General features: G+C 70.4%; 215 protein-coding genes (1 of these 215 running past the window's edge). 84 read left to right on the forward strand and 131 right to left on the reverse strand.

The genetic code is table 11. From position 1 onward, the window contains the following. Positions 1-252: 252 nt before the first annotated feature. Positions 253-831, forward strand: coding sequence for a TetR/AcrR family transcriptional regulator (locus ACIBO2_RS50320; RefSeq protein ID WP_358540917.1), 579 nt, complete (start codon positions 253-255; stop codon positions 829-831). Positions 832-850: 19 nt separating this feature from the next. On the opposite strand, the gene ACIBO2_RS50325 is transcribed toward ACIBO2_RS50320, so the two are convergent. Next, positions 851-1,375, reverse strand: coding sequence for a CGNR zinc finger domain-containing protein (locus ACIBO2_RS50325; RefSeq protein ID WP_358540911.1), 525 nt, complete (start codon positions 1,373-1,375; stop codon positions 851-853). A 96-nt stretch (positions 1,376-1,471) separates the two neighbouring features. Between ACIBO2_RS50325 and ACIBO2_RS50330 the strand changes: the two genes are divergently transcribed. Together ACIBO2_RS50330 and ACIBO2_RS50335 are read left to right on the forward strand one after the other, a co-directional pair. Continuing rightward, positions 1,472-2,344 carry a hypothetical protein gene (locus ACIBO2_RS50330; protein ID WP_397304666.1) on the forward strand — a complete coding sequence of 291 codons (873 nt, stop codon included), beginning with the start codon at positions 1,472-1,474 and terminating at the stop codon, positions 2,342-2,344. A 137-nt stretch (positions 2,345-2,481) separates the two neighbouring features. Next, a complete protein-coding gene (locus ACIBO2_RS50335; RefSeq protein WP_358540905.1) occupies positions 2,482-2,940 on the forward strand; it encodes a MarR family transcriptional regulator in 459 nt (152 codons plus the stop codon). 11 nt (positions 2,941-2,951) lie between these two features. On the opposite strand, the gene ACIBO2_RS50340 is transcribed toward ACIBO2_RS50335, so the two are convergent. From ACIBO2_RS50340 to ACIBO2_RS50350, 3 genes are read right to left on the reverse strand one after another with little or no spacing between them, the layout of a single operon-like run. Then, positions 2,952-3,164 carry a hypothetical protein gene (locus ACIBO2_RS50340; protein ID WP_358540901.1) on the reverse strand — a complete coding sequence of 71 codons (213 nt, stop codon included), beginning with the start codon at positions 3,162-3,164 and terminating at the stop codon, positions 2,952-2,954. A gap of 39 nt (positions 3,165-3,203) precedes the next feature. Further along, entirely contained in the window at positions 3,204-3,818 is a 615-nt protein-coding gene (locus tag ACIBO2_RS50345) for a LysE family translocator (protein ID WP_358540898.1), read from the reverse strand. Positions 3,819-3,847: 29 nt separating this feature from the next. Next, the gene (locus ACIBO2_RS50350; RefSeq protein WP_358540895.1) at positions 3,848-4,819 is read right to left on the reverse strand and encodes a YafY family protein; all 972 of its coding nucleotides are present in this window, start codon (positions 4,817-4,819) and stop codon (positions 3,848-3,850) included. 55 nt (positions 4,820-4,874) lie between these two features. Here ACIBO2_RS50350 and ACIBO2_RS50355 point away from each other — a divergent pair, with 55 nt between their 5' ends. Both ACIBO2_RS50355 and ACIBO2_RS50360 read left to right on the forward strand, forming a co-directional pair. Then, positions 4,875-5,624, forward strand: a complete 750-nt coding sequence (locus ACIBO2_RS50355; protein WP_397304667.1) for a DeoR/GlpR family DNA-binding transcription regulator — start codon at positions 4,875-4,877, stop codon at positions 5,622-5,624. 85 nt (positions 5,625-5,709) lie between these two features. Further along, complete coding sequence (locus ACIBO2_RS50360) at positions 5,710-6,858, forward strand: MFS transporter (RefSeq protein WP_358540890.1); 1,149 nt, start codon at positions 5,710-5,712, stop codon at positions 6,856-6,858. Positions 6,859-7,120: 262 nt separating this feature from the next. Here ACIBO2_RS50360 and ACIBO2_RS50365 read toward each other — a convergent pair whose 3' ends face one another. The 3 genes from ACIBO2_RS50365 to ACIBO2_RS50375 all read right to left on the reverse strand — a co-directional run bounded on the left by ACIBO2_RS50365 (position 7,121) and on the right by ACIBO2_RS50375 (position 9,510). Continuing rightward, positions 7,121-7,882, reverse strand: a complete 762-nt coding sequence (locus ACIBO2_RS50365) for a TSUP family transporter (protein WP_358540888.1) — start codon at positions 7,880-7,882, stop codon at positions 7,121-7,123. A gap of 445 nt (positions 7,883-8,327) precedes the next feature. Beyond that, positions 8,328-8,945, reverse strand: coding sequence for an ATP-dependent Clp protease proteolytic subunit (locus ACIBO2_RS50370; protein WP_358540885.1), 618 nt, complete (start codon positions 8,943-8,945; stop codon positions 8,328-8,330). 1 nt (position 8,946) lies between these two features. Further along, the gene (locus tag ACIBO2_RS50375) at positions 8,947-9,510 is read right to left on the reverse strand and encodes an ATP-dependent Clp protease proteolytic subunit (protein ID WP_358540882.1); all 564 of its coding nucleotides are present in this window, start codon (positions 9,508-9,510) and stop codon (positions 8,947-8,949) included. 137 nt (positions 9,511-9,647) lie between these two features. Between ACIBO2_RS50375 and ACIBO2_RS50380 the strand changes: the two genes are divergently transcribed. Both ACIBO2_RS50380 and ACIBO2_RS50385 read left to right on the forward strand, forming a co-directional pair. Further along, positions 9,648-10,964, forward strand: a complete 1,317-nt coding sequence (locus tag ACIBO2_RS50380; RefSeq protein ID WP_358540879.1) for a histidine kinase — start codon at positions 9,648-9,650, stop codon at positions 10,962-10,964. A gap of 70 nt (positions 10,965-11,034) precedes the next feature. After that, positions 11,035-11,685, forward strand: coding sequence for a response regulator (locus ACIBO2_RS50385; RefSeq protein WP_393479905.1), 651 nt, complete (start codon positions 11,035-11,037; stop codon positions 11,683-11,685). Positions 11,686-11,704: 19 nt separating this feature from the next. Here the strand turns inward: ACIBO2_RS50385 and ACIBO2_RS50390 are convergent, their stop codons facing one another. The 3 genes from ACIBO2_RS50390 to ACIBO2_RS50400 form a co-directional block, all read right to left on the reverse strand. Further along, complete coding sequence (locus tag ACIBO2_RS50390; RefSeq protein ID WP_397304722.1) at positions 11,705-12,169, reverse strand: DUF2268 domain-containing putative Zn-dependent protease; 465 nt, start codon at positions 12,167-12,169, stop codon at positions 11,705-11,707. 60 nt (positions 12,170-12,229) lie between these two features. Then, positions 12,230-13,459 (reverse strand): RNA-guided endonuclease InsQ/TnpB family protein, encoded by a 1,230-nt coding sequence (locus ACIBO2_RS50395; protein WP_397304668.1) that lies wholly within the window; start codon positions 13,457-13,459, stop codon positions 12,230-12,232. 264 nt (positions 13,460-13,723) lie between these two features. Then, on the reverse strand, positions 13,724-14,491 hold the full coding sequence (locus ACIBO2_RS50400; protein ID WP_358540874.1) for a hypothetical protein: 768 nt from the start codon (positions 14,489-14,491) through the stop codon (positions 13,724-13,726). Positions 14,492-14,545: 54 nt separating this feature from the next. Between ACIBO2_RS50400 and ACIBO2_RS50405 the strand changes: the two genes are divergently transcribed. The 7 genes from ACIBO2_RS50405 to ACIBO2_RS50435 all read left to right on the forward strand — a co-directional run bounded on the left by ACIBO2_RS50405 (position 14,546) and on the right by ACIBO2_RS50435 (position 20,975). After that, positions 14,546-15,547, forward strand: a complete 1,002-nt coding sequence (locus ACIBO2_RS50405) for a MoxR family ATPase (RefSeq protein ID WP_358540871.1) — start codon at positions 14,546-14,548, stop codon at positions 15,545-15,547. A 43-nt stretch (positions 15,548-15,590) separates the two neighbouring features. Further along, positions 15,591-16,526, forward strand: coding sequence for a DUF58 domain-containing protein (locus ACIBO2_RS50410; RefSeq protein ID WP_357951815.1), 936 nt, complete (start codon positions 15,591-15,593; stop codon positions 16,524-16,526). Between the two features lie 69 nt (positions 16,527-16,595). Further along, positions 16,596-17,543 (forward strand): VWA domain-containing protein, encoded by a 948-nt coding sequence (locus tag ACIBO2_RS50415; RefSeq protein ID WP_358540869.1) that lies wholly within the window; start codon positions 16,596-16,598, stop codon positions 17,541-17,543. Between the two features lie 11 nt (positions 17,544-17,554). Next, positions 17,555-18,145 (forward strand): class I SAM-dependent methyltransferase, encoded by a 591-nt coding sequence (locus tag ACIBO2_RS50420; protein WP_397304669.1) that lies wholly within the window; start codon positions 17,555-17,557, stop codon positions 18,143-18,145. Then, positions 18,142-18,681, forward strand: a complete 540-nt coding sequence (locus tag ACIBO2_RS50425) for a TrmH family RNA methyltransferase (RefSeq protein WP_358186117.1) — start codon at positions 18,142-18,144, stop codon at positions 18,679-18,681. The genes ACIBO2_RS50420 and ACIBO2_RS50425 overlap by 4 nt, the downstream gene beginning before the upstream one ends. A 39-nt stretch (positions 18,682-18,720) precedes the next feature. Then, on the forward strand, positions 18,721-19,518 hold the full coding sequence (locus ACIBO2_RS50430; RefSeq protein ID WP_358541414.1) for a glycerophosphodiester phosphodiesterase family protein: 798 nt from the start codon (positions 18,721-18,723) through the stop codon (positions 19,516-19,518). Positions 19,519-19,532: 14 nt separating this feature from the next. Further along, on the forward strand, positions 19,533-20,975 hold the full coding sequence (locus ACIBO2_RS50435; protein ID WP_397304670.1) for an MFS transporter: 1,443 nt from the start codon (positions 19,533-19,535) through the stop codon (positions 20,973-20,975). 30 nt (positions 20,976-21,005) lie between these two features. Here ACIBO2_RS50435 and ACIBO2_RS50440 read toward each other — a convergent pair whose 3' ends face one another. After that, positions 21,006-21,554, reverse strand: coding sequence for a winged helix-turn-helix transcriptional regulator (locus ACIBO2_RS50440; protein WP_397304671.1), 549 nt, complete (start codon positions 21,552-21,554; stop codon positions 21,006-21,008). A gap of 33 nt (positions 21,555-21,587) precedes the next feature. Here ACIBO2_RS50440 and ACIBO2_RS50445 point away from each other — a divergent pair, with 33 nt between their 5' ends. Next, positions 21,588-22,100, forward strand: a complete 513-nt coding sequence (locus ACIBO2_RS50445) for a nuclear transport factor 2 family protein (RefSeq protein WP_358540858.1) — start codon at positions 21,588-21,590, stop codon at positions 22,098-22,100. A gap of 67 nt (positions 22,101-22,167) precedes the next feature. Further along, on the forward strand, positions 22,168-22,812 hold the full coding sequence (locus ACIBO2_RS50450) for a hypothetical protein (protein WP_397304672.1): 645 nt from the start codon (positions 22,168-22,170) through the stop codon (positions 22,810-22,812). Positions 22,813-22,867: 55 nt separating this feature from the next. On the opposite strand, the gene ACIBO2_RS50455 is transcribed toward ACIBO2_RS50450, so the two are convergent. Beyond that, the gene (locus ACIBO2_RS50455; protein ID WP_358540852.1) at positions 22,868-24,094 is read right to left on the reverse strand and encodes an ROK family transcriptional regulator; all 1,227 of its coding nucleotides are present in this window, start codon (positions 24,092-24,094) and stop codon (positions 22,868-22,870) included. An 83-nt stretch (positions 24,095-24,177) separates the two neighbouring features. On the opposite strand from ACIBO2_RS50455, the gene xylB reads away from it, so the two are divergent. The 3 genes from xylB (at position 24,178) to ACIBO2_RS50470 (ending at position 27,444) form a co-directional block, all read left to right on the forward strand. After that, the gene (xylB, locus tag ACIBO2_RS50460) at positions 24,178-25,584 is read left to right on the forward strand and encodes a xylulokinase (RefSeq protein ID WP_358540850.1); all 1,407 of its coding nucleotides are present in this window, start codon (positions 24,178-24,180) and stop codon (positions 25,582-25,584) included. Beyond that, positions 25,581-26,738 (forward strand): xylose isomerase, encoded by a 1,158-nt coding sequence (gene xylA, locus ACIBO2_RS50465; protein WP_358540847.1) that lies wholly within the window; start codon positions 25,581-25,583, stop codon positions 26,736-26,738. The genes xylB and xylA overlap by 4 nt, the downstream gene beginning before the upstream one ends. 361 nt (positions 26,739-27,099) lie before the next feature. Next, positions 27,100-27,444 carry an RNA polymerase-binding protein RbpA gene (locus ACIBO2_RS50470; RefSeq protein ID WP_103962598.1) on the forward strand — a complete coding sequence of 115 codons (345 nt, stop codon included), beginning with the start codon at positions 27,100-27,102 and terminating at the stop codon, positions 27,442-27,444. A 146-nt stretch (positions 27,445-27,590) separates the two neighbouring features. Here ACIBO2_RS50470 and ACIBO2_RS50475 read toward each other — a convergent pair whose 3' ends face one another. The 4 genes from ACIBO2_RS50475 to ACIBO2_RS50490 all read right to left on the reverse strand — a co-directional run bounded on the left by ACIBO2_RS50475 (position 27,591) and on the right by ACIBO2_RS50490 (position 33,484). Next, complete coding sequence (locus ACIBO2_RS50475) at positions 27,591-28,088, reverse strand: FxsA family protein (RefSeq protein WP_397304673.1); 498 nt, start codon at positions 28,086-28,088, stop codon at positions 27,591-27,593. Between the two features lie 160 nt (positions 28,089-28,248). Further along, positions 28,249-28,992: a polyprenol monophosphomannose synthase gene (locus ACIBO2_RS50480; protein ID WP_358540843.1), complete on the reverse strand. Its 744-nt coding sequence runs from the start codon at positions 28,990-28,992 to the stop codon at positions 28,249-28,251. A gap of 6 nt (positions 28,993-28,998) precedes the next feature. Continuing rightward, positions 28,999-30,663 carry an apolipoprotein N-acyltransferase gene (gene lnt, locus ACIBO2_RS50485; protein WP_397304674.1) on the reverse strand — a complete coding sequence of 555 codons (1,665 nt, stop codon included), beginning with the start codon at positions 30,661-30,663 and terminating at the stop codon, positions 28,999-29,001. Between the two features lie 589 nt (positions 30,664-31,252). Continuing rightward, entirely contained in the window at positions 31,253-33,484 is a 2,232-nt protein-coding gene (locus ACIBO2_RS50490; protein WP_397304675.1) for a HelD family protein, read from the reverse strand. Positions 33,485-33,778: 294 nt separating this feature from the next. Between ACIBO2_RS50490 and ACIBO2_RS50495 the strand changes: the two genes are divergently transcribed. The 6 genes from ACIBO2_RS50495 to ACIBO2_RS50520 all read left to right on the forward strand — a co-directional run bounded on the left by ACIBO2_RS50495 (position 33,779) and on the right by ACIBO2_RS50520 (position 40,577). Next, entirely contained in the window at positions 33,779-34,984 is a 1,206-nt protein-coding gene (locus ACIBO2_RS50495) for an ROK family transcriptional regulator (RefSeq protein ID WP_358540834.1), read from the forward strand. A gap of 90 nt (positions 34,985-35,074) precedes the next feature. Beyond that, complete coding sequence (locus tag ACIBO2_RS50500) at positions 35,075-36,412, forward strand: ABC transporter substrate-binding protein (protein WP_397304676.1); 1,338 nt, start codon at positions 35,075-35,077, stop codon at positions 36,410-36,412. 1 nt (position 36,413) lies between these two features. After that, entirely contained in the window at positions 36,414-37,340 is a 927-nt protein-coding gene (locus tag ACIBO2_RS50505) for a sugar ABC transporter permease (RefSeq protein ID WP_358540829.1), read from the forward strand. Further along, entirely contained in the window at positions 37,337-38,227 is an 891-nt protein-coding gene (locus tag ACIBO2_RS50510; RefSeq protein WP_358540826.1) for a carbohydrate ABC transporter permease, read from the forward strand. Before ACIBO2_RS50505 ends, ACIBO2_RS50510 begins: the two co-directional genes overlap by 4 nt. Then, complete coding sequence (locus ACIBO2_RS50515; RefSeq protein ID WP_358540824.1) at positions 38,224-39,495, forward strand: 6-phospho-beta-glucosidase; 1,272 nt, start codon at positions 38,224-38,226, stop codon at positions 39,493-39,495. The genes ACIBO2_RS50510 and ACIBO2_RS50515 overlap by 4 nt, the downstream gene beginning before the upstream one ends. Further along, positions 39,495-40,577: a BadF/BadG/BcrA/BcrD ATPase family protein gene (locus ACIBO2_RS50520; protein WP_358540822.1), complete on the forward strand. Its 1,083-nt coding sequence runs from the start codon at positions 39,495-39,497 to the stop codon at positions 40,575-40,577. The genes ACIBO2_RS50515 and ACIBO2_RS50520 overlap by 1 nt, the downstream gene beginning before the upstream one ends. A gap of 99 nt (positions 40,578-40,676) precedes the next feature. On the opposite strand, the gene ACIBO2_RS50525 is transcribed toward ACIBO2_RS50520, so the two are convergent. From ACIBO2_RS50525 to ACIBO2_RS50555, 7 genes are all read right to left on the reverse strand, one after another. Continuing rightward, positions 40,677-42,242: a glycerol-3-phosphate dehydrogenase/oxidase gene (locus tag ACIBO2_RS50525; protein WP_357649596.1), complete on the reverse strand. Its 1,566-nt coding sequence runs from the start codon at positions 42,240-42,242 to the stop codon at positions 40,677-40,679. Next, positions 42,239-43,714, reverse strand: coding sequence for a glycerol kinase GlpK (gene glpK, locus ACIBO2_RS50530; RefSeq protein ID WP_397304677.1), 1,476 nt, complete (start codon positions 43,712-43,714; stop codon positions 42,239-42,241). The genes ACIBO2_RS50525 and glpK overlap by 4 nt, the downstream gene beginning before the upstream one ends. Before the next feature lie 80 nt (positions 43,715-43,794). Beyond that, positions 43,795-44,679 carry an IclR family transcriptional regulator gene (locus ACIBO2_RS50535; protein ID WP_397304678.1) on the reverse strand — a complete coding sequence of 295 codons (885 nt, stop codon included), beginning with the start codon at positions 44,677-44,679 and terminating at the stop codon, positions 43,795-43,797. Between the two features lie 140 nt (positions 44,680-44,819). Next, positions 44,820-45,302, reverse strand: a complete 483-nt coding sequence (locus ACIBO2_RS50540; protein ID WP_358540815.1) for an Lrp/AsnC family transcriptional regulator — start codon at positions 45,300-45,302, stop codon at positions 44,820-44,822. A 23-nt stretch (positions 45,303-45,325) separates the two neighbouring features. Beyond that, positions 45,326-45,919 (reverse strand): ATP/GTP-binding protein, encoded by a 594-nt coding sequence (locus ACIBO2_RS50545; protein ID WP_358540813.1) that lies wholly within the window; start codon positions 45,917-45,919, stop codon positions 45,326-45,328. 284 nt (positions 45,920-46,203) lie between these two features. Further along, positions 46,204-47,040: a terpene synthase family protein gene (locus tag ACIBO2_RS50550; RefSeq protein ID WP_358540810.1), complete on the reverse strand. Its 837-nt coding sequence runs from the start codon at positions 47,038-47,040 to the stop codon at positions 46,204-46,206. 283 nt (positions 47,041-47,323) lie between these two features. Continuing rightward, a complete protein-coding gene (locus ACIBO2_RS50555; protein WP_397304679.1) occupies positions 47,324-50,548 on the reverse strand; it encodes a CHAT domain-containing protein in 3,225 nt (1,074 codons plus the stop codon). Positions 50,549-50,663: 115 nt separating this feature from the next. Here ACIBO2_RS50555 and ACIBO2_RS50560 point away from each other — a divergent pair, with 115 nt between their 5' ends. From ACIBO2_RS50560 to ACIBO2_RS50570, 3 genes are all read left to right on the forward strand, one after another. After that, the gene (locus tag ACIBO2_RS50560) at positions 50,664-52,022 is read left to right on the forward strand and encodes a S8/S53 family peptidase (RefSeq protein ID WP_358540806.1); all 1,359 of its coding nucleotides are present in this window, start codon (positions 50,664-50,666) and stop codon (positions 52,020-52,022) included. A gap of 75 nt (positions 52,023-52,097) precedes the next feature. After that, on the forward strand, positions 52,098-52,679 hold the full coding sequence (locus tag ACIBO2_RS50565; RefSeq protein ID WP_358540804.1) for a sigma-70 family RNA polymerase sigma factor: 582 nt from the start codon (positions 52,098-52,100) through the stop codon (positions 52,677-52,679). Between the two features lie 5 nt (positions 52,680-52,684). Further along, a complete protein-coding gene (locus ACIBO2_RS50570; RefSeq protein ID WP_358540801.1) occupies positions 52,685-53,188 on the forward strand; it encodes a hypothetical protein in 504 nt (167 codons plus the stop codon). Between the two features lie 217 nt (positions 53,189-53,405). Here ACIBO2_RS50570 and ACIBO2_RS50575 read toward each other — a convergent pair whose 3' ends face one another. Then, complete coding sequence (locus ACIBO2_RS50575; RefSeq protein ID WP_397304680.1) at positions 53,406-56,420, reverse strand: AAA family ATPase; 3,015 nt, start codon at positions 56,418-56,420, stop codon at positions 53,406-53,408. A gap of 279 nt (positions 56,421-56,699) precedes the next feature. Between ACIBO2_RS50575 and ACIBO2_RS50580 the strand changes: the two genes are divergently transcribed. From ACIBO2_RS50580 to ACIBO2_RS50590, 3 genes are all read left to right on the forward strand, one after another. Continuing rightward, positions 56,700-57,668, forward strand: coding sequence for a helix-turn-helix domain-containing protein (locus tag ACIBO2_RS50580; protein WP_397304681.1), 969 nt, complete (start codon positions 56,700-56,702; stop codon positions 57,666-57,668). 112 nt (positions 57,669-57,780) lie between these two features. Continuing rightward, positions 57,781-58,173 carry a VOC family protein gene (locus ACIBO2_RS50585; protein WP_358540795.1) on the forward strand — a complete coding sequence of 131 codons (393 nt, stop codon included), beginning with the start codon at positions 57,781-57,783 and terminating at the stop codon, positions 58,171-58,173. 11 nt (positions 58,174-58,184) lie between these two features. Continuing rightward, positions 58,185-58,988, forward strand: a complete 804-nt coding sequence (locus tag ACIBO2_RS50590; protein ID WP_397304682.1) for an alpha/beta fold hydrolase — start codon at positions 58,185-58,187, stop codon at positions 58,986-58,988. Positions 58,989-59,035: 47 nt separating this feature from the next. On the opposite strand, the gene ACIBO2_RS50595 is transcribed toward ACIBO2_RS50590, so the two are convergent. Next, complete coding sequence (locus tag ACIBO2_RS50595) at positions 59,036-60,145, reverse strand: Xaa-Pro peptidase family protein (RefSeq protein ID WP_358540791.1); 1,110 nt, start codon at positions 60,143-60,145, stop codon at positions 59,036-59,038. Positions 60,146-60,289: 144 nt separating this feature from the next. Between ACIBO2_RS50595 and ACIBO2_RS50600 the strand changes: the two genes are divergently transcribed. From ACIBO2_RS50600 to ACIBO2_RS50610, 3 genes are all read left to right on the forward strand, one after another. Continuing rightward, positions 60,290-61,537: a SpoIIE family protein phosphatase gene (locus ACIBO2_RS50600; RefSeq protein WP_358540789.1), complete on the forward strand. Its 1,248-nt coding sequence runs from the start codon at positions 60,290-60,292 to the stop codon at positions 61,535-61,537. Positions 61,538-61,605: 68 nt separating this feature from the next. Continuing rightward, a complete protein-coding gene (locus ACIBO2_RS50605; RefSeq protein ID WP_358541411.1) occupies positions 61,606-62,502 on the forward strand; it encodes a 5'-3' exonuclease in 897 nt (298 codons plus the stop codon). A gap of 79 nt (positions 62,503-62,581) precedes the next feature. Beyond that, the gene (locus ACIBO2_RS50610; protein WP_397304683.1) at positions 62,582-64,000 is read left to right on the forward strand and encodes an RNB domain-containing ribonuclease; all 1,419 of its coding nucleotides are present in this window, start codon (positions 62,582-62,584) and stop codon (positions 63,998-64,000) included. A gap of 47 nt (positions 64,001-64,047) precedes the next feature. Here ACIBO2_RS50610 and ACIBO2_RS50615 read toward each other — a convergent pair whose 3' ends face one another. The 3 genes from ACIBO2_RS50615 to ACIBO2_RS50625 form a co-directional block, all read right to left on the reverse strand. Continuing rightward, positions 64,048-64,215 (reverse strand): hypothetical protein, encoded by a 168-nt coding sequence (locus ACIBO2_RS50615; protein ID WP_358540784.1) that lies wholly within the window; start codon positions 64,213-64,215, stop codon positions 64,048-64,050. Positions 64,216-64,510: 295 nt separating this feature from the next. After that, positions 64,511-67,234 carry a DEAD/DEAH box helicase gene (locus ACIBO2_RS50620; protein ID WP_358540782.1) on the reverse strand — a complete coding sequence of 908 codons (2,724 nt, stop codon included), beginning with the start codon at positions 67,232-67,234 and terminating at the stop codon, positions 64,511-64,513. Between the two features lie 41 nt (positions 67,235-67,275). Then, positions 67,276-67,905 (reverse strand): TetR/AcrR family transcriptional regulator, encoded by a 630-nt coding sequence (locus tag ACIBO2_RS50625; protein ID WP_358540780.1) that lies wholly within the window; start codon positions 67,903-67,905, stop codon positions 67,276-67,278. A gap of 54 nt (positions 67,906-67,959) precedes the next feature. On the opposite strand from ACIBO2_RS50625, the gene ACIBO2_RS50630 reads away from it, so the two are divergent. Then, positions 67,960-69,438: an MDR family MFS transporter gene (locus tag ACIBO2_RS50630; protein WP_358540778.1), complete on the forward strand. Its 1,479-nt coding sequence runs from the start codon at positions 67,960-67,962 to the stop codon at positions 69,436-69,438. Between the two features lie 37 nt (positions 69,439-69,475). Here the strand turns inward: ACIBO2_RS50630 and ACIBO2_RS50635 are convergent, their stop codons facing one another. From ACIBO2_RS50635 to ACIBO2_RS50660, 6 genes are read right to left on the reverse strand one after another with little or no spacing between them, the layout of a single operon-like run. After that, the gene (locus tag ACIBO2_RS50635; RefSeq protein ID WP_358540776.1) at positions 69,476-70,363 is read right to left on the reverse strand and encodes a YegS/Rv2252/BmrU family lipid kinase; all 888 of its coding nucleotides are present in this window, start codon (positions 70,361-70,363) and stop codon (positions 69,476-69,478) included. 16 nt (positions 70,364-70,379) lie between these two features. Continuing rightward, positions 70,380-71,234: a twin-arginine translocase subunit TatC gene (gene tatC, locus ACIBO2_RS50640; protein ID WP_358540774.1), complete on the reverse strand. Its 855-nt coding sequence runs from the start codon at positions 71,232-71,234 to the stop codon at positions 70,380-70,382. Between the two features lie 33 nt (positions 71,235-71,267). Beyond that, positions 71,268-71,588: a Sec-independent protein translocase subunit TatA gene (tatA, locus tag ACIBO2_RS50645; protein ID WP_358540772.1), complete on the reverse strand. Its 321-nt coding sequence runs from the start codon at positions 71,586-71,588 to the stop codon at positions 71,268-71,270. Between the two features lie 28 nt (positions 71,589-71,616). After that, positions 71,617-71,817 (reverse strand): hypothetical protein, encoded by a 201-nt coding sequence (locus ACIBO2_RS50650; RefSeq protein ID WP_358540770.1) that lies wholly within the window; start codon positions 71,815-71,817, stop codon positions 71,617-71,619. Continuing rightward, on the reverse strand, positions 71,814-72,779 hold the full coding sequence (locus ACIBO2_RS50655) for a WYL domain-containing protein (protein WP_358540768.1): 966 nt from the start codon (positions 72,777-72,779) through the stop codon (positions 71,814-71,816). Before ACIBO2_RS50655 ends, ACIBO2_RS50650 begins: the two co-directional genes overlap by 4 nt. Further along, complete coding sequence (locus tag ACIBO2_RS50660) at positions 72,776-73,726, reverse strand: WYL domain-containing protein (protein ID WP_358540766.1); 951 nt, start codon at positions 73,724-73,726, stop codon at positions 72,776-72,778. The genes ACIBO2_RS50655 and ACIBO2_RS50660 overlap by 4 nt, the downstream gene beginning before the upstream one ends. A 96-nt stretch (positions 73,727-73,822) precedes the next feature. Here ACIBO2_RS50660 and ACIBO2_RS50665 point away from each other — a divergent pair, with 96 nt between their 5' ends. Continuing rightward, on the forward strand, positions 73,823-74,863 hold the full coding sequence (locus ACIBO2_RS50665; protein WP_397304724.1) for a DUF3866 family protein: 1,041 nt from the start codon (positions 73,823-73,825) through the stop codon (positions 74,861-74,863). Here ACIBO2_RS50665 and ACIBO2_RS50670 read toward each other — a convergent pair. Together ACIBO2_RS50670 and ACIBO2_RS50675 are read right to left on the reverse strand one after the other, a co-directional pair. Beyond that, positions 74,809-75,288: a DUF3291 domain-containing protein gene (locus ACIBO2_RS50670; RefSeq protein WP_397304684.1), complete on the reverse strand. Its 480-nt coding sequence runs from the start codon at positions 75,286-75,288 to the stop codon at positions 74,809-74,811. The genes ACIBO2_RS50665 and ACIBO2_RS50670 overlap by 55 nt on opposite strands. Before the next feature lie 33 nt (positions 75,289-75,321). Beyond that, entirely contained in the window at positions 75,322-75,963 is a 642-nt protein-coding gene (locus ACIBO2_RS50675; protein ID WP_358540759.1) for a helix-turn-helix domain-containing protein, read from the reverse strand. Between the two features lie 107 nt (positions 75,964-76,070). On the opposite strand from ACIBO2_RS50675, the gene ACIBO2_RS50680 reads away from it, so the two are divergent. Beyond that, on the forward strand, positions 76,071-76,853 hold the full coding sequence (locus ACIBO2_RS50680) for a GNAT family N-acetyltransferase (protein ID WP_358540757.1): 783 nt from the start codon (positions 76,071-76,073) through the stop codon (positions 76,851-76,853). Positions 76,854-76,958: 105 nt separating this feature from the next. On the opposite strand, the gene ACIBO2_RS50685 is transcribed toward ACIBO2_RS50680, so the two are convergent. The 6 genes from ACIBO2_RS50685 to prcB all read right to left on the reverse strand — a co-directional run bounded on the left by ACIBO2_RS50685 (position 76,959) and on the right by prcB (position 82,915). Next, complete coding sequence (locus ACIBO2_RS50685) at positions 76,959-77,855, reverse strand: FKBP-type peptidyl-prolyl cis-trans isomerase (RefSeq protein ID WP_397304685.1); 897 nt, start codon at positions 77,853-77,855, stop codon at positions 76,959-76,961. Positions 77,856-77,935: 80 nt separating this feature from the next. Further along, positions 77,936-78,874: an FKBP-type peptidyl-prolyl cis-trans isomerase gene (locus ACIBO2_RS50690; RefSeq protein WP_358540752.1), complete on the reverse strand. Its 939-nt coding sequence runs from the start codon at positions 78,872-78,874 to the stop codon at positions 77,936-77,938. A 74-nt stretch (positions 78,875-78,948) separates the two neighbouring features. Then, positions 78,949-80,307: a Pup--protein ligase gene (gene pafA / locus ACIBO2_RS50695; RefSeq protein ID WP_357649547.1), complete on the reverse strand. Its 1,359-nt coding sequence runs from the start codon at positions 80,305-80,307 to the stop codon at positions 78,949-78,951. Between the two features lie 141 nt (positions 80,308-80,448). Then, positions 80,449-80,964, reverse strand: a complete 516-nt coding sequence (locus ACIBO2_RS50700; protein WP_363994166.1) for a hypothetical protein — start codon at positions 80,962-80,964, stop codon at positions 80,449-80,451. Positions 80,965-81,230: 266 nt separating this feature from the next. Then, a complete protein-coding gene (gene prcA / locus ACIBO2_RS50705) occupies positions 81,231-82,046 on the reverse strand; it encodes a proteasome subunit alpha (protein ID WP_358541408.1) in 816 nt (271 codons plus the stop codon). A 20-nt stretch (positions 82,047-82,066) separates the two neighbouring features. After that, positions 82,067-82,915 carry a proteasome subunit beta gene (gene prcB / locus ACIBO2_RS50710; RefSeq protein ID WP_397304686.1) on the reverse strand — a complete coding sequence of 283 codons (849 nt, stop codon included), beginning with the start codon at positions 82,913-82,915 and terminating at the stop codon, positions 82,067-82,069. 172 nt (positions 82,916-83,087) lie between these two features. Here prcB and ACIBO2_RS50715 point away from each other — a divergent pair, with 172 nt between their 5' ends. The 5 genes from ACIBO2_RS50715 to ACIBO2_RS50735 all read left to right on the forward strand — a co-directional run bounded on the left by ACIBO2_RS50715 (position 83,088) and on the right by ACIBO2_RS50735 (position 88,345). Then, complete coding sequence (locus ACIBO2_RS50715; RefSeq protein ID WP_358540748.1) at positions 83,088-84,452, forward strand: extracellular solute-binding protein; 1,365 nt, start codon at positions 83,088-83,090, stop codon at positions 84,450-84,452. A gap of 122 nt (positions 84,453-84,574) precedes the next feature. Then, the gene (locus tag ACIBO2_RS50720) at positions 84,575-85,471 is read left to right on the forward strand and encodes a sugar ABC transporter permease (protein ID WP_358540746.1); all 897 of its coding nucleotides are present in this window, start codon (positions 84,575-84,577) and stop codon (positions 85,469-85,471) included. Further along, complete coding sequence (locus tag ACIBO2_RS50725; protein ID WP_358540744.1) at positions 85,468-86,286, forward strand: carbohydrate ABC transporter permease; 819 nt, start codon at positions 85,468-85,470, stop codon at positions 86,284-86,286. Before ACIBO2_RS50720 ends, ACIBO2_RS50725 begins: the two co-directional genes overlap by 4 nt. Continuing rightward, complete coding sequence (locus ACIBO2_RS50730) at positions 86,283-87,158, forward strand: ABC transporter ATP-binding protein (RefSeq protein ID WP_397304687.1); 876 nt, start codon at positions 86,283-86,285, stop codon at positions 87,156-87,158. Before ACIBO2_RS50725 ends, ACIBO2_RS50730 begins: the two co-directional genes overlap by 4 nt. 128 nt (positions 87,159-87,286) lie before the next feature. Then, a complete protein-coding gene (locus tag ACIBO2_RS50735; RefSeq protein WP_397304688.1) occupies positions 87,287-88,345 on the forward strand; it encodes a DNA polymerase IV in 1,059 nt (352 codons plus the stop codon). Here ACIBO2_RS50735 and ACIBO2_RS50740 read toward each other — a convergent pair. Both ACIBO2_RS50740 and ACIBO2_RS50745 read right to left on the reverse strand, forming a co-directional pair. Beyond that, positions 88,321-89,139, reverse strand: coding sequence for an endonuclease domain-containing protein (locus tag ACIBO2_RS50740; RefSeq protein WP_358540738.1), 819 nt, complete (start codon positions 89,137-89,139; stop codon positions 88,321-88,323). The two genes, ACIBO2_RS50735 and ACIBO2_RS50740, sit on opposite strands and share 25 nt — an antisense overlap. A 207-nt stretch (positions 89,140-89,346) precedes the next feature. Beyond that, a complete protein-coding gene (locus tag ACIBO2_RS50745) occupies positions 89,347-89,556 on the reverse strand; it encodes a ubiquitin-like protein Pup (protein ID WP_225291274.1) in 210 nt (69 codons plus the stop codon). Between the two features lie 150 nt (positions 89,557-89,706). On the opposite strand from ACIBO2_RS50745, the gene ACIBO2_RS50750 reads away from it, so the two are divergent. Continuing rightward, on the forward strand, positions 89,707-90,111 hold the full coding sequence (locus ACIBO2_RS50750; protein ID WP_397304689.1) for a hypothetical protein: 405 nt from the start codon (positions 89,707-89,709) through the stop codon (positions 90,109-90,111). Positions 90,112-90,302: 191 nt separating this feature from the next. Here ACIBO2_RS50750 and dop read toward each other — a convergent pair whose 3' ends face one another. The 4 genes from dop to ACIBO2_RS50770 form a co-directional block, all read right to left on the reverse strand. Next, a complete protein-coding gene (gene dop / locus ACIBO2_RS50755) occupies positions 90,303-91,817 on the reverse strand; it encodes a depupylase/deamidase Dop (protein ID WP_358540734.1) in 1,515 nt (504 codons plus the stop codon). An 86-nt stretch (positions 91,818-91,903) separates the two neighbouring features. Then, entirely contained in the window at positions 91,904-93,028 is a 1,125-nt protein-coding gene (locus ACIBO2_RS50760) for an acyltransferase (RefSeq protein WP_358540732.1), read from the reverse strand. A 137-nt stretch (positions 93,029-93,165) separates the two neighbouring features. Then, positions 93,166-94,929, reverse strand: a complete 1,764-nt coding sequence (gene arc, locus ACIBO2_RS50765; protein ID WP_225291277.1) for a proteasome ATPase — start codon at positions 94,927-94,929, stop codon at positions 93,166-93,168. Between the two features lie 204 nt (positions 94,930-95,133). Further along, positions 95,134-95,985 carry a tRNA (adenine-N1)-methyltransferase gene (locus ACIBO2_RS50770; RefSeq protein WP_225291278.1) on the reverse strand — a complete coding sequence of 284 codons (852 nt, stop codon included), beginning with the start codon at positions 95,983-95,985 and terminating at the stop codon, positions 95,134-95,136. Positions 95,986-96,076: 91 nt separating this feature from the next. Here ACIBO2_RS50770 and ACIBO2_RS50775 point away from each other — a divergent pair, with 91 nt between their 5' ends. Together ACIBO2_RS50775 and ACIBO2_RS50780 are read left to right on the forward strand one after the other, a co-directional pair. Beyond that, on the forward strand, positions 96,077-97,132 hold the full coding sequence (locus ACIBO2_RS50775; RefSeq protein ID WP_358540729.1) for a GNAT family N-acetyltransferase: 1,056 nt from the start codon (positions 96,077-96,079) through the stop codon (positions 97,130-97,132). Positions 97,133-97,262: 130 nt separating this feature from the next. Then, positions 97,263-97,760 (forward strand): hypothetical protein, encoded by a 498-nt coding sequence (locus ACIBO2_RS50780; RefSeq protein ID WP_358540726.1) that lies wholly within the window; start codon positions 97,263-97,265, stop codon positions 97,758-97,760. Positions 97,761-97,982: 222 nt separating this feature from the next. Here ACIBO2_RS50780 and ACIBO2_RS50785 read toward each other — a convergent pair whose 3' ends face one another. Then, positions 97,983-98,135, reverse strand: coding sequence for a hypothetical protein (locus tag ACIBO2_RS50785; protein WP_397304690.1), 153 nt, complete (start codon positions 98,133-98,135; stop codon positions 97,983-97,985). A gap of 147 nt (positions 98,136-98,282) precedes the next feature. Then, the gene (locus ACIBO2_RS50790) at positions 98,283-98,990 is read right to left on the reverse strand and encodes a FadR/GntR family transcriptional regulator (protein ID WP_397304691.1); all 708 of its coding nucleotides are present in this window, start codon (positions 98,988-98,990) and stop codon (positions 98,283-98,285) included. Between the two features lie 111 nt (positions 98,991-99,101). Between ACIBO2_RS50790 and ACIBO2_RS50795 the strand changes: the two genes are divergently transcribed. Continuing rightward, the gene (locus tag ACIBO2_RS50795; RefSeq protein WP_358540717.1) at positions 99,102-99,611 is read left to right on the forward strand and encodes a gluconokinase; all 510 of its coding nucleotides are present in this window, start codon (positions 99,102-99,104) and stop codon (positions 99,609-99,611) included. A gap of 680 nt (positions 99,612-100,291) precedes the next feature. Here ACIBO2_RS50795 and ACIBO2_RS50800 read toward each other — a convergent pair. Beyond that, positions 100,292-101,800: an FHA domain-containing protein gene (locus tag ACIBO2_RS50800; protein ID WP_358540714.1), complete on the reverse strand. Its 1,509-nt coding sequence runs from the start codon at positions 101,798-101,800 to the stop codon at positions 100,292-100,294. Between the two features lie 330 nt (positions 101,801-102,130). After that, on the reverse strand, positions 102,131-103,267 hold the full coding sequence (locus ACIBO2_RS50805; RefSeq protein WP_358540711.1) for a site-2 protease family protein: 1,137 nt from the start codon (positions 103,265-103,267) through the stop codon (positions 102,131-102,133). 114 nt (positions 103,268-103,381) lie between these two features. Between ACIBO2_RS50805 and ACIBO2_RS50810 the strand changes: the two genes are divergently transcribed. The 3 genes from ACIBO2_RS50810 (at position 103,382) to ACIBO2_RS50820 (ending at position 106,293) form a co-directional block, all read left to right on the forward strand. Beyond that, on the forward strand, positions 103,382-104,242 hold the full coding sequence (locus ACIBO2_RS50810; protein WP_358540708.1) for a RecB family exonuclease: 861 nt from the start codon (positions 103,382-103,384) through the stop codon (positions 104,240-104,242). A 192-nt stretch (positions 104,243-104,434) separates the two neighbouring features. Further along, the gene (locus ACIBO2_RS50815) at positions 104,435-105,613 is read left to right on the forward strand and encodes a sensor histidine kinase (protein ID WP_358540705.1); all 1,179 of its coding nucleotides are present in this window, start codon (positions 104,435-104,437) and stop codon (positions 105,611-105,613) included. Continuing rightward, positions 105,610-106,293 (forward strand): response regulator transcription factor, encoded by a 684-nt coding sequence (locus ACIBO2_RS50820; protein WP_225291287.1) that lies wholly within the window; start codon positions 105,610-105,612, stop codon positions 106,291-106,293. Before ACIBO2_RS50815 ends, ACIBO2_RS50820 begins: the two co-directional genes overlap by 4 nt. A gap of 85 nt (positions 106,294-106,378) precedes the next feature. Here ACIBO2_RS50820 and ACIBO2_RS50825 read toward each other — a convergent pair whose 3' ends face one another. The 8 genes from ACIBO2_RS50825 to metH all read right to left on the reverse strand — a co-directional run bounded on the left by ACIBO2_RS50825 (position 106,379) and on the right by metH (position 117,879). Next, entirely contained in the window at positions 106,379-107,404 is a 1,026-nt protein-coding gene (locus tag ACIBO2_RS50825; RefSeq protein ID WP_358540702.1) for a dipeptide ABC transporter ATP-binding protein, read from the reverse strand. Beyond that, positions 107,401-108,435, reverse strand: coding sequence for an ABC transporter ATP-binding protein (locus tag ACIBO2_RS50830; RefSeq protein ID WP_358540699.1), 1,035 nt, complete (start codon positions 108,433-108,435; stop codon positions 107,401-107,403). The genes ACIBO2_RS50825 and ACIBO2_RS50830 overlap by 4 nt, the downstream gene beginning before the upstream one ends. Beyond that, complete coding sequence (locus tag ACIBO2_RS50835) at positions 108,432-109,445, reverse strand: ABC transporter permease (protein WP_358540695.1); 1,014 nt, start codon at positions 109,443-109,445, stop codon at positions 108,432-108,434. Before ACIBO2_RS50835 ends, ACIBO2_RS50830 begins: the two co-directional genes overlap by 4 nt. A gap of 93 nt (positions 109,446-109,538) precedes the next feature. Further along, positions 109,539-111,302, reverse strand: coding sequence for an ABC transporter substrate-binding protein (locus ACIBO2_RS50840; protein ID WP_397304692.1), 1,764 nt, complete (start codon positions 111,300-111,302; stop codon positions 109,539-109,541). A 57-nt stretch (positions 111,303-111,359) separates the two neighbouring features. After that, a complete protein-coding gene (locus tag ACIBO2_RS50845) occupies positions 111,360-112,358 on the reverse strand; it encodes an ABC transporter permease (protein WP_358540690.1) in 999 nt (332 codons plus the stop codon). 251 nt (positions 112,359-112,609) lie between these two features. Continuing rightward, a complete protein-coding gene (locus ACIBO2_RS50850; protein ID WP_358540687.1) occupies positions 112,610-113,131 on the reverse strand; it encodes a cellulose synthase in 522 nt (173 codons plus the stop codon). Between the two features lie 447 nt (positions 113,132-113,578). Then, the gene (locus ACIBO2_RS50855) at positions 113,579-114,220 is read right to left on the reverse strand and encodes an HAD family phosphatase (RefSeq protein ID WP_358540684.1); all 642 of its coding nucleotides are present in this window, start codon (positions 114,218-114,220) and stop codon (positions 113,579-113,581) included. 194 nt (positions 114,221-114,414) lie between these two features. Further along, on the reverse strand, positions 114,415-117,879 hold the full coding sequence (gene metH, locus ACIBO2_RS50860) for a methionine synthase (RefSeq protein ID WP_358540681.1): 3,465 nt from the start codon (positions 117,877-117,879) through the stop codon (positions 114,415-114,417). 92 nt (positions 117,880-117,971) lie between these two features. Between metH and ACIBO2_RS50865 the strand changes: the two genes are divergently transcribed. The 3 genes from ACIBO2_RS50865 to ACIBO2_RS50875 all read left to right on the forward strand — a co-directional run bounded on the left by ACIBO2_RS50865 (position 117,972) and on the right by ACIBO2_RS50875 (position 120,219). Next, on the forward strand, positions 117,972-118,433 hold the full coding sequence (locus ACIBO2_RS50865) for a universal stress protein (protein WP_358540678.1): 462 nt from the start codon (positions 117,972-117,974) through the stop codon (positions 118,431-118,433). A 200-nt stretch (positions 118,434-118,633) separates the two neighbouring features. Beyond that, positions 118,634-119,488, forward strand: a complete 855-nt coding sequence (locus ACIBO2_RS50870) for a PAC2 family protein (RefSeq protein WP_358540675.1) — start codon at positions 118,634-118,636, stop codon at positions 119,486-119,488. Positions 119,489-119,727: 239 nt separating this feature from the next. Next, positions 119,728-120,219: a hypothetical protein gene (locus ACIBO2_RS50875; protein ID WP_358540673.1), complete on the forward strand. Its 492-nt coding sequence runs from the start codon at positions 119,728-119,730 to the stop codon at positions 120,217-120,219. A 394-nt stretch (positions 120,220-120,613) separates the two neighbouring features. Here ACIBO2_RS50875 and ACIBO2_RS50880 read toward each other — a convergent pair whose 3' ends face one another. Together ACIBO2_RS50880 and ACIBO2_RS50885 are read right to left on the reverse strand one after the other, a co-directional pair. Beyond that, positions 120,614-121,444, reverse strand: coding sequence for a sirohydrochlorin chelatase (locus tag ACIBO2_RS50880; RefSeq protein WP_397304693.1), 831 nt, complete (start codon positions 121,442-121,444; stop codon positions 120,614-120,616). 116 nt (positions 121,445-121,560) lie between these two features. Beyond that, a complete protein-coding gene (locus tag ACIBO2_RS50885; protein ID WP_397304694.1) occupies positions 121,561-122,733 on the reverse strand; it encodes a uroporphyrinogen-III synthase in 1,173 nt (390 codons plus the stop codon). Positions 122,734-122,986: 253 nt separating this feature from the next. On the opposite strand from ACIBO2_RS50885, the gene ACIBO2_RS50890 reads away from it, so the two are divergent. Beyond that, positions 122,987-123,469, forward strand: coding sequence for a peptide deformylase (locus ACIBO2_RS50890; protein WP_358540664.1), 483 nt, complete (start codon positions 122,987-122,989; stop codon positions 123,467-123,469). Here the strand turns inward: ACIBO2_RS50890 and ACIBO2_RS50895 are convergent. Together ACIBO2_RS50895 and ACIBO2_RS50900 are read right to left on the reverse strand one after the other, a co-directional pair. Continuing rightward, complete coding sequence (locus ACIBO2_RS50895) at positions 123,408-123,689, reverse strand: WhiB family transcriptional regulator (RefSeq protein WP_363994248.1); 282 nt, start codon at positions 123,687-123,689, stop codon at positions 123,408-123,410. The genes ACIBO2_RS50890 and ACIBO2_RS50895 overlap by 62 nt on opposite strands. Before the next feature lie 243 nt (positions 123,690-123,932). After that, complete coding sequence (locus tag ACIBO2_RS50900; protein ID WP_358540661.1) at positions 123,933-124,538, reverse strand: HAD-IIIA family hydrolase; 606 nt, start codon at positions 124,536-124,538, stop codon at positions 123,933-123,935. A 538-nt stretch (positions 124,539-125,076) separates the two neighbouring features. Here ACIBO2_RS50900 and ACIBO2_RS50905 point away from each other — a divergent pair. After that, complete coding sequence (locus ACIBO2_RS50905; protein WP_358540658.1) at positions 125,077-125,415, forward strand: glycosyltransferase family 9 protein; 339 nt, start codon at positions 125,077-125,079, stop codon at positions 125,413-125,415. A 12-nt stretch (positions 125,416-125,427) separates the two neighbouring features. Further along, positions 125,428-126,627: a glycosyltransferase gene (locus tag ACIBO2_RS50910; RefSeq protein ID WP_358540655.1), complete on the forward strand. Its 1,200-nt coding sequence runs from the start codon at positions 125,428-125,430 to the stop codon at positions 126,625-126,627. Between the two features lie 105 nt (positions 126,628-126,732). Here ACIBO2_RS50910 and mshC read toward each other — a convergent pair whose 3' ends face one another. From mshC to ACIBO2_RS50935, 5 genes are all read right to left on the reverse strand, one after another. Continuing rightward, positions 126,733-127,956, reverse strand: coding sequence for a cysteine--1-D-myo-inosityl 2-amino-2-deoxy-alpha-D-glucopyranoside ligase (gene mshC, locus ACIBO2_RS50915; protein ID WP_358540652.1), 1,224 nt, complete (start codon positions 127,954-127,956; stop codon positions 126,733-126,735). Then, the gene (locus tag ACIBO2_RS50920; protein ID WP_358540650.1) at positions 127,953-128,618 is read right to left on the reverse strand and encodes an NRDE family protein; all 666 of its coding nucleotides are present in this window, start codon (positions 128,616-128,618) and stop codon (positions 127,953-127,955) included. Before ACIBO2_RS50920 ends, mshC begins: the two co-directional genes overlap by 4 nt. Positions 128,619-128,681: 63 nt before the next feature. Then, positions 128,682-129,449, reverse strand: a complete 768-nt coding sequence (locus tag ACIBO2_RS50925; RefSeq protein ID WP_358540648.1) for an SCO1664 family protein — start codon at positions 129,447-129,449, stop codon at positions 128,682-128,684. Then, positions 129,446-129,994 carry a DUF3090 domain-containing protein gene (locus ACIBO2_RS50930; RefSeq protein WP_219528509.1) on the reverse strand — a complete coding sequence of 183 codons (549 nt, stop codon included), beginning with the start codon at positions 129,992-129,994 and terminating at the stop codon, positions 129,446-129,448. Before ACIBO2_RS50930 ends, ACIBO2_RS50925 begins: the two co-directional genes overlap by 4 nt. 9 nt (positions 129,995-130,003) lie before the next feature. Continuing rightward, positions 130,004-130,690, reverse strand: a complete 687-nt coding sequence (locus ACIBO2_RS50935) for an MSMEG_4193 family putative phosphomutase (protein WP_358204684.1) — start codon at positions 130,688-130,690, stop codon at positions 130,004-130,006. Between the two features lie 64 nt (positions 130,691-130,754). Between ACIBO2_RS50935 and ACIBO2_RS50940 the strand changes: the two genes are divergently transcribed. Further along, a complete protein-coding gene (locus ACIBO2_RS50940) occupies positions 130,755-131,702 on the forward strand; it encodes an aldo/keto reductase (protein WP_358540646.1) in 948 nt (315 codons plus the stop codon). A gap of 127 nt (positions 131,703-131,829) precedes the next feature. Then, positions 131,830-132,678 (forward strand): hypothetical protein, encoded by an 849-nt coding sequence (locus tag ACIBO2_RS50945; protein ID WP_358540643.1) that lies wholly within the window; start codon positions 131,830-131,832, stop codon positions 132,676-132,678. A gap of 93 nt (positions 132,679-132,771) precedes the next feature. On the opposite strand, the gene ACIBO2_RS50950 is transcribed toward ACIBO2_RS50945, so the two are convergent. Further along, positions 132,772-133,113 carry a PaaI family thioesterase gene (locus ACIBO2_RS50950; RefSeq protein ID WP_397304725.1) on the reverse strand — a complete coding sequence of 114 codons (342 nt, stop codon included), beginning with the start codon at positions 133,111-133,113 and terminating at the stop codon, positions 132,772-132,774. On the opposite strand from ACIBO2_RS50950, the gene ACIBO2_RS50955 reads away from it, so the two are divergent. Together ACIBO2_RS50955 and ACIBO2_RS50960 are read left to right on the forward strand one after the other, a co-directional pair. Further along, the gene (locus ACIBO2_RS50955; RefSeq protein ID WP_397304726.1) at positions 133,045-133,572 is read left to right on the forward strand and encodes an Lrp/AsnC family transcriptional regulator; all 528 of its coding nucleotides are present in this window, start codon (positions 133,045-133,047) and stop codon (positions 133,570-133,572) included. The genes ACIBO2_RS50950 and ACIBO2_RS50955 overlap by 69 nt on opposite strands. Before the next feature lie 95 nt (positions 133,573-133,667). Then, a complete protein-coding gene (locus ACIBO2_RS50960; RefSeq protein WP_358540641.1) occupies positions 133,668-134,843 on the forward strand; it encodes a pyridoxal phosphate-dependent aminotransferase in 1,176 nt (391 codons plus the stop codon). Between the two features lie 30 nt (positions 134,844-134,873). Here ACIBO2_RS50960 and ACIBO2_RS50965 read toward each other — a convergent pair whose 3' ends face one another. The 3 genes from ACIBO2_RS50965 to fabG form a co-directional block, all read right to left on the reverse strand. Beyond that, positions 134,874-137,828, reverse strand: coding sequence for a hypothetical protein (locus tag ACIBO2_RS50965; protein WP_397304695.1), 2,955 nt, complete (start codon positions 137,826-137,828; stop codon positions 134,874-134,876). A 169-nt stretch (positions 137,829-137,997) separates the two neighbouring features. Further along, positions 137,998-138,762 carry an enoyl-ACP reductase FabI gene (gene fabI / locus ACIBO2_RS50970; RefSeq protein WP_358540636.1) on the reverse strand — a complete coding sequence of 255 codons (765 nt, stop codon included), beginning with the start codon at positions 138,760-138,762 and terminating at the stop codon, positions 137,998-138,000. A 1-nt stretch (position 138,763) separates the two neighbouring features. Beyond that, positions 138,764-139,459, reverse strand: coding sequence for a 3-oxoacyl-ACP reductase FabG (gene fabG, locus ACIBO2_RS50975; RefSeq protein WP_358540633.1), 696 nt, complete (start codon positions 139,457-139,459; stop codon positions 138,764-138,766). 77 nt (positions 139,460-139,536) lie between these two features. Here fabG and ACIBO2_RS50980 point away from each other — a divergent pair, with 77 nt between their 5' ends. After that, positions 139,537-141,030, forward strand: a complete 1,494-nt coding sequence (locus tag ACIBO2_RS50980; RefSeq protein ID WP_358540630.1) for a TldD/PmbA family protein — start codon at positions 139,537-139,539, stop codon at positions 141,028-141,030. A 59-nt stretch (positions 141,031-141,089) separates the two neighbouring features. Beyond that, complete coding sequence (locus tag ACIBO2_RS50985; RefSeq protein ID WP_358541393.1) at positions 141,090-142,445, forward strand: metallopeptidase TldD-related protein; 1,356 nt, start codon at positions 141,090-141,092, stop codon at positions 142,443-142,445. An 86-nt stretch (positions 142,446-142,531) separates the two neighbouring features. Here ACIBO2_RS50985 and ACIBO2_RS50990 read toward each other — a convergent pair whose 3' ends face one another. After that, positions 142,532-142,744 carry a dodecin gene (locus ACIBO2_RS50990; RefSeq protein WP_225291326.1) on the reverse strand — a complete coding sequence of 71 codons (213 nt, stop codon included), beginning with the start codon at positions 142,742-142,744 and terminating at the stop codon, positions 142,532-142,534. Positions 142,745-142,841: 97 nt separating this feature from the next. Here ACIBO2_RS50990 and ACIBO2_RS50995 point away from each other — a divergent pair, with 97 nt between their 5' ends. Continuing rightward, on the forward strand, positions 142,842-143,156 hold the full coding sequence (locus tag ACIBO2_RS50995; protein WP_358540627.1) for a DUF3099 domain-containing protein: 315 nt from the start codon (positions 142,842-142,844) through the stop codon (positions 143,154-143,156). A 314-nt stretch (positions 143,157-143,470) separates the two neighbouring features. Here ACIBO2_RS50995 and ACIBO2_RS51000 read toward each other — a convergent pair whose 3' ends face one another. The 3 genes from ACIBO2_RS51000 to ACIBO2_RS51010 form a co-directional block, all read right to left on the reverse strand. After that, positions 143,471-144,277 carry an NTP transferase domain-containing protein gene (locus ACIBO2_RS51000; protein WP_358540625.1) on the reverse strand — a complete coding sequence of 269 codons (807 nt, stop codon included), beginning with the start codon at positions 144,275-144,277 and terminating at the stop codon, positions 143,471-143,473. A gap of 92 nt (positions 144,278-144,369) precedes the next feature. Next, entirely contained in the window at positions 144,370-145,359 is a 990-nt protein-coding gene (gene moaA, locus ACIBO2_RS51005) for a GTP 3',8-cyclase MoaA (RefSeq protein WP_358540622.1), read from the reverse strand. A gap of 108 nt (positions 145,360-145,467) precedes the next feature. Continuing rightward, complete coding sequence (locus tag ACIBO2_RS51010) at positions 145,468-146,235, reverse strand: phosphotransferase (protein WP_397304696.1); 768 nt, start codon at positions 146,233-146,235, stop codon at positions 145,468-145,470. Positions 146,236-146,373: 138 nt separating this feature from the next. On the opposite strand from ACIBO2_RS51010, the gene ACIBO2_RS51015 reads away from it, so the two are divergent. Beyond that, on the forward strand, positions 146,374-146,625 hold the full coding sequence (locus ACIBO2_RS51015; RefSeq protein WP_358540617.1) for an Atu4866 domain-containing protein: 252 nt from the start codon (positions 146,374-146,376) through the stop codon (positions 146,623-146,625). A 55-nt stretch (positions 146,626-146,680) separates the two neighbouring features. Here ACIBO2_RS51015 and ACIBO2_RS51020 read toward each other — a convergent pair whose 3' ends face one another. The 3 genes from ACIBO2_RS51020 to ACIBO2_RS51030 form a co-directional block, all read right to left on the reverse strand. Continuing rightward, complete coding sequence (locus tag ACIBO2_RS51020; protein WP_358540614.1) at positions 146,681-147,160, reverse strand: hypothetical protein; 480 nt, start codon at positions 147,158-147,160, stop codon at positions 146,681-146,683. Between the two features lie 147 nt (positions 147,161-147,307). Next, positions 147,308-148,327 (reverse strand): hypothetical protein, encoded by a 1,020-nt coding sequence (locus ACIBO2_RS51025; RefSeq protein ID WP_358540612.1) that lies wholly within the window; start codon positions 148,325-148,327, stop codon positions 147,308-147,310. A 66-nt stretch (positions 148,328-148,393) separates the two neighbouring features. Then, positions 148,394-150,229 (reverse strand): AMP-dependent synthetase/ligase, encoded by a 1,836-nt coding sequence (locus ACIBO2_RS51030; protein WP_358540609.1) that lies wholly within the window; start codon positions 150,227-150,229, stop codon positions 148,394-148,396. Between the two features lie 129 nt (positions 150,230-150,358). On the opposite strand from ACIBO2_RS51030, the gene ACIBO2_RS51035 reads away from it, so the two are divergent. Together ACIBO2_RS51035 and ACIBO2_RS51040 are read left to right on the forward strand one after the other, a co-directional pair. Then, positions 150,359-151,837 carry an oligopeptide:H+ symporter gene (locus ACIBO2_RS51035; protein ID WP_358540607.1) on the forward strand — a complete coding sequence of 493 codons (1,479 nt, stop codon included), beginning with the start codon at positions 150,359-150,361 and terminating at the stop codon, positions 151,835-151,837. Between the two features lie 11 nt (positions 151,838-151,848). Then, entirely contained in the window at positions 151,849-152,463 is a 615-nt protein-coding gene (locus tag ACIBO2_RS51040; RefSeq protein WP_358540604.1) for a trimeric intracellular cation channel family protein, read from the forward strand. 10 nt (positions 152,464-152,473) lie between these two features. Here ACIBO2_RS51040 and ACIBO2_RS51045 read toward each other — a convergent pair whose 3' ends face one another. Continuing rightward, positions 152,474-153,907 carry a PLP-dependent aminotransferase family protein gene (locus ACIBO2_RS51045; protein WP_358540601.1) on the reverse strand — a complete coding sequence of 478 codons (1,434 nt, stop codon included), beginning with the start codon at positions 153,905-153,907 and terminating at the stop codon, positions 152,474-152,476. A 64-nt stretch (positions 153,908-153,971) separates the two neighbouring features. On the opposite strand from ACIBO2_RS51045, the gene ACIBO2_RS51050 reads away from it, so the two are divergent. Together ACIBO2_RS51050 and ACIBO2_RS51055 are read left to right on the forward strand one after the other, a co-directional pair. After that, positions 153,972-154,574 carry a hypothetical protein gene (locus tag ACIBO2_RS51050; RefSeq protein WP_358540598.1) on the forward strand — a complete coding sequence of 201 codons (603 nt, stop codon included), beginning with the start codon at positions 153,972-153,974 and terminating at the stop codon, positions 154,572-154,574. Between the two features lie 114 nt (positions 154,575-154,688). Continuing rightward, entirely contained in the window at positions 154,689-156,452 is a 1,764-nt protein-coding gene (locus ACIBO2_RS51055; protein WP_358540596.1) for a glycoside hydrolase family 15 protein, read from the forward strand. Here the strand turns inward: ACIBO2_RS51055 and ACIBO2_RS51060 are convergent. Beyond that, positions 156,449-157,318 (reverse strand): hypothetical protein, encoded by an 870-nt coding sequence (locus tag ACIBO2_RS51060; protein WP_357958521.1) that lies wholly within the window; start codon positions 157,316-157,318, stop codon positions 156,449-156,451. The genes ACIBO2_RS51055 and ACIBO2_RS51060 overlap by 4 nt on opposite strands. A gap of 43 nt (positions 157,319-157,361) precedes the next feature. Further along, on the reverse strand, positions 157,362-158,255 hold the full coding sequence (locus ACIBO2_RS51065) for an LD-carboxypeptidase (RefSeq protein ID WP_397304697.1): 894 nt from the start codon (positions 158,253-158,255) through the stop codon (positions 157,362-157,364). A gap of 76 nt (positions 158,256-158,331) precedes the next feature. Here ACIBO2_RS51065 and ACIBO2_RS51070 point away from each other — a divergent pair, with 76 nt between their 5' ends. Further along, on the forward strand, positions 158,332-159,216 hold the full coding sequence (locus ACIBO2_RS51070) for a sulfotransferase (protein WP_358540591.1): 885 nt from the start codon (positions 158,332-158,334) through the stop codon (positions 159,214-159,216). Here ACIBO2_RS51070 and ACIBO2_RS51075 read toward each other — a convergent pair. The 13 genes from ACIBO2_RS51075 to ACIBO2_RS51135 form a co-directional block, all read right to left on the reverse strand. Further along, positions 159,188-161,074: an ABC transporter ATP-binding protein gene (locus ACIBO2_RS51075; protein WP_397304698.1), complete on the reverse strand. Its 1,887-nt coding sequence runs from the start codon at positions 161,072-161,074 to the stop codon at positions 159,188-159,190. The two genes, ACIBO2_RS51070 and ACIBO2_RS51075, sit on opposite strands and share 29 nt — an antisense overlap. A gap of 169 nt (positions 161,075-161,243) precedes the next feature. After that, positions 161,244-162,071 carry an enoyl-CoA hydratase/isomerase family protein gene (locus ACIBO2_RS51080; protein ID WP_358540585.1) on the reverse strand — a complete coding sequence of 276 codons (828 nt, stop codon included), beginning with the start codon at positions 162,069-162,071 and terminating at the stop codon, positions 161,244-161,246. Positions 162,072-162,192: 121 nt separating this feature from the next. Then, positions 162,193-162,408, reverse strand: a complete 216-nt coding sequence (locus ACIBO2_RS51085; protein WP_020547488.1) for a helix-turn-helix domain-containing protein — start codon at positions 162,406-162,408, stop codon at positions 162,193-162,195. 113 nt (positions 162,409-162,521) lie between these two features. Beyond that, on the reverse strand, positions 162,522-164,120 hold the full coding sequence (locus ACIBO2_RS51090; protein WP_358540582.1) for an ABC-F family ATP-binding cassette domain-containing protein: 1,599 nt from the start codon (positions 164,118-164,120) through the stop codon (positions 162,522-162,524). 117 nt (positions 164,121-164,237) lie between these two features. Next, entirely contained in the window at positions 164,238-166,901 is a 2,664-nt protein-coding gene (locus ACIBO2_RS51095; protein WP_397304699.1) for a Tat pathway signal sequence domain protein, read from the reverse strand. Next, positions 166,898-167,533 (reverse strand): rhamnogalacturonan acetylesterase, encoded by a 636-nt coding sequence (locus ACIBO2_RS51100; protein WP_358540576.1) that lies wholly within the window; start codon positions 167,531-167,533, stop codon positions 166,898-166,900. Before ACIBO2_RS51100 ends, ACIBO2_RS51095 begins: the two co-directional genes overlap by 4 nt. After that, entirely contained in the window at positions 167,530-168,414 is an 885-nt protein-coding gene (locus ACIBO2_RS51105) for a carbohydrate ABC transporter permease (RefSeq protein ID WP_225291347.1), read from the reverse strand. The genes ACIBO2_RS51100 and ACIBO2_RS51105 overlap by 4 nt, the downstream gene beginning before the upstream one ends. 11 nt (positions 168,415-168,425) lie before the next feature. Then, the gene (locus ACIBO2_RS51110; RefSeq protein ID WP_358540574.1) at positions 168,426-169,397 is read right to left on the reverse strand and encodes an ABC transporter permease subunit; all 972 of its coding nucleotides are present in this window, start codon (positions 169,395-169,397) and stop codon (positions 168,426-168,428) included. A gap of 55 nt (positions 169,398-169,452) precedes the next feature. Then, positions 169,453-171,000 carry an extracellular solute-binding protein gene (locus ACIBO2_RS51115; protein WP_358540571.1) on the reverse strand — a complete coding sequence of 516 codons (1,548 nt, stop codon included), beginning with the start codon at positions 170,998-171,000 and terminating at the stop codon, positions 169,453-169,455. Further along, on the reverse strand, positions 170,997-171,626 hold the full coding sequence (locus ACIBO2_RS51120) for a YesL family protein (RefSeq protein ID WP_397304700.1): 630 nt from the start codon (positions 171,624-171,626) through the stop codon (positions 170,997-170,999). Before ACIBO2_RS51120 ends, ACIBO2_RS51115 begins: the two co-directional genes overlap by 4 nt. A gap of 123 nt (positions 171,627-171,749) precedes the next feature. Then, complete coding sequence (locus ACIBO2_RS51125) at positions 171,750-172,406, reverse strand: DUF1961 family protein (protein WP_358540566.1); 657 nt, start codon at positions 172,404-172,406, stop codon at positions 171,750-171,752. Positions 172,407-172,457: 51 nt separating this feature from the next. Continuing rightward, on the reverse strand, positions 172,458-173,525 hold the full coding sequence (locus tag ACIBO2_RS51130) for a LacI family DNA-binding transcriptional regulator (protein ID WP_357958489.1): 1,068 nt from the start codon (positions 173,523-173,525) through the stop codon (positions 172,458-172,460). Between the two features lie 162 nt (positions 173,526-173,687). Next, on the reverse strand, positions 173,688-174,359 hold the full coding sequence (locus ACIBO2_RS51135) for an acVLRF1 family peptidyl-tRNA hydrolase (RefSeq protein WP_358540563.1): 672 nt from the start codon (positions 174,357-174,359) through the stop codon (positions 173,688-173,690). A 246-nt stretch (positions 174,360-174,605) separates the two neighbouring features. Here ACIBO2_RS51135 and ACIBO2_RS51140 point away from each other — a divergent pair, with 246 nt between their 5' ends. Further along, positions 174,606-175,628 (forward strand): EAL domain-containing protein, encoded by a 1,023-nt coding sequence (locus ACIBO2_RS51140; protein ID WP_358540561.1) that lies wholly within the window; start codon positions 174,606-174,608, stop codon positions 175,626-175,628. Positions 175,629-175,643: 15 nt separating this feature from the next. On the opposite strand, the gene ACIBO2_RS51145 is transcribed toward ACIBO2_RS51140, so the two are convergent. The 7 genes from ACIBO2_RS51145 to ACIBO2_RS51175 form a co-directional block, all read right to left on the reverse strand. Then, positions 175,644-176,249 (reverse strand): response regulator transcription factor, encoded by a 606-nt coding sequence (locus tag ACIBO2_RS51145; protein ID WP_358540559.1) that lies wholly within the window; start codon positions 176,247-176,249, stop codon positions 175,644-175,646. Then, entirely contained in the window at positions 176,246-177,379 is a 1,134-nt protein-coding gene (locus ACIBO2_RS51150) for a sensor histidine kinase (RefSeq protein WP_358540556.1), read from the reverse strand. Before ACIBO2_RS51150 ends, ACIBO2_RS51145 begins: the two co-directional genes overlap by 4 nt. Beyond that, positions 177,376-178,110 carry an ABC transporter permease gene (locus ACIBO2_RS51155; protein ID WP_358540553.1) on the reverse strand — a complete coding sequence of 245 codons (735 nt, stop codon included), beginning with the start codon at positions 178,108-178,110 and terminating at the stop codon, positions 177,376-177,378. The genes ACIBO2_RS51150 and ACIBO2_RS51155 overlap by 4 nt, the downstream gene beginning before the upstream one ends. Then, positions 178,110-178,994: an ABC transporter ATP-binding protein gene (locus tag ACIBO2_RS51160; RefSeq protein ID WP_397304701.1), complete on the reverse strand. Its 885-nt coding sequence runs from the start codon at positions 178,992-178,994 to the stop codon at positions 178,110-178,112. Before ACIBO2_RS51160 ends, ACIBO2_RS51155 begins: the two co-directional genes overlap by 1 nt. Positions 178,995-179,063: 69 nt before the next feature. After that, a complete protein-coding gene (locus ACIBO2_RS51165; RefSeq protein ID WP_358540550.1) occupies positions 179,064-179,711 on the reverse strand; it encodes a carbonic anhydrase in 648 nt (215 codons plus the stop codon). A 43-nt stretch (positions 179,712-179,754) separates the two neighbouring features. Next, positions 179,755-180,600: an ATP phosphoribosyltransferase gene (hisG, locus tag ACIBO2_RS51170; RefSeq protein WP_358540548.1), complete on the reverse strand. Its 846-nt coding sequence runs from the start codon at positions 180,598-180,600 to the stop codon at positions 179,755-179,757. A gap of 62 nt (positions 180,601-180,662) precedes the next feature. Beyond that, positions 180,663-180,926: a phosphoribosyl-ATP diphosphatase gene (locus ACIBO2_RS51175; protein WP_357958461.1), complete on the reverse strand. Its 264-nt coding sequence runs from the start codon at positions 180,924-180,926 to the stop codon at positions 180,663-180,665. 323 nt (positions 180,927-181,249) lie between these two features. Here ACIBO2_RS51175 and ACIBO2_RS51180 point away from each other — a divergent pair, with 323 nt between their 5' ends. From ACIBO2_RS51180 to ACIBO2_RS51195, 4 genes are all read left to right on the forward strand, one after another. Next, positions 181,250-182,281, forward strand: a complete 1,032-nt coding sequence (locus tag ACIBO2_RS51180) for a cytochrome P450 (protein ID WP_358540545.1) — start codon at positions 181,250-181,252, stop codon at positions 182,279-182,281. Between the two features lie 85 nt (positions 182,282-182,366). Continuing rightward, positions 182,367-183,557: an MFS transporter gene (locus ACIBO2_RS51185; protein WP_358540543.1), complete on the forward strand. Its 1,191-nt coding sequence runs from the start codon at positions 182,367-182,369 to the stop codon at positions 183,555-183,557. A gap of 352 nt (positions 183,558-183,909) precedes the next feature. Beyond that, positions 183,910-184,698 (forward strand): MerR family transcriptional regulator, encoded by a 789-nt coding sequence (locus tag ACIBO2_RS51190; RefSeq protein WP_397304702.1) that lies wholly within the window; start codon positions 183,910-183,912, stop codon positions 184,696-184,698. Next, on the forward strand, positions 184,698-185,543 hold the full coding sequence (locus ACIBO2_RS51195; RefSeq protein WP_358541390.1) for a hypothetical protein: 846 nt from the start codon (positions 184,698-184,700) through the stop codon (positions 185,541-185,543). The genes ACIBO2_RS51190 and ACIBO2_RS51195 overlap by 1 nt, the downstream gene beginning before the upstream one ends. 145 nt (positions 185,544-185,688) lie before the next feature. Here the strand turns inward: ACIBO2_RS51195 and ACIBO2_RS51200 are convergent, their stop codons facing one another. The 11 genes from ACIBO2_RS51200 to ACIBO2_RS51250 all read right to left on the reverse strand — a co-directional run bounded on the left by ACIBO2_RS51200 (position 185,689) and on the right by ACIBO2_RS51250 (position 196,504). Next, positions 185,689-187,638, reverse strand: a complete 1,950-nt coding sequence (locus ACIBO2_RS51200; protein WP_358540538.1) for a DEAD/DEAH box helicase — start codon at positions 187,636-187,638, stop codon at positions 185,689-185,691. Positions 187,639-187,953: 315 nt separating this feature from the next. Beyond that, a complete protein-coding gene (locus tag ACIBO2_RS51205) occupies positions 187,954-188,313 on the reverse strand; it encodes a metal-sulfur cluster assembly factor (RefSeq protein ID WP_357656615.1) in 360 nt (119 codons plus the stop codon). Continuing rightward, positions 188,310-188,750, reverse strand: a complete 441-nt coding sequence (gene sufU / locus ACIBO2_RS51210) for a Fe-S cluster assembly sulfur transfer protein SufU (protein ID WP_225291366.1) — start codon at positions 188,748-188,750, stop codon at positions 188,310-188,312. Before sufU ends, ACIBO2_RS51205 begins: the two co-directional genes overlap by 4 nt. A 2-nt stretch (positions 188,751-188,752) precedes the next feature. Beyond that, a complete protein-coding gene (locus ACIBO2_RS51215) occupies positions 188,753-190,015 on the reverse strand; it encodes a cysteine desulfurase (RefSeq protein ID WP_358540536.1) in 1,263 nt (420 codons plus the stop codon). Then, on the reverse strand, positions 190,012-190,758 hold the full coding sequence (gene sufC / locus ACIBO2_RS51220; protein WP_358540534.1) for a Fe-S cluster assembly ATPase SufC: 747 nt from the start codon (positions 190,756-190,758) through the stop codon (positions 190,012-190,014). The genes ACIBO2_RS51215 and sufC overlap by 4 nt, the downstream gene beginning before the upstream one ends. 4 nt (positions 190,759-190,762) lie before the next feature. Continuing rightward, positions 190,763-191,080, reverse strand: coding sequence for a non-heme iron oxygenase ferredoxin subunit (locus ACIBO2_RS51225; protein ID WP_358540532.1), 318 nt, complete (start codon positions 191,078-191,080; stop codon positions 190,763-190,765). After that, positions 191,077-192,201, reverse strand: coding sequence for a Fe-S cluster assembly protein SufD (sufD, locus tag ACIBO2_RS51230; protein ID WP_357958451.1), 1,125 nt, complete (start codon positions 192,199-192,201; stop codon positions 191,077-191,079). The genes ACIBO2_RS51225 and sufD overlap by 4 nt, the downstream gene beginning before the upstream one ends. Next, positions 192,201-193,613, reverse strand: coding sequence for a Fe-S cluster assembly protein SufB (gene sufB, locus ACIBO2_RS51235; protein ID WP_357958449.1), 1,413 nt, complete (start codon positions 193,611-193,613; stop codon positions 192,201-192,203). The genes sufD and sufB overlap by 1 nt, the downstream gene beginning before the upstream one ends. Continuing rightward, positions 193,610-194,323: a metalloregulator ArsR/SmtB family transcription factor gene (locus tag ACIBO2_RS51240; protein ID WP_225291448.1), complete on the reverse strand. Its 714-nt coding sequence runs from the start codon at positions 194,321-194,323 to the stop codon at positions 193,610-193,612. Before ACIBO2_RS51240 ends, sufB begins: the two co-directional genes overlap by 4 nt. 91 nt (positions 194,324-194,414) lie before the next feature. Further along, on the reverse strand, positions 194,415-195,635 hold the full coding sequence (locus tag ACIBO2_RS51245; protein ID WP_397304703.1) for a multidrug effflux MFS transporter: 1,221 nt from the start codon (positions 195,633-195,635) through the stop codon (positions 194,415-194,417). 92 nt (positions 195,636-195,727) lie between these two features. Beyond that, positions 195,728-196,504 carry a VOC family protein gene (locus ACIBO2_RS51250; protein WP_397304704.1) on the reverse strand — a complete coding sequence of 259 codons (777 nt, stop codon included), beginning with the start codon at positions 196,502-196,504 and terminating at the stop codon, positions 195,728-195,730. A gap of 181 nt (positions 196,505-196,685) precedes the next feature. On the opposite strand from ACIBO2_RS51250, the gene ACIBO2_RS51255 reads away from it, so the two are divergent. After that, positions 196,686-197,594 (forward strand): ABC transporter ATP-binding protein, encoded by a 909-nt coding sequence (locus ACIBO2_RS51255; protein WP_358540525.1) that lies wholly within the window; start codon positions 196,686-196,688, stop codon positions 197,592-197,594. After that, entirely contained in the window at positions 197,591-198,358 is a 768-nt protein-coding gene (locus tag ACIBO2_RS51260) for an ABC transporter permease (protein ID WP_397304705.1), read from the forward strand. Before ACIBO2_RS51255 ends, ACIBO2_RS51260 begins: the two co-directional genes overlap by 4 nt. A gap of 66 nt (positions 198,359-198,424) precedes the next feature. Here the strand turns inward: ACIBO2_RS51260 and ACIBO2_RS51265 are convergent, their stop codons facing one another. Continuing rightward, a complete protein-coding gene (locus tag ACIBO2_RS51265) occupies positions 198,425-199,594 on the reverse strand; it encodes an MFS transporter (protein ID WP_358540523.1) in 1,170 nt (389 codons plus the stop codon). Between the two features lie 135 nt (positions 199,595-199,729). Here ACIBO2_RS51265 and ACIBO2_RS51270 point away from each other — a divergent pair, with 135 nt between their 5' ends. Continuing rightward, a complete protein-coding gene (locus tag ACIBO2_RS51270; protein WP_358540520.1) occupies positions 199,730-200,647 on the forward strand; it encodes an EamA family transporter in 918 nt (305 codons plus the stop codon). Between the two features lie 76 nt (positions 200,648-200,723). Here the strand turns inward: ACIBO2_RS51270 and ACIBO2_RS51275 are convergent, their stop codons facing one another. The 8 genes from ACIBO2_RS51275 to ACIBO2_RS51310 are packed head-to-tail and all read right to left on the reverse strand — an operon-like array spanning position 200,724 to position 208,223. Next, positions 200,724-201,395 carry a GntR family transcriptional regulator gene (locus ACIBO2_RS51275; protein WP_225291377.1) on the reverse strand — a complete coding sequence of 224 codons (672 nt, stop codon included), beginning with the start codon at positions 201,393-201,395 and terminating at the stop codon, positions 200,724-200,726. A 58-nt stretch (positions 201,396-201,453) separates the two neighbouring features. Further along, positions 201,454-202,392 carry an ornithine cyclodeaminase family protein gene (locus ACIBO2_RS51280; protein WP_358540518.1) on the reverse strand — a complete coding sequence of 313 codons (939 nt, stop codon included), beginning with the start codon at positions 202,390-202,392 and terminating at the stop codon, positions 201,454-201,456. Further along, on the reverse strand, positions 202,389-203,354 hold the full coding sequence (locus ACIBO2_RS51285; RefSeq protein ID WP_358540515.1) for a proline racemase family protein: 966 nt from the start codon (positions 203,352-203,354) through the stop codon (positions 202,389-202,391). Before ACIBO2_RS51285 ends, ACIBO2_RS51280 begins: the two co-directional genes overlap by 4 nt. Then, positions 203,351-204,367, reverse strand: a complete 1,017-nt coding sequence (locus ACIBO2_RS51290; protein ID WP_358540512.1) for a proline racemase family protein — start codon at positions 204,365-204,367, stop codon at positions 203,351-203,353. Before ACIBO2_RS51290 ends, ACIBO2_RS51285 begins: the two co-directional genes overlap by 4 nt. Beyond that, on the reverse strand, positions 204,364-205,257 hold the full coding sequence (locus ACIBO2_RS51295; RefSeq protein ID WP_358540509.1) for a dihydrodipicolinate synthase family protein: 894 nt from the start codon (positions 205,255-205,257) through the stop codon (positions 204,364-204,366). The genes ACIBO2_RS51290 and ACIBO2_RS51295 overlap by 4 nt, the downstream gene beginning before the upstream one ends. Before the next feature lie 16 nt (positions 205,258-205,273). After that, positions 205,274-206,746: an NAD(P)/FAD-dependent oxidoreductase gene (locus ACIBO2_RS51300; protein ID WP_397304706.1), complete on the reverse strand. Its 1,473-nt coding sequence runs from the start codon at positions 206,744-206,746 to the stop codon at positions 205,274-205,276. After that, a complete protein-coding gene (locus tag ACIBO2_RS51305) occupies positions 206,743-206,985 on the reverse strand; it encodes a (2Fe-2S)-binding protein (protein WP_225291383.1) in 243 nt (80 codons plus the stop codon). Before ACIBO2_RS51305 ends, ACIBO2_RS51300 begins: the two co-directional genes overlap by 4 nt. Continuing rightward, positions 206,982-208,223, reverse strand: coding sequence for an FAD-binding oxidoreductase (locus ACIBO2_RS51310; protein ID WP_358540504.1), 1,242 nt, complete (start codon positions 208,221-208,223; stop codon positions 206,982-206,984). Before ACIBO2_RS51310 ends, ACIBO2_RS51305 begins: the two co-directional genes overlap by 4 nt. 97 nt (positions 208,224-208,320) lie before the next feature. Here ACIBO2_RS51310 and ACIBO2_RS51315 point away from each other — a divergent pair, with 97 nt between their 5' ends. Together ACIBO2_RS51315 and ACIBO2_RS51320 are read left to right on the forward strand one after the other, a co-directional pair. After that, positions 208,321-209,322 (forward strand): COX15/CtaA family protein, encoded by a 1,002-nt coding sequence (locus tag ACIBO2_RS51315; protein WP_358540501.1) that lies wholly within the window; start codon positions 208,321-208,323, stop codon positions 209,320-209,322. Positions 209,323-209,551: 229 nt separating this feature from the next. After that, positions 209,552-210,193, forward strand: coding sequence for an ElyC/SanA/YdcF family protein (locus tag ACIBO2_RS51320; protein ID WP_358540498.1), 642 nt, complete (start codon positions 209,552-209,554; stop codon positions 210,191-210,193). Here the strand turns inward: ACIBO2_RS51320 and ACIBO2_RS51325 are convergent. Genes ACIBO2_RS51325 through ACIBO2_RS51340 form a run of 4 tightly spaced genes read right to left on the reverse strand, consistent with a single transcriptional unit; the run spans position 210,178 to position 213,688 of the window. Next, entirely contained in the window at positions 210,178-211,359 is a 1,182-nt protein-coding gene (locus ACIBO2_RS51325; protein ID WP_397304707.1) for a PrsW family intramembrane metalloprotease, read from the reverse strand. The genes ACIBO2_RS51320 and ACIBO2_RS51325 overlap by 16 nt on opposite strands. 17 nt (positions 211,360-211,376) lie before the next feature. Further along, positions 211,377-212,312: a cation diffusion facilitator family transporter gene (locus ACIBO2_RS51330; protein ID WP_397304708.1), complete on the reverse strand. Its 936-nt coding sequence runs from the start codon at positions 212,310-212,312 to the stop codon at positions 211,377-211,379. Then, positions 212,312-212,695, reverse strand: coding sequence for a metalloregulator ArsR/SmtB family transcription factor (locus ACIBO2_RS51335; protein WP_357958414.1), 384 nt, complete (start codon positions 212,693-212,695; stop codon positions 212,312-212,314). Before ACIBO2_RS51335 ends, ACIBO2_RS51330 begins: the two co-directional genes overlap by 1 nt. 48 nt (positions 212,696-212,743) lie before the next feature. Further along, positions 212,744-213,688, reverse strand: a complete 945-nt coding sequence (locus ACIBO2_RS51340; RefSeq protein WP_358540489.1) for a heme o synthase — start codon at positions 213,686-213,688, stop codon at positions 212,744-212,746. Positions 213,689-214,022: 334 nt separating this feature from the next. Here ACIBO2_RS51340 and tkt point away from each other — a divergent pair, with 334 nt between their 5' ends. The 6 genes from tkt to pgl all read left to right on the forward strand — a co-directional run bounded on the left by tkt (position 214,023) and on the right by pgl (position 222,162). Then, entirely contained in the window at positions 214,023-216,053 is a 2,031-nt protein-coding gene (tkt, locus tag ACIBO2_RS51345; RefSeq protein ID WP_358540487.1) for a transketolase, read from the forward strand. 5 nt (positions 216,054-216,058) lie between these two features. Then, a complete protein-coding gene (gene tal / locus ACIBO2_RS51350; protein WP_358540484.1) occupies positions 216,059-217,150 on the forward strand; it encodes a transaldolase in 1,092 nt (363 codons plus the stop codon). Beyond that, the gene (locus ACIBO2_RS51355; RefSeq protein ID WP_358540481.1) at positions 217,150-218,763 is read left to right on the forward strand and encodes a glucose-6-phosphate isomerase; all 1,614 of its coding nucleotides are present in this window, start codon (positions 217,150-217,152) and stop codon (positions 218,761-218,763) included. The genes tal and ACIBO2_RS51355 overlap by 1 nt, the downstream gene beginning before the upstream one ends. A gap of 1 nt (position 218,764) precedes the next feature. Next, the gene (gene zwf, locus ACIBO2_RS51360) at positions 218,765-220,387 is read left to right on the forward strand and encodes a glucose-6-phosphate dehydrogenase (RefSeq protein ID WP_358540478.1); all 1,623 of its coding nucleotides are present in this window, start codon (positions 218,765-218,767) and stop codon (positions 220,385-220,387) included. Next, positions 220,387-221,301 carry a glucose-6-phosphate dehydrogenase assembly protein OpcA gene (locus ACIBO2_RS51365; protein WP_358540475.1) on the forward strand — a complete coding sequence of 305 codons (915 nt, stop codon included), beginning with the start codon at positions 220,387-220,389 and terminating at the stop codon, positions 221,299-221,301. The genes zwf and ACIBO2_RS51365 overlap by 1 nt, the downstream gene beginning before the upstream one ends. A gap of 87 nt (positions 221,302-221,388) precedes the next feature. After that, positions 221,389-222,162 (forward strand): 6-phosphogluconolactonase, encoded by a 774-nt coding sequence (gene pgl, locus ACIBO2_RS51370; RefSeq protein WP_358540472.1) that lies wholly within the window; start codon positions 221,389-221,391, stop codon positions 222,160-222,162. A 59-nt stretch (positions 222,163-222,221) separates the two neighbouring features. On the opposite strand, the gene add is transcribed toward pgl, so the two are convergent. The 4 genes from add to ACIBO2_RS51390 form a co-directional block, all read right to left on the reverse strand. Further along, on the reverse strand, positions 222,222-223,241 hold the full coding sequence (gene add, locus ACIBO2_RS51375) for an adenosine deaminase (protein WP_358540469.1): 1,020 nt from the start codon (positions 223,239-223,241) through the stop codon (positions 222,222-222,224). A gap of 73 nt (positions 223,242-223,314) precedes the next feature. Next, entirely contained in the window at positions 223,315-223,887 is a 573-nt protein-coding gene (locus ACIBO2_RS51380) for a TetR/AcrR family transcriptional regulator (RefSeq protein WP_358540466.1), read from the reverse strand. Between the two features lie 11 nt (positions 223,888-223,898). Then, complete coding sequence (locus tag ACIBO2_RS51385; RefSeq protein ID WP_358540462.1) at positions 223,899-224,768, reverse strand: oxidoreductase; 870 nt, start codon at positions 224,766-224,768, stop codon at positions 223,899-223,901. 40 nt (positions 224,769-224,808) lie between these two features. Continuing rightward, on the reverse strand, positions 224,809-225,293 hold the 3' portion of the coding sequence (locus tag ACIBO2_RS51390; protein WP_397304709.1) for a hypothetical protein. The gene runs 397 nt beyond the window's last position; 485 of the gene's 882 nt are visible here — the last part of the coding sequence; its start codon lies off the right edge, out of view; its stop codon occupies positions 224,809-224,811.

Here is a 225,293-nt window from a genome sequence, read left to right on the forward strand (position 1 = left end):
CACATTACCGAACGTAACGGAGTCTTTCCATACTGTTTTCGAGAGGAGGGGTGGCGCTTCCTCCCGGCCCTGAAGGACCAGGTCTCCGCGCCACCGTTCAGATGAAGACGACCAGGCCAAAGGCAGACTGGTGTGCGTCTTCGGCCAGAGCACGATCGGTCTCGTCAAGGTGACGAAGGTCAGCGAGGGTGACAGCAACTACATCACTATGGACCTGACAGTCTGGCAGCGCTGACGCCTACTCTTGAAGTCATGTCCGTGACGCCCTTGCGGGGCGGGCCGGCGCGCGAGGCCGAGTTACTCGGCGTCGTGCTCGATGTGCTGCGCGAAACCGGCTACGACCGGCTGACCATCGACGCCGTGGCCGCACGCGCGAAGGCGGGCAAGCACACCGTCTACCGGCGCTGGCCGTCCAAAGCGGAATTGGTGGTCGCGGCATTCGTCAACGCCGTCTCCACCACGCCGGTGGCGCCCGACACGGGTGAGCTGCGGGCCGATCTGCTCGGGCTGATGGAGTCGCTGGTGGGCGAGCTGGCCCGGCTGGGCGACATCGTCGCCGGGCTGATCGGGGAGATCCTGCATAACGCCGACCTGGCCCGCGCGGTGCAGCAGAACTACGTCGCGACGCGCCGCCGGTTGACGCTGGAGGTGTTCGAGCGGGCCTGGGCCAGGGGCGAGCTGTCCCGCAGCGCCGACACCGACCTGCTGTGGCAGGTGGGCCCGGCGGTCCTGTTCTTCCGGGCATTGGTGAGCGGCGAGCCGGTCGACAGCGAGCTGGCCCGGCGACTCGTGGACCACGTCGTGCTACCCCTCGCACTCAACCGCCGATAGCGTCTCTGATCAGCCCTCGCTAGGCCCGCCGCCGGGCCCGATACGCGCTGGCCTTGGCGCGGTTCTGGCACGACAGCCCGCAGAACCGCCGCGAGGCGTTACGCGTCACGTCGAAGAAGACCAGTGAGCACCCCTCCGCCTCGCACGACCGGAGCCGCACCCCCTGCCCCACCCCGATCACCATGGCTAGCGCGGTGCCGATGTCGGCGGCCCAGGCGTCGACCAGTGAGGCCCCCGGCTGGTGGAAGGCCAGTATGGGCGGCTCTCCGCCCAGGTGGGCGATGGCCGCGTGCCGTACCAGCAGCGCGTTGAGCGACGCGACGGAATCGGGACCGCCGCCGAAGACGGGCCGCAGCTCGGCGGCCACCGCCGCCAGGTGGTCGGCGTCGGCGGCGGTCGGCGCCCCGGCGGGCGGCCGTTCGAGGCGGGCCATGGCATCGAGTACGGCGGCACGGCGCGCGGCTCCGCCGGCCGGCGGCTCAAGATCGCGCCCATGCGCCTCACCCACGGCCAGGACGTTCACCAGGAGGACGGCGAGCTCCACCCACCGGCCAACATAACTGTCTATTTGCGATTGACCAGTGATGCGCCAGGAGTCTATCGTCACTGTCATAGCGTACCTAGGCAGTGAGGAATCGGCATGTCCATCGATGGCAGACTCGCTCGGCGCATGTGGCACCAGTTGGAGCCGATCCACGCGGCGCTGTACTTCTCCCCCCAGGCCTTCGAGGAGGCGGCGGCGATCGGCTACGACGTGGAGTCGCGCTGGCCGAGCTACTTCGCCTTCCGCACCGCGCCGTTGGGCCGCGCGGGCACGAACCTGGCCTTCGCCACCTATTACAGCTTCAGCCCGCGGACGATCGCCGAACACGTTCCGGCCGTCTGGGACACCGCGGGTCCCGCAGAGGTGCTGCGCGCCCGCCATCGGGCCGTGGACCGTACCTATCGGACCCTGCTCGGCGACGGGATCGGGGCGCTCGGCGAGGCCGCCGAGCTGGCCCGGCGGGTGGCTGAGAGCGTGACGGTGGGCGGACGGCCGTTCGCCGCCGCCAACCTGGACCTGCCCTGGCCCGATGAGCCGCACCTGGCGCTCTGGCACGCCGCCACCGTGCTGCGCGAGCACCGCGGCGACGGCCACCTGGTGGCGCTGCAGGCGGCGGAGCTGGACCCGTGCGAGTCGCTGGTCACCTTGGCCGCGATCGGCGGCGCCCCGGTGGTCAACTTCGCCGGGCGCGGCTGGAGCGAGAGCGAGTGGGCCTCAGCCCAGGACCGGCTGGCCGGGCGCGGCCTGGTGGACACCGAGGGCCAGGCCACCGACCAGGGGCGGGCGCTGCGCGACCAGGTCGAGCGGATGACCGACGACCTGGCCGCCGACCCGTGGCGGCAGCTGGGCGAGCAGCGCGCCGATCGGCTGGCTCAGCTCATCCAGCCGGTTCTGGGAGCCGTCTTCGAGGCGGGCATCCTCCCGATGACCAGCACGCTCGGCATCGCCACCGTGAAGGCCCCCCACTGAGCGCCGCGCCCTCCCGCGCGGGCCGCGGTGACGATCGCGCGGCCCTGACGCCCGACAGCGCTGTCCCCGACCTCGTCAGATCGCTCGCGCGCCTCGCCGGAAGCTTCGCCCGTTTGTGAAGCCCGTAGAATCCGCCTGTGAGTCGTGACGAGGAGGCCGTGCGCCACACGGTCGAGCGGATGGCGCGGATCTTCTCCGACTGGGGCTTGCCGCCCATGGCCGCGCGGGTGCTGTTCACGATGATGGCGGCCGAGGAGCGGACGCTGACGGCCGCCGAGCTCGGCGAGCGGCTCGGCGTCAGCCCGGCCGCCATCTCCGGCGCGGTGCGTCTGCTCACGCAGATGCACCTGGTCGTGCGCGAGCCGGTGCCGGGATCCCGCCGCGACGTCTACCGCCTGCCCGACGACGCCTGGTACGAGCTCACGCTGACCAAGATGCCGATCTTCCGGCAGATCACCGGCGAGGTGTCGGCCGCGGTCGAGGCGGTCGGCGGCGACGACACCGCGGCCGGCGCGAACCTGGCCAGAATGCGCGACTACTTCGAGTTCGTGGAGCGGGAGTTGCCCCAGCTCCTCGACAAATGGCGCGCACGCTGAAGAGCCGAACGCTAGCCCCTGCCGTACTTCTTGTGCACGGCCTGCTTGCTCACCCCGATCGCGTTGGCGATCTGCGCCCATGGCAGCCCGGCCACCCTGGCCCGGCGCACCTGAACCGCCTCCATGCGCTCGAGTTCGTGCCGCAACGCGGTGGTGGCCTGCAGTGCCAGCAGTGGGTCCTCGTCCTGCGCCTGTCGCATCAGCGTCGCCAGGTCGTTCGTCATTCCCTTAACGTAATCCCCTTAACGTCCTCCTGCGGCCCGTCATCGCGAATCCAGGACGAGCCTCAGGCCGAGGCCGATGAGGACGACGCCGGAGATCTGCTCCAGCCGCCGCCTGACCGCCGGGCGGCCCAGAAACGCCTTGGCCTTAGCGACGGTCCAGATGAGCAGGCCGTACCAGAGCAGGTCCACGAGCACCCAGACAACGGCGAGCGTGACCAGGGTGAGCGGGACGTTCTGCCCGCGCGGCACGAACTGCGGCAGGAACGACATCGCGAACACCGCCGCCTTCGGATTGGCCAGACAGGTCCCGAATCCGGCCAGGAACGACCTGCGCCGCCCGCTGACCGCGTCCACCTCGACCGGCGGCGCGTCCTTGCGGCGGGCCTGCCAGAGCGACTGCGCGCCCATCACGACCAGCAGGACCGCGCCCGCGACGCGCATCACGTCGTAGGCCACCTGCGAGGCCAGCACCAGCGCCGACAGGCCGAACGCGGCGGCCAGCCCCCAGATCAGGATGCCGGCCTCGTTGCCGAGAGTGGCGGCCAGGCCGGAGCCGCGCCCGGCCCGCAGGGTCTGTCTGAGAATGATCGCGGTGCTGACCCCGGGAACCATCGCCACCAAGATGCACGCGCCAACGAATGCGATGAGATACATGTGGGGCATCGTGGCAGAATCGCCAGGATTCAGCCGTAGATTTTTCCGAGCTCCGCGATCGCCTCGGCCATCAGCGCGCGCAGTTCGGGGGGTCCCAGCACCTCGACGCTCGCCCCGAGCCGCAGCAGCAGCCAGCGTGCGTGCGTGAGCGACTCGATCGGTACGGTGAGCGTGCGCCAGCCCTCCGCGTCGGGCTCGCCGCCCTCGGCCAAGGCGGCGGTGACGACGTCGTTGCCCATCGTGTACGCGAGCAGGCTGTCGGTGCCGGGAGCGACCTTGATGACGGCCTCGGCGGTGTACATGCGCTCACGGAACTCGCGCGAATAGTCCTGCCAGAAATCACCTAGGTCGAAGCCCTCGTGCCGGTCGAACCCGCCGGGCAGGGTCTCCAGCGTCAGGATGCGCGCCACCCGATAGGTGCGCGGCGTCTGCCCGTCGGGGGCGGCGATCAGGTACCAGGAGCCGCCCTTGAGCACGAGCCCATAGGGGTTCACCTCCCGCTCGACGTCCTGTTGGCCCCAGCGCCGGTAGGTCATCCGCAGCCGCCGCTGCTCCCAGACCGCCGCGGCCACCTCGCTGAGGTGCGGCACGTCGTCGGCGTCGCGGTACCAGCCGGGTACGTCCATCAGGAAGCGCTCGCGCATCCGGGAGGCGTGCGAGCGCGGCTCGGGCGGCAGCGCGGCCAGCAGTTTCAGCTCCGCGCTCGCCACCACCTCCGACAGCCCCAGCTCGGCCGCGGGCCCGGGAAGACCGGCCAGGAACAGCGACGACGCCTCCTCTGCCGTCAGCCCGGTCAGCCGGGTGCGGTAGCCGTCGAGCAGTTGGTAGCCGCCCGCCGGGCCGCGATCGGCGTAGACCGGAACCCCGGCGGCCGACAGCGCCTCGACGTCGCGATAGACGGTCCTGACCGACACCTCCAGCTCCGCGGCCAGGTCGGTGGCGGTCATCCGGCCACGCGCCTGCAAGAGCAGCAGGAGGGAGAGCAGACGGCTGGCGCGCATGACCCCATTGTATTGCGCACATTATTCGTGTTTGTATGAACACATGGAACGTGTGATGTCCATCATGAACGCCCTCCGCACCCACGACAGCGTCTCGGTCGCCGAACTGGCCGCCGAGCACGGCGTGTCGGAGATGACGATCCGCCGCGATCTGGACGAGCTGGCCCAGCAGGGCGTACTCCGCCGAGTCAGAGGCGGCGCTCTGTCGCTGCTGCTGCGCGGCGAGGAGCCGCCGTTCGGCGTGCGGGAGCGCGAGGCGGTCGAGACCAAGCAGCGGATCGGCGCCGAGGTGGCCGGGCTGATCGCCGACGGCGAGGCGGTGCTGCTCGATGGCGGCACGACCGCGCTGGAAGTGGCGCGCGCGCTGCTGGACCGCCGGCTCACCGTGCTGCCGCTGGCGCTCCAGTCGGTGTCACTGCTGGCCGCGGCGCCGCGCGTACGTCTGGTGCTGCCCGGCGGAGAGGTACGGCAGGGCGAGCTGAACTTCATGGGCCCCCTGACCGAGACCTCCATCAAGGCCCTGCGCTTCGACACGGCGGTGATCGGCTGCTGCGGCCTGTCCGCCGAGCACGGGCTGACCGCCCACGACCTGCCCGAGGTGGCCGTCAAGCAGGCCGCCATCGCCGCCGCCAGACGGGTGATCGTGGCGTGCGACTCGGGCAAGTTCGCCAGGACGGCGTTCGGCGCGGTCTGCCCTATCTCGCGGCTCGACGTGGTGGTGACCGACGACGGCATTCCGCGCGAGCAGCACGACGCCCTGACGGCCGCCGGGGTCGCCGTCCGTCTCGTCCAGGAGTCCCAGTGAAGCGTTCCCGGGTCGCCGTTCGTCTCGCTCAGGAGTCGCCGTTGAACCGCGCCCGAGTCACCGTCCGTCTCGCTCAGGAGTCGCCGTGAGCCGCGCGCGGGTCGCCGTTTATTTGCTGTTCTTTCTCGCCGGGGCCGCCGTGGGCACCTGGACGGCCCGGATTCCGGCCATCAAGGAGAACCTCGGGCTGAGCGACGGGCGGCTGAGCCTGGCGCTGCTGGCCATCGCCGCCGGAGCGGTGGTGGGCATGCAGGCGGTCGGCCGCCTCGTCGACCGCTACGGCAGCAGCCGCGTCATGATCCCGGCGGCGCTGCTCCAGGGAGTCGTGCTCGTCCTGCCCGCCTACGCCGCGAACCTGGGCACGCTGGCCGCGGCGCTGTTCGGGTTCGGCGTGGTGCACGGGGTGCTGGACGTCTCGATGAACGCCAACGCGGTGGAGGTGGAACGCGCCTGGGGACGGCCGATCATGTCGTCCTTCCACGCGGTGTTCAGCATCGGCGGGTTCGCCGGCGCCGCGGCCGGCGGGCTGTTCGCGCACCTGGCGCTCTCCCCCACCGTCACGTTCCTGTCCGTCGGGGCGGTGATCGCGCTGCTGGCCGCGTGGGCGGCGGCCTGGGCGCTACGCTCCCGCCCCGCTCCGGTGATCTCGGCCGACGGGGTACGCCCGGGGCTGCCCAAGGGCATCCTCTTCCTCGGCGTACTGGCGTTCTGCTGCCTGGTGGGCGAGGGCGCGGCGGCCGACTGGAGCTCGGTCTACCTGCGGGAGGACCTGGCCGCGTCCGCGGGGTTCGCGGCGGCGGGATATGCGGCGTTCTCCATCATGATGACGGCCGGGCGCCTGGCCGGGGACCGGCTGGCCGCCCGCTTCGGGCCGGTGGCGCTGGTGCGCGGGTGCGGGCTGCTGGCCGCCGCCGGGCTAGGACTGGCCCTGACGATCGGGCATCCGGTGGCGGCGGTGGCCGGGTTCGGGTGCTTCGGGGCGGGATTGTCGTGCATCGTGCCGCAGGTGTTCTCCGCCGCCGGGCATCGTGACCCGGCGTTCGCGGGGCGAGCGCTGGCGAGGGTGGCGAGCATCGGCTATCTGGGGTTCCTGTCCGGGCCGGTGCTCATCGGGGGCATCGCCGAACTCTCCGGGCTGCCGCGGGCGCTGGCCGTGCCGGCGCTACTGGCCGCGTTCGTGGCGCTGGCCGCGACCGCGCTACGCACTCGTACGACCGAGCCGGTCGGGTCCTAGCCGGACACGCTCTAACAGGTCCTAACCGGCCGGGTCGAGTCGGAACCGGGGTCCGGGCCCGGTCGGATCGGGACCGCTCGGGACTCCCGGGGGGTCCGGAGGTCCCGGAGGCCCGGAGGTCTCGGAGGTCTCGCGGCCCCGAGGTTCCTGAGCATCGGAGGTCTCGCGGCCCCGAGGTCCCGGGGTCCCGGAGGTCGTGAGGTCCCGGGGTCCCGGAGGTCGTGAGGTCCCGGAGGTCGTGAGGTCCGGGACCGGTCGGGGGCTAGCCGAACTGCTGCCAGCCCAGCCTGATCACCATGGCCACCACCACGCACAGGAGCACGACGCGGACGAAGCCCGTGCCGCGCTTGAGCGCCATGCGGGCGCCCAACTGCGCGCCCGCCACGTTGCAGACGGCCATCCCCAGGCCCAGCCCCCACAGCAGGTGCCCCTGCCAGCCGAACACGAACAGCGCGCCCAGGTTGGTCCCGGTATTGATGATCTTCGCCGAGGCGGAGGCCGACACGAAGTCGAGGCCGAGGATCGTGGTGAACGCGATGATCAGGAACGTCCCCGTACCCGGCCCCATGATGCCGTCGTAGAAGGCGATGCCCACGCCCGCGATCACCACGGCCGCCACGACACGGCCGTTCGTCCGCAAATGGGGCTGCGGCACCGAGCCCATCGCCGGACGCAGCGTCACGAAGGCGGCCACGCCGATCAGCACCACCATCACGGCGGGGCGCAGCACCTCCGCCGAGATCGCGGCCGCGGCCATGGCGCCCAGCCCGGCGCTGACCACGGCCAGCCCCACGCCGGGCAGCGCGACCGCCCGATCCAGCTTCGTGGTGCGCGCGTAGGTCACGGCGGCCGAGGCGGTGCCGAAGACGGAGGAGAGCTTGTTGGTGGCCATCGCTTGTACGGGCGGTATACCCGTCACCATCACCGCGGGCAGCTGCACCAGCCCGCCACCGCCCACGACGGCGTCGACCCAGCCCGCGCACAGGGCAGCCGCCAACACCAACACCACATGCTCCAGCGGCACGCCACTCCCCCGATTTCCCCTGAGAACCGCCAGAAGCGTATATGTCCTGCTTTCGCAGTCAGTCAGGTGGGATGCCCCTTTGGTCCCGAAGGGCTCGGGGCGGCCGCTACACACCAGGCTCAAAGCAGGCCGCCCCGCATATCCTCGCCCTCACCCGGCGCCCTCACTCTCGCCCGGCGCCCTCACCCGGCGCCCTCACCCTCGCCGGGCGCCCGGCGAGCGGCTTGTCGGTGGCCGCGTCCGCGCTTCAGCGTCCGCGTCCGCGCTTCAGCGGGCGCGGCTGACAGCTGGCGCGGCTGACAGCGGCCACCTCCGCCCTTCAGCCAGAGACCGTCGGTGGCCGCGTCCGCACTTCACGCATCCGCACTTCAGCAGGCAACCGCCAGCGGCCGGCGGCCACTTTCGTGCTTCAGCGAGCGTGGCTGCCAGCGTCCGGTTGCACCCTTCAGCGGGTGGTGGTCAGCGTCCGTTTCCGGGAGGCGTAGATGTCGTCGATCAATTGATAGGAGCGTGCCTGCTCGGCCGTGAAGATCCGGTCGCGCTCGATGTCCTTCCTGATCTCCAGCTCCGTCCTGCCCGTGTGCCGGGCCAGCATGGCCTCCTGCTGGTCGCGCATGCGCAGGATCTCCCTGGCGTGGATCTCCATGTCGCTCGACTGACCCCGGCCGCCCTCGGTGGCGGGCTGGTGCAGCAGGATGCGGGCGTGCGGCAGGGCGGCGCGCTTGCCGGGCGTGCCCGCCGCCAGCAGGACCGCGGCGGCCGAGGAGGCCTCGCCGATGCAGACGGTGTGGATCTCCGGCCGGACGAACTGCATCGTGTCGTAGATCGCCGTCATGGCGGTGAAAGAGCCGCCCGGCGAGTTGATGTACATGTTGATGTCCTGGTCGGGGTCGAGCGATTCCAGCGTCAGCAATTGCGCCATCACGTCGTTGGCGCTGGTGTCGTCGATCGGCGTGCCCACGAAGATGACCCGATCCTCGAACAGCTTGTTGTACGGGTTCATCTCCTTCATGCCGTAAGAGGTGCGCTCGGTGAACGAGGGCAGCACGTAACGTCCGCTCATGTCAGTTCATCCCCTCGGCCAGGTGGTCGACGAATCCGTATTCGAGCGCCTCCTGCGCGGTGAACCAGCGGTCGCGGTCGGAGTCGGCCTGGATCTGCTCCAGCGGCCGGCCGGTGTGCTGGGCGATGATCTCGGCCAGCCTGCGCTTGGTGTAGAGCAGGCTCTCCGCCTGGATCTGGATGTCGGCGGCCGAGCCGCCGATGCCGCCGAGCGGCTGGTGCATGACGATCCGCGCGTTGGGCAGCGCGTAGCGCTTGCCGGGGGCGCCGGCGCACAGCAGCAGCTGCCCCATGGAGGCGGCGAAGCCCATCGCGACCGTCGCGACGTCGCACGGGACGAACTGCATCATGTCGTAAAGAGCCATACCCGCGGTCACCGATCCGCCGGGCGAATTGATGTAAAGCGTTATGTCCCGATTCGGGTCCTCAGCCGCCAGCAAAAGAAGCTCGCCGCACAGCCGATTGCATATCTCGTCGTCGACCTCCTGGCCGAGAACAAGTATGCGCTCCTTCAGCAGGCGCTGGCTCACCTGGTCAGGCCAGGCCGCGCGCTGGGTCTCCGTCATGGAATCGCCTTTCTCTCGAACTATTCAACGACGCTAGACCCGGACCGCCGGAATTCCAGCTCCTTTTCGCTGGGGGCGCATTTCTCTAAAGGCGCATTCCACCGAGAGCGAATAACCATCGACATACAATCGCGAGTGTGAGATGGAACCTGCCCCGGCGATGGGCGTGCCTGATCCTCGGCGGCGCGCTGCTGATGCCGTACATGATGGCCGGGGTCCTGACGTCGGGCCTGCTCCAGGGCCAGTCGGCCAATATTTACCTGCCCGCCCAGCTCGGGGTGTTCGTGGCGGTGCTGCCGGTGGTGGCGCTGACCGGGCTGTTCCTGCCGGTACGGGCGCTGGAGGTGAGCGCCGCTCAAGGGCTGCTCGGCGTCGGCGTGGAGACGCCGCCCAGGCAGGCGCGCCGCTCGTGGGAGGAACGGTGGCGCACGACCGCCTGGTACACCCTTCATCTGGGAGTCGGCGGCGTGGCGAGCGGGTTCACGCTGGCCGGGATTCCGTTCACGGTCTTCACCTTCGCGGTGCCGTTCGCCGGCGGGCCCGCGCGCCTGCTGGGGTTCGACGTCGAGCCGGGCTGGGCAGCACTGGGCTGGCCCCTGCTCGGGCTGGCCGTGCTGGGCGCGGTGGTGCTGGTGGCGGCCGGTGGGGGCGCCCTGCTGGCCCGGCTGGCCCCCGCGCTGCTCGGCCCCACCCCGGGCGAACGACTGGCCGCGGCCGAGCGTCAGGCCCGTACGCTGGCCGAGCGCAACCGCCTGGCGCGCGAACTGCACGACTCCGTCGGCCACGCCCTGAGCGTCGTCACCCTCCAGGCCGCCGCGGCCGGGCGGGTGCTCGACCGCGACCCGGAGACGGCCAGGACGGCCCTGGCGGCCATCGAGCAGTCGGCCCGCGCCGCCCTGGACGACCTCGACCACGTCCTCGGCGTCCTGCGCGAGGGCTCCCCGCCCCCGGAGGCCGGGCCGCCGCAGGCGACGCTGGCCGATCTCGGCGACCTCGCCACCGCCACCGGCGCCGACGTGCGCCCCGAGGTGGGCGACCTGACCGGCGTGCCCGCCGTGGTCTCCAGGGAGGCCTACCGGATCGTCCAGGAGGCGCTGACCAACGCCATCAAACACGGTCAGGGGCCGGTACGCCTGGCCGTCGCCGTACAGGACGACGACCTGAGACTGGAGATCACCAACAGGACCGCCGCGAACGGCGCCCGGTCGGGTGGCCGGCCAGACGCACAGACCAAACAGACCCACCAGTCAAGCGCGCAGCCCAAGCGGCCAGGCGTCGAACCGGACGGCCGGACAGCCACCGGGCCCGACGCAGAACCCGGCGGCCGGTCGGGTGGTCGCGGTGTGACCGGTATGGGGGAGCGTGTCCGCCTGCTGCGCGGCGACCTGGAGGCGGGACCAGTGGAGGGCGGCTGGCGCGTGTCCGTCCGGCTGCCGCTACGGTCGGCTTCATGACATCCACGGTCGGTTCCGCGACACCCCCATGGTCGGCACCGCTACGGTCGACGCCCAGGCGGTCGAGTTCATGACGCTCAAGGTCGTGATCGCCGACGACGAGGACCTCATCCGGGCCGGTCTGCGCGTCATCATCGACGCCGAGCCGGGGCTGAGTGTGGTCGGCGAGGCCGGTGACGGTGCCGCGGTGGTGCCCGTGGTGCGCCGCGAGCGGCCCGACGTGGTCCTGATGGACGTACGCATGCCCGCCGTCGACGGCATCCAGGCCACCCGGCGCCTGGTGGCCATGGACGAGGCGCCCAAGGTGCTGGTGGTCACCACGTTCGAGAACGACGACTACGTCTACGAGGCGTTGCGGGCGGGCGCCAGCGGGTTCCTGCTCAAGCGGACCAGGCCCGACGAGCTGGTCCACGCGATCAAGCTGGTGGCGGCCGGGGAGTCGCTGCTGTTCCCGGCGGCGATCCGGACGCTGGCCGGCCGTCAGTCCCCCGCCGCCCGGCCCGCCTCGGTGCCTGGCATCGGGCGGCTGACGGGCCGCGAGGGTGACGTGCTGCGGCTGATGACCAGGGGGCTGTCCAACGGCGAGATCGCCGCCGAGCTGGTCGTCAGCCAGGAGACCGTCAAGACGCATGTCGGCAACGTGCTCACGAAGCTGGGCGCGCGAGACCGCACCCAGGCCGTGATCGCCGCTTACGAGTCGGGCTTCGTCTCACCCCGCTGAGACCAAAGCCTCAGCTCGATCAAGCCTCGCCCCGCCGTACGAGCTGCGACAGCGGCAGTGCCGTGCTCTCCGCGACCGTCATCCCGGTGACGGCCAGGTGCGCGTCCACCAGCCGCAACCCAACCGCATATCCGGCCATGTCGGGAATGCCGCGAGGCTCCTGCCCGAATCGCGCCACGGTGGTGTCCCCCAGCACGTACGCGGACGTGAGGTGCATCCCCTCCAGATCGAAGTCGGCCATGATCTTCTCGTAGGCCCGCTCCAGCTCCTCGCCGCTGACCATTGACGACCACGGCCCCATGGCCTCGGCCCCCGACAGCTCCCGTACGAACGCCTCCGCCAGCCCTTCGGAGATCACGTGCTCCCCCACCGTCGGATGCCACGGCACGTTGGTGTAGCGCGCCTGGTGGTGGAGCTCGTGGACGGCGCAGTGCGCGATCCTGCCGATGATCTCCTCCGACGGCCAGCCGAGCAGGTACAGCAGGCTAGGAGAGCTGCGGCTACTCCTGCAACTCGGCCATGGGCGCGTGCGTGTCTTGAACGATCAACTACCACCGGGTGAAGCTGGTGGTTTGCTCTCTCGGTCCCGTCTGGCGGAAGGGAGGCCGGTAGCGTGTGGCTGGTTGATGGCAGCCCAGCCCGCTATGCCGCGTGTGGCGATGTTGCGGGCCGCGATGTGGTCGGCGTGCCCAGCGAGGCCACACCTTTGGCAGACGAACCGGCCCCGCGCCGGCCGGTTCGCCCTGGACACGTACCCGCATTCGGGACACGTCTGCGAGGTGTAGGCGGGGTCGACCAGTAGGAAGGCGATCCCGGCGCGGGCGGTCTTGTAGCGGGTGAAGGTGATCTGCTGGGCGAACGCCCAGTTGTGCAGGGTGCGCCGCTGGAACCGATGAGCCCTTACCCGCCCGCGAATGCCCTGCAGATCCTCCAAGGCGACACCACGGCCGGTGCGTTCGGCTTCACGCACCACAAACGTGCTGATCTGGTGGTTGAGGTCCGTCATCATTAGGTGCTCACGACCGGACAGGCGGCGCAGCACCCGCCGCGCCGCAGAAGTTCCCTTCTTCTGCAGCCGTCGGCGTTGCCGGTGCCGCCGCTCCCGCAGGGTGCGGACGTGGCCGTTGCCGCCGACCGGCCCGGGCAGGGCGGGGCCGGGCAGCACCGCACCATCGGAGGTGACCGCCAGGTTCGCCACCCCTTGATCCACCCCCACAAATCCGTGAACCGGCTCACGCACCACCGGTGCAGGCAGGGTGAGCGCGACCTGCAACAGCCACACGCCGCGCCGGCAGATCAGATCGGCCTCACCGAGCGGCAGTGCCTCGATGGCTTTGAGGTCTTCCGGCCGGCCGGTGTAGGCGACGGTGACGCGGCCGGTGGGAGTCCACAGCGACACCGTCCGGGCATCCCGGTTGAAGCTCATCAGCCGGGCGTCGTAGGGGACGGCGCCGTGCGGGCGGAAGATGTGGGCGCGTTTCTTGCTGGCGCGCCGGTTGGCGTAGGCGCCGGCGACGCGGGCGATCGCCCGCACGGCCGCTTGCGCGCCCAGCCCGGCCACCTGCCCGCGCACCTCGTAGTAGGCCAGCCGATGCAACTCCAGCACGGTGAAGACGCGGTGCTGCCAGGCCAGCCGGGAGATGACGGTGGCCGCCTGATTGCACAACAGCACCGCCGCGGCCAGGGCGTCGGCCTGGGCCGGGGCGGGCGTGAGCCGGAGCTGCACGATCGAGGGCAGACCGTGGCGTTTGGTGGCGGAGCGGCGGATCGCCATCGCGCACCTCCTGTCACAGCTTCCTCACCCACCGCACACATTACCGAACGTGACCGAGTCTTTCCATACTGTTTTCGAAAGGAGAGGTGGCGCTTCCTCCCGGCCCCTGACGGACCGGGTCTCCGCGCCACCATTTAGATGAACTCCATGTCCACGGACGCTAGAACCTCACGCATCGTGAGACTCAAACCGAAAACCCGCGACCCGCGAGCCCGCGCGCCGCAAAGCAGTTCCCGGAAGGCACCATGACGGCGGGCCGGGAGATCAGAGCGGCGAGCCGTCTCCCGTGTCCTCGCCGGGCGACGGCCCCGGCGTGCCCTGGCCGCTCTTGCTCGGCCCCGGCGTCTGGCTGGGCGTCGGCTGCTGCGGCTCCGGCGTGGCCGGCGTCGGGGGCGCCGTCGGTTGGAAGTTCGTCGGCGGCAGGGGCCTGGGCAGCGGCTCGGTGTCCTCCCTGCCCATGATCAGCAGCAACGCGATCACCGTACCGAGCAGCAACAGCACGGCCAGCGCCAGCGCGGCCATTAGCACCCGCCGGCGCGTCTCGGTTAGCGGGCGGCGGCCGCGCGGTTGGCCGGGCAGGGCGGGGGCGCGGTCGGTCAGCCAGTACGGCACGAAGTCCGGGCCGTGCGCCTGGCCGATGAGGGTGCCGCCGACCATCACCGGCTCCAGGAACCACTCGGCCCCCGGCCGGCCCGGCGTGTACGGCACCGCTACCCAGGGCGCCGTACCGGTCTCCATCGCCAGCACCTCCGGCGCGCCCTCCAGCACCGCGGCGCGCGTCTTGGTGGCCCGGCCGAGCCAGCCGCGCATGCCGGCGGGCGCGGCCTCGCGCATCACGGTCACGAACCGTTCGCGCGCGGCGGCGTCGAAGGCGGCGCCCCGAGTCAGCACGGCCAGGGAGACGGCGCGCCCGTCCGCCCCCTGCCCGAGGTAGACGAAACCGGCCGGCGCCGAGTGCAGGCGGGCCTGCACCACGAACGGCCCGAGCCGGGGCGGATCTCCGTACTGCAGCGGACTGGCCACGTTTGCCATGAAAGCACAGACCGGCGCCGTGCACGTTTGCGGGACGTTTGGTGGAATGGCGTCATGAGCGTCGCCGAAGATTTGCCAGACGAAACCGATGCGGCCGTGCTGCGTCAGACCCTTGACGAGGTCCGGCGGGTGATCGTCGGCCAGGACCACATGGTCGAGAGGCTGGTCGTCGCGTTGCTGGCCCGCGGTCACTGCCTGCTGGAAGGCGTGCCAGGCGTCGCCAAGACCCTCGCCGCCGCCACCTTGGCCACGGTGGTGGGCGGCACGTTCGCCCGGATCCAGTTCACTCCGGACCTGGTGCCGAGCGACATCGTCGGCACCCGCGTGTTCCATCCCTCCAACGAGAAGTTCGACGTCGAACTGGGTCCGGTGTTCGTCAACTTCCTGCTCGCCGACGAGATCAACCGGGCGCCCGCCAAGGTTCAGTCGGCGCTGCTGGAGGTGATGGCCGAGCGCCAGGTCACGCTGGCCGGGGTCACGCACCAGCTGCCCAAGCCGTTCATCGTGCTGGCCACACAGAACCCGATCGAGTCCGAAGGCGTCTACCCGCTGCCCGAGGTGCAGCGCGACCGGTTCCTGTTCCGCGTACGGGTGCCGCACCCGAGCGCGCACGAGGAGCTGGAGATCCTGCACCGCATGAGCGTCACCCCGCCGACGCCCGAGCGCGTGCTGGACCCCGCGCGGCTGATGGCGCTGCAGGAGGCGGCCGAGCAGATCTCGGTCCACCAGCTCGTCGCCGACTATGTCGTACGGCTGGTCATGTCCACCCGCTCGCCCGCCGAGTACGGGCTGGGCCAGCTGGCCGAGACCATCGAGATCGGCGTCAGCCCGCGCGCCACGCTCGGCCTGGTCTCCGCCGGGCGCGCGCTGGCCCTGCTGCGGGGCCGTGACTACCTGCTGCCCGACGATGTACGGGACGTGGCCGTCGACGTGATGTCGCACCGGCTGATGCTCACCTTCGACGCGCTGGCCGACGGCGTCGATCCCGAACAGGTCGTCCGGCAGATCCTGCACGCCGTACCGCCGCCCCTCGTCGTGTGGAACCAGAACCGATGACGGGAACGGAAGCAGCACCGATGACGCGGACGGAGCGCGGCTGATGAGGACGGCCGAGCAGGCGCTGCGGCGGCTGGAGCTGACGGTGACCCGGCGGCTCGACGGGCTGCTGCACGGCGCTCACCTGGGGCTGCTGCCGGGGACGGGCAGCGAGGCGGGCGACAGCCGCGTCTACGTGCCCGGCGAGGACGACGTGCGCCGGATGGACTGGGCGGTCACCGCCCGCACGACCGTGCCGCACGTCCGCGACCTGATCGCCGACCGCGAGCTGGAGACCTGGGCGCTGGCCGATCTGTCGCCCAGCATGGACTTCGGCACCGCCGAGAGCGACAAGCGCGACCTGGTGGTGGCCGCGGTGGGCGCGATCGGGTTCCTGTCCAGCCGGATGGGCGACCGGTTCGGGGCGCTGGTGCTGCACGACGAGTTCGTGCACCGGATGCCGGCGCGCACCGGGCGGCCCGCCCTGTACGGGCTGCTGCACTCGCTGATGGACGCGCCGCGCGGGCAGGCCGTACCCGACGCGCCCGACCTGGCGGAGGGCATCGACGTGCTGGCCGCCACCCGCAGGCGGCGCGGCATGCGGCTGATCGTGTCGGATTTCCTCGACGCCAAGCCCGAGCTCGACCCCGGCGCCGAGCGGCCCTGGGAGCGGCCGATCAAGCGATTGTCGGCCCGCCACCAGGTGCTGGCCGTGGAGATCATCGATCCGCGCGAGCTCGAACTCCCCGATGTGGGCCGGGTCGCGTTCGCCGACCCCGAGAGCGGGCACGTACGCGAAGTGCACCTTTCCCCTAAAGTACGCCGAGACTATGCCGAAGCGGCAGCACTGCAACGCGAAGGCACCAAGGCCGCACTGCGCCGCGCCGGTGTGGCGCACCTGGTGCTGCGGACCGACAGGGACTGGGTGTTCGACATCGCGCAGTTCGTCCTCCGCCAGCGGCGCATGACCCATCTCGCCCATCGGAGGGCACGTGCGTAGCGGGACCGCCATCGAACAGCGCGACAATGGGCCTATGCCGAAGGAGGCAGGCCGAAAGAAGGAGGCAGGGTGACCTTTCTGTCGCCGGCGTGGTTGTGGCTGTTCGCGGTGGTGGCGCTGCTCGTGGTCGGATACGTCGTGGCGCAGTTCGCCAGGCGGCGCTACACCGTGCGCTTCACCAACCTCGCGCTGCTCGACCTGGTCGCGCCCGCGGGCCCCGGCTGGCGGCGGCACGTGGCGCCGCTGCTGTTCCTGGCCATGATGTCGCTCCTGGTCATCGGCGCGGCCAAGCCGGCCGACCAGGTGAAGGTGCCGCGCGACCGGGCCACCATCATGATCGCGCTGGACGTGTCGCTGTCGATGGACGCCGACGACGTCCAGCCCAACCGGATCAGCGCCGCCAAGGCCGCCGCCCAGGCCTTCGCCAGGGAGCTGCCCGACCGCTTCAACGTGGGCGTGGTCTCCTTCGCCCGCTCGGCCAACGTGGTCATCGCCCCCACCACCGACCACCAGGCCGTCGTGACCGCGATCGGCAACCTGACCACCCGGCCGGGCACCGCGATCGGCGAGGCGGTGTTCAACTCGCTCGACTCCGTACGATCCTTCGACCAGCAGGCCGCCACCGACCCGCCACCGGCCGCGATCGTGCTGCTGTCCGACGGCGACAACACCTCGGGCCGGGGCGTCAACGAGGCCATCGACGCCGCCCAGCAGGCACGGGTGCCGGTCTCCACGATCGCGTACGGCACGCAGGAGGGCACCGTCTCCATCGATGGCCGGCCGGTGAACGTGCCGGTCAACAAGCAGACCCTGCAGTCACTGTCCGACGGCACCAGCGGCCGGGCCTACGCCGCGGAGTCCGGCAGCGAGCTGCGTGACGTCTACGAGCAGATCGGCACCTCTCTCGGCTTCAAGCTGGTGGACCAGGAGGTCACCCAGTGGTTCATCGTGGCCGCCATGGTGGCCGGGCTGCTGGTGGCGGGTGCCGCGGTCCTGTTCGGTGCCCGGATCCCGTAACGTTTTGGCACGTGGCCCACTACTTCTCCGAACAGCCGCGGACCGCGAGCCGGCCGGGCTCCGTCGACCTGGTGCTGCCCGACCTGCACCTGCGATTGGAGACCGACCGGGGGGTGTTCTCGCCCGAGCGGGTCGATCTCGGCACCCGCGTGCTGCTGGAGAGCGTGCCGCCGCCGCCACAGGAGGGCGACCTGCTCGACCTGGGCTGCGGCTACGGCCCGATCGCGCTGACCATGGCCTCGCGGGCGCCCGGCGCGAGCGTCTGGGCCGTCGACGTGAACCGGCGCAGCGTGGAGCTCACGGCGCGCAACGCCCAGGCCGCGCGCCTTGACAAAGTAAGGTCTGTGCATATCGACGAGGTACCCGATGACGTGAAATTTCGGGCTATCTGGTCTAATCCCGCTATCCGTATTGGCAAGCCCGCCCTGCACGAGATGCTCACCCGCTGGCTCACCCGGCTGACACCCGACGGCGTCGCCTACCTGGTCGTACAGAAGCACCTCGGCTCCGACTCGCTGCAGCGCTGGCTCGGCGAGCAGGGCTGGCAGGCCGACCGCGCGGCCTCCCGCGCCGCCTACCGAATCCTGAAGGTAACCCGATGAGAAGGCAGCTGCGCCCCACCGACGTCAAGCGGCTCAACCGCACCTGGCGCAGAAACACCTCGAACCGGCTGTCGCTGATCCTCGAGTCGGTCACCGGCCCGTTCAACGTCGGCTCGATCTTCCGCAGCGCCGCCGCGTTCGGCGTCGACCAGATCTGGCTCGCGGGCAACGCCACCCCGCCGACCAACCCGAAGGCGGGCAAGACGGCACTCGGCACCGAGCGGCTGGTCACCTGGCACGAGCCGGTCCCCGCCGTCGACGCGGTGAAGGCCGCCCGCGAGGACGGCTACTCCGTGCTGGCCATCGAGCTGACCGCCGAGGCCGTGCCGCTGCACCAGGCCGACCTGGGCCGCGACGTGTGCCTGGTGGTCGGCAGTGAGGACCACGGCTGCTCACCGGCCCTGCTCGACGCCGTCGACGGGGTCTGCTACATCCCGCAGGTCGGGCGGGTCGGCTCGTTCAACGTCTCGGTGGCCGCCGCCATCGCGCTGGCCGAGGCCCGGCGCCAGGAATGGCAGAATCTCCCTGATTCGTAACCTTATTTTTCACCCACGGAAGGCATACTTCAGGACGTGCTGAGCCGCCGCTTCGCGTTTCTCGATCATCCGGGCCCGCTGGCCTTCGCGCATCGCGGGGGCGCCGCCGAGGGCGCCGAGAACTCCGTCGCGGCCTTCGAGCAGGCCGTCCGGCTGGGCTATCGCTATCTGGAGACCGACGCGCACGCCACGGCCGACGGCGTGCTGCTCGCCTTCCACGACCACACCCTCGACCGGGTCACCGACCGGCGCGGCCGCATCTCGGAGCTGCCCTACAGCACGGTCAGGCAGGCGCGCATCGGGGGTGTGCACGAGATCCCGCTGCTGGAGGATCTGCTCGGCGGCTGGCCGGAGATCCGCTTCAACATCGACGTGAAGGAGGCCGCCGCGATCGCGCCGCTCGCCGAGGCGGTCCGGCGCACCGGGGCCTACGACCGGATCTGCCTGACCTCCTTCTCCGACGAGCGCCTGGTGCTGGCCAGGGCCGCGCTCGGCCGGGAGGTCTGCTCGGCGCTCGGCCCGCGCGGCGTCGCCGCGCTGCGCGCCGCCGCGTCCACCTCCGGCTACGGCCGGCTGCTGACCCGGCTCAAGCGCGCGGGCGTGCCCTGCGCGCAGGTGCCGGTGGGCTTCCGTGGCCTGCGCGTCACCACCGGCCGTCTCATCCGTACGGCGCACGCCATCGGCATGCAGGTGCACGTATGGACGATCAACGAGCCCGCCCGCATGGAGCACCTGCTCGACCTCGGCGTCGACGGTGTCATGACCGACAACGTCACCGGCCTGCGTGACGTGCTGGAGCGTCGCGGCCTGTGGCATCCGGGCCGCATGGCCGCATAGGAGCGACACGACACATGCCCGTACCCGCACCCCCCGCGGCTCCCGACGACACCGCCGACTCCCCGTCGGCACGCAGGCGCGAACAACGCGGCTGGTACGTCTACGACTGGGCCAACTCCGCCTTCTACACCACGATCATCTCGGTCTTCCTCAGCCCGTACCTCATCTCGGTCGCCAGGACCGCGGCCTGCGCCAAGGACTTCCCCTCGGTCGCGGCCGCCACCTGCTCGACCGACTTCGACAAGCTGGCCGAGGCCAACCCGGGCCTGGGCTACGTGGACGTGCTGGGCGCCGACATCAGACCGGCCGCGTTCTTCGGGCTGACGCTGACCGTGGCCGTGCTGCTGCAGATCCTCTGCCTGCCGGTCGTGGGCGCGCTGGCCGACCACACCGGCCGCAAGAAGGAGATGCTCGGCGGCTTCGCCTACGTGGGCGCGCTGGCCACCGTGGGCCTGTACTTCCTCGCGGGCGACCGCTACATGCTGGGCGGGGTGCTGTTCATCCTGGCCAACCTGGCCTACGGCTCGTCCGTGGTGGTCTACGACTCCTTCCTGCCGCAGATCTCCACCGCCGAGGAACGCGACCGCGTCTCCTCGCGCGGCTGGGCGATCGGCTACCTGGGCGGCGGCGTGCTGCTCGCGCTCAACCTGGTCCTCTACCTCAAGCACGAGAGCTTCGGGCTGAACGAGGGCATGTCAGTGCGGATCAGCATGATGTCGGCGGGCCTGTGGTGGGCGATCTTCACGGTCGTCCCCCTGCTGAGGCTGCGCAACCGGCCGGTCGCGGCCCACGAGAGCACGGCGTTGCGCTCTGTCGGCGGTAGCTTCAAGCAGCTCGGCCGTACGCTGAGCGAGCTGCGCCAATATCCGCTGACGATGCTGTTCCTGGTGGCCTACCTCGTCTACAACGATGGCGTGCAGACCGTCATCGGCAACAGCTCGGCCTTCGCCTCCGAGGCGCTCAAGCTGAGCAAGGAGACGCAGATCAGCGCGATCCTCATGGTGCAGTTCGTGGCGTTCTTCGGCGCGCTGCTGATGGGCTGGCTGGCCCGCCGGTTCGGCACCAAGCACACTGTGCTGGGCAGCCTGGTGGTGTGGACGGTGATCGTCCTGGCCGCGTACTTCCTGCAGGAGAAGGCCGCCCTGCAGTTCTACCTGCTCGCGTTCGCCATCTCGATCGTGCTGGGCGGCACCCAGGCGCTGTCGCGCTCGCTGTTCTCGCTGGTGATCCCGAAGGGGCGGGAGGCCGAATACTTCAGCCTGCTGCAGATCAGCGACAAGGGGTCGGCGTTCATCGGCTCCCTGACGGTGACGATCGCGATCCAGCTCACCAACAGCTACCGGATCGCCATCATCTCGATGATCATCTTCTTCGTGATCGGCTTCGTCCTGCTGGCCATGGTCAACCTGCCGAAGGCCATCCGCGACGCGGGCAACGAGGTGCCGGCGCGAATCTGACGCCTGTCTTTCGGGGCCGCCTCGTCGTCTTTACGGGGCGGCCTCGTCGTGTCTGTCAGGGGCGAGCCCGTCGCGTCTGCCGGGGACGGCCTCGTCGCGTCTGCCGGGGGCGGCGAGGACCATCGTGCCGGGTCCCTGAGCGGCGCCGGGGCCGCCTACGGCCCGCACCGTGTCCGCGTCGGCCCGCCCTCCGCAGTGCGGGCACGTCACGACCGGCGTGAACCGCTCGCCGCAGGAGTGCACCAGCAGCGCGGGCGGCCCGCCGGGCGGGGTCGCCCAGCGGTCCCCCCACGCCATCAGCGTGAACAGCGCGGGCACGATGTCACGGCCCGCCTCGGTCAGCGTGTACGTGAAGCGCACCGGCCGTTCCTGATAGGGCCGCCGCTCCACCACCCCCGCCTCCACCAGGCGCTCCAGCCGCCGCGTCAGCAGGTTGCGCGAGATGCCCAGATCCTCCGCGAGGTCGTCGAACCGGCACACCCCCAGGAACAGATCCCGCAGGATCAACGGCGTCCACGGCTCGGCGACCACGCCGACTGCCTGAGCGATGGAGCAGTGCATCTCCCCGAACCTGTTCACGACCCCAGCATAGTGGGTTGATAAAGTGAACTCATGACAGTTCACATTCAGGACTCACCAGCCCGCGCCTACCGCGAAGCCGGTGAGGCGAAGAACGTCAACGCGATCATGTCCACCCTGGCGCCGGACGTGGTCTTCCACTCCCCCCTCAGCGCCACGGCGACCTTCCGCGGCCAGGAGCAGGTACGCGAGCTGTTCACCGCCGCGATGGGCGCCCTGTCCGACCTGCGCTACCACACGGACGTGGGCGACGAGCGAACCCGCGTGCTCGCCGCCACCGCCCGCCTGGGCCGCCAGGAGATCGAGGAGTCGGCCCTGCTGCACCTCGACGACCAGGGCCTGATCAAGGAGATCACCATGTGGATCAGGCCGCTGCCGGGCCTGACGGCCATGATGGCCGCCCTCGGCCCCGCCCTGGCCAGGGCGACGGGCAAGCCGGGCCTGCCGCTGCTGGTCGGCGCGGCCACGAAGCCGCTGGCCGCGATGACCCGCCTCGGCGACCGCACCCTCGTACCCCTGCTCGCCAAGCGAGAGCACCGCTCTTGACATCAACGCTCCAAAGAGAGAGCATTGCTCACACAAGAGAGCAATGCCCTTCCCCTTTGGAGTGACCATGAAAGCCCGGCTGACCTCTGCGGCTATCGCCGCCGGCGGTGTGCTGTTTTTCATCTACCCGGCTGTGCGGCCGTCCGGCGACGACGCGGCTGCGATGGCGTCGAACGCGTGGGTGTACGGTCACCTGGCGGCCATGATCGGCTTCATCCTCGCCGGGCTGGCCGTCCTGGGACTGCACCAGGTGCTGGGCGACCGGCTGTCGCTGCGGGCGGCGGCGGTGACGTGGATCGGCGCGGGCCTCACCCTGCCCTACTACGGCGCCGAGGACTTCGGGCTGAACGTCATCGCCCGCCGGTCGCTGCGCGACCAGGCTCCGGCGCTGATGGAGCTGGCCGCGGAGTTCCGGTTCGGGCCGGTGGCGGTGACCATGTTCGCCGCCGGGCTCGCGCTGCTGGGCGTGGGGGCGGTCATGGCGGCGGTGGCCGTGTGGCGGTCCGGGACACTGGCCAGGTGGAGCGGGGTGCCGTTCGCGGTGGGGTTCGCGCTGTTCATCCCGCAGTTCTTCGGGCCGTACTCGCTGCGGATCGCGCACGGCGCGCTGCTCGCCGTCGGCGGCCTCTGGCTGGCCGTCGCGCTGTGGCGCGCACGATCCACGTCGCCGAGCTCCCCTGCCCGCACACCTGCGGCCGCCCATCGGCGATAGAGCGCGACATCGGCGTGAGCGCTCCTCGGCGAAGGGCGCTACGCCGGTGAAGGGGTTAGGAGGACAGCAGGAGCGCCGGGTGGCCGATGACGCGTTCGATCACCACGCCGGCCGCGCCGAGCACCGCGGCGTTCCCCGCCAGCTCCGAGGCGACCACCGGCGGTACGGCGGTACGCAGCGAGCCGCTCCCCTCCTCCAGCGCGGCCTCCACCGCCGGGCCGATCCATGAGGCCAGCGGCGAGAAGATGCCGCCGAGGACGATCGCGCCGGGGTCGACCAGGTTGACGGCCGAGGCCAGGGTGGCGCCGAGTGCCCGGCCTGCCCCGTCGAGCGCGGCCAGCGCCCGCTGGTCCGAGCGTTCCAGCAGGTCGATGAGCTCCCTGATCGGGCCGTCCGGCTTGGCCGCCGTGGTGGCCGTGACGGCGGGCAGCCCGGCGGCGCGCAGGATGGCGTCCTGGCCGGCGATCTGCTCCAGGCAGCCGCGCCCGCCGCAGGTGCACGGCGTGCCGCCCGGCTCCACGACGAGGTGGCCGAGCTCGCCGGCGAACCCGTGCGTGCCGCGCAGCACCTGACCGTCCATGACGATGCCGGCGCCGATCCCGATCTCGCCCGAGACGTGGATGAAGCCGCCGTGCCGCGCGCCGTCGCCGAACCACAGCTCCGCCAGCGCCGCCAGGTTGGCCTCATTGTCGTGGGCGGCGGGGATCGGCAGGTCGGGCAGCGCGTCGCGGAGCAGGGCGCTGACCGGGACGTCGGTCCAGCCGAGGTTCGGGGCGCGGCGGACCAGGCCGTTCTCCCGGTCGAGCAGGCCGGGGACGGCGACGGTCGCGCCCGCCACCGCCAGGCCCTGCCCGGCGGCCGCGGCGACGGCTTCGGCGGCCAGCCGGCCCAGCGAGGAGATCACCGCCTCGGGCGCACGCCCCCGGTTGTCGAAGGTCACGAGCTGGTGATAGCGGGTGCGCCGGCCCAGGTCCAGTACGCACGCGGCGAGGTAGTCGACGTTGATCTCCAGCCCGAGCGCGGCGGCGCCGTCGCCGTTGACCGAGACGGCGATTCCGGGCCGGCCGCGCTCGCCGCCCTGGACCAGCGCGCCGTCCTGGACCAGCCCGGCGCCTTCGAGCACCGCCAGCAGGTTGGAGACGGTGGTCTTGGTGAACCCGGTCTGCTCGGCGAGCCGGGCACGGGTGACCGGCTGGCAGCGTACGACCTGCTCCAGCACCACGGCGAGATTGCGTTCGCGCATGGTGGCGTGCCGGAGCGGCCCTTCCCTGGGTTTTGTCACAATCTAAGACTAATGGGTCTTCCTGGCGATTCGCTGGTCTGTTACGCTATTTAATCCATACAGTTGACTAATATGGAGTCCTGGTGACAGAGGCACTGGTGGCCGGGGTCGACTCCTCGACTCAGTCGACGAAGATCGTGCTGTGCCGGGCCGGTGACGGCACAGTGGTCGACGAGTTCGCGGCCCCGCATCCCGACGGCACGGAGTGCCATCCCCATCATTGGGAGAGCGCGCTCGACAAGGGGCGGCACCTGCTGGAGCGGGCTGCGGCCGTCGCGGTGGCGGCCCAGCAGCACGGCATGGTCGCGCTCGACGGTTCCGGCGAGGTGGTGCGGCCCGCCCTGCTGTGGAACGACACGCGGTCGGCGCCGCAGGCCACCCGGCTGACCGCCGAACTGGGCGGACCGGCCCGGTGGGCCGAGCTGACCGGCAGCGTGCCCGTGGCCTCGTTCACGGTCACCAAGCTCCGCTGGCTGGCCGAGCACGAGCCGGAGCCGGCCGCCCGCACCGCGGCCGTACTGCTGCCCCATGACTGGCTGACCTGGCGGCTGGGCCAGCGCCGCGCCTTCACGACCGACCGGGGCGACGCCTCGGGCACCGGATACTGGTCCCCGGCGACGGGAGAGTATCTGCCCGAGTTCGTCTCGGCCGCGATCGGGCACGAGGTCGAGCTGCCCCGCGTGGCCGCGCCGAACGAGGTCGTCGGGCACCTGCCGAGCGGCGCCGCGATCGGGCCCGGCACCGGCGACAACATGGGCGCGGCGCTCGGGCTCGGGCTGCGGCCCGGCGACGTCGCGGTGTCCATCGGGACCTCGGGCACGGTCTTCGCGGTGAGCGAGGTACCCGCCGCCGACGAGTCGGGGATGGTCGCCGGGTTCGCGGACGCGACCGGGCGCTTCATGCCGCTGCTGGCCACGCTCAACGCGGCCAGGATCCTCTCCTCGGCGGCCTCGATGATCGGCTGCTCGCTGGCGGAGCTGTCGGAGCTCGCGCTGGCCGCCCCGCCGGGCGCCGGCGGCCTGACGCTGCTGCCCTACCTCGACGGCGAGCGCACCCCGAACCGGCCGGACGCCTCGGGCACGCTCACCGGCCTGACCACGCGCAACGCCACGCGCGAGAACCTGGCGCGGGCGGCGGTCGAGGGACTGCTGTCCTCCCTCGCCGACGCCATCGACCACCTGACCGCGCAGGGCGTACGACCGCGCCGCGTGCTGCTGATCGGCGGCGGCGCGAAGTCCGAGGCGGTGCGCCGCATCGCCCCCCAGATCTTCGGCAAGCCCGTCGCCGTCCCCGAACCGGCCGAATACGTGGCACTCGGCGCGGCCCGCCAAGCCGCCTGGGCGCTGGCCGGCACCCCCGAACCGCCCGTCTGGACGGCCCAGCCGGTCCAGGAGTACGACGGGCCGCCCACTCCCCATGTCCGTGACCAGTACGCCGAGCTGCGCGACCGTACGGCCGGCTGGCAGCACCACCGAGAGGATCGATCATGAGCGTAGACCCCTACACGCCCACCCCCGAGGACCGTTTCTCCTTCGGCATCTGGACCGTCGGCTGGGCGGGAGTCGATGTGTTCGGACCGGCGACCAGGGCGCCCATGCCCGCCGACCGGGCCGTGCGCAAGCTCGCCGAGATCGGCGCGTACGGAGTGAACTTCCACGACAACGACGTGTTCGACTTCGACGGCCATGACCGCGACGAGCGGGTCGGCGCGTTCCGCAAGGCGCTGGAGGAGACCGGACTAGTGGTCACCACGGCGACCACCAACCTGTTCTCGCACCCGATCTTCAAGGACGGCGCCTTCACCTCCAACGACCGCGACGTGCGCCGCTTCGCGCTGCGCAAGGTGATGGACAACATCGACCTGGCCGCCGAGCTGGGCGCGCAGGTGTACGTGTGCTGGGGAGGCAGGGAAGGCGCGGAGAGCGGCGCGGCCAAGGACGTCCAGGCGGCGCTCGACCGCTACAAGGAAGCCTTCGACGTGCTCGGCTCGTACGTGCTGGACCACAACTACGACCTCAAGTTCGCGATCGAGCCCAAGCCCAACGAGCCGAGGGGCGACATCCTGCTGCCCACCATCGGCCACGCGCTGGCGTTCATCAACGAGCTGGAGCACCCGGAGCTGGTCGGGCTCAACCCCGAGGTGGGCCACGAGGAGATGGCCGGGCTCAACTACGCGCACGGCATCGCGCAGGCGCTGTGGCACGGCAAGCTGTTCCACATCGACCTGAACGGGCAGAACGGCCCGCGCTACGACCAGGACTTCCGTTTCGGCGCCGGCAACGCCCGGGGCGCCTTCTGGACCGTCGACGTCCTGGAGTCCAACGGCTTCTCCGGTCCCATCCACTTCGACTTCAAGCCGCCTCGCACCGAGGACGACGAGGGCGTGTGGGTGTCGGCGGCGGCGTGCATGCGCAACTACCTGATTCTGCGGGAGAAGGTGCGGGCCTTCCGCGCCGACCCCGAGGTGCGGCAGGCGCTGGCGGCGGCCCGGCTCGACGAGCTGGCCGTGCCGACGCTCGCCGACGGGGAGAGCTGGCGCGACGTGCGCTCCTTCACCCCCGACATCGACGCGCTGGCCGCCCGCGGCGCCGCGTTCGAGCACCTGGACCAGCTCGCCATCGAGCACTTGTACGGCGTGCGCTAGACCCGCTGTCCCCCGCCGGTGGGCGCTCGTCCCCGGCGGGGTGGTCTTGTCGGCCGCGTCCCTTGGCCATCGTCAGGCGCTACCGTCCCGCTACCACCGTCCGGCGCTCCCGTCCCGGATGACAGGGAGCGAGCAAAGGCCGCCTTGCGGTCAGACCGATTCGCGAACTGTCTCAGGAACCACCATGGCCCTCACGTGGCCCGGAGCTCCAAAACGCCGACGGAAGCCCGGTTGCGGGCAACTCCTCGGGAAGAGAGCGATTGGATCACCCCGCAGGGGGGAATCCCATCACGGTACCAAGCGTTACACACCGTGGGAGACAGACCCCTCACGATGGGGGCCCTGTAGGAGGCATTTAAACATGGGCGAGCGCGCGCTTCGTGGCACCCGGCTCGGGGCAACCAGCTACGAGAACGACCGTAACACGGATCTGGCCCCGCGCCAGGACGTGTCCTACACCTGTCCCAAGGGCCATCGCTTCGAGGTTCCGCTTGCCGCCGAGGCCGAGATTCCCGCGACCTGGGAGTGCCGCATGTGCGGCGCTACCGCGGTTCGGGTCGACGGCGAGCAGCCGGAGTCGAAGAAGACGAAGCCCCCGCGGACGCACTGGGACATGCTCCTGGAGCGACGGTCCATCGAGGACCTGGAAGAGGTGCTCAACGAGAGGCTGGCGGTCCTGCGGGCCCAGCGTCGAAAGAGCGCCTGACACCTTCTCACGGTGAAAGCCCCCGGACACCTTGTCCGGGGGCTTCGCATTGCTCAGGGCCCGTCTCGTTCGCTCAGGGCCCGTCTCGCGGCCAGTAGGGCTCGCCGGTCAGCGAGCCTCACCGGCCGCCGTAGGGCGGCTCGCGGTCAGGACGGCTCGCGGTCTTCTCTGATCACTTCGCCGTGCACCACACCGGCGCCGCGCCCGTTGACGTGTCCGTCGACGGGCCCGCCGCCCGGCGCCGAGAAGAGGTGCGCGTACGGCGAGGCCGCCGCCATCCTCTTGACCCGGCGGTCGAAGAACCAGGACACCAGGCGCCGCATCGCCGGCCGCGTGACCGGCAGCACGCACAGGAACCCGAGGATGTCGCTCAGGAACCCGGGCGTCAGCAGCAGCGCGCCGCCCACCAGGATCAGGCCGCCGTCGGCGAGCTCTTTGTCGGGCATCCGGCCGGACTGCAGCGCGTCCTGCAGCGCCCGCCAGGCCCTGCGCCCCTCACGCCGTACCAGCCACGCGCCCAGGAGGCTGTCGGCGATGAGCAGGGCCACGGTCGTCCAGCCACCGATCACCGAGCCGACCTGGATCAGCAGCCAGATCTCCAGCACCGGGACGATCAGGAAGGCCAGGAAAAGCAGGAGCCGCATCGTCTTCCCCAATCCGCACCCGCGAGGTATCTCTACGCGACGTATCTGAAGGCGTACCCAAAGGACCGCGCACACGACGTACTTAAAGGACCGTGTACACAACGACAACGCCCGGCGGGCCCGAACCGTTCCGCCACTACCTGAGGGTGGCCACAGGTTCTCAGCCGCGCTTGCCGCGCAGCCGGGCGGGCAGGCCGGACAGCCCCCAGACGGCGATGCGCCAGAACGACTCGGCCATGACGCGGCTGCTCATCTTGCTCGTGCCGACGGTCCGCTCCACGAACGTGATCGGCACCTCGACCACCCGCAGGCCGTGCCTGGTCGTCCGCAGGGTCAGGTCGACCTGGAAGCAGTAGCCCTGCGACTCGACGTCGGCCAGCCCGATCTTCTCCAGCGTCGCGGCGCGATAGACGCGGAACCCGGCGGTCGCGTCGCGCACGGACATGCCGAGCATGAGCCGCGTGTAGATGTTGGCACCCCTGGACAGGAGCTCGCGGGAGACGGGCCAGTTGACCACCTTGCCGCCGGGCACCCAGCGCGACCCGATCGACAGGTCGGCGCCGTCGGAGACCGCCTCCAGCAGCTTGTGCAGCTCCTCGGGCTGGTGCGAGCCGTCGGCGTCCATCTCCACCAGCACGTTGTAGCCCTCGTCCAGGCCCCAGCGGAACGCGGCGATGTAGGCGGCGCCCAGCCCTTCCTTGCCCGCCCGGTGCAGGACGTGGACGTGGTCGTCCTTGTCGGCCAGCTTGTCGGCGATCTCACCGGTGCCGTCGGGGCTGTTGTCGTCGACCACCAGCACGTGGGCGTCCGGCAGGGCGGTGCGCACCCGCTCGGTGATCAGCGGCAGGTTGTCGCGCTCGTTGTAGGTCGGTATGACGATGAGTATCCGGCCAAGAGTCTCCATGATCAGTCATTCCTCACCGGTCGCCTTGCGCCTGACACGCCACGCGGCGACCCCGGCGGCCGCCACTCCCATCAACGCCAGCGCCCACTCTGGCAACGCGCCGATCTGGGTCGCGACCGTCGCCTGGGTGCGCACGGGCACCTTCACCACGTTCATGTCCGCCACGAGCTCGCGGGTCTGCCAGGAGACCTTACCGTCAGGTGTGACGTACGCCGAGATGCCGGTGGTGGCCGCCGTCACGACCGCCCTGTTGTGCTCGACGGCCCGCAGCTTCGACATGGCCAGCTGCTGCGGCGGCAGGTTGGACTCGGCGTAGGTGGCGTTGTTGGTCTGCACCACCAGCGGCGTGGCCCCGGTCTTGACGGTCCCGCGCACGGTGCCGTCGTAGGCCACCTCGTAGCAGTTGACCGCGCCGATCGTCACCGGGCCCATCTTCAGGTCGCCCGGCTTGGTGCCCGGGACCGACTGCCTGCCCACCAGACCGGCCCGCTCCCACAGGGCCAGCACGAGCTCCTTGAAGGGTGTGTACTCGCCGAACGGCACCAGCTGCTGCTTGTCGTAGTAGGCGCCGGGCCCGGTCACCGGGTCCCAGACCAGGCTGCGGGTCGCGCGGTTCTCCTCACCGATCGCCACGACCGCGCCGACCAGCGTGGGCACCCCGACGTCCTTCACGGAGTCGTCGATGATCTGGCGGGCGGTCGCGTCCCGGTAGGGGTCGATGTCGGTGGAGTTCTCGGGGAGGATCACGATGTCGGGCTTGGCGAGTTTCCCGTCTCGTACGGCCTGCGCCAGCTTTTTGGTCTCGTTTGCATGATTTTTCAGGACAACGGCGGGCTCGTCGCCCAGGACGTACATGCCGCGGCCCGGCACATTGCCCTGCACGATGCCGATGTTGACCGTGCGCCCCTCGTCGCCCGGCCTCGGCACGGCCAGGGTCAGCAGGGGCACGACCAGAGCGAGCGCGAGCGGGACGAGCCGCCCGGTGACGCGCCGGGCGGCCGGAGGCCGCCGCAGCAGCGTGCAGGCGAGCAGGGCCCCGCACAGCGCGACGGCGAACGACACGAGTGGCGCCCCGCCCAGCGCGGCGTACTCGGTGAACAGCGACTCGCCCTGGCTGAACGCCAGCCGCGCCCAGGGGAAGCCGCCGATGGGGAACAGTCCGCGCGCCCACTCCATGGCCACCCAGAGCCCGCCGAACCACAGCGGCCACAGCCGCAGGCGGAACACCAGCGCGGCCAGGGCGGCCATCACGGCGTAGAACAGGCTCTCGACGCCGACCAGCATCACCCAGACGTCGTCGCCGATCGTGCGCACCCAGGCCAGGGTCGGGAACAGGAACACGGCGGCGGCCAGGTAGCCGAGCCAGGCGGCGCGCCGGGGGCGCGTGCCGTAGAGGGCGGCGACGATCAACGCGACGCCGAGCGGCGCGGCCGGCCACCAGTCGATGGGCGGGAATGCGAGAAACAGCAGTCCCCCACCGGCCACGGCGGCAGCCACCCGGGCCAGCAGCACCCGCCCGGACTCCCGTCCCACGAGAGCGGGCCCGCCGGAAGCGGAGGCACCGGACGGAGGCGCGGGCGGAAGGGGCGGGCTGGATTCGGGCGTGGGCGGGTCAGGGGTGTGCGGGGTTCCGCCGCCAGTGGGCGGTGGGCCCGTCTTGTCCTGCACCACGCGGGTTTCTCCTCGCCGTTCGCACGCCTGCTTGCGAAAACGCTACCGCCCCCGGGCGGCGATTCGGCCCTCGCGGCACCCGGTGATCCGCAAATAGGGGTCCCAGGCGCTGGACGACCCAGGATAGGGGTCGGCGAGAACGGGCGAGGAGCGGCGGCGAAAAGAGCGGCGGCGAAAAGAGCGGCAGGGTGATCCCGTGACCTGACGGGACCACCCGGCGCTGATGGCGATCCTGCGCACGAGAGGGAAGAGGGCCCGGAAACCCTTCGGACCGGACCCGTCTCGTCGGCGGCGAGCGCGGAATTCCGTTGTCTACTGGGCTCCCGGGCCCGTCCCGGGTCCAACCCCCCGCCCGGTTGGGGTGCCCCGACTCGACGGACCGACGGCCCTGCACCTGGCTGTGTGGACGAAGTCACGCTCCGTCACGGACGCAGGATCCGACGATGTCAGAGACGGCCAACCGGCCAAGTCCCGTGCTGGACTGCGCAGCAAACTACCGACTCCACCTCAGATGTCAACCGTGTCCCGATCAGCAGAAACATCAAGTTTCCGCAGGTAGGACATGCTTGCGTTGTCGCATTAAAGCGATCTAATGCCCATTTGTCGGCCCGGACGCGCGGCTTGGCAAGCCGCCCAGCGCCCCCGAAAGGAGGGCTGACAGCGGCCGCTCGTGGACGACGCCGAGCCGCTGAGTGGCCCGGGTGAGAGCGACATATAGGTCACTCAGGCCGCGCGGCGACTGCGAGGCTATCAGGTCCGGCTCGGCCACGATGACCGAATCGAACTCCAGCCCCTTCGCATCGGTCACCCCGAGCACGGCCACGGGGGCGTCGAGCGCCGCGGTGCCCCGGGTGGCGCGTGAGGAGACCACGGCGGCCCCCTCCACCGTGTCGGAGATCACCTTGCCGAGCTGGCCGAGCAGCGCGTCGGGGACCACCACGGCGACCTTGCCGCCCTCTCCGACCTCGGCCTTGACCAGCTCCGGCAACTGCGACAGCGGCGCCGACCAGGGCTCGGCACCGGTGTCGCGGACCGAGGCGGGCGCCTCGAGCGCCGGGTCGATGGTGGCCAGCACGCGGGCGGCCACCTCCATGAGCTCCACCGGCGTGCGGTAGTTGACGGTGAGCCGCTCCTGGCGCCAGCGTCCCGCCACGTAGGGGTCGAGCACCTGGTTCCACGAGCGGGCCCCGGCCATCGAGCCGGTCTGCGCGATGTCGCCGACGATCGTCATCGACCGGGTGGGCACCCGCCGCATGATCACCCGCCAGGCCATGGACGACAGTTCCTGCGCCTCGTCCACGATCACGTGACCGTAGGCCCAGGCGCGGTCGGCGGCGGCCCGCTCGGCGGTGGTGAGGTAGGGACCCTCGCCGCGCTGGCGTTCGGCCAGGCGCTCGGCCTCCATGACGTCGGACAGGCCCGTCAGTTCGAGCACCTCGCGCGCGTAGGCGAGCTCGGCCTCGCGCTCGTGCTCGGCCGCCTGCCGGGCCGCGGCGAGCTCCTCCTCGGCCTGCAGGGCGCTGGCGCGCAGCACCTGCTCGTCGATCTCGCCGAGCAGTTCGGCCGCCTCGTCGAGCAGCGGCACGTCGGACTCGGTCCACTCCCCTCCCTCACGCCGCAGCAGCGCGCGCTCCTGCGGCGTCAGGGCCGCGGCGGCGTAGTCGAGCCGCTCCGGCGCGCCGTACAGGCCGAGGAGCAGGCGCTGCGGGGTCAGGTACGGCCACAGCCTGTTCAGGGCGGTCTTGACCGGCTGCTCGGTGCGCAGCTCCTCACGCAGGTCGGCCAGCTCGTCGTCGTCGATGAGGCCCTTGCCGAGCTTCTTGGCCGCTTGCCTGGCCAGGGCGTTGAGCAGCGACCTGACGAACACCGCGCGCGCCTGGTTGTGCGCCCGGCGCGAGCGGGTGGCCTTGTTCTTGGCCGATTCGAGCATGTTGCGGTCGATGGTGAGGGTGTAGCGGCCCAGGTTCAGCTCGATGGGCTTGCGGGGCACCCGCTGCCGGTCGCGTACGGCCCGCTCGATCACCTCGGCCATGCGCAGGTCGCCCTTGATCGCGGCCACCTCCGGCCGGTCCCTGGCGGTGGCCGTCAGGCCCGGGTAGAGCTCGCCGACCGTCGACAGCAGCACGTCGGTCTCACCGAGCGAGGGCAGCACCTGCTCGATATAGCGCAGGAAGGTGAGATTGGGACCGAGGATCAGCACCCCGCGACGCTCAAGGCGCTCCCTGTGGGTGTAGAGGAGGTACGCGGCGCGGTGCAGGGCCACGACGGTCTTACCGGTGCCGGGCCCGCCCTGGACGACCAGCACGCCGTTGAGGTCGGCGCGGATGACGCGGTCCTGCTCGGCCTGGATGGTGGCGACGATGTCGCGCATCCGGCCGGTACGCCGCTCGTCGAGGGCGGCCAGCAGCGCGGCCTCGCCGTTGAGCGTGGCACGGTCCTCGTCGGTCAGCGAGTCGAAGTCGAGCAGGTCGTCGTCGACGCCGATGACCGCGCGGCCCTTGGTCTGCAGGTGCCGCCTCCTGGTGAGGCCCATGGGCGCGGCCGGGGTGGCGCGGTAGAACGGCTGGGCCACGGGCGCGCGCCAGTCGATGAGCAGCCGCTCCTGCTCGTCGTCGGTGATGCCGAGCTTGCCGATGTAGAGCCTGCCCTCGTCGACGTGATCGAGCCGGCCGAACACCAGCCCGCGCTCCACCGCCCAGAGCCGGGCCAGCCTGGAGGCGTACATGCCGGCGAACGTGTCGCGCTCCGACCTGTTCTGCAGCGTTCCGACGGCGCCGGTGCCGAGCACCTCCTTCAGCTGGCTCTGGGTGCGTTCACGCAACGCGTCGAGGCGGGCATAGAGGCGGGCGACGTACTCCTGCTCCCTTGCGAGCTCTGTTTGACGAGTTGCCGCCTGACCATTATTGTTGTTAATGGGACACTCCGGGCCATTCTGCTTGTTGTTACAACAAACGACGACATTAGCATGCCTGTTGAGGCACTCCCATCTTCCCGCGTGACATCCCGGCCCGCATCCGGTCACGGCTTGGTTTCACCCCTTGACCGAAACCCTCCGGGCCTCTTAGGTTCGCATCAAGTTAGGAAAGTTTCCTAACTTCGGGTCAAGGGGTGGAAGTTGAGCGGTCCGGTACCAGGTACTCCCAGTCTGCTCCGCGCCATCAATGATCGCGCGGCGTTGCAGGCCCTCCTGGAGCGCGGCCCGCTGACCCGCCCCGAGATCGGCACCCTGACCGGCCTGTCGAAGCCGACGGCCTCGCAGCTGCTGTCCCGCCTCCAGGAGGCGGGTCTGGTGGTGCTGGACGGCATCAGGGAGGGGCTGCCCGGCCGTACCGCGGAGGTCTACCGGATCAACCCGGCGGCGGCCTACGTGGGCGCGCTGGACGTCACCCCCGCCCGGATCGAGGCCAGGGTCGCCGACATCACCGGCACGACCGTGGGCTCGTACACGCTGCCCACCCCGCGCCGGCCGGGCGGCGAGCTGGTCGCCAGGCTGCGCGCGGCGCTCGACGGCGCGGGCTCCCCCGGCCCGCTGCGCCGGGTGGTGATCGGCGTGCAGGCGGCGATCGACCCGTCCACCGGCCGGCTCGGCTACGCCACCGCCAAGGACATGCCGGGCTGGCAGATCGGCGACCTGGTGCCGACGCTCGCCAAGGGGCTCGGCGTGCCGGTGTCGGTGGAGAACAACGTCAACCTGGTCGCGCTGGCCGAGATGGCGCACGGGGCCGCCCGCGGCGACTCCGACTTCGTGCTGCTGTGGGCCGACGAAGGCATCGGCTCTGCCATCGTGCTGGGCGGGCGGATGCACAGGGGCGCCACCGGCGGCGCGGGCGAGGTCGGCTACATGCCGACCCCGGGCGCGCCGACGGCCCGCGAGGCGGGACGCTACGCCAACCACGGCTACCAGGCGCTCACCGGCGGCCCGGCCGTGCTGAAGCTGCTGCGCTCGTACGGCGTGCGCGGCACGGACTTCCGCCAGGCCATCGTGAACGCGGTGCGCGCGGCGGACGAGCACCAGACGGGCCAGAAGGCCGACGACGCGAGGGCGGGGCTGCGCGACATCGCCGCGCGGCTGGCGGTGGGCCTGGCCGCCATCACCTCCGTCATCGATCCCGGGCTCATCGTGCTGACCGGCGGCGTGGTGCTGTCGGGCGGCGAACCCCTGCGCGAGCTGGTCGAGCACGAGCTGCACGCGCTGACCATCCCGCGGCCCCGGCTGCGCCTGTCGTCCGTCGAAGGCAACCCCGTCCTCGCCGGCGCGCTCGACCTCGCCCTCGACCTCGTCCGCGACGAGGTCTTCGGCTCCACGGTCCCGACTCCCTGAGCTCCACAACCACATGAGTGTTCAACGACATGAGTGTTCAACGACATGAGTGTTCAACGACATGAGTAACGCCATGAGGAGGCACCCCCCGTGCGCTTCGTCCCCTTGGCGGCCGCAGGGCTCGCCGTCCTGACTCTGGCCGCGTGTACCGCGGGCAAAGAGGGCGGTCCCGCTCTCGGCTCCCAGTCCAAGCCCAGCGGCACCGCGCCGACCGCGCTGCCGGCCGCCTCCATCGAGCTGTGGCACGGGTTCTCGGCGGACTCGGAGGTGAAGGCGTTCACCGACGCCATCGCCGGGTTCAACAAGAAGTATCCGCAGATCAAGGTCAAGCTGGTCAAGGGCGTACAGGACGAGCAGATCACCCAGGCCGTACGCGGTGGCCGCCCGCCGGACGTGGCCTCGTCCTTCACCACCGACTCGGTGGCGACCTGGTGCAAGAGCGGCGTCTTCCAGGACCTCAACCCGGTGATCAAGCAGGACGGCGTCGACCTGTCGGGCCTGCCGCCGGTCGTGAACGACTACACCCAGTACGAGGGCAAGCGGTGCGTGATGCCGCTGCTGACCGACGCGTACGGCCTCTACTACAACAAGGCCCTGATGAAGGGCAACCAGCCGCCCAAGACGCTGTCGGAGCTGACCAAGCTGGCCAAGGAGCTCACGATCCGGAATCCCGACGGCACCATCAAGGTCGCCGGGTTCATCCCGAGCGGGCAGTACTACGAGAACACCGCGGGTCACTGGAGCGCCATGGTCGGCGCCAAGTGGACCAACCCCGACGGCACCTCGGCGATCGGCTCCGACCCCGCCTGGAAGACACTGCTGAACTGGCAGAAGGAGCTCGTCGACTGGTACGGCTACGCCAACCTGGACAAGTTCCGCAAGAGCCTGGGCGACGAGTTCTCCGGCAAGCACCCCTTCTACCAGGGCAAGGTCGCCATGGGCATCGACGGCGAGTGGCGGGTGGCCATGATCGCCAACGAGGCGCCGAAGCTCGACTACGGCACCGCCCCCATGCCGGTCGACGACGCCAAGCCCGACCTGTACGGCAGCGGCTTCACCGCGGGCACCGTGATCGGCGTGCCGAAGGGCGCCAAGAACCCCGAGGCCGCCTGGGCGCTGGTGAAGTACCTGACCACCGACACCGACGCGCTGGTCACGCTGGCCAACGCGATCCGCAACGTGCCGACCACCAAGGCCGCGCTGGAGTCGCCCGCGCTGAAGAAGGACGAACACTTCCAGACCTTCCTCGACATCTTCGCCAACCCGAAGACGAGCACGATCCCGGCGCACGTCAACAGCGTGTTCAACCAGGAGGCGCTGCAGGGGTTCGTCACCTCGTGGGAGAAGGGTTCGGTCAAGGACCTGGACGCGGGGCTGAAGGGCGTGGACAAGACCATCGACGCCAAGTTCAAGCTGTCGGGCGGCTGAGGTGGCGGGCGTACCGCTCAGGCGCCGGGAGGGGTTCCGTGCCCTGCTGTGGCTGTCGCCGTGGCTGGTGGGCTTCGGGGTGTTCTTCGCCTATCCGCTGCTGGCGACCGTCTACTTCTCCTTCTTCAACTACGACCTGTTCTCGCTGAAGTTCAACGGCCTGGCCAACTACCGCTACTTCCTGCAGGACGAGCGGGCCTGGATCTCGATCGGGAACACGGCCTGGCTGGTGGTCGTCATGGTGCCCGCCCAGGTGCTGTTCGCGCTGGGCGTGGCGCAGCTGGTCACCAAGCTGAAGTCGGGCGTGGGGTTCTTCCGCACGCTGTTCTACCTGCCGTCGCTGGTGCCGGTGACGGCGGGGACGGTGGCGTTCGTCTTCCTGCTGAATCCGGCCACCGGGCCGGTCAACCGGATCCTCGCGCTGGTGGGGATCTCCGGGCCCGACTGGTTCGGCGACAAGGACTGGTCGAAGCCGGGGCTGACATTGCTGGCCATGTGGGGCGTCGGCAACGTCATGGTGATCTTCCTGGCGGCGCTGCTGGACGTGCCCAAGCACCTGTACGAGGCGGCGGCCATCGACGGGGCCGGGGCGTGGCGGCAGTTCCGCAGCATCACGCTGCCGACGATCCGGCCCGTGCTGATGTTCTCGGCGGTGACCGGCGTCATCTACACGCTGCAGTACTTCACCCAGGCGATGATCGCCTCCCGGGTCGCGGCGGGTGTCACCGACGCGCCGGGCACCTCGTTCGTGCCCGGCTATCCGGAGATGTCGACGCTGACGCTGCCGCAGTGGCTGTTCCAGACGGGCTTCCGCGACTACGCGATGGGCTACGCCTGCGTGCTGGCGCTGGTGCTGTTCGCGGCGTCGATGGTGTTCACGCTGATCCTGCTGCGCCAGTTCCGCGGGTTCGAGGAGGTGGCCGAATGACCGCCACGCTGGTGGCGCCCCCCACGCGGGCCGCCGGGCGGCGCGCCCGGGCCCGGCGTGGCCGTGGCAGGAGGGCGCTGTACTGGATCGCCACGCACGCGACGGCCCTCGCGCTGGGGATCGCGTTCATCGGGCCGCTGGTCTTCGTCCTGCTGACGGCGGTGATGAGCGACAACCAGACGCTCACCGACGAGCTGTGGCCGCACAGCTGGAACTGGGGCAACTTCGGCGAGGTGTTCGCCAGGTCGCCGATCCTGCTGTGGCTGCGCAACACGATGATCTACGCGGTGACCGGCACGCTGTTCACGCTGGTGTCGTCGATCCCGGTGGCCTACGCGCTGGCCCGGTTCCGCTTTCCCGGGCGCAGGCTGGCGTTCCTGCTGGTCATCACCATGATGATGCTGCCGCCCCAGGTGGTCGCGGTGCCGATCTACCTGATCTGGGCCCGGCTGGACCTGACCGGGACGCTGCTGCCGCTGATCCTGCCGATGCTGCTCGGCGACGCGTTCTCGATCTTCCTGCTGCGGCAGTTCCTGCTCTCCATCCCGCGCGAGTACACCGACGCGGCGCGGGTGGACGGCTGCACCGACTTCAGGACGCTCATCCGGGTGATCCTGCCGATGGCCCGGCCGGGCATCGCGGCGGTGGCGCTGTTCCAGTTCTTCTATTGCTGGAACGATTACTACGGGCCGCTGCTGTACGCCTCCACCAACCTCGACAGCTGGACCCTGTCGGTGGGGCTGGCCTCCTTCAAGGCGCTGCACAGCGTGCAGTGGAATCTGACCATGGCGGCGACGCTGCTCGTCATGGCACCGGTGATCATCGTGTTCTTCTTCGCCCAGAAGGTCTTCATCGAGGGCGTGACATTGACGGGAGTGAAGGGTTGAAACTGGCCGTGGTGGGGGGCGGCTCGACGTACACGCCCGAGCTGATCGACGGGTTCGCGCGGCTCCGCGACGAGCTACCGGTCTCGGAAATCGCACTCATAGATCCCGATTTATCGCGACTTGAGGTGGTTTCTGGGATGGCGCGCCGCATGCTGGCACATGCCGGGCATCCGGCCCGGGTGCTGGCCACCTCGTCCGTCGAGGAGGGGGTCTCGGGGGCCCAGGTCGTCCTGTTCCAGCTGCGCGTGGGCGGGCAGGCGGCGCGCGACGTGGACGAGACGCTGCCGCTGCGCTGCGGCTGCGTGGGGCAGGAGACGACCGGCGCGGGCGGGCTGGCCAAGGCGCTGCGCACGGTGCCGGTCGTGCTGGAGATCGCCGAGAAGGTGCGTACGCACGCGCCGGATGCGTGGATCGTCGACTTCACCAACCCGGTCGGCATCGTCACCCGCGCGCTCCTGGACGCCGGGCACCGGGCGATCGGGCTGTGCAACGTGGCGATCGGCTTCCAGCGTCACGTCGCCGACCTGCTGGGCGTGCCGCCGTCGCGGATCTCGCTCGGCCACGTGGGGCTCAACCACCTGACCTGGGAACGGGCCGTGTACCTGGACGGCGAGGACGTGCTGCCGTCGCTGCTCGCCGAGCACGCGGAGTCGCTGGCCGACGGCCTGGGGCGCCCCGAACTGCTCCGCCGACTCGGCGTGGTGCCGTCGTACTATCTACGCTATTTCTACGATCATGACGCGGTGGTGGAGGAACAGCGGGCCAAGCCGTCGCGCGCGGCCGAGGTCGCGGCGATGGAGACGAAGCTGCTGGAGATGTACACCGACCCGTCGGTCGTCGAGAAGCCGGCGCTGCTGGGCGAGCGCGGCGGCGCCTACTACTCCGAGGCGGCGGTCGCGCTGATCGCCTCGCTGCTCGGCGACCGCCCCGGCACCCATGTGGTGAACGTCCGCAACCACGGCACTCTGCCCTTCCTGGCCGACGAGACGGTGATCGAGGTGCCCGCGCACGTCACCGCCGACGGGGCCGCGCCGCTGCCGGTGCCGCCGGTCGAGCCGCTGTACGCGGGGCTGATCGCGCACGTGTCCGCCTATGAGACGCTCGCCCTCGAGGCGGCCCTGCATGGCGGCGCGGACCGCGTACGCAATGCCCTGCTGGCCCATCCCTTGATCGGGCAGGACGCGACCGCCGAGGAGCTGACCGGCCTGCTGCTGGAGGCCAACCACGCCTACCTGCCATGGACGACTCGCTATGGCCAGGTGAGGTAGTGGAGCACCGCAGGCTCGTCCTCGCGGTCGACGGCGGCAACAGCAAGACCGACGTGGCGCTGGTCACGGAGGACGGCGACGTGCTCGCCACCGGCCGCGCAGGGCCGTTCGCGCCGCAGAGCGACGGGGTTCCGGCCGCGCTGGACGCGGTGGAGGAGGCGGTACGGCAGGCGCTCGCGCAACTGCCACCGGACGGCGCCCCCGGCCCGGACGGCACGCCGGACCGCTCCTCTGGCCGCTCCCCGGACCGTTCCTCTGAGCGCTCGCCGGACCCCTCCCCCGACCGGCCCGTGATCGTGGGCCGGTTCGATCATGTGGCGGCCTATCTGGCGGGGGCCGATCTGCCGGTCGAGGAGGAGGCACTGGCGCGCGAGTTCGCCCGCCGGGGCTTCGGCCCGGACATCTCCGTCCGCAACGACACCTTCGCCCTACTCCGGGCGGGCGCCTCGAACTCCTGGGGCGTGGCCGTGGTGTGCGGTGCGGGCATCAACGCGGTCGGCGTCTCCCCCACCGGCCAGGTGGCCCGCTTCCCCGCCCTCGGGCGCCTCAGCGGCGACTGGGGCGGCGGCCAGGGCGTCGCCGAGGAGGCACTGTGGCACGCCGCCCGCGCCGAAGACGGTCGCGGTCCGGCTACCGCGCTGGCGGAGCTGTGCGCGCGGCACTTCGGCGTACGCACGGTCGAGGAGCTGATCCTGGAGCTCCACTTCGGCCGTCTGGACGAAGGCCGCCTGCACGAGCTCACGCCGGGCGTCTTCGCCACGGCCGCGGCGGGCGACCCGATCGCCAGATCGCTGGTGGAACGCCAGGCGGAGGAGATCACCGTGCTGGCCGAGGTCTGCCTGCGCCGCCTGGACCTGCTGGAGACGCCCACGGAGGTGGTGCTGGGCGGCGGCATCCTCCGGGCCCGCGACCCGCTCCTCACGGCCCTCCTGGACGCCTCCTTCGCCGCCAGGGCGCCGCGGGCCAAGCTGGTGGTCGCCGACGTCCCGCCGATCGTCGGGGCCGCTCTCGACGGCCTGGAGCACCTGGGCGCGACGGACCTGGCCAAGACCCGCCTGCGCGCCCGCTACGAACAGACCTGACGGGCCTTCGGTGGGCGCCTGGGGGCGGGCTTTGGGTCCGGCCCTTGGGTGCGGGCCTTGGGGGTGACGGACCCTCGCGGTGACGGACCCTGGCGATGGTCAGGACGCGGGAACCGGGCCGCCCGTGAGGAGCGTCTCGACACGGGTGCGGACCTCCGGGGTGTCGAGGCCGCGGACCGTGAGGGTGGTGCGGCGCCGTACGACGTCGTCGACCGTCGCCGCCCACTCGTGGTCGCGCGCGTAGACAGCCTGCGCCCAGATGTCCGGCCCGTCCGGATGGATCCGCTCGCCCAGCGCGGGCGTGTCGCGGATGAGCCTGGCCAGGTCGAAGGCGATCGAGCCGTAGTGGGAGGCGAGGTGGCGGGCCACCAGCGGGTCCATCCGGGTGCCCGGCTCGCGGTCGGTCCACAGGCGCATCGCGACCGCGTCCGGGCTGGCCAGGCCGGGCAGCGGCATGGCGGGCAGGATGGCCGCGAGGTCGTCGCCGAGCGGGTGACCCGGCAGGTGGGCGAGCATGTCGAGGACGAGCTTGCCGATGTGCCGGTAGGTGGTCCACTTGCCGCCCGCCACCGACAGCATGCCGCCCTTGCCCCGGCTGAGCACCGTCTCCCGCTTGGCCGACGACACGCCGCCGGGGCCGCCCGGCAGCACCCGCAGCCCGGCGAAGGCGTAGGTGATGTCCTCGCGCCGCAGTTGCGACTCGCGTACGGCGTGCCCGGCCTCGTCGAGGATCTGGGCCACGTCGGCGTCGGTGGCGCGCACGTCGGCCGGGTCGCCCTCGTAGGCCTCGTCGGTGGTGCCGAGCAGCAGGTGGTCCTCCCACGGGATGGCGAAGGACACCCGGTATTTGTCGATCGGGGTGGTCAGGGCCGCCTTCCACGGCTCGTGGCGGCGCATGACCAGGTGGGCGCCCTTCGACAGGCGGATGCTCGGCGCGGCGCCGGGGTCCTCCATGCGCCGCAGGTGGTCCACCCACGGGCCGGTGGCGTTCAGTACGAGGCCCGCCCCGACGCCGAACTCCGTACCGTCGAGCCGGTCGCGCAGCTCCGCCCCCGAGACCGTGCCGCCGCTCTCGCGCAGGCCGACGACCTCGGCGTGGTTGAGCACGACCGCGCCCGCGTCGACGGCCGCGCGCACGGTCATCACCGCGACGCGGCTGTCGTTCATCTGATGGTCGCCGTAGACGGCGGCGGCGCGCAGCCCTTCGGAGCGGAGCGCGGGCACCCTGGCCAGCGCCTGGTGCGGGGTGATGACCCGGCCGAGCCCGTCGCCGAACACCGACAGCGCCGAGTAGAGGAACACCCCCGCGCCCAGCTTGGCGGCGCCGTGCGGGCCGCCCCGGTAGACCGGCACCACGAAGGAGAGCGGCTTGACCAGGTGGGGGGCGATGTCGCCGGCCAGCGCCCGGCGTTCGCGGTGGTTCTCGGCGACCAGTTTGACGTTGCCCGTCTGCAGGTAGCGCAGGCCGCCGTGGACGAGTTTGGAGGAGGCGCTGGAGGTGGCCCCGGCGAAGTCGCCGCCGTCGACCATGGCGACCCGCAGGCCCGCCTGGGCGGCCATCCAGGTGACGGAGGTCCCGAGGATGCCGCCGCCGATGACCAGCAGGTCGTAGGTGCCCCTGGACAGCTCCTCGCGGGTCTCGGCGCGGGAGGCGGTCGTGGTCATGGCGTGCTCCAGTCGAGGCTTCGGTCGATGGCCTTGCGCCAGTTGCGGTATTCGCGGTCGCGGACGTCCTGGCCGATCTTCGGCCGCCATTCGGCCGCCTTGTGCCAGTTGGCCCGCAGGCTGTCGGTATCGGGCCAGTAGCCGGTGGCCAGCCCGGCCGCGTAGGCGGCGCCCAGGCAGGTGGTCTCCGACACCATCGGGCGTACGACCGGCACCGCGAGCACATCGGCCAGGATCTGCATGAGCAGGTTGTTGGCGGTCATGCCGCCGTCGGCGCGCAGTGAGGTGAGCGCGAGCCCGGCGTCGGCGTTCATCGCGTCGACCACTTCGCGCGTCTGCCAGGCGGTCGCCTCCAGCACGGCCCGCGCGATGTGCCCCTTGGTGACGAACCCGGTCAGCCCGGCGATGACCCCGCGCGCGTCGGAGCGCCAGTGCGGGGCGAACAGGCCGGAGAACGCCGGGACGAAGTAGCAGCCGCCGTTGTCCTCGACGGTGCCCGCGAGGGTCTCGATCTCGGCGGCGCTGGAGATCAGGCCGAGGTTGTCGCGCAGCCACTGCACGAGCGAGCCGGTGACGGCGATCGAGCCCTCCAGCGCGTACGTGGCGGGGGCGTCGCCGATCTGGTAGCCGACGGTGGTGAGCAGCCCGTGCTTGGAGGCGACGGGCTCGGTGCCGGTGTTCATCAGCAGGAAGCTGCCGGAGCCGTAGGTGCTCTTGGTCTCGCCCGGCCCGAAGCACGTCTGGCCGAACAGCGCCGCCTGCTGGTCCCCCAGCGCCGCCGCCACCGGCACGCCGTCGCCGGTGGTGCCGTAGACCTCGGCGGAGGGGCGGATCTCCGGCAGCATCGCGCGCGGCACGCCGAGCGCGGCGAGCAGCTCGTCGTCCCAGCTGAGGGTGCGGAGGTTCATCAGCATCGTACGGCTGGCGTTGGTGACGTCGGTGACGTGGCGACCGGTGAGCCGCCAGATCAGCCAGCTGTCGACGGTGCCGAACAGCACGTCGCCGCGCTCGGCCCGCTCCCGCAGCCCGGGGGTCTCGTCGAGCAGCCACCGGATCTTCGGCCCGGCGAAGTAGGTGGCCAGCGGCAGCCCGGCCCGCTCGCGAAAGAGCTGCTCGTACTCGGACAGGGACCGGACCAGGGCGTCGGTACGGGTGTCCTGCCAGACGATCGCGTTGGCCACGGGCCGCCCGGTGTCGCGGTCCCACAGGACGGTGGTCTCGCGCTGGTTGGTGATGCCGAGGGCCACGAGCTGGCCGAAGTCGATGCCGCTGCCGGTGACGGCCTCGGCCACCACGCCCTGGACGGCCTCCCAGATCTCGGCGGCGTCGTGCTCGACCCAGCCGGGCCGGGGGAAGATCTGCCGGTGCTCCCGCTGCGCCACCGAGACGATCCGGCCGGCCTGGTCGAACACCATGCACCTGCTCGACGTGGTGCCCTGGTCGATGGCGGCGACGTAATGCGGTCCAGGCACGGCTTCCTCACTTCGACGTGTTCGGCATTACCGAACGGTTGCCAAATCCTAGCTGCGGTCTGGGCGGGCGTGTCAACACGTCACCGGCTCAGGTCGCGGGTGATGGCGCGGGCGGCGTCGCGGACGTAGGAGACGATCGTGATGCTCGGCTCGCCGCCTTCGGCCAGCCGCTCGACCGCGCCTCTGACGCCGATGGCACCGACGGTGACGCCGCGCGCGTCCCGGATGGGAGCGGCTATGGAGACCTCGCCCTCGACCAGCTCCTCCACGTCGCAGGCCCATCCACGGCCGCGCACCAGCTCCAGCTCCTTGGCCAGGTCGTCGGCGCGGGTGAGGGTCCTGGGCGTGAAGGCGGCCAACCCCTCGACGACGGGCTCGCCGCCTGCCGCCGCGCCGGGCGCTGTGGCTGACGGCGTGCCAAGCGTTGTGCCGGGCGGCGCTGTGGTGGACGCCGTAGCGGGCGATGCCTCCGGTTCTGGGGCCGACGGCGCGTGGAATGCCGCGTCCGCGTCGCCGTACGGGTCGTACGCCAGGAGGACCTTGCCCAGCGCGGTCGCGTGCGCGGGCAGCAGCGTGCCGACCTGCAGGACCTGCATGCTGTCGTCGGGCCTGAACACATGGTGGACCACCAGGACGCCGCCCTCGTGCGCGGTGCCGATCCACACGCTCTCCCTGCTGCGCCCGGCCAGCGCGTCGGCCCAGTTGAGCGAGCGGGTGCGCAGCACGTTGACGTCGAGGTAGCTGCTGCCCAGGTGCAGCAGCGTGCCGCCGAGCCGGTAACGGCCCGTTGCTTCGTCCTGCTCGACGAAGCCGACATGGACGAGCGTGCGCAGGATGCCGTGCAGAGTGCCTTTGGGCAGGCCCATCGCGCGGGCCAGCTCGGCCACGCCCAGCTCGCGCGGGCCGGAGGCGAGCAGCCTCAGAATGCCGGCGGCCCGTTCGACGGACTGGATGGTCTCTCCCACGCCCCACACCGTAGCGCAGTTCGGTAATGCCGAACAGATCTCGCCACGCTACGGCGGTGGCCCGTCGCCGGACAGGGCGAGCACATCCGGGGCGGGGTCGTCGTCAGGCAGGGGGAGCTGGAGTCGGCGCCGGCCCGTCGTCAGGCAGAGGGAGCGGGCGTCGGCCCATCGGCGCCGTCGCCCGCCACTTCGGGCGGCCGGTGCTCGTAGGGGGTGCTCAGCACGACGGTGGTGCGCGTGGAGACGTTCGCCGACGCGCGGATGTGCTGCAACAGCTCCTCCAGCGCCAGCGGCGTGGCGACGCGCACCTTGAGGATGTAGCTCTCATCGCCCGCCACGCTGTGGCACGCCTCGATCTCGGCCAGGTGGGCCAGCCGCTCGGGCGCGTCGTCGGGGGCGGCGGGGTCGATCGGCTTGATGGACACGAACGCGGTCATCGGCAGCCCGATCGCGTCATAGTCGATGATCGCGGCATAGCCGCGCACGACTCCGCGCTTCTCCAGCCGGCGCACCCGCTGGTGCACCGCCGAGACCGAGAGCCCGGTCTCCCTGGCCAGATCGGTGAAGCTCATCCGGCCGTCCCTGGCGAGCAGCGTGACGATCTGGCGGTCGATCTCCTCCATCGGTCAAAGGTAGCCGGTGATGGTCACGACATGGTCCCGACCGGGGTGGCTCCCTGGCGCATGGCGTGCTCGACCAGCGTGATGAGCACTTCCCGGCCGGAGTCCTTCCTGCGGGCGTCGCAGAGCACGATGGGGATCTCCGGTTCGAGGCCGAGCGCCGACCGCACCTCGCCGACTGTAAAGGGTCGCGCGCCGTCGAAGCAGTTGAGCGCCACCACGAACGGCTGCCCGCGCCGCTCGAAGTAGTCGATGGCCGGGAAGGAGTCGGCCAGCCGGCGCGTGTCGGCCAGCACCACCGCCCCGAGCGCGCCCATCGCCAGTTCGTCCCAGACGAACCAGAAGCGTTCCTGGCCGGGCGTGCCGAACAGGTACAGCATGTAGTCGTCGCGGATCGTGATCCGGCCGAAGTCCATCGCCACGGTGGTGGTCGGCTTGGCCTCGACGCCCGACAGGTCGTCGATGTCCACGCCGATATGCGTGAGCGCTTCCTCCGTACGCAGGGGACGGGTCTCGGAGACCGCGCCCACCATGGTGGTCTTGCCCACGCCGAACCCGCCCGCGATCAGAATCTTGATCGCGGTCGGCAACCGCCATCGATCAGAGCGACCGAAGTCCATCCAGCACCGCCTGTACATCCCTCCGCGGCCGTGCCGCGCATGCACAAATCCGCCCTGAGGAGCCGTGGTCAGTGGAACCTGTCAAGGCGCAGAGAAAAGGTCGAGCCACGTGCCTGGCATCGAGACACCCTAGCAACGCCACATATTCCACTCAAGCCACAATCATCCTCAGGAATCAATATGTCACGGTTTGTCGTGTCTAGACCAGTTATTCGCACCCCGTTCACCCAAGGGTAAAGGCCCCTGTCATGGGAGGTTGCGGGACCGTAACGGCTTCAGAGGGCCTAGCCGGAAATACTGTACAAACCGGCGTTGAATCCAATCTGTCGCCGCAGGTAGGCGGCCGTGCGCGGACTGCGTTCGCGTACCGGCTTGAGCAATTCCAGCGCCTCGCGCGCCAGCTCCCCCATCGCGTCCGTGACCTCGGTACGGCTGACGCCGAGCATCAGCACGTTCAGGCCGCCCCAGCTGACGTCCTTGCGATAGGAGGCGAGGTCGCCCAGCAGGTGCAGATAGCGCTGCACGTGCGCGCTGACGGCCCGCAGTTCCTCCAGATGACGCCTGGCCCACTCGTCGCCGGCGTAGATCCAGTGCGACAGGTCCACGAAGCAGGACCCCCGGCTGTCGGCGTTGTCCAGGTAGCGGGCGAAGGTGGGGACGGCCCGGGTGTCGCGCCACACCCACGCCCTGGCCATCGCGTCGAACATGCCGGCCAGCTGGTCGCGCCAGAGCGGGTGCAGGTCCTCGAAGTCCTTGACCGTCGCCAGCTCGTCGCGCAGGTCGGCCAGGAAGCGGGTGACCGCGGCCCGTGGCGCCGCGCCGTCGGCCACGGCCAGACAGTCGCGAATCAGGGCCTCCACCTGGGACCGCGTCGTCGTCGTGTGGTCCACCAGGCGGTCGACGGCTGACACCCAGAGCGACGTCCGGTTGACGATCTTGAGCGCTTCGGACGTGGCCCAGGGGGCGCTGAAGGCGCCGGTCAGCGCCAGCGCGGTGTAGAAGTCGGCGTCGAAGGCCGCCCGTGGGAACAGCCCACCGTACATCTGGGCGCAACGACGTAGATCCCGGCCGCACTCCGCGGCGAGCGCGCACGCCATGCCCAGCTCGTACGCTTCGTTCAACTCGTCGTCCGGCATCCTAGAGCCGCTCGATCGGCATGCGGATCATGGGCGACGACCCCCCAAACCGGCATTTCTGCCGCTACTGGCGAATTTTCACATGATCACCCACATTTGATCAAGGCAGGGACACGGCCGCATCACCCCCCACAGTCACCGCGCACTGTCACCCCCATGTCATCCACCGTGTTCAGCATCCACCGTTCGGGCCGCTCTGTCAGCCATCCTTTCCGCCACTTGTGGGCCCGCTCCTCGGTCCCCCTCGACCCGTCCCTCAGTCCGGGCCTCAACCCGCCCCGATCGCGATGAACGAGACGTCGTCGCCGCGGGCCTCGCTGAGCGCCTCCGCCAGGCCGAGCCCGCGCCGTAGACCGTCGTGCAGAGCCACCATGACGGGCACGGCCGCCGCGTCGTTCACCGGGACGACACTCGCGACGATGCCGGCCGTACCGAGGTGGAGCAGCGCGGTGGCCGGCCCGAGCACCTCGTCGGCCCCCACCGCGGCCACCTGCCCGGAGTCGCAGCTCGACAGCACGAGCCGGTAGGGGGCGCGGCGAAGCCGTTCGAGGTCGGACACGGTGAGGGGGCCGTCGTCCAGCAGCAGCGAGGAGAAGGAGGGGCTGTCGGCCCGGAACGTCCCGTGCGCCGCCAGATGCGCGAGATGACACCCATCGATGGCCCCCAGCACCCCATGAGCCGTCGCCGAACCATCGGCCAGCACAGTGACCGGCCCGGCGGACCCGGTGGAGGAGCCGACGGCGGACACAGTGGCAGACCCGGCGGCCGGTCCGGTGGCTGGGTCAGCGGCTTCGGCGTACAGCTCGGCGATGGAGCGCACCTCGCCGTCGGCGTTCGCCACGCCGGGGCCGCGTACGAGCACCACGCCCCCGTCAGCGGGCGGGACGACCGACCTGGCGCGCAACCAGGCCGCCGCCGACGGCGCCACGCTGAAGGCCCGACGCCGCAACGCGGGCAGCAACCCCCACGGCGCCCCGTGCAACGTCGCCGGCGGCACCACGACCAGCGGCTCACAGGCTCGCGGCCCGGCAGAGGCCGATCCACCACCGGGCCGCCCATGGCCTGACAACCGCGCATGATCTGACGACTGGCCATCTGGCCGTCCCAAGACTGACCGTCTGCCGCCTGACCGCCCAAGGACTGACCGTTCAGTATCAGACCGCCCCAGGACTGACCGTTCGCCATCCGGCCACCCCAGGACCGATGACCGACCATCCGACCGCCCGAGGGCTGACAGTTCGCCGCCGGAGCGTCCGTCGCTCAGGCGGGCCGCTACCGGGCCCAGGAGGGCGCGTTCCAGGCGGTCGCCGAGGCGGGCGAGTTCGCGTGGGTTGGTGCGGCTCTGGTAGGCGAGCCGTCGCAGTCTCGAGCGGGCGAACTCGATCTCCGTGACGGCCGTCGCGGCCGATCCCACCGTGAACCGGCGTACCCGCCCGTCGCCGCACAGCAGCGCGTGCAACACACCGTCTACGATCACCAGCTCGACCAACCGGCCGCCACCGATCGCCGCCAGCAGCTCTCCACCGCCGACCGCCATCAGGAGCCGCCCGCCGCCTGGGGCCGGGCCATCGTCACGGCCGTCAGCGCAACCGTCGTCACGGCCGTCAGCGCGGTCGTCAGCGCGGTCGTCAGCGCGGCCGTCAGCGCGGCCGTCAGCGCGGCCGTCAGCGCGGCCGTCAGCGCGGCCGTCAGCCCGGCCGTCAGCCCGGCCGTCGGCGCCGCGCACGCGCAGGGTCGCGGCGCGTACCCGCGCCTCCAGCCGGTCCCGGTCGCGTTCCAGGGTGGCCGCCGACGAGGCGCCCTCGGACCGTGCCCGGCCGAGCAGGTGGTCGGTCTCGCGCAGCGCGGCGAGCTGGGCGAGCAGCCAGTGGTCGTCGGGCGGCCGTACGGGTGGCACGGCCAGCGAGGTCGCCCGCCATCGTTCGGTCCAGTCGAGCAACCGCCGGGGCCGCCCCGCGCGCAGCCAGTGCCGCTGGGCGAGCGTGACCAGCTCGGCGCCGTGGGCGGTCGCCAGGGCCCGCAGCTCCGGCGAACCGAACGCGAGGCGGTGCTCCTCGATCAGCGCCAGCCCGGCCCGGCAGGCGTGCAGCAGCCGCCGGGGCCGGTCGGCCGCCTCCGCGCGCAGCGCCTCGGCCAGCCAGCCGCCCGCCCTGGCCGTCGCGGAGCCGCGGTGGCGGGCCCGCGCCGCCTGCGTCAGGTGCTGATCGGCCGCCCGCCGTCTGCCGAGCGCCAGCGCCGTACGGCCCGCGAGCAGGTGCGCCTGCCACACCTCCGGCGACCCGAGCTCCGCCAGCTTGACGGCCAGCCGCCGCGCCTCCGCCAACCGTCTCCTCTCCGCCACCCGCCTGGCCTCCGCCAGCGGCCTGGCGGGCACCGCACCACCCACCGCAGGACCAGAAGACACCGCCCGCTCGACTACAGGCCCCGAAGGCACCGCGCCCCCGGCCGCAGGGCCGGAAGGCGTCTCGGCCCCGGCCAAGGCCGTGTCTTCCGCGAGGGCCGCCTGGACCAGGATGAGCCGGGCGTGCGCGGCCCACCAGGCGCGCCGCTGCCCGGCGAACAGGGTGCGCGCCTCCCCCGCCCGCGCGCGGGCCGTACCCGGATCGCCGGACAGCAGCGCCGCCCTGGCGGCCAGGAGCAGCAGTTCGGCCCGCATGGTCGCCTGCCCGCGCAGCCGGGCCAGGTGCCGCAGCGCCGCGTCGGCCTGCGCCAGGGCGTCGCGCGCGAGCCCGGCGGCCAGCAGCACCGCGCACCGGTCGGCGGCCAGGTCGAACATGGGCGTGCCGAGCGCCCGGAAGCCCCGGTCGGCCTCGTCGAGGAGGTCCAGCGCGAGCGGCAGGTCACCCGCGCGGAAGGCGACGACGCCGCGGTTCTGGACGGCGACGACCGAGTCGTGTTCCTGGCTGGTGGTCGCGAACATCCGCTGCGCGACCCGGAAGTCCTCCTCCGCCAGGGCTACCGAGCCGCGCGCGAGCCGGACGTGCCCGCGCAGGGTGAGCGCGCGGGCCGCCCAGACGGTGTCGCCCGCGCCGAGCAGCGCCGGGGCGGCGATCTCGAGGTCGTCGAGCGCCTCACCGTGCCGGCCGAGGATCCAGCGGGCGCCGGCCCGCCGGAACAGTACCCGCGCCCGGGTGGTGCCGTGGGAGAGGGCGGCGGCCGTGTCGAGTGCGGACAGGCCGGGCCTGGTGCGGCCGTGCTGGAGGAGCGCGATGCCGAGCGTGGCCAGTACGTCGGCCTCGCGGTCGGCCGAGCCGGAGCGCCGTGCCAGCCGTACCGCCTGCCGCAGCTCGCGGATCGCCGCGTCGAGGTCGCCGAACTCGCGGCGCAGGATGCCGATCGCCTGACGCGCTATCGAGCTCTCGTACGGCCCGCGGCCGTCGGCGAGCATGGCGGTGGCGGCCGTCATGGCCTGTCGCGGACGCGCGAACACCATGGCCAGCACATCGTGCGGATCATCCGGAATCCGGGAATCCCTCGCCGTTTCCCCAGACACGGAGTCGATGGTAGATGCGGGTCATCCGAGCGTCCACGCGGCACGTGTATCAGGAAGGGGGTGCGCCACTCATACATGGCAGGCCCGCAGTCACCCATCGAGGAGGTCCCGAAAGATGAGCACACCACGCAACGGACGCGACATGCGTTTCTGGGAACAGCTCGAGATCCTCAACGACTCGCTGCCGGCGGGCAGGGTGGCGGTGGCCGGGCCGCAGGGCGCGACCCCGGACTCCGATGTTCTGCCGGAGTTCGCCTATCTCGCCGAGCATGTCCTGGTACGCGCGCCTGACGTGGAACGTGCCATCCAGGGCATTCAGGCGAGTCTCCCGTCGGCGGAGCCGGTCCGCGTGGTCTGGCCGCCGGACCAGGACGCGCGGCGGGTGACGGTACGCCGGCTGTCCATCGGAACGCGGGACGTCTTCCGCGTCCTCGCCGTACTCAGGCAGGCCAAGATCCCCGGCACCCTGGTCCACTTCGTCACGGTCTCGGGCGTCAACCTGTGCCCGGGCGACGAGCCGGTGCCCAGCGGCGAGCCGCTCAAGCCGCCGATCGCGGGCCGCGACAGGGGTGAGAACGCGCACGTCACGGTGATCGACACCGGGCTGGTGCACGACTATCTCGACCACCAGTGGCTGGCGCAGAGTTCCGGCCAGCCGAACATCCCGATGGTCGACGGCGACGTCACCACCCTGGCCGAAGAGGTGGACACCGACGGTTTCATCAAGCCGTACGTCGGCCATGGCACCTTCATCGCGGGCGTGCTGCGCTGCGTGGCGCCCAGTACGGACGTACGCGTCCTCAACGGCTTCCCGTACGGCGGCGCGGTCGAGGAAGACCAGCTGGGCCTGCTCCTGCTGCAGACGCTCGACACCCACGGCTGGCCCGACGTGCTGTCACTGTCGGCGGGCACCAGGACGAACGACGCCCAGGCGCTGCTCGGCCTGACCGACTTCATCGACGAGCTGGCCACGCACCCCGAGACACTGCTGGTGGCCGCGGCCGGCAATGACGGCGACACCGTGCCGTTCTGGCCGGCCGCGTTCGCCGCGGAGGCGGTGAACGCCACCGGCGACGTGATCCTTTCGGTGGGCGCGCTGCGCGAGGACGGGCTCGGCCGGGCGTGCTTCAGCAATCACGGCGACTGGGTGACGGTGTACGCGCCGGGCGAGCGCCTGATCAACGCCTACACCTCGGGCGACTACGAGTACGACTACCCGCACAACACCACCTGCCGCTTCCACCCGGTCGTCCCGCTGTATCCGGGCTGCACCTGCGTCGCGCCGCTGTCGGAGGGGGACGTGGTCAAGTTCAGCGGGATCGCGCAATGGAGCGGCACGTCGTTCGCCACGCCGTTCATCGCCGGGCTCATCGCGGCGCGCATGTCGGAGGCCGGGGTGACGTCGCGGCAGGCGGCCGGGCAGCTCATCGCGGGACAGCTGGCGATACCCGATCTCAGTGGTTTTCTGCGATGACTCAACCACTCCCTGTTCTGGAGCGTCTCACGAAATATCATGCTCCAGGATGTTCCAGGACAGGGAAGGACCGCCGTGGACGAGACCGCAGCCCTCGTCAGAGCAGCCGCGGAAGGGGACTCCGGTGCCTGGAAGGAGCTCTACCAGCGCCACAACGGCCTGGTGTGGGCGGTGGCGCGCGCCTATCTCGTCAACGCGTCCGACGCGCAGGACGTCTGCCAGACGACGTGGTTCCGGCTGGCGGAGAACCTGACCAGGCTCAGGGACCCGGACAAGGTGGGTGCCTGGCTGGCCAGTACGGCCCGGCACGAGGCGCTGCGGGTGATCCGCGCGAGCGGGCGGGCCACGCCGATCAGCGACATGGGGCTGCTGGGGGCGGACATCGACGAGCGCTCCCCCGAGCATTTGATGCTGGAGGCGGAGGAGGCCGTCGCCGAGGCCGAGCGCGCGCTGGTGGTGTGGGCCGCCTTCGAGGAGATGCCGGATCGCTGCCGCCGCCTGCTGCGGCTGCTGATCGCCTCTCCGCGCCCCACCTATCAGGAGATCGCGTCAGGATTGGGCATCGCGGTGGGCAGCATCGGCCCGATCAGGGCCCGCTGCCTCCAGCGGCTCCGCACGCTGGTGGCGGAGCGCGGAGTGACCGGAATACGCAGGTGAGCTGAATGAACGATGAGAGCTTCGACCTGGAAGACCAGCTGGAAGCCGACCTGGAAGCCGACCTGGAAGGCGATCCGGAAGGCGAGCTGGAGGGCGAGCTTCGGGAGATCGCCGAGCTGCTCGACCCCGTGCCTCCCGCGTTGCTGGAGGACGCCATGCAGGCGTTCACGCTGCGGACGCTCGACGCCGAGCTGGCCGCGCTCACCTTCGACTCCTGGGACGAGGAGCCCTCGGCCAGGGTCGTCAGGGGCGCGGGGCAGTCGCGGCTGCTCACGTTCGAGGCGGGCGGGGTGGCGGTGGAGCTGGAGGTCTCCGCGGCCCGCCTGGTGGGGCGGCTGTCGCCGGAGGGGCCCGCGGAGATCGGCCTCCAGCGGCCCGACGAGGTGCTTCTCGTACGCTCCGACGAGCTGGGCCGCTTCACCGCCGACGGTCTGGTCCGCGGCCCGCTCCGCCTTCGCGTCACGCCCGACGGAGGCGCGCCGATCGTCACCTCATGGACGCGCATATAAACGCATATCACCGGATGTACGACGCCGCGCCGGTCCCCTCCTCCGGCGCGGCGTCTTGGCCTCCTCTGGCGTCGCGATCCTCTGGCGTCGCGATCCCCTCAGGCGTCGTGGCCTCCCCAGGCGTCGTGATCCTCTGGCGTCGTGATCCCGTCAAGCGTCGTGATTCCCTCCGGCGTCGTGATTCCCTCCGGCGTCGTGATCCCCTCAGCCCGGGGCATCAGGCGCTCTCCTCCAGGGTGGCCAGCTTGGCGGCGAGCGCGACCCGGGAGCCGATGCCGAGCTTGGTGTAGATCTTGCCCAGGTGATATTCGACGGTCTTGACGCTGATCAGCAGTTCCCGGGCGATCTGCCGGTTGGTCAGGCCGTCGGAGACGAGCCTGGCCGTGCTGTACTCCTGAGGCGTCAGTCCCAGCCGTACGGTGCCCTGCTGTTCCAGGCCGCACGCCTCCAGCTCCTGGGCGCAGCCGGCCACGAGTGGGCGGGCTCCCAGCCGGGTGAAGACGGCCTCGGCGGCTCGCAGGCGGGCGGCGGCCGCCCTGCGCCTTCCGGTACGCCGCAATAACCGGCCCAGGTCCAGCAGGACGCGGGCCTCCTCCAGCGGGCAGCCGGTGCCCTCCAGCAAGCTCAGGGCGGCGGTGAAGCTCTCCTCGGCCTCCGTTGGAACGTTCCTGGCCGCCAAGAGCAGCCCGGAGAGCCGAGCCCGCCGCGCCCGCGCCCGCGCGCCGTCGCCGGGCAGGGTGGCGAGCTCGGCCTCGGCCTCGTCCAAGCGTCCCTCCGCGACCAGGGTCTCGATCAGCTGCGGCCGATGGTCGGGGACGAACGGGTCGTCGGCGCCCGCCGGCGTGGCTCCGGCTCCCGCACCGGCGCCGGCGCCGGCGCCGAGCAGGCCCAGCGCCAGGTCCGCCTGGCTCTCGCCCATCACGTTGCGCTGGCAGCGCGCGATGGCCCTGGCGGCGGTTGCGTGGGCGAGGGCCCGTTCGTGCTCCCCGAGCGCGGCCAGCGGGGCGACGCAGACGACGTGCAGGGTGGGCAGCAGCCAGCGCTGGCCGAGCCCCTCCGCCTCGGCCAGCGCCCGCTCCGCCCTGGTCACGGCGTCCGCCCAGCGCCCCTCACAGTGCTCGGCCACGGCCAGCAACGCGCCGCCGACCAGGCGGTGGTGCGGCAGCCCCACCTCATCCCGCGCCGCGACGGCCCTGACCAGCACGCTGACCGCCGCGCCCGCCTCGCCCTCCCGCAGGAACCCGACGGCCGCCGGGATGCCCTCTGCCGCAGGTCCGCCACCGAGGGCACCCGTGCTCGACACCGGTACGTCGAATGGCTGGCCGGCCGCGCCCAGGGCCGGTACGTCGAACTGGCCGGCCGTGCTCGGGGCCAGGACGCCGTGCGGCCGATGGCTCGTGCTCTCAGCTGGCACGTCATACGGTCGGCCGCTCATGCCCGGAGCCAGCGCGTCGAACGGCCGACCCGTCGTACTGAGAGCCAGCACGTCGTACGGCCGGCCGGTCGTGCTCTGGATCGGCTGTTCGGCCGCCAGGCGGGCCCAGGTCGCCGCGGCGGCGCGATTCCCCCTGACCAGGTGCAGCCAGGCCAGCTGCTCGGCCGTGTCGGCGGCCAAGCGGGGTGAGCGGTTCCGCCACGCGGCGGCGAGCAGGTCGGCGGCCTCGTCGAGCCGGCCGGCGGCCAGTGCGAGCCGGCCCAGGATGTAGCGGCGCACGGGCCGCGGATCGGCGTTGGGCACGGCGGCCAGCTCGGCGGCGCGGACGGCGTCGCCGCCCAGCAGCAGGTGCCTCAGCGCCGCGGTACGCAGCTCGTCGCGCCGGGCCGCGGACTCGCAGAGCCCGGCGGCCAGCTCCAGATGGGTGGCGGCGTCGAGCCAGAGGCCGTGCTGGGCCTCCTTGGCGGCGTACCTGGCCAGCTCCTCGGCAAGTTGCTCGTCCGGTCCACCGGCCGCGGCGGCGCGGTGGCGCAGGGCCGTACCGGTGTGCTCGACGAGCCGGGCGGCGGCCAGGTGCAGACGTGCGCGGGTGCCCGCGCCGAGCGAGCCGTAGACGGTGGCCCCGGCGAGCGGGTCGGGGAAGGCGACGAAGCGTCCTGGGCGCTCGTCGAGCAGCCCGGCGTCGACCGCCTCCTCGAGCGCGGCCAGCGGGTCGCCGACGATCCCGGCCACGGAGGCGACCACGTGCAGGGGATGAGGCTCGCCGAACACGGCGCAGGCGGCGACGAGCGCGCGCGTCTCGGCACCGCACGCGCGCAGGCGGCGGGTGAACGGCCGGGCGTAGGCGTCGGGAGCGGGCAGCCGGGCGCCCGGGTCGGCCAGCGTCGTCGGCGCGACGGTGGCGAGCAGCTCGCGGGCGTACAGCGGGTTGCCCGAGGTGTGCTCACGCAGCCGCCGGGCGGTGCGCTCGGTCAGCGGGTCCGGGGTCAGCCCGGCCAGGTCGGCGGCGGACAGGCCGTCGAGGACGAGACGGAGCCCGCCCTCCCCGGTCAGCAGCCGCCGCAATCCGTCCGGCAGCCATGCGGCGGCGGTGCCGCGACAGCTGACGACCACGAGGACGCGGCCGGTGCGCAGGCGGCGCAGCAGGTAGCCGAGCGCCCGCAGTGACGCCCTGTCGGCCCACTGGGCGTCGTCCACGAGCACGACTACGGGCCCGTCGGCCTGCAGACGCCCGACCAGCTCGTACAGCGCCTCCCCCACGGACCACAGGTCCCGCGCCGCCGCGCCCCTCGTCGCCGCACTCCTGGTCGCCCCACTCCTGGTCGCCGCACCCGCCAAGCCGCTCCGCCTCAGCCTGGCGCTCCTCAGCCCGGTCCCCGGTAGCCCGATCCCCCGCAGTCCGGCCTCCCGTAATCCGCTCTCCCGCAGTCCGGCCTTCCCCAGCCCGATCCCCCTCGATCCGGCCCCCCTTGGTCCGGTCTCTGTCGATCCTGTGCTCGCCAGGCCGGTCCCGCCCGGTCCGGACCCACCGGCTCCTGTGCTCGCCGGCCCGGTGCCGTCCAGGACGGACCACGGCTGGTCGGCGAGCTGGCGGACGATCCCGTACCGCAGGTGCCGCTCTGCCTCGTCCCCGCTTGCCGCCAGCACCCGCACGTTCGCCTCTCCACCGAGTACCTGGCGGAGCAGCGCCGTCTTCCCGATACCCTCGGGCCCCTCTATGACCATCCGCCGCACGGCGCCCTTGCTCGCGGCACGCAATTCCCCGCGCACCAGGGCGAGCTCCGTTGCTCTCCCCACGAAAGCTCTTCCCACGAAAGCTCTCCCCACGAAAGCTCTTCCCGCGAAAGCTCTCCCCACGAATGCTCTCCCGACGAACATCCCCTCTCCCCTCCGTCGCCCCTCGACTTCCCAGAGCACGCGCGGAGACTTCTGATACACCTCTTTTCATCGCAAACCCGCAGCGAAGTGGCGGTAACCGCTTTCCGGTCGCCCGATGTGCGCACCAGTCAGCTTTGTCCGCCGCCGAAAGGCATCATTAGCATTGGCGGGGTTTGGCCGACGGAGAGGGCGGTGGGGATGGCTGTCCTGATTCGTACCCGTGACGTGCCGGCCGCGCGCAGATACGAGGAGTGGCGGAGCATCGTCTGTGACACGCTCGGCCCCCTCGACATGCGGATGGATCCGAACGTGCCGCTGCGCGGCGCGATCGACGCGGGTCAGCTCGGTCCGGTGGGTGTCGGCGTCGTCCAGACCTCGACGCCGCACAGCGTTCACCGGACGCCTGGCATGATCCGCCGCGACAGCCCCGAGCTCTATCGGGTGGTGCTGGCCATGTCGGGCCGGCCGCTTCTGGCGCAGGACGGCCGGGAGGCGCAGCTTCGGCGCGGCGAGTTCGCGATCTACGACTTCGCGCGGCCGTACGAGCTGGCCTATGACTCGGCGGTGCATCTGGCGGTGTTCAGTTTTTCCCGGGAGATGCTGGCTCTGCCCGTCGATTCCATCGCGAAGCTCACGGCCGTTCCGATCACCACGGACGGCGGAACGGGTGCCCTCGCCGCACCGCTGCTGCGCAGGGTGGCGCTTGAACTGGAGACCTATCAGCCGGCCAGCGCGGCGCGGCTGTCCACCGTGGTGACGGATTTGGTCACCACGGCCGTCGCCGAACGCGCCGACCAGAACGACACGCTGCCGGTGGAGTCGCGATCACGAACGCTGCTGCTACGCGTCCACACCTTCATCGAACAGCACCTGGGCGAGCCCGACCTCGACCCCGCCACCATCGCGGCCGCGCACCATGTGTCCGTGCGGCAGCTGCACCGGCTGTTCGAGACGCGGGACACCACGGTGGCCGCCTGGATCAGGCATCGGCGGCTTGAGCGGTGCCGCAAGGACCTGGCCGACACCGCCCTCCGGGACACCTCGGTGAGCGTGATCGCGGCCAGATGGGGGCTGCCTGACTCGGCCCACTTCAGCCGCTTGTTCCGGCACACGTACGGGCTGCCGCCCGCCGAGTATCGCCGCACGTGCCTCACACAGGGTGGCTGAAAGCCCTGGCACGGAAAGTCAATCGGACGGCGCCAGGGTGCAAGCGGCGCGGGCTCCTGATCAGCAGACTGAAGTTGTTCGCAAGACGCGGTGCTGAGGAAAGGACCCAGCGATGTCCACCACTCTGTTCGTCAATCTGCCGGTCAAGGACCTGGACCGGTCGAAGACGTTCTTCGGCGAGCTCGGCTTCCCCTTCTTCGGGGCGACCGATGACATGGCGTCCGTGGTGATCAGTGAGCAGACCCAGGTCATGCTCCTGACGGAGCCGACGTTCGCCTCCTACGCCAGGACGGAGGTCGCCGACCCGACCAAGAGCACACAGGTGATCATGGTTCTGGGCCTCGACAACCCCGCGCAGGTCGACGAGATGGTCGACAAGGCGCTGGCGGCGGGTGCGACCGCCGTCGGTGAGCCGCTGAACGTCGCGGGCCGCTACCAGCGGGGCTTCGCCGACCTCGACGGTCACCACTGGGCTGCTCTGTGCCTGGCGACCCCTGAGGGCTGAGGGGCCCTGCCATGAGCCATCCCGTGACCGGCAAGGTCACCTCGGCCGACGGCACGCCGATCGTCTTCGGCCGGTCCGGGACCGGACCGGCCGTCATCCTGGTCCACGGCGCGTTCACCGATCGGACTCACCCCGCTCTGCGCGGTGTGGCCGAGGCGCTGGGGTCGTGGTTCACCGTGTTCAACTACGACCGTCGCGGACGTGGCGAAAGCGGCGACACCCAGCCCTATGCCGTCGAGCGTGAGATCGAGGATCTGGCCGCCCTCATCGAGACGGCGGGCGGGCCGGCCATGGTGTTCGGCGGCTCCTCGGGTGCCGCTCTGGCGCTGGCCGCCGCTCCGAAGCTGGCCATCGCGAAACTCGCCGTGTGGGAGCCGCCGTACCACGTCGACGACAGCGCGCCGAGCCTGCCGTACGACTTCGCGTCTCAGCTGGAAGACCTGGTCAAGCGGGGTCGGCGCGCGGAGGCGATCGAGCTGTTCATGGTCGTGGCCGCCGAGGTCCCCGTCGAGGCGGTGGCCGCGATGCGTGTCCAGCCCTCCTGGCCGCGGCTGGAGGAGATCGCCCACACCTTGGCGTACGAGGCCGCCGTCCTGGGGCCGGGGAACGCCCTGCCCGCCGAGGTTCTGGCCTCGATCGCGCAACCGGTGCTCGTACTGACGGGTGGGGACAGCCCTCGGTGGATGGCCGAGGCGGGAAGAGCGGTCGCCGAGACCGTGCCCCGTACGGTCCACAGAATCCTCGAGGGCCAGACCCACAACGTGGCCCCTGAGTCTCTCGCCCCGGAACTGCTGGAATTCTTCACCATCGCCTGAAAAGTGACGTCCGCTCACCGGGCCGGTGAGCGGACGTCACGGGACCGTCAGACGATCACCAGTTCGCGGGAGGTGACGTTCAGCCGCTCTCCCCCGGTCTCGGTGCACACCACGATGTCCTCGATGCGCGCCCCATGCCGGCCGGGCAGGTAGATGCCCGGCTCGACGGAGAAGGCGAAGCCCGGCTCCATCGGCTCGGCGTTGCCGGACACGATGTACGGCTCCTCGTGCGTCTCCACGCCGATCCCGTGCCCGGTGCGGTGGATGAAGTAGTCGCCGTAGCCCGCCTCGGCGATCAGGTCGCGGGCCGCCGCGTCGATCGACTCGCACGGCACTCCCGGCCGTACGGCGGCGCAGGCGGCGTCCTGGGCGCGGCGCAGCACCTCGTAGTACTCGGCGAACTCGGCCGGCGGGGCGCCGACGGAGTACGTGCGGGTGGAGTCGGAGCAGTAGCCGCTGTGGAACTGCCCGCCGATGTCCACCACGACCGGCTCGCCCGTCTGGATGACCCGGTCCGACACCTCGTGGTGCGGGCTGGCGCCGTTGGGGCCCGAGGCGACGATGACGAAGTCGACCGTCTCGTGCCCGGCGGCCAAGATCGCCTCGGCGATGTCCCGGCCGACCTCACGCTCGGTGCGCCCGGCCCGCAGGAACTCCGGCACCCGCCGGTGCACCGAGTCGATCGCCTCCCCCGCCTCGCGCAGCGCCGCCACCTCGGCCGGGGACTTGCGCATCCGCAGCTCGCGCAGCACGCTCCCGGCCAGCACCTGCTCGGCCTCCGGCATGACCTCGCGGAAGCGCAGCGACGCCATCGCCCACATCCGGTCGGCCAGCCCCACCTTGGCCACCCGGCCGAGCCGCGCGGCGGCGACGCGGTAGGGGTCGTCGGTCTCGTCCCACGCCACGAAGTCCAGGCCGAGCCGGGAGGCGGGCGAGGCCTGCGCGGCGGGCAGTTCGAGCCGGGGCACCATCATGTAGGGCTCGCCGGCGGCGGGAACCACCAGGCAGGTCAGCCGTTCGGTCGACTTGGCGTCGTAGCCGCTCACGTAGCGCAGGTCGGGGCCCGGGGTGAGCAAAACGGCGTCGAGGCCGGACTTCGCGGTGGCCTCCTGGACGGCGGCCAGCCGGGACACGGGATACAAGTCTGAGGACGTCACAGGCACAATCTACTCGGACCGCTCCTCCTAAAATCCGCGAAAAGCTCTCACAACGCGGGAAGCCATGGCTACACTCCGCCCACGAACGGTCACGTAATGTGGTGTCAATTGTCCCCTTCCACCCGCGTTCCGAGAGAGAGGCTCATGGTCGACGTCTGGGGTAGCCACCAGCGCCGCCCGATGAGTGCGGCCGACGTGGTCCGGCAGCTCGCGGAGCCGCCCGCGGCCGAGCGCGACGCCGAGATACTCGCCGTACGCCTGGCGCACGCCGAACGCCTCGGCAACATGGGCTGGGCCGAATGGAACCTCCACACCGGGACGGCCACCTGGTCCGACCACGTCTACCTGATCTTCGGGCGGGACCGGGAGGACGGTCCGATCCGCCTGCCCGACCTGGCGGCGCACGTCGAGCCCGGCGACCTGGGCGCGCTCGACCAGCTCCTGTGGAGCGTCGTGCAGGGCGTGGAGCCGGTGCAGGCGGAGTTCCGCATCCGGCGGGGCGGCGAGCTGCGCAACATACGCGTCGTGCTGGAGCCGCTGATGGCGCCCGGCGGGCCTGAGGGCGTGCACGGCGTGGTCCAGGACATCACCGGCCGCCGCCGCGCCGAGCGCATCATGTCGGAGTCGCGCCGCCAGTTGCTGGAGGCCCGCGAGAAGGCGGCCGAGGAGCGCCACGTGATGCTGGCGCTGCGCGAGGCGATCCTGCCCGAGCCGGTCGGCTGCCTCGATCTGCTGTGCACCCGGATCGCGGTCCGTTACGTACCGGCCGAGAAGACCTCGAACCTGGGCGGCGACTGGTTCGAGGCCGCCGCGCTGCCCGACGGCCGGGTGCTGCTGGCGATCGGCGACGTCTCGGGCCACGGCCTGCCCGCCATCGCGCACATGGCGCAGCTCCGCCACGCCCTCATCGGCCTGACGATGACCGGCGAGCCACCGAACCGGCTGCTGGCCTGGCTGAACGAGCTGGTCATGCACCGGCTGCACGAGACCACGGCGACCGCGGTGATCGGCCACCTCGACACCGCGAGCCGGGTCTTCACCTGGAGCCAGGCGGGCAACCTGGCGCCGATCCTGGTCCGCGACGGCGTGGCGGGCCCGCTGGGCCAGCCGAAGGGCGTCCTGCTCGGCGCCACCGACCAGCCGTACGGCCTGGCCACCACGCGGCTGCGCGACGGCGACGTACTGCTGCTGTTCACGGACGGGCTGGTGGAGCGGCGCACCCGCGACATCGACGAGGGCCTGGCGCTGGCCACGGCGGCCGCCTGCGAGCTGCCGGGCCGCGACCTGGACGCCGGGCTGGACCGGCTACTGGCCGGCATCGGCGGCCCGAACCCGGAGGACGACGCCTGCCTCCTCGCGGTGGGGCTGGGCGGAGGGCTGGGCGAGAGCTGAGCGGAGCCGGGAGTCCGGGCTGAGAGTGGGCGGCCGACCTGCGGAGGTGCGACCATAGGCGGGTGCTGATGCTTCTCGACACCCCGTCGCTGTACTTCCGCGCCTTCTACGGCATCCCGGAGTCGATCACCGCGCCCGACGGCTCACCGGTGAACGCGGTGCGCGGCCTCATCGACATGATCGCCACCCTGGTGCGCCACCACTCCCCCACCGAGCTGGTCGCCACGATGGACGCCGACTGGCGCCCCGCCTTCCGGGTGGCCGCCATCCCGACGTACAAGGCGCACCGGGTCGCCCACGGCGACGTCGAGGAGGTGCCTGACGCGCTGGTGCCGCAGATCGCGGTCATCGAGCAGGTGCTCGACGCGCTCGGCATCGCCCGGCTGGAGGCGCCCGGCTACGAGGCCGACGACGTGATCGGCACGCTGACCCACCGCGCCGGCGGGGCGGTCGACATCGTGACGGGCGACCGCGACCTGTTCCAGCTGGTCGACGACGCCCGACCGGTGCGCGTCCTCTACACCGTGCGGGGCATCCGCAACCTGCAGACGGTCGACGAGGCATTTGTGACGGACAAGTACGGCATTCCCGGCCGTACCTATGCCGACTTCGCGACCCTGCGCGGCGACCCGAGCGATGGCCTGCCGGGCGTGGCGGGCGTCGGCGAGAAGACGGCGGCCGCGCTCATCACCCGGTTCGGCTCGCTCGGCGCGCTGCTCGATGCCCTCGACGCGGGCGCCACGGACGGCTTCCCGGCGGGCAGCCGCACCAAGCTGGCCGCCGCCCGCGACTACCTGCGGGTCGCCCCCGCCGTGGTGGCGGTCGCCTCGGACGCGCCACTGCCCGAGGCCGACCTGACGCTCCCGCAGAAGCCCCGCGACCCCGACTCCCTCGTACGGCTGGCCGACCAGTACGGCCTCGACAGCCCGCTCAACCGCCTGCTGGAGACACTCGGCCAGGCATGACCGCGCGTCAGGCCACCACGGCCACGCCGAGGAGTTCCTGCGGAGCAGGCCGAGGAGCTTGTGACGATAGGTTGCTCTTGTGACGAACATCCGGGTACCCAGCGACGTCCCCGCCCGCCTAGACGACGGGTTCGAGCGGATCCGGCGGGAGCAGCGGCTGCCCGGCGAGTTCCCGAGAGCCGTGCTGGACGAGGCCGACTGGGTGGCGTCGGTGCCCAGGTTCGGCGGCAAGGACATGACGGAGCTGCCGTTCGTCACCATCGACCCGCTCGGCTCGATGGACCTCGACCAGGCCGTCCACCTGGAGCGGCTGCGCGGCGGCTACCGCGTCTGGTACGCGATCGCCGACGTCGGCGCGTTCGTACGGCCGGGCGGCGCGATCGACGCCGAGGCGCGCACCCGGGGCGAGACCGTCTACCTGCCCACGAGCAAGGTGCCGCTGCACCCGAAGGTGCTGTCGGAGGACGCGGCCAGCCTGCTGCCCGGCGTGACCCGCCCGGCCGCGGTGTGGCGGATCGACCTGGACGCGGAGGGCCGCACGGTCGGCGCCGACGTACAACGAGCCCTGGTACGCAGCCGCGAGCGGCTCGACTACGCCTACGTGCAGGCGGCCATCGACACCGACACCGCGGGCGGCGCGCTCGGTCTGCTGGCCGAGATCGGCAGGCTGCGGCTGGAGCTCGAACGCGAGCGCGGCGGCGTCACCCTGCCCACCCCGGAGCAGGAGGTGGTGCCCGACAGCGACGGCTACCGCCTCGAATACCGGCTGCCGCTGCCCGCCGAGGCGTGGAACGCGCAGATCTCCCTGCTCACCGGCATGGCGGCGGCCTCGATGATGCTCGACGCGGAGATCGGCGTGCTGCGCGTGCTACCGGCGCCGCGCTCCGGCGACCTGGACAAGGTACGCCGGGTGGCCGACGCGCTGGGCGTCCCGTGGCCCGGCGGCGCCTCCTACGGCGACGTGGTCCACGACCTGGATCCGAAGAACCCGCAGCAGGCGGCGTTCCTGCACGAGTCGAGGGTGCTGCTGCGCGGCGCCGGCTACGTGGCCTTCAACGGCGAGCCGCCGAAGCTGGCCGAGCACGCCGCGGTGGCCGCGCCGTACGCGCACGTCACGGCGCCGCTGCGGCGCCTGGTCGACCGCTACGCGACGGAGGTCTGCCTGGCGATCGCCGCGGGCGAGCCGGTGCCGCAGGACGTGACGGAGGCGCTGACGGGCCTGCCGGAGATCATGTCCGGGACCGGCCGCCGCGCGGGCACGGTGGAGCGCGCCTGCGTGGACCTGGTGGAGGCGTTCCTGCTGCGCGACCGCGTGGGCCAGGCGTTCGACGCGATGGTGATCGACGTCGACGAACGCCGCGAGAGCGGCCAGGTCCAGATCGCCGACCCGGCGGTTATCGCCCGCTGCGACGGCCCGCTCCCCCTGGGCGAGCAGGTCTCGGTACGCCTGACCCAGGCCGACCCGGCCACCCGCGAGGTCCGCTTCGCCCTCGCGTGACTGAGCCGCGCACGGGAGACCCCGCACGCGGCTCCATGAGTTCCGGGCTACTTGAAAGGCTTCCAGGCCGCCCCCACCCCCATGAGGTGTAGCGCGACGCAGAGCAGCCCGGCGGTGCTGAGGGTGGTGGCCGTGAGCACGCCGCCCACGGCCACGTTGGCGATCTCGAAGATCAGCGCGAGCAGGAACAGCACCGCGGCGATGAGAGCGAACATGGCGACCTCCGGCTTGTCGAAACCCGCTTCGACCTGGGCATTTCCATACCGAATCGCCCGGAAACTGACCTCATGGTGACGTTGCGTATACAGCCCACTACATCACCTTGACCGGACGGTCAGTCGGACAGGAAGGCCCTGGTCAACAGGGCGCACGTAACGGCGCCCAGCCCCGTAAACCGCAGGAGCGTGCCCCTGGACGGGGGCCGGCCCCGTATGGCGGGTGGGGCCCACCGTGCTCTGCCGTAAAGCAGGAAAAAAGAGCCTTTACGCCCGCAGAAGCAGCCGCATCAGATCAGGACAGCGACGAATACGCCACCACCCCCCGGCGCATGGCGTCCATGGCTTTGGCGGCGGTCTGCTTGATCTTGCTCCCCTGCGGAGCGGCGTGCCCCAACTGGCCGAGCAGGTCCATCAGCTGCTTCACCCAGCGCACGAAGTCACCGGCCGCCAGCTCGTTGCCGTTGATGCCGTCCATGAGCACCGCGTCGAGGCTGTGCCCCTTGGTCCAGCGGAACGCCGCCCACGCGAACCCCAGGTCGGGCTCACGGATCGTGGACAGCCCGTGGTCGGACTCGATGCCCTCCAGCTCGCCCCAGAGCCGCATCATGGCCGTCAGCGCGTCCTGCGCCCGCCCGGCGGGGATCTTGGGGCGGCGGGCGTCGTCGGCGTTGCGCGACTCGAAGACGAGCGCCGACACGCACGCCGCCAGCTCCGCCGGCTCCAGCTGCTCCCACAGCCCGCTGCGCAGGCACTCGGCGGTGAGCAGGTCGAGCTCGGTGTAGAGGCGGCCCAGGCGGCGGCCCTCGTCGGTGACGGCCTCGTCGTGCAGGTAGCCGAGCTGCTCCAGCACCGAGCAGATCCGGTCGAAGGTGCGGGAGATGACGTGCGAGCGGCCCTCGACGCGCCGCCGCAGCCCTTCGGTCTCGCGCTGCAGCTTGTGGTAGCGCTCGGCCCAGCGGGCGTGGTCCTCCCGCTCGTCGCAGCCGTGGCACGGGTGCCGGCGGATCCGCCGGCGCAGCTCGTTGATCTCCTCGTCCTCGACGGCGTGGTCGCGGGCCCTGGTCGGCTTGCCCAGGTCGCGGTCGCCGATCTTGGCCAGCAGGGTGGAGACGAGGTTGGCGCGCTCCTTCGGCGAGCGGCCGTTGAAGTTCTTCGGGATGCGCAGCTTCTCGATCGGCTCGACCGGGACGGGGAAGTCGGCCGGGTCGAGCTTCTTGACCTGCTTGCCGATCGTCAGGACCAGCGGGCTGGGGCCGGTGCCGCGTGGGTTGCGCCCCGGGTCGAGCACGATCGCCAGCCCGGCCCGGCGCCCGCCCGGCACGCGGATGACGTCGCCGGGCTGTAGCGCCTCCAGCGACTTGACGGCCGCGGCCCGGCGCGCGGCGCCGCGCTGCTTGGACAGCTCGGCCTCGCGGTCGGTCAGGCGGCGGCGCAGCGCCGCGTATTCGGGGAAGTCACCCAGGTGGCAGGTCATCGCCTCCTGGTAGCCCTCCAGCGCCTCCTCGTGCTTGCGCAGCTGCTTGGCCAGCCCGACGACCGCCCGGTCGGCCTGGAACTGGGCGAAGGACTCCTCCAGCAGCGTGCGGGCGCGCTCGCGGCCGAACTGGCCGACCAGGTTGACGGCCATGTTGTACGAAGGCTGGAAGCTGGAGCGCAGCGGATAGGTGCGGGTCCCCGCGAGCCCGGCGACCGACAACGGATCCATGCCGGGCTGCCAGAGCACCACGGCGTGGCCTTCGACGTCGATGCCCCGCCGCCCGGCCCGGCCGGTGAGCTGGGTGTATTCGCCGGGGGTGAGGTCGGCGTGCGTCTCGCCGTTCCACTTGTCGAGCTTCTCGATGACCACGCTGCGGGCGGGCATGTTGATGCCGAGCGCCAGCGTCTCGGTGGCGAAGACCGCCTTGACCAGGCCGCGGGTGAACAGCTCCTCGACGACCTCCTTGAAGGCCGGCAGCATGCCCGCGTGGTGGGCGGCCAGGCCGCGCTCCAGGCAGTCGCGCCACTCCAGGTAGCCGAGCACGGACAGGTCCTCGTCGGGCAGGTGCGCGGTGCGCTCGTCGACGAGCTGCCGGATCTCGTGCCGCTCCCGCTCGTCGGTGAGCCGGATGCCGGCGTGCAGGCACTGCAGGACGGCCGCGTCACAGCCGGCGCGGGAGAAGATGAAGGTGATCGCGGGCAGCAGCGCCTCGGAGTCGAGCTTCTCGATCACCTGGGCGCGGTCCGGCGGGCGCGAACGCTGCGGCCGGCCGTAGCCGCGCCGGCCGCGCCCGGCGGTCAGCCGCTCGGTGTCGCGCGTCACCCGCATGAGCGTGGGGTTGATGCGCGGCGTCAGGTCGTCGGCCATGAACAGGTCGTAGATGCGGTTGCCGATCATCATGTGCTGCCACAGCGGCACCGGCCGGTGCTCGTCGACGATGACCGTGGTGTCGCCGCGCACCTCGCCCAGCCACTCGCCGAACTCCTCGGCGTTGCTGACCGTCGCCGACAGCGCCGCCAGCCGGACCGACTCGGGCAGGTGGATGATGACCTCTTCCCAGACGGCGCCGCGGAAGCGGTCGGCCAGGTAGTGGACCTCGTCCATGACCACGTAGCCCAGCCCGCCCAGCGTGGCCGAGCCGGCGTAGAGCATGTTGCGCAGCACCTCGGTCGTCATGACGACGATCGGGGCCTCACCGTTGACGCTGTTGTCGCCGGTCAGCAGCCCGACCTTGGCCGTGCCGTAGCGCTTGACCAGGTCGTTGTACTTCTGGTTGGACAGCGCCTTGATCGGAGTGGTGTAGAAGCACTTGCGCCCCTGCTCCAGGGCCAGGTGGACGGCGAACTCGCCGACCACCGTCTTGCCGGAGCCGGTGGGGGCGGCCACCAGCACCCCGTCGCCCGCTTCCAGAGCGCGGCAGCCGTCGACCTGGAAGTCGTCGAGCTCGAAGTCGTAGAGGCCCCGGAACGATCCGAGAGCGGCTCCGTCGTCCCCGTATTTCTCGCGGAAGGCCGCGTACCGCTCCGCTGGACTCGTCATACCCGTCACCCTACCGAAATCGCTATTCCGGTCCGTCCCGGCTAGCCCGCCAGATAGTCGCCCAGGCCCCCACGCAGCAGGTCGAAACCGGCGTTGGCCGCGGCGACCGCGTCGGGGTATGCCTCCTCGGCGCTCTGCCCGAGGTAGATGCGCCGGCTGTTCTGCACCTGCAGGGTGCGCAGCAGCGCGTAGAGCTGCCCGGCGGCGAACGGCGCGCGCGGGTCGCCGGGCCGCTCCCGCTCGATGGCCTCGGTCATCGCCCTCTCGGCCGCGATGTGGAACATCAGCAACCTGGCCGCCAGCGAGGGCGTCTTCCTGAACAACTGCAGCTGCGCCGTGTATGCCGGAGCGTCGTCGAGCCCGGTCTCGGGGGCGTGGCGGGCCAGCCGCTCCAGGAACTCGCGGCGTGCCCCCTCGACCAGTGACTCACCCGGCCGCCGGCCGCTCACCATCTGGGCGATGTCGTTGAAGCCCTCCCCCATCACGTCGAGGACGATGTCCTCTTTCGTGGGGAAGTAGTTGAAGACGGTCATCTTGGAGACCCCCGCGCGCTCGGCGATCTCCAGAACCGACACCTCGGCGAATCCACGCTGGGTGAACAGCTCCATCGCCGTGTTGTGGATCTTCTGCCGGGTCTCCCGTTTCTTGCGCTCGCGCAACCCCTCTTCCACAGCGCCCATCCTAACGGAGTTGACTAGGTCTAAATTTTGACCCAGTCTAAGAATATGACCGAAGCGCAGAAACGGATCGCCATGGTCGGCGTCCTCCTCACGCTCATCCTGGCCGTACTGGACCAGAACATCGTCGCGACCGCGTCCTGGTCGATCGTCCGCGAGCTCGACCCCGTCCACGGTCTGGAGCGGCTGCCCTGGCTGGTGACCGCCTACTCCCTGGCCGCCACCGCCGCCCTGCCCCTGTACGGCAAGTTGTGCGACGTCTACGGCGCCAAGCACGTCTATCTGGGCGCTGTGGGCCTGTTCCTGGCCGGGTCCGCGCTGTGCGCGCTGGCTCAGGACATGGGGCAGCTGATCGCCTTCCGCGCGGTGCAGGGACTCGGCGGCGGCGGCCTGATGAGCGTCACCATGATCGTCGCCGCTCACCTCACCCCGCCCCAGCAGCGGGCCTCGGCGGGCGGCGCGGGCGGCCTCATCGCCGGACTCGGCCTGGTGGCGGGCCCGCTGCTGGGTGGTGTGTTCACCGACCACGCCACCTGGCGCTGGATCTTCTACCTCAACCTGCCGATCGGCCTGTTCGTCCTGGTGTCGGCCGCCATCGCCATCAGGCTCGGCGACGGCGGGCTGCGCCACCGCATCGACTATCCGGGAGCGGCGCTGATCGCGGCGGCGGCCTGCCTGCTGCTGCTGGTCGTCGAGTGGGGCGGCAAGACCTACGCCTGGGACTCGGCCACGATGCTGTCGCTCACCGGCCTGGACGTGGTGCTGTTCGCCGCTTTCGCCTGGCGCCAGCTCACCGCGGCGGAGCCGATCCTGCCCTTCTCCATGTTCCGCCACCCGACGCTCAGGATCGCCCTGCCGCTGCAGCTCCTGACCGGCCTCGGCATGGCGGGCGGCATCTTCTACACGGTCATCTACCTGCAGGCGGTGGCCGGCGTCAAAGCCACCGATTCGGGGCTGTACCTCATCCCGATGGCGATCGGCATGGTCGTGTCGGGCACGATCTCCGGCCTGCTCATCGGGCGCGGTCGCGACACCAAGCCGTTCCTGATCGCGGGCATGGCCTGCGTGACGGGCGCGATGGTGCTGCTGAGCCGCCTGGAGACGGACACGTCCGCCTGGACGCTGCGCTTGGACCTGTTCGTGATGGGCGTCGGGTTCGGCATGGTGCTGGGCATCGTCGTCATGCTCGTGCAGAACTCGGCACCGCGCTCCCAGCTCGGCGTGGCCACCACGTCGATCCGCTTCGTCCAGGTGCTCGGCTCGGCGCTGGGCACGGCCATCTTCGGCATCGTGCTGAACCGGGCCACCGAGTCGCACCTGCCGCCCGGAACCCGGGCCGGGAGCCTGGCGAGGGCGATGCCGCCGGAGGCTCGTGAGCGGGTGGTGGACGCGCTGCTGTCGGGTGTGCACGTGGTGTTCCTGTCGGCGGCGGGCGTGATGGCCCTCGCCGTACTGCTCGCCGCCTTCCTCAGGACCAGCCCCGCGCTGCCCGCCGACCCGCCCGCCCCGCAACGGGTCGGGGTCTGATCTCCGGTACGGCCCACGCGCCTTTACATTGTAGATCTCAGGTGATGACCCGCAGCGCTCCCGGCTGGATCTCGCACGTGACGGGGGTCGGCCCGATCCGCTCCCCGTCGGCATAGGCCACCACGTCGGGCGCCTCCAGCCGGACGCTGCGCACCCGCCTGACGGACACAGCCGGGTGAGAGACGTGCGAGCCCCGGTAGACGCTCGGGAACACCCTGACGAACTCGGCCGTGGACACCGCCTCCAGGATCACCACGTCGAGCAGCCCGTCGTCGGGCCGGGCGTCGGGGCAGACCCGCATCCCGGCGCCGTAGGAGGAGGTGTTGCCCACCGCGACCAGCATGGCCTCCCGCTCGATCGGTTCACCGTCGTCGAAGGTGACGCGGAAGGGTATGGGCCGGAAGCGCCGCAACTCCTGGACGGTGGCCAGCAGGTATCTGGCCATCCCCGGCGGCCAGGTGAGCCCGTTGGCCCGCTCGTTCACCCGGGAGTCGAACCCGCAGCACACCACCCCGGCGAACAGCTCATCGGCCCGGCCCGCGCGGACGCGGGCGGCGTCGACCAGGCGGGAGCGGCCGCGCAGCACCGTACGGGCCGCCGCGATCGGATCCTTGCGCGGCACGCCCAGGGCGGTGGCGATGTCGTTGCCGGTGCCCGCGGGGATGATGCCGAGCGGCACGTCCGTCCCGGCGACGGCCTGCACGGCCAGGTGGACCAGGCCGTCGCCGCCGAAGGCCACCAGGGCGTCGGGGCGCTCGGCCACGGCGGCGCAGGCGCGCTCCAGCGCGTCGGCCGCGCTGTCACCGACGATCACCGACACCTCGGCGCCGCCCGCGCGCAGGCGCCGGGCCACGGGTCCGAGCAGGCGCACCGTCCGGCCGCCTCGGGCGGCGGGGTTGACGAGCAGGACGAGTTGAGGGGCCACGCCCGGAACTTATCGCCTATCGGTCCGCATCGGAATCCTGTTCCAGGGGTGATGCCTCGTCGTCGGACAGGTGGGAGAAGTTCTCGCCGGCGGGCAGTCGCCGCTCGCGCAGGTACATGAACAACTCGGCCGCCGCGAACAGCACGATCATGGGTGCGGCCAGGGCCATCATCGCGAAGGGATCGCCACCCGGCGTGATCACCGCGCCGAACACGAACATGATGAAGATGACCATGCGCCGGTGCTTGGCCACCGTCGCGTGCGACAACGCCCCGATGACATTGAGGAACACCAGGAAGAGCGGCAGCTCGAACGATATCCCGAAGATGGCGATCATGATCAGGACGTAGTCGAGATAGTCGTCGATCCCGATGGTGGCGACCGTGTCGTCGAGCGAGAAGCCCAGCAGGAAGCCCAGGCTGGTGTGCATGATGATGTAGGCCAGCACCGCGCCCAGGGCGAACAGCGGGATCGCCAGGAGCAGGAACACGACCGTGTAGCGCTTCTCGGCGCGATAGAGCGCGGGCGTGACGAACGCCCAGATCTGGTGGAGCCAGACCGGCGAGGCCAGCACCAGGCCGACCATCGCCGACACCTTCAGCGTGATGAAGAACGACTGGAAGATGCCGCTGTAGGTCAGGCTGCAGTGGCCCTTGACGAGTTGCTGCGACTGGATGGTGTCGCAGTAGGGGGCCTTGAGGATCGCCCACACGGGGTCGAAGAAGATCCAGCCGATGACGATGCCGACGACCACCGCGATCGTCGCGATGAGCAGCCGGTTACGCAGCTCCCGCAGGTGATCCATGAGCGGCATGCGGCCCTCGGGATCGCGGGCCGAACCTTCTCCGCTCGACTTCTTGAGCAGCGCCATCTAGCAGTCCCAGGAGTGCGAGGAGGGGCAGGGTCAGGCTTTCTTGTCGGCGCTGGCGCGCAGCTTGGCGGCCTGCTCCTCCAGTTGGCGAGCCTGCTCCTCCACCGACAGCGCGGGCGCCGCGTGGATGGGCTGCGGAGGCGCGGGCTGCGGCTGGGCGGGCGTCTGCGTCGCCGTCTCGACCGTGGCCGGCCGGTCGTCGTAGTCGTCTTCGCGCAGCTTGGCCGTCTCCGACTTGAAGATGCGCATCGACCTGCCGAGGCCCCTGGCCATCTCCGGCAGCTTCTTAGCACCGAACAGCAGGACGAGCACGCCGGCAATGATCAGAAGCTCAGTGGGTCCGAGGTTTCCCATGAAACGTCCTTTTTGAGCGAGTGCTGTTTCAGCCACGATCGTACGCTGCCGGAGGGTTGGTCTCATCCCCCCGGTGCCTCAATCTGGCCTGCCGCGGCTCGAGCTGGGCCCGCGCCTCGGCTACTTCACTGCTCAGACTACGCGCGGCGGACAGGAGTCGTACACCCACGACCCCAAGCGCGGCCAGCCCGGCGACGCCGAGCCCGGCCGCCACGAAGATCCAGGTCATGTCCGGTGAGCGTAGCGGCTCAGGGCCCGCTCGGCCTCCTGCCGCACCCGCTCGGCCATCGCGGGCGGCGAGAGCACCCTGCCGGTGTCGCCCAGGCGCAGCGCCAGCTTGAGCAGCCAGTCCTCGTCGCGGGCCCGCAGCGCCACCCGCAGCCGCCCCTCGCCCAGCTCGGTGACCTCCTCGCACGGGTAGTACTCGGCCACCCAGCGCCCGGCGGCGCTCACCTCAAGCTCGACCAGCTCGTCGGTGGGCGAGGGCCGGAACACGCCCTGCGCCACGTCGATCGGCTCGGCCTCGGCGGGCGGGTCGGCGGCCACCTCGAGCACCTCGACGCCGAGCATCCGGTCCAGCCGGAACAGCCGCATCGCCTCGGCCCGGTAGCACCAGCACTCCAGGTAGGTGCGGCCGTCGACGACGACCAGCCGCATGGGGTCGACCTCGCGCGGCGTCACCTCGTCGCGGCCCGGCACGTAGTAGCGCAGCGACAGGCGGCGCCGCCTGGTCAGCCCCTCGCGCACGCGCAGCAGCGCGTCGGGGGTGGCGTCGACGTCGACCGCGACCTGGCTGCTGACGGCCGCCGCGCCCTCCCCGGCGGCCCGCTCCAGCTTGGCGACCACCCGGGGCAGCGCGTCGCCGGGCACCTCGGCCAGTTCCGGCATGGCGGCGAGCATGCGCAGCGCGACCAGCAGCGCGCTGGCCTCGTCGATGCCCAGCCGCAGCGGCCGGGCGATGGTGTCGGCGTTGTCGATGAGGATCTCGCCGCCGTCCCACGACACGTCGATCAGGTCGCCGGGCGTGTGCCCGGGCAGCCCGCACATCCACACCAGTTGCAGGTCGTCGATGAGCTGCTTCTCGCTCAGCCCGAACACCCCGGCCACCTCGCCGAGCTGCGCGCCCGGGTGCGACATCAGGTACGGCACCAGCGCGAGCAGCCTCGGCAGCCGGTCGGCGGATCCACTCACGCCAGCGCTCCCTTCAGTCGGCGGATGACGGCCTCGCGGGCGTCGGGCGGCCCGACCACCTCGACGTCGGCGCCCAGGCTGGCCATCCAGCCGGCCAGCCGTTCGGGATCGGTGAAGCCCAGCTCGACCTCGTCCCACCCGTCGGCACCCGCCCGCACGGCCGTGGACAGCTGCCGCAGCCCCTCGCAGGCGCCCTCTCGTACGCGGATGACGGCCGTGCGCCCTTCGACCGGCTCCTCGGGGAAGCCGACCATGGCCCGCAGGTCGACGCCGGGCGGCACCTCGACCGAGCCAGGCCGGCCGACAGTGGCGACCTGCCCGGTGATGCGGCTGAGCCGGAAGGCGCGCGGCGCGTCGCGGCCGCGGTCGAACCCGGCGAGGTACCAGCGGCCCCGGCGGCTGACCACGCCCCAGGGCTCGACGGTGCGGCTGCGCACGCTCTCGCTGCCGGCGCTGCGGTAGTCGAAGCGCACCAGGCGCCGGTCGCGTACGGCGTCCCACAGCGCGGGGAAGGCCGGGTCGCGGGTGTCCAGGCGCAGCTCCAGCGCCCCTGCCCCGATGGTCTCGTCGGTGGCCACGCCGCCCGCGCGCAGCTTGAGCAGCGCCCCGGAGGCGGCCTCGGCGAGGCTGGCGCGCTGCCACACCTGCGCGGCCAGGCCGAGCACGGCGGCCTCGTCGGCCTCCAGGGTGATCTCCGGCAGCTCGTAGGACTGGCGCTCGATGCGGTAGCCGGGCTCGTCCTCCCACGGGTCGCGCACCACGTCGATGGGGATGCCGATCTCGCGCAGCTCGTTCTTGTCGCGCTCGAACATCCGCTGGAACGCCTCGTCGCCATCCCGGTCATAACCGGGAACGGCCTGGCGGATCTGCTCGGCCGACAAAGGGCGGCGGGTGGCGAGCAGGCAGATCACCAGGTTCAGCAATCGCTCGGTCTTGCGGCGCGACATCCTGCCTCACTCCTCCTTCAACGACGCTACCCTGCCCGAGTGATCAGATGGCGCAAGGGCGAGGTCGTGCGGATCCGGCGCGAGTGGCCGGGAGCCATGGAACTGGACGTCGCCGTCTCCGGAGGGGACCACCAGCCGGGCCTCGAACCCGGCGGGACATACCGGGCACTGGCCTATCCGCTCCTGGTGGGCCGTCCGGAACCCGGCGACGAGGTCCTGCTCAACACGACGGCACTCGCGATGGGTCTCGGTACGGGAGGTTACGCCATGGTGGTGGCAGTCCCGAACCGTTTACCGGAAGATCCGCAGGGACCCGGGCACCTGGTGAAGGCCCGCTACACCCCGTTGCAGGCCACCGTGCTCGGCGCCGACGAGCAGGACTCGCCCTTCCACGAGGTCCTGCGCGAGGCCGACTCGGTCGACGGCATGCCGGTGGTGGTCGCCGACCTGCACTCGGCCCTGGCGCCGATCCTGTGCGGCCTGTACGAGGCGCGCCCGGGCGTACGCGTCGCCTACGTGATGCAGGACGGCGGCGCGCTGCCCGCCTGGTTCTCGATGGCCTGCGCGAAGTTGCGGGAGATCGACTGGCTGGCCGGGGTGGTGACGGTGGGACAGGCGTTCGGCGGCGACGTCGAGGCGGTGACCGTCCATACCGGCCTGCTGGCCGCCAGGCACGTGCTGGAGGCCGACGTGGCGATCGTCACGCAGGGACCCGGCAACCTCGGCACGGGCACGCGGTGGGGCTTCTCGGGCGTCTCGGCGGGCGAGGCGGTCAACGCCGCCGCGGTGCTGCGCGGCCAGCCGGTGGCGGCGCTGCGGGTGAGCGAGGGCGACCTGCGCGAGCGCCACCTCGGCGTCTCGCACCACTCGCTGACCGCCTACGGCCGCGTGGCGCTGGCTCCGGCGCGGGTGGCGGTGCCGCTGCTGCCCGGTGAGTTCGGGGAGCGGGTCAGGGACCAGTCCGAGCTGCTGGCCGTCCGGCACGAACTGGTGCCCGTGCCGGTCGGCGGCCTGCACGAGGCGCTGCGCGACTCGCCGGTCAGGCTCTCGACGATGGGCCGGTCCCTGGAAGAGGACCTGGCCTACTTCCTGGCCTCGGCCGCGGCGGGCAGGTGCGCGGCCTCGCTGCTGTCGTAGGAGTCCTTGTAGGTGAACGCCTCGGGGCTGGGTCCCTCGGCCTTGAGGCGTTCCAGGCGCGCCATGCCCTCGGCGAGGGTCGGGATGTGACCCTCGGAGATCCACCACATCACCATGTACGGCTCGGCCATCCGCAGGAACCACTCCCTGCGGCGGCGCAGCACGTCCAGATGGGCGCTGCGGTAGACGTAGTTCCACAGTGAGTCGAGCGACTCCCACACCGAGAAGTTGAGCAGCAGGTGGTCGCCGTACTCGTGGGTGAGGGTCGCGGTCGGATCCTCGTCGCTCTCCTTCATCCGCCACACGAATCCGGGATAGCCGTCGGCGAGGGTGTTGATGGGCTCCAGCGCGGCGACGAACTCGGCCAGCTCGGGGCTGTCGATCGGGGCGCGCATGTGGGCGATGTTCAGCTCGGCTAGATGCATGACGCTCAGCACACCACCCTTCGCTCTTCTATGTCAATCTTCTTTTGTTTTAGAAAGAGCCACGCAGCACTCGCCGGGCCGCGGATCCAGCCGGGCCCGCCCTGGATCGTCGCCGAGCCCTTCGAGCACCCCCTGGCACAGAGCCAGGTTCATGGAGCACACGAGCAGCGGCTGCTCGTGGCTCAGCACGTGGAAAGGGCAGTTGCGCATCCGCAGCGTGCCGCCTTCGGCGTAGGGCTCGTAACCCCGCTCGCGCAGCACCGCCTCGACGGGCTCACTCCGCCCCCGGCCCAGCCGCTCCCCCGCCGCGCGCGCCGCCTTCTCGGCCGCCTCCTCGGCGCCGAGGGAGTCGACGACCTCGGCCAGCACCGAGGCCAGCGCCACATAGTCACGCGGCGGCAGACTCACCGACCGCTCTCCCCCGGCCCTGCGGTAGACCTTCGCGGGCCGCCCGCTGCCGGGCCCCTTCTTCTCCTGCTGCCTGAAGGCGCTCTCCAGCAGCCCGGCGTCGACGAGCTTGTCCAGGTGGTGCCCGGCCAGCGTCCTGGACACCCCGGTGAGCTCGGCCGCCTCTCCCCGGCCCAGGTCGCCGCCGCTGCCCGCCACGGCCTCGTACAGGCTGCGCCGCACCGGATCGTGCAGCAGCGCCAGGGCCTCGAGGTCGTCATCGCTCACAGCGGGAGTCTAGGCGCCCCTCTCCACCGCGGACCGCACCCGCCATCTCCCGCCGGCGGCCGTACCGCCATCTCCCGGCGCGGGCCGCACCCCCTAGGCTTCTCCCCGTGAGCGAACCCTCCCCCCTTCTCGCCGCCTACGACCGCACCAGGCTGCGTGTCCCCGAGCACCCCGCCGACGGGCTCGTGTACGAGATGGACGGCCCGCTGCTGCGCGTCACCGGCAGGTTCCGCGGCTTCGTCGAGGGCCCGCCCGTGCTCGGTGTCGAAGGCGACCGGCTGGACGCGCTGATCGCCCGCCAGCGCGACCACTTCGCGGCCCGCGGTGAGGCCGTGGAGTGGAAGACCCGCGCCCACGACCTGCCCGCCGACCTGCCGGACCGGCTCGTCCGCGCGGGCTTCGCGCCGGAGGAGCGGGAGACGGTGCTGGTCGGCGTCGCCAAGGAGATGCTGGACGCACCGCCCCTGGCCGCCGGCGTGACCATCCGGCAGGTGACCGCCGACGCCGACCTGCGGGCCATCGCCGCCATGGAGTCGGTCGTCTGGGGCGAGGACTGGAGCTGGCTGGGCGAGGACCTGATCCAGCGGGTCAAGGCCGATCCCGGCGGCATCGCCGTACTGGTGGCCGAGGCGGACGGCCGGGTCGTCTCGGCCGCCTGGCTGGTGCACATGCCCGGCACCGGCTTCGCCGGGCTCTGGGGCGGCTCCACGCTGCCGGAGTGGCGGGGCCGCGGCATCTACCGCGCGCTGGTCGCCCGGCGCGCCCAGCTCGCCGTGGCGGCCGGGGTGGACCATCTCCAGGTGGACGCCTCGGACGACAGCCGGCCGATCCTGGGACGCCTGGGCTTCCACACGGTGACCACGACCACGCCGTACGTCTGGACGCCCTGACCCCGTCCCGCTCGCTCGCTCCAGCACACGACAAGGACCGTCACAGCAAGCCGCCAGGACGTCTCGGCAGACCGCGAGGACGTCTCAGCGGACCGCCAAGACGTCTCAGTAGGCGGCCAGGACGTCCACCACGAAGACCAGCGTGTCTGCGGCGCGGATGCCGAAGGCGGGCTGCCCCGTGGGCCCATAACCGTAGGCGGGCGGGACGATCATCAGCACGCGGCTGCCGACCGAAACGCCCACCAACGCCCGGTCCCAGCCCTTGATCACACTGCCGTCGCCGATCGTGAACGCCTTCGGCTGCCCGGTACTCCAGGTGGCGTCGAAGATCCGCCGCTGCCCCCAGATGGCCCCCTCGTACTGGGTGACCAGCAGTTGCCCCGCCCGCGTCCGGCGGCCCGTCCCCTTGGCCAGCACCTTGGCGGCGAACCGGCGGGGCGGCGCGGTCGCGGGCACCGAGAGCCCCGGCCGGGCGCCGCCGGTCACCCGCACGCCCGCCATCGACCCGGCCCGCCCCTTGACCGAGGCGTTCTTCGGGTGCGCGCCGAGGATGTCGATCACGTAGAACAGGTCGTCGCCCGAGCCGACCCCCTGCGGCGGGTTCGCGCCGAAGCCGTCGGCCGGCGGGATGGCGGCGATCACCCTGCTGCCCACCTTGCGGCCCCGCAACGCCAGGTCCAGGCCGGGCATCAGCCGGCCGACCGGGAAGGCGGCGGGGGCGCCGCGGTTGAAGCTGGAGTCGACGAGCCGGTTCTCCCCGCCGTCCCAGACGTGCGCGGTGTACTGGACGATCGCCACGTCGTCCTTGCCCAACGGCGCGCCCTTGCCCTCGGCGAGCTGGTCCACCTGCAGCCCCGCCGCCGGCTTGCCGGCCGGGAAGACGATCGTGGGCTTGGCGCCGAACCGGCCGCCCACCTTCAGCTCGGGATCGCCCGCCTCGGTGCCGGTGCAGGCCGTCAGCAGGGCCAGCGGTAACAGCAGCACGGCGGTACGGCGGCGCATCGGACCCCTCCCGAGCGGGCGGGCCCGGCGACGGTGTCGTCGCCGGGCCCGGAGATGCTACCGCGTTGTCAGATCACCCGTCAGTAAGCCGACAGTACGTCCACCACGAACACCAGCGTGCTGTTGGCCGGGATGCCGTTCTGCTCCTGCTTGCCGTAACCGAGGTCCGGCGGGATGCTCATCACGACCCGGCTGCCGACCGGAACCCCGGCCAGGCCCTGCTGCCAGCCCTTGATCACGTTCGCGAGCGGGAACGAGGCCGGCTCACCCTTGGTCCAGCTGGAGTCGAACACCTTGTCGGTGCCCCAGATCTTGCCCGTGTAGTGGGCGACCACGGTCTGGCCTTCCTTGACCTTCGCGCCGGTGCCCTGGATCACGGTCTTGACCACGAGGTCCTTGGACGGCTTGTCCTTGGTCTTGGTGGTCAGCTCGGGCGCCTTGTCACCGCCCGGGTTGACGACCTTGACGCCCTTGATGCTCTCGCCGACCTCCTTGCCGGTGGCCGCCTTCAGCGCCGCGGGCGGCGCCCCGACCACGTCCACGACGAACACCTTCGTCGGCTGCGGCTGCTGGCCCTGCTGCTGCTGAGCGGCGTCGGCGGCCAGCACGGCCAGCACCCGGCCGCCGTGCTTGACCTTGGAGAAGCCGTCCTGCAGCACCTGCGGCAGCTGCTGGTCGACCGCGATGGTCTCCGGCGCCTTGGAGTCATAGGAGGAGCCTTGGAAGGCGTTCTGCTTGCCGTCCCAGTTGTAGACGGTCAGGTTGATGATGATCTTGTCGCCGCTCTTCACCTGCGGGCCCGTGCCAGGGGTCAGCACCTCGTAGGAGGACTTGGTGGCGGGCGAGCCGGCGGGGAAGGTCACCGTGGGCTTGGCGCCCACATTGCCGGTGACCTGCACCTTGCCCGGAGCGCTGCTCGCGGTGGCGGCGGCCCCGTTGGCACCCGAGTCGGAGCCGCCGCACGCGGCGGCGAAGAAGATCAAAGGCACGGCGGCCAGAGCGGCCAGAGCGCGGCGCATGGATTTCCCTCGGAAAGACGTCAGATTCGCGTCACCCTATCCGACATCGAAGTAGGGCCGGGGTAAACCAGTCGCTACATTCCGGCGATGAGCTTGTCCACCCGCTCGTCGACGCTGCGGAACGGGTCCTTGCACAGCACCGTGCGCTGCGCCTGGTCGTTCAGCTTCAGGTGCACCCAGTCGACGGTGAAGTCGCGCCGCTTCTCCTGCGCCTTCCGGATGAACTCACCCCGCAACCGCGCCCTGGTCGTCTGCGGCGGCACCGACTTGGCCTCGAAGATCTTCAGGTCGGACGCCACCCGCTCCACCGAGCCGCGCTTCTGCAGCAAGTAGAACAGGCCGCGCTTGCGGTGCACGTCGTGGTAGGCCAGGTCGAGCTGCGCCACCCTCGGCGACGACAGCGGCAGGTCGTACTTCTTGCGGTAACGCTCGATGAGCTGGTATTTCGTCACCCAGTCGATCTCGCGCGCCACCAGGTCGAGGTTGCCGGTCTCGACCGCGTGCAGGGTCCGCTCCCACAGCTCCAGCACCCGGCGCGCGATCGGGTCACCGCCCCGCCGGTCGACGAAGTCCTTGGCCTTGGACAGGTATTCCTGCTGGATCTCCAGGCTCGACGCCTCACGGCCGTTGGCCAGCCGCACCCGCCGCCGCCCGGTCATGTCGTGCGACACCTCGCGGATGGCCCTGATCGGGTTCTCCAGCGACAGGTCGCGCATCACCGTGCCCGCCTCGATCATGCGCAGCACCAGGTCGGTGGCGCCGACCTTGAGCAGCATGGTGGCCTCGCTCATGTTCGAGTCGCCGACGATGACGTGCAGGCGGCGGAACCGCTCGGCGTCGGCGTGCGGCTCGTCGCGCGTGTTGATGATCGGCCTGGACCGGGTCGTCGCCGAGGAGACACCCTCCCAGATGTGCTCGGCGCGCTGCGACACGCAGTAGACCGCGCCGCGCGGCGTCTGCAGCACCTTGCCCGCGCCGCAGATGATCTGCCGGGTGACCAGGAACGGGATCAGCACATCGGCCAGCCGGCCGAACTCGCCGTGCCTGCCGACCAGGTAGTTCTCGTGACAGCCGTAGGAGTTTCCCGCGGAGTCGGTGTTGTTCTTGAAGAGGTAGATGTCACCGGCGATGCCCTCTTCGCGCAGCCGCTTCTCGGCGTCGACGAGGAGTCCCTCGAGGATGCGTTCGCCGGCCTTGTCGTGGGTGACGAGTTCGATGACGTTGTCACACTCGGGTGTTGCGTATTCAGGATGGCTGCCCACGTCGAGGTACAGACGTGCGCCGTTGCGGAGGAAGACGTTGCTCGATCGGCCCCAGGACACGACCCGCCGGAACAGGTAGCGCGCGACCTCGTCGGGGGACAGCCTGCGCTGTCCCCTGAACGTGCAGGTCACGCCGTACTCGTTCTCCAGCCCGAAGATGCGACGATCCATCACCTCACACTATGCCCACGGATCGTCAAGCGGGAGAGATCTTCCCCGTGTTTCCCTCACGCGCTTGCGTCCGTCTCGCGAGGCGGCCCCGCCGGATGGTCATAGCGGCGTCATTCTCCGCTTGTACGGCCGCTTGGGGCATCAGGGGGTGTAGATCTCCTGGACCTGGACGATCTCGCCCTTGTAGACCGTGATCAGCGACGGGTGGGCGTTGCTCTTGTGCCGCTTGATCAGGACCGACCGCGAGCAGCGCTTGCTGCCGAGAGCGTCCTTCTTGCCGACCGTGAGGTCGCCCTCGGCCACCTTGCAGCCGAACGCCGACAGGAACACCACGTTCTTGGCGATCCGCGAGGAGTAGGCCATCGACTCACCCTCGGGCGGGGTGACGAACTGCCCCTCCGTCATGGTGCCCTTCTTCCACTTGACCGGCGTGTACTCGGCGGTGTCACCGCTGAGGTGCGTGATCTGGCCACGCAGGATGCCGTCGTGGCGGGAGGAGATGTGCTTGGTGAAGTCGTGCTTCGGGTCGGCCTGGAAGGTCGTGCCGAAGGTCTTGGGCGCCTTGAACTTGGGCAGGCCCGTGGTGGCGGCGTTCGCGGCGGTGGCGGCCGTAAGGACGACGGTCGCGGCGGCGGCGCCGGCGAGGAGGGTACGCATTGGGTTCTTCACGCCTTCTGAGATCCTCGTTCCCGCTCGGCGGTTCGCCCAAATACGTGTGAACCAGGTCACACTCCCCCAGGGCTCGCAGGCCGTCTCGTGACGGCGCCCGAGCCCCTGTCCAGCCAGGCGGACACCGGCCCTGTACGACAAAAAGCTCGGACGGGCGAAGATCGCCCGTCCGAGCAGGACGAGATCAGAACACCCGAGCCGCGCACACCCGGAGCGGTTGGCCATGCCCGGCCACGCAGGCTCGGAGGCAGCGCCTAGAGCGGCGGCGAGCCGTCGTCGACGTCGCCCTCGGGACCGGTCGGAGGCGGGGTGTCGGGGCCGGCGTCGGATTCGAGCGGAGAGCCGCCGGCGGCGGGCGGAGTGGCAGCGGGCGGAGTGGCAGCGGGCGGAGCGGCGGCGAGGAGACGCTCTAGGCGCGGCCCCGCGAGCCGCTGGAACTTGCGGTGCTCACGGTTGCGGTCCAGCACCGCCACCTCCAGCTGCCCCACCGGCGGACGCTCCCCACCGGGCTCCGTGAGCGCCGTCAGCGCCACCTCCAGCGCGGCGGCCAGCGGCATGCCCTCCCGGTAGCCCTCCTTCAGCCGCGTCGCCACCGCCTCCGCCTGACCGCCCATCGCCGCGAAGCCGTGCTCGTCGAAGACCGACCCGTCGAAGGTCAGCCGGTAGATCGCGTCACCCTCCGGCGCGTCACCCACCTCGGCCACCACGACCTCCACCTCGAGCGACTTGATCGACTCGGTGAAGATGCGGCCCAGGTTGGACGCGTAGAGGTTGGCCAGCCCACGACCCGTCACATCGGAGCGGTCATAGGTGTAGCCGTTGATGTCGGCGTAGCGGATGCCGCCCAGCCGGAGCTCCTCGAACTCGTTGTAACGACCCACCGCCGCGAACCCGATGCGGTCGTAGATCTCACTGACCTTGTGCAGCGCCCGCGACGGGTTGGGCGCGACGAACAGGATGCCGTCCTCGTACTGCAGCACGACGACGCTGCGGCCCCGCGCGATGCCTTTGCGCGCGTAGTCGGCCTTGTCCCGCATGATCTGCTCAGGGGACGCATATCCAAAAGGCATGGACACGGAAGGGGTCCTTTCTAGCGCAGCGGGGCGATGGGGCCGTCAGGGGAGATGAGGCGCAGTTCGAGCATCTGCTCGACGTAGCCGGCCACCTCGTCGTCCGACAACCGGCGGAAGCCGTCGGCGTCGATCACCGAGACGATCGGCCAGATCTTCCGCGTCACATCGGGCCCGCCGGTGGCCGAATCGTCGTCCGCCGCGTCGTACAGCGCCTGGATCAACGCCATCACCGTGTCGTCCGCCGACATCCCATCGCGGTAGAGCTTCTTCAACGCCCCCCGCGCGAAGATCGAACCGGAACCGATCGCGTCGAACCGGTCACGCTCGTAGGGGCCGCCCGCCACGTCGTAGCTGAAGATCCGCCCGCCGTCCCGCTCCGCGTCATAGGCGGCGAACAGCGGCACCACCACCAGCCCCTGCATCGCCATACCGAGATTGCCGCGAATCATCGCGGCCAGCCGGTTGGCCTTGCCGTTGACCGATAGCGTGCGGCCCTCCAGCTTCTCGTAGTGCTCCAGCTCGACCCGGTAGAGCCTGGCCATCTCGATGCCCGTGCTGGCCGTGCCGGCGATGCCCATGCACGAATAATCGTCGGTCCTGAACACCTTCTCCACGTCACGCTGAGAAATGATGTTGCCCGACGTCGCCCGCCGGTCGCCCGCCATGACCACGCCACCCGCGAACGTGGCGGCGACGATCGTGGTCGCGTGCGGAACCTGGTCGCCGATCGGCGTGGCCAGAATCTCACCACGCACCGGAAGCAGCCCTGGCGCGCGCGAACCGACGAACTCGGTGAACGAGGAACTTCCGGTGTTGTGGAAAAGCTGGTCCATCAAGCCGACGGGCAGATCCCTGTGCGATGCCACGCGACTCCCTCCCAAACGTCACTGTCCCTAGAGGGGACCCTACTCATGTTGCGTCGCTGTCTGCACTTCCCACGATCAGCCCACGGCGAACCGGTCACCAGATCGTTTCTTTACGCCCAGTAGAGGCCATGCGATTGTCGGTATGTCTGCACGTCCTGAACAGGAGGCCGACATGCTACTCCCCAGCCGACCTGCGGTGATCGCGGCTCTCGCCATCGTGGCCCTCAGCTCCTGCGGGACCGGCGCGCCCGCCGCAGGGGAGGGCATCACCCTCGTCATCACCGCCAACTCCATCTCCGGCGGCAAGAACTCCGAGTCCGCCGACTGGATCAAGCGATGGGTGATCCCCGGATTCGAGCAGACCCACCACAACGTCAAGGTGCTCTTCCAGCCCAGCGGCGTCGACGACGAGCAGTACAAGACCAAGATCGCGCTCGACCTCAAGTCCAAGGCCGGAGCCGACGTCATCGACCTCGACGGCATCTGGGTCGGCGAGTTCGCCCAGGCCGGCTACATCAAGCCGCTCACCGAGGTGGGCGGGCCCGCCGTCGACTCCTGGGAGGGCTGGTCACAGATCCCGCAGGCCGTACAGGGGCTCGGCGTCTTCGACGGCAAGAAGTACGGCCTGCCCCAGGGCACCGACGGCCGCGTCCTGTTCTACAACAAGACCCTGTTCAAGAAGGCCGGACTGCCCGACCCATGGCAGCCGGCGAACTGGGAGGACATCCTGACGACCGGCGGCAGGCTGAAGGCCGCGGGCGTGCCCACCCCCATCCAGATCAACGCCGGCACCGCGATGGGCGAGGCCACCACCATGCAGGGCGTGCTCCCCCTCCTCGCCGCCGCCGGGTCCGAGATCTACGCCGACGGCAAGTGGACCGGCGCCAGCCGGGCCATGAAGGACGTCCTCGGCTTCTACCAGCGGCTCTACGCCTCCGGGCTCAGCGACCCCAAGCTGCAGCAGGAGGCCAAGGGCCGCGACAAGTCCTTCGCCCAGTTCGCCGCCGGCAAGATCGGCATCCTGGTCGAGAGCGACTACTTCTGGCGCTCCGTCATCGAGCCGAAGGCCGGGGTGGCCCCCATGGCCGACCGCGACTCGGCCGTCGGCTACGCCGAGATCCCCGCCAAGAACCCCGGCGGCGCCATCCGCGGCCAGGACTTCGCCAGCATGTCGGGCGGCGCCGTACGCGTGCTGAACCCCTTCTCCAAGAACCCCAAGCTGGCCTGGGAACTGCTCGCCTTCATGCACTCCGCGGCGGCCACCAAGTCGCAGCTGGCCGGACAGGCCCGGATCAGCTCCCGCGGCGACGTCAACAGCGAGGTCCTCACCGCCGACCCGATGCTGAAGTACATCGCCGACAAGGTGCTGCCCATCACCGCCTACCGCCCCGGCCTCGCCGTCTACCCCCAGGTCTCCGTCGCCCTCCAGGAGGCCACCGCGGCGATCGTCAGCGGCAAGACCGCCGACGAGGCGGCGGCCACCTACCAGGCCAAGCTGGAAGGACTGGTAGGCGGCGCCGACCACGTCGCCGGGTGAGGGCGCCATGAACCGTGAGGGAGCGCCTGCGCCTGGACCGAGGAACGCAGGGAGCGAAGCGACCGGAGAGACGAGGGAAGGCACAGGATCCCAGCGACCGAACCGCGATCCGAAGGATCGCCATGAATACTGACGCGGCGGGGCTGGGAAAGGCCGGAGCGGCCGGGTTCGTCCTGCCCGCTCTCGTCCTCATCGGCGTCTTCCTCGTATTCCCCGCCCTCTGGACGATCTACCTCGGGCTCACCGACTATCGCCTCACCGGCCTGGCCGCCGCCGACCCCCAGGTCGTCGGCCTGGACAACTACACCACCACGCTGACCGACCCGCGCTTCCTCAGCTCGCTGTGGCTCACCGTCGTCTACGTCGGCGGCTCGGCCGTCCTCGGCCAGGCCGGGCTCGGCTTCACCCTCGCCTGGCTGCTGCGCACCCGCCGCGGGCCGCTACGACGGGCCGTCGAAGGCGTCGTGCTGCTGTCGTGGATCCTGCCCAGCACGGTCGTCGGCTTCCTCTGGTTCGCCCTGCTGGACCGCGACGACGGCACACTCAACGCGCTCCTGCGCACGCCCGGCCTGGGCTGGCTGCTGGACTACCCGCTGCCGTCCATCATCGTCTTCAACGTCTGGCGCGGCACCGCCTTCTCGATGATGCTGTACGCCGCCGCGCTGGAGAACGTGCCACCCTCGCAGCTGGAGACCGCCCGCCTGGCCGGCGCCTCCGTGCCGCAGCAACTGCGCGACGTGGTCTTCCCGCTCATCCGCCGGCACGTGCTGACGAACCTGCTGCTGATCAGCCTCTGGACCTTCAACGACTTCACCCCGTTCGTCCTGACCGGCGGCGGGCCGGAAGGACGCTCGGAGATCCTGCCCGTCTACGTCTACAACATCGCCCTCAAAGGCGGCGAACTCGGCGTGGGCGCCGCCGTGTCCTTCCTCATCCTGCTCATCAACCTCCTCTTCGCCCTGGCGTACCTGCGGCTGCTGCGCGGCCGGCGCCGCGCGGCGGGAAGGCCACCGGCATGATCCGGCACACCATCGGACGGCTCGCCGCCACCGTGTTCATCGCCGTCGTCCTGGCCTTCTTCGCGCTGCCCATGCTCTGGCTGGCCAGCGCCCCCTTCGACGCCAGCCCGGCGATCACCACCTCCATCCCGGACTTCACCCTGCGCAACTTCGCCGCCATCCTGGACAACCCCTACGCGCTCGGCTCCATTCGCAACTCCCTCATCCAGGGCGGCGGCGCCGCCGCGCTCGTCGTCGTCCTGGCCGCACTCGCCGCCTACGCCCTGTCCAGGGTCCGCGTCCCCGGCCGCGACGTGCTGCTCTATCTGCTCCTGCTGTTGTCGTCCGTCGTCACCGGCACCGCCGCCATGGTGCCCATCTTCGAACTCGCCACCAGGCTCGACCTCATCGACACCCACCTCGGCGTCATCCTCGTCGTCTCCGGCGGTCTGCTGCCCGCCGCCATCTTCATCCTCAAGGACTTCATGGACGAGACGCCGACCACCTACGAGGAGTCGGCACGCGTCTTCGGCGCCTCATCCCTGCAGATCCTGCGGCACATCGTGATCCCCCTCGTACGGCCCGGCCTGGCCACCATCGCCGTCTGGGCGCTGGCCAGCGTGTGGGGCGGATTCCTGTTCCAGTTCATCCTGCTGCGCGACCCCGACAAGGCCCCCGGCTCGGTCATCCTCTACACCCTCTACACCGAGGGCGGCTCACCCAGACTCGAGCTCATCTCCACCTTCTCGCTGCTCTACTCGCTCCCGGTGGTGGCGATGTACCTGTTCGTCTCCCAGCGGTACGGCTTCCGCTTCCACGGAGGGATCAAACGGTGATCTCACTGCACGGCCTCACCAAGGTGTTCCCCGGCGGAGTACGCGCCCTCGACGGCCTCGACCTCACCATCGCCGACGGCGAGTTCTTCGCCCTGCTCGGCCCGTCGGGCTGCGGCAAGACCACCCTCCTGCGCATCAAGAAGGTCCCCCGCCCGGAACGCGCCGCCAGAGCCGCCGAGGTCGCCCGGCGCCTCAGCCTGCCCGACCTCCTGCACCGCCGCCCCGCCCAGCTGTCCGGCGGCCAGCAGCAACGCGTCGCGCTCGCCCGCGCCATCGCCTGCCGCCCCACCGCGTTCCTCTTCGACGAGCCACTGTCCAACCTCGACGCCCGGCTCCGCCTCGAAGCCCGCACCTTCCTCAAGCGCCTGCAACGCGAACTCGCCGTCACCACCGTCTTCGTCACCCACGGCCAGGCCGAGGCCCTCGCCCTGGCCGACCGCGTCGCCGTCATGTCCCACGGCCGGATGATCCAGGTCGGCACCCCCGCCGAGGTGTTCCAGCGCCCCGCCACCCCCTTCGTGGCCGCCTTCATCGGCTCCACCCCCATGAACCTGCTGCCCGGCCAGATCACCTCCGGCACCCTCCACGTCGCCGGCGCCACCCTCCCCGCCCCTGCGGGCATCGCCGACGGAGATCTCGTGTATGGAGCGCGGCCCGAATATCTGGAACTCCTGCTCCAAGCCCGCCCCGACGCCTTCCCCGGCACCGTCTCCGTCCTGGAGAACCTCGGCACCAGCACCCTGGTCACCTTCGAGACGGACGACACCCTCATCCAGGCCGTCGTCCCCGAAGGTGACGAACCTCCCATCGGCACCCCCGCCTGGGCACTCCCTCGCCGCTCCCTCCTCTACCGCGACGGCCGCCTACTCTGAGAGAGGCGTCCACCGGGGTCTGAGTCCCGCACGTCCTAACTCCGAGAGACGCGTCGACCAGGCACGGGGCCCCGTCTGAGAGACGCGTCCACCAGGGACTGAGTGCTGCACGTCCTACTCTGAGAGACATGTCCACCAGGGACTGGGTCCTGCACGTCGACCTCGACCAGTTCATCGCCGCCGTCGAGATCCTGCGTCACCCCGACCTCCGCGGCAGACCCGTCGTGGTCGGCGGCTCCGGCGACCCCACCCAGCCGCGCACCGTCGCCGCCACCGCCACCTACGAAGCCCGCGAACACGGCGTCCACTCCGGCATGCCGCTCCGCACCGCGCTCAAACGCTGCCCCGACGCCGTCTTCCTGCCCAGCGACCCGCCCGCCTACGAGGCCGCGTCCGAGCGCGTCATGGCCACGCTGCGCGGGTTTCCCGTTCTGCTGGAGATCTGGGGCTGGGACGAGGCTTTCATCGGAGCCCGGACCGACGACCCCGAGGCGCTGGCCACCGCCCTCCAGCAGGCCGTCCTGGCCGAAACCGCCCTGTCCTGCTCCGTCGGCATCGGCGACAACAAGCATCAGGCCAAACTCGCCTCCGCGTTCGCCAAACCCGCTGGGATCTACCGTCTCACCGGCGACAACTGGGCCGAGGTCATGAACGACCGGCCCACCGACGCGCTCTGGGGCATCGGCGCCAAGATCGCCAAAAAACTGGCCGACCTGGGACTCGACACGGTCGCCCAACTCGCCGCCGCCGACCCCGCCGACCTGGCCCGCCGCTTCGGCCCCACCAACGGCCCTTGGTACCGCTATCTCGCCCTCGGCAAGGGCGAAGCCGAGGTCGTCACCACTCCCTGGGTCGCCCGAGGCCACAGCCGCGAGATCACCTTCCCGCACGACCTCACCGACAGAACCGAAATATCCACCCACATAGCCACACTGGCCCGACAGGTCGCCTCAGACGCGACCGCCGCGGGACGAGTGATCGTCCGCGTCTCGGTAAAGGTGCGATTCGCGCCCTTCCTCACCCGCACCCGCCAGTCGAAGCTCCCCTCACCCACCACGGACGCGGCCGAGCTGTCCCGCGCCGCCCTCACCGTGCTCGACCGCTTCGACCTCGACCGGCCGGTCCGCCTCCTCGGCGTGGCCGTCGAATACGCCCCACCGGATCAGACCCGAACCGCTCGCTCATAGAACTCGGACCGCATCGCCTCGTCGACGCGGATGAACTCCTGGATCTCCTCCTCAGACACATCCTCGATGTCCTGCCACTCGACCGTCGCCTCGATGTAGGCCAACGCCCGCCACGCCACACCCGGATCGTCCCTGAACTGGCCGATACCTGTGTTGCACGGCAAGCAGAGCGCGTAGCGCACATCACCCGTACGGTGACAGTGATCGACATGCTCGGGCGAACGGTCCCAGCAGACCACGCACAACCCGTACTGATCGACCACCATGCGCTCGACATCCTCATGCCGCATGCCGTAACGCTGGGTCAGGTGGTAAGTCCTGGTCGGCGCCACCGACTCCGGACGCCGCTGCGGCGGGACCACGAACTCGGGCCAGAGAATCTCCCCGTCCAGATAGAGGGCGGCGAGTTCGAGCAACACGGTCTTGTCACCGAAGTGCCCCAGCCCGTTGTTGCAGTTGAAACAGAGAACACCCCGCACCAGGCCACTCTGGTGACAGTGGTCGACGAACGTGCCGGGGACCACCTGACAGATGGCACATAGCCCATTCTGCTGGGCAAGCATCCGCTCGAAGTCGTCCTCGGTTATGCCGTAGCGGTGTTTGAGCAGGTAATTCCGCTCGCTCCCGTGATTCTTGATCTTGTTTTCCCGCATGGCCGCGCTGTGGCACGGTTTGCAGTAGCGAGTAAGCCCAGACTTCTCCGCACGGTTGCGCCCGAACTCCGCAACAGTCTTCACTTCCTGACAGCGAGGACAGTATCTGTGCTCTGGAGGCACGTCGACCACCTCGCGCACAGTCTTACCCTGCTCGCCACGACGCTTGCGATAACTCTGAGTGGACCGCACCCGGAAGCAACTCTTGCAGTAGCGCGCAAGCCCATCGCTCATCCGCTTGTTCAGCCCAAACTCAGAGACCCCCTTCACCTCCTTACAGTCCGGACACCACTTCACTCCCTCAGGCGTTTCCACCCCATTCCCCCCGATTTCGATGTCCGTTTTGCCCTACTCTCCGCCCTTTTGGACGTAGCTGCGCACGAACTCCTCTGCGTTCTCTTCGAGAACTTCGTCGATTTCGTCCAGAATCGCGTCGACATCGTCAGTGAGCTTCTCCTGACGCTCCTGCACATCCGGCGCCGCCGAAGCCTCGGTCTCCTCGACCTCGCTCTCGCGCCGACCGGCCTGCTTCTGGCCACCCGTGTCCTTGCTTGCCATGTCCTACCTACCTCCGCTTGGGGGACTGCTCTCTAGGCATATCTTCCCCGAACCGGGCGACATTTCGCGCCCAAGGCCCCGCGATCTTGCCGACTTGACTAGATAGTTCCCCTATCCAATAATGAGGCCCCTGTCCCACAGGAGGTTTCGATGTCCCCCTCGTCTCTGAGCACGGCAGGTGTGCTTCTCATCACAGTCCCGGCGGTGGCGTTCGGCGGCGTCTCGCTGCTGACGTTCCTCATGCGGAACGTGCCCGGCTACAACGACAACCCGGTGCGCCGCAGCCTCTGGCGGGCGGGCCACGCTCACGCGGGCGTGCTGGTGCTGTTCGGCCTCGTGGCGATGCTCTACGTGGATCAGGCGGATCTTTCGGACGGCCTGAAGAGCCTGGTCCGCATCCTCATCGTGGCCGCCCCGATCCTCATGCCGCTCGGCTTCTTCCTGTCGGTGGTCCGTCCCAGTGACACCAAGCCGAGCAAGCTCATCGGGCTGACGGTGGTGGGCGGCGCGGCGCTGGCGGTGGGCACGCTGACGCTGGGCATCGGCCTGCTCTGACGGGACGCCTCCGAGTGCGGGAGGGAACGCCCATGGCCGGGAGCGCGACGTGACGGCGCCCGGCCACGTATCGCCGGAGAAGCGTTCCCCTGGACGGGGCCCGGCCACGTGCGCGCGTTGGCGCCTTACCGTGCTCTGCCGTAAAAAAATCGGCTTGTAAAGCGGCAGCCCCCGATAGAGGCGTATGGCGGCTAGTCTCCGCCGGTGAGGGCCGCGACCAGGTCGGCGGCGGTGCGGCAGCGGTCGAAGAGTTCGCCCACGTGGGCCTTCGTGCCGCGCAGTGGTTCGAGGGTAGGCACGCGCTGGAGGGATTCGCGGCCCGGGATGTCGAAGATGACCGAGTCCCATGAGGCGGCCGCGACGGACTCGCTGTATTGGCGTAGGCAGCGGCCGCGGAAGTAGGCGCGGGTGTCGGTGGGTGGGTTCTCGACGGCGCGCTGGACGTCGTCTTCGGTGACCAGGCGCTGCATGCGTCCGCGGGCGACGAGGCGGTTGTAGAGGCCGCGGTCGGGGCGGATGTCGGAGTATTGCAGGTCGACGAGTTGCAGCCGGGGGTGGGACCAGGTGAGCGAGTCGCGGGTGCGGTAACCCTCGAGTAGTTCGAGTTTGGCGACCCAGTCGAGTTCGCGGGAGAGCTGCATGGGGTCTTCGGCCAGGCGGGTGAGGACGGATTCCCAGCGGTCGAGGACGTCCTTGTTCATCTCTTCCTGGGCGGTGCCGCGTTCCTCGACATACTTGCGGGCCTGCTCGAGATATTCCATCTGAAGTTGGATGGCGGTGAGCTTGCGGCCGTCGCGCAGGGGGATCTCGTAGCGGCAGGTGGGGTCGTGGGAGACCGCGCGCAGGGCTTGTACGGGGTTCTCGACGGCGAGGTCGCGGCTGAGGAAGCCGTCTTCGATCATGGCTAGGACGAGGGCCGTGGAGCCCAACTTCAGGTATGTCGAAATTTCCGACATGTTGGCGTCGCCGATGATCACGTGCAGCCGCCGGTACTTCTCCGGATCGGCGTGCGGCTCGTCCCTGGTGTTGATGATCGGCCGCTTGAGCGTGGTCTCCAGGCCCACCTCGACCTCGAAGAAGTCGGCCCGCTGGCTGATCTGGAAGCCCTCGCCGCGCGAGTCCTGTCCGATGCCGACCTTGCCCGCGCCCACGACGACCTGGCGGGAGACGAAGAACGGGGTGAGGTGGCGGACGATGTCGGCGAAGGGGGTGGCGCGCCGCATGAGGTAGTTCTCGTGGCAGCCGTAGCTGGCGCCCTTGGCGTCGGTGTTGTTCTTGTAGAGCTGGATCGGGGCGTTGGACGGGATCGCGGAGGCCCGCTGGGCGGCGTCGTACATGACGCGTTCGCCGGCCTTGTCCCAGATGACGGCGGCGCGCGGGTTGGTGCACTCGGGAGTGGAGTATTCGGGGTGGGCGTGGTCGACGTAGAGCCTGGCGCCATTGGTGAGAATGACGTTGGCGAGGCCGAGGTCCTCGTCGGTGAGCTGGCTGGGGTCGGCTACCTCTCTGGCCAGGTCGAAGCCGCGAGCGTCGCGCAGCGGGTTCTCCTCTTCGAAGTCCCACCTCGCCCTGCGCGCCCTGGCGGCGGAGGCCGCCAGGTAGGCGTTCACCACCTGCGAGGAGGTGACCATCGCGTTGGCGCCTGGCTGACCTGGTACGGAGATGCCGTACTCGGTCTCGATGCCCATCACCCGACGCACCGTCATGCAACACCCTCTGTTCGTCCGGATCTGCCTATCCGCCGTTTATATGCCCGAGCCTATGCCCTTCACAGTGCCCCAGGGTCACAGAGTTATGGCACCGCAGTCTTTTCCACCTTTACGGCGGGAACTGGGGGGGTTTGTGGACGTGCCCGGGGCTTAAGCAGACGCTGGATGGGGCGTTCGGCGAGGGAGTAGACCAGGTAGGACAGGAGCACGGCCGCGAGCGTGGTGGTGAGGGCGGTGGCCCAGGGGGCCATTCTGGTGGCCAGGATGGGGATCAGAGCCACGGCGACGACCGAGTGGAAGAGGTAGAGCGGGTAGGTCGTCGCGCCGAGCGCAGTGAGCGTTCTGGACGGCCGCAGCCGGAACACGCCGAGGGCGACGAACGACATCGCGGCGAAGATGACCGTGATGGTGATGATCACGCTGAGGTCGCTGACGGGCATGCTCTTGAATCCGGCGACCTTGATCCGGCCGTGGACGCGTTCGAGCGCGGAGTGCACCGCCAGGACGTAGCCGCAGGCGACGTAGAGCCAGGGCAGCACGGCGTTGCGGTGCTTGTGGATGAGATAGAGGGCCATGCCGGCGGCGAAGTAGGGCGCGTAGCGGGGCATGATGATCTCGTTGAGCACCTCGTTGCCGAGCAGTTCTGCGCCGAGCGCGGCGGCCAGCCAGACACCGGCGAAGATCAGGACGCGGCCGTAGGTGACACCGATGATCACGAGGATGGCCATGAGGAGATAGAAGCGGAGTTCGGCCCAGAGCGACCAGTAGACGCCGCTGGCGTCCAGGACCTTGAACAGCCGCTGGAACATACTGGCGTTCACCAGATACTCCCCAGGCGAAAGCTTGGGGTCGAGCACCTTGGTGCCGGTGAGGCCGTAGAGAGCGGCGACGGCGGCGAGGCTGAGCCAGTAAGCCGGGTAGAGGCGGACGAACCTGCTCCGGGCGAACGCTCCGAGCCCCCTCCCCCACGCGCTCATGAGGATGACGAAGCCGCTGATGACGAAGAATAACTCCACGCCCAGGATGCCGAGCCCGGCGAACGGGGCGACGGCGGGGAAGAGCTCGGCGGGCCTGTCTCCCCAGACGGAGGCGAACGCGATCAGGTAGTGGAAGGCCAGCACCGCGAGGGCGGCGACGAACCTGAGCAGATCGAGTTCGGCCAGCCGGCCTTCTCCGGGAGAGCGCCTCGGCCGGTTGGGTGGTTGCACGCCCTGTTGGACGGCACAACGATCACTTTGGTTCCGTTGGTCCCAATTTTCACATGGGTCCCTCGGCGACGCGGAGAAGATGGGGCGGCATGAGAAGGGGCCGCGCGGGGATCCGCGCGGCCCTTCTCAGCAGCCTCTTACAGGTATTGGCCGGTGTTGGCGACGGTGTCGATGGAGCGACCCGCCTCCGCGCCCTGCTTGCCCGACACGAGCGTACGGATGTAGACGATCCGCTCGCCCTTCTTGCCGGAGATGCGGGCCCAGTCGTCCGGGTTGGTGGTGTTGGGCAGGTCCTCGTTCTCGGAGAACTCGTCCACGCAGGCCGTGAGCAGGTGCTGCACCCGCAGGCCCTTCTGGCCGCTCTCGAGGAACTGCTTGATGGCCATCTTCTTGCCCCGGTCGACGATGTTCTGGATCATCGCGCCGGAGTTGAAGTCCTTGAAGTAGAGGACTTCCTTGTCGCCGTTGGCGTAGGTCACCTCGAGGAAGCGGTTCTCTTCGCTCTCGGTGTACATGCGCTCCACGACGCTCTGGATCATGCCGTGAATGGTGCCCTCGCGGGAACCGCTGTGCTCCGCGAGGTCGTCGGGGTGCAGCGGCAGTTCGGAGATGAGGTACTTGGAGAAGATGTCCTTCGCCGCTTCGGCGTCGGGCCGCTCGATCTTGATCTTGACGTCCAGGCGGCCGGGCCGCAGGATCGCCGGGTCGATCATGTCCTCGCGGTTGGAGGCGCCGATGACGATGACGTTTTCCAGGCCCTCGACACCGTCGATCTCCGAAAGGAGCTGGGGAACGATGGTGTTCTCGACGTCCGAGGAGACGCCGGAGCCTCGGGTGCGGAAGATCGAGTCCATCTCGTCGAAGAACACGATCACCGGGGTGCCCTCTGAGGCCTTCTCTCGAGCCCGCTGGAAGACCAGGCGGATATGCCGCTCGGTCTCGCCGACGTACTTGTTGAGTAGTTCGGGGCCCTTGATGTTGAGGAAGAAGCTCTTGCCTTCCTGGCCGGTGCGCTCCGCGACCTGCTTGGCCAGGGAGTTGGCGACGGCCTTGGCGATGAGCGTCTTGCCGCAGCCGGGCGGGCCGTAGAGCAGAACGCCCTTGGGCGGGCGCAGCTTGTGCTCGCGGAACAGGTCGGCGTGCAGGTAGGGCAGCTCGATGGCGTCCCTGATCTGCTCGATCTGCCTCATCAGGCCACCGATCTCCTCGTAGGAGATGTCGGGGACCTCTTCGAGCACGAGTTCTTCGACTTCGGACTTGGGAATCCGCTCGTAGACGTAGCCCGAGCGGGGTTCGAGCAACAGTGAGTCGCCCGCCCTGATCGGCTGCCCGACCAGTGACTCGGCGAGCCGCACCACGCGCTCCTCGTCCGCGTGCGAGATGACCAGTGCGCGCTGCCCCTGGTCGAGGAGCTCTTTGAGCATCACGATCTCGCCGACCTCTTCGTAGCCGAGGGCTTCGACCACGTTGAGCGCCTCGTTCAGCATGACCTCCTGGCCACGCCGGAGCGAGTCGACGTCGACGGCGGGGCTGACGTTCACCCGCAGCTTGCGGCCGCCGGTGAACACCTCGATCGTGCCGTCTTCTCTGGCCTCCAGGAAGGTGCCGAACCCGGATGGCGGCTGTGCCAGCCGGTCGACTTCTTCCTTGAGGGCAACGATCTGATCCCTGGCCTCCTTGAGTGTGGCGACCAGGCGCTCGTTCTGGCCGGTGACGGCCGCGAGGTTCGCCTGCGCCTCGTGGAGACGCTCTTCAAGGACTCTGGCCTGACGGGGTGACTCGGCCAGCTTCCGCCTCAGCGCGGTGATCTCCTCTTGGAGGAAGGAGACCTGTGTTGAAAGATCAGCGACCTCCCGTTCGCGCTGCGCGGCTCGAGCCTCAGCATCATCGCGAGCTGCCACGCCCCGTCACCTCCTTCCCAGTCGAGGGCGACTACTAAGGACCTTACCTATCTCGGGCCCCTCCGTAACCTGGCCGGGCAGTGTTCGTCGTGTGACATTCAGTGTTCGGCGAATAATCCCTAATAGTGCGTTTAATACTGGCAGCATAGGAACACGGCGATCTGTTCCCGTGTCACGCACCAACGCACCCTCGTGGCCAAATTGTCATAGTTCCTCAGTGGTCCCCTTCGGTCGTCGGCGGCGTGGTGGCGGTGCCACACCGTCCGCCATGCGACGGGCGCTGACGAGGAATCCGGTGTGGCCGATCATCCGATGATCCGGTCTCACCGCGAGCCCTTCGACATGCCAGTCGCGAACCAGGGTCTCCCACGCATGAGGCTCGGTGAAACTCCCGTGATCGCGAATGGCCTCGACGGTCTTGGACATCTGGGTCGTCGTGGCCACGTAGCAGCAGATGACGCCGCCCGGTGTGAGGGCCTTGGCGGCGGCGTCGACGCACTCCCAGGGGGCGAGCATGTCGAGGATGACGCGGTCGACGTCCACCTCGTCGATCGAGGCGACCAGGTCGCCGACGACGAGCCGCCAGGTGTCGTCCATGGGACCGCCGTAGAACTTCTCCACGTTCTTGCGCGCGACGTCGGCGAACTCCTCGCGCCGCTCGTAGGAGGTGACGTGACCCTCGGGTCCCACTGCGCGCAGCAGGAAACAGGTCAGCGCGCCAGAACCGACCCCCGCCTCGATCACCCGGGCGCCGGGGAAGACGTCGGCCATGCCGACGATCTGCGCGGCGTCCTTGGGGTAGATCACCGCGGCGCCGCGCGGCATGGCCAGAGTGTAGTCCTGCAGCAGGTGGCGGAAGGCGAGGTATTGGGTGCCGCCGGAGGAGCGCACCACGGAGCCTTCGGGTTGCCCGATCAGGTCGCTGTGGGGGATGGCGCCCTTGTGCGTGTGGAAGACGCCGTCCTCTTTGAGCGTGATCGTGTGGCGCTTGTTCTTGGGGTCGGTGAGCTGCACCTGATCCCCCGCCTGGAACGGCCCATGCCTGCGGAAACCCATGTCGGCAAGGTTATAGGGCTTTCGAGCACGCCTTGACGCGCGATATCTATGAGGGATGTTCCCCCGTGAAGTGATCTCTACCGGTCCCCTGGTGTTGCGACGTCCCTCCGATTCGGACGCCGAGGCGATCGTACGCGCGTGTGACGACCCGGTGACGGCCCGGTTTCTGTACACCTTGCCGTCGCCGTACACGTTGCAGGACGCGCGCGCCTACCTGCGGGCGGCGGAGGCGAAGTGGGCGGACGGCGGCGCCGAGTTCACGATCACCGAGAACGGCCACTACGTCGGTGCCATCGGTGTCCAGCCGCCCGATCCGTGGGGCGTGGCGGCGATCGGCTACCTGGCCGCGCCGTGGGCGCGTGGCAAGGGCGTGGTGAGCCGGGCGACGCGGGCGGTGACCGAGTGGCTGTTCGACCATGGTGTCGAGCGCGTGGAGTTGCACGCCGCCGTGGAGAACATCGCCAGCCTGCGAGTCGCCTACAAGGCCGGTTTCCAGGAAGAGGGGCGCAGACGCGACGCCAAGGTCGGGCGTGACGGGCGCCGCACCGACATCATCACGTTCGCCCGGATCCGGCGCGACTCCGGCCTGGCAGCCGAGTCCTACCTGCCGTTCTTCGACGGCGGCGAGCTGAGCGATGGGGTGGTACGACTGACACCGATGGAGGTGGCCGACGCCCCCGAGTTCCACGCGATGATGCGGGAGCCGAGTGTGGCCGCCTACGCGGTCGGGCCGCGTGCCACGCTGGAGGACAACGAGCGGCGCTGCCGCTACACCGGCTACTGGTGGGTGTCCGGGCAGCGGATCGAGCTGGCGATCAAGGATGCCGTCTCCGGGAGGTTCGCGGGGCACGTGCAACTGGTGCAGGTGGCGCCGATGATCGGGCAGGGCATGATCGGATATTCGCTGCGGTCGGAGTTCCGGGGCAGAGGGTTCATGACGCGGGCCGTGCGGCTGCTGGTGGACTGGGCCTTCGCCAACACCCAGCTGCACCGGATCGTGGCCGGGACCGAGGTGGGCAACAAGGCTTCGCAGCGGGTGCTGGAGCGGTCTGGCTTCGTCCAGGAGTCGACGCAACGCGAGCTGTTCCCCAGGGAGGACGGGACCCGGTCGGACGAGCTGGAGTGGCTCCGCCTGCGCCCCCGCTGACCGGAAATCCCGATTTCCAGTTGGGGGCTGGTCAAGTGACACGGCGACGGCGAGACTCGGGGTCACCGCCCCTGAGATACGCGTGATCATACTGCGCGATCTCACTTCCCCTCCTCCGAGGGATACAGCGATGACTTACAACCGTGTCGACGTCGCCATGCGCGAACTCATCGCCTCGTTCTCCTGCCTGGACCCCGCGCGATTGATCGACAGGCTGAGCGGGACCGCCGCGGCGGTCACCGGAACGGCCTACGCGGGTTTCGTACGGGTGGACGCGCTACGGGAGGTCGCCCAGTCCGTCAATGTGCACGCGCCCCCGGTCGATCCGCTGCGGGTACGCCCGTGGCTGGAGGAGTCCGGGGTGCTCAAGACGCTCGCCACGCGATCCGTCCGGCTGCTGATCGTGCCGGACGCGTCGATGGGCGAGCCCGGGTTCCTGGCCATGCCGGTGCCGCTCGCCACCAGGGAGCACGTGTTCCTGTGGGTGGCGGGGCGCCGGTTCGGGGAGCCGGAGGAGCACCTGCTGAGCCGCTTCGCCACCGCCGCGGGCCGGGCCCTGGAGGCCGCCAGCGCGCTGGAGGCGGCCACCCGGCTGTTACGCGGCGTGCAGGCGTTCCCCTGCGGGTGACGGGCGTCGCCGGGCCGGATTCGGTACGGGCCGGATCGCGAGAATACGGATGACCTACGGGTGGGTCCGATAGGTGCGGCGGCCGTTTCCGTGCTGCGGTTCCAGGAGATTCTTCACCGCTTTTCTATACCCAAACTTGGAAATTGCAGTATTTCCACAGAATGGGTGAAGGCGGCCTTCCGGACGCCCGCGGCGGGGTCGCGGCTCGCGCGGCCCCGCTGCTCAGGGGCTCTTCCCGGCCATCGGCGGCTCGGCGGCCAGGATCGGCGCGTGGCCTGGCGAATAGCCGGCCCGCTCGCCACGGAAGCGGCTTTGCGGACCGCCTAGTTCGTACATCCCGCTGGGACCGCCGGGCACCGCGGTAATCGTCGGCATATTTCGCATCTTGCCGCCCTAGGGAACGACGAGTGGGCCAGCACCAATGGCGCATCGCCTGCACGATCACGCATCAGCGGAACCGCTCCGCCAACCTCGCGTCAGCTGTCGCTCGGGACCGATGCGTGTGAGATGTCGCTCCGCGCGTCAGACGTCTTGCCCGAGCATGGCGCTTGTCGCCTCGTCGACGATGTCGCCCATCGCGCGTTGCGCCTCCGGGGAGTCTCCGGCCTGGATCGCCTGGGCCACCTCCGCGTGCCGGCGGATCACCGCCGGCTCCGGGAAGGCCGGCATCAGGTGGTGGTGCGTACGAGCCGCCAGCACCTCCGTGACCACCGTGGTGAGCGCGCCGAGCATCTCGTTGCCCGAGGCTTCCAGCAGGGTCCGGTGGAACAGGATGTCGGCGGCCAGGTAGGACTCCAGGTCGCCGGACCTGCCGTGGACGGCCATCCGCATGACCGCCTCCGTCAACCGGCCGCACTGGTCGGGAGTGGCGTGGGTGGCGGCGAGCGCGGCGGCGACGGGTTCGACGCCGCGGCGGAGCTCGCCGAGGGAGCGGAGCAGCGAGGCGCGTTCGCCGCTGTCCAGCCGCCAGCGGATGACGCGGGGGTCGAACAGGTTCCAGGAGGTCCGGGGCGAGACCGTGATGCCGACGCGCCGGCGGCTGCTGACCAGGCCCATGGACTCCAGGACTCGTACGGCCTCGCGCACCACCGTACGGGACACCCCGAACCTGGCCTCCAGCTGCTCGATCCTGAGCACCTGGCCGGCGGCGTAGCCGCCCGCGACCACGAGGGCGCCCAGCTCGTCGAGCACGCTGCCGTGCAGGCTCTCGTCTGTGACGCCCCTGCTCACATGCCTCACATACTTCTATTCAAAAGTATGATTTATTCGACTTCTCAGCTTGATTGATATGACGCAAGCTGTCTAGTCTGACGCGCATCCGAGCCCGAGAGGTTGCCCCGCATGGACGACTCACCCCGCCCGCAGCTCATCGTCGTGATGGGGGTGACGGGATGCGGCAAGTCCACCGTCGGCGCCGCGCTCGCCGAACGCCTCGGGGTGCCGTTCGCCGACGCCGACGACTTCCACAGCCCCGCGAACGTCGCCAAGATGTCCGCCGGAATGCCGCTCGACGACACCGACCGGCTGCCGTGGCTGCGCGCGGTGGGCGCCTGGCTCGCCGAGCACGCCGGCACCGGGGCCGTGATGGCGTGCTCGGCGCTGAAGCGCCGCTACCGCGACCTGCTGCGGGAGGCCGCCCCCGAGGTGAGCTTCCTGCACCTGGACGGCGACGTCGACATGATCAGGAAACGGGTGGCGCACCGGCCCGGGCACTTCATGCCCGAGTCACTGGTGGCCTCGCAGTTCGCGGCCCTCGAACCCCTCGGCCCCGACGAACGCGGCGTCGCACTCGACCTGTCGCTGCCGGTCGACGACGTCGTGAACGCCTATCTCGCCCGTACGACCTCGTGACCGCCCACTCTCGGCCGGACGGCCTCCCGAGCGCGTGCCTCAGCCGTACGACCTCCTGAACGCGTGCCTCAGCCGTACGACCTCCTGAACGCGCACCTCAGCCGTACGACCTCCTGAGCGCGTGCCTCGCCCGGACGACCTCCTGACCGCACCCTGCGCGACGTCCAGCGCGCTCCTGGCCGACCGGCGTCGGCCGCCCGGAAATGCGCCAGATCCGCGACCGAAAGCGAGACGGCACGGCCGAAGCGGATAGGGCTGAGGACACGAGGGCCCAGGGACGAGAAGCCCAGAGACGCGAGGGCTCAGGAGCGAGAAGCCCCAAGGCGAGAGGACCGACGTCGTTCCTGAAGGCCCTCCTGAAGGCCTTCAGCCCTGGCGTTCCTGAAGGCCCTCAGCCCTGGGCGACCAGCGGATGGCGCACGGGGGGCCTGGCGCACGCGGGGCCTGGCGCACGGGGCCCATTGGCGCACGGCGGCCGCTCCGTCGGCGGCCGGTGGCGGATGATGCACGGCGGCGGCTGGCGCGTCGGCGGGCGGTGCACGGTGGCGGGCGGTGCACGGTGGCGGGTCACAGCAGGACCCCCGCACCCCCAAGCGGAACACGGGCCGAAGCGGAACGCCCGCACTCCCACCAGGAGCACGGGCGTTCAGTAAGATTCGGGAAGGTTCAGGACGAAGGGCTCATCCCCGGTGGGCTTCGAAGCGCATCGTGCGGGAGACGCCGACGCGGACCGTGGTGCCCGGGACGATGGTGACGGGCTCGTTGGGTGGGATGTCGTAGAAGTTGGGGTCGCCGGGCGGCTGGATCTGGGTGCCGTTGACCGACCCCAGGTCGACCAGGTTGACGTCCCAGCCGTCGAGCGCCACCCGCAGATGCCTGCGGGAGACCGACCCGTCGGGGCTGGTCACCTTGGCGGGCCTGGCCGTGCCACCCGCCACCTCCGGCGCGCGCTCGGGGTCGCGTCCCAGCAGGTAGTCGCTCTCCAGCGGCAGCGCGGTGCCGTCGTCGAGGATGAGGACGCCCAGCGGGGGCCGCGGCCCCTTGTACGGCACGAGGGTGCGCTGGACGAGCGCGATGCCGCAGACCGCGCAGTAGGGCACGCGTGGGTCGTTGAAGTGGTCGTTCTTGCAGTCGACGCCGTAGACGAGCTGCCGGTCGCCGTGCTCCTCCTGGGCGGGCGGAGGCGGAGGCGGCGGCTGCTCGAACAACTCGCGGGGCTGTTCGAAGTGCTCCCGCGGCTGGTCGTAGGGGGAGGCGGGCTGCTCGAAATGTTCGCGTGGCTGGTCGTACTGCTCACGCGGCTGGTCGTAGGGGGAAGAGGGCTGCTCGTACTCGGGCATCGTGCCGTTGCCGGAGTGCGCGGGTGCGGGCTCGTCGTAGGTGGGGAACCCGCTCGGCTGCTCGGCCGGGGGCGGCGGGTCCGGGACCGCTGACAGGAACGGCGGCTGCTGCTCCAGCGCGGGAGGCGGCGGCTGCGGCCCTGAGGCGGACTGGGGACCCGACAACGGCTGCGGGCCTGACAAAGGCTGAGGACCCGAGAACGGCTGCGGGCCCGAGGGGCCGGCGGCCGAAGGGGTGGCGGGCTGGTCGTTGCCCGACAGCGGATAGGGGGCCATCTGCACCGGAGGCGGCACGACCAGGTCGGGCTCGAAGTGCAGGGCGGTGTTGGGCAGCTCGCTGGTCAACGGCCTGGACTGCGCAGCGGGCCGCTCGGCGACGTCACCGAAGTCGCCCATCAGACCGCCGCCGTGCACCACGCCGCCGTCGAAGCTGACCGCGGGATGCGGCTCGCCCCCGCCGGGCAGGCTCAGCGAGACGCGTTGGACCGGCCCGTTGATGAGCCGGTCGGCCCAGGTCAGCGAGTCGCTGCCGGCCAGCCGGGTCTCGCCGGAGGCCGTGGTGACCGTGGCCGACGCGGAGCCGCTGACCAGGACGGCCACGCCGCCGTCGACCGGCCCCGCGACCGCGCAGGTGGCGGGGTCGCCGGTCATGTTGGCCGCGAGCACCTGGGCGGCGCGCCTGGCGAGCGCTCTGCCGTCGCCCCCGGCGGCGGCCGTCTCGCGTAGTGCCTTGAGCAGTTCATCGGCCGCGGCCTCGGCCGCGTCGCACACCAGCAACAGCCCGCCCAGATAGGCGACCAGCCCATCTCCGGGAAGCGGACGTACCGCCCCGAAGCCCTGGCCCGTCATGACTCCTCCTTCATGACGACCGCGCTGCGCTCATCGGTGCCCTCGCTGCGCTCGGTCACTCAATTCTCCTCCCCGGAAGCCGGCGTGATCACGGCACCCGCACTGCCGTGCCGGCCACCAGCCATACGCATACCCATACGGCGAGGCGGCGTCGCGGCCGCCCCCGTCTCGATTCGGTGAACCGGTGGACCGGTGGACCGCAATAAACCTGGCCGAACAGAACACTATCGGCCAGCCGTCTCATCCTCGAACCGCCGGGTGCGATCCGGAATCACCTGATCACTGGACACGACACTAGCCGGGGGCTGCCGGTTATACGAGTGGGACATATCAGACGCCGCTGAAGACGCGGTTGACGTCGGCCGTGGCGAGCACTCCGTAGATCTCGCCGCCGCGCTCCACGAGCAGGTATTCGCCGGCCGGGGCCTCGCGCATGGCGTCGATGAGCGCCTCCCCCGTCAGGTCGGCGGCCAGCACCATGGACGGCTCCAGCGACTTGGCCATGGAGCCGGCGTTCACCCAGGGGCGGCGGTGCTCGGGAGTGGCCTGTACGGACGCCTCGTGCACGATCGCGACGGGGCGGCCCTCATGATCGACGACGACGAGGGCGCCCGCCCGCTTCTCGGTGGCCTGGCGCAGCGCCTCCGACAGCGGGGTCTCGGCGACGACGGGGATCGCCCTGCGGGCCAGGGTACGGGCGTTGACCTGCGGGATCCTGGCGCGGATGCGGGCCACGCGCAGCGACTGGGTGGCGCCGAGCCAGATGAAGGAGGCCAGCACCAGCGGCCACAGCACGTCGCGAAGGTCCACTTCCTGCCCGCTCATCAGCGGCGCGGCGATCGGCAGGACCACCAGCAGCACGGCCAGCACCCTGCCGCCCCAGGCGGCGGCGATGGTGCCGGAGCCGGCGTTGCTGGTCAGCTTCCAGACGCCGGCGCGCAGCATCCGGCCGCCGTCGAGCGGCAGGCCGGGCAGCAGGTTGAACACGCCGACGATGAGGTTGGCCAGCCAGAGCTGCCAGATCAGTACCTCAGGGATGCCACCGCCGTTGATCAGGAAGACGTCGGCGGCCAGGCCGATCCCGGCCAGGCCGAGCGACAGGGCCGGGCCGGCGGCGGCGACCATGAACTCCTTGCCGGGCGTCGGCGGCTCCTTCTCGATCTCCGACACGCCGCCGAGCAGGTAGAGGGTGATCCGGCGGACCGGCAGGCCGTAGAACTTGGCCAGCACGCTGTGGGCCAGCTCGTGCAGCAGGACCGAGACATAGAGGAGGACGGCGAAGACGAAGGCGACGGCGTAGGCGGCTGTGGCGTCGAGTTCGGGCAGCATGGCCCGCACCTGGTCACCGAACATCCAGGTGATGAAGGCCGCGACGATGAACCATGTCCACGACACGTAGACCGGGATGCCGAACGGCTTTCCCATCCGAAGACCGGAAAATTCCTGCTGCGGGCTCTGCTCGCTCACCGCGCTCCTTGCCGTTCATTACGTGCTTCCGCTGCCTTGATGCTACGCGCCGGACGAGGTGCTCCCGGCTTCGCGGGCCCTATTCTGTCGGGCTCTTGACCTAGAGTGCGGTGCATGACGTTGACCGAACCGGTGATCATCGGAGCCCTCTCCCCCTCCCGGGCGGGCGACTTCATGACCTGTCCGTTGCTCTATCGCTTCCGCGTGATCGACCAGTTGCCGGAGAAGCCCTCGGCGGCCGCCGTGCGCGGCACGGTGATCCACGCGGTCCTGGAGCGCCTGTACGACCTGCCCGCGCCGCGTCGTTCGGTGGAGGCGGCGCTGGAGCTGCTGGGGCCGCAGTGGGAGCGGCTGCTGTCCGATGATCCGCACTACGCCGAGATGTTCGCCGATGACGAGGAGCAGGCGACGTGGCTGGCGCAGGCGCGGGCGATGCTGGAGCGCTATTTCACGCTGGAGGACCCGACGCGGTTGGAGCCCGCCGAGCGGGAGCTCTATGTGGAGGCGGTCCTCGACGGCGGCCTCATGCTGCGCGGCTACGTCGACCGGCTCGACGTGGCGCCGACCGGGGAGGTGCGGGTCGTCGACTACAAGACCGGCAGCGCGCCGGGCCCCGACTTCGAGGCCAAGGCGCTGTTCCAGATGAAGTTCTACGCGCTGGTGCTGTGGCGGCTGCGCGGCCAGGTGCCCAGGCTGCTGCAGCTGGTCTACCTGGGCGGCGGCGGCGAGGTGCTGCGTTACGCGCCGGATGAGGCCGATCTGCTGGCCACCGAGCGCAAGGTGCGGGCGCTGTGGACGGCGATCGAGCGGTCGCTGGAGACGGGCGAGTGGCGGGCGCGGCGCAGCCGCCTGTGCGACTGGTGCGACCATCAGGCGATCTGCCCGGAGTTCGGCGGCACTCCGCCGCCGGTGCCCGACCGGCAGCCGGGCGACACCGTACGGAGCAACCGCCGGGCGGCCACGGACGAGCTGTAGGCCGCCCGCTCCGGAGCAACCGGTCGGCGGCCACGGACGAGCCGTAGGCCACCCGCTCCGGAGCGACCGCCGGACGGCCACACGCGGCGCGGTCCGGAGCGGCCGGCGGGCGGCCATGGACAGCCTGTAGGAGTCCGGCTCTCCTCCCAAGGGAGGAGGTTCCGGGCTTTCACCTGGACCTACAGTGAAGCGGTGCGCATCGATCGGGCCAGGTTCCACGACTCCCTGTTCGCCGTGGCGCTGGCCGCGGTCTCGGTCTGGCTCTTCCTGTCCGCCGATTCGGCGTTGCTGGAGCCGGGCGGCGGCCAGGCGGTCGACGAGATGCGCAGCGCCGACTCGTTCGGCGCCGTGCTGGTGCTGCTGGCGTGCGCGCCGGTCGCCGTGCGCAGGCGCTGGCCGCTGGCGACGCTGTGCGCGGGGCTGCTGCCCGAGACGCTGCTGACCGGGCTGGGTTACGGCTCCGGCGCGGCGGCGGCGCCGGTGCTGGTGCTGCTCTACTCGGTGGCCTCTCTCCGGGGGCTGGCCGTGGCGCTGTGCGCGCTGCTGCTGTCGTTCCTGGCCTACGCGTTCGCCGGGGCGCTGAGCCCGGTCACCGGCGGCAACTGGAGTGAGCATCTGGTGGCGTTCATCGTGCTTCTCGCGGTCTGGGGGGCCGGGCGGAGCCTGCGGCTGCGCCGCGCGTACCTGGAGGAGCTGAAGGACCGCGCGGCCCGGCTGGAGCGCGCCTACGCGGCCGATACGCGGGCCGCGCGGGCCGAGGAGCGCTCGAGGATAGCCCGCGAGCTGCACGACGTCGTGGCCCATCACGTGAGCGTGATGACGGTGCAGGCGGCGGCCGCGCGCCGGGTGCTGGCCGCCGATCCCGACATGGCGCGTGAGGCGCTGTCGGCCATCGAGCACACGGGCCGGATGGCGATGAGCGAGATGCGCAACATCGTGGGCGTGCTGCGTACCGACGCCCGGGCCGAGCTGGGGCCGCAGCCGGGGATGGACGATCTGCCGGCGCTGGTGGAGCAGATGCGGGAGGCGGGGCTGGCCACGCGGCTGTCGGTCGAGGGCGATGCCCGGCCGATCCCCGCCGGGGTCGATCTGGCCGCCTACCGGCTGATCCAGGAGGGTCTGACCAACAGCCTGCGGCACGCGGGGGCGGGCGCCAAGGCGGTGGTGACCGTACGCCATGGTCCGCGTGAGCTGGACGTGCGGGTGGAGGACGACGGGCGGGGGCCGGCGAGCCTCTCCGGGCCGCCAGGGCATGGTTTGGTGGGCATTCGCGAGCGAGTTGCCCTCTATGGTGGAATCCTCAGCATCGGTCCGCGACCGGGGGGCGGTTTCGAGGTGCGCGCGAGGTTCCCGTTGAAGGACTCACCATGACGATCAGGGTGCTGCTGGTGGACGACCAGCCGCTGCTGCGCACCGGTTTCCGGCTGATACTCGAGGCCGAGCCCGACATCACGGTGGTGGGGCAGGCCGGTGACGGCAAGGACGCGCAGGAGCAGACGCGGGCGTTGCTGCCCGACGTCGTGCTGATGGACATCCGGATGCCCGGGGTCGACGGCATCGAGGCGACGCGCAGGATCGTGCGGGAGGCGGCGCCGACGGCGCACGTGCCGAAGGTGCTGGTGCTGACGACGTTCGACCTGGACGAGTACATCGTGGAGGCGCTGCGGGCGGGCGCCTCCGGGTTCCTGCTGAAGGACGTGCCGCCGGACGAGCTGGTGCAGGCGATCCGGGTGGTGGCGGCGGGCGACGCGATCGTGGCGCCAAGCGTGACCCGCCGGCTGCTGGACCGCTTCTCCAAGCGGCTGCCGTCGGCGTATGAGCAGGCGACCCCGGCGCGGCTCGACCGGCTGACCGAGCGGGAGCTGGAGGTGCTGCGGCTGATCGCCAAGGGGATGTCCAACGCGGAGATCGCCCGGAAGCTGGTGGTCAGCGAGACGACGGTCAAGACGCACGTCGGCAACGTGCTCACCAAGCTGGGCCTGCGCGACCGCGTTCAGGCGGTCGTCCTCGCCTATGAGACCGGCCTCGCGACGCCGGGCGCCGCTTCCTGATCTTCAGCGTGGCGGCGAGAACAACCGTGGCGGCGAGGACGATCTGAACGGTCGGCGGTGGGGAGCCCCCATCCGCCGACCGGCGTCAGGAGGTCGTGGCGGCCGTCTCCGGCGCCTGGGCGGGGGCGTTCTCCGGGAAGTGGCAGGCCACGCGGTGGCCGCTGGCCAGCTCCTCCAGGGGCGGCTCCACCGTCTTGCAGATGTCCTGGGCCTTCCAGCACCGGGTGTGGAAGCGGCAGGCGGGCGGCGGGTTGAGCGGGCTCGGGACGTCGCCCGTCAGCCTGATGCGGTCGCCGTCCGCGCGGGCCTTGGGATCCGGGATCGGGACCGCCGACAGCAGCGCGTTGGTGTAAGGGTGCATGGGGACGCTGTACAAGCTCTTGCGGTCGGCGATCTCCACGATCTTGCCGAGGTACATCACCGCGACCCGGTCGCTGATGTGGCGGACCACCGACAGGTCGTGGGCGATGACCACGTAGGTGAGGTCCAGCTCGTTCTGCAGGTCCTCCAGGAGGTTGACCACCTGGGCCTGGATCGAGACGTCCAGCGCCGAGACCGGCTCATCGGCGATGATCAGCTTGGGCTTCAGCGCGAGCGTGCGGGCGATGCCGATGCGCTGGCGCTGGCCGCCCGAGAACTCGTGGGGGTAGCGGTTGTAGTGCTCCGGGTTGAGCCCGACCAGCTGGAGGATGTCCTGGACGGCCTTCTTGATCCCGTGCTCGGTCTGCACGCCCTGGATGCGGAACGGGGCGCCGACGATGGTGCCGACCGTGTGGCGGGGGTTGAGCGACGAGAACGGGTCCTGGAAGATCATCTGCATGTCGCGGCGGAGCGGCCGGAGCTTGCCCTGACTCATGTGGGTGATGTCGCGGCCCTCGAAGACGACCTTGCCCCCGGTCGGCTCCAGCAGCCTGGTCACCAGCCGGCCGGTGGTGGACTTGCCGCAGCCCGACTCCCCCACCAGGCCGAGCGTCTCACCCTTGAACACCTCGAAGCTGATCCCGTCGACCGCCTTGACGGCCCCGACCTGCCGCTTGAGCAGGCCCTTGGTCACCGGGAAGTGCTTCTCCAGGCCCTGGACGGAAAGAAGCGGCTCGTTCGAGGTGGTCACTGCGTCTCCAGCACTGGCTTGACTTCGTTCTCCCACAGCGTCCGCCGCTGCGTCCTGCTCAGGTGGCAGCGCACCAGGTGGCCGGGGTCGGTGTTGATCAAGGCGGGGATCTCGGCCTTGGACTGACCGTCGGTCTGGTCGGAGTAGGGGCAGCGGGGGTGGAAGGCGCAGCCCGACGGCACGTTGATCAGCGACGGCGGGGTGCCCTTGACGGGCAGGAGCCGTTCGGTGGGCTCCCGGTCGAGCCGGGGCATCGAGCCCAGCAGTCCCCACGTGTAGGGGTGCTCGGGCCGGTAGAAGATGTCCTCGGCCGAGCCGTACTCGATGCACTTGCCCGCGTACATGACCAGGATGTCGTTGGACAGCTCGGCCACCACGCCCAGGTCGTGGGTGATGATGATCAGCGCCGAGTTGAACTCACGCTGCAGGTCACGCATCAGGTCGAGGATCTGCGCCTGCACGGTCACGTCGAGCGCGGTGGTCGGCTCGTCGGCGATGAGCAGCTCGGGGTCGCACGACAGCGCCATCGCGATCATGGCGCGCTGGCGCATGCCGCCGGAGAACTCGTGCGGGTAGGAGTCGACCCGGCGCTTGGGCTCGGGGATGCCGACCCGGCCCAGCATGTCGATGGCGTGCTTGCGGGCCACGCTCTTGGAGACCTTGTGGTGGATGCGGTACGCCTCGATGATCTGGTCGCCCACCGAGTAGAAGGGGTGCATCGACGACAGCGGGTCCTGGAAGATCATCGCCATCTTGCGGCCGCGCAGCCGGCGTACGTGCTCCTGCGAGGCGGTGACGAGGTCTTCGCCATCGAGCCAGATCTCGCCGGAGACGTGGGCGTTCTTGCCGCGGTGCAGGCCGAGGATGCCGAGGCTGGTGACCGACTTGCCCGATCCGGACTCGCCGACGATGCCCAGGGTCTTGCCGCGTTCGAGGCTGAAGGACAGCCCGTCGACGGACTTGACCACGCCGTCGTCGGTCGAGAAGTGGATCTTCAAGTCCTTGACGTCGAGAAAGGGGCTCTCGCTCACGTCAGCCTCACTCTCGGGTCAACCACCGCGTAGAGCAGGTCGACGATCAGGTTGGCCAGGATGATGAAGACCGCCGCGGTCAGCGTGACGCCCATCACCTGGGGGAGGTCGTTGTTGTTGATGGCGTCGACCGCGTACTTGCCGATGCCGGGCAGCGAGAACGTGCTCTCGGTCAGCACCGCGCCGCCGAGCAGCAGGCCCAGGTCGAGGCCGAACATGGTCATCACGGGCGTGAGCGTGGCACGCAGGCCGTGTTTGACCACCACCATGCGTTCGGGCAGGCCCTTGGCCCGCGCCGTGCGGATGTAGTCCTCCGACATGGTCTCCAGCATGCCCGCTCTGGTGAGCCGGGCGTAACCGGCCGCGTACAGGAAGGCCAGCGTCACCCAGGGCAGGATGAGGTTGTTCGCCCAGGTGAGCGGGTCTTCCGAGAACGGCACCCAGTCGGCGACGTCGCCGACCAGGCCGAGCTGGTCGCGGAAGATGGCCAGCGACACGATGCCGGTGAAGAAGATGGGCAGCGACACGCCCGCCAGGGCCACACCCATCGAGAGGCGGTCGAAGAAGCTGCCGCGCCGCAGCGCCGACAGCACGCCGGTCGAGACGCCGAACACCACCCACACCACGGCGGCGCCGAGCGCCAGTGACAGGGTGATCGGCAGCCGGTCGAGCAGGTCGGGCATCACCGGGTTCTGGGTGACGTAGGAGTAGCCGAAGCACGGGGCGGGGCAGTGCTCGACGCCGGGACCGTAGTTGCGGTCGACGCCGACGAAGATGCCCTTCACGAACCGCCCGTACTGCACGACCAGCGGGTCGTTGAAGCCCAGCCTGACGGCGGCCTCGTGGATCATCTGGTCGTTGGCGGCCTTGCCCACGTAGCGGGAAGCGAGGTCGTCAGCGGACATCCCGGCGAGCCGCGGGACGAGAAAGAAGATGGCGAACGTCGCGATGCTCACCACGAAGAGCAGCATGACGGCCGCTATCAACCGTCTGATGATGTATGTGGCCACTGATCTCGGCTATGGCGGCCGGGCCTTGTGGGCCCGGCCGCCGAAGCCTTCACCTGCTTTCGACGAACGTTCCGGAGGTTTTCCCGGACCGGGTTACTGGGTGCTCAGCGTCAGGAACTCGTACATCCCGAAGTTCTGGCTGACGAACGCGTTCTTCAGCGTCGGCGGCCGGTAGAACAGGCCGTGCGCCCAGACGTAGGGCAGGATGAACGCGTCGTCCATGACCTTCTTGTCGACCGAGGCCCAGACCGCGTTGCGCTTGGTGGCGTCCTGCTCCGCCGCGGCCTGGTCGATCAGCTTGTCGATCTCCGGGTCCTTCACGCCGAGGTTGGTGTTACCGGCGGCGCGGATGACGCGGCTGTCGACGATCTGCTGGAAGAAGCCGAAGCCCTCGGGGTAGTCGGCGCCCCAGCCGTAGACCATGAGGCCCAGGCCGTTCTTCTTGGCGAAGTCGGGCTTGCCGGCGTACAGCTTGAAGTAGTCACCCTGCGGGAAGCCCTTGACCTCCAGCTTGATGCCCACGCGGCCGAGCGACTGCTGCAGCGACTCGGCGGTCTGCTTCTCCGCCGCGCGCTCGACGCGGAAGGAGATGGTGGTGCTGAAGCCGTTGGGCTGGCCGCAGGCCTTCAGCTCTTCCTTCGCCTTGTTCACGTCGCCGCCGGGGTTGGCCTCGACGCCGTAGAGGTCGTTCTTCTCGTAACCGGTCATTTTCGACGGCATGAGGCTGAGGGCGACCTCGCCACCGGCATCGGGACCACCGTAGGCGCCCTGGATCGCGGAGCGGTCAGCGGCGTACAGCACGGCCTTGCGGCAGTGGATGTTGTCCAGCGGCGGCACGTCGGCGTTGAGGTTGGTGAACCAGGTACGGTCGAGCGGCGCGGAGTCGGCGTACTGCTTGACCTTGTCGTCGGTCAGGACGGTCTTGCGGGCGTTGGCCCCCACGCCGGTGCTGTTGATCTTGACGTCGATCTTGCCCGAGAGCAGGCGCTGGTCGAGGTCGTCCTCGTTCTGGCCGAGCAGCACCTCGATCGAGTCGTTGAGCTGCTTGCGGTTGGGGTCGGTCGCCGCGTCCCAGTTGGGGTTCTTGACCAGCTCGATGCGCTTGCCGAGCTCGTGGGCCTTGAACATGTACGGGCCGGTCGCGACCGGGTGCTCCTTGTACTTGGTGCCGGTGTCCTTGGCCGCCGGCACCGGGGCCGTCGACGGGAGCATGGCGAAGTAGTCGAAGCCGCCGTAGGCCTTCTTCAGATGGAAGACGACCGTCTGGTCATCGGGCGTGTCGATGCCCTTCCAGGAGTCGAGCTTGTCCTTCATCTTGTACGGGCCGGTGTAGTCGCCGTTGTCGAGCCAGTCGTTGAAGTAGGTCGGGCCGCTGGGCAGGATCTCCTTGTCCAGCGAGCGGGCCACCGCGTACTTCACGTCCTTGGACGTGATCGGGGTGCCGTCCTCGAACTTGATGCCCTTGCGCAGCGTGTACGTCCAGGTCTTGCCGCCGTCGCTGGCCTTGCCGAGGCCCTCGGCCAGGTCACCGACGAGCTCGAGGCCCTCCTTGCCCGGCACCGGCTTGAACATGGTCAGCGCGCGCGTGTAAAGGCGGGAGAAGTTCCAGGCGTAGCCGTAGTACTGGTCGCCGGGGTCAACCGAGTCGAAGTCGCCCGGCATGCCCATGTGGAGCGTGCCGCCCGTCTTGTCGGACGGGTTGACGACCTGCGTCACTCCGGCGTTGTACTGGCTGGCGGGCGCCTCAGCGGTGGCACCGCCGGTCTTCTTGGCAGAGCCGCCGCCACCACACGCGGAGACGGCCAGGGCGAGAGCGGCGGTGATCGCGACCGCCGACGCCATGGATTTTATCTTCATCGACCTGACACACCCCTTGTAACTAGGAGTCCAAAATTTGCGGGATAACTCACGAGGTCATCGAGCCTTGGGATCGAAGGCGTCCCTCAGGCCGTCGCCGAGCAGGTTGAACGCCAGCACGGTGACGAAGATCGCGAGACCGGGGAAGACCATGTAGTTGGGCGCCACTTCGTAGTTGTGGACCGCGTCAGCCAACATGCCTCCCCACGTCGGGGTCGGCGGCCGTACGCCCACGCCGAGGAAGGAGAGCGCGGCCTCGAACAGGATGTTCGACGGGATCAGCAGCGTCGAGTAGACCAGGATCGGGGCCAGCAGGTTCGGCAGGATCTCCTTGAACAGGATGATGTGGTTGCGCGCGCCCAGGCTCCTGGAGGCGTCGACGAACTCCCGTTCACGCAGAGACAGCGTCTGACCTCGGATAATACGCCCGATATAGGGCCAGTTGAAGAAGCCGATGATGAACACGAGCAGGCTGATCCTCAGCGTGTCACCGGACATCCCGAACGCCTTGTCGGGGATCACCCCGCCGAGCGCCAGCGCGAACACCAGCAGCGGGAAGGCGAGGAAGATGTCCATGAGCCGGCTGATGACCGTGTCGATCCAGCCACCGAAGAAACCGGCGATCATCCCGAACACGGTGCCGAGCAAGACGCAGAGCAGCGTCGCGAAGAAGGCGATGAGCAGCGAGACGCGCGCGCCGTAGAGGACCCGGCTGAACAGGTCACGGCCCGTGGTGGGCTCGACCCCGAACAGGAAGTCCCAGCTCATGCCGCCGAACGTGCCGATCGGCGCCTGGATGGCCGGGTCGATCTTCTCCCGGTGCCATTCCGCCGGCGGGTGACCGAGCCACGACACCAGCAGCGGCGCGAAGATGGCGACGAGGATCAGCACGACGATGACGATGCCGCCGATCATCGCGATCTTGTCGCGCTTCAGCCGCATCCATGCGATCTGGCCAAGGGAACGCCCTCGGATGACTGAGGAGTCCGCGCCCTCCAGAACGGTTTCCGGTCCGGCTTCGATAGCCGAGCCCGGAACATCGAGCGGTGCGGTCATGCCAATAGCCCCCTGGATGCCAGACGACGTCGTCCGAATGGGCGGCGGTCCCGATCAGGTTATGCGCCGCGCTGGTGAAGTCGCTAGTCGCGTCCTCAGGAGGCAGAATCTATGGCCTGAGCTGGTGTGACCAGCCCCTCAGGGCGGGATGTGGCTCAACTGTGATTGACGCGAAACTCATTCGTATCGATCTTGGGAAGTTTGTCTACGCCCCGTCCCGGTTGCGTCTCGGAACTGTGACACACCTCGGATCAGCTGATGCCCCTGCGCTTGAGAATATCCTCGATGTCGGAGAAGTCATCGTCGTTGTTCTTCTTCGCCGGCGCCGCGGCAGGCTTTCCTGCAGGCTGGCCCGCCGGTCCCGCTGCCTGTCCGGCCGGCTGCCCCGCCCTCTGGCCGACAGCGCGTTGCTGCGGCGCCGCCGGGGCCTCCGCGGCCTTGCCCGGCTTGCCGTCGCGCGCCAGTTTCAGCTTCCGGCCGCGCATGAACCCCGAGGCCACGAACAGCACCACGGACAGCCCGGTCACGGCGACACCCGCCCAGACAAGGGGGTTGAAGATCAGGCTCGTCACGAAACTCACGATGGTGGCGCCGATGGTCCACAACGACTGCAACGCGTTGGTCAGGTAGGCGGCCAGCGGGAGCAGCGCCCACGCGGCCATCCTCATGCCGGCCGCCGCGCCTCTGCGCCGGAAGGCCAGGAAACTGAGCACCAGCCCCGCGATGGTCACCCCGGCGCACAGCGGCAACCAGTAGATCTGCTCGAAAGTCATTCCGCCGCCCCTCTGTTATGTGGCTGTGCTCCCCATCCTGGCACGCTCCCTCCCGCCGTCCCTCCTCCCCAGGTACCGGCCCTCCCTTAGGGGATCGGCTTGCGTGCGGTTGGGGTTCGCCCTCTTGCCGGGGTGAAAGCTTTACTTTTTTGTACGGCAAGCATGGGGAACCCGCCACCCGCCGCACGGGGCGGAGGGCTTCCAGGAATACGGTCTCTGACCGGATGGTGGCCGGCCGCCGTTACGCGCGCTCCTCGGTTTCGACGGATCGTCAGCCGGAGGCGCGACCAGGGAATCGGCCCGCTCGGAGAGCCGCCCCGTTCAGGGAAATCGGCCCGTTCAGGGGAATCGGCCCGTTCAGGGGAATCGGCCCGTTCAGGGGAATCGGCCCGTTCAGGGGAATCGGCCCGTTCAGGGAAATCGGCCCGTTCAGGGAAATCGGCTGGGTCAGGGGATCAACGCGCGGAGGGTGGGGATCGTGACGTCCGTCAGAGACGCGACCACGAGGCGGCCGGGAGCCGGGTCGATGGGCAGGAGGCTGGGGACCCCTACGACCGCGCAGCCCGCGGCTGTGGCGGCGGCCACGCCGTTGGGCGAGTCCTCCAGGACGACACAGCGCACCGGGTCGACGCCCAGCAGGTCGGCCGCCGTCAGGTAGGGCTCGGGGTCGGGCTTGGTGCGAGTCACGTCGTCGGCCGTCACGATGGCGTCGAAGCGGTCACGGCCGACGCCCTTGAGCACCGCGTCGGCGATCTCCCTGAGCGACGAGGTCACCAGCGCGACCGGGATGCCCTCCTCGCGTACGGCGTCGAGCAGTTCGGAGGCTCCGGGCATGAGCGCCACGCCGTCCGCCAGGCGGGCCACCATGCCGTCGATCATCCACTCGCGCAGGTCCTCCGGGGAGACCGACGAGCCGGAGACGGCGAGCATGTAGGCGACGGTGCGTTCCATGGAGCCGCCGACGAGGTGCGCCTGGTGGTCGAGCGTCCACTCGCCGCCGAGTCGCGCCATCACCTCGGTCTCGATCTCCAGCCACACCTTCTCGCTGTCGACCAGCAACCCGTCCATGTCGAAGAAGACGGCTTCCATGCATCCCCCGATCGGTTCGTGTACGGCGCCGCGACGGCACCCCGTCCCGCCATTCTCACCGCCGACGAGAAGATCGCGAGCGCCGGGGCCTCACCCACGGGGGGTGACCGAGAGCGAGGCCGGACGAGCGCCCCACAACGCCCGGAGGCCGCCCGGATGAGCGGCGCTCGGGCCGGGTCAGACGTTGAAAGTATTCAGACGTTGAAGTATTTCGCCTCAGGGTGGTGGGCGACCAGGGCGGACGTGGCCTGCTCCGGGTGGAGCTGGAACTCCTCCGACAGCGTGACCCCGATCCGCTCCGGGTCCAGGAGCTGGAACAGCTGCACCTGGTCCTCGAGGTTGGGGCAGGCCGGGTAGCCGAAGGAGTAGCGGCAGCCCTGGATGTTGACCTTGAGCATGTCGTCCAGCGACTCCTCGCCGCCGATCCCCCACTCGGCGCGGACCCGGGCGTGCCAGTATTCGGCCAGCGCCTCGGTGAGCTGCACCGACAGCCCGTGCAGCTCCAGGTAGTCACGGTAGGCGTCCTTGGCGAACAGCTCGGCCGTCGCCTCGGAGATCTTGCCGCCCATCGTGGCGACCTGGAAGCCGACCACGTCCACCTCGCCCGACTCGCGCGAGCGGAAGAAGTCGGACAGGCACAGGTGCCGGTCACGGCGCTGGCGCGGGAAGGCGAAGCGGGTGCGCTCGTTTCCGGCCTCGTCGAGGATGATCAGCGAGTCGCCCTCGCTGACGCACGGGAAGTAGCCGTAGACGACGGCCGCCTCCAGCAGCCCCTCGGTCTGGATGCGGTCGAGCCACATGCGCAGCCGCGGCCGTCCCTCGGTCTCGACGAGTTCGTCGTAGCCGGGGCCGTCGCCGCCGCGCGTGGGCTTGAGGCCCCACTGCCCGAGGAAGAGCGCCCGCTCGTCGAGGAAGGCGGAGTAGTCGCTCAGCGAGATGCCCTTGACGATGCGGTCGCCCTGGAAGGGCGGCACCGGCACCCGGTTGTCGGCGGCCACGTCGGAGCGGGCGGGCAGCTCCTCCTCCGGCGTGCGGGTCAGGACGGCGCCGGTCTTGACCCGGCGCTCGCGCAGCGGCGGCAGCGTGGCGCCGGCGACGCCGCGCTTGACGGCCATGAAGGAGTCCATGAGCCGCAGCCCCTCGAAGGCGTCGCGGGCGTAGCGGACCTCGCCGGCGAACAGCTCGGCCAGGTCCTGCTCGACGTAGGCGCGGGTGAGGGCGGCGCCGCCGAGCAGCACCGGGTAGCGGTCGGAGATGCCCCTGGAGTTCATCTCCTCCAGGTTCTCCTTCATGATGACCGTCGACTTCACCAGAAGTCCGGACATGCCGATGACGTCGGCCTTCTGCTCGTCGGCCGCCTCCAGGATCGCGGAGACCGGCTGCTTGATGCCGAGGTTGACCACCTGGTAGCCGTTGTTGGACAGGATGATGTCGACCAGGTTCTTGCCGATGTCGTGCACGTCGCCCTTGACCGTGGCCAGCACGATGCGGCCCTTCGTCTCGCCCTCGACGCGGTCCATGTGCGGTTCGAGGTAGGCGACGGCGGTCTTCATCACCTCGGCCGACTGCAGCACGAACGGCAGCTGCATCTGCCCGGAGCCGAACAGCTCGCCGACCGTCTTCATGCCGTCGAGCAGCACGTTGTTGATGATCTCCAGGGCGGGCCGCTGCTCCAGGGCGGCGTCGAGGTCGGCCTCCAGCCCCTTCTTCTCGCCGTCGATGATGCGCCGCTTGAGCCGCTCCCACAGCGGCAGCGCGGCCAGCTCCTCGGCCCTGCCCTCCCGCATGGCCGAGGCGTCGACGCCCTCGAACATGTCGATGAAGCGCTGCAGCGGGTCGTAGCCCTCGCGGCGGCGGTCATAGACCATGTCGAGCGCGACCTGGCGCTGATCGTCGGGGATGCGCGACATCGGCAGGATCTTGGAGGCGTGGACGATGGCCGAGTCGAGCCCGGCGTTGACGCACTCGTTGAGGAACACCGAGTTGAGCACCATGCGCGAGGCCGGGTTGATGCCGAAGGAGATGTTGGACAGGCCCAGCGTGGTCTGCACGTCGGGGTAGCGGCGCTTGAGCTCGCGGATGCCCTCGATGGTCTCCAGGCCGTCGCGGCGGCTCTCCTCCATGCCGGTGGCGATGGTGAAGGTGAGGCAGTCGACGATGATGTCGGACACCTGCATGCCCCAGTTGGCGACCAGGTCGTCGATGGTCTCGCTCGCGATGCGTACCTTCTCGGCGGCCGTGCGGGCCTGGCCGTTCTCGTCGATGCACATGACCACGACGGCGGCGCCGTGCTCGCGTACGGCCGTCATCGTCTTGTGGAAGCGTGAGTCGGGGCCGCGGCCGTCCTCGTAGTTGACCGAGTTGACCACCGCACGCCCGCCGAGCATCTCCAGCCCGGCCCGCAGCACCTCCGACTCGGTCGAGTCGAGCATGATCGGCAGCGTGGAGGCGGTGGCCAGCCGGAAGGCCAGCTCCTTCATGTCGGCCACGCCGTCGCGGCCCACGTAGTCGACGCACAGGTCGAGCAGGTGGGCGCCGCCGCGGGCCTGCTCGCGGGCCATCTCCACGCAGTCGTCCCAGCGGCCTTCGAGCATGGCCTCGCGGAAGGCCTTGGAGCCGTTGGTGTTGCACCGCTCGCCGATGGCCAGGTAGGAGGTGTCCTGGCGGAACGGCACGGTCTGGTAGAGCGAGGAGGCGCCCGGCTCGGGGTGCGGGCGGCGCGCGGCCGTCTGCCTGCCGCGCACGCGGTCGACGACCTTGCGCAGGTGCTCGGGGGTGGTGCCGCAGCAGCCGCCGACCAGCGACAGGCCGTAGTCGCGGGTGAAGGTCTCGTGCGCGTCGGCGAGCTCGTCGGCGCCGAGCGGATAATAGGCGCCGTCGGAGGTCAGCACCGGCAGGCCGGCATTGGGCATGCACGAGAGCTTCAGCCGGGAGTGCCTGGCCAGGTAGCGCAGGTGCTCGCTCATCTCGGCCGGGCCGGTGGCGCAGTTGAGGCCGATCAGGTCGACGCCCAGCGGCTCGATCGCGGTCAGCGCGGCGCCGATCTCGGAGCCCAGCAGCATGGCGCCGTTGGTCTCGATCGTCACCTGGGCGATGATCGGCACGTCGCGCCCGGACTCCTCGGCGGCCCGCTTGGCGCCGATGACGGCGGCCTTGACCTGGAGCAGGTCCTGGCAGGTCTCGATGATCAACGCGTCGGCGCCGCCCGCGATCAGGCCCGCCGCGTTGTCGCGATAGGACTCGCGCAGCTTCTGGTAGGGCAGGTGCCCCAGGGTCGGCAGCTTGGTGCCGGGGCCCATCGAGCCGAGCACGAAGCGCGGCTGCTCGGGCGTGGACCAGTGGTCGGCCCGCTCGCGCGCGATCCTGGCGCCCGCCTCGGAGTATTCGAAGACCCGCTCGGGGATGTCGTACTCGCCCAGGGCCGCCAGGTTGGCGCCGAAGGTGTTGGTCTCCACGCAGTCGACGCCCACGGCGAAGTAGGCGTCGTGGACGCCGCTCACGATGTCGGGACGGGTGACGTTCAGCACCTCGTTGCAGCCCTCGTGACCCTCGAAGTCGTCGAGGGTGGGGTCCTGGGCCTGCAACATCGTCCCCATCGCCCCGTCGGCGACGATCACTCGCTGGGACAACACTTCACGGAAGGACGGGGAGCTGCTCATGGGCTAGAGCTTATCGGCTGTGCAGAAAGGCTTGAGCGGACGGCTATTCTGCCAAGAAGACAATTTGACCAAATGTCTAATAGGGGTTCCCGATGGCCTACCGCACCGTGCTGGCCGGCACCGACGGCTCCGCCTCCTCCTTCCGCGCCGTCTCCGCGGCGGCGTCCCTGGCCGGCGCGACCGGCGCCACCCTCGTCCTGGCGTGCGCGTACCTGCCCATGCGGGCGAGCGAGCGGGCCGCCGCCGCGGACCGGCTCGGCGACCTGGCCTACAAGGTGAGCGGCTCCACCCCCGCAGACGACGCCCTGAGAGCCGCCCGCGAGCACGCCGTCGCCGCCGGCGCGACCGAGGTCGTCCTGGCGGCGGAGGAGGGCGACGCGGTCGACGTACTCATCACGCTGGCCGCCGCGCACCAGGCGGATCTGCTGGTCGTCGGCAACCGCGGGCTCAACAGCCTGGCGGGGCGGCTGCTCGGCTCGGTGCCCTCGCACGTGGCCCACCGCGCCTCCTGCGACGTGCTGATCGTCCACAGCACCTCCGGCGGCCGCGCCTGACCATCACTCCGTGCCGGCGGCCGCGCCTTACTCTCACCCCGCGCCGAGTGCGAGCGCCTGACCTGAGGGCGCCCGGGCCGGCGCCACGTGGCGGCGTCTGACCGGTCGCTCCGCGACGATGACTGATCATCGTTACTCCGTGACATGACCGCCTCCTCACCGCATAGGCTTAGCTGGACAGCGGAGAGAGGAGGCGACACGTGATCGAGTTCGAAAGGCTCCCCGAGCTCGTCGACCCGGTGCTCATAGCCGCGTTCGAAGGGTGGAACGACGCCGGCGAGGCATCCAGTGGTGTGATCGCCCACCTCGAGTCCGCCTGGAAGGCGGAGCCGCTGGTCGAGCTGGATCCCGACGACTACTACGACTTCCAGGTCACCCGGCCCGTCGTGGAGATGGGCGACGGCCTGACCCGCTCCATCATCTGGCCGACGACGCGGCTGCTGCGCGCCCGGCCGCCGGGCGTCGAGCGTGACGTGGTGCTGCTGCGCGGCATCGAGCCCAACATGCGGTGGCGGTCGTTCTGCGCCGACATCGTCGAGGTCTGCCGCGAGCTCGGCGTCGAGCTGGCCGTGATGCTCGGCGCGCTGCTCAACGACTCACCGCACACCCGCCCCGTGCCGATCCTGGGCGGCGCCACGGACGAAAACCTGGCCCGCTCGACCAACCTGGAGCTGAGCCGCTACGAGGGCCCCACGGGCATCGTGGGCGTCCTCCAGCAGTCGTTCGGCGACGCCGGCCTCGACGCCGTCTCGCTGTGGGCGTCGGTGCCGCACTACGTGGCCCAGCCGCCCAACCCCAAGGCCACGCTGGCGCTGCTGCGCCGCCTCGAAGACCTGCTGGAGATCCCGATGCCGCTCGGCGATCTCGACGAGGAGGCCCGCGCCTGGGAGAACGGCGTGGACGAGCTCGCCTCCCAGGACAGTGAGGTGGCCGAATACGTCAAGGAGCTCGAGGAGCGCAAGGACGCCGCTGAGCTGCCCGAGGCCAGCGGCGACGCGATCGCCGCCGAGTTCGAGCGCTACCTGCGGCGCCGGGACCGCGACACTGACAGCTGACTCGCAGCCTTTGTTTACCGAACTTTCTGGAAGTTTCAGGTAATAATCGGTAGCCATACAACTTTGCACCAAGTTGGATCCCCAGGACCGGCTCGTCACCAGGACCCCGGCCGCGAATGCCACGTTGCACCTACCCACGTGAACCTATCCATGTGACTGCGCACGTTAGGCCAACCATGGCGACTTCCCACGTAGACCCGCACCAGAGGAGTCAGGACACCCGGCGACGCATCCTGGAGATGGCGCTCTCTCTCAGGGATGATCGCCCCGGCGGCTCCGTGGACCATTTCCTCGCCCTGCTGCAGGACCGGCTCCCGCTCTGGCTCAGCATCCTGCACGGACTGTCCCACCGCGTCGGCAGGGGCAGCGTCACCGACAACCTGCTGCCCATCGTGCGGGCGGGCATCGACTACTACACGGATGTGCAGGCCGTGGCGCTGCCCGCGGTCACCTCGCCGTCCGTCACCGTCCGCTTCCGGCAGGCCGTACGCGATCACGGGCTCGGGCCGATGACGGAGATCCTCCCGCTGGCCGCCTATCTGGAGGGCGAGCAGCGTCTGGGCCGGGTGGCCGCCGGCGTCGACCCGGAGGGCACCGCCCGGCTGCTGCTGGCGGGGTGCTTCCACCACGCCTACATCGAGATGTTCGTGGGCGCCGACGCGGGACCGTCCCGGGACGCCGGCGCCCAGGAGATCGTCCGCGAACTCCGCCTCGAACCCGCCCCCGCCTGACACTCCCCAACTGCACCGCCCACCCTCACCACCGACCACCGACCACCGACCACGGGACGCGGAGCGCGGCGGGGGAGCGGTCGCTGGCCGCCCTGCCGGGCGCCGGAATCGGGGGCGCCGGATCGCGTCCGTCGGGATCGGGGGCGCCGGATCGCGTCCGTCGGGATCGCGTCCCTCGGGATCGCGAGCGTCCGAATCGCGTCCGTCCAAATCGCGTCCCTCGGGATCGCGAGCGTCCGAATCGCGAGCGTCCGAATCGCGTCCGTCCAAATCGCGTCCCTCGGGATCGCGAGCGCCGGGACTGCGGGCGTCGCGGCCGTGAGTGCTGCGGCCCTGAGTGTGCGGCCCTGAAGTGTCGTGGCCAGGGACGCCGTCGGCGGCGGTTGGAGCCGAGCTAAGCGGTCTGTACGGCGCTCCAGGTGTTCGGTACGGCCGTCCGGGTCCTCGTCTGGTCGAAGCGGTGCCAGATCAACTCCACCACGGCCGGGTCGGCTCCCAGAGGCTCGCTGACCAGGTCCGCGCCCGCCTCCGCCAGGCGGTCGTGAAAGAAGCCGGGCGCCAGCAGGTACGAGGCGACCGCCAGGCGCGACGCCGGGCCCGATCCGAGACGTTCCACAGCCTCGCCTGACAACGGACCCGACCTGAGACGATCCGCACCCTCGCCTGACAACGGACCCGACCTGAGACGATCCACGGCCTCGCCTGACAACGGACCCGACCTGAGACGATCCACGGCCTCGCCGAGCGAAGGGCTGCCCGCCGAGGTGAACGCGGCCGTGACCGGGCGGCCCAGCCGTACCGCCAGCAGGTGGGCGGCGGCACGGACGTCGGCGAGCCCGGCCGGATCCGAGGAGCCCGCCGCACCCAGGATGACCGTGTCGGCGGGCCCCAGTCCCGCGCGGGCCAGCTTGCGGGCGAGCGCGGCGGTGAGCAGCCGGTGCGGGCCGAGCGGCGGCGCGACGAGCGCGTCGGGGCGGTGCTCGGCGACGACGTTCGGCAGGTCGATGTGCACGTGGTAGCCGCCGGCGAGCAGCAGCGGCACCACGACCACGGGCCCGGGGACGGTGGGCAGCACGTCGGCCAGCAGGGGCGAGCTGATCTCCAGGTAGCTCAGCTCGACGCGCTGCCGGGGCCGCGCCCGTCTGACCGCCGCCGCCAGGGCGGCCAGCGACCGCTCCCCCGCCGCGCTCCGCGTCCCGTGCGCGGCCAGAACCAACGTGGGCACGGCCGAACCGGCCCGCACAGACGCAGCCGACACCGACGCGCTCGAACCGACCTGTGCGGCCGCGCCCGGAATCGGCGCGCCAGAAACGGGAGTGGCCCCCTGGGGCGCGGACGACGTCACAGGGGCGCCGTCTCGTGGCTGCAGGCGAGCCGGTAGCCCCGTTTGACCACCGTCTCGACGATCCCGGCGGGCCCCAGGGCGCGCCGCAGCCGCGTGATCGCCATCTCGACCGCGTGCTCCGCCGAGTCGCGCGACAGGCTGCCAGGCAGCACGGTACGCAGGTCGGTGCGGGAGACCACATTGCCGGGCTTGTCGGCCAGGCGCTTGAGCACGGCCATCGGCGCGGGCGGCAGCGGCCTGAGCTCACCGTCGACGACCACCGCGTGCCCGCGGATCTCCAGCCGGTGCCCGCCCGCCACCAGCCGGGTGACGCCGTGTTCGGGCAGGTGCCTGGCCAGTGCCCTGGCCAGGGCGCCGAGGCGGGATCTTTCGGGCTGCAGGGTAGGTACGCCGCGCGTGACCAGCGGCCCGGCGGTGACCGGCCCGACGCAGGCCGCCACGACGCGATCGCCGAACGCCGCCAGCAACTGCTCCTCCAGCCCCTCGGCGCGGGCAGCGCCCAGCATGGCGTGTACGGCGGGCGCGCTGGTGAAGGCCACGGCGTCCACGGCGCCGGAGAGCGTCTGGGTGATGAGGCGGCGCAGCGGCGAGGGATCGCGGTACGGCAGCCACCGGTAGACCGGGATCTCGATCACCTCGGCCCCGGCCTCCCGCAGCGCCTCGACGAACTCCGTCAGCGGCTCGCCGTGCTGCTGCACCGCGATGCGGCGGCCGTGCAGATCCTGGGCCAGGAGGTACTGCTTGACCTCCTCGCAGGACTCGGTGGCGGGGGTCCAGTGGTCGTTCAGCCCGGCGGCGCGCACCGCTCCCCTGGCTTTGGGGCCGCGGGTGAGCAGGCGGGCCCTGGTCAGGTGGTCGGCCAGGTCGGCCGAAAGGCCCCAGCCTTCGGCCGCCGCCATCCAGCCGCGGAAGCCGACGCCGGTGGTGATCACCACGTCGTCCACCGGGCCGGCCAGGCTGAGCCGGGTGGCGGCCAGCAGGTCGGAGTCCTCGGAGAGCGGCACCAGCCTGATGGCGGGCGCGCTGACCACCCGTGCGCCGCGCCGTTCGAGCAGCGCGCCGAACTCTTCGCGCCGCCGGGTGGCGGTCACACCGACAGTGAAGCCGGACAGCGCGTCCGGCGCCGTCTCCAGCTCACGCGCCGGGTCGTCGAGGGGAAGCGCGTTCACGCGAACACCCCCCGTGGTGATGGGCTTGGCCGGGCCCCGAGCGCCCGGCCAAGCATCACAGGTCCATGAGCCGGAAGTGAGATCACAGATTAGATAGTGCTTTCGGGCGGTTTCGCCGCTGGGTCTCCTTTGTTACCGCTGTGCTACAACCCAAGAGCGTTACCGCGGTGCTACAACCCAGAACCCTGGCGGTTGATCCCGAAGGCGCGTGGGAAGCACCACCCCAGACCACGCGGCCTATCGGGGAGTTGCGGTGACAGTCCGCCCTATTCGCATGTTCAGCGATCCGGTGCTCCGCTCGGTGGCGGCGCCGGTTCACGACTTCGACCGCGAACTCCGGGGGCTGGTGAAGTCCCTGACCGCGACGATGCGCGCGGGAGCCGGCCGCGCCGGGCTGGCCGCGCCCCAGATCGGGGTGCCGCTACGCGTGGTCGTCTACTCCTACGACGGCAAGTCGGGATGCCTGGTCAATCCGCGACTGGAGCTGTCGGAGCGGCGTGTCACGGCCGACGAGGCGTGCCTGTCGGCGCCGGGCCTGTGGTGGCCACTGGAACGTTCGTACATGGTGACGGCTCGGGGCCGCGACGCCTTCGGCAAGGGTGTGACCGTGCGGGCGCTGGGTGTGCTGGCCAGAGTGCTGCAGCACGAGGTCGACCACCTCGACGGCGTGCTGTTCAGCGACCACCTCGAGGACGGCGAGCGCCAACGCTTTCTCGCCGAGGTGATGCCAGGATGATCTCCCGTCGTTGCGACGGGTCGGTGCCGCCCCAGACGCCGTAGGCCTGTCCGGTGCTGAGCGCGTAGTCGAGACAGGGCTCACGTACCGGGCAGTCGCGGCAGATGACTTTCGCGCGTTCGGCTTCCGCGTGACCCAGCCCCTCGGGCGAGATCGGGAAGAACAATTCCGGGTCTTCGACCAGGCAGGCGGCCTTGTGCGACCAATCTATTGGCATCATGCCAAATGGCCCTACCCATCACTTTCTCGGTCATACATCCTCAAGAAAGCGATCCAAGCCGACCAGGAACCTGGGCCGGGAACGAGCGGAAGCACATAGTCGTGCTCGTCACATATGAAGGGGCCGTGCGCATGTGAAGGGGCCGTGCGCATGTGAAGGGGCCGTGCGCATGTGAAGGGGCCGTGCGCATGTGAAGGGGCCGTGCGCATGTGAAGGGGCCGTGCACGTACCGGTGCGGGATCCTCACCAACGGCTCCAGCCCACCAGCGGTGACCAGACCGCCGCACTCGTGCTCACGCGAGCCGCCTGGCCGGCCTGGGCGACAGCGCTCAGCACCCGGTCCGCCACGTCGGACAGGTCCTCGGCCACCTCGGCGGCCTGCTGGATCTCCTCCCTGCGGGTCTCGCCGGTCGGCACCAGGATGCCCCTGGCCCCCGCCGCCCTGGCCGCCTCCATGACCCTGCCGATGTCACCCACCACGACGCAGTCGCGCGGGCTGACGTCGAGGACGGCCGCCGCCCTGATCACCAGGCCCGGCGCGGGCTTGCGGCAGGTGCAGCCGTCGGAGTCGTCGTGTACGCAGATGGCCCACGCGTCGAACGGGCCGAGGAGCTCCTCGACCCTGGCGTTCACCTGATCCATCTCGTCCGGCGTGAGCAACCCCTTGGCCACGCCCGACTGGTTGGTGACGACCGCCACCGGCACGTCGGCCCGGCGCAGCCGCGCCAGCGCCTCCAGCGCGCCCGGCATCGGCTCGACCCTGGCGGGGTCGCCGTTGTAGGGGACGTCCTTGATCAGGGTCCCGTCCCGGTCGAAGAGCACGGCTCCGGGACGTCGTGGTTCGAACACCCTTCACCTCCGTAGCACAGCTCTCCGTCGCAAAGCTCCGTCGCAAAAGCTCCGTCGCGCTGTCCCTCAGCTACCCGAGGACCCCCTCCACAAACAACTACATAGCGTGACAAACCACCAGACATTCAACCTGTTTCCGCAGTACAGAGGGCTGAATCAGGTTTGAGGGCCGCTTCTCTCGGTAGCCGTCCTCTCTATGTCCAGGTGTAGGAACGAGATGAGGGCCGATGGCGGACGATCCCTCGCCGGTCGAGGTGCCGGCTCTGGGGCGGTACGTGGGGCGGTGCGGGCGGATGTTCGCGCCCGCGCGAGCGGCCGGGTACGAATTATCGCCCGATGATCAGGGAAAACTCGCTGTCCGGCGCCCCCTCCCGGATATCGGGCACGTTATCGGGCACCTTATAGATACCGGCACAGGCGCCGGCGAAGGCGCGTATGTAGTGGTGCACACGGGGACGTCAGCACCCGCCAGGACCTGGCCTGCCGAACGGCTCGGCAAGCGGTCCGGGAGCTGGCCGAAGACGGGCACCGGGTCGTCGTGACAGGCAAGGAGCACGAGCTCACCGCCTGTGTCGCCCACAATGTCGCGGTCGGCCTCGGCGGAAGAACGACGCTTTCACAGCTGGCAGCCCTCATCGAGCGGGCCGGCGTGCTCGTGGCGGGAAACACCCGGCCCGCGCACCCGGCAGCCGTGGTCGGTACGCCTGCCGTGAGCCTGTTCACCCCGCTCGTCCTGTCCGCCCGGTGTGCCCCTACGGAGTGCCCTCGGTGTCCAGCGAGCTCTGGCCGGGACACCAGGGGACTCAGCTCTGTCACAGGTGACAAGCGAGCAGGTGGTCAAGCAGTGGTGGTCAAGCAGTGGTGGTCAAGGCAGTGAGGGAGCTGACCAGTGAATGTCGATCTGATCTCTGAACACGCGGACCCCCTGGCCGCGATCGGCAGCGTCGACTCAGGTGGCCAGAACGTCTACGTCGCCGCGCTGGCCGTCGCGCTGGGAGAGCGCGGGCACACGGTCGTCGTCCACACCCGCCGCTCCGATCCGGTCCAGCCGGACTCGGTGCCCCTGGCGCCCGGCGTCACGGTCGAGTACGTCACGGCCGGGCCCCCGGTTCCGATCCCGAAGGACGAGCTCCCGCTGTACATGCCGGAGTTCACCGATCGTCTCGCCGACCGCTGGTCGGTGCGCCGGCCCGACATCGCGCACGCGCACTTCTGGATGAGCGGCCAGGCGGCCCTGCAGGCGACCGAGGACGTACCGGTGGTGCAGACCTTCCACGCGCTGGGCACGGTCAAGCGGCGCTGGCAGGGCCCCGCGGACACCAGTCCGGCGCACCGCCTCGCGACGGAGCGTGAGATCGGCGCCCGCGCCGACAGAGTGCTGGCCACCTGCGGCGACGAGGTGAGCGAGCTGCTCTCGATGGGTGTGCCCGAGCGGCGCATCGCGGTCGTGCCGTGCGGCGTCGACCTGACCGAGTTCTGCCCCCGTGGCCCGGTCGCGCCGCGCGTGGCCGTCGGCGCCCGGCGCCCGATGGTGCTCAGCATCGGCCGCCAGGTGCCGCGCAAGGGCGTCGACACCGTGATCCAGGCCATGCGCGGGCTCCCCGGGGCCGACCTGGTGATCGCCGGCGGGCAGCGGGACGGCGAGGAGGCTGCGCGGCTGCGTGAACTGGCGGCCGGGTTCGGGGTCGGGGACCGGGTGCACGTGATCGGCAGCGTGCCCCGCGAGCGGGTCCCGGCGCTCATGCGCTCGGCGGACGTGGTGGTCTGCGTGCCCTGGTACGAGCCGTTCGGCATGGTGGCGGTCGAGGCGATGGCGTGCGGCGCGCCGGTCGTCGCCTCCGCCGTCGGCGGCCACCTCGACACGGTCGCGGGCTGCGGCGTGCTGGTGCCGCCCCGCCGCCCGCGCGCGCTGGCCAGGGCCCTGCGCGAGGTGCTCGCCGACGAGGACCGACGCCGGGCACTGGGCGCGGCCGGGGCCCGCCGCGCCCAGGAGAGGTACGGCTGGGCCCGCGTCGCGCAGCAGACCGAGGCCGTGTACACGCAGGTGATCGACGGCAAGGTAGGCCGCCTCGCCGCGTCGTCCGTCTAGGGTGCGCAGCCTGCGGGGCGTCTGAAATGCGACGCCCCGCGGGGTCCGTCTGTCGTCCGTCTAGCGTGCGACGCCCAGCAGAGGTCGTCGCCCAGTAGAGATCGTCTAGAGTGCGACGCCCAGCAGGGCGTCGGTCAGGTCGCGGACCAGGGCCGCCGCCGCCGGGTCCGAGCCGCCCTCGGACAGGGCCCGCTCGACCCAGGCGTCGACGGCGGCCAGCGCGCCCGGGGTGTCGAGGTCGTCGGCGAGCCGTTCGCGTACCTCGGCCAGCAACCGGCCCGCATCGGGCGCGGTGGCGAGCCCGGCCGCCGAGCGCCACTTGGCGAGGCGGGCCTCGGCCGCGGCGAGCTGGGCCGGGACGTACTCCCAGTCCTCGCGGTAGTGGTGGGCGAGCAGCACGAGCCGGATCGCCATCGGGTCGTGCCGACCCCGCAGCTTGGAGACGAAGACCAGGTTGCCCTTGGACTTCGACATCTTCTCGCCGTCGAGCGCCACCATCCCGGCGTGCGTGTAGAACTTGGCGAACGGCCACTCCCCGGTGGCCGCGTGTCCCTCGGAGGCGCCGCACTCGTGGTGGGGGAAGATCAGGTCGCTGCCGCCGCCCGCGACGTCGTAGCCGGCGCCCAGGTTGTCGAGGGCGATCGCGGTGCACTCGATGTGCCAGCCGGGCCGGCCGCGGCCGAGCGTCGTCTCCCACGACGGCTCGCCGGGCCGCTCGGCCCGCCACAACAGCCAGTCGAGCGGGTGGCGCTTGCCGGGCCGGTCGGGGTCGCCGCCGCGCTCGCCGAACAGCTCGACCATGAGCTCCTCGCTGTAGCCGGACACCTGCCCGAACTTGGGCGCGTCCGCCACGCTGAAGTAGACGTCGCCGTCGAGGTCGTAGGTGACGCCCTTGGCCGCCAGCTTGGCGATGAGCTCGGCCACCCGGCCGACGACCTCGGTCACGCCGACGTACTCGCGCGGCGGCACGATGCGCAGCGCCTCCATGTCGGTGCGGAACAGCTCGATCTCCCGCTCGGCCAGGTCCTGCCAGCTGACACCGGTCTGCTCGGCCCGCTCCAGGAGCGGGTCGTCGACGTCGGTGGCGTTCTGGGTGTAGTGGACCTCGTGGCCCATGTCGCGCCACACCCTGCCGACCATGTCGAAGGCCAGGTAGGTGTTGGCGTGGCCCAGGTGGGTGGCGTCGTAGGGGGTGATGCCGCAGACGTACATGCGGGCGGTCGGACCCGGGTCGCTCCGCCGGACCTGCCCGGCCGCCGTGTCGTAGAGCCGCAGTGGGACGCTCTCACCGGGAAGCGCGGGAATGGCGGGGGCAGACCACGATCTCATGCCTTTGAGCCTATCCGTCCAGAATCAGCGGTCAGGTCCGTGAACTCGTACGTCACGCCCTCCGCCGCCAGTGTGAGCAGGGTCACCGACAGCGAGGCGAAGACGCGGCCGTCGGGCAGCTCGTGCCGGATGATCAGAGCCGCCGGGTCGGACGAGGGGGCGGCGGCGATGAGCTCTCGCCAGTCGGCGGTGCTCTCGAAGCGCGGCCGGAAGGCGGCCACCCGTTCGTGTTCCGGGTTGAGACCGGTGTTGACGATCATGCTGGTGCCGTCGGGCACCTCGGAGGCGCTGAGCCGTTCCCCGTCCCAGCTGAACAGCCGCACCCGCGTCAGGTCGGCGAGCAGCAGGTGAAAGGGGTCGTAGTAGGTCAGGTCGACATCGGGCAGGTCATTGGCCGCGAGGGCGCGGAGCGGCAGGTCGCCGCGGGAGATCTTGGTGGCCTCGGCCGCGGGCCGGCCGTGCCCGTTGAGGAGGGCGGCGGCGCGGCGCCGGGCCGGGTCGACGGCCAGCCAGGTGCCGCCCGCCTTGAGGTCGCGCCCGCCCACCACGCCGGGGTGTTCGGGCCAGTGCTCTCCCGGCCCTTCCCAGGGCCGGTCGGCGAACTCGTCTCGCACGCCCATCAGCGTCAGCGGCTGACCCGTCTTCACGATCACCGTGCACATAGGGCAAAGCGTAGTAAACGGTTTTCCATGAGCGGCCAGGGGATGGCCAGTTGACGCGTCGGTCTACATGGGCGGCCACGGGATGGCCGGCCAGTCGCGGGAGGGGTAGGGGTGCAGGCCGGTTTCGAGCAGCTTCCTGATCCGGTTCCAGGTCGCCTCGACCTCGGCGAGCGTGAGCAACTCGCGCAGCCTGCGGCCGAGCTGACCCGACTCGATGTCGCGCTCCAGCTTGGTCAGCGTGGTCACGGCGTCGCGGGCCAGCGGCTTGCCCCGCCACTGCCAGAGCACGGTACGGAGTTTGTCCTCGGCGGAGAAGCAGACGCCGTGGTCGACCCCGTAGACGTGGCCGGTGGGCAGTGGCAGCAGGTGGCCGCCCTTGCGGTCGGCGTTGTTGACCACCGCGTCGAACACCGCCATCCGGCGCACCACCGGGTTGCGGCTGCGTACGAGGCGCATGAGGTCGACCTCACGCTCGGTGTCGATCCACAGCTGGCACATGCCGGGACCGAACGGGCCCTCCCGCAGGACGGTCGGCGGCACGATCTGCCAGCCGGTCGCCTGGGAGACCTCGAACGCCGCGACCTCGCGGGCGGCCAGCGTGCCGTCGGGGAAGTCCCAGAGCGGGCGCTCGCCGCGTACGGGCTTGTAGACGCAGGCGGCGGTGCGCTCACCGAGCGTGATCGAGCAGTAGAGCGTCATGTTGGTCGCCTCGACGAGGCGGCCCGCCACTTCCAGGCGGCCGTCGCGGAGCAGCTTGAGCGCCCCCTCGTCCTCCATGGGCGACGGGTGCGACGGCGGCCTGGTAGCCGGTTCGCTCTCCGGAGCGCTCATGATGTCGCCTCACCCCCGCGATAGCCGTTGAGGCGGACGCAGACGTGTCCCTCGGGGTCGAGTGGCTGCCCGCAAAGGGGACAGGCCGGTCGGCCCGCAGCGACGAGCTGGAGCGCCCGCTGGGTGAACGCACGGGCGACCCCGGCGCTGATCCGCACCCGCAGCATGGCGGGCTCGGGTGCTTCGACGGCTTCCTCGTCGATGATCTCCTGCGCTTCGATCACCACCTGTGAAGTATCGGGATCCCAGGCCAGTGCCATGGTGCCGACCCTGAAGTCCTCCGTGACAGGCACCTCTAGGGGCTTGTCGTCCGTCAGGTCGGCGGGCGCCATGGCGGGCACGTGCGCGGTGCCCCCGCTGCGGCGCAGCACCTCGTCGAGCAGCTCGTCCAGCCTGCCCGCGAGCGCCGCCACCTGCAGCTTCTCCAGCGCTACCGTGGTCAGTCTGCCCTCGGCTCTGGCCTGCAGAAAGAAGGCTCGCGCGCCCGGTTGCCCCAAGGCACCGGCCACGAACCTCTCTGGTGGGTCGTAGTCGAAGACCGGCATAGCCTGACCTTACGTGGTTCCGGGTCCACCGCCGACGGCGGCATCGCTCCCGGAGAGTTTTTCTCCCCCGTCTTTCTCCTCCGAATCCTCGGGAAGCTGCAATTCCCCCATATCGTTAAGCCTGAGAACAAAGGGGCGCAAGGGGGCATAGCGAATGACGGTGAGAGCTCCGGGATCTGCAGTTATCCGCTGAAAGTGATCCAGGTGGAGCCCCAGCGCGTCGGCGACGATGGCCTTGATCACGTCTCCGTGACTGCACGCCAGGTAGACTCCCTTCTCCCCCAGGCGTTGATTCCACTCCCGTACGGCGGCCACGGCCCGGTGTTGCATTTCCGTCAAGGCTTCCCCTTCCGGAAATGTCACCGCACTGGGGTGGGCCTGCACCACCTGCCACAACGGCTCCTTCGCCAGCTCCTTGAGCGGCCGCCCGGTCCACGCTCCGTAACCGCACTCCACGAACCGCTCATCGGTCTGTACGGCCATGCCGCGCCCCTCGGCGACGGCCTGGGCCGTCTCCTGGCAGCGTTCGAGCGGGCTGGAGACGATGGCGTCGAGCCGGACGCCCGCGATGCGCCCGGCCAGCGCCGCGGCCTGCGCCCGGCCCGCCTCGCTCAGGTGCACTCCGGGAGTGCGGCCGGCCAGCACCGGCCCGGTGAGTGCGGTGAGCCCGTGGCGGGCGAGAAGGAGGGTGGTCACCGACCAAGTGTCGCAGGCGTGGATCACGGCGTTTGACGCACCCGGGCGGTAACCTGGCGGGATCATGGAGCAGCGCTATGTCGGCCGGAGCGGCCTGTCGGTGTCCCGCCTGGGGCTCGGCACGATGACCTGGGGGCGTGACACCAGCGCCGACGACGCGGCGGCGCAGCTGCGCACCTTCATGAGCGCGGGCGGCACCCTGGTCGACACGGCCGACGTCTACACCGGCGGCGACGCCGAGCGGCTGCTCGGCCGGCTGCTGCGCGACTCGGTGCCGCGCTCGGAGCTGGTGATCTCGACCAAGGCGGTGGTGACGCCGTCGGGCCGCCGGCCGCGTGACGCCTCCAGGCGCCATCTGATCGCCGCGGTCGACGACTCACTCAACCGCCTGGGACTCGACTACATCGACCTCTGGCAGCTGCACACCTACGACACCGAGGTGCCGCTGGAGGAGACGATGGCGGCGCTCGACGCGATCGTCTCCTCGGGCCGGGCCGTCTACGCGGGCGTCTGCGACTACGCCGGCTGGCAGCTGGCCGCCGCCGCGGTCATGCAGCGGGCGATCCCGGGCCGCATCCCGATCACCTCCGCCCAGGCCGAATACTCCCTGCTGGCCCGCGAGCCCGAGCGCGAGCTGCTGCCCGCCGCCGAGCACGTGGGCGCGGGCGTGATGGCCTGGTCGCCGCTCGGCAGGGGGGTTCTGACGGGGAAGTACCGAACGGGCATCCCAGCCGATTCGCGGGCCGCTACGCCACATTTCGCCGATTTTGTCCGCCCTTATCTCGACGAACGCAGCCGTCGTGTGGTCGAATCCGTGATGACCGCGGCCGACGGGCTCGGGGTCTCGCCGTTGGCGGTGGCGCTCTCATGGGTTCGCGACCAGCCGGGCGTGTCCTCCGCTATCGTCGGTGCCCGTACGCACGCTCAGCTCGCCGGCGCATTGACCGCCGAGGACGTGGTGTTGCCGCGAGAGATACGTGAGGCCCTGGATGACGTGTCGTCGCTCGACTGAGAGCGAACGAGAGTCATGCTCGCGTGTCACGCGTCGATACCGAATCGCAACTTTAGCCGGAAAACGCCTGCGACACACCGCCGATGTCCATAAAGATTTCCCCCGTAAGCGACGCAGGAGGGGACGGATGGGCAGCAGGACCGCGATCTCGGCTGGAGCTCTCGCGCTGGCGCTGGCCGCGATCCCGGTCGTCTCCTCGCCCGCGCTGGCCGAGGCGGTCGACTGCAAACGCGGCGACGGGCTGCTGTCCGGGGTGACGAACGGCCTGTGCGACGTCGTGGAGGCGGTCACCGGCACGGTCGACAGCCTCACGGGCGACACGCTCAAACCCGTGACGAAGAAGGTCGGCGGCACCGCCGACGACCTCCTCGGCACGGTGGGCGACGCGGTCCCGACAACGATCCCCACCAGGTCGGGGCAGCCCCAGCCGACTCCGTCGGACCAGGACCTGCTGCCCAACACTCTCAGCGAGGTCTGCCTCCCGGTGCTGGCCTGCGAGCATAAGGACGCCCAGCAGCACAAGGACCCCGAACACGTCCTGGAGACCCCGTCCCCCCAGGACTCCGCCAAGCCCACTCCCACGGCGAAGCCGAACAAGCGGGAGAAGAAGGACTCGACGACGACCACTCTTCCGACGGACGGCCCGACACCGCCCGAGACCGATCCCCGCGAGCCGGACACGACCGCGAACCCGATCAAGATCCAGACGGCTGACACCGACGAGCCGCGTATCGACCTCCTGTGGCCCAACCCCTTCGCCCAGGACCTCACGGCTCCCCTGCGCGACCAGCCGATCATCCGCCCGTCGAAGCCCACCTCGGACGTCCTGGGCACCTCCTTGACGATCGCCCTGCTGACCTCGGCGATCCTGGCGACCCGCATCGTCCAGCAGCGCCGCCAGCGCACGGAGCAGCCGGACTCGATCCCCTTCGAACCGGCCAGAGCGAACAACGGCCGCCGCCACCGCCTGGCTTAGCGCTCTGGTCAACAGGTCCGCCGCGTCCGCGCGTACAGCTTGGGCGGATCCTCGGCCTACTTGGGCGGGTCCTCGGCCGGCTTGGGCGGATCGTCAGCGCGGGCAGATCAGCGTCTGCTGGCCGGTCGCGATGAGCTCCCGCTGGGCTCCGGTGACGCCGAAGACCTCAAGCCGGCACACCGTGAGCGTCCGCCCCGCCTTGACGACCGTCCCTTCGGCCTCGAGGTGATCACCCGTGGCGGGCGCGAGAAGGTTGATCTTGTACTCCACGGTCAGCACGTCCGCCGTCTCCGGGAAGAGAGTGAGCGCCGCGTAGCCGCCCGCGCTGTCGGCGATGGCACTGGTGGCGCCCGCGTGGATGTACCCGTGCTGCTGGGTGATCTCCGGCCTGCTGGGGAGAACGATCCGAACCTGTCCCGGACTGATCCGCGACAGTCGGGCACCGGCGCATCAGCCCCTGGAGTTCGAAGCTGGCCCGGATGCGGGCCTCGGCTCACCATCACCGAGCTCGCCGAGCGCGTCCGCCTCAGCGTCTCGCCCTGCCACCGTCGCCTGCGCGCCTTGGAGCACAGCGGAGCGATCAGCGGCTACCGGGCCCATCTCGACGCCCACGCCCTGGGCTTGACGTTCGAGGCCCTCGTCTTCGTCACCATGCGCGCCGCGGACCGCGACACCGTCGACGCCTTCGAAGCGGCCGTCGCCGCCGTCCCGCACGTCCTGCAGGCGCAACGGCTCTTCGGCGACCCCAACTATCTGCTGCGGGTCATCACCCACGACCTGCCCGCCTTCCAGCGGCTCTACGACGACCGGCTGGCCACCCTCCCCGGCGTCCAGCGCCTCAGCTCCACCCTCGTCATGAAGAGCGTCGTGGAGAACCGGCCCCTGCCTCTGTGAGCCGCCCGGCCGGGCAAACTACGCATAAGCTTCTCTTTCATGACTCTGAGTGCAGTAAAGGGCGAAACCGCGTGACCGGCGCTGTAGATCGTGGGGTGAGAATCTCGCGACGCGCACAGGCTGTCGCGCCGTTCTTCGCGATGGAGTTCGGCAAGCACGCCGCCGCGCTGGAGTCCCAGGGGCATCACGTCATCAAGCTCAGCATCGGCGAACCGGACTTCGGCGCGCCCCCGGCCGTACTCGACGCGATGCGTGAGGCCATGGACGGCAGGCCGATGCCCTACACGGCGGCACTCGGGCTGCCCGAGCTGAGGCAGGCGATCGCCCGGTTCTACCGGAACGAGCACGGCGTCGAGGTCGACCCTTCCCGGGTCGTCGTGACCGCGGGAGCCTCGGCCGCCTTGGTGCTGGCCACGGCGGCACTCGTCGACACGGGCGACGAGGTGCTGATCGCGGACCCGTCGTACCCCTGCAACCGGCAGATCGTCGAAAGCTTCGGCGCCCGTGTCACGCTCATCCCCGCCACCGCCGAGACCCGCTTCCAACTGGACGCGGCATCGGTGAAGGAGAACTGGACGGACCGGACCCGAGGGATCATGATCGCCACCCCGTCGAACCCGACGGGCACCTCGGCTCCAGCCGGCGAACTGGCCGCGATCTGCGAACTCGCCCGCGAGCGTGACGCGTGGCGCCTGGTCGACGAGATCTACCTCAACCTGAGCGACCACGACGAGCGGGGCCGGCCACCGCGGAGCGTGCTGTCGTTCGATCCCGGCGCCATCGTCATCAACAGCTTCTCGAAGTACTTCGGCATGACCGGCTGGCGACTCGGCTGGTGCGTCGTCCCGGAGATCCTCGTGCCGGCGATGGAACGCCTGGCCCAGAACTACTTCCTGTGCGCCTCCGCGCCCGCCCAGCACGCCGCTCTGGCCTGCTTCACCCCCGAGTCCCTGGCGGTCTGTGAGGCACGCCGCTTCGAGTTCGCCGAGCGGCGCGCGCTCGTCCTCGACGGGCTGGCGCGGATCGGGCTGCCGGTTCCCGTCCCGCCCGACGGCGCGTTCTACGTGTACTTCGGCGTCGGCCACACCGGGCTCACCTCCTGGCAGTTCTGCGAGCGCGCGCTGCGGGAGGCGCACGTCGCCCTCACTCCGGGGAGGGACTTCGGCGTGCACACGGCGGAGACACACGTCCGGCTCTCGTACGCGGCGCCGGCGGACGATCTTCGCGAAGGGCTCACGCGGCTCGGGAAGTTCGTGTCCACCCTTCAGTGAGCCGCGCGGCCCCGACCGGCGAGCAACGCCTCACAGGTTGAAGGTGATGTCGTCTTGGTCGCCTTGTTGAGGCCGTAGCCGCCGTAGGGTGGCGCGGTTGTCGACGTACGCCTGGTGGAACAGTTCGGGGTCGTGGGCGGCGAGTTCCCGGTACAGGTCGACCGTTTCCTGTACCACCCGCAGTTGCTCGTCATGCTCACCCACCCGGTCCAGCGCGGCCGACAGGTTGCCCAGGGCTTGACCGAGGACACGACGGTGGGCGGGGTTGCCGTCCGCCAGCTCACGGCACAGGCCGACCGCCTCCCGAGCCACCAGCAGCTGCTCACCGTGCTCACCCACCCGGTCCAGCGCGGGCGACAGGTTGCCCAGGGACTCTGCGAGGTCGAATCGATGAAGGGGGTTGCCGTCCAGCAGCTGACGGCACAGGCCGACCGCCTCCCGAGCCACCAGCACCTGCTCCCGATGTTCGCCCACCTGGTGCAGCGCGACCGACAGGTTGCCCAGGGCTCGGCGGAGAACGGACCGATGAGCGGAGTTGCCGTCCACCAGTTCACGGCACAGGCGGACCGTCTCCCGTGCCACCAGCAGCTGCTCACCGTGCTCACCCACCCGGTACAGCGCGGCCGTGAATTCGATCAGGGCCTCGGCTAGGTCGAATCGGTGAGCGGGGTTGCCGTCCGCCAGCTCACGGCATACGTCGACCGCTTCCCGAGCCACCAGCAGCTGCTCACCGTGCTCACCCACCCGGCTCAGCGCGGCCGCGAGATGGGTCAGGGCGTGGGCGAGGGTGGGCAGGTGGACGGGATCGCCGTCCGCCAGCTCACGGCACACGCCGACCGCCTCCCGAGCCACCAGCACCTGCTCGCGATGCTCACCCGCCCAGTGCAGCGCGACCGCGAGCCGGATCAGTGATCGGCCGAAACCGGGTCGGTAGGTGAGGTTGTCGTCCGCCGGCCCGCGCCGCAGGTCGACCTCTTCCCGTGCCACCTGTAGCTGCTCGCGAGGGTCACCCGCGTGGTGCAGCGCGACCGACAGGTTGCCCAGGGCTCGGCCGAGGGCGTGCCGATACGCCGGGTCGCCGTCCACCAGCTCACGGCACAGATCGATCGCTTCCTGCGCCGCCAGCAGCTGCTCGCGATGCTCACCTGCCCCGTTCAGCGCGACCGACAGGTTGCCAAGGGCCTCGGCGAGGTCGAATCGGCGGGCGGGGGTGCCATCCGCCAGCCCACGTCGCAGGCCGACCGCTTCCCGGGTCACCAGCACCTGCTCCCGGTGCTCACCCGCCCGCTCCAGCGCGGCCGCGAGGTCGGTCAGGGCGTCGGCGAGTTCGGGTGGGGTGCCGGTGGCGCGGGCGCCATGCAGGCGGTGGCGGGTCAGCGTGAGGGCGCAGCGGGGCAAGGCATAGGCGGGGGTGAGCTCCAGGAGCCGGGTGGTGGTGTCGGGGTCGAGGTCGGCGGCGGCGAGAGCGGTGGCGGTGGTGTGGTCCAGCTCGCGACGGTTCGTGGCGGTGGTGAGGGCGGCGTAGATGGCGTGGCGGGCCAGCCGTACCGGGTCGCCGCCCAGCAGTTGCTCGAACAGCGACCGGGCGGGTGGGTGATGTTCGCCCGCGCGGGCCAGCAGGGTCAGGATCCGGGCGGCCTGCTCCTCGGTCGGGTCGTTCAGCAGGTGGCGGGCGAAATGGCGGTCGCCCTCCGTACGGGTCAGGCTGGTGGTGATGAACCAGTCGGCCAGCAGGTTCGGGCCGAGACGTACTCCCGCCCCCGCGGCGGGCGGGTAGAGGGAGTGAGCCCAGCGGGCCAGGTTGGTGACCCGTTCGGCGGGGGCGTCGGCCAATTCAGGGACGCGTCTCAGCACTCCGATGGCCTCCGGCTCGTCGGCGGGGGCGAACAGGGCCAGGGCCGCGATGATCCGGGCCAGCAGCACGTCGGTGACCGGGCCGACCGCCCACCGGTCCAATGCGGCGGTGCCGCGCCACCAGCGTGCCTCGTGCTCGAACAGCACCCCGGCGACCTCGTCCAGGGGCGCGGGTGAGCCGGTCGGCGCGGCTTGGCGTAACACCGTCACCATCGCCTGGGTCAGCACCTCGACCATGGTCTGGCCCTCCCGGACCGGCGCGATCGTGTCCGAGACCGGGGGCACCTGGGTCGCCCGCGTGGCCGCGAACGCGCGGACGGCCTCGCCGTACCAGCGGATCAGGTCAGAGGTCTCCCCCAGCGGCAGCAGCGAAATCACCGGGGCGCTCTTCACCAGCAGGGCGTGTTGTTCGGGGAGGTGAGATTGCAGTGCCTGGCCGAGTTCGACGCCGTGCCGGGTGATCAACACCACTCGCAGCCGGGCCCGCCCCTCGTAGCGCGCCAGTGCGCCCAGCAGGCTCGCCAGGTCGGTTCGGGTGTCGGCGTTGTCGACCAGGACCAGTACCCGGGAGTCGGCCACCGCCGCGGCCGCGTCGACCAGGTCGGCGGCCTTGCCCTCGCGCAGCCAGCCGGCCACCCACCCGTCCGCGGCGGCCTCCTGGGCGGCCCGTAACGCCAGCCGGGTCTTGCCGCACCCGCCCGGCCCGTCCACCACCAGCAGGCCCGGCGCCGCCTCCTCCTGGCACCAGGCCCACAACCAGTCCCGCTCGCCACGCCGCCCCCAGAAGGGGGTGGGGCACGACTGTGGCAGCAGCAGCTCGAACACGCTGCGCTCTCCGCCGGCCAGGCCCTGCGGGTGGTGGATCAGCGGGTCCAGAGCCGAGTGCAGCGCCTCGATTGCCGCGGCGGCGTTCTCGGTTCGGGTCAACGCCACACCGAAGTACGTGCCGCTGGCGCCGGACAACCCGGCCACCACGACCGCGATCAGCGCCCGGCCCCACACCGGCCACTCCCCCGGCACCACCACGGACGGTACCCCGGCACCGATACTGGCCATCGCGACCAGCACCCACGGATTCTTCAGCCTGCTGAGCGTCTTCAGCCGTGCCGGGTTCTTGAGCCAGCGCCCCATCACACCAGCATCGCCGCCAGAGCACGCCGAATCAGCGGGAGAACCGGTAATTGATGGCATCCGGTTACCAGGTCCCGGCGATCGGTCATGGGTACGGATCACGACAAGAGGGCGACGCTTGTGCGGCGCCGCCCAACACGTATGAGCCCGTTCAGGCCATCAGGACAGGTCAGGCGCCGATCGCGTGGGCGCCGCCGTCCACGTGGACGATCTCGCCCGTGGTGGCGGGGAACCAGTCGGACATCAGCGCCACGCACGCCTTGGCGGCGGGGACCGTGTCGGACAGGTCCCAGCCCAGCGGGGCGCGCTCCGGCCAGCTGTCCTCGAACTCCTTGAAGCCCGGGATCGACTTGGCCGCCATCGTGCGCAGCGGCCCGGCGGCGACGAGGTTGACGCGGATGTTCTGCTTGGCCAGGTCGCGGGCGAGATAGCGGTTGCACGACTCCAGGCCCGCCTTGGCGACGCCCATCCAGTCGTAGACCGGCCACGCCTTGCTCGCGTCGAAGTCGAGGCCGACGACCGCGCCGCCCTCCTTCATCAGCGGCAGGCAGGCCACGGCCAGCGACTTGTAGGAGTAGGTCGAGATGTGCAGGGCCGTGGCGACGTCCTCCCAGGTGGTGTTGAGGAAGTTGCCGCCCAGCGCGCTCTGCGGGGCGAAGCCGATGGAGTGGACGACGCCGTCGAGACCGTCGACGTGCTCGCCGACCCGGTCGGCCAGCGTGTCGAGGTGCTCGGTGCTCTGGACGTCGAGCTCGATCACCGGCGGCGTCTCGGGCAGCCGCTTGGCGATGCGCTCGACCAGGCTCAACCGGCCGAACCCGGTGAGCACCACAGTGGCGCCCTCCTCCTGGGCCAGCTTGGCCACCGAGAACGCGATCGACGCGTCGGTGAGCACGCCGGTCACCAGGATCCGCTTGCCTTGGAGAATTCCCACGTCAGTGCCCCATTCCGAGTCCGCCGTCGACCGGGATCACGGCCCCGGTGATGTAAGAGGCGTCGTCACTGGCCAGGAAGCGGACGACGCGCGCGACCTCGCTCGGCGACGCCTGGCGCCCGAGCGGGATGTTCTTGGTGATGGCCTCGACGTCGAGGTCGGCCGTCATGTCGGTGGCGACGAAGCCGGGCGAGACCACGTTGACGGTGATGCCGCGCGAGCCGTACTCGCGCGCCATGGACCGGCCGAAGCCGATGAGGCCCGCCTTGGAGGCGGCGTAGTTGGTCTGGCCCGCCGAGCCGGACAGGGCGACGACGGAGGAGACGAGGATGACGCGGCCGCGCTTGAGCTTCATCATGGGCCTGATGGCCCGCTTGGCCACGCGGTAGGCGCCGGTCAGGTTGGCGTCGATGACGTCGGTGAAGGTCTCTTCCTTCATCATCGCCAGCAGCGTGTCCTTGGTGACGCCGGCGTTGGCGACCAGCACCTCGACCGGGCCCTGCTCGGCCTCGACCTTGTCGAAGGCGGCTTCGACGTCGGACATGCTGGTCACGTCGCACTTGACGCCGAACAGCCCCTCCGGCGGCTCTCCCGATCGATAGGTGACCGCGACGGCGTCGCCGGTCGCGGCTAGTTCACGGGCGATCGCGAGGCCGATGCCGCGATTGCCTCCGGTGACGAGTACAGAGCGTGCCATGACACCTGACGCTATCTCCTACCGGCGGGTATCCACTTGTCCGGGGGATACAAGATCGCAGGGTTAGGATCGTGGACATGCGCCAGATCGATTCCGATTTCCTGGAGCTGCCGATGCGGCAGCTGGCGGACGCCGCCCTGCAACGCGCTCGTGACCTGGGCGCCGAGCATGCCGACTTCCGGTTGGAACGCGTGAGAGCCGAGTCGCTCAGCCTCTACGACGCCCGGCTCGAAGGAGCCATGGACGCCGACGACCTCGGCTACGCGGTCCGCGTCGTCAAGGGCGGCACCTGGGGTTTCGCCGCAGGCATCCATCTCACGCCCGAGGCGGCCGCGAAGGTGGCCGAGCAGGCCATCCGGGTGGCCGAGGTGAGCGCCCCGATCAACCGGGAGCCCATCGAGCTGGCCCCCGAGCCGGTCCACTCCGAGGTGGTGTGGGTCTCCGCCTACGACGTCGACCCGTTCGAGGTGCCGTCGGCGGAGAAGGTGGCGCTGCTGGCCGACTGGTCGGCCGGGCTGCTCAAGGGCGCCGACCACGTCTCGGCCCGGCTGCTGCAGGTCAAGGAGCAGAAGTTCTACGCCGACACGGCGGGCACGGTCACCACGCAGCAGCGCGTACGCGTGCATCCCAAGCTCAACGCGATGAAGGCGGCCAACGGCGGATTCGACGACATGTCGACGATCGCGCCTCCGGTCGGCCGCGGCTACGAATACCTGACGGGCACCGGCTGGAACTGGGCCGATGAGCTGGCCCAGCTGCCCGGGCTGCTGGCCGAGAAGCTGGCCGCGCCCTCGGTGGAGGCGGGCGACCACGACCTGGTGATCGACCCGTCCAATCTGTGGCTGACCATCCACGAGTCGATCGGGCACGCCACCGAGCTCGACCGGGCACTCGGCTACGAGGCCGCCTACGCGGGCACCAGCTTCGCCACCTTCGACCAGCTCAACGAGCTCGTCTACGGCTCCCCGGTGATGAACGTGACCGGCGACAGGACCGTCACGCACGGCCTGGCCACGATCGGCTTCGACGACGAGGGCGTGCAGGGGCAGAGCTTCGACATCGTCAGGGACGGCGTCCTGGTCGGTTACCAGCTCGACCGGCGGATGGCGCTGATGAAGGGGTTCGGGCGGTCCAACGGGTGCGCGTTCGCCGACTCGCCGGGGCACATGCCCATCCAGCGGATGGCCAACGTCTCGCTGGCCGCCGCGCCCGGCGGGCCGTCGACCGAGGAGCTCATCTCGCGGGTCGAGCGGGGCCTCTACATCGTCGGCGACAAGAGCTGGTCGATCGACATGCAGCGCTACAACTTCCAGTTCACCGGGCAGCGGGCCTACCGGATCTCGCACGGCCGGTTGGCCGGGCAGGTGCGCGACTTCGCCTACCAGGCGACCACGACGGACTTCTGGCAGTCGATGGAGGCCGTCGGCGGGCCGCAGACGTACGTGCTGGGCGGCGCCTTCAACTGCGGCAAGGGCCAGCCGGGCCAGGTCGCGCCGGTCAGCCACGGCTGCCCGTCCGGCCTGTTCAGGGGCGTACGGATCCTCAACACCGTGCAGGAGGGTGGAAAGTGAGCGAGCAGCGATCAGCGGCGGGCCATACCGGTCTGCCTGTTCAGATCTCTCCGCAGGACATGGTGGAGAAGGCTCTGGAGCTGTCCACCACCGATGGCTGCGTCGTGCTCGTGGACGAGGGGTCCACGGCCAACCTGCGGTTCGCGGGCAACACGCTCACGACCAACGGCGTGGCCCGCTCCGCCCGGCTGACCGTGATCTCGATCGCCGGCCAGGGTGTGGGCGTGGTCTCCCGCGCCGCCGTACGACCGGATCAGCTCGCCGACGTGGTGGCCGCGGCCGACCGGGCGGCGCGCGAGGCGCAGCCGGCCGAGGACGCGCGGCCACTGGTCGAGGGCCGGCCGGCGAGCGCCTCGTGGGCCGAGCCGGTGACCCCGACCGACATCGGGGTGTTCGAACGGTTCGCGCCCGCGCTCGGCGAGGCGTTCGCCGCCGCGGAGGCGGGCGGCAGGAGGCTGTACGGCTTCGCGGAGCACTCGCTGACCTCGACGTTCCTCGGCACCTCCAGCGGGCTGCGGCTGCGCCACGACCAGCCGTCCGGCCGGCTGGAGCTCAACGCCAAGTCGGCCGATCTGAAGCGCTCGGCCTGGACGGGCGTGGGCACCCGCGACTTCTCCGACGTGGACGTGGCGGCGCTCGACGCGTCGCTGGCCCAGCGGCTGGAGTGGGCCAAGACCCGGGTGGACCTGCCCGCGGGGCGCTACGAGGCTCTGCTGCCGCCGAGCGCGGTGGCCGACCTGATGATCTACGCCTACTGGTCCGCGGGCGCCAGGGACGCGCTGGACGGCCGCTCGGTGTTCGCCAAGCCGGGCGGCGGCACCCGGGTCGGCGAGCAACTGGCCACGCTGCCGGTGACGCTCGTCAGCGATCCGGCCGCCCCGGGCATCGAGTGCGCGCCGTTCGTGGTCGCCCACGCCTCCAGCCGCGAGAGCTCGATCTTCGACAACGGCCTGCCGCTGTCGGCGACCGAGTGGGTGCGGGACGGGCAGCTCACGGCACTGCGGCAGACGCAGTACTCGGCCGAGCTCAGCGGGCTGCCGGTCACGCCCTCGATCGACAACCTGATCGTGCGGGCCCCCGGCGACGGGCGCTCGCTGACGGAGATGATCGCCGACACCGAGCGCGGCCTGCTGCTCACGTGCCTGTGGTACATCCGCGAGGTCGATCCGCAGACGCTGCTGGTGACCGGGCTCACCCGTGACGGGGTCTACCTGGTCGAGCACGGCGAGGTCGTGGGCGAGGTGAACAACTTCCGCTTCAACGAGAGTCCGGTCGACCTGCTGGGGCGGGTCTCGGAGGTGGGTTCCAGCGAGCAGACGCTGCCGCGCGAGTGGGGCGACTACTTCAGCCGTACCGTGATGCCCGCCATCAGGGTGCCGGACTTCAACATGTCCACGGTCAGCCAGGCGAGCTGACCCTTTCGCCGTAGCACTGGCTCATGAGCGCGTCCGGGACTCACCTGGGCGCGCTCATGGCCGTTTCAGCGCTCTGCTCGGGGCCGTCAGGCGTCCTCGAGGCGGAAGCCCACCTTCATGCCGACCTGGAAGTGCGCCACCTCGCCCGCGTCGATGTGCCCGCGCACCTCCGTCACCTCGAACCAGTCGAGGTGACGCAGCGTCTCCGACGCGCGTCTGATCCCGTTGCGGATGGCCTGGTCGATGCTCTCACCCGACGTGCCGACGATCTCGGTCACCCGGTACGTACGATCCGTCATCTCCACACTCCTTACTCCAAGGCCATGATCGCATGACCGCTGCCGCCGCCCCTGGTCGCTGTCGCGTGCGGCGCACCCGGGGTCTACCGTGGATGTCATGAAGGGGTGGCGCAAGAAGCAGGACGTCCACCAGGTCACCGACGCGCAACCGTCGCTGAGCTCGGACATCCACCGGCGCGAGATCAGCTACCTCATCAAGATGGGGATCCGCACGCTGTGCCTGATCCTGGCCGTGGTTGTCCCGGTGCCCGTGCCGTACCGGCTGCTGTTCATCGCCGCGGCCGTCTTTTTGCCATACATAGCCGTAATCGGGGCCAATGAGAGGGGCAGGGATGCCCCTCCCCCTACCTTTCACACACCGGAAGCTAACCAAAGCGAGATACCAAGGCATCGACGCGAGATCGGGTCGTGACTAAGTCTTGACGCATCCCATGGGTTGTAGGTGTACGCTTTAGGCAAGCGCTCCGGTCCCCCGTCGGAGTGCTGGTGCCGGCGTTCCGGGCCCCCGTCGGAACGCCGATGAAGCGACGCCGGGTGGTTTGCCCCCGTAACCACCCGGCGTCGCCCTTTTCCTGGGGAAACTCTCACTCGGACGATCAGTCCAACGCCCCGGGACCCTGTTGGGTAGGGCCGCTTTCCCCAAATCTTTTACGCTCTCTGCAGCTCATTATGCGCAGAAATTTGGCAACTTTGAGCATGGCTTGACACCAACAGTTCGTTGGCGTGTCAACTCTCGGTCAGCGTCTCGGTCGTGGCCGCGCTCCAGTTCTTGGCGAGCGCGGTAATCCGGGCGACGGCGTCCTCGGGCGCGGTGCCGGCGCCCTCGGCGAGCCCCAGCAGATAGGCGGTCAGCGGCGCGGCGGGCCTGGCGACGCCGTGCGCCACCTCCTTGGTCAGGTCCAGGATCAGGTCCCGGTCGACACGGGCCGGGTCGATGCCCAGCTCCCGGCAGGCCAGGGCGGTCCACTCGTTCAGCACGTTCATGCGAGCCTCCTCTAGATCGTCCATTGTGTCGCAGTCGAACCACGGCCGGCCGGACAGCGCGACGCGCGCGTGGACGAGCGGGCCGAGCAGCCCTTTCAGTGAGCGCCCGGTGTAGCCGTCCAGCGCTCGGCGCAGCGTTTCGGCAGGCCACAGGCTCAGCAACCACTGCTCCCGCCCACTATCGTCCACCGCCACCACCCCGCCACCACCCGTATCCGAGGCGTGGAGCAGTTCGGCGACGTGTCCGGCTCTGAGGTACGGGAGATCTCCGGCGAGCAGCACCACCCGTGGCGCCGTGACCTCGCGCAGCCCGGCCCGGAGCGCCGGAACCGGCCCGCCGCCCGGCGGATCCTCCCGCGCGAAGAACACCCCTGGCAGCGGGCGTTCGGGGCCGACCACGATCACCCTGCGGGCTCCGGAGGCCGCCAGGACGACGCCCTCGATCATCGCCCGCGCCCCGACACTCAGGCCGGGCTTGTCCACGCCGCCCAGCCGCCGCGCCTGTCCCCCGGCCAGGATGACCGCGTCGTACTCTCCGCCGATCGTCACGCCCCCACGGTACGCACCCCGGCCACGGCTCTCGATCGGCGGGGCGGCGCCCGCACCGCGTACGAATACGGGCAAATGTACGACTGAGCGGGCTAGCCGCCGATCGCCGACATCGGGCGGGACGGCTGGAGGAAGGACGGGTCGTCGATGCCGTGCCCGGCGCGCTTGCGCGAGACGGCGGCGATCCAGCGAGCGGCGAGTTCCTCGTCGGAGGCGCCGGCCCGCAGGGGCGTCTTCAGGTCGGACTCCTCGGTGGCGAACAGGCAGTTGCGGATCTGGCCGTCGGCGGTCAGCCGTACGCGGTCGCAGGCGCCGCAGAACGGGCGCGTCACCGACCCGATCACGCCCACCCGGGCGGGGCCGCCATCCACCAGGAAGCGCTCGGCGGGGGCGCTGCCGCGATCCTCCAGATCGTCGGCCGTGAGGTCGAACGAGTCCGACAGCATCGCGAGGATCTCGTCGGCGGTCACCATGTTCTCGCGGCTCCAGCCGTGCTGGGCGTCGAGCGGCATCTGCTCGATGAAGCGCAGTTCGTAACCCTGCTCCAGGCAGTAGCGCAGCAGCGGCACGGCCTCGTGGTCGTTGATGTCGCGCATCAGGACCGTGTTGACCTTGACGGGGCGCAGGCCCGCCTCGTGGGCGGCGCTGAGCCCGGCGATGACGTCGTCGAACCTGTCGCGGTGCGCGAGCCGCTTGAAGGTGTCGCGATCGAGGGTGTCGAGGGAGACGTTCACCCGGTCGAGGCCCGCTTCGACGAGCACCCCGGCCAGCCGGGCCAGGCCGATGCCGTTGGTCGTCAGCGACACCTGCGGCCTGGGGTCGAGCGCCACGGTGCGGCCGACGATGTCGGGCAGCTCGCGGCGCAGCAGCGGCTCGCCGCCGGTGTAGCGGACCTCGGTGATCCCCAGCCGCTCGACGCCGATCGTGACCAGCCTGACGATCTCCTCAGCCGTGAGGAGCTGGGCGTTGGGCAGCCAGTCGAGCCCTTCGGGCGGCATGCAGTAGGTGCAGCGCAGGTTGCACTTGTCCGTGAGGGACACCCGCAGATCCGTCGCCACCCGTCCGAACGAGTCTCGCAACATGGCGTCACCTCCAATCCGTCGCCAGAGCCCAGCCTATGCTGGTCTTCCAGCCGCTCCCAAACCCGACAACTCACCGGACGACAACGCGGTTCGCGATCAGGTGATTCCTCACTGGGCGTTCCGGAACTCCGTGGCGTGGCGGGTGATGTGTTCGATGTCCGTCAGGTACAGGTCGGCGTGCCCGCCTGCCAGGTGGGCGGCGAACGCCTCGTTCCCGGCCGCCGCCTGCCGCCGCATGTGATCCACCATCGCCCGCAGCCGTTCGGCCGCCACCTCGGGCAGCGCCGTACGCTCGGCGCCGGAAAGACCATAGGCGTCGGCGAGCAGCCGGAGCCGCCTGGCCTGCTCGGTCACCGGCGTCACGGCCTCGCCGTTGCCGACGGCCGTCAGCGGGACGAACCGGTAGGCGGCGTAGGCGACGTCCCACAGGCGCGGCCCGGGATGGGCGGTGTCGAAGTCGATGAGGGCCACCGGCAGGCCGTCGCGGTAGACGCAGTTGTAGGGCGCGATGTCGCTGTGGCAGACGACCTCGGCCGGCTCGCGCGCCGGGAAGTACCACTCGGCGTCCAGTGCCGCGAAATCGGTGGTGGCGTCGTGATAGGCCCGCATGAGTACGGCCAGCGCCTCCAGCGCGGCGTCGCTCCAGGCGTAGGCGGGCACCGGGTAGTGCGCCACGTCGCCCGGGACGAAGTCGAGGATCTCCCGGCCGGCCTCGTCCAGCCCGTACGCGCGGGGCGCCCCGTCGAACCCGGCCGCGGCGAGGTGATCCAGCAGACGGTGTACGGCCGGCGTCCAGGGACCGGTCGGCCGCCGGACGGTGTTCCCGACCCGGACGACCTCGTTGACCCCGCCGCCCGCCAACGGCTCTTCGATCATCCGCGGAACTCTACGCCATCACCGGTTGAGCCATGCGCCTGCCTGGGTGGCGCGCACCTGGGAACAGCGCTGCCTGTCAGCGGACAGAGGCGGGCGGGAGACTGACGAAGGAACAGAGAACCGACGAGGGGGGATCCGATGTCCGACGTGAACGTGGTCGGCATGTGGGTGACAGCCGACGGCCACATCCGGCAGGAGCTTCTGCCGGACGGGCGCTACGACGAGGCCCGCGGCGACCGGCGCAGTGCCTACACCGGCCGCTACACCGTGACGGGCGCCCATCTGGACTATGTGGACGACACCGGGTTCACCGCGACGGGCGACATCTGTGACGGCGTCCTCTACCACGAGCACCTGGTGCTCTACCGGGAGGAGCCAGGTAAAGCCTGAAAACCAGAAATGCCCGGCCCCCGCAATGGGGACCGGGCATTTCTCGAGCCGCATGTCAGTGGCGGCGGCCGACGACCTTCACCCAGTCGGTGGCCTGCGAGCCGTCGAGCCATTCGGCGCCCTCGAAGACCGCCTTCCAGGTGCCCGAGGTGTAGGCCGGGACGCGGGTGGAGAAGTAGCCGTCACGGTTGGTCCGGACCGACTCCACGTACTCCCACCGGCCGCTGCCGTCGGCCTTGAAGAGGATCGAGATCCGCTTCCAGCCGAGGCGGTGCCAGGACTCCGACTCCTTGCAGTAGTCGGCGTGGTGGACGGACACGAAGCCGCTGATGTAGTCCTCTTCGCACTGAACCGACAGCTTCCCCTCGAGGTTGAGGGGCTTGCCGCGCCAGGCCGGTTCGGGGTTGGCGTCGAACTGCAGGGCGGTGTGACCACCGTCGGGCTCGGGTTCCGCCAGCGCCGGAGTGGCGGCGGTCGCCACGACCGTGGCGCCCAGAGCAGCCGCGGCCAGTCCGGCGGCGAGACGTCGCATCATGAATGAACTTCCTTCCCCGTGTGGAGAACGCGCCCCAAGGACAGGGCACGTCAACACCATTGACGCGGTTGGGAAAGGAAAAGTTGCGAAAGCCCCGATAACCATCGTGCAACGACAATTCACCCGGCGGGCTTTATGACACCGTTTTTAGGTGTTTATCCTGCTTTCGTGGATTTTCGAGACCTTTGAGGCATAATGGTCGGTTCCCAGGTAGCGGGCTCGCCAGTAGCCGCCGTTGCGGCCCCGTACCGTCCTGCCGAAGTCGCCCGTCTCGCCGGTGGTCGCGATCGCCACCCGCTCCCACGTGTCCTCGGCCTCCGCGCGCCACAGGATCTCCACCTGCTGGTCGGCGAACGGTGCGTAGTCCTCGTAGCCGCGCGGGTCCACCCTGGTCAGGGAGCCGCGCAGCCGTACGGAGTCGGCTCCGTTCACCTTCTCCGCCCGTACGGACGACATCTTGGTCTCCCGCTTGAGCTGGAACGTCTGGTCGCGCGTCACGCTCTGCCCGTCCTCGCCCGTCGCGGTGGCGGTGATCGTCCAGGTGCCCGACGGGTAGAAGCGGGTGAGGACCTTGTCGGGCAGGAACCGCCAGGTCTGCCAGCCGTCCAGCATTCGCATCCCGACCGGCACCGTCCGCCACTCCGGCATGAACGGCAGCGCGGGCTCCACGGTGATGGGCCGCGGCTGCGGCCGCCTGGCCGACGCCCAGATGTCCGGGCCGAACCAGGCCGGCCACCCCTCCCCGACCGGCCGCGTCCCGGCGTCCACGGTCTGGGCGGGATCCACGACGGCCTCTCCGCCCGGAGCGGTGACGCGCAAGGCGCTTCGGCGACCGGGCGCGAGCACCCCGGTGCCCGTGGCGGAGGCGGGAGGCGTACCGGGGAGCGGCGGTACGGCGCCGACGGGCGATCCGCCGGTGATGGGCGTCTGGCCCGTGGCGCCGGGTGTGGAGCCGGGCTCCACCTTGATGCTCACCCCGTCCCTGCCCTTCACCCCCTTGGCGACCACGTCGATCACCAGGCGGACGGTGTTCCCGGCTCCGACGACGGGGCTGGCGGGCCTGATGTTGATCTCACGAATGGCGAGCTCGGTCGCTGCGGAGGACGCCGGTATGGGCACCGCCAGGGCCCCCGCCGCGAGCGAGACGAGAAGAAGACTTCTGGTCATGATCGAGACGCTAGGAAGCACCCGGTAATGACCAGGACCACGACGCGCGCCCCGAACGGCAAAGGATCAGCCGGAGTACAGGCCCTCGATGACGTCGGCGTACTTGGCGTGGATGACCCGTCTCTTGAGCTTCAGGCTGGGCGTCAGCTCCTCGGTCTCGGCCGTCCACTCGGTGCCGAGCAGCGCCCACCGCTTGACCTGCTGCACCCTGGCCAGCTTGGCGTTGGCCGCCACGACGGCGGCCTCCACCTCCTTGAGCACGGCGGAGTGCTCGGCCAGTTCGGCGAGCGAGCCGAAGGTGATGCCGCGCGACTGGGCCCAGCCGGGCGCCACCTCGGCGTCGAGCGTCAGCACGGCCACCGGGTAGGCCCGGTTGTCGCCGTAGGCGAGGGCCTGGCCGATGAGGGGGTGCTCCTTGAGGTGGTTCTCGATCTCGGCCGGGGAGATGTTCTCGCCGCCGGCGGTGATGATCAGCTCCTTCTTGCGGTCGACGACCCGGTAGAAGCCGTCGCCGTCGACCGAGCCGATGTCGCCGGTGTGCAGCCAGCCGTCCTCGTCGATCAGCTGGGCGGTGTCCTCGGGACGGTTGTGGTAGCCGCGGGTGTTGAGGGGGCTTCGGGTGAGGATCTCACCGTCCTCGGCGATGCGGACCTCGACGCCCGGCTCCGCCCGGCCGACGGTGCCCAGGCGGTAGCAGGAGGGGCTGTTGCCGGTGAAGGCACCGGTCGTCTCGGTCATGCCGTACACGTCGATGACCTTGAGCCCGAGACCGGCGTAGAAGCGCTGCACCTCGGCGGGGAGCGGCGCGGCGCCCGTGGCGGTCCACTCGGCACGGTCGAAGCCGATCATGCCGCGGATGATGGACAGCAGTGAGGAGTCGGCCTGCTCGTAGGCGGCGGCGATCTCGGGGGTGAGCGTGCCGCCGTACTGGCCTGCCTCGACGTAGGCGACGCCGGCGGCCATGGCCCGTCGTACGGCGTCCTGCTGCTCGTCGGTCTGGGTGGCGAGGACCGCCAGCAGGCGGGCCATCATCTTCTCCCACACGCGCGGCACGCCGAAGAACATCATCGGCTTGACCTGCCCGAGCGTGGCTCCGAGGTTGGCCAGGTCGGTGCAGAAGTGCACGTGGGAGACCTTCACCAGGGGCAGGTAGAGGCTGAGCACCCGCTCGGCGATGTGCGCGTAGGTGAGGTAGGAGATCTGCGTGCCCTGGATGGGCAGGGAGGTGATGCGGTCGGTCGACTCGACCTCGTAGAAGACGTTCGCGTGGGTGAGGGGGACGCCCTTGGGCCGGCCGGTGGTGCCCGAGGTGTACAGGACCGTGACCACGTCGTCCGCCGTCACGGCGCGCCAGCGGGCCTCGATCTCTTCCGGGCGCGCGGCCAGCGCGGCGCGGCCCAGCTCCAGGAAGTCCGTCCAGGACAGGAACCGGTCGTCGTCGGGCGCGCCCTCCAGCATGATGATCTTGCGGAGTCCCGTCAGCCGGTCGAGCACCGGCTGCCAGCGGGCCAGCTCGGCGGGGCCGCCGAGCACCGCGATCCGGGCGCTCACGTCGGCGGCGACGAACGCGATCTGGTCGGGCGCGAACGTCGAGTAGACGGTGCAGCCGACGCCGCCCGCGTGCACCGCGCCGAGGTCGGCGAGCACGTGCTCACTCCTGTTGACCATCATCAGCGCGACGGATTCGCCGGGTTCGAGACCGAGCGCGGCGTATCCGGCCGCTATCTCGAGCACCCGCTGCCTGGCCTGGCCGTAACTCAGCGTGTTCCAGCCGCCGTCGACGGGGTCGGAGTAGGCGGGCGCGTCAGGGTAACGCTCGGCCAGCTCGCTGAGCTGCCCGCATACGGTACGGCCGGCGATTAAACGGTTGATCTCCGCCCGGACTTCGAGGACATCTGCCATGGCACCCGCCTCCAGTCAGTAATCACTTGCTCAGCTGGGATGCATCGCACCACACCGCCGGGGTAGCGGCAAGACCTCGCCATCGTCGTCACGTAGAGTGATGGATCGCGCACAAAAGCGGGAGGTCGCATGACCAAGGGCGAAAGGACGTTCTTCGGGCATCCGTGGGGCCTTGCGACGCTGTTCGGCACCGAGATGTGGGAGCGGTTCAGCTGGTACGGCCTGCGCGCCATCCTGGCCACCTTCATGGCGGCCTCGCCCGCCCAGCACGGCCTCGGCATGACCGAGCAGACCGCGCAGGCGGTGGTCGGCGTCTACGGCGCGCTGATCTACCTGGTGGCGCTGCCCGGCGGCTGGATCGCCGACCGGGTGCTGGGCCCGCGCAGATCGGTCTTCCTGGGCGGCTTCATCATCATGTGCGGCCACATCAGCATGGCCCTCCCGGTCGGCGGGTCGTTCTTCGTCTGGCTCGGGCTGCTGCTGATCATCGCGGGCACCGGCCTGCTCAAGCCGAACATCTCGGTCATGGTCGGCCGGCTCTACCGCGACGAGGACGACGGGCGCAGGGACGCCGGGTTCTCGCTGTTCTACCTGGGCATCAACATCGGCGCCTTCCTCGCGCCGATCGTGGTGGGCGAGCTGGCCAAGGGTGGCCGCTGGCATCTGGGCTTCAGCGCGGCGGCGGTCGGCATGGCGCTCGGCCTGCTGCAGTACACGCTGGGCAGGAAGAGCCTCAGGGGCGTCGGCGACGAGCCGGGCCTGCCGCTGACGCCGTCCGAACGGGCCAACGCGGTCAAGCTCGTCTCGTTCGCGGTGGCCGTGACCGTGGTGGCCATGGCGATCTGGGTGGCGACGGGGACGTTCACGCTGTCCAGGCTCACGGTCGTGGTGACGGTCGTGGTGCTGGCGGTGCCGGTGCTCTACTTCGGCTACATCATGCTCGGCAGCCACGACCTGACCGAGGACGAACGGCTGCGGATGAAGGCCTACATCTGGCTCTTCGTGGCGGCCGCGATCTTCTGGATGATCTTCGACCTGGCGCCGAGCAAACTGCTGTTCTTCGCCCAGCACAACACCGTTCTGTCGTTGTTCGGCATCCCCATCGAGGCGGCGACGACGCAGTCGTTCAACTCGCTGTTCATCCTGCTCCTGGTGCCGGTGTTCGCGGCGCTGTGGACCAAGCTGGGGACCCGGGTGAGCACGCCGCAGAAGTTCGCGTTCGCGCTGTTCATGGCGGGCCTCAGCTTCGTGGTCATGGCGCTGGCCGCCAAACTGGCCGAGACGGGCAAGATCTCGGTCTGGTGGCTGGTGCTGGTCTATCTGATCCAGGTGTTCGGCGAGCTGTCGCTGAGCCCGGTCGGGCTCTCGGTCACCAGCAAGCTGGCGCCGCGGGCGTTCAAGGGCCAGATGCTCGGCATCTGGTTCATCGCGGTGTCGGTGGGCGACGCGGTCGGCGGGCAGACCGGGCGGCTCGGCAACGTGCTGTCCGAGCCCGCCTACTATCTGCTCCTGGCCTCGACGGCGGTCGTGGCGGGAGTGGTGCTGCTGGTGTTCACCCGGCGGCTGCGGGTACTGATGGCGGAGCACCACACCAAGCCGCTCCGGTAGAAATCTCTCTCGTGTCGGAAATTCTCGATCTCGTAGGCATCTTCGTCTTCGCCCTGTCGGGCGCGCTGATGGGCGTACGCAAACGGCTCGACGTGGTGGGCATGGCGGTGATCGCCGAGATGACCGCGCTGGGCGGCGGTGTCGTGCGCGACCTGATCCTCAACGTCCGGCCCACCGCCTTCCAGAGCTCCGGGTACGTGCTCGTGCCGCTCGCGGCCACGGCCATCGTGTTCTTCTGGCATCCGCACGTGGCCAAGGTGATGCCCGCCATCCTGGTGCTCGACGCGGCGGGCCTCGGGCTGTTCTGCGCGGTGGGCACCGAGAAGGCGCTCGACTACGGGCTCGGCCCCCTGCACGCGGCCCTGCTCGGCGTCACGACGGCGGTCGGCGGCGGCATGCTGCGCGACGTGCTGGCCGGTGAGATCCCGACGCTGCTGTACGACCGCCAGCTCTACGCGGTGCCCGCGACGCTCGGCTCGGCGGTGATGGCCGCGCTCTACACCCACGATCTGCACGGCTGGCCCGCCACGCTGGCCGCCGCCGTGCTGGCCTTCGGCCTGCGCATCGCCGCGATGCGCTACAACTGGCGCGCCCCGCTGGCCAGGGGTGTCAAACCCCCCGAATAGGCCAGGCGCCTCAGACCATCGGCATGAGCGAGTCGGGCAGCCGCGGCCTGGTCCCGGCGGCTCCGCGTTCGTGGGCCGCCGCGATCCGGCTGACGGCCTCGGCGAGCACCTGGGGCGAGTGCGTGTACGGCAGGCGCAAGTAGCCCTCCAGCGTGCCTTCCAGCCCGAACCAGGGCCCCGGAGCGAGCCGTACCCCATGATGGGCCGCCGCGTCGGCCAGGGCGACCGAGGAGCCCCCGTCCAGCCGTACCCACAACGTGCCGCCGCCTTTCGGCACGGTGAAGCTCCACCCGGGCAGCCGTTCACGGAGCCCGGCGACGAGCGCGTCGCGGGAGGCCCGCAGCGTGCGGCGGCGCTCGGCCCTGGTCTGCTCGATCCGGTCGAACAGCCGCGCCACCACGAGCTGCTCCAGCACCGGGCTGGCGATGTCCACGGCCCCGCGGTGGACGGCCAGGCGGCGAGCCAGCGCGGCCGTGGTGCGCACCCAGCCGATGCGCAGCCCGCCCCACCACAGCTTGGAGGCCGAGCCGATGCTGATCATCCGGCTGTCGGTGTCGAAGGCGGCCATGGGCGCCGTGCGCGGCACCTCGTCCAGGGCCAGCTCCGACCAGGTCTCGTCGACCACGAGCACGGTGTCGGTACGCCTGGCGGCCCCGGCGATCGCGGCCCTGGTGGCGTCGTCCATGAGCGCGCCGGTCGGGTTCTGGAAGTCGGGCATCAGATAGGCCAGCCGGGCCGCGGACTGGCGCATGGCGCAGGAGACCAGGTCGGCCTGCCAGCCCTCGTGCGAGATGCCGACGGGCACGATCCTGGCGCCGCGCTGGCGGGCCACGTCGATGGCGTGCGGGTAGGTGGGCGACTCGACGAGCACCGGGTCGCCCGCGCCGACCAGCAGGCCCAGCACGAGCTGGATCGCGTGCTGGGAGCCGGTGGTGACGAGGATCTGCTCCGGCCTGGTGGCCAGTCCGCGGCCGGTGTAGTGGGCGGCGATCCGCTCCCTGAGCGCGGGCAGGCCCATCGGGTCGTAGCCGTGGCCCATGCCGTACCTGGGCAGGTCCGCCACGGCCTCGGTCATGGCCTCGGCCAGCGCCGACGGCGCGGGCGGGGCGGCGCAGTGCAGCGGGATGAGCCCGTCGCCGTCGACGGACAGCCATGGGTTGTCCGCCGACATGGCCGGGTCCGGCAGCGCGGTCCAGCTGCCCGAGCCCTGCCTGCTGTCCAGGTAGCCCCGCTCGCGTAGCAGGTCGTAGGCCGCCGTTACAGTGGTGCGGCTGACCTCCAGGGTCTTGGCCAGGTCGCGTTCGGCGGGCATGCGCACCCGCACCGGCAGTTGCCCGTCCATGATGAGCGCGCGCACGGAGTCGGCGAGCGCGCGGTAATAGGGCCGGGCGCCCTCCGGGACGTCCACCAGCCTGGCCACCTGAGTCGCCGACAAATGCCTCATAAAGGCCACTTTCCGTGATTGGCCCTGTTTTGGCAAGCCGGGTCCCTGCCACTCTGGGACCACTATGAGCGAAGCGACCGTCCCACGCCCGAACACCCTCCCTGTCCGCCTCCTGCGTCTCTACGGCGGTCTGGCGCTGTACGGGCTGGGCATCGCCTTCCAGCTCGTGTCCGGGCTGGGCAACGCCCCGTGGAACACCCTCCACCAGGGCCTGGCCATGCGGACGGGCCTGTCGGTCGGGACGATCATCCTCGCGGTCGGCGTGCTGGTGATGCTGCTGTGGATCCCGCTGAAGGAGAAGCCCGGCCTCGGCACGATCAGCAATGTCCTGTTCGTCGGCCTGTTCGCCGACGCCGCCTTCTCGGTGCTGCCCACCGCCACGCACTGGGCGGCGAGCTGGCTCTACCTGGTGCTCGGCGTGCTGTCGATCGCCCTGGCCACTGTCCTGTACATCGGCGCGGGGATGGGCGCGGGACCGCGTGACGGCATCATGACCGGCCTGACCCGGCTGGGCCTGTCGCTCCGGCTCGCCCGCTTCCTCATCGAGATCATGGTGCTGGCGGCGGGCTGGCTGCTCGGCGGCACGGTCGGCGTCGGGACCCTGATCTTCGCGCTGGCCATCGGCCCGCTGACCCAGCTGCTCACCCGCTGGTTCCCCATGGCGTGATCCCAGCCGCTCGCCCGCCGGTTCCCCATGACGTGATCTCGCGGCCGTGCCCGCTCACGACGCGACGTGCGCGGAGCGGCCGCGAGATCGCCCTTCCGCCGGTAGCGTCAATACATGCGGATCGAGGACTATGCGCTCATCGGGGACATGCAGTCGGCGGCCCTGGTCGGCAGAGACGGCTCCATCGACTGGCTCTGCCTGCCCAGATTCGACTCCCCCTCCTGTTTCGCGGCCATGCTCGGCAGCGAGCGCAACGGCCACTGGTGGCTCGGCCCCACCGGCAGGCGGCCCGCCACGCGGCGGCGCTACCGGCCCGACACGCTCATCCTGGAGAGCGAGTGGGACACCCCTTCGGGCACGGTCCGCGTCATCGACTTCATGCCGCCACGTGACCGCAACCCCGACGTGGTCCGCATCGTCGAGGGCGTCTCGGGCACGGTCGAGATGTCCACGCAGCTCAGGGTCCGCTTCGACTACGGCAGGATCGTGCCGTGGGTTCGCCGTACCAACGGCCACCTGCAGGCGGTCGGCGGCCCCGACTCCATCTGGCTGCACTCCCCCGTCCCGCTCAAGGGCGGCGACTACGCGCACCGCGCCACCTTCACCATCAAGGAGGGCGAGCGGCTGCCGTTCGTGTTCACCTGGCACCCCTCACATCAGCCGATGCCCTCGCAGATCCACGCCGAGACCCAGCTCACCGAGACCGAGGCGCTGTGGAAGGAGTGGGTGGCCAAATGCACCTATGAAGGCCCCTACCGCGAGGCCGTCGTCCGCTCGCTGATCACCCTCAAGGGCCTCATCTACGACCCCACCGGCGCCATCGTGGCCGCGCCCACCACCTCCATCCCCGAAGACCTGGGCGGAGTGCGCAACTGGGACTACCGCTACTGCTGGCTGCGCGACGCGACGATGACGCTCGACGCCCTGATCAACTCCGGCTATCTGGACGAGGCCGCCGCCTGGCGGGCCTGGCTGCTGCGCGCCATCGCGGGCCGCCCGCAGGACCTGCAGATCATGTACGGCGTCGCGGGCGAGCGGCGGCTGCCGGAGATGCAGCTCGCCTGGCTCGACGGCTACGAGGGCTCCCGCCCGGTCAGGATCGGCAACGACGCCGTCATGCAGCTCCAGCTGGACGTCTACGGCGAGGTGATGAGCTGCCTGTTCTTCTCCAGGACCTCCGGCCTGGCCGCCGACGACCGCGCCTGGGCGATCCAGCGCCAGCTGCTCGACTACGTGGCCGAGCACTGGGACGAGCCCGACGAGGGGCTGTGGGAGGTACGCGGCCCGCGCAGGCACTTCACCCACTCCAAGATGATGTGCTGGGTGGCGCTCGACCGGGCCGTGAAGTACGTGGAGAAGTTCGGCAGGACCGGCCCCGTCGACCGGTGGCGGGAGCTGCGCGACGTCGTCCACGCCGAGATCTGCGACCGGGCCTACGACCCCACGCGCAACACCTTCACCCAGTACTACGGCTCGACGGCCCTCGACGCCTCGCTGCTGCTCATGCCCATGGTGGGCTTCCTGCCGGCCGACGACCCGCGCGTGGCCGGCACGGTGGCGGCCATCGAGAAGGAGCTGATGTCCGACGGTTTCGTGCTGCGCTACCCGGTGGCCGAGGACAACGACGTCGACGGCCTGACCGGCGGCGAGGGCGCGTTCCTGGCGTGCAGCTTCTGGCTGGTCGAGGTGATGGCCATGCAGGGACGCAAGGAGGAGGCGACGCAGCTGTTCGAGCGGCTGCTCGCGCTGCGCAACGACGTGGGGCTGCTCGCCGAAGAGTACGACCCGCGATACGACCGTATGGTGGGAAACTTCCCCCAAGCGTTCAGCCACGTCCCCCTGGTGCACGCCGCCCGCGCGCTCTCCCGGCTGGGTTAGGCGGCGAGCCGGGCCAGCACCTTGGCGAACTCCGGCGGCGGCGCCACCACGAGGCGGGCCAGGCCATCTTGCAGGACGATGTCCGCCCTGATGAGGGTCAGCCGCCCCTCGTGCCACCAGTAGACCTGCGGGCTGAGCCCGTCGGTGCGTACGGCGTGCACGCGCAGCCGCTCCAGGGCCCGCACCACGCCGATCCCGTCGACCGGGTGCACGATCAGCGTGTACGGATCCGGCAGCACCACCAGCACCCCGTCGGCGGGCAACGGCAGATAGTCGCCGAGCCAGCGCAGATGGGTGGCCGCGGCCGGGGTACGGCTGGTCAGGCGCCACACCGGCGTGCCCGACAACTCGATGGACTCGATCTCCAGCCGCTCGTCCCGGCCGACGTTCGTGACGGCCAGCTCCAGCGCCCTGCCCGACGGGACGGGCCAGCAGCCGGCCTCCTCGGGGCGTACCGGCCTGGAGCCCACCGTGAGCAGCTCGACCAGGTCGCCGTTGAGGTGGCGGCCGACGACCCTGGTCAGGTCGGCGACCTCGTCGACCGCCTCGACACGGGTCCGCAGCAGCGGCTTGACCTGGTCGAGATCGCACACGTCGAGCCGCTCGTCGGCCGCCGCGACCGCGTTGGCGAGGTGCTCGGAGACCAGCATCGGCCAGTCGTCCCTGGGCCTGCGGCCCGCCTCGCGGCGCAGCCCGGTGAGCCTGACCAGGATCTCCCTCCCGCCGCTCAGCGTCAGCGAGGCGCCGTCGGCGGCGAAGACGCAGGTGAAGCCGAGGGAATCGGCGACGAGCCCGAGCAGGGAGTCGAGATCGGTGTCCTCGATCGAGCGTCGCGAGGGCTCCCGGTCACGCCTGAACAAGTTCACGCGCCGTGTCCCCTCTGTCCGTTTTGTCGGTATGCGTGTATTCCTACCTTGCCTGCTCCTCGTCGCGGAACAGACCAGCCAGCGAGCACGATTCGGTATCGATAGCCCCAAGAGCCCCAAGCCACACACTCATCTGTGGTGTGCCGTGACCCACCGGCAAGCCCGCCAGGACAGGCACTCCGAGCGGCAGCAGCCGGTCTTTAAGCACGGGATAGGGATCCCCGCAGTCCACCCACGAACCCAGGGCGATCCCGCGCACACCGTCGAAGGCACCCGCCTGCAAGAGCTGGGTGAGCATCCGGTCGATGCGGTAGGGCTCCTCGCCGATGTCCTCCAGCAGCGCGATCTTCCCGGCGAACGACGGGTGGTAGCGGGTGCCGCACATGGAGGCGAGCAGCGACAGGTTACCGCCCGCGAGTATGCCCTCGGCCCGGCCGGGAGCCAGCACCTGGTCGCCGACGACGGGCGGCGCCTGGCGGGCCAGGGCGGCCCGCAGGTGCTCCCAGGTGCGCGGCTCGGCCCGCTTCTCGTTGGCGATCAGGTCGCAGGCCGGCATCGGGCCGTGCAGCGTGGGCACGCCCAGCTCCGCCGCGAACGCGTGGTGCAGCGCCGTGATGTCACTCGACCCGATCAGCGTCTTGGGCCCCGCCGCGCGCATGAGGCCCCAGTCGAGCAGCCCGAGCAGCCTGGCCGCGCCGTAACCGCCCCTGGCGCAGAACACCACGGAGACGGCCGGGTCGCACCAGGCGGCCTGCAGGTCGGCGGCGCGGGCCGCGTCGGCTCCGGCGAGATAGGGAAGGTCCTGGCTGCCGAGAACGTGCTCGCCGACCACGACCTTCAGCCCGAGGCCCTCCAGGCGCTCGACCCCCCGCCTGAGCAGGATGGCGTTCGGTGGCCCCGAGGGCGAGACGACGGCGACGGTGTCACCCTGCCGCATTGATCAACTCCCGGACGGGCGGCGACGCCGACGTTGGCTTTTTCACTCGCCAAACGGTGTCACACTTACCTCTCGTATGCGACTTCCGCCCCACATCCTCGTGGTCAACGGCATCAAGGTCCGCAGGCCGGTCTTCCTGCTCGGTGCTCCGCACTCCGGCGCGGACCTGCTCGCCCGCGCCCTGAAACGGTCCCCCGGCTTCCACGTCACGATGGGCCGCTCGTCCGTCTCCCACGTGGTGTACGCCTTCGCCCGCAAGCCGTCGATCGGCCAGACGTCGGGTGCCGTGCGGGTGCTGCGCGACGCGCTGGCCGAGTCGTGGCAGGTGCTGCCCCGCTCGTGCGGCCAGTGCGCCGCGGCGTGCCGGGAGGCGGGCGGCGTGATGAGCTTGGGCCCGTGCGTGGCCACGAGCGAGGTGACCAGGTTCGGCGACGGCAGCCCCGACCTGCTCTACAGCGCGCCGGTACTGCTCCGGGCCTTCCCCGACGCCCGGTTCGTGCAGCTCATCCGCGACGGCCGCGACGTGGTCGCCGACATGCTCGACGACCCCGACTGCCTGGCCTGGTTCAAGCCGGTGATGCTGTCGGAGGAGACCGAGTTCCCCAACCCGTTCCTCGGCGTCAACCGCGACGAGCACCGCGACCGCTGGAAGGGCATGCCCGCCGCGGGCAAGAGCGCCCTGCGCTGGCGCAGCGCCGTACGGCTCAGCGCCACGCTGCGCAAGGAGCTGCCGCCCGGCCAGCTCCTCACGCTGCGCTACGAGGATCTCGTGCAGCGGCCCGCGGAGCCGGTGGCGGCGCTCACCGAGTTCCTGGAGACGCGCGTCTCCAAGATCGGTTTGTACGCCCCGCGCGTCTCCGAGGTCGGCTCCTGGCGCACTCGCCTGCGGCCCGGCGACCTCACCCTGGTGGAGAAGGTCACCAGGCAGGAGCTCACCCGACTGGGCTATCTGAAGCGCTGAACTGGGTGCGGTAGAGCTCGGCGTAGAGCCCGCCGCGCGCCAGCAGCTCCTCGTGGCGGCCCCGCTCGGCGATGCGGCCGTCCTGCACGACGAGGATCTCGTCGGCCTCCCTGATCGTCGAGAGCCGGTGCGCGATCACCAGCGAGGTGCGACCGGCCAGCGCGGTCTTCAGCGCCTGCTGCACGGCCGCCTCCGACTCCGAGTCGAGGTGCGCGGTGGCCTCGTCGAGCACCACCACGCGCGGCGCCTTCAGCAGCAGCCTGGCCAGCGCCAGCCGCTGCTTCTCGCCGCCGGACAGCCGGTAGCCGCGGTCGCCCACGACCGTGTCCAGCCCGTCGGGGAGCGCCTCGATGAGGTCACCTATCTGCGCGGCCCTGAGAGCGTCCCAGATCTCCTCATCGCTCGCCCCTGGCCTGGCGTAACGGAGGTTGGCCCCGATCGTGTCATGGAAGAGATGAGCGTCCTGCATGACCACGCCCACGGTGTCGCGCAGCGAGGCGAGCGTGGCCTCGCGCACGTCGAGCCCGTTGATCCGCACCGCGCCCTCGTTGACGTCGTAGAGCCGGGAGACCAGCGAGGTGATCGTGGTCTTGCCCGCCCCCGAGGGACCGACCAGGGCGACGAGCCGGCCGGGCCCGGCCGTGAACGACACGCCGCGCAGCACCTGCTGGGACGGGCCCGTGTCCTGCCTGGCCACCGACTCCAGGGAGGCCAGCGACACCTCCTCGGCCGCCGGGTAGCGGAACTCGACGCCGTCGAACTCGATCGTCACCGGCCCGTCCGGCAGCGGCCGCGCGCCCGGCTTCTCCGACACCATGGGCTTGAGGTCGAGGATCTCGAAGACCCGGTCGAAGCTGACGAGCGCCGTCATCACGTCCACCTGGACGTTCGACAGCGAGGTGAGCGGCCCGTACAGCCGCATCAGCAGGGCGGCCAGGGCCACCAGCGTGCCCAGCTCGAAGGCGCCGCCGACGGCCAGCACGCCGCCGATGCCGTACACCAGCGCGGTGGCCAGCGCCGCGACCAGGCCGAGCGCGACCCGGAAGACGGTGCCGTACATGCCGACCGTCACGCCCACGTCGCGCACCCTGGCGGCGCGGGAGCTGTAGACGGCGGTGTCGTCCTCGGGGCGGCCGTAGAGCTTGGCCACCATCGCGCCCGCCACGTTGAACCGCTCGGTCGTGACCGAGCTCATCTCGGCGTCGAGCTGCATCTGCTCGCGGGTCAGCGCGGACATGCGCCGCCCGACCCACTTGGCCGGCACAATGAAGATCGGCAGCAGCACCATCGCGACCACCGTCACCTGCCACGACAGCGCCAGCATCGCGCCCAGCACCAGGACCAGGCTGATCACGTTGCTGACGACCGAGGACAGTGTGCTGGTCACGGCGCGCTGGGCGCCGATCACGTCGCTGTTGAGCCGGCTGACCAGCGCGCCGGTCTGCGCGCGCATGAAGAACGCCACCGGCATGCGCTGCACGTGGTCGAACACCTCGGTGCGCAGGTCGTAGATCAGCCCTTCGCCGATGCGCGCGGAGAACCAGCGCTGCACGAGCGTGAGAGCCGCGTCGACCAGCGCGAGCGCGCCGATCGCCAGGGCCAGGCCGACCACGACGCCGCTGCGCCTGGGCAGGATGCCGTCGTCGATGATCGCCTTCATCAGCAGCGGGTTAGCGATCACGATCACCGCGCCCGCCATCACCAGCAGTAGGAACGCGGTCATCTGCCCGGTATAGGGCTTGGCGTAGCGCGCGATGCGCCGGACCGTGCCCGGAGTGAGCCGCTGCTTGGTCACGGAGCCGTCGCGCCGCAGGGACGCCCATACCTGGGGGCCGAAGCCCCCTCCCATCATCGCCATTCGGGGGTCCTCCTCCCCCGGCTCAGCACCCGGGAGCCCCGTGGGATTCCCGGGTCAGCTCAGCGCGAAACGCGGGCGCAGCCGGGCCGGCCCAACGCGGGCACCCCAGCGGCTCCCGGGTCAGCTCAGCGCGATTCCCGGCGGCTCCCGGGTCGGCTCGACGCGCCGCTCAGGCTCCGCCGAAGAGCGCCTTGAGGCGGCGTGCCTGCTCGACACCCTCCGCCACGCTCTGCTCCTCCAGGGTGCGCGCCCGCGCTCCCTGGAGGAGTCGCTTGGTCGCCGCCGCCGCGTCCCGGTTGGTCGACAGCAGCTCCGCGATCTTGTCTTGTACGGCTCGCGCCAGGTCATCCGCCGCGACCACGCGTTCGGCGAGGCCGATCCGCAGGGCCTCCTCCGCCCCGATCGTCCTAGAAGTCAGGCAGATGTCGATCGCCTTGGCCAGCCCCACCAGCTCGACCAGTGGCTTGGTGCCGGTCAGATCGGGCACCAGCCCCAGTGCGGGCTCCTTCATGCAGAATTTGACGTCGTCGGCCACGATGCGCAGGTCACAGGCGAGCGCGAGCTGGAACCCCGCGCCGATCGCGTGCCCCTGCACGGCCGCTATCGAGACGATCTCCGGTCGGCGGAACCACAGGAACCCTTGTTGGGCCTTCCTGATCTGCTGCTCGAACGCTGTGGTGTCGAGTTGTGCCGCCGAGCTGAACGAGCCCTGTCCGGGCACTCCCTCAGGCGTGAACATTCGCAGGTCGATGCCTGCCGAGAAGGACGGTCCCTCGCCTTTCACGACGACGATGCGCACCTGCTCAGGCAGGTTGCCCCCGATGTCAGCCAGTGCCGCCCAGGTCGCGAACGTCTGTGCGTTTCGCTTACTGGGCCGATCCAGCGCGATCGTCGCGATCTCACCGTCCACCTCGAAGCGAAGTCCGATCTCCGCCAGCCTTTCGGCAGAGACGTCCTCCGTGTACCCCCCACGCTGTGGCGCCTGCGCTTCCGCCATCGCCCGCTCCCTCATTGCCTTAGCCGTCGCGCCCGAGCCTACAGAATGTCATTCTGGGACTCGGGCGCGACGGCGGCTGACTTGGGACGAGCGGCTGCGGTCGCACGTTCCGAGGCGGCCGTCAGCGCTTGGACTTGCCTCGGGTCGCTCCTCCGCGCCCGCGCAGAGTCACACCGGACTCGCTCAGGATGCGGTGGATGAACCCGTAAGACCGACCGGTCGAAGCGGCCAGGGCGCGGATGCTCTCGCCCGCGGCGTAGCGCTTCTTGAGATCGCCGGCCAGTTTTTCACGATCGGCCCCGGTTACCCGGGTGCCCTTCTTCAGTGTCTCGGCCACGAGTACCTCCTGTAGTGCCGGACTTCCGCAGCGTTACTCCGCCATGATCAGTCATTTCAGCGGGATCGGCTACCTACTCCACGGGAAAAGATCCGTACCCACCCAAATTAAGATCAGGCAAGTGCCACAAGATCGGAAAATTCCTCGCTCCACGCGTCTTCAGTTCCGTCTGGTAGCAAGATCACCCTATCCGGTGACAAGGCGTCAACGGCACCCTCGTCATGGGTAACGAGCACGATCGCTCCTGAATATGACCTCAGAGCGTTCAGAACTTGCTCGCGGCTGACCGGATCTAGGTTGTTCGTGGGCTCATCGAGCAGAAGTACGTTCGCACTAGACAGCACCAGCATGGCCAGCGCCAGCCGGGTCTTCTCGCCGCCGGACAGCACGCCCGCCGGCTTGTCGGAGTCGTCGCCGGAGAACAGGAAGGAGCCGAGGACCTTGCGCAACTCGGTGTCGGTGAACTTGTCGCCGGCCGAGCGCATGTTCTCCAGCAGGGTGCGCTCGCCGTCGAGCGTCTCGTGTTCCTGGGCGTAATAGCCGATCTTGAGGCCGTGGCCGGGCCTGATCTCGCCGCTGTCGGGCTTTTCGACCCCGCCCAGCAGCCTCAGCAGGGTGGTCTTGCCCGCGCCGTTGAGGCCGAGGATCACGACCCGGTGACCTCGGTCGATGGCCACGTCGACGTCGGTGAAGACCTCCAGCGAGCCGTAGGACTTGGACAGGCCCGCGCCGGTGAGCGGGGTGCGCCCGCAGGGCAGGGGGTCGGGAAAGCGCAGCTTGGCGACCTTGTCGCTCTGGCGCTCCTCCTCCGTGCCGGCCAGCAGCCGGTGCGCGCGGCGCATCATGTCTTGAGCGGCCTTGGCCTTGGTGGCCTTGGCCCGCATCTTGTCGGCCTGCGACAGCAGCGCGCCCGCCTGCTTCTCGGCGTTGGCCCGCTCGCGCTTCCTGCGCTTCTCGTCGGTCTCGCGCTGCGCCAGATAGGCCTTCCAGCCGACGTTGTAGTGGTCGATCACACTGCGGTTGGCGTCGAGGTGCAGCACCTTGTTGACCGTCGCTTCAAGAAGGCCCACGTCGTGACTGATGATCACCAAGCCGCCCTGATGCGATCGCAAAAAATCACGAAGCCACCCGATTGAGTCCGCATCTAGGTGGTTTGTCGGCTCGTCGAGAAGGAGAGTTTCCGCTCCGCTGAAAAGAATGCGTGCCAATTCCACGCGCCTTCGCTGGCCGCCGGAAAGCGTTTCCAGTGGCTGCCCGAGGACCCGGTCGGGCAGGCCCAGACTGGAGGCGATGGAGGCGGCCTCGGACTCGGCCGCGTAGCCGCCGAGCACGTGCATCTGGTCCTCGAGCCGGCCGTACTGCTTGACGGCCTTGTCGCGGGTGCGCACGTCGGCGGAGGACATGCCGAGCTCGGCCTCGCGCAGCTTGCGCAGCACCTCGTCGAGCCCTCTGGCCGACAGGATGCGGTCGCGGGCAAGGACCTGCAGGTCACCGGTACGCGGGTCCTGCGGCAGGTAGCCCACGGCGCCGCTGGTGGTGACGCTGCCGGCGGCGGGCATGCCCTCGCCGGCCAGCACCTTGGTCAGCGTGGTCTTGCCCGCGCCGTTGCGGCCGACGAGCCCGATCTTGTCGCCGGGATTGACCCGGAACGAGGCGTTCTCTATGAGTAGCCGCGCGCCCGCGCGCAGCTCGATGTCACTGGCGATGATCATGATTGACGGAACACTCCCGAGCTAGGGGTAAGAAGAGGTGGGCGTGGGGGGACGCCGGTCAATCGGGAGTGTGCATACAGATCAGTGTAGAGCCCTCGCCGGGAGCCCCACCTCTGCTTAATCGGCCGGCAGGTGGTCTCCGATCAGTGCGAGGTTCTGGATCGCGGCCAGGCCGTACTGGGCGGCGTCGTTGGTGGAGACGAACGGCGCTTCCAGCACATGCGTCAGGACGTGCGGCCCCTCGACCCGGGTCAGGCGCCAGTCCGGCTCGCGCTGCAGAGGGTTGCGGTTGAGCTGGTCGCCCTCGTCGAGGAAGAACTTGCGCCAGGCCAGGTCCGCCAGCTCGGCGTCGCCCGAGCGGGCCGCGGCGTACGCGGCCAGGCGGCTGTGCGCCTGCACCAGCGAGATGCCGCTCAGCGGGTGACCCACCTCGGCGGCCTGCCGCTCGGCCGAGGCCAGGTAGAGCCGGCAGTAGTCCAGCCACGCCTGCTCGAACCCGGGGACGTCCAGGTCGAGCGCGATGAGCTCGGAGCACATCTCGGGCAGCCCGAAGACCGACGACAGGTGGGAGACGGAGATCTGGTCCCGCGAGGTGTCGAAGCGGCCCGTGGCCAGGTCGAGGCGGGCCTCGCCGGTCAGGAAGCCGCGCGGCAGCGCCCCGATGCCGGCCATCGTGCCCAGCAGTCTGTCCTTGGCGTGCTCGTCGCCGTACCGCTCCCACCGGGTGAGCCAGGCCGCCGCGAGCGCGCCCCAGTCGGTGCCGAGCCCGACCGCCAGGGCGGCCGGGTCGGGGGTGTAGACGTCCTCGCGCACCTTGCGCGTGGGGTCGATCACGAGGAACGTCTTCTCCGGCCTGGTCAGCTCGTCGAGCAGGTCGCCGGTGCGCTCGTCGGCGGTCAGGTAGTAGAACACGCGCCGGTAGGCGGCGTTGGAGATGCGCAGCTGCTTGGCGCTGCATCCCCAGTGCTGCACGTTGTGCCTGGTGCCCAGGCCCTTCCAGCGGCCGAGGTGATAGACGTCGACCTCGCCGGTGTGGCGGGTCATGGCCTCGGCGAAGCGGAAGACGTCGGCCCGTCCTGTACGCAGATACTGGTACCAGAGCCACAGGTCGGGCGAGAGCTCGGAGTTGTCCCAGGCGTAGCCGCCGACGTCGTAGCGCCAGGTGTGCCGGTCGGCGTCATAGGTGTGCATGACGTCGCCGTAGTCCCAGAACCCGTACCACCTGCGCTGCTCCCGCTCGCGGCGGTAGAAGTCGAACAGCAGGTCCAGCCGGTCCTCGATCGCGGCATGGGCGGGCGTGGCGCGGTCGGGCAGCGCCCAGTCGCCGAACACGCCCGCCTCGCGGACGCGTTGCGGGGCGGCGGCCAGCAGCGCGGGCTCGTTCATCGCGTCCGCGTGCCCGGCCAGGCCCTCTGATGACGGCGTGGCGTCGTGGACGCGCAGCGTGAGCTCATGGGTACGCGCGATGCCCTGGGCGTGGCCGAAGCCCGGCTCGTAGTCCTCGTAGGTGATCTCCAGGCCCTCCAGCTGCTCGGCGAAGGTGTCCTGGCCCATGCCGTCGTGGTAGAAGCGCAGGTCCATGGCGGGAGCGGAGGGCGACCAGAGCCAGACTGTCGCGGTGGCCAGGTCCGTGGCGGCGCCTCTGACGTCGAGCCGGGTCGGGTGCAGCCGCCAGAAGTCACGCAGGCCGAAGCCGAGGCCGCCGCTCGCGCCGCCGAGGTAGCCGTACCCGGCCGAGCGGGTGCCCGACGGAACGGTCACCCAGGCGTGGCCGTCGGCGGTGCGTTTGCGCAGGGTGAAGCCGTCGGCCGAGGCTTGGTCGAGGGTGTAGTCGTTCCAGGCGGGGATGAGGTGCAGGCGGTTCGCCACCTCGGGGTTGCCGATCGGGCCGCACGGCCTGCCCTCGACCTGGGCCCGCCGTACAGCTTCCCCCGGGTCGCGGCGCAGCCCGGTCAGGCCGCGTACCGCCTCGGTGAGGAAGCCGTCCTGCCCGGCCAGCCTTACGTGGCGGTCGTGGAGCTCGTCGCGCATGACCACGTCGGCGCGCAGGCCGAGCCCGGCCAGGAAGTCGCGCTCCGGGTCGCCGTCCCAGACGAAGGTGTGCATGACGCGTACGTCCTCGGCGCCCGCGTAGAAGTACAGGCGGACGGTGAACGGCAGCCGGCCGCCGTGGTCGCCCGTCAGGCGGATCACGGCCCGGACGGGTCCGTCCTGCTCGACGGTGACCTCGCGGACGATGCCCGTGGCCTGCTCGCGGGTGACGGTACCGCCCTCGTCCGGGGTGGGGCCGTCCTGGTGGAGGCTGACCAGGCGGACGTCCCTGGCGATCTCGCGGGAGCCGTGGGAGACGGAGCGGGCCAGCGTGTCGCCCGCCTCCTCGATCGTCCAGGTGACGGGCCCGGTGCTGACCCGCAGCACGCCGCCCGCACGGACGACGGTGACGGGCCGCTCCGGCACAGTGCCAGGTTGCCCCGCCGCATCGTCCTGGTCGGCGCCCGGTCGTCTCGCCGCATCGTCCTTGTCGACCGCGTCGGCGGCCAGCCGTCCCGCCGTCAGCTCGTACGACGCGGCGGGCTGGGCCTGCGGCCCGATGGCGTGCGCCGACCACTTGACCGACCCGTCCGGCCAGGTGGCGGTCACCCAGCTCTGCACCGGCACCCCGCGGCCCTCGGGATCGGTGAGCGCGAACGGGGAGTCGCGCTCCACCGTGCCGCGCGCCCACGGGACCCCCCAGGTCACGCCCTGTTCCTTGGGCCGGTCGAGCCAGTTCAGCGCGGTCAACAGATCTCCTTGAGTCGCCCGGCGACGATCGCCGCCACCTCGTCGGCGCCGCGAAAGCAGAAGTGGGTGTCGTCGGCGACGCCGTCGGGATGGAGCGGGTGCTCGCCGGACCCGAAATGGGTGAACGCGAAATGGGTGAACAGGGCCTTGGAGCCCTCGGGACCGAGCCGCTCGTACAGCTCAGTGGTCGCCGTGGTCAGGTCGATCAGCGGCAGACCCTCGGCCGCCGCCAGCTCACGCACCTGGCCGGGATAGTCGCCATGCGTCGGCACCAGCCGATCGCCGTCGAACCTGCGCCGCTGCACCGGCGTACACAGCACCGGCAGCGCGCCCGCCCCACGCGCCTCCTCGACGAAGACGCGAAGGTTGTCGCGGTACGGCAGGTCAGGCTCCTTCTGATCGTTGTGCCCGAACTGGAGCACCACGACGTCGCCGAGGGCGGCCTCCCGCAGGAGCGCCGCCCACAACCCCTCTGCCCGGTGGCTGGCCGTGGTGGCGCCACCCTTGGCGAAGTTGCGCACCGGGCCGCCGACATGGGCGCCGAGCTGCGCCCCCCAGCCCGACATCGGCGCCTCGAACGCCGGGCAGGAGGCGACCGTCGAGTCACCGGCCAGCAGCACGGTGCGGGTCACTCCTTGACCGACCCGAGCAGCACGCCCTTGGAGAAGTGCTTCTGCAGGAACGGGTAGAAGAACAGGATCGGCAGCGTCGCGATGACGACCACCGCGAACTTCAGTCCCTGCGTGGGGAAGAACACCGACTCCAGCATGGCCATCGCGTTCTGGGCGTCAGGGCTGGTCAGCTGCCTGACGAGCACCTGCAGCGTCCACTTCTTGGAGTCGTCGATGTACAACAGCGGCGACATGTAGTCGTTCCAGATGCCCACCGCGTAGAACAGCGAGAACGTCGCGATGATCGGCTTCGACAGGGGCAGCACGATCTTGAAGAAGACGCCCATCTCGTTGCAGCCGTCGATGCGCGCCGCCTCTTCCAGCGCTTGCGGCAGCTCCTGGAAGAAGCTCTTCACGATGATCAGATAGAACGGGTTGATCGCCAGCGGCAGGATCAGCGCCCAGTAGCTGTCGAGCAGCCCCAGGTCCCGCACCACCAGGTAGGTGGGGATCATGCCGCCGGTGAAGACCAGCGTGAAGATGACCAGGTTCAGGACCAGCGTCCGTCCCGGCAGGTACCGCTTGGCCAGCGGGTAGGCCATCGTGAACGTCAGCAGCACCTGCACCACCGTGCCCACCGCCGTCACGCAGATCGTGGTGAGCAGCGCCCGGACGAACGTGCCCGAGTCGAAGATGTACTCGTAGGTGGTGGTGACGAACTTCTCCGGCCACAGGAAGAACGGCCGCGAGGCGATCTCCGCCTCCGAGGCGAACGATCCGGCCAGCACGTACAGCAGTGGCAGGATCGTGATCAGCGCCAGGAACAGCAGCACGGCGATGTTGAGCACATCGAACACGCGGCTGCTGAGCGTGTGCTGGTGTGTGGGCGACTGGTTGGGCATTCAAGCGCTCCTTAGAACAGGCCACGCTGGCCGAGGCGCTTGGCCAGCCAGTTGGAGCCGAAGATCAGGAGGACGCCCACCAGTCCCTTGAACAGGCCGACGGCCGTGGAGTAGCTGAAGGCGCCCTGGGTGATGCCCATGTAGTAGACGAAGGTGTCGAACACGTCCGCCGACGAGCGGTTCAGCGCGCCGGTCATCAGCCAGATCTGCTCGAAACCGGTGTCGAGCAGGTGACCCGAGGTCAGGACGGCCATCACCACGATCGTGGGCCGGATCGCGGGCAGCGTGATGTGCCAGAACTGCCGGAAGCGCCCGGCACCGTCCATGCGGGCCGCCTCGTACAGGTCGGTGTTCACGCCCGCCAGCGCGGCCAGGTAGATGATCGTGCCCCAGCCGGTCTGCTTCCACAGCAGCTGGAAGACGATGATCGGCCGGAACCAGTCGGGCTGGGCCACATAGTCGACCTTCTTGCCGCCGAGCAGCTCGTGGAAGAAGGTGGCGATCACCCCGAAGTCCACGGAGAACAGCAGGTACGTCAGCGAGGCGACGATCGTCCAGGACAGGAAGTGCGGGATGTAGACCAGCGACTGGATCGACCGCTTGAGCACGCTGTGCCGCAGCTCGTTCAGCATGAGCGCGACGATGATCGGCGCCGGGAAGACGAAGACCGCCGTCAGCAGCGCCAGGATGAGCGTGTTGAACATCAGGCGGCCGAAGTCCGGCCCGTTGAACAGCTCCTCGAAGTGCTTGAAGCCGACCCACGGGCTGCCGGAGTAGCCGAGGAACGGCAGGAAGTCCTGGAAGGCGATGGTCACGCCGTACATCGGCAGGTATTTGAAGACGACGAAGTACGCGAGACCGGGCAACAGCATCAGGTACAGCCAGCGGTAACGCAGCATGGCGGTCCGGAAGGTCAGCTTCTCGCGGGGACGCCCGGGCTTGGTGGCCGCCTTCACGGGAGGCGGCGCCAGGTCGGTGGCCACAGCCACCTCCTTTCACAGAAGGGGCCCGGGAATGTCCCGGGCCCCTTGGGCGAGATCAGTTGCCGAGCTTGGAGACCAGGTCGTTGGTCTCGGCGGCGATCTGGGTGCCGCCGTTGTCGTACCAGCGCTTGATCTCCGCCTTCAGCCCCGCCTCGTCGATCGCGCCGGAGATGAACTTGATCCGGGCGTCGGTGATGATCGGGTCAAGGGTCTGGCCCTTGGCGATGGTGGTGGGCGCCATGACCGGGAGCGCCGGGTTGTGCACGGCGGTCTTCAGGTCCTCTTCGGCCAGCTTGGTGCGCAGCGTGACCTGGTCCTGGTGCGGCTTGTCCGGGTAGAGGTCCGGGTAGGCGCCGAGGCCGACGCTGGCGGTGGTGCCGAGCTGGATGAACGCCTTGTCCACGTCCTGCTGGATCTGCTTGACCTTGGGGTCGTCCTGGTTGACGCGGGCGGCGTAGCCGTCCTGGACCTTGAAGTTGCGGCCCTCGAGCCCGTTGCTCAGCAGGATCCCGCCCTCCTTGGAGGCCATCTTGTTCAGGACCGTCAGCACGTCGTCGAGTTGCTGCTCGGTCTGCACGCTCTGCCGCGGGATGGCGATGACGCCGTTGTAGCCGGTGAACGGGGAGGAGAACTTCTTGCCGTCCGAGCGCTTGAGGTTGCCGACCGTGAGGACCTTGTCGAAGTCGTTGGGGTCCTGCTCCTTGAGCAGGTCGAGGAGGTTGGTGCCGCGGACGTTGACATCGATGATGATGCCGCCCTTGCCCTGGATGAACGGGTCGTTCCACTTGGCCGAGTCGAGGGTGGCGTAGTCGGGGTTGACCAGGCCCTCGTCGACCATCTTCTTGACGAACTTGTTCGCCTCGACGAACTCGGGGGTGTCGAAGCCGGGGACGAGCTTGCCGCCCCGCTCACCCCAGCCGTTCGGGGCGCCGAACCAGGTCTCGATCACGTCGTACGGGCTGGAGCTGGCGTACTGCGGGGACGGCCACTTCGGGATGATCAGTCCGTAGGTGTCCTTCTTGCCGTTGCCGTCGGGGTCCTTCTCCGTGAACGCCTTGGCGATGTCGTAGAGGTCGTCGACGGTCTCAGGCGTCTTCAGCCCGAGCTTCTCCATCCACTGCTTGTTGATCACGACCGCCGAGCGGAGCAGGGGGCGGATCCGGTAGAGACCGTAGATCTTGCCGTTGGTGGAGGAGTTCCGGACCGTCTGCGCGTCCCGGTTCTTCAGGTTCGGATACTTGTCCAGCTTGTCGGTCAGGTCCCAGAACGCCCCAGCCTGGGCGGCGCGGACGAACGACGAGGTCTTGTCGCCCTGGATGACCATGATCTGCGGCATCTTGTCCGAGGCCAGCGTGACGTTGGTCTTGTCGTTGTAGTCGGCGTTGGGCACCCAGGTGATCTGGAGCTTCTTGCCGACGAGCTTCTCGACCGCCTGCTGCATCTCGCCCTTGGGGTCGGGGGCCGTGCCGAACAGCGGGACCATCATGGTCACCGTGCCGCTGTCGGCCTCACTCCCCCCACCGCCGCTGGAGCACGCGGACGCGAGTAGCGCCGCCGTCAGCGTTAGTGCACCGGCGACCAGCCGGCGACGAGATGCGCTCATGAGTTCCCTTTCGAATGCAGGCGCGCCTCGTTCTCCTCGAAGAAACGCAGGCAGAGCCACGTGTTGAGATAGATCCACGCACCGATGCTGATCACCGCGGTGAGAACGGGCGCCGCCGAGGTCACGAAGACGATGGTTGCGAGCGCGAACAGCAGCACCACTGACGAGGCCGGCCGAGTGAGCGCTAACAGCGACGCTTTGGGCAGGTAGGCCCACAGCGGTAGCTCATAGTGCGCATAGAGCGGCCCGAGATAGGTCCCCACCCCGGCCAGCGCCACCATCGCCACCAAGGTCGCGAGCCGCAACGCTTCCGAGCCGGGCCCGAGAGCGGAGAAGTACAGGTAGTTGCCCACGAGAATGGTGCCGAGCACCGCCACCGGCAGGATCAGCAGCGAGGCGCGGACGAACTCCCGCCGGTAGACGGTCCAGAATTCCGGCCAAGCCTGAAACGATTCACCCTGGCCGTGCCGCCGTGCCAGCGTGTAGGCGGCGACGGTGGCGGGCCCGAGCCCGAGGATCACGCCACCCAGGAGGGTGAACACGATCCAGAGGAGGTTCAGCCGGGCCGCCCAGATGAGCTCTGAGCAGGCAGCTTGAATTCTGATCGACGTGGCGGGATGGTTCATCCGGCACCACCTTCTCGTGGCGTGTGCGCGGACACGGGGGTGGAGTGTTGCGCCGCCGTTCCTAGTCCGTTTCGTACGGGTGAACGGCGGTTGGTGCGAAATTAGTGTTGAATCGACTCAATGTCAATGACGTGAAACCCGCAGATTCGCATACTCCCCGATCATCGGGGCCATCTGCCGGAATCCGATCTTGCCGCCACGCAGCGCGGGGCCACCCGTGCTCCCGTCGTCCGTCCAGCGGAACGAGACCACATCGTTGATCGAGAAGGTGATCTCGCCGCCCAGGACGTCCAGGCGCACGGCGTACGGCCCGACGGCGTCCAGCGCCGCGGGCAGCGGGTCGGCACCCTGCGTGACCAGGTGAAACCCGTGGCTCTTACGCAGATTGCAGGTGTGCAGAGCGCGCTCCGACGGCCACATCCGCCGGAAATAGGACACGTGGTAGGCATCGATGTCGCCGTGGTGATACTGCTCGTACGGCCCGTTACGCGGCGCGAGGCCCGGATCGAACAGATCCTCACCACCCCGGCCGCGGGCATGGAAGAACATGATGCACAGCCCCGGCTCCCTGACCGGCCAGAAGTCCCATTCGATCCGTACGTCGGCGGGCAGGTCCTCGGGGCACCACAGCACCACGTTGGCCGCCTGCCCGTCAGCGGGCGGTCTGAGGCTCTCCAGCCGCATCCGCCCCATCGGGAACGTCGTCGCCCCGTCCCCCTCCAGCCGGAATCCCGCCAGGTCATCGGGGCCGGCGAGCGGGTTGTGGTAGATCTCCGTCAAGGTGGGCTCCTGTGCGGGTCGCCGGGGCCGGCGACCGGGTTGCGGTATCTGTCAAGGTGGACTCCTGTGCAGGTCGCTGGACTGCCGCACCACCAGGTCCGGCTGGAAGATGACCTGCCGGTGCCGGTGCAGCTCAGGCTCCGCCACCTCCTCCAGCAGCAGGTCTATGGCCGTACGCCCGAGCAGCTCGCGCGGCTGGCCGACCGACGACAGGGGCACGGTCGCCGCCGCGGCGAAGTCGATGTCGTCGTAGCCGACGATCGCCATGTCATGCGGAACCCGCAACCCGTGCGCGGCCATGGCCTGCAGGAATCCCAGGGCGAGCAGGTCGTTGGCGCAGAAGGCGGCCGTCGGCCGCTCCTCAACGGGCAGCGCCGCCACCCGCTCGCCCGCGATGCGCCCGTGGGCCACGCTCAGCGCGGGCATGAACCAGGCGATCAGCTCGACCCCGCCACCCGGCCCACCGCCGGGCTCGACTCCCCCGCCCGGCTCGGTGTCCCGCGCCTCGGAGACGGCGCTCGTTATCCCTAAATGCCGGTCCCCCACCTGCTTGATCGACCGCGGCCCGCCGACGAACAGGATCTTGCGGTGTCCCCGCTCGATCAGATGAACTCCGGCGATGTGGCCGCCGAGCCGATCGTCGACCGCCACCGAGCACTGGAGCCCGGTGGCCGCGCTGTCGACGAGCACCACGGGCGTACCCCTGGCGGCGAGCTCCGCCAGTCTCGGGCTGCTCGCGTCGACCGGCGTGATCAGTATGCCCATCACCCGCTGCTGTTCGAGCTGGTCGAGATGGCGCAGCTCGCGGGCCGGGTCGGCGGCGCTGTTGCACAGCACCACCATGGTGTCGTGCTCGTCCGCTAGGGCGTCGGCGCCTTGTGCGACGTCGGCGAAGAACGGGTTGGCCACGTCGAGCACGATCAGGCCGACCGTGCGGCTGCGGCCGACCCGCAGGTGGCGGGCCACCTCATTGCGGACGAAACCCAGCTCGCGGATCGCGTCGAAGACGCGCTTACGCGTGGCGGGGGAGACGATCTCGGGGCGGTTGAGCACGTTGCTCACAGTGCCCACGGAGACGCGTGCCCGCTGCGCGACCTCCTTGATGTTCGTGGTCGACATTGATCCTCACGAGGCCGCTCCATTGTTGAACGCGGCTTATCATAGCCTTACTCATGATCTTTTTGAATCGACTCAAGACACCGATCTTCCGGCGAGCATACACGCACGGTCAGTGCTCCCCCGACGGGCGTCACTCTCAGGGGTCACCGCTGACGATGTCGCCTACGATTCACCGCCCGTGGTGGGTGGGTCCACCACGCGGATGCGTACCGCGCGGAACAGCGCGGGCGTGTCCTTGAGTACGGCCAGCCTCGGGTCGGGGACGACGAGGAACGGCTCCGTCTCCAGCGCCAGCAGGCCGGCCAGGCGCCGGTCGGCGCGCAGCGCGTCAACGGCCCGGCGATCGCCGCCGAGCACGACCGCGTCCAGCTCGCCCAGGCACGGCGACAGGACGCGCGCCACGGTCTCGGCCGCCGCCTCGAATGCCTGGTCCGCCTGGTTCTGGCGGCGTCTGGCGAAGCGCTGCTGCGACCACCCGCCCGCCGCGGTACGCCCCTGGACCAGGCGAGACCCGACCTTGGACACCACCAGCCGCGACCCGTGGAACATGCCCGTCGCGTAGCCGCCCATCCGTACCAGGATCACCCCCACGCGCCGATCGGCCCGCGCGTGGGTGACAAGCCTGGTCACGTACGGTGGCCCCAGTGGCAGGGGCGGGAAGGGCACGTGCAGCTCCGCCAGCGCGCCGTCGGCGGCCACCAGGCGCACGACCTGCTCGTCACCGGTGGCCTCGAACGGACCGTGCCGATCGGCGAAGCCGTCGATCCACGGGTGCACGCGCTCGGGCACGACGGACACCCACCGTCCGCCGCCCTTGGCCGGTCGCGCGCTCATGGGGGAAGGTTAGCCGACCGGAAACCGGAGCCCGCGTGCCGAAAGGCCGGCCAACCGGAGCCCGCGTGACTGGAAGAGCAGCCAATCAGCCCGCGCGCCACAAAAGGGCCGCTCGCGTGGCCGAAAATCCAGCCGACCAAGGTCCGCGCCCACCCCTGCCTGGAGGCCGGGAACTCTGAACGAAATATCGGTGAATTTCGTTTCAAGTCACTTCTGCCGAACCTGTCACAAGCCCATCATCACTACGTGTCCTCCCTGCTCACCAGCCCCGTGGTGGACCTCGACACGGGAGCCGTCATCGCGCGCCCGGCGGTCATCGACGCGGCGGGCTACCTCCGCCCCGACCCGCTGCCCGTCGTACTGGAACTGCCCATGCGGATCGTCCTGGGAGGCGCGGGGGCGCTGGCTCCGCTGCACGAAGCGCTGCGGCGGTCGGGCAGGCACCCGCGCGAGGCCATCGTGCTGCTCACCGGCCCGTGCGGGCCCGCCGACCGGCCGCTGCTGACCGTGACGCTCAACGGGCTGCGCAACCTCGGCTACCTGCTGGGCTTCGCCGACGTGGGCGCGGAGAGCGTGCCGCTCGACGTCATCGCCGACGCCTCCCCGTACCTGCTGGCCCTGGCCCCGGAGCCCATCGGAGGGCTGCCGGGCGACCGCCGGCCGGCGGCGGTGGCGCGGTCGGTCGTGGCGCTGGCCCGCGGCCTCGGCGCGCACGCGCTGGTCTCGGGGGTCGAGCGCGAGGCGCAGCTGGCCGCGGTGCGCGGCTGGGAGGTGCGGCTGGCCTGCGGGCCGCTGCTGAGCCCGGGACCCGACGGGAAGGTACGGGTGCCGCTCCCGCCCACCGAGGAGCCGTCGGCCACGGTACAGCTCGGGCCGCGCGTGCAGGAGTTCCTGCTGCCCGCCGTGACGCTGCCCGCCGGGGCCAAGGCGGAGGAGGTGGTGGCGGCGTTCGGGCACGAGCCGTCGATCACCAGTGTGATCCTGGTGGACGAGTACCAGCGGCCCAAGGGGAGCCTTGACCGCAGCCGGTTCCTGCTGTCGTTCGCGGCCCGCTACGGGCACGCGCTGCACGGCGCGAAGCCCGCCCAGCGCCTGGCCGACCCGCCGCGCACGGTGCCGAAGACCACCCCGGCCGTGGCGGCCATGCGGGCGGCCGGCCAGGACTCCGGCCGCGTCTACGACGACCTGGTGGTGACCGACGAGCTGAACCGCTGCCTGGGCATCGTGCGGGTGTCGGACCTCATCCGGCACGTGGCCTGGGCAGGATGATCAATCCAGACGGTCTCAGAGCCACCCCTGTGACTTGGCGCGCTGGACCGCCTCGATGCGGTTGCGGGCGTGCGTCTTCTGGATGGCCGACGACAGGTAGTTGCGCACGGTGCCCTCCGACAGGTGCAGGTGCCGGGCGATGTCGCCGATGGTCGAGCCGTCCACCGCGGCGGCCAGCACGTCCCGTTCGCGCGCCGACAGCGGATTGGGCCCCGCGCTGAGCGCCGCCGCCGCCAGGCCCGGGTCGATGACGCGCTCCCCCGCGTGTACGCGCCTGATCGCCGCCGCCAGCTCCCGGGCCGGGCTGTCCTTGACCAGGAAGGCCACCGCCCCCGCCTCCATGGCGGTCCGCAGGTAACCGGGACGGCCGAACGTGGTCAGGATCATCACCCGGCAGCCGGGCACCTGTGAGGTGATCTCGGCGCTCGCGCTGAGGCCGTCCATGCCGGGCATCTCGATGTCGAGCAGCGCGATGTCAGGGAGTTTCTGGACCGCGACGGCCACGGCCGCCTCGCCGTCGGCCGCCTCGCCGACGACCTCGATGTCGGGCTCCAGGCCGAGCAGCGACGCCAGGGCGCCGCGTACCATGGCCTGGTCCTCGGCCAGGATCACGCGGATCACGCCGCCGCTCCCACGGGGACCAGCACCCGCAGCCGGAAGCCCGCCTTGGCCCCCGGGCCCACCTCGACGTTCCCGCCCGCTTCGCGCACCCGTTCGGTCAGCCCCTGTAAACCACTGCCGAGCCGGACCGGCTCCTCGCCCTGCCCATCGTCCATGATCTCCAGGATGGCGTGTTCGCCGTCGTGCGTCACCTCGATCCGGCAGCGACGCGCCCGCGCGTGCCGTACGACGTTGGTGGTGCCCTCGCGTACCGCCCAGCCGAACAGGCCGTCGAGCAGGCCGGGCAGCGGCGTGCCCGAGACCCGCACCAGTGGCTCCACGCCCGCCGCCCGCAGCACGGCCCTGGCGTTGTCGAGCTCTTCCGGCAGGCTGCGCTGCCGGTAACCGGTGACGGCCTCGCGCACCTCCGTCAGCGCCTTCCTGGCGACGGTCTCGATGTCCTGGATCTCCTGGTGCACCTTCGGGGAGTCCTCGGCCAGCCGCCCGGCCAGCTCGCTCTTGAGCACGATCAGCGAAAGGCTGTGGCCGAGCAGGTCGTGCAGGTCGCGGGCGATGCGCAGCCGCTCGTCCGCCGCGGCGAGCCGGGCCACCTCGCCCTGCGCCTCGCGAAGTTGCACGGCCAGCAGCCTGGTGTTGCGTACGCCGATGAACAGCACGCCCAGCGTGACCACCTCCATCCCCAGGATGAGGAGGGTGGTGCTGTCGGAATGGTGCAGCAGCCCGCCGCCGACGACGACCGCCAGCATTCCGGCGATGCCGAAGCCCGCCCGCCGGGGCGGGAGGATCATGGCGAAGAGCACCGTGGAGTAGATGGGCAGGGCCAGCCAGCCGCCGCCGAAGACCAACGCGCCGACCACCGCCTGCGCCGTGGTGAGGGCGAGCAGCGGGTACGTCGACCGCGACCGCTCCGTCATGCTGCGCGGGCTCACGACGGTCGCCAGGTACGAGATCACGAACGCGATCAGAGACAGCCACGCCCAGACGGCCTTGGCCCCGTGGAACTCCCCGCTCAGGATCTCCCCCACCAGGAGGAACAGGTAGACCATGCCGAAGCAGATCCCGTACAGCCGCCGGTAGCGGGACGAGGTCTCACCCGTCCCGCCGAAGGTAAACCGGTTGGTCCAGCTCATGCCCGAACAGTAGCCCGCCGGTAGGCGTAGGCGGCCGCGCCGCCGAGCACGATCCCCCACGCCACCACGATCAGCGCGTCGGACATGGACACGCCGTGGCCCGCGATCACGTTCCAGCCGAGGCTGGCGTAGTGGTAGGAAGGCATGAAGCCGGCGATGGTCCGCATCGTGCCGCCGATGGCGTCGATGGGAAACCAGAGGCCGCCGAGCAGCGACAGGGCGAACATACAGATCATCGCGGCGGGCTGGGCGGCGTCGGCGCTCAGCAGGGAGCCGATGAACAACCCGAGCGCGATGAACGGGATCGCCCCCACCCACAACGACAGCAGCAGCGCCACCCACTGGCCGGCGGGCATCGACACGCCCTGCTGCAGCACGGCCGCCACGCTGACCAGCAGCAGGGACGGCAGCACGAGGACCATCGCGGCGCCGAGCTTGGTGACGATGATCGCCCAGCTCGGCAGCGGGGTGATCTGCAGCTGACGCAGCCAGCCGGACTGACGCTCCTGCGCCCAGGGCACGGCCGAGCTCATCATGGACGAGGCGAGCGCGCCGTAGGCGGCCATCGACACCAGCAGGTAAGTGCTCATCCGCACGCCGGCCGAGTCCGTCTGGGTGCCGTAGATGTTGGCGTTGATCAGGTAGAACACGACGGGGAACAACACCACGAAGATGATGTACCGGCGGTTGCGCAACATCCGCAGCGCCTCGGTCTTGGCGTAATAGAGCATCAGGACTCCCTGGTGAGGGCGAGGAAGGCGTCCTCTAGGTCGGCGCCGGCGAGGTTCAGGCCGCGCACGTCGAGCGTGGTGCCCCGGTAGAGGCCGGCGAGGGTCGCGTCGGCGTCGGAGGTACGCAGCGTGGCCGTGCCCGCGGCGATCTCCACCGCCGTGACGCCGGGCAGCAGGTCGAGCCCGGCCGCGGGCTGCTCGCCGAGGGTGAAGCGGATGACCTGCCCGCCGACGCCCGCCTTGATCTGCGCGGCGGTGCCGTCGGCGACCACCTTGCCCCTGGCGATGACGATCACCCGGTCGGAGTGCTCGTCGGCCTCCTCCAGGTAGTGCGTGGCGAAGAGCACGGTCCGCCCGCCCGCCGCGTAGGCGCGCATGCTCTCCCAGAACCGCAGCCGGGACTCCACGTCCATGGCCGCGGTCGGCTCGTCCAGCAGCAGCGTCTTGGGCGCGCCCGCGATCGCCAGGGCGAACCTGACGCGCTGGGACTGGCCGCCCGACAGCTTGTTCGCGCGCCGCTTCACCAGGTCGGTGAGGTCGGCCAGCTTGAGGATCTCCGCCAGGTCCAGCGGCTGGGGGTACAGGTTGCGGACCAGGTCGATGAGCTCCTGGACCGTCAGCTCGGGGATGAGCTGGCCGCTCTGCAGCATGGCGCCCATCTGGCCGGCCGCGACCGCCTGGCGGGGAGTGCGGCCGTACACGCTGACCGTCCCCCTGGAGGGCCGCAGCAGGCCGAGCAGCATGTTGATGGAGGTCGACTTGCCGGCGCCGTTGGGGCCGAGCAGGGCCACGGTCTTGCCGGGCTCTATCTCCAGGGACACATCATCGACGGCAAGGACGTCCCCGTAGTCCTTGCTGACGTGGTCGAACACGATGGCGTTCATGACATCAACGCTAGGGCGGTGGATCTTGCCTGGTTAGTGCGTTACTTCCGGGGTTGACGGTGACATTTGTCAGGCGACGCGCCGCACCAGCCCGGTGTCGAGGCTGTAGTAGGCGCCGACCACGGTGGCCTTGCGGGATAACAGGGTGTCGGCCCTCAGCCCCAACACTGTCCGTACGATGTGCGCCCGAACCATGTCGTCCACCTCGCCGTCGTCAACCTCGCCGTCGTCAACCTCGCCGTCGTCCACCTCGCCGCTAGAGCCGGTGTAGACGGGTTCGAGGGCGGCGACGATGCTGGGCAGTTCTCCGGGCAGTGTCTCCCGCTCGCGCAGCGCCCTGGCCGCCGCGATGACGGCGCCGCAGCGCTGGTGTCCCAGGACGACGACGAGGCTGGCGCGTAAGTCCTGCGGGCCGAATTGGACCGCCGCGGTGACGAGCCGGTCGACGGTGTGCGCCGCCGTACGGACGACGAGCAGATCGCCCAGCCCGGCGTCGAAGACGACCTCGGGCGGCACCCGCGAGTCGATGCACGACAGCACCACCGCGTAGGGAGACTGTTCCGCCGCCACCTGCTTCCTGCGGGCGGGATCCTGGCGGGGGCGGCGGGACGCGCCCGCCGCCCAGCGCCGGTTACCGCGCTGCAGTGCCGCCCAGGCCTGCAAGGCGGCGGCATCACAGAACGGGACATAACTACGAGCAAGCGTTTCGTCACCCACAGCTAGGTGATTCCCGGACGGGACATCACCTAGCGGACAGATCTCAGAGGCGGCAGGCGTAGATGTCGGTGGCCAGGATGGCCCTTGCCCCGATCTCCCAGAGCTGGTCCATCACCTGCTGGTGCCCGCGCCGCCGGACCATCACCCGGACGGCGACCCAGCCCTCGCGGTGCAGCGGCGAGACCGTGGGCCCCTCCATGCCGGGCGTGAGCGCGATGGCCTCCTCGATCCGCTCGGCGCGGATGTCGTAGTCCATCATCACGAAGTCGCGGGCGTGCACGACGCCCTGCAGGCGGCGCACGAGCTGCTCGATGCCGGTGTCGGCGCCGTTGCCCTGCTGCCTGATCAGCACGGCCTCGGAGCGCATGATCGGCTCGCCGAACACCTCCAGGCCGACGTTGCGCAGGGTGGTGCCGGTCTCCACGACGTCGGCGACCGCGTCGGCGACGCCCAGCCTGATGGCCGTCTCGACCGCGCCGTCGAGCTTGATGACGCGGGCGTCGACGCCGGACTCCGACAGATATTTGCCGAGCAACCCCGCGTAGGAGGTGGCGATGCGCAGGCCGTCGAGGTCCTTGACCGACGTCATGGCACCCGCCCTGGCGGCCAGCCGGAAGGTGGAGCCGCCGAAGCCGAGCGGCATGATCTCCTCGACGGGGGCGCCGGAGTCGATGCGCATGTCCCGGCCGGTGATGCCGGCGTCGAGCGTGCCCTCGCCGACGTAGACCGCGATGTCGCGCGGGCGCAGGAAGAACAGCTCGCAACCGTTGTCCTCGTCGACGACGACGAGCTCCTTGCTGTCCTTGCGGGTCCGGTAGCCGGCCTCCTTGAGCATGGTCTGGGCGGCCTCACTGAGCGCGCCCTTGTTGGGTACGGCCAGACGCAACATGTCCGTGGTGTCCTTGGTGTCTCGCGGGCTGTTAGGTGTACGGGCTGACGGGCGCGGGCGCCCTAGAGATGCTTGTACACCTCGTCCAGCCCGATGCCCTTGGCGAGCATGAGCACCTGAACGTGGTAGAGCAGCTGGGAGATCTCCTCGGCGGCTCGGTCACTCGACTCGTGCTCGGCGGCCATCCAGCTCTCGGCGGCCTCCTCGACGACCTTCTTGCCGATGGCATGGACGCCGGCGTCGAGGGCGGCCACGGTGCCCGAACCCTCGGGTCGGGTGCGTGCCTTCTCTGACAGCTCGGCGAACAGCTCTTCGAAGGTCTTCATGATCTCTCTCGTTGGTCGGCTGGCATGCGTGACAAGCCTAGTCTGCGCGCGTGGGTCAACGGACCCCTGTCCGCCACGCGAGACGCCCGCGCGGCTATAGCGCTGTTGACTACCACTTCTTACTCCTCTATTGTCACACCGGCTAAATCAATTGTTTGGCGCAATTTTTAGCGATTTATGGAGACTTAGTGTCGACGGAAAGTCCCTTTCCGCATTCGCTCCGTGTTCTACTAAAACCGGAAGTACTCCGAAATCCAGCACCCGTCTATGCCGCCTGGCGAGAAACGGAGCCGTTCTTCTGGTATGGCGAACTCGGCACCTGGGTGCTCACCCGGTATGCCGACTGCGCCGCCGTACTCAAAGGGCTGGACCGTTTCACCTCCGACTGGCGGCGGCTCGGCGAGCGGACGCCCGCCGAGCTGGTCATGTTGCAGACCGTCGATCCGCCCGACCACCCGCCCGTACGGCGGCTGCTCACCGCCGCCTACCGGGCCCAGGACCACGCGGCGCTGGCCGAACGCACCGAGCAGCGGGTACGGCGGCACCTGGCGGCGCTGGCGGGCACCGAGTTCGACTTCGTCCACCGGCTGGCCATCCCGCTGACCGTGGAGACGATCTGTGAGGTCCTGGGAGTGGATCCGCCGGACCTCGACTGGCTCAACTCCGTTTCCCCACCCGTCATCGACACCATGGACGGCGGTCTGCGCCCCGAGGTGATACCGGCGGGCCTGGCCGCGCGGGCCGAACTCGACGCGTTAATAGAACGCTGGATGGTCGAGCATCGCCCGGACGGCATGTTCGCATATATCAGCAAAAAGCTCCCCAGCGCTAGTGTCGACCGCCGCCTGGTGCTGAATTCGCTCCGCTCCACCTTCCACGCCGGCTTCGAATCCTCGGCCCGGTTGCTGACGCTCTCGCTCCTGGCCCTGACCGACAATCCCGACAGCCTCCGCGAATTCTCCAAAAATCCCGATTTAGCGGTTGAAGAGTTGATTCGCTATACCAGCCAGGTCCAGGTGCTCGCCCGCGGCTGCCTGACCGACACCGAGGTCGGCGGCCGGAAGGTCCGCAAGGGAGAGGGTGTGACCTTGATCATCGGGGCCGCCAACCGCGACCCCGCCGCCTTCTCCGACCCCGACGCCCTTCGACTGGACCGTACCCCCAACCCCCACCTCGGCTTCGGCCGCGGCCTGCACGCCTGTTTGGGGGCCGGTGTCGCCGCCATGCAGACCAGGGCGCTGTTCACGGAGCTCGCCCGCGGCTACCCGGCCATCGGGCCGTGCGCCGAGCCGGTGATGTGGGACAGCGGCACCCTGCGCGGGGTACGGACTCTGCCCGTCGAGCTGGGGAGGTGACCAGCCATGCGATACGCCTACTGACCGACGGTCGCCGTGGTCGGGGCAGACCACGGCGACCGACACTTCACCTGGGGGGAACTCGATGAACCAGCCGGCGCCCGCCCGCGCCCGATACCGGGACGCGCTGGCCGTGCCCGAGTTCCGGGCGATCTTCCTGTCGCACGTCGTCTGCATGCTGGGCACGATCGTGACCCAGTTCGCCCTCACCGTGCTGATCTACCGCCAGACCGGCTCGCCCTTCCTGGCGGCGCTGGTGTTCACCGTGGCGTTCGTCCCCTACCTGTTCGGCGGAGTGCTGCTGTCGGCGCTGGCCGACCGGGTGGTGATCCGGCGCCTGCTGGTGGGCTGCAACCTGACGACGGCCGCACTGGCCGCGGCCATGGCGCTGCCCGGCTTACCCGTGGGCGTCGTGCTGGCGCTGGCGTTCGGGATGGGCCTGGTGGCTCCGGTCTTCGCGGGCGCGCGGGCCGCGGTGCTGCCGCGCGTCCTCGACGGCGAGGTCTACATCGCGGGCCGCAGCCTGTTCCGGCTGGTGGCACAGGGCGCGCAGGTGGGCGGGTTCGCGCTCGGCGGGCTGCTGCTCATCGCGCTGGCCCCGCGCGCCGCCCTCCTGCTCAACACGGGCGCCTTCCTGGCGTCGGCGGCGCTGCTCACCGTGGGGGTCGAGGCCCGTCCCGCCGCCGCCTCGGCCCGGTCGCTCTCGCTCGTACGCGACTCGCTGGCGGGGCTCGGGCGGGTCTTCCGGCTGGTACGGCTGCGCCGCGTCCTGGTGTTCGGCTGGGCCGTGCCCGCCATCGGGGTGACACCCGAGGCGCTGGCGGCGCCGTACGCCCACCTGGCCGGGTTCGGGACGGTGGGGCTGGGGCTGCTGATGTCGGCCCTGCCGGTCGGCACGGTCTTGGGTGAGCTCCTGTGCCTGTGGATCCCCTCGCCCGCCCGCCGGCTGCGGCTGGTCGTGCCGCTGGCACTGCTGATGTTCCTGCCGCAACTCGCCTTCGGCCTGCGCCCCGGACTGTCGCTCGCGCTCGGGCTGCTCGTGCTGTCGGGCATGGGCCTGGCGCATCACCTGGGGCTGGACCAGCTCCTCATGGACGCGGCCCCGGAGGAGGTGGTGGGCAGGGCGCTGAGCATCCAGACGGCGGGGCTGATGTTCTGGCAGGGCATCGGCTTCGCTGTGGCGGGCTCGGCCGCCCAGTTACTCGCACCGCCGGTGGTCATCACGGCCGCCGCGGTAGCCGGCCTCGCCCTGGTACCGCTGCTCCGCCCCCGCTAGCACTCCCCCGGGACGCCGGCCACAACGAACCGGTTCCGTCCGCACCCCCGAAGGGAGCATCCCTCCCATCCGCCCCCGCTAGATACCCCCGAAGGGGGCACCCCCCGAGGGACGCCAACCACAACGAGCCGAGTCCTTCCTCTCCCCCGAAGGGGGCGCCCCTCCCAAGGGACGCCAACCACAACGGACCCGCTCCTTCCCTCCCCCGAGGGAGGCACCTCTCCCAAAGGGACGCCAACCACAACGGACCCGCTCCTTCCCCCCGAAGGGGATTTCCCCCTTAAAGGACCCCAGCCACGACGGACCGTGACCGCTTGACCTTGTCGTAGCGTCAACGTGTCCAATAGGGCCCATGAGGATCGGCGAGCTTGCCGCGCTGGCCGGGGTGTCCACCCGGACCGTGCGCCACTACCACCACCTGAACCTTCTCCCCGAGCCCGAACGGCTGGCCAACGGCTACCGAGAGTACCGACTGCGAGACGCCGTGGCCCTCACCCGCGTACGCAGGCTGGCCGAGCTGGGCATGTCCCTGGACGAGATCCGCGACGTCCTGGCCGACGACCAGGGCCGGGAGCTGCGGGAAGTGCTCCTGGAGCTGGACGCCGACCTGGCCCGGCAGCAGGAGACGATCGGCCTCAGACGGAACCGGCTGGCCGCGCTCCTGGCGGAGACGGACCTGCATCCCGACTCGACGGTGTCGCCGGAAATGGCGACGGTGCTGCGCGATCTCTCCGTCGAAGGCTCGAAGTTCGCCGAAATGGACCGGGAGCTGCTGGCGCTGATGGACACCGTGGCCGACCCCGCCGACCGGGCCGAGTTCATCGATCTGTTCCGCCCGCTCACCGAGCCCGAGGCGCTCGCGCGGGGACACGCCCTCTACGCGCGGCTGGACGAGATCGCCGACGCCGACCCCGGCGACCCCCGCGTCACCACGCTCGCCGCCGACCTCGCCGCGCACCTTCCCGACGAGATGGCGACGGCGATGCTCGCGAACCTGGACGCGGCTCCCGACCACCTGCGCCCGCCCACCCCCGGGGACGCGGATGGCGGGCAGTGGCTGACGACGATGTACGGCGAGCTGCCCGCCGCCCAGGCCGAGGTGTTCCGGCTGGTCATGGTCATGCTGAAGGAGCGAGCGTGATGGTGCGGATCGCGCGCGCCGTGCTGTTCGCCATGGTGCCCATGGAGCTGCTGCTCGCGGTCCTGCTCGTGTCCGGCGTGTCGCTGCCCGGCCCGCTGGTCGCGGCGGCCGAGGCGGCCGTCGTCGCCGTGCTCGTCCTGGAGGCGGCGACCCTGTACCGGCTGTTCGGAGCCGAGCGCCGAGGCGGCGCGGACCGGCGGACGGCGTTACGGGCGGCCTATGGGCGGCTGGTCCCCGACCAGGTGCGGCGGATCATGGGGTTCGACGTGAAGGGCATGGTCAGCCTCGTCCTGTGGGTCGCGCGGCGTCGCCACGGCGTGCCGTACGGCGCCACCGCCCTCTCCTACTCCCGCGCGCAGACCACCACGATGATGATCTTCCTGTTCGCGATGGTCGTGGAGCTGATCGTCGCGGAGATCCTGCTGCGGGCGTTCGGCGCGCCGGTCGGCCTGCGCACCGTGTTCCTCGTGGCCGACGCCTATACGGTCCTGATCGTGCTCGCGGCCATCGCGGCCTGCGTCACCCGGCCCCACGTCGTCTCCGCCGACGAGGTACGCATCCGCTACGGCGCGTTCTTCGACCTGCGCGTCCCCCGCGAGCGGATCGCCCAGGTACGCCAGGTCCGCGACTTCAACGAGAACGGCACGATCAAGGTGGAGGGCGACCGCCTGGTCGTGGCGGTGGCCTCCCAGACCAACCTGATCCTCGAACTGACCGAACCGATCATCGCCGTCCGTCCCCTCGGCCGCCGCGCCGAGGCCAGGGTGATCCGCTTCTTCGCCGACGATCCAGGAGCCGCGATCCACGCGCTGCGATCCCGCCGGGAACACGCGCCCGAATCCTGAGACCAATCAGCAGGAAACGGGCCCCGCCGTACCCCCGATGCAAGAAAACGGCGCTGCCCGCCGTAGCCCCGATGAAGGGGTACGGCGGGCAGCGCCGTGCGTTGATCAGCGTCGGCCACCGGCGCTCACCGGTGGTCCGCCGGGGTCAGCGGTCGAAGCGGCGGCCGGTGCCGCTGCGGAAACCGCCCTGACGGTCATCGGAGCGGTAGCCGCCCTGACGGTCGTTGGAACGGTAGCCGCCACCCTGACGGTCGTCGGTGCGGGCGGGACGGTCGCGGTCGGCCGAGAACGGGCGGCCACGGTCGCCACCGGGGGCGCGGGTGCCTCGGTCGTCCGTGCGGTAGCCGCCGCCACGCGGGCCGCGGTCGTCGGAACGGAAGCCACCCTGACGGTCGTCCGAGCGGTAGCCGCCCTGACGGTCGTTGGAACGGTAGCCGCCACTCTGACGGTCGTCCGAGCGCGGTCCGCTCTGACGGTCGTCGGAGCGGTAGCCGCCGCGCGGGGCGTCCGAGCGGGCCGGGCGGTCGTCGCCGCGGTAGCCGCCGCCACGCGGGCCACGGTCACCGCCACGGTAGCCGCCGCCCTGGCCGCGGTCGCCGCCCCGGTCGTCACCGGAGGTGCGGGGCTCCTGCGAGCCGCCCTCGGCGTGCCGGCGCGGGTAGCGGTCGTCACCGTCGTGACGACGGGGGCGCCGGTCGTCGCCCGCGACGAAGGGGCGCTGGCCGTCGTCGTGACGACGGGGTCGGCGCTCGCCGTCGAACTCGCGGCGCGGACGGCGTCCACGCCGGTCGGAGCCACTGTGGCCGCCTTCGCGGCGGGGACGCAGCGGCTTGCGGACGTCGGGCTCCCAGACGGGGATGGGCTCGCCACTCGGGACGCGGGCGCCCGTCACCTCGGCCAGACGGGGGTGGCCCGGCTCGGCCTTGAGGCGGAACGGGTGGATCCCGGCCCGGCGGGTGAGCTGGTCGGTCGACCGGCGCTCGCTCGGCAGCACCAGGGTGACCACGGTGCCCTTCTCGCCGGCGCGGGCGGTGCGGCCGCCGCGGTGCAGGTAGCTCTTGTGATCCTGCGGCGGGTCGACGTGCAGCACGAGGCTGATGTTGTCGACGTGGATGCCGCGCGCCGCGACGTCGGTGCAGACGAGCACGTTGACAGAGCCCTCACGGAACTCGGCCAGGATGCGGGTGCGCTGGTTCTGGCGCTTGCCGCCGTGCAGGCCGCCCGACTTGATGCCGACGCGGGCCAGCTGCTTGCAGAGCCGGTCGACGCCGTGCTGGGTGCGGACGAAGATGATCGTACGGCCCTCGCGGTTGGCGATCTCCGCGGTGACGTCGAACTTGTCGTCGCGCGTCACCTGGATCACGTGGTGCTCCATGAGCTCGACCGGGGAGGTCGCGGGAGCCACCGAGTGGGTGATCGGGTCCTTGAGGAAGCGCCGCACCAGCTTGTCGACGTCGCCGTCGAGCGTGGCCGAGAACAGCAGCCGCTGACCGTCGGCCGGAGTCTGCGCGAGCAGCTCGGTGACGACGGGGAAGAAGCCCAGGTCGCACATGTGGTCGGCCTCGTCGAGGACGCTGACCTCGATGTCGCCCAGCGAGCACTCGCCCTGGCGGATGAGGTCGCCCAGGCGGCCGGGGGTGGCGATGACGACGTCGACGCCGCGGCGCAGCGCCTCGATCTGCTTGCCCATCGACATGCCGCCGACGATGACCTTCATCCGCAGGCCGAGGCCCCGGCCGAGCGGCTCAAGGGCGTCGTGCACCTGGAGCGCGAGCTCACGGGTGGGGACGAGGATCATCGCGCGGGGGCGGCCCGGGGTGGGCCGGACGCCGGAGATGCGGGCCATGAGGGGCAGGCCGAAGGCGAGGGTCTTGCCGGAGCCGGTCTGGCCGCGGCCGAGCACGTTGGCGCCGGTGAGGACGTCGGGGATGGTCGCGCTCTGGATGGGGAACGGGCTGGCAATGCCCTGCTTGGCCAGCCCGGTGACGAGCGGCTTGGGCAGGCCGAGCTCCTCGAACCCGGGACCCGCCTCGGGGGTGCTCTCGTCGAGCTCGGGCAGGACCTCGTTGAACTCGGGCAGGACAGCGTCAAGCATGGTCACGAACTTCGTGCCTTTCAGTCGAAGTGGCGCGTCACTTCTGCGAAAAGGACGAGCCGGGACGTACGGCGGTGCCGTACTTCATTGCGAGGCGCAGGTGGTCGGCACCTGCTGGGTGGGGACTGGCCCGGAGGACAGGCCGTCTACGCGCACCCATTTGCCGGCCGCAGGCGGCGTTGAAACGCACATTGGTGCGCTAGGTGCACGTGTTGCCAACACGGGGAAGACACCATGTATTCCCCGACTTGTCTGAATTTCAGACTTTGGCAGGCTGAAGCGGCTGACACCGAGATGCCAGCCGTACAGCAACGATCAGACGTTGAAGCCTAGCATACGAAGCTGCTCGCGCCCTTCGTCAGTGATCTTGTCCGGTCCCCACGGCGGGAGCCAGACCCAATTGATCTTAACATCGGAAACCATGCCCTCGAGCGCGGAATGCGCCTGATCCTCGATGACATCGGTCAGCGGGCAGGCCGCGCTGGTCAGCGTCATGTCGATGGTGGCCACGGGCTGGCCGCCCTCGGCGGGGTCGAGATTGAGCCCGTAGATCAGGCCCAGGTCGACGACGTTGATGCCGAGCTCGGGGTCGACGACGTCCTTGAGCGCCTCCATGACCTCGTCGACGGTGGCCTCACCGTCGAACCCGGTCGGTGTCTCCACCGGCTTGCTCATCGGGCAGCACTCCTCACTACAGCGTCCTTGTAGGCCATCCACGACAGCAGCGCGCACTTCACGCGCGCGGGGAACTTGGCCACGCCCGCGAACGCCACCGCGTCGCCGAGCACGTCCTCGTCGGCCTCCACCTTGCCCCTGCCCTGCATGAGGCGGGTGAACTCGTCGACCACGGACAGCGTCTCCTCGACCGTCGAGCCGGTGGTCAGCTCGTGCAGCACAGAGGCGGCGGCCTGGCTGATCGAACAGCCCTGCCCATCGTAGGAGACGTCCTCGATCTTGCCGGCGTCGCCCAGCTTGACCCGGAGCGTGATCTCGTCGCCGCAGGTGGGGTTCACGTGGTGAACCTCGGCGTCGTAGGGATCACGCAGCCCCCGCCCCTGCGGGTGCTTGTAGTGTTCCAGGATCAGTTCCTGGTACATCGACTCGCCGATCATGGCTATGCGAACACCTTCTGAACGTGATGGAGGCCGCGGACCAAGGCGTCGATCTCGTCCGTGGTGTTGTACAGATAGAACGACGCCCTGGTGGTCGCCGGTATTCCGAAGCGCAGGTGGAGCGGTCGCGCGCAGTGGTGGCCGACCCGCACCGCGATGCCGAACTCGTCGTCGAGCAGCTGCCCGACGTCATGCGGGTGGATGCCCTCAAGGGTGAACGACAGGGTGGCGCCCCGCTGGTCGAGCGAGTCGGGCCCGATCAGGCGCAGCGTGGGGACCTGGCGCAGCGCGTCGAGCGCGTAGGCCGTCAGGCCGCGCTCGTGCGCCTCGATGGCCTCCATGCCGACACCGGTCAGGTAGTCGACGGCCGCGCCGAGGCCGATGGCCTCGACGATCGGCGGCGTGCCCGCCTCGAACTTGTGCGGAACCGGCGCGTACGTCGAGTGGTCCATCCAGACGGCCTCGATCATCTCGCCGCCGCCCATGAACGGGGGCATGGCCTCGAGCAGTTCGGCCCGGCCCCAGAGGACACCGATGCCCGAGGGGCCGACCATCTTGTGGCCGGTGAAGGCCACGAAGTCGGCGCCCAGCGCGACCATGTCGACGGCGTGGTGCGGGACCGACTGGGAGGCGTCGAGCATCACCAGCGCGCCCACCTCGCGGGCCCGGCGCAGCACGTCGGCGACGGGGTTGATGGTGCCGAGCACGTTGGACTGGTGCGCGATCGACACGATCTTCGTGCGCTCGGTGATCAGTCCTGAAATATCCGAAATATCGAGGCGGCCGTCGTCCGTGACGCCGAACCACTTCAGGGTCGCCCCCGTACGCTGCACCAGGAACTGCCACGGCACGATGTTGGAGTGGTGCTCCATCTCGGAGATCACCACCTCGTCGCCGGGGCCGAGAGTGAAGCGGGGGTCGGTGTTGCCCGGGTTGCCGAAGGAGTAGGCGACCAGGTTGAGCGCCTCGGAGGCGTTCTTGGTGAAGATCACCTCGTCGCGCGACGGGGCGCCGATGAAACCGGCCACCTTGTCGCGCGCGCTCTCGAAGGCCTCGGTCGACTCCGCGCCGAGCGCGTGCATGGCCCGCCCGACGTTGCTGTAGTGCATCGCCAGGTGCTCACGGACGGTCTCGACGACCGCGGTGGGCTTCTGTGAGGAGTTGCCCGAGTCGAGGTAGACGAGCGGACGCCCGCCGGGCAGCTCGCGGGAGAGAACCGGGAAGTCCTTCCTGATCCTCTCCACGTCCAAGCTGGTGGAAGTCATGCAAGCGCCTTCGTGTACTGCTCGTAGCCTTCGGCCTCGAGCTTGTCGGCCAGCTCCGGCCCGCCCTCCTCCACGATCTTGCCGCCGGCGAAGACGTGGACGAAGTCGGGCTTCACGTACCGCAGGATGCGGGTGTAGTGCGTGATCAACAGGACGCCCGTGTCGCCCGCGGCGCGGAAGCGGTTGATGCCCTCCGACACCACGCGCAGCGCGTCGACGTCGAGGCCGGAGTCGGTCTCGTCGAGCACCGCGATCTTCGGCTGGAGCAGCTCCAGCTGGAGGATCTCGTGGCGCTTCTTCTCGCCGCCGGAGAAGCCCTCGTTGAGGTTACGCTGGGCGAACTCGGCGTCGATGGCCAGCGCGTCCATGCCGGTCTTGAGGTCCTTGGCGAACTGGCGCAGCTTGGGCGCCTCGCCGCGGACCGCGGTGACCGCGGAGCGCAGGAAGTTGGAGACCGACACGCCGGGCACCTCGACCGGGTACTGCATGGCGAGGAACAGGCCGGCGCGGGCCCGCTCGTCGACGGTCAGCTCCAGCAGGTCGACGCCGTCGAGCAGCACCTGGCCGCCGGTGATGGTGTATTTCGGGTGACCGGCGATGGCGTAGGCGAGCGTGGACTTGCCCGAGCCGTTCGGCCCCATGATGGCGTGGGTCTTGCCCGACTGCACGGTGAGGTTGACGCCGCGCAGGATTTCCTTGTCCTCGACGGCGACCTTCAGGTCACGGATCTCAAGGGTGGACATGTGTTTATGACTCCTTCGAGAGCGAGACGAGGACGTCGTCGCCGTCGATCTGGACTGTGTAGACGTTCACGGGTCTGGTGGCGGGCGGGCCGGTGGGCTTGCCCGAGCGGATGTCGAAGCACGAGCCGTGCAGCCAGCACTCGAGCGTGCCGTCGTAGACCTCTCCCTCGCTGAGCTTCACCTCGGCGTGGGAGCAGACGTCGTGCAGGGCGAACACCTCGCCGCCCTTGCGGACGAGCGCGACCGGGGTCTCCCCGACCTCGAGGCCGAGTACGCCCCCGTCGGGGATGTCCTCGACCTTGCACACCTTCTCAAAAGTCATCGGGCGAGCTCCGCCTCCACCGCGTTCATGACGCGGTCACGGATCTCCGCCACCTGGATCTTCTCGATGAGCTGGCCGAGGAAGCCCCGGATGACCAGGCGACGGGCCTCGTCGAAGGGGATGCCGCGGGCCTGCAGGTAGAAGATGTGCTCGTCGTCGAGGCGCCCGGAGGCGCTGGCGTGGCCGGCGCCGGCCACCTCGCCGGTGAGGATCTCCAGGTTGGGCACCGAGTCGGCGCGGGCGCCGTCGGTGAGGATCAGGTTGCGGTTGAGCTCGTAGGTGTCGGTGCCCTCGGCCTCGACCCTGATGATCACGTCGCCGATCCACACGGCGTGCGCGTCCTCACCCTGCAGGGCGCCGCGGTAGTCGACGTTGCTCTTGCAGTGGGGCTGCGAGTGGTCGACCAGGAGGCGGTGCTCCAGGTGCTGGCCCGCGTCGACGAAGTAGACGCCGGACAGGTCGGCGTCGCCGCCGGGGCCGGTGTAGGACACGCTCGGCGACAGGCGCACCAGGTCGCCGCCCAGGGTCACCGCGAAGCCCCTGAAGGTGGCGTCCTTGGCGAGCTGGGCGTGGTGGTGGGAGACGTGTACGGCGTCGTCGTCCCAGTCCTGCAGGCTGACGACCTTGAGCGTGGCGCCGTCGCCGACGACGAACTCGATGTTGTCGGCGTAGACCGCGCTGCCCTGGTGCTCGATGACGACCACGGCCTCGGCCAGCGGCTCGACCACGACCACGATGTGGCCGTAGGTGGCCCCGTCGTTGCCGCCGCCGCGCACCTCGATGCGGATGTGCTCGGCGGGCACGGCCTCCTTGGGCACGGTCACGACCAGCGCCTTCTCGAAGGCGTTGTAGGCCTGCGCGCTGACGCGGTCGGCCGGCACGTACGCCTTGCCGATGCGCGCGTCCTCACGCCCGACCCACTCGGCGGTGACGCCCGCCGGGGTGTAGGCCTGGGTGAGCACCCGGCCGGTGATCTCCGCCTTGCCGCTGTGCAGGCCCTTCAGGCGCGACAGCGGCGTGAAGCGCCACGCCTCTTCGCGCCCGGTCGGGACCTCGAAGTCGTCCAGGTCGTAGGACGCCTTCTCGTGCAGGGTCGACAAGGGCTTCTCGGTCAGGCCCATCAGCCGACGGCTCCTTCCATCTGCAGCTCGATGAGGCGGTTGAGCTCAAGGGCGTACTCCATGGGGAGCTCGCGGGCGATCGGCTCGACGAAGCCGCGCACGATCATCGCCATCGCCTCGTCCTCGTTGAGACCGCGGCTCATGAGGTAGAACAGCTGGTCCTCGCTCACCTTGGAGACCGTGGCCTCGTGACCCATCGAGACGTCGTCCTCGCGGACGTCGACGTAGGGGTAGGTGTCGGAGCGGCTGATCTGGTCGACCAGGAGCGCGTCGCACTTGACCGTGCTGGCGCTGCCGTGGGCGCCCTCCTCGATCTGCACGAGACCGCGGTAGGAGGTGCGGCCGCCGCCGCGCGCCACCGACTTGGAGATCACGGTGGAGCTGGTGTGCGGAGCCAGGTGCACCATCTTGGACCCGGCGTCCTGGTGCTGGCCCTCGCCCGCGAAGGCGACGCTCAGCGTCTCGCCCTTGGCGTGCTCGCCCATCAGGTAGACGGCCGGGTACTTCATGGTGACCTTGGAGCCGATGTTGCCGTCGATCCACTCCATGGTCGCGCCCTCGTAGGCGACGGCGCGCTTGGTGACCAGGTTGTAGACGTTGTTGGACCAGTTTTGAATGGTCGTGTAACGGCAGCGGGCGTTCTTCTTCACGACGATCTCGACGACCGCGGAGTGCAGCGAGTCGGAGGAGTAGATCGGCGCGGTGCAGCCCTCGACGTAGTGGACGTAGCTGCCCTCGTCGACGATGATCAGGGTCCGCTCGAACTGGCCCATGTTCTCGGTGTTGATCCGGAAGTAGGCCTGCAGCGGGATCTCGACCTCGACGTTCGGCGGCACGTAGATGAACGAGCCACCGGACCACACGGAGCTGTTGAGGGCGGCGAACTTGTTGTCGCCCACCGGGATGACCGAGCCGAAGTATTCCTTGAAGAGCTCCTCGTGCTCCCTCAGGCCCGTGTCGGTGTCGACGAAGATGACGCCCTTCTCCTCGAGGTCCTCACGGATCTTGTGATAGACGACCTCGGATTCGTACTGGGCGGCGACACCGGCGATGAGGCGCTGCTTCTCCGCCTCGGGGATGCCGAGCTTGTCGTAGGTGTTCTTGATGTCGTCGGGCAGCTCGTCCCAGGAAGCGGCCTGCTTCTCGGTCGAGCGCACGAAGTATTTGATGTTGTCGAAGTCGATGCCCGTGAGGTCGGAGCCCCAGGTGGGCAGGGGCTTCTTGCCGAACAGGCGGAGGCCCTTCAGGCGAAGGTCGAGCATCCACTCCGGCTCGTTCTTGAGCGCGGAGATGTTGCGGACGACCTCCTCGGACAGACCGCGCTTGGCAACCGCGCCTGCGGCATCCGAGTCGGACCAGCCGAACTTGTAATTCCCGAGGCCTTCCAGCTCCGGGCGGTCGGTGACAGTCACCTTCCGGTCTCCTTGCTTTTGTCGCTATGGGTGGCCCTGCTCGTCGCAAGACCCAGCGCGTGCGGGCTCACATGTGTGGTGCAGACCCCGTCGCCGTGCGCGATCGTGGCCAGGCGCTGCACGGGGGTGCCGAGCAGCTGCGCGAACGCCTCGGTCTCGGCCTCACACAGCTGCGGGAACTCCGCGGCCACGTGCGCCACCGGGCAGTGGTGCTGGCAGAGCTGGTCGCCGCCCAGATTGGCCTTGGTGGCCGAGGCGGCGTATCCATCCGCCGACAGCGCCTGCGCCAGCACTTGTACGCGCTGGTCGGCCGGCACCGTCCGCATGACCGGCTCCAGGCGCCGCAGCAGGCTGGACACCTGCGAACGGGCGAAGTCGGTCACGGCTTCCTCACCCACGCGCTCGGCCAGGAAACGCAGCGCGCTGCCGGCCAGGTCGTCGTAGGCGTGCTCGAAAGCACTGCGCCCCGCGTCGGTGATGGCGAACAGCTTGGCCGGCCGCCCTCTCCCGCGCTGTCCGTGCGGACGCACGGTGCGAGGCTCGATCATCCCGTCGGCCAGCAACGCGTCGAGGTGACGACGGACGGCGGCGGGCGTGAGCCCGAGCCGCTCGCCCAGCGCGGCAGCCGCGACGGGACCGTGCTCAAGGATCAGCCGAGCCACACGGGCGCGGGTGCCGCGCTCGTGTCCGGGCTCGATCGACGTGGGCACGTTTTTCACAACATCAGTGTGCCGTAATTCCTTCCCAGTTCACAAATGGATCCAGGAAGACGGGGAATGGAATTTCTCACGCAGGGTAGGCTTACCTAACTCTGCCGATGACCAGGAACGACACGGCCGAGCAGGCGATGAGCCCCAGCATCACCGACGCCATCGGCACCGCCGTACCCGCTCCCACCAGCCCGACCAGCGGCGCGGCCAGGGCGCCCAGCGCGAACTGGAGCACGCCGAGCAGGGCGGAGGCGCTGCCCGCGATCTGCTGCGGCTGGCTGGCCAGCGCCAGCGCGCCGGTGCCGGGAAGCACCAGGCCCTGGCCGCACATGATGACGAACAGCCCGGCGACGATGCCCGCCAGCCCCATGCCGATCATGGCCGCGGCCAGCAGCAGCGCCGCGCCGGTCAGGCCCACGCACAGGCCGATGGCCACCAGCCGGGCCGGCGGCACCCGCCCCGAGAGCCGCCCGCCGACCTGGGCCATGACAGTCAGGCCGAGCGCGTTGAGCCCGAAGATGAGCGAATACTGCTGCGGTGTGGCGTGGTAGACCTCCTGCAGCACGAACGGTGAGCCGGAGATGTAGCCGAACATGGCGGCGAAGGCCAGCCCGGCGGTCAGCGCGCCGCCCATGAACGAACGGTCGCGCAGCAGCTGCCAGAAGGTGCGCACGGTGTGACCGAGCCCGCCGCTCTCCCGCTCGTACGCGGGCAGCGTCTCACGCACCCCGCCGAGCACGGCCATGAGCAGCACGATCCCGGCCAGGCTCAGCGCGACGAACACCCCGCGCCAGGAGGTGAAGGCGAGCAGCTGCGCGCCCGCGATCGGGGCCAGGATCGGCGCGAGGCCGCTGACGAGCATGAGGGTGGCGAAGATGCGCGCGATGGCGGCGCCGTCGTAAAGGTCGCGGACGACGGCCCGGACGATGACCAGGGCCGCGCCGCCGAGAATGCCCTGCAGCAGACGGAACACGATGAGCACCGGCACCGAGGGGGCGAAGGCGCACAGCAGCGAGGCGAGGGTGTAGCCGGCCACGCCCACGATCAGCGGCAGCCGGCGGCCGCGTACGTCGCTCACCGGCCCGGCGACCACCTGGCCGACGGAGACGCCGATGAGGCAGGCGGTCAGTGTCAGCTGTACCTGGGCGGGCGTGCTGACCAGCTCGCCGGTGATGGCGGGCAGCGCGGGCAGGTACATGTCGATCGAGAGCGGGCCGATGGCCGAGAGCGCTCCGAGAATGATTAACAGCAGTCCGCGGCGGTTCCCCTTGACGACAGGTGACGTGAGTGGCGTGGCTTGTGCCACGGACATGCGTGAACCCCTCTCCCTCGCAGGCGTGTGGCCCACGAGGGCCGAGGGATGAAACCAAGATCCGGTCTACCTAATTCCCGGTTATGGGATATTTAGCTGACTTCGTGGAGCTGGATCACGGACAGTGCCGCGCCCTGCGGGTCGGTGAGCATGGCGAAGCGCCCGGGAGGCGCGTCCATGGCCCCGACGAGGATCGTGGCGCCCGCGCGCTCGGCGGCGGCGACGGTGGCGTCGAGGTCGTCGACGGCGAAGTACGTCATCCAGTGGGACGGCGTCTGCGGCGGATAGTTCGGCGACAGCTCGATCATGCCGGCGATGCTCGCGTCCCCGAGGTGCCACTCGGTGTACTTGACGCCGTCCATCTCCTGGTGGTGCGGGGTCCAGCCGAAGACGACCGGGTAGAACCGCTCCGCGCTGGCGACGTCGCGGGTGACGAGCTCGTTCCAGCAGAAGGAGACCGGCTCGTTGACCAGCTCGGCGCCGTTGTGGCGGCCGGCCTGCCAGGCCGACACGAACGACCCGTCGGGCGCCTGGAAGACGGCCATGGTGCCTTCCTCGAACACCTGCATGGGCTCCACGACGACGGTCCCGCCCGCGTTCTTGACCCGGTCGGCGGTGGCGGCGGCGTCTTCTATGGCGATATAGGTGTTCCAGGTCGAGGGCATGCCTTCCCCCATGACGGGGCCCACTCCGGCGACCTTCTCGCCGTCGTAGGTGAACTGGCCGTAGCCCCCGGCCGCCGGGTCGTCGATCATCTCGGCCTGCCAGCCGAAGACGTCGTCGTAGAAGCGGACGGACGCCTCGACGTCGGTGCTCGACAGATCCACCCAGCACGGAACACCGGGCTCATAGCCACTACGCTGTGACATGGAAACCTCCTGTGATGTGGACGTCACTCTCAGACTTTCACTCCTGGTGGGGACTTTCCGGGAAACGACCGGGTCAACGGCTGTCCATATCCGGCCACGCGATTGACCACGCGATCGGCCTTGTGCGGGCCGGGCAGGGTTGCCAGGCGGACCGCCGCGGACAGTCCCTAAACTCGTGGCCATGGAATCCCCAGCCGTCGAGCTCATCGACCTGGTCAAGCGTTACGGCGGCGCCACGGCGGTCGACGGCCTGACGCTGCGCGCCGAGCGGGGCGCGGTCACCGCCGTGCTCGGCCCCAACGGCGCCGGCAAGACCTCCACGGTCGAGATCTGCGAGGGGTTCCGCGAGGCCGACTCCGGCACCGTACGCGTGCTGGGCCTGCCGCCCGACCAGCCCAAGCTGCGGCCCCGGGTGGGTGTGATGCTCCAGGCGGGCGGCGTGCCGCCCGCGGTGCGCTGCGGCGAGTGGCTGCGCCTGGTCTCGCGCTTCTACGCCCACCCGCTCGACGCCGGCGCCCTTCTGGTACGGCTCGGACTGGCCGAGCACGCCCGCACCCCTTACCGCCGCCTGTCGGGCGGCCAGCAGCAACGGCTCTCCCTGGCCGCGGCGGTGATCGGCCGGCCGGAGCTGGTGTTCCTCGACGAGCCGACGGCCGGGCTCGACCCGCAGGCCAGGCACGCCTGCTGGGACCTGGTGGGCGAGCTGCGGGCCGCGGGGGTCTCCGTGGTGCTCACCACCCACCACATGGACGAGGCCGAACGGCTGGCCGACCACGTGGTGATCATCGACCGGGGCCGGGTGGTGGCCGAGGGCAGCCCGGCCTCGCTGACCGGGGCCGAGCGGCAGCTGCGCTTCCGTGCCCGGCCGGGGCTCTCGCTGGACGAGCTGCTCCACGCGTTGCCGGGTGGCAGCGCGGCCAAGGAGTCGCCCGCCGGCCACTACATCATCGAGGGCCAGGTGGGCCCGGCGCTGCTGGCGACCGTGACGACCTGGTGCGCCGCCGAGGGCGTCATGGCCGACGACCTGAGCATCGAGCGCCGCACGCTCGAAGACGTCTTCCTGGAGCTGACCGGCAGGGAGCTGCGATGACCACGCTCGACTTCACCCCCGCCCCGGCTGCGGCGCCGTTCGCCCGCATGGTGCTGGCGCAGGCGGCGGCCGAGACGCGCGCGACGCTGCGCAACGGCGAGCAGCTGCTGCTGACGCTGATCATCCCGGTGCTGCTGCTCGTCGGGTTCTCGCTGGCTCCGCTGATCGACGTCGGCGGAGGGCGGCGGATCGACTTCCTCGCGCCGGGCGTGCTCGCGCTGGCGATCATGTCGACGGCGTTCACCGGTCAGGCGATCGCGACGGGTTTCGAGCGCCGCTACGGCGTGCTGAAGCGGCTCGGCGCGACTCCCCTGTCCAGGGCCGGGCTGCTGCTGGCCAAGACGGTGGCGGTGCTCGCGGTCGAAGGCGTCCAGGTCGTGGTGATCGTGGCGGTCGCGCTGGCGCTCGGCTGGCGGCCCCAGGGCTCGCCGGTGGGCGCGCTGCTGCTCGTGCTGCTGGGGACGGCGGCGTTCAGCGGGCTGGGGCTGCTCATGGCGGGCGTGCTGCGGGCCGAGGCGACGCTGGCCGCGGCCAACCTCGTCTACCTGGTGCTGCTCGGGGCGGGCGGGGTGATCTTCCCGCTGGCGAAGTTCCCCGCCGGGATGCGGCCGACCTTGGAGGTGCTGCCGATCTCGGCGCTGACCGGCGGGCTGCGTTCCGTGCTCGCCGGGGGCGCGGCCGTGCCGCTGGGGGCGCTGGGGGTGCTGGCCGCTTGGGCGGTGCTGTCGCTGGGCATCGCCGCGCGCACGTTCCGCTGGGAGTGAGCGTGGGAGTGAGCGGGGCCTGAGCTGGGCGGGCCCGCGCCGGACGAGCGGGGTTCAGCTGGGATGTCAGGCCCGGCCGGTGACGCCGTAGCGGTGGCGGCCGATGACGGCGACCACGGTGAGCGGCACCGCCACGGCCGCCGAGACGCCGAACAGCAGCGCGTACCTGCCGTCCTGGGCGGCCGGGCCGCCCGCCCACGACGACACCGCACTGCCGACGAACAGCGCCGCGGCGAAGAAGGCCACGCTGGTCCCCCTGGCGTTGGGCGCGACCGTGGTGATCCAGGTCTGCAGCGAGGAGTGCATGAACGACCACCCGACGCCCAGCAGCAGCGCGGTGACGCCGACGGTCGCCAGGCTGACGTGGACGGCCACGAGTGCGTACCCGGCGCAGAGGTGCGCTCCACCGACGGCGATGAGCACGGGCGGGGACCATGTCCGCGACAGGCGTTTGACCAGTCTGGTGAAGACCCACAGGCCCACGCCGTAGGTGGCGGTGGCCAGACCGGCGACCGCCGCCCTGACCCCGTCGTGCTCCAGGGCCGTGGCGAGGAAGGCCATCGTGCCGAGCAGCACCGCGCCCTCCACGAAGGCCAGCCCGAACACCAGCAGGGCCCACGGCTCGCGCAGCACCGCGCCCACGTGCCTGCCCAGCCCGCCGATCTCGGCCCGGGGCGGCTCGGGCAGGGAGCGCAGCGCGAGCGCGCAGGCCAGCGCGCAGGCCGCGGGCACGGTGAACGCCACGTGCCAGTCCACCAGGTCGGCGAGCACGCCGCCGAGACCGGTGGCCATGGCGATGCCCAGGGCTCCCGCGCCCATCAGGTCCGACAGGGCGCGCTGCCGTACGACGGGCGCGACCGTGTCACCGACGTACGTGAGCGAGGTGGGGATCACCGCGCCGAAGCAGGCGCCGGCCACGATCCTCGACACCACCAGCGCGCCCAGCACCGGCATCAGCGCGGAGGCCACCCCGGCCAGCGCGGCGCCGAACATCGCCGCCCGCATCACCCGCACCCGGCCGAACCGGTCGGAGAGCACGCCCCACAGCGGCTGGGTCAGGCCGTAGGCCAGGTAGTAGCCGCTGGCGACCGCGACCGCCGCCGACAGCGGGACGCCGAGGTCGGCGGCGATCAGGACGAGCATGGGGTTGACGGCGAACCGGTCGAAGCTGCTGACGAAGGTGGCCACGGACAGCACGAGCGGGGGACGGACGAGGGAGGCCGGGGGTGCGGTCATGGCTCCATGGTCAATTGTCGGCTTCAACGGTTAAGTGCGTATAGGTACCACCCTAGTGGGGGAATGTCCGCCCAGCTCGGTACCGTTCTACCCGCCGTCCCGCTACTGAGCCCGTCATGCCTACTGAGGAGTGCCGTGAGCGCCTTCGCCCTGGATGATCCCTTCGACCGGGGATCCGGCCTGCCCAGACCCGGCAGTGTGCTGCGCGGCGCCGCCGACTCCATCCCGCCTTCCGGGCTGGTGCTGCTGGCGATCTTCTCCGTACAGCTGGGGGCGGGCTTCGCCAAGGAGCTGTTCGCGGCGCTGCCGCCGAGCGCGGTGGTGTTCCTGCGCATCGCCGCGGGCGCGTTGATCATGGGCGCGGTGGCCAGGCCCAAGCTGAAGGGCATGTCGTGGCGTGACCTGGGAGTCGGGCTCACCTTCGGCGTGACGCTGGCGCTGATGAACCTGTCGTTCTACGAGGCGATAGCGCGGCTGCCCCTGGGGATCGCGGTGGCGATCGAGTTCCTCGGGCCGCTGGGCGTGGCGGTGGCGGCCTCCAGGCGGCGGCTCGACCTGGTGTGGATCGGCCTGGCGGCGGCGGGCGTGGCGCTGCTCGCGCCCTGGGGCCAGTCGGCGTCGGTGAGCTGGGCCGGCATCGGGTTCGCGCTGGGGGCCGGAGTGTTCTGGGCGGCCTACATCCTGCTGTCGGCCTCGGTGGGGCGGCGCTTCTCCGGCACCACCGGGCTGTCGGTCGCGATGATCGTGTCGGCCGTGGTGGTCGCGCCAGTGGGCATCGCGTCGGGCGGCGGTGACCTGCTCCAGCCGCACCTGCTGCTGATCGGGCTGGGAGTGGGGCTGCTGTCGTCGGTGATCCCGTACTCGCTGGAGCTGCAGGCGCTGCGGCGGATGCCGAAGCACGTGTTCGGCATCCTGATGAGCCTGGAGCCCGCGGCGGCCGCGCTGGTCGGCGTGCTGGTGCTCAGCGAGATGCTGCACGCGCAGCAGTGGGCGGCGATCATCTGCATCGTGGCCGCGAGCCTGGGCACGACCCGCGCGACGAAGACGAAGTAGCCTCCCCGGACGTGATCAGTGCGGGCCGGTCCGAATGCCGCGGACGTGATCAGTGCGGGCCGGCCCGGACAAGTGATCAGTGTGGGTCGGCCCAGATGCCGCGGACGTGCTGGATGTGCTCGGACATGATGTGGCGGGCCGCCTCGGTGTCACCGGCCTTGAGCGCGTCGAGCAACGCCACGTGCTCGCGGGCCGAGTCCGACAGCGTGCCGCGCTCCGACAGCTGCGACAGGCCGTAGAGCCGGGCCCGGTTGCGCAGGTCCTTGACCACCTCGACCAGGTGGGCGTTGCCCGACAGCGTCAGCAGTTCCACGTGGAAGCGTAGGTCGGCGTCCACGTACGCGAGCAGGTCACCCCGCTCGGCGGCGGCCACGATCTCCTCGGCGACGGGTCGCAGCCGCTCGAAGTCGGCCGCGCGCGAGCTGTCGGCCAGCCGGGTCACGGTGGGCACCTCGATGAGCTGCCGGATCTCGGTCAGCTCGTCGAGATCGCGGTCAGACAGCTCGGTGACCCGGAAGCCCTTGTTGCGCACCGCCTCGACCAGTCCCTCCTTGGCCAGGTCGAGCATGGCCTCACGGACCGGCGTCGCGGAGACGCCGAACTGCGCGGCCAGCACCGGCGCGGAGTAGACCACCCCCGGGCGCATCTCACCCGTGATCAACGCGGCGCGGAGCGCGTGCGCGACCTGCTCGCGCAAGCTCTGCCGCTCGCCCACCATCGGCAGGTCGAGCCGGTCCTCGGCAGCCATCCCGCCATCCCTTCGCTCAGTACACGCCCGCTGATCACCCCCCGCTGGGGGTACCCCGCTAAACCCACGCCTCGTACGCGGCGGCGGCGACCACCAGGTCCTCCCACGCCATCCCGGTGCTCTTGAACACGCGGGGACCGGAGCCCGCAGGAACCCGGCCGGCGATCAGGTCGGCGAGGTTCCCGGCGAGATGACCGGTGGTGATCGTACCTTGGCGCACCGGGATGACCACATCCCCCGCTTCGGCCAGTGCCGCCGACCTGGCCTCGACGACGACCGTGGCGCGGGCGACGAGGTCCCCGGCCAGCTCACGGGCCTCCGGTTCGTGCGATCCGACCGCGACCACCGTGGCGTCGTCGCGGACCAGCTCACCGGGAAAGAGCGGCTCCCTGGCCGTGGTGCAGCAGGCGATCAGATCCGCCTCCGCCACAGCGCTCAGGTCCGGAGCCTGGCCGTGCACCGCGCGGGCCGACAGGCCGAGGTCGCGGCAGCGGGCGGCCAGGCTCTCGGCACGTTCGGGGTCGCGGCCGACGACCGTGACCCGTTCGACCGGCCGGACCGCACCCAGCGCGAGAATGTGCCCCCACGCCTGCGGGCCCGTACCGAACACCACCAGGTTACGGGCGTCCGGCCCGGCCAGATGCTTGACGGCGAGCGCCGAGACCGCCGGGGTGCGCAGCGAGGTGAGCGTGATGCCGTCCATGGCGGCCAGCGGGCTCAGGGTGTCGCCGTCGAGCAGCAGGTACGTCCCCTGGATGCGGGGCAGCCCGCGCTCGGCGTTGCCCGGCGCGATGGTGACGGCCTTCACGCCCGCGTACCGTCCCGCGGCGGCGGGCATCAGCAGGAGCTGCCCGGCGGGCAGCTCGACGATGGGCCGCAGCGGCGTCTCCTCCGGATCGAGCCCGTCTCGCAGGGCCTCTTCCAGGATGCGTACGGCCCGCGCCACGGGCACCAGCCGCTCGATGGTGGCGGCGTCGAGGTAGGGCAGCGCGTTCACCGCAGCACGAACCCGGTGCCGAGGGGGTCTTCCGGATCGAGCTCGAAGGTGTGCCGGCCGGTGCGGTAGGCCATGCCCTCGATCTCGGCGACGACGCCCTGGTCGGTCACCTTACCCACGGTGGCGACGAACGTGCCGCCCGCGATGCCGGTGTGGATCAGCGGACCCTGGTGACCGTCGTCGTAGAGCAGGGCGAGCCGGGCGGCCGTGCCGGACCCGCACGGCGAGCGGTCCACCTCGCCGTCGGCGAACACGGTCACGTTGCGCTGGTGCGGTCCGTCGCCCGGGACGTCCTCGTAGAAGATCACCCCATAGACGCCGGACAGCCGCTCGTCCGACGGGTGCCGCGTGGCCGGGTGGCCCGCCAGGGCGGCCTTGATCCGGCGGCCGTGACCGACGAACTCCGTCAGGCTCCCGGCCTCGACGGACAGGCCGACCGCCGATGCGGGCAGGGTGGCGTAGATGGCTCCGCCGTAGGCGAGGTCGACCTCGACCCCGGCGACGGGGAGGGCGCGCGCGATGGCGTACGACGGGACGTTGACGAAGGTCACCGACTCGACGCGGTCCCGTGAGCCGCGTACGCGGGCCGTGACGCGGCCCGAGGGCACGTCGACGACCACGTCCGTCTCGCCGCCGGGGTCCGCCTCGACCAGGCCCTCGCGGACGGCGTGCACGCCGAGCGCGATCGTGCCGTGGCCGCAGGCGGTGGAATAGCCGTCCTTGTGCCAGAACAGCGCGCCGAAGTGGGCGCCGGGGTCGTCGGGCGGGACCAGGAAGCAGCCGTACATGTCGGCGTGGCCGCGCGGCTCGTGGCAGAGCAGCCGCCGCACCCGCTCGGCCGGGCCGTCAGGTGCGGCGGCCCGGCGTTCGAGGACGGTGGCGCCCGGGATGTCCGGTGCGCCACCGGTGACGATCCTGAACGGCTCGCCGGCGGTGTGGTAGTCGACGGTGGTGACGCTCACAGCTCGAATCCCTCGGGGAACGGGTCGCGCGGGTCGAGGAAGTATTGGGCGGTGCCGGTGACCCAGGCGCGCCCGGTGATGGCCGGCACGACCGCGGGCCGTCCGCCGACGGTGGTCTCCCCCAGCAACCGGCCGATGAAACGGGTGCCGATGAACGACTCGTTGACGAACTCCCCGCTACCCGGCCCCTCGCTCACGGCCAGCTGGCCACGGGCGTGCAGCTGGGCCATCCGGGCGCTGGTGCCGGTGCCGCACGGCGAGCGGTCGAACCAGCCCGGGTAGATGGCCATCGCGTGCCGCGAGTGGTGGGCGTCCGAGCCCGGCGCGGCGAAGTAGACGTGGTGGCAGCCCCGGATGCGGTCGTCCTCGGGGTGCACGGGCTCGTCGGCCGCGTCGATCGCCGCCATCGTGGCCAGCCCGGCGGCCAGGATCTCGTTCTTGGCCTTGCGGTCGAAGGGCAGGCCGTAGTCGTCGAGGTCGACGATCGCGTAGAAGTTGCCCCCGTACGCCAGGTCGTAGCGGATGTCGCCGAAGCCGGGCACCGTGACGACGGCGTCGAGCCGGTCGCTGTAGGCGGGCACGTTGCGCAGCGTCACCGACATGGCCATGCCGTCCTTGACGGCCACGTCCACCTCGACGAGCCCGGCGGGCACCTCCAGGCGCACGGTGGTGACCGGCTCGACCACCTCCACCATGCCGGTCTCCACCAGCACGGTCGCCACGCCGATGGTGCCGTGACCGCACATCGGCAGCAGCCCGGACACCTCGATGAACAGCACGCCCCAGTCGGCGTCGGGCCGGGTGGGCGGCTGCAGGATGGCGCCGCTCATGGCGGCGTGGCCGCGCGGCTCGTTCATCAGCAGCCTGCGGATGTGGTCGAGATGGTCGCGGAAGTAGACGCGCCGCTCGGCCATGCTCGCGCCGGGGATCACGCCCACGCCGCCGGTGATCACGCGGGTGGGCATGCCCTCCGTGTGCGAGTCGACCGCGTGGAAGACCCGCTTCGTCCTCATCGCATGCCCTCCGCGAGTGCCTTCTCCGTCGCGCCGCGCACGGCCGCCTCCTGCGTCTCGGTCAGCGGCACGCGCGGCAGGCGGCAGGGCCCGCCGTGACGGCCCGCGATGTCCATCGACAGCTTGATGGCCTGCACGAACTCCGTCTTGGAGTCCCAGCGCAGCAGCGGGTGGAGCGTACGGTACAGGGGCAGCGCGGTCTCGAGGTCACCGGCCAGCGCGGCCTGGTAGAGGGCGACGCTGGAGGCGGGCAGCGCGTTGGGGTAGCCGGCGACCCAGCCGACGGCCCCGGCGATCGCCAGTTCCAGCAGCACGTCGTCGGACCCGATCAGCACGTCGAGGCCGGGGGCCAGCTCGCCGAGCTCGTAGGAGCGGCGCGGGTCGCCGCTGAACTCCTTCACGGCCACGATCAGGCCCTCGCCGTGCAGGGTGGCCAGCAGCGCGGGCGTCAGGTCTACCTTGGTGTCGTACGGGTTGTTGTAGGCCACGATCGGCACCCCGGCCTTGGCCACCTCGCGGTAGTGCGCGATCACGGAGCGCTCGTCGGCCCGGTAGGCGTTGGGCGGCAGCAGCAGCACCGAGCCGCAGCCGGCCGCGGCGGCGCGCTCGGCCCACAGCCGCGACTCCGCCGCGCCGTACGCGCCGACGCCCGCCATCACGTTCGCCCCGCCGACGGCCTCGACGGCCGTCTCGATGACCTTGGCCCGCTCCTCGGCGGTGAGCGTCTGGTACTCGCCCAGCGACCCGTTGGGGACCACCCCGTCGCAGCCGTTCTCGACCAGCCAGCGGCAGTGCTCCGCATAGCCGTCGAAGTCGACGGACAGGTCCTCACGCAGAGGGAGAGCCGTGGCCACCATGACACCGTGCCAGGATTTAATGCGATTTGTCATTAAAGAGTCCTCCAAATCAGGGTTTATCGAGCTCGGCGAGAGCGCCGAGAGAGATGGGTTGCGCGATGGGGCGGCGAGGGGGCCTGGGCGACTCCCCGGCCAGGCAGGCGACCGCGTAGCCGCAGACGCGGCCCTGGCACCAGCCCATTCCTGGCCTGGCCAGCAGCTTGACCGAGCGCGCGTCGGTGGCGCCGAGCTCCAGCGCCGCGCGTACGCGGGCGACCGGCACCTCCTCGCACCGGCACACCAGCGTGTCGTCGCGCAGCCAGCCCTGCCAGCCCGGTTTGACCGGATACGCGTGATGCAGCGCCTCGCCGAACGCGCGCATCCGCCGGCGCCGTCTGGCCAGCACGCCGGGCACCGGCTCACCGGCCACGGCCAGGCCGGCGATGCGGCCCTCCAGCTCGGCCAGGTAACGCCCGCCCACGCCGACCGGCTCGCCGGCCGCCCAGACGCCGTCCGCCGTGGTGCGCTGGCGGCCGTCCACCGCGATTACGGGCATGCCGTCCGCGTCCTGGCGGGTCTCACAGCCGAGCTCGACGCCGAGCTCGATCTGGGGGACGAAGCCGTAGCCGACGGCCAGCGTGTCACAGGGCAGCTCGCGGGTGGCGAGCACGTTCCAGTCGGCGTCGAGCCGCGCGACGGTGACCGCCTCCAGCTCGCGCTCGCCGTGGGCGGCGATCACCGCCTGGTGCGTCCGGTACGGCACGCGGTGCCGGGCCATGGCCAGCCCGTAGCCCGCCGCCTCCCCCGCTTTGCCCGCGGCCAGCAGCGGATGCCGGGCCAGGCCCAGGCCGCCGTTGGCCTCGAACACGCCCAGCACCTCGGCCCCCGCCCCCGCCAGGCCGGTGGCCACGGGCAGCAGGAACGGCCCGGTGCCGGCGACGACCACCCGGCCGCCCGCGACGACGCCGTTGCCCTTGAGCAGCGCCTGGGCGCCGCCCGCCGTCAGGACGCCGGGCAGGTCCCAGCCGGGGAACGGCAGCGGCCGGTCGTGGGCGCCGGTGGCGATCAGGAGGTCGCGGCAGCGGATCGCCACCGCGCGGCCGTCCGGGGTCCGGCAGTGGACGGTCAGCCGGTCGCCGTCCCGCGTCACGGTCCACACCTGGTGCCCGAGCAGGACCTGGGCCCGTTCGTCGAGCGCGCGGGCCTGCCTCAGGAACCGCTCCAGACCCGGTGTGCCGCCGCGCGCGGCTCCGGCGGGGTGACGGAAGTACTGGCCGCCGAGGCGGGCACCCGAGTCGACGAGGACCACGCTCAGGCCGCGCAGCGCCGCCGTCAGGGCCCCCGCCACTCCGGCGGGCCCACCACCGATAACGGCGAGATCGCAGCTCACACGCACGTAGTCGTCCCGAACGCGGTCGTCGCGAACCCCGCCGCCACGAACCCCGTCGCCACGAACACTGTCGTCCCGAACGCGGTCGTCGCGGACGCCGTCGTCGGGGCTGCGGTCGTGGGGCGCGCCCACACGGTCATCGGTCGGGCTCATGCGGTCGTCACCTCGTCTCCGGGCCGGGCCTCCAGCAGGCAGGCGCGTTCTGGTGGGCGGCCGTTCACCGTGATCAGGCAGTCGAAGCAGACGCCGATGCCGCAGAACAGGCCGCGCGGCCGCCCGCCGAAGCGGGTGGTCCGCCAGGCGCGGACCCCGGCGGCGTGCAGAGCCGCGCCGATCGTCTGCCCCGGCTCGACCGGCACGGCCCGGCCGTCGATCGTGATCTGGAAGGTCACGCGGACTCCTCGGTCGTACGGGAGGACCCGGCGGACGTCTCGGTCGGGGACCCGCCCTGGGTCTCGGTCGGGGACCCGCCCTGGGTCGCGGCCGGGGATCCGGACGAGGTCGCGAAGCGGTCCGGGCGGAAGGGGGTCAGGTCGAGTTCGGGGCGGGCGCCGGTCAGCAGCTGGGACAGCAGGAGCCCGGTCGCGGGCGCGAGCCCGATCCCGGCCCCTTCGTGCCCGCACGCGTGATACAAGCCAGGCGCGCGCGGATCCGGACCGATCACCGGCAGGTGGTCCGGACAGTACGGCCGGAACCCGCAGTACGACCTGATCACCCGCACCTCCCGCAACGCCGGGAACAGGGCGACGGCCTGAGCCGCCAGCCGGGCCAGCACCCGGGGCGAGGTCGTACGGTCGAAACCCACCCGCTCCCGGCTGGCCCCGATGAGCACGGTCCCCGCCGGGGTGCCCTCGACGACGGCCGAGGTCTCCAGGTCGGCGGAGTCGCTGGCCACGTTGGTGACGTAGGCGGCGGTGTAGACCTTGTGCCGGATCAGCGGCTCGCGCAGCGGCTCCGTGACGAGGATGAACCCGCGCCTGGGCAGGACCGGCAGCGCCACGCCCGCGAGCCCGGCGATCTCGCCACCCCACGTGCCGGCCGCGTTGACCACCGCGCCGCCGAGGATGTCGCCCTGGTCAGTGCGTACGCCCGTCACCCGTTCCCCGGACCGCGTGAACCCGCTCACGGTGACGCCGGTGCGCAGGTGGAGCGTGCCGTGGCCGTAGCTCTCCGCGCCGTGCCTGAGCAACTGCGCGGCGGCCAGCATGGGCTGCACCTGGGCGTCCTGCGGATAGTGAACGCCGCCCGCGAGCCCGTCGGCCAGGTGCGGCTCGTAGTCGCGCAGCCCGGCGGCGGGCACGGCGGTGTACTCGACGCCCTGCTTGCCCGCCAGCCCGACCAGCTGCCGCTGGACCTCGTCGGTCTCGGCGACGACCAGGCCGCCCTTGGGCTCGTACTCGAACCCGCCCAGCGCGGCCAGCTCCCCCCACAGGCGGTTGGACAGCAGCGCGAGGTCCAGCTCCGGCCCCGGCTCCTTGTCCGAGACCAGCACGTTGCCCTCGCCCGCGCCCGTCGTGCCGCCGGCCACGGGGCCACGGTCCACCACGGTCACGTCCAGCCCGGCCCGTGCGGCGTAATAGGCGCACGCGGCGCCCACCACTCCGGCGCCGATGACGATCACATCCGACATCCTCACCTCCCATCTGTAATATGTCACATACCCATGCTGCTTGAGAAGCACGTTCCCGGGTTAAGGACCGGACAACCAGGCCCTTACCATCGATGACGTGAAGTTCGCCGACGTGAAACTACCCACGGACCACCCCAATGCCCTGGTCCGGCGCCTGTTCTCCTTCTGGGCACCGACCGCCGAGTCGATGCGGGGCTGGGCACTGGCGTCCGTGGTGGTCAACGCGGGCATCACCGTGACGGGCGCGGCCGTGCGGCTCACCGGCTCCGGGCTCGGCTGCCCGACCTGGCCGAGGTGCACGCCCGACAGCTTCGTTCCCGTCGCGCATCCCGAGATCTCGCCCGTCACCATGGCCGTCGAGTTCGGCAACCGGCTGCTGACGTTCCTGGTGCTGGCGGTGGGGTTCGCCTGCGTGGTGTCGGCGATGCGGCTGGCCCCGCGGCGCCGTCCGCTGCTGTGGCTGGCCCTGCTGCAGCCCGCGGGCATCGTCTTCCAGGCGCTGTGGGGCGGGCTGGTGGTCAGGAGCCTGCTCAACCCGTTCACGGTCAGCGTGCACTTCCTGGTCTCCATCGCGCTGATCGCCGCCTGCTGGACGCTCTACGCGCGAGCCGGCGAAGGCGACGGCCCGGCCCGCCGGGTGACGCACCGCGACATCCGGCGCCTCGGGTTCGTGCTGGTCGCGGCGGTGGCGGTGCTGCTCCTGGCCGGGGTGCTGGTGACCGGCACGGGGCCGCATTCCGGCGACGCGGTGGCCTCCCGCTTCGATCTCGACATCGAGAGCGTGGTGCGCCTGCACTCCGACATCGTCTACATCGTGCTGGGGCTGTCGTTCGCGCTGCTGTTCGCGCTGCACGTGACCGACTCGCCCAGGGCGGCCCGCCGGGCGGCGCTGGCCCTGCTCGTGGTAGAGCTGGCCCAGGGCGTGATCGGCTACATCCAGTACTTCCTGGCGGTGCCCGCGCTCCTGGTGGGCCTGCACGTGCTCGGCTCGACCCTGGTCTGGATCGCCACGCTCAGGGTGGTCACCTCACTGCGCGCCCGCGACCAGCTGACGGCCCCCGCCACCCCCTCCCCCGCCGAAGCGCCGGCCAGAGTCTGAGCCTCTGAACCCCTCCCGCGCCGAAACGCGGGCCAGGGCATGACCCCCTCCCCCACCGAAACGCCGGCCACGATCTGAGCCGTTGAGCCCCTCCCCCACTGAAACCCCAGCCGGTTTTTGAGCCGTTGTGTCAAGGTGTGAGGGACTACCTCCCTCTTCCTTGTGAGGTCCCTGAGTGGCTTTGGCCCGTCCCGCTCGGAAGACCCTGCGACGCCTGTACCAAGGACTGGTGCTCCTCAGCGTGCTCGTCCTGGCGCCGATGACCTGGGCGTGGCTCGACAGCTCGGACCACCGCGAGGTGGCCGACACCGCCGGCTGGCTGGCGCGGGTGCCCACCTCGCAGGTGGCGCTCGTGCTCGGCGCGGGCCTGTACGCCGGCCGTCCCTCGTCCTTCCTGGCCCGAAGGCTCGACATCGGGGCCGAGCTCTACCACGCGGGCAAGGTCAAGGCGCTGCTGCTGTCGGGCGACAACAGTCGCAAGGAGTATGACGAGCCGTCGGCCATGCGCGACTATCTGCGGGCCAAGGGCGTGCCGGACGCGGTAATGGTGCTCGACTACGCCGGGTTCGACACCTGGGACTCGTGCGTGCGGGCCCGCAAGGTCTTCGGCGCCGAGCGGCTGACCGTGGTCACGCAGGTGTTCCACCTGCCGAGAGCGGTCACGCTCTGCCGTACGGCGGGACTGACGACCTTCGGCGTGGGCGACGACTCCGTCAAGCAGTGGGCCGCGACCACCTACGCCTCGGCCGCCCGCGAGGTGTTCGCCACCGGCAAGGCGTTCGCCGACGCGCTTGTGCTGCACTCCGACCCGGTCTATCCGGGCCCGCGGGAGACCTCGCTGCGCGCGATCCTGGCTCAGCCGGGCGCGTAGCCCGGTGGCGGGGTGCCTCGCGCCCCGGCCCCGAGGTGGGCGGGCACCGGGAAGCTCGCCTTGGCGGTGCTCATGCATTCGAGCAGGGCCCGCTGCTCCTCGTGGAAGGTCTGCTCGTCGATCATCCGCCGGGCCGCCCGCTCGTGCAGCAGGCCCAGCTCGGTCGCCGCGAGCTGGTAGTCGCTCATCGCGCGCAGCCCGCGCTTGCCGCCGTGGACCTTGGCCCACTGCCTGGCCTGCTGGCGCCGTGACAGGGCGGACAGCATGTGGATGTCAGCCCGGTTGACCAGCTTGGTCGGCTCGTACGGCGGCAGGTAGCGCTGGATCAGGGCGACGATGCGCCGCCGATCCCTGATCACCAGCAAGATCAGCACCACGAGCACGACCAGCAGCACCAGGTAGGCGATGACCAGGCCGGGGAAGCCGCCGTAGGAGCTCAGACCGTTCCAGAGGCCGTGCAGGAGCATCGCGCCGACCCAGCCGGCCAGGATGGAGAAGACCCGGTCCGACCCCTGACGCTGGGCGGCGTAGGCGACCGCGACGCCGATCATCGAGGTGAACAGCGGGTGCGCGAACGGCGACAGCACGCCGCGCAGCACCACCGTGACGGCCAGCCCGATGCCGCCCTGGTCGGAGTTGAGCGCGGCGATGTAGTAGCTGACGTTCTCGCTCATCGCGAAGCCGAGGCCGACCATGCTGGCGTAGATGATGCCGTCGGTCGGCCCGTCGAACTCGGCCCGGCGGAACCTGAGCAGCCCGAGCAGCACCAGCCCCTTCATCGTCTCCTCGACCACCGGGGCGCCGAAGGTGGCGGCGACGTTGCGCGCGCTGGCCGCGCTGAGGTTGGCCGCGTCGATGATGTAGTGCAGGTTGAGCGAGTTGATCACGCCCGCGACCAGCACCGCCACGCCCGCCCCCCAGGCGAAGGCGAAGATGAGGTTGCTGCGCGGCTCCGGCTCCATGCGATCCAGCGCCAGCACGGCGGCCAGCAGCAGCGGCACCGGCGCCAGCGCCAGGATCAGCGAGATGAAGAACTGCACGGGCGCGCCGTTGAGCACGTCGAAGGCGAAGGAGACGAGCGCGCACAGGCCGGTCACGATCAGCCCGATGATCAACGCGAACGACGGGCGGTCCTTCAACACCCAGCGTGGATCACGGGACGCCATACCGTGACTGTAACGGATCAAAAAGGCGCTGTCCTGCCCAGGTGGCGCGGTCCGTGCGGGTCCTCGCAATGCTCCGTCCGGCCCTTGAGACCGTGGTCCACCTGCAGCGTGGTGTGGCCGATCTCGAAGCGATCGTGCAGCAGGTCAGCCAGGCGGGTGCGGACCTGGTGGCAGTCGGACCCGCGGGCCACGATCACATGCGCCGACAGCGTCGGATAGCCACTGGTCACCGTCCAGACATGCAGGTCGTGCACCTCGACCACATCAGGGTCGCCGGCCAGGACCCCGCCGATCTCGTCGGGGTCGAGGTCGCTCGGCGCGGCCTGGAGCAGCACCCTGGACGAATCGCGCAGCAGCCCCCAGCCGGCCTTGAGCATGAGCGCGGCGACCACGAGGGCGGCGATCGCGTCGGCCTGCCGGAACCCGGTCAGCCACACCACCACGCCGGAGCTCGCGGTGGCGATGAAGGCGTACATGTCGTTGAGCACGTGCTGGAAGGCGCCCTCGACGTTGAGGCTGCGCCGGTCGGCCCTGGACAGCAGCCAGGCGGCCAGCGCGTTGACCACGATGCCGGCCACGGCCGTGACGGCCACGATGGGCCCGGAGACCTCAGGCGGCTCCAGCAGCCTGCGCACGCTCTCGTAACAGAAGTACGCCACGAGCAGCAGCAGGGTGATGCCGTTGAGCTGGGCCGAGAGGATCTCGGCGCGCTTCCAGCCGAAGGTGTAGGCGCCGCGGGCGGGCCGGGCGGCGAAGCGCATCGCGACCAGGGCCAGCGCGATCGCGCTGGCGTCGGTGAGCATGTGGGCGGCGTCGGAGATCAGCGCGATCGAGTTGGCGATCAGCCCGGCGACCACCTCGATCGCCATGTAGCCGACGATCAGCGCGAGCGCGCCGAACAGGTAGCGCTTGTCGGCGTCGGCCGAGTGGCCGTGCCCGTGGCCGTGGCCCATCAGCGCTCCTCCCTCATGTGCTCGCGGCTGAGGTCGAGCAGCATCCGTACGTGCGCGTCGGCCAGGCGGTAGTAGATCATGCGGCCCGCCCGGCGGCTGGCCACGATGCCCGCCGTACGCAGCAGACGCAGGGCGTGGGACACGGCCGTGTCGGTCACCTCGACGGCGTCGGCCAGGTCGCACACGCACAGCTCGCCCGCCTCCAGCAGGGCGTACAGCAGGCGGGCCCGCGTGGCGTCGCCCAGCAGGCGGAACAGGTCGGCGAGCCGGGTCGCCTCGTCCGGCGTCACCAGCCGGTCGCGGGTGGCCGCGACGCGCTCGGCGTCGGGCTCCTGAACGACACAGCCGTCGAGCGAAGCCACAACACCTGAAGAGCTGTTCATGTGTTCACCATAACGACAGGACGAAGCCCAGCGCAACGGGCGGTGGGCTCAGCTCAGCAGCGGATCGATGGCGACGGCGAGGAACAGCAGCGCCAGATAGGCGTTGGACCAGTGGAAGAAGCGCATCGGGCGCAGGTCGACACCGGTCTTGCCGGAGTTGAGGCGGGCCAGGAGGCGATGGACCTCCCACAGGCACATGGCGCCCAGGGCGGCGGCCGCGATCGGGTAGAACAGCGTGGTGTGCGCCACCGGCCACAGGGCCAGCGAGCAGAGCACGGTGGCCCAGGTGTAGGCGATCGACTCCAGGATCACCCGGCGCTCGGTGGCCACCACGGGCAGCATCGGCACCTTGGCCGCCGCGTAGTCCTCCTTGTAGCGCATGGCCAGCGTCCAGGTGTGCGGCGGCGTCCAGAAGAACACCACCCCGAACAGCGCCAGCGGCGCCCAGTCGAGCCGCCCGGTGATGCCCGCCCAGCCGATCAGCACCGGCATGCAGCCCGCGATGCCGCCCCAGACGATGTTCTGGGCGGTGCGCCGCTTGAGGATCATCGAGTAGACGATCACGTAGAACAGGATGGCTCCGGTGGAGAGCGCCGCCGCCAGCCAGTTGGTGGTCAGCCAGAGGCCGAACAAGGACAGCAGGCCGAGCACGATGCCGAAGACGAGCGCGCCGGTCGGCGAGACCTGGTGCCTGGCCAGCGGACGCCGCCTGGTGCGGCGCATCTTCTGGTCGATGTCGCGGTCCACGTAGCAGTTGAGCGCGTTGGCGCTGCCCGCGGACAGGGTGCCGAACACCATGACCGATATCGACGTCCACAGCGGCGGCAACCCGCCGGCCGCGAGGAACATCACGGGGAGAGTCGTGATCAGCAGGAGCTCGATGATCCGCGGCTTGGTCAGAGCGATGTAGGCCTTGACGAGCATGCCGATCGTCCTCGGCGGCTCGGCCGCGGGAGCGGGGGCCGTCGTCTGCCTGTTCGTCAGCACCGTCAAGGCGCTTCCAGCACGTGCGGAGTCAACGCGTAACCTCTGATTGGAGCGGAATCTCATGGACGGACGCCACGGCGTCCCTGTGATGACAACGAGAACAACCAAACTGTAGTAGCAGGGTCGTCCGGTCCGGCCAATGGGGGGACACGCACGGGGGTGGAAGGGGAATCTTTCGCCGACTCCACTCAGTTAGGGTCCGGTGTGGCGGGATATGCCAACCGGTACCACCAATGACAACTAGATTCCGGAGACCGAGCACTTGAGCACCGAACTCGTGCCAGACCTCGAATGGACCGACCTAGACAAGCAAGCGGTCGACGTCGTTCGAGCCTTGGCCATGGACGCAGTCGAAAAGGCGGGTTCGGGTCACCCGGGCACCGCCATGAGCCTGGCTCCCGCCGCGTACCTGCTGTTCCAGCACGCGATGCGCCACGACCCCACGGACCCCACGTGGCTGGGGCGTGACCGCTTCGTCCTGTCGTGCGGGCACTCCAGCCTGACCCTGTACATCCAGCTGTTCCTGTCCGGATACGGACTCGACCTGGACGACCTGAAGGGGTTGCGCCAGTGGGACAGCCTGACCCCCGGTCACCCGGAGCACGGGCACACGGTCGGTGTTGAGACCACCACGGGCCCGCTCGGCCAGGGCCTGGGCAACGCCGTCGGCATGGCGCTGGCGGCCCGCCGTGAGCGCGGTCTGTTCGACCCCGACGCGGAGGCGGGCGCCTCGCCCTTCGACCACCACATCTGGTGCATGGTCAGCGACGGCGACATCGAGGAGGGCATCAGCCACGAGGTCAGCTCGATCGCCGGCCACCAGAAGCTGGGCAACCTCACCGTCATCTATGACGACAACCACATCTCCATCGAGGACGACACGCTGATCGCGAAGTCCGAGGACGTGGTCAAGCGTTACGAGGCCTACGGCTGGCACACGCTCAGCGTCGACTGGACCGAGTCCGGTGAGTACGTCGAGGACATCCAGGCGCTGCACGCGGCGCTGGAGGAGGCCCGCGCCGAGACAGACAGGCCGACGTTCATCCGGCTGCGCACGATCATCGGCTGGCCCGCCCCGAACAAGCAGAACACCGGCAAGATCCACGGCTCCGCCCTCGGCGCCGACGAGGTCGCCGCCACCAAGCGGGTTCTCGGGATGGACCCGGAAAAGAGCTTCGACGTGCCCGCCGAGGTGCTGGAGCACGCGCGCCAGGTGGCCCGCAGGGGCCACGAGGCGCACGCCGCCTGGCAGAAGGGCTACGACGCCTGGCGCGAGGCCAACCCCGAGCGGGCCGCCGAGCTGGACCGCATCTCCCGCCACGAGCTGCCCGCCGGGTGGACCGAGGCGCTGCCCGCCTTCGACAAGGGCGGCTCGATGGCCACCCGCAAGGCCTCCGGCGAGGTGCTCAACGCGCTCGCGCCGGTGCTGCCCGAGCTGTGGGGCGGCTCGGCCGACCTGGCCGAGTCCAACAACACCACGATGAAGGGCGAGCCGTCCTTCATCCCGGAGGAATACCAGACCAAGGAGTTCCCCGGTAACCGCTACGGCCGCACGCTGCACTTCGGCATCCGCGAGCACGGCATGGGCGCGATTCTCAACGGCATCGCCCTGCACGGCGGCACCCGGCCCTACGGCGGCACGTTCCTGGTCTTCTCCGACTACATGCGCCCCTCCGTGCGCCTGGCGGCGCTGATGAAGCTGCCGGTCACCTACGTGTGGACGCACGACTCCATCGGACTGGGCGAGGACGGCCCGACCCACCAGCCGGTCGAGCACCTGTGGGCGCTGCGCGCGATCCCCGGCCTCGACGTGGTGCGCCCCGGCGACGCCAACGAGACGGCGTACGCCTGGCAGGCCGTGCTCGAGCACGACGACCGGCCCGCCGCGCTGGCCCTGACCCGGCAGAACCTGCCGATCTTCGAGGGCACCAGCGCCGAGGGCGTGGCCAAGGGCGGCTACGTCCTGCACGAGGCCTCCGGCGGGCAGCCCCAGGTGATCCTCATCGCCACGGGCAGCGAGCTGGAGCTGGCCGTCAACGGCCGCGAACTCCTCGAAGCCGAAGGCATCCCGACGCGGGTCGTGTCGATGCCGTGTGTGGAGTGGTTCCAAGGGCAGGACATTGCGTATCGGCAGACTGTTCTGCCGTCAGCGATCAAGGCCCGGGTCGCGGTCGAGGCGGGCATCGCTCTGGGCTGGCGCGAGTTCGTCGGCGAGAGGGGCGAGGTCGTCAGCCTTGAACACTTCGGCGCGTCGGCGCCGTATAAGACGCTGTACGAGCAATTCGGGCTGACGGCGGAGCGCGTGGCCGCCGCGGCCAAGGCGAGCCTCGCCAAGCTGGGCCACGACAAAGGCGAGACGACGGGAAACTGAACGAAATGAGCGAGAACCTCAAGAAGCTGTCCGCCCAGGGCGTGTCCATCTGGCTGGACGACATCAGCCGTGAGCGCCTGCGCACGGGCAACCTGGAACAGCTGATCCGCGAGAAGAACGTGGTCGGCGTCACTTCCAACCCGACCATCTTCGCCGGCGCGCTCAGCAAGGGCGACGCCTACGACACCCAGCTGCACGACCTGGCCGTGCGCGGGGTCGACCTCGGCGAGGCCGTACGCGCCATCACCGCCTACGACATCCGCTGGGCCGCCGACGTGCTGCGCCCGGTCTACGACGCCACCGCCGGCGTCGACGGCCGCGTGTCCCTGGAGGTGGACCCGCGGCTGGCCCGCGACAGCGACAAGACCGTGGCCGAAGCGCGGGCGCTGTGGTGGCTGGTGGACCGGCCCAACCTGTTCATCAAGATCCCGGCGACCGTCGAGGGACTGCCCGCGATCACGCAGGCGCTCTCCGAGGGCATCAGCGTCAACGTCACGCTGATCTTCTCGCTGGAGCGTTACCGCGCGGTCATGGACGCCTGGCTGGCCGGTCTGGAGGCCGCGCAGGCCAAGGGCCTCAACCTGGGCACGATCGAGTCGGTGGCGTCGTTCTTCGTCAGCCGGGTCGACACCGAGATCGACAAGCGGCTCGACCAGCTCGGCCGGCCGGAGCTCAAGGGCAAGGCGGGCGTGGCCAACGCGCGCCTGGCCTACGCGGCGTTCGAGGAAGTGATGAACTCCGAGCGCTGGCAGCGGCTGCGCGCCGCCGGTGCCCGTCCGCAGCGCCCGCTGTGGGCCTCGACCGGCGTCAAGAACCCCGACTACTCGCCCACGCTGTACGTCGACCAGCTCGTCGCCCCCGGCACCGTCAACACGATGCCGGAGAAGACGGTCGACGCGACCGCCGCCGGCGCCAACATCACCGGTGACACCGTGCGCCCCTTCTACGAGGACGCGTGGAACACCATGGCGGCGCTCAAGGAGGCCGGCGTCGACTACGACGACGTCGTCAACGTGCTGGAGGACGAGGGCGTCGAGAAGTTCGAGGCGTCCTGGAACGAACTCCTCGAGAGCGTCAGCAAGAACCTGGCCCGCTGATGACCGTCTCGTACCGCGAGGAGGGGGTGGCCAACGCCGCCTCCTCCGCCGCGGGGCGGCTCGTCGCCGACGGCGTGCCCGCGCGGCTCGCCGCCGGCGATCCCACGCTGTGGGGCAGCGACGCGGAGGCGGGGGCAGCCGTCCGGCTGGGCTGGCTGACCCTGCCCCGCACCTCGCGCGAGCTGCTGCCCGAGCTCGGCAAGCTGGCCGAGCGGGCGCGCGCCGAGCACCTGACCAACGTGGTGCTGGCCGGGATGGGCGGCTCGTCGCTGGCGGCCGAGGTGATCTGCGCGAGCGCCGACGTGCCGCTGACGGTCCTGGACACCACCGACCCCAGTCAGGTGCGCCGGGCGCTGGCCGAGCCGCTGGAGGCCACGATCGTGGTCGTGGCCAGCAAGAGCGGCTCGACGGTCGAGACCGACAGTCATCTGCGCGTCTACGAGGAGCTCTTCCGCCAGGCGGGCATCGAACCGGCCGACCGCATCGTGGTCGTCACCGACCCGGGCTCGCCGCTGGAGCAGGCAGCCGTGGACGCCGGCTACCGCCTGGTCCCGGCCGTGCCCGACGTGGGCGGCCGCTACTCGGCGCTGTCGGCCTTCGGCCTGGTGCCCAGCGCGCTGGCCGGGGCCGACGTCGAACGGCTGCTCGACGACGCCGACGAGGTGCTGCCGCTGCTCTCGCTCGACGCCGGCAACCCCGGGCTCGGCCTGGGCGTGGCGCTCGGCGGGGCGGCGCTGGCCGGACGCGACAAGCTGATCGTCGACGACCGGCTGTCGGCGATCAGCGGGCTGTCGGACTGGATCGAGCAGCTCGTCGCCGAGTCCACGGGCAAGAACGGCCTGGGCATCCTGCCGGTCGCCGGCGCCGAGCCGAACGGCGCCCGTGACGAGCTGGTCGTCGGGATCGACTCCGACGACGGCGACGTGCGCGTCGACGGGCCGCTCGGCGCGCAGTTCCTCATCTGGGAGTACGCCACGGCCGTGGCCGGGCTGCTGCTGGGGATCGACCCGTTCGACCAGCCGAACGTCGCCGAGTCCAAGGACAACACGGCCGCGCTGCTCGACATGGAGGCGCTGCCGCTGGGCGAGCCGGCCTTCATCGACGGGCCCGTGGAGGTGTACGGCGCCACCAAGGCCAGGGATCTGCCGGGCGTGCTGACCGAGCTGCTCGAAGCGGTGCCCGAAGACGGCTACCTGGCCGTGATGGCGTATCTGGACCGGCTGTCGGCCTTCGATGTGTTCGTGCCGGACGGCGCGGACTTCGAGCAGATGACCGACGCGTGGATGGCGGCCGACCCGGCCACGCTGCGGGCGCTGCTGGCCCTGCGCACCGACCGGCCGGTCACCTTCGGGTGGGGGCCGCGGTTCCTGCACTCCACCGGCCAGTATCACAAGGGCGGCCCGCAGAACGGGGTGTTCCTGCAGATCACCGGTGCCGTGGCCGACGACGTGCCGGTGCCCGGCAGGCCGTACACGCTGGGCGGGCTCGAGCTCGCGCAGGCCCTCGGCGATCTCGGGGCACTGCTGCGGCGCGGCCGGCCGGTCGTACGCCTGCATCTGACCGATCGCGCGGCCGGAGTCGCGCACCTGCTCGCAGCCGCACAGGAGGCTTGACATGAAAGACCCGGAAACACCCTCGGACGAGGCGCTCGACTTTGAGGAGACGATCGCGGCGACGGTAGCCACCTCGGCCGCGGCCACCTCCACCACCTTGGAAGTGGCGGCCGCCAACCCGCTGCGCGATCCGCGCGACAAGCGGCTGCCCCGGGTGGCGGGACCGTGTGTGCTGGTGCTGTTCGGCGTGACGGGTGACCTGGCCAAGCGCAAGTTGCTGCCGGCGATCTACGACCTGGGCAACCGAGGGCTGCTGCCGCCCGGTTTCTCGCTGGTCGGGTTCGCCAGGCGTGACTGGAAGGACCAGGACTTCGCCCAGGTGACGCATGACGCCGTCAAGGCGCACGCCAGGACGCCCTTCCGTGAGGAGGTCTGGAAGCAGCTGCGCGAGGGCATCCACTTCGTGCCGGGCGAGTTCTCCGACGACGGCGCGTTCGACGCGCTGGCGATGGCCTTGAAGGAGATCGACGAGACCCGGGGCACCGGCGGCAACTATGCGTTCTATCTCTCCGTGCCGCCGAAGTTCTTCCCCGTCGTGGTGGAGCAGCTCAAGCGGACCGGCGTGTCCCAGGCGCCTCCCGGATCCTGGCGGCGCGTGGTGATCGAGAAGCCGTTCGGGCACGACCTGAAGTCGGCGCACGAGCTGAACGAGATCACCACCTCGGCCTTCCCGGAGAGCTCGATCTTCAGGATCGACCACTACCTGGGCAAGGAGACCGTCCAGAACATCCTGGCCCTGAGGTTCGCCAACAACCTCTACGAGCCCATCTGGAACCGTAGCTTCGTCGACCACGTGCAGATCACCATGGCCGAGGACATCGGCATCGGCGGCCGGGCCGGCTACTACGACGGCATCGGCGCGGCCCGCGACGTGATCCAGAACCACCTGCTCCAGCTGCTCGCCCTGGTGGCGATGGAGGACCCGACGTCCTTCGACGCCTCCGCGCTGCGGCGGGAGAAGGAGAAGGTGCTCAAGGCCGTGCGGCTTCCGTCCGACCTGAGGCTCAACACCGCGCGCGGGCAGTACGACGCTGGCTGGCAGGGCGGCGAGAAGGTCGTCGGCTACCTCCAGGAAGATGGCATCTCCGCCGACTCCACGACCGAGACCTACGCGGCCATCAAGCTGGAGATCGCCAACCGGCGCTGGGCGGGCGTGCCGTTCTACCTGCGCACCGGCAAGCGCCTCGGCCGCCGGGTCACCGAGGTGGCCGTGGTGTTCCAGCGGGCGCCGCACCTGCCCTTCAGCAAGGACGACACCGAGATCCTCGGCCAGAACGCGCTGGTCATCAGGGTGCAGCCGGACGAGGGCATCACCGTGCGGTTCGGCTCCAAGGTGCCGGGCACGGCCATGGAGGTGCGTGACGTCTCGATGGACTTCGCCTACGGGGAGTCGTTCCTGGAGTCGTCCCCCGAGGCATACGAGCGGCTGCTGCTCGACGTGATGATCGGCGACCCGCCGCTCTTCCCGCACCAGCGGGAGGTCGAGCTGTCGTGGAAGATCCTCGACCCGATCGAGGAGTTCTGGGCCACCCAGGGCCAGCCCGAGGGCTACCCGTCCGGTTCGTGGGGGCCGCCGTCGGCCGACGCGATGATGGGCGACGGCCGCGTATGGAGGAGACTCTGATGACCACCTTCATGCTCACCGACACGACGGCGGGGAAGATCTCCGCGCAGCTGACGCAGCTGCGCCACCAGATGGGCGCGCCCGCGGTCGGGATGGTGCTGACGCTGATCGTGGTCTGCGAGGAGCGCGACCAGTACGACTCGCTGCGCGCGGCCAGCGAGGCGGCGCGCGAGCACCCCTCGCGCATCATCGTGGTGATCAACCGCGAGCCCGACGAGGCCAACCGGCTCGACGCGGAGCTGCGCATCGGCGAGTCCACGCCGGGCGAGGTGGTCGTGCTGCGGCTCTACGGCGAGCTGACCGAGCACGCCGACTCGGTGGTCAGCCCGCTGCTGCTGCCCGACACGCCGGTCGTGGCCTGGTGGCCGGGGCTGGCGCCCGAGGTGATGTCCAAGGACCCGGTCGGGATGCTCGCCCAGCGGCGCATCTCCGACGCCAGGGGCTCGCGCGACGGCGGGGTCGAGTCGCTGGTTACCAGGGCCAAGGGCTACGCACCCGGTGACACGGACCTGTCCTGGGCCCGGCTGACGCCGTGGCGCAGCCTGCTGGCGGCGGCCTTCGACCAGCCCACGGGCAAGGTGCGCAAGGGCACCGTGGAGGCGTCCCCGGGCAACCCCAGCGCGCCGCTGCTGGCCGCGTGGCTGACCGAACGTCTCGGCGCGCCGGTCAAGGTGGCCGACTCCAACGGGCCCGGCCTGACCGCCGTCCGGCTCACGACGGCCGACGGGGTGCTGGCGGTGTGCAGGAGCGACGCCCGGCTGGCGACGCTGTCGCGGCCCGGCCAGCCGGACCGGAACGTGGCCCTGTCCCGGCGGCAGACCGCCGAGCTGCTGTCGGAGGAGCTGCGGCGGCTCGACTCCGACGAGATCTACGGGGCGGCGGTCAAGCGGCTGGCCCGCTCGTACAAGTCCTGACGCCTCCTCCCACCGGTCGTGGCGGGCCCTGTCTTTTGCGAGAGGGCGCGCACGGCCGGTGGGCACCGATCGTGAAAGAGTGAGTACGTGAGCGTTCCCAATGTGGTCGTCCATCGTGACGGCGACGTCCTCGCCAAGGCCGTGGCGGCGCGGATCATCACCCGGCTGGTCGACGTGCAGTCGGCCAAGGGGTCGGCGTCGCTGGTCCTGACCGGCGGCACGGTCGGCCACGCGACCCTGGCCGCGATCGCCGCCACGCCGGCGCGCGACGCGGTCGACTGGCACCACCTCGACATCTGGTGGGGCGATGAGCGCTTCCTGCCGACCGGCGACCCCGAGCGCAACGAGACGGGCGCTCGCAAGGCCCTGCTCGACCACGTCGACCTCGATCCCGAACGGGTGCACGTCATGGCCGGGCCCGACTCGGGGATGTCGGCGGAGGAGTCGGCCGAGGCCTACGCGGCCGAGCTGCGCAAGGCGGCCCGGCCGGAGGACCACGGACCGGTGCCCGGCTTCGACGTGATGCTGCTCGGCATCGGGCCCGACGCGCACGTGGCGTCGCTGTTCCCCGGGATGCCCGCCCTGTACGACACGCGGCCGGTCGTGGCCGTGCACGGCGCCCCTAAGCCGCCGCCCACCCGCATCTCCTTGACGCTGCCGACCATCCAGGCCTCGCGTGAGGTGTGGGTGGTGGCGGCGGGCGAGGAGAAGTCGGGTGCCGTACGCCTGGCGCTGTCCGACTCCGGGCCCGTGCAGGTTCCCGCGGCCGGGGCCAGGGGGCGGGTGCGGACGCTGTTCCTGCTCGACCGGACCGCCGCCGCCAAGCTCCCGCCGGGGTTGGGCCGCATCGCCTCTCCCTGAGTCCCCCTACGCGTCCCCCTGGGCGTTCCCAGCGCATCTGCTTGCGCCTCGTGGCGCCCTCAGTCGGTGAGCGCGTCGATCTCGGCCAGCAGGGCCTGCTTGCGCTCCGGCGCCAGGAAGGACGCGTGCACGCCGTTGCGGGCGAGCTGGGCCAGCTCCGGCTCGCCGAGGCCGAAGACGTGCGCGGCGACGCGATACTCACCGGTCAGGGTGGTGGCGAACATGGGCGGGTCGTCGCTGTTCAGCGTGACGAACAGCCCTTCCTCCAGCAGCCTGGGCAGCGGGTGCTCCTCGATGCGGGCCACCTGTCCCGTACGGAGGTTGGAGGTCGGGCAGACGTCCAGCGGCAGCTGCGTCTCGCGCAGGTGAGCCACCAGGCGCGGGTCCTCCAGGCAGGAGATGCCGTGCCCGATGCGCTCGGCGCCCAGCCCCTCGATGACCTCCCACATGGTCTCGGGACCGGTCATCTCGCCGCCGTGCGGCACGCTGTGCAGGCCCGCCGCCCGCGCCGCCGCGAACGCGTCGCGGTAGGCGTCGCGGTATTGTGCGCGGCTCTGCTCGATCCCGCCCAGGCCGAAACCTACCAAAGCGGCGGGAGGTTCTTCCAAGGCGTGCATGACCGTGATCTTGGCCGCCTCCTCGCCGAACTCCCCCGGGATGTCGAAGATGTAGGCCATCTCCACCCCGTGGTCGCTCTCCGACCGGCGGGCGGCCAGGTCCAGCGCCTCGGTGATCTCGCGCATGGGCATCCCGACGATGCTGTGGGCGTACGGCGTGACCTGCAGCTCAGCGTAACGAGCGCCCTGGGAGGCCAGGTCGCGGGCCAGGCCGAGCACGAGGGCCGCGATGTCCTCCGGCTCCCGGACCAGCGCGTTGACGGCCTGGTACACCTGCGCGAAGTGGGGGAAGTCGCGGAAGGCGTAGAAAGCGCGCAGCTCCTCCTCCGTGGTGGGAACCGGGCCGCCGGGGTGGCGGCGGGCCAGCTCCAGCACGGTGGGCACGGAGGCGGAGCCGACCAGGTGCACATGCAGCTCCACCTTGGGGAGCGCGTCGATGAAGGCGTCCATGGGGGTCGTCATGGCGACGACCATAAGGCCGAGATTTCGCCCCAAGCCATGCTTTAAGGCGAAATTTCACACAAGAATGTCAGGTTTACTGCGCCCAGGCCCGTACCAGCGGCAACAGGACCTCGTCCACCGATTCCGCGACGAAGGACTCGTCGAACAGCGGCCCGAGGAAGATCATGCGGTGCCAGACCAGCGCCTCCGCCACTCCGAACAGGCGGCCGGGGTCCACCGGCCCCGGCAGGTCGCCGCGCTTCCTGGCCCGCTCCAGCAGCGCCTCGACCCCGCCGAGGTCCTTGGCCGGCATGTGCTCGCGCAGCGTCCTGGCCAGCTCCTGGTGCGAGACCAGCGTCGAGGACAGCCCCATGATGAGCCCGTGCTTGCGCTCGACCGCGCCGCACAGGCCGCCGAGCACCGAGGCGAGGTCGCCGCGCAGCGAACCGGTGTCCTCGGCGGCCGGCGTGTCCATGTCGAACCGGCGGCAGATGACGTCGACCACCAGCTCCGGCTTGCCCGCCCACCGGCGGTAGATGGTCGCCTTGCTGGCCTTGGCCCGCTTGGCGATCTGGTCGACCGACATACGGTCGTAGCCCATCTCGGACAGCAACTCCAGCGTCGCGTCGAGGATGGCCCGCTCCCGCTCGGGGTCGAGTGGTGGCACGTGCACGTCCCTCAGCTGTAGGCGATCTCCTCGAATCGTACGCCGGTCAGCCGCGTGGAGACCTCCCACAGGTCGGCGGCGAGCTGCTCGGAACGGGCCGCCTCCGACGGCGTGAGCAGCTGGGTCTTGGGACCGACGAACTCCCCGCCGTGGATCTCCGGCGAGGTGGCCGCGTAGAGGGAGGACACCGCACCAGCCGCCGCGCTCTTCAGGAACACCCCCATGAGGGGCTGTAGCGGCCCCACACTGAAGAAGTTGGTGGCGGTGGCACCAGGATGGGTGGCGGCGCTGACGAGGTCCACCTGGGCCCGCTGAGCGCGTCGTTGGAGCTCCAGGGTGAAGAGCAGGTTGGCCAGCTTGGAGCGGCCGTACGAGCTCATCTTCTTGTAACCGCGCTCCAGGCCCAGGTCGTCAAGGTCCAGCGTGCCCATCTTGTGCGCGTCGCTGGAGACGTTGACCACCCGTGCGCCGGGCCGGGCCAGCAGCAGGGGCAGCAGCAGTCCGGTGAGCGCGAAGTGGCCCAGGTGGTTGGTGCCGAACTGCATCTCGAAGCCGTCACGGGTCAGCTGGCGCGGGATCATGCCGACGCCCGCGTTGTTGACCAGCAGGTCCACCCGATCGACGCCGGCCGCGAAGCTCCTGACCGAGGCGAGGTCGGCCAGGTCCAGCGTGCCGTGCTCGACCTGGGCGCCGGGGACGGCCCGGCGGATCTCCTCGACGGCCGCGCCGCCCTTCGTCGCCGAGCGGGTGGCGACGACGACGCGGGCGCCGTGCCTGGCGAGTTCGAGCGCGGTGGGCAGGCCGATGCCGCTGTTGGCGCCGGTCACGATGGCCGTCTTGCCGCTCAGATCGGGCATGTCGGCCGGGGTCCAGGTTCTCATCGCCACTCCAGGTGTACGAAACCGTTTCGTACACCTTAACCTACCGATCCACGCGGTGCCGAGCGTGCCGCTCCTCCCGCCTGGCGACCTCCAGCCGCTGCGCGCTCTCGGCGAGCCGCTTGCGGGCCTTGGCCAGCTTCCGCTCCAGCCCGGCGACCCGCTCGGCGCGCTCGTCGTGCTCCTGTACGGCCTGCTCCAGGGCGGCGACCCACTCCCGGTGGGCGTCCAGCGCCTCCTGTCGTTCGGCGGCCTTCCTGGCTTCGGCCTCCGCCCGCCTCTTCGCCTCCGCCTCTTCTCGCTCCTTGGCCTCCGCGCGCTTGGCCTCCGCACTCTTGGCCGCCGCGCCCTTCGCTTCCGCGCCCTTCGCTTCCGCGCCCTTCGCCGCCGAGGCCGAGTCGGCGGAGGTTGTCGAGTCCGTCGGCTTCTTGACGGGCTTGCCGCGCGGCGCCGGGGCTGGTGCTGGGGCTGGGGCGAAGCCGCTGTAGCTGAGCGGCTTGGCCAGACGGCCGCGCCGTACCTCCTCGG

Source organism: Nonomuraea sp. NPDC050022, from assembly GCF_044460705.1.
Lineage (GTDB): Bacteria > Actinomycetota > Actinomycetes > Streptosporangiales > Streptosporangiaceae > Nonomuraea.

Excerpts from the sequence above, each read along its gene's own strand:
- ACIBO2_RS50320 (WP_358540917.1), top strand. The coding sequence starts at position 253 with ATGTCCGTGACGCCCTTGCGGGGCGGGCCGGCGCGCGAGGCCGAGTTA.
- ACIBO2_RS50330 (WP_397304666.1), top strand. The coding sequence starts at position 1,472 with ATGTCCATCGATGGCAGACTCGCTCGGCGCATGTGGCACCAGTTGGAG.
- ACIBO2_RS50340 (WP_358540901.1), bottom strand. The coding sequence starts at position 3,164 with ATGACGAACGACCTGGCGACGCTGATGCGACAGGCGCAGGACGAGGAC.
- ACIBO2_RS50345 (WP_358540898.1), bottom strand. The coding sequence starts at position 3,818 with ATGTATCTCATCGCATTCGTTGGCGCGTGCATCTTGGTGGCGATGGTT.
- ACIBO2_RS50350 (WP_358540895.1), bottom strand. The coding sequence starts at position 4,819 with ATGCGCGCCAGCCGTCTGCTCTCCCTCCTGCTGCTCTTGCAGGCGCGT.
- ACIBO2_RS50355 (WP_397304667.1), top strand. The coding sequence starts at position 4,875 with ATGTCCATCATGAACGCCCTCCGCACCCACGACAGCGTCTCGGTCGCC.
- ACIBO2_RS50370 (WP_358540885.1), bottom strand. The coding sequence starts at position 8,945 with ATGAGCGGACGTTACGTGCTGCCCTCGTTCACCGAGCGCACCTCTTAC.
- ACIBO2_RS50375 (WP_358540882.1), bottom strand. The coding sequence starts at position 9,510 with ATGACGGAGACCCAGCGCGCGGCCTGGCCTGACCAGGTGAGCCAGCGC.
- ACIBO2_RS50385 (WP_393479905.1), top strand. The coding sequence starts at position 11,035 with ATGACGCTCAAGGTCGTGATCGCCGACGACGAGGACCTCATCCGGGCC.
- ACIBO2_RS50395 (WP_397304668.1), bottom strand. The coding sequence starts at position 13,459 with ATGGCGATCCGCCGCTCCGCCACCAAACGCCACGGTCTGCCCTCGATC.
- ACIBO2_RS50400 (WP_358540874.1), bottom strand. The coding sequence starts at position 14,491 with ATGGCAAACGTGGCCAGTCCGCTGCAGTACGGAGATCCGCCCCGGCTC.
- ACIBO2_RS50405 (WP_358540871.1), top strand. The coding sequence starts at position 14,546 with ATGAGCGTCGCCGAAGATTTGCCAGACGAAACCGATGCGGCCGTGCTG.
- ACIBO2_RS50410 (WP_357951815.1), top strand. The coding sequence starts at position 15,591 with ATGAGGACGGCCGAGCAGGCGCTGCGGCGGCTGGAGCTGACGGTGACC.
- ACIBO2_RS50425 (WP_358186117.1), top strand. The coding sequence starts at position 18,142 with ATGAGAAGGCAGCTGCGCCCCACCGACGTCAAGCGGCTCAACCGCACC.
- ACIBO2_RS50435 (WP_397304670.1), top strand. The coding sequence starts at position 19,533 with ATGCCCGTACCCGCACCCCCCGCGGCTCCCGACGACACCGCCGACTCC.
- ACIBO2_RS50445 (WP_358540858.1), top strand. The coding sequence starts at position 21,588 with ATGACAGTTCACATTCAGGACTCACCAGCCCGCGCCTACCGCGAAGCC.
- ACIBO2_RS50450 (WP_397304672.1), top strand. The coding sequence starts at position 22,168 with ATGAAAGCCCGGCTGACCTCTGCGGCTATCGCCGCCGGCGGTGTGCTG.
- xylA (WP_358540847.1), top strand. The coding sequence starts at position 25,581 with ATGAGCGTAGACCCCTACACGCCCACCCCCGAGGACCGTTTCTCCTTC.
- ACIBO2_RS50470 (WP_103962598.1), top strand. The coding sequence starts at position 27,100 with ATGGGCGAGCGCGCGCTTCGTGGCACCCGGCTCGGGGCAACCAGCTAC.
- ACIBO2_RS50475 (WP_397304673.1), bottom strand. The coding sequence starts at position 28,088 with ATGCGGCTCCTGCTTTTCCTGGCCTTCCTGATCGTCCCGGTGCTGGAG.
- ACIBO2_RS50480 (WP_358540843.1), bottom strand. The coding sequence starts at position 28,992 with ATGGAGACTCTTGGCCGGATACTCATCGTCATACCGACCTACAACGAG.
- ACIBO2_RS50510 (WP_358540826.1), top strand. The coding sequence starts at position 37,337 with ATGACCGCCACGCTGGTGGCGCCCCCCACGCGGGCCGCCGGGCGGCGC.
- ACIBO2_RS50525 (WP_357649596.1), bottom strand. The coding sequence starts at position 42,242 with ATGACCACGACCGCCTCCCGCGCCGAGACCCGCGAGGAGCTGTCCAGG.
- ACIBO2_RS50540 (WP_358540815.1), bottom strand. The coding sequence starts at position 45,302 with ATGGAGGAGATCGACCGCCAGATCGTCACGCTGCTCGCCAGGGACGGC.
- ACIBO2_RS50545 (WP_358540813.1), bottom strand. The coding sequence starts at position 45,919 with ATGGACTTCGGTCGCTCTGATCGATGGCGGTTGCCGACCGCGATCAAG.
- ACIBO2_RS50560 (WP_358540806.1), top strand. The coding sequence starts at position 50,664 with ATGAGCACACCACGCAACGGACGCGACATGCGTTTCTGGGAACAGCTC.
- ACIBO2_RS50570 (WP_358540801.1), top strand. The coding sequence starts at position 52,685 with ATGAACGATGAGAGCTTCGACCTGGAAGACCAGCTGGAAGCCGACCTG.
- ACIBO2_RS50580 (WP_397304681.1), top strand. The coding sequence starts at position 56,700 with ATGGCTGTCCTGATTCGTACCCGTGACGTGCCGGCCGCGCGCAGATAC.
- ACIBO2_RS50585 (WP_358540795.1), top strand. The coding sequence starts at position 57,781 with ATGTCCACCACTCTGTTCGTCAATCTGCCGGTCAAGGACCTGGACCGG.
- ACIBO2_RS50590 (WP_397304682.1), top strand. The coding sequence starts at position 58,185 with ATGAGCCATCCCGTGACCGGCAAGGTCACCTCGGCCGACGGCACGCCG.
- ACIBO2_RS50600 (WP_358540789.1), top strand. The coding sequence starts at position 60,290 with ATGGTCGACGTCTGGGGTAGCCACCAGCGCCGCCCGATGAGTGCGGCC.
- ACIBO2_RS50605 (WP_358541411.1), top strand. The coding sequence starts at position 61,606 with ATGCTTCTCGACACCCCGTCGCTGTACTTCCGCGCCTTCTACGGCATC.
- ACIBO2_RS50615 (WP_358540784.1), bottom strand. The coding sequence starts at position 64,215 with ATGTTCGCTCTCATCGCCGCGGTGCTGTTCCTGCTCGCGCTGATCTTC.
- ACIBO2_RS50620 (WP_358540782.1), bottom strand. The coding sequence starts at position 67,234 with ATGACGAGTCCAGCGGAGCGGTACGCGGCCTTCCGCGAGAAATACGGG.
- ACIBO2_RS50630 (WP_358540778.1), top strand. The coding sequence starts at position 67,960 with ATGACCGAAGCGCAGAAACGGATCGCCATGGTCGGCGTCCTCCTCACG.
- tatC (WP_358540774.1), bottom strand. The coding sequence starts at position 71,234 with ATGGCGCTGCTCAAGAAGTCGAGCGGAGAAGGTTCGGCCCGCGATCCC.
- tatA (WP_358540772.1), bottom strand. The coding sequence starts at position 71,588 with ATGGGAAACCTCGGACCCACTGAGCTTCTGATCATTGCCGGCGTGCTC.
- ACIBO2_RS50650 (WP_358540770.1), bottom strand. The coding sequence starts at position 71,817 with ATGACCTGGATCTTCGTGGCGGCCGGGCTCGGCGTCGCCGGGCTGGCC.
- ACIBO2_RS50660 (WP_358540766.1), bottom strand. The coding sequence starts at position 73,726 with ATGTCGCGCCGCAAGACCGAGCGATTGCTGAACCTGGTGATCTGCCTG.
- ACIBO2_RS50665 (WP_397304724.1), top strand. The coding sequence starts at position 73,823 with ATGGAACTGGACGTCGCCGTCTCCGGAGGGGACCACCAGCCGGGCCTC.
- ACIBO2_RS50670 (WP_397304684.1), bottom strand. The coding sequence starts at position 75,288 with ATGCATCTAGCCGAGCTGAACATCGCCCACATGCGCGCCCCGATCGAC.
- ACIBO2_RS50685 (WP_397304685.1), bottom strand. The coding sequence starts at position 77,855 with ATGCGCCGCCGTACCGCCGTGCTGCTGTTACCGCTGGCCCTGCTGACG.
- ACIBO2_RS50690 (WP_358540752.1), bottom strand. The coding sequence starts at position 78,874 with ATGCGCCGCGCTCTGGCCGCTCTGGCCGCCGTGCCTTTGATCTTCTTC.
- pafA (WP_357649547.1), bottom strand. The coding sequence starts at position 80,307 with ATGGATCGTCGCATCTTCGGGCTGGAGAACGAGTACGGCGTGACCTGC.
- ACIBO2_RS50700 (WP_363994166.1), bottom strand. The coding sequence starts at position 80,964 with ATGCGTACCCTCCTCGCCGGCGCCGCCGCCGCGACCGTCGTCCTTACG.
- prcA (WP_358541408.1), bottom strand. The coding sequence starts at position 82,046 with ATGCCTTTTGGATATGCGTCCCCTGAGCAGATCATGCGGGACAAGGCC.
- ACIBO2_RS50715 (WP_358540748.1), top strand. The coding sequence starts at position 83,088 with ATGCTACTCCCCAGCCGACCTGCGGTGATCGCGGCTCTCGCCATCGTG.
- ACIBO2_RS50720 (WP_358540746.1), top strand. The coding sequence starts at position 84,575 with ATGAATACTGACGCGGCGGGGCTGGGAAAGGCCGGAGCGGCCGGGTTC.
- ACIBO2_RS50725 (WP_358540744.1), top strand. The coding sequence starts at position 85,468 with ATGATCCGGCACACCATCGGACGGCTCGCCGCCACCGTGTTCATCGCC.
- ACIBO2_RS50735 (WP_397304688.1), top strand. The coding sequence starts at position 87,287 with ATGTCCACCAGGGACTGGGTCCTGCACGTCGACCTCGACCAGTTCATC.
- ACIBO2_RS50745 (WP_225291274.1), bottom strand. The coding sequence starts at position 89,556 with ATGGCAAGCAAGGACACGGGTGGCCAGAAGCAGGCCGGTCGGCGCGAG.
- ACIBO2_RS50750 (WP_397304689.1), top strand. The coding sequence starts at position 89,707 with ATGTCCCCCTCGTCTCTGAGCACGGCAGGTGTGCTTCTCATCACAGTC.
- dop (WP_358540734.1), bottom strand. The coding sequence starts at position 91,817 with ATGACGGTGCGTCGGGTGATGGGCATCGAGACCGAGTACGGCATCTCC.
- ACIBO2_RS50770 (WP_225291278.1), bottom strand. The coding sequence starts at position 95,985 with ATGGGTTTCCGCAGGCATGGGCCGTTCCAGGCGGGGGATCAGGTGCAG.
- ACIBO2_RS50780 (WP_358540726.1), top strand. The coding sequence starts at position 97,263 with ATGACTTACAACCGTGTCGACGTCGCCATGCGCGAACTCATCGCCTCG.
- ACIBO2_RS50785 (WP_397304690.1), bottom strand. The coding sequence starts at position 98,135 with ATGCCGACGATTACCGCGGTGCCCGGCGGTCCCAGCGGGATGTACGAA.
- ACIBO2_RS50795 (WP_358540717.1), top strand. The coding sequence starts at position 99,102 with ATGGACGACTCACCCCGCCCGCAGCTCATCGTCGTGATGGGGGTGACG.
- ACIBO2_RS50800 (WP_358540714.1), bottom strand. The coding sequence starts at position 101,800 with ATGACGGGCCAGGGCTTCGGGGCGGTACGTCCGCTTCCCGGAGATGGG.
- ACIBO2_RS50810 (WP_358540708.1), top strand. The coding sequence starts at position 103,382 with ATGACGTTGACCGAACCGGTGATCATCGGAGCCCTCTCCCCCTCCCGG.
- ACIBO2_RS50820 (WP_225291287.1), top strand. The coding sequence starts at position 105,610 with ATGACGATCAGGGTGCTGCTGGTGGACGACCAGCCGCTGCTGCGCACC.
- ACIBO2_RS50840 (WP_397304692.1), bottom strand. The coding sequence starts at position 111,302 with ATGAAGATAAAATCCATGGCGTCGGCGGTCGCGATCACCGCCGCTCTC.
- ACIBO2_RS50845 (WP_358540690.1), bottom strand. The coding sequence starts at position 112,358 with ATGACCGCACCGCTCGATGTTCCGGGCTCGGCTATCGAAGCCGGACCG.
- ACIBO2_RS50850 (WP_358540687.1), bottom strand. The coding sequence starts at position 113,131 with ATGACTTTCGAGCAGATCTACTGGTTGCCGCTGTGCGCCGGGGTGACC.
- ACIBO2_RS50855 (WP_358540684.1), bottom strand. The coding sequence starts at position 114,220 with ATGGAAGCCGTCTTCTTCGACATGGACGGGTTGCTGGTCGACAGCGAG.
- metH (WP_358540681.1), bottom strand. The coding sequence starts at position 117,879 with ATGAGCAGCTCCCCGTCCTTCCGTGAAGTGTTGTCCCAGCGAGTGATC.
- ACIBO2_RS50865 (WP_358540678.1), top strand. The coding sequence starts at position 117,972 with ATGGCCTACCGCACCGTGCTGGCCGGCACCGACGGCTCCGCCTCCTCC.
- ACIBO2_RS50875 (WP_358540673.1), top strand. The coding sequence starts at position 119,728 with ATGGCGCTCTCTCTCAGGGATGATCGCCCCGGCGGCTCCGTGGACCAT.
- ACIBO2_RS50895 (WP_363994248.1), bottom strand. The coding sequence starts at position 123,689 with ATGATGCCAATAGATTGGTCGCACAAGGCCGCCTGCCTGGTCGAAGAC.
- mshC (WP_358540652.1), bottom strand. The coding sequence starts at position 127,956 with ATGAGATCGTGGTCTGCCCCCGCCATTCCCGCGCTTCCCGGTGAGAGC.
- ACIBO2_RS50920 (WP_358540650.1), bottom strand. The coding sequence starts at position 128,618 with ATGTGCACGGTGATCGTGAAGACGGGTCAGCCGCTGACGCTGATGGGC.
- ACIBO2_RS50925 (WP_358540648.1), bottom strand. The coding sequence starts at position 129,449 with ATGAGCGCTCCGGAGAGCGAACCGGCTACCAGGCCGCCGTCGCACCCG.
- ACIBO2_RS50930 (WP_219528509.1), bottom strand. The coding sequence starts at position 129,994 with ATGCCGGTCTTCGACTACGACCCACCAGAGAGGTTCGTGGCCGGTGCC.
- ACIBO2_RS50940 (WP_358540646.1), top strand. The coding sequence starts at position 130,755 with ATGGAGCAGCGCTATGTCGGCCGGAGCGGCCTGTCGGTGTCCCGCCTG.
- ACIBO2_RS50945 (WP_358540643.1), top strand. The coding sequence starts at position 131,830 with ATGGGCAGCAGGACCGCGATCTCGGCTGGAGCTCTCGCGCTGGCGCTG.
- ACIBO2_RS50965 (WP_397304695.1), bottom strand. The coding sequence starts at position 137,828 with ATGGGGCGCTGGCTCAAGAACCCGGCACGGCTGAAGACGCTCAGCAGG.
- fabG (WP_358540633.1), bottom strand. The coding sequence starts at position 139,459 with ATGGCACGCTCTGTACTCGTCACCGGAGGCAATCGCGGCATCGGCCTC.
- ACIBO2_RS50980 (WP_358540630.1), top strand. The coding sequence starts at position 139,537 with ATGCGCCAGATCGATTCCGATTTCCTGGAGCTGCCGATGCGGCAGCTG.
- ACIBO2_RS50985 (WP_358541393.1), top strand. The coding sequence starts at position 141,090 with ATGGTGGAGAAGGCTCTGGAGCTGTCCACCACCGATGGCTGCGTCGTG.
- ACIBO2_RS50990 (WP_225291326.1), bottom strand. The coding sequence starts at position 142,744 with ATGACGGATCGTACGTACCGGGTGACCGAGATCGTCGGCACGTCGGGT.
- ACIBO2_RS50995 (WP_358540627.1), top strand. The coding sequence starts at position 142,842 with ATGAAGGGGTGGCGCAAGAAGCAGGACGTCCACCAGGTCACCGACGCG.
- moaA (WP_358540622.1), bottom strand. The coding sequence starts at position 145,359 with ATGTTGCGAGACTCGTTCGGACGGGTGGCGACGGATCTGCGGGTGTCC.
- ACIBO2_RS51010 (WP_397304696.1), bottom strand. The coding sequence starts at position 146,235 with ATGATCGAAGAGCCGTTGGCGGGCGGCGGGGTCAACGAGGTCGTCCGG.
- ACIBO2_RS51015 (WP_358540617.1), top strand. The coding sequence starts at position 146,374 with ATGTCCGACGTGAACGTGGTCGGCATGTGGGTGACAGCCGACGGCCAC.
- ACIBO2_RS51020 (WP_358540614.1), bottom strand. The coding sequence starts at position 147,160 with ATGATGCGACGTCTCGCCGCCGGACTGGCCGCGGCTGCTCTGGGCGCC.
- ACIBO2_RS51025 (WP_358540612.1), bottom strand. The coding sequence starts at position 148,327 with ATGACCAGAAGTCTTCTTCTCGTCTCGCTCGCGGCGGGGGCCCTGGCG.
- ACIBO2_RS51030 (WP_358540609.1), bottom strand. The coding sequence starts at position 150,229 with ATGGCAGATGTCCTCGAAGTCCGGGCGGAGATCAACCGTTTAATCGCC.
- ACIBO2_RS51035 (WP_358540607.1), top strand. The coding sequence starts at position 150,359 with ATGACCAAGGGCGAAAGGACGTTCTTCGGGCATCCGTGGGGCCTTGCG.
- ACIBO2_RS51045 (WP_358540601.1), bottom strand. The coding sequence starts at position 153,907 with ATGAGGCATTTGTCGGCGACTCAGGTGGCCAGGCTGGTGGACGTCCCG.
- ACIBO2_RS51050 (WP_358540598.1), top strand. The coding sequence starts at position 153,972 with ATGAGCGAAGCGACCGTCCCACGCCCGAACACCCTCCCTGTCCGCCTC.
- ACIBO2_RS51055 (WP_358540596.1), top strand. The coding sequence starts at position 154,689 with ATGCGGATCGAGGACTATGCGCTCATCGGGGACATGCAGTCGGCGGCC.
- ACIBO2_RS51065 (WP_397304697.1), bottom strand. The coding sequence starts at position 158,255 with ATGCGGCAGGGTGACACCGTCGCCGTCGTCTCGCCCTCGGGGCCACCG.
- ACIBO2_RS51070 (WP_358540591.1), top strand. The coding sequence starts at position 158,332 with ATGCGACTTCCGCCCCACATCCTCGTGGTCAACGGCATCAAGGTCCGC.
- ACIBO2_RS51075 (WP_397304698.1), bottom strand. The coding sequence starts at position 161,074 with ATGGCGATGATGGGAGGGGGCTTCGGCCCCCAGGTATGGGCGTCCCTG.
- ACIBO2_RS51080 (WP_358540585.1), bottom strand. The coding sequence starts at position 162,071 with ATGGCGGAAGCGCAGGCGCCACAGCGTGGGGGGTACACGGAGGACGTC.
- ACIBO2_RS51090 (WP_358540582.1), bottom strand. The coding sequence starts at position 164,120 with ATGATCATCGCCAGTGACATCGAGCTGCGCGCGGGCGCGCGGCTACTC.
- ACIBO2_RS51105 (WP_225291347.1), bottom strand. The coding sequence starts at position 168,414 with ATGCCCAACCAGTCGCCCACACACCAGCACACGCTCAGCAGCCGCGTG.
- ACIBO2_RS51115 (WP_358540571.1), bottom strand. The coding sequence starts at position 171,000 with ATGAGCGCATCTCGTCGCCGGCTGGTCGCCGGTGCACTAACGCTGACG.
- ACIBO2_RS51120 (WP_397304700.1), bottom strand. The coding sequence starts at position 171,626 with ATGAACCATCCCGCCACGTCGATCAGAATTCAAGCTGCCTGCTCAGAG.
- ACIBO2_RS51130 (WP_357958489.1), bottom strand. The coding sequence starts at position 173,525 with ATGTCGACCACGAACATCAAGGAGGTCGCGCAGCGGGCACGCGTCTCC.
- ACIBO2_RS51135 (WP_358540563.1), bottom strand. The coding sequence starts at position 174,359 with ATGAGCGCGCGACCGGCCAAGGGCGGCGGACGGTGGGTGTCCGTCGTG.
- ACIBO2_RS51150 (WP_358540556.1), bottom strand. The coding sequence starts at position 177,379 with ATGAGCTGGACCAACCGGTTTACCTTCGGCGGGACGGGTGAGACCTCG.
- ACIBO2_RS51155 (WP_358540553.1), bottom strand. The coding sequence starts at position 178,110 with ATGCTCTATTACGCCAAGACCGAGGCGCTGCGGATGTTGCGCAACCGC.
- ACIBO2_RS51160 (WP_397304701.1), bottom strand. The coding sequence starts at position 178,994 with ATGAACGCCATCGTGTTCGACCACGTCAGCAAGGACTACGGGGACGTC.
- hisG (WP_358540548.1), bottom strand. The coding sequence starts at position 180,600 with ATGTTGCGTCTGGCCGTACCCAACAAGGGCGCGCTCAGTGAGGCCGCC.
- ACIBO2_RS51175 (WP_357958461.1), bottom strand. The coding sequence starts at position 180,926 with ATGAAGACCTTCGAAGAGCTGTTCGCCGAGCTGTCAGAGAAGGCACGC.
- ACIBO2_RS51185 (WP_358540543.1), top strand. The coding sequence starts at position 182,367 with ATGAACCAGCCGGCGCCCGCCCGCGCCCGATACCGGGACGCGCTGGCC.
- ACIBO2_RS51190 (WP_397304702.1), top strand. The coding sequence starts at position 183,910 with ATGAGGATCGGCGAGCTTGCCGCGCTGGCCGGGGTGTCCACCCGGACC.
- ACIBO2_RS51195 (WP_358541390.1), top strand. The coding sequence starts at position 184,698 with ATGGTGCGGATCGCGCGCGCCGTGCTGTTCGCCATGGTGCCCATGGAG.
- ACIBO2_RS51200 (WP_358540538.1), bottom strand. The coding sequence starts at position 187,638 with ATGCTTGACGCTGTCCTGCCCGAGTTCAACGAGGTCCTGCCCGAGCTC.
- ACIBO2_RS51205 (WP_357656615.1), bottom strand. The coding sequence starts at position 188,313 with ATGAGCAAGCCGGTGGAGACACCGACCGGGTTCGACGGTGAGGCCACC.
- sufU (WP_225291366.1), bottom strand. The coding sequence starts at position 188,750 with ATGATCGGCGAGTCGATGTACCAGGAACTGATCCTGGAACACTACAAG.
- ACIBO2_RS51215 (WP_358540536.1), bottom strand. The coding sequence starts at position 190,015 with ATGACTTCCACCAGCTTGGACGTGGAGAGGATCAGGAAGGACTTCCCG.
- sufC (WP_358540534.1), bottom strand. The coding sequence starts at position 190,758 with ATGTCCACCCTTGAGATCCGTGACCTGAAGGTCGCCGTCGAGGACAAG.
- ACIBO2_RS51225 (WP_358540532.1), bottom strand. The coding sequence starts at position 191,080 with ATGACTTTTGAGAAGGTGTGCAAGGTCGAGGACATCCCCGACGGGGGC.
- sufD (WP_357958451.1), bottom strand. The coding sequence starts at position 192,201 with ATGGGCCTGACCGAGAAGCCCTTGTCGACCCTGCACGAGAAGGCGTCC.
- ACIBO2_RS51245 (WP_397304703.1), bottom strand. The coding sequence starts at position 195,635 with ATGTCCGTGGCACAAGCCACGCCACTCACGTCACCTGTCGTCAAGGGG.
- ACIBO2_RS51250 (WP_397304704.1), bottom strand. The coding sequence starts at position 196,504 with ATGTCACAGCGTAGTGGCTATGAGCCCGGTGTTCCGTGCTGGGTGGAT.
- ACIBO2_RS51255 (WP_358540525.1), top strand. The coding sequence starts at position 196,686 with ATGGAATCCCCAGCCGTCGAGCTCATCGACCTGGTCAAGCGTTACGGC.
- ACIBO2_RS51260 (WP_397304705.1), top strand. The coding sequence starts at position 197,591 with ATGACCACGCTCGACTTCACCCCCGCCCCGGCTGCGGCGCCGTTCGCC.
- ACIBO2_RS51265 (WP_358540523.1), bottom strand. The coding sequence starts at position 199,594 with ATGACCGCACCCCCGGCCTCCCTCGTCCGTCCCCCGCTCGTGCTGTCC.
- ACIBO2_RS51275 (WP_225291377.1), bottom strand. The coding sequence starts at position 201,395 with ATGGCTGCCGAGGACCGGCTCGACCTGCCGATGGTGGGCGAGCGGCAG.
- ACIBO2_RS51290 (WP_358540512.1), bottom strand. The coding sequence starts at position 204,367 with ATGAGGACGAAGCGGGTCTTCCACGCGGTCGACTCGCACACGGAGGGC.
- ACIBO2_RS51295 (WP_358540509.1), bottom strand. The coding sequence starts at position 205,257 with ATGACAAATCGCATTAAATCCTGGCACGGTGTCATGGTGGCCACGGCT.
- ACIBO2_RS51300 (WP_397304706.1), bottom strand. The coding sequence starts at position 206,746 with ATGAGCCCGACCGATGACCGTGTGGGCGCGCCCCACGACCGCAGCCCC.
- ACIBO2_RS51310 (WP_358540504.1), bottom strand. The coding sequence starts at position 208,223 with ATGTCGGATGTGATCGTCATCGGCGCCGGAGTGGTGGGCGCCGCGTGC.
- ACIBO2_RS51325 (WP_397304707.1), bottom strand. The coding sequence starts at position 211,359 with ATGGCGTCCCGTGATCCACGCTGGGTGTTGAAGGACCGCCCGTCGTTC.
- ACIBO2_RS51330 (WP_397304708.1), bottom strand. The coding sequence starts at position 212,312 with ATGGGCCACGGCCACGGGCACGGCCACTCGGCCGACGCCGACAAGCGC.
- ACIBO2_RS51335 (WP_357958414.1), bottom strand. The coding sequence starts at position 212,695 with ATGAACAGCTCTTCAGGTGTTGTGGCTTCGCTCGACGGCTGTGTCGTT.
- tkt (WP_358540487.1), top strand. The coding sequence starts at position 214,023 with ATGGACGCAGTCGAAAAGGCGGGTTCGGGTCACCCGGGCACCGCCATG.
- tal (WP_358540484.1), top strand. The coding sequence starts at position 216,059 with ATGAGCGAGAACCTCAAGAAGCTGTCCGCCCAGGGCGTGTCCATCTGG.
- ACIBO2_RS51355 (WP_358540481.1), top strand. The coding sequence starts at position 217,150 with ATGACCGTCTCGTACCGCGAGGAGGGGGTGGCCAACGCCGCCTCCTCC.
- zwf (WP_358540478.1), top strand. The coding sequence starts at position 218,765 with ATGAAAGACCCGGAAACACCCTCGGACGAGGCGCTCGACTTTGAGGAG.
- ACIBO2_RS51365 (WP_358540475.1), top strand. The coding sequence starts at position 220,387 with ATGACCACCTTCATGCTCACCGACACGACGGCGGGGAAGATCTCCGCG.
- add (WP_358540469.1), bottom strand. The coding sequence starts at position 223,241 with ATGACGACCCCCATGGACGCCTTCATCGACGCGCTCCCCAAGGTGGAG.
- ACIBO2_RS51385 (WP_358540462.1), bottom strand. The coding sequence starts at position 224,768 with ATGAGAACCTGGACCCCGGCCGACATGCCCGATCTGAGCGGCAAGACG.